This window comes from Rhizobium leguminosarum bv. trifolii WSM2297 (assembly GCF_000271845.1).
Genome location: NZ_JH719393.1, coordinates 1 through 221741, shown reverse-complemented (window position 1 = coordinate 221741; position 221741 = coordinate 1). Strand labels below are relative to the sequence as shown.

Here is a 221741-nt window from a genome sequence, read left to right as displayed (position 1 = left end):
AACCTGCTCAAACAGGCGTCTGGCATCAGCTTCCGATCGCGCGTACCGGCTGCGGCGGGAAAGGAGCGTTGTCCATCAATTGCATCTCATGTGCCTGCGCCAAGATCGCCATATGCGGCAACGCTTCATAGACCGTCAGATTGGCCAAAGCCCTGTTCCCGCCGAGCGCAAGGATCGGTCTGAACCCGTAGATTTGCCCCACTCCGAGCTTGCCGAGTTTGGAACGTGCCCGCTTGAAAAGCTTTTTGGCGTTGGCGTCGTACTCGTCGAGAGTCGGATCGTCGATCAGCATCAACTGGCCGGTAACCGCAAGATTGGGGTCGTATCTTTTGCCGTTGACCAGCGCCGAACATGATACCTGCCCCTTCACCAGATCGATGGTCACGTCTTGATGAACTTCATTCCATGCGATGATCGTTCCGAACGCGCCGAAACCCAGAGCGTGGGTTTGCTCGGGACGGATATCGGTGTCCCCACCGAAGACGAGCTTCAAGATGCCGCTATATTGGCCAGGATCGCAGAATTGAAAGTAGCCGTCGAGAACGGCACCGATGCCATTCTGCTGCCAAAAGTCAATCATCGCCTCCGGGACCTTGCCGCGATAGTGTCCGAGATCGAGCGCCGCAGTCCCACTTTCTGGGGAGCCGAAGTCCTGGACGATAGAATCGAGCCTTGCCTGATAGTTGTTCACGCGACCTCCAATCAAAACAGATATACGCAGAAAATCCAGTGGCTGCGGACTATGACATTGGAACATTGCCGGGACCACCTTGTCCCTTACCTGAGCCGCCGCTGGAGTCCCCGGATTTCTTGCCCGATTTGGAAGATTTGCCATCCTCGCAGATTTTCAAGTCGGCATTGGTACGCTCGCCTTTTTCCTTGGCCTTTTGCGCATGCTCCTTGAGTTGCTGCAACCTTGTCTTGTCGGAATTGGGCCCTGTTTTGGACCACTGCGACCCGATCGACCGATTGGCAGACCTCGGACCCATGCCGCCGTTTTCCGTCGAGAGCCGTCCCGTACCGCCGGCGGACAAATCCGGCGTGTGAATGACATCCATCGTTTTGATATCATTCGCCGCCGCTTCCCTAGCAGCTTTCGCCGTCGTGCTAGGATCCTGCTTCACGATTTCTGCAGCTCTGTTCTTAATCCAGGCTTCCCGGGCGTTCGCCCGATCCACTGCATCCTTGGCACCTCGACCGAGGTCCTCATAAGTATCCATATTTTTAACAAGCGTATCCGGTGGAATCTCGTTGATAGCATCCTGCTGCTCTTTGAGCTGGCGCTTGAACTCCTCGATCTGCTCGGGCGTCGATCCCTCCGGCGGATTGAAGCAATCGATCTCGCCACAGTCCACGCAGGGTTTGGCGGCCTCCTGTTCTTTGGTCTCAGTCTCAGCAGCTTCGTTCGCGTCCTCCATATAGCTCGCAATGGCTTCCGCTGCAGCGCGGCCTGCAATGCCGCCGACCCTCGATCCGATCGCACGACCGATCCAGGCTCCAACCGGCCCACCAAAGACACCTCCGATAACTCCGCCTAAAGCGCCGCCCGCAATTTGACCACCGACCTGGCCTACGGTTCCTGCCACCGCTGAGGTCATGATGCCGCACCATTGAGGGCGTTGCCGAAACGTAGCGCGTCAACCGTGTGGCCGATCAGTTCCTTGACCCGGGCGTCCGGCGAGGCTCCCTTTTCTTGGATGAAGCTTCGCACGTCTGGAAGATCCGCCGCCTTGCCGTCCGACACGACCATTACATATGCCCAACGCGCACGTCCTCGCTCAGTCCGAATTCCAAGCTCATCGGCAGTTCTTTCGGAGGCCAGCGTGGCTCCCCATACGAAATCGTCATCCACGCCCGAAAAATGAGGCGGCGTGTTCTTCTTGAGGTAACGCGCAATCCGCAGCCGCGATGAATGCAGCATGGCGGCCTTCAACCTTTCCATCTGGTCCAGCCCCAGCCGAAGCGGACCGATGGCCGCATCCGGCATGTTGTCGGCCTTTCGAGCTCGCCGGACGCCCCCATAATCCGGACCATTGAAGACAATGCCATCTGCCGGCCCCAGAAAACGGGCGAACTGCGATCTTGTCAGGATCGGCAGCACCGCGCCGAGGACATTGGGATCCCAATGGCGGAAGAGAACGCGTTCATAGCGCTGTTTTTCCGCCCCACCCTGCTGTCTGTCCTCGCCGTCTTCACGCGGAATCATAACCTCGTTCAGCGTCCTGAGGTGGCGATAGAGCGCGTCCGGCCCTACAGGGCACGACCAATAGACTGCGCAATTGTGATGCGTATCAAGCCATTCGACATGCGACCGCATCGATGCCGACGAAACTTCGGCCATCCATGGTCCTGCACGACGAAAATCGAGGGGCACTCCCTCAAGAAACAGCGAACGGCAGGAAATTGCTTCGGCGGCCAATGCGGCCGGGAGATCGTCAAAGGCGCCGCCATCCAGCACGACGGTGACAGGTCCGTTCATCTCGTCGACAGTTTGTCTCAGGACTCGAGCGGATTCGGCGAGATCCGGCAGATCGATTATCGGGGTTGCTTCCATCATCACATCCTTACAAACGGGGTGGACGACTTCGACATCTGCCGCAGGCAAGACGGCTCCTGGCCGGGACCGCCTTTCTTGAAATTGATCTGATTACCTTCGATATCGATCTTCAATGCATAGAGGCGGATGCCGGTCTTGTTAATCTCGATGTACCCGCCGGGAGCGGACAGGAATATCTTGTCTTCCGCAAAGACTTCCCAGACCTTTGATTCTCCGCGATATTTTTCACCCGCTACAAGGCCGTAAAGCTTGCCGACATTGACGGTGATTTTTTCGCCGACGACCGTGCCTTGGGCTTTTCCGATATTGGTATTCTGTTCCTCGCCGATCGTGACGCTCTGCACCTTGCCGATCGTCAGGTTCTGCTGTTTGCCGACGTTGATCATCTCCGTCTGGCCGATATTCGTGACCTTGCTCACGCCAATCTGTTCAGCCTTCGCGACACCGACGCTGGTGGACTGAAAGGAGCCGACGATGGTATTCATGATGCCGGACAAAGGAAAGAGGCCCGAGGCCGCCTCGCCGACGCCCGTACCGGAGCCCGCCAACGCCGTGCCCGCATCCGCTCTGGGCGATGGTCCGGACACCACGCCTTCACGGCTTCCGAGGCCGCCTATGCCGAGGAAGCCGAGTGCTGATGAGGCGAGCGTGCCGGCGAAGGCCGCAAGACCAGGTCCGCCGCCACCGGCGATTTGCCCCGCCTGACCGAGAAGAGCAGCGGTCTGTCCCGCCATTCCCTGCACGCTCCCCATCAGCGCCATCGCCATCGGCCCCGTACCGCCGACGACGGTGTTCATCGAGCCGCCGACTTCGTGTTTCTGGTTGCCGCCCACTTCCACCGTGCGGTTGGCGCCGATGGCCGAGACTTCGTGCCGGTCGATGCGCTTGGTGCGGTCGTTCAGCACCCGTGTCGTCTGATCCTTCTGGGCATGGAAGAACATGTTCTCCTGGCCGGCCTCGTCTTCGAAGGTCATTTCGTTGAAGCCGGTGCCTTTATGGGTGTTCGAGCGCATGACCATGCGGGTCTTGTTGGCCGGCAGGTCGTAAGGGACCGTATTGGCAGGGTTCGGTACCACGCCGGTCACCAGGGGCCGGTCGGGATCGCCGTCGACGAAGGCGACCATCACCTCCATGCCGATGCGCGGAATGACCTGGGCGCCCCAGGTGCCGCCGCCCCAGACCTGGCTGACGCGTACCCAGCAGGTATCCGACCCGTCCTTCTTCGCCTTGCGATCCCACGGGAACCACAGCTTGATGCGGCCATATTGATCGGGATGGATCTCCTCGCCGGAAGGGCCGGCGACGATCGCTACCTGGGTGCCTTCGATGCGCGGCCGCTTGGTCTCGCGATGCGGCGTCATCGCCACGCGCGATGGCACCGCCTCGAAGGTGTTGGTGTATTCGGGCTCGTTGCTGTTGGTCTCGTAGGAACGGTCGACGACGATGTGCGCCGCCTTGACCACCACGTGCTCCTCATAGGCATGGTCGGGATGGGCGACTTCGTAGGGGGTGAAGCGGCGTCCCGCCTCCAATATGCGGGATGTCGAGCCGCCGAAGACCCGGTCGTGATCGGCCTCGGAGGCCTGCATCCTGAGTTTTTCCGCCCGCTCTGCCTCGGCGACGGAAGAGATCCGCGCCGGGTATTCGTAAAGCTCGCGCTTGGTCGCCTCAGGCATTTGCACCAACGACGGCGTCATGGTGCTGGGCACCATGCGCGGCGTCTCGAAATTCCAGTCGGCCCCTGCCCGCTGGCCGGGCACATAGGAATAGCGCCGGCTCCACTCGGTGATATGGTTGCGGTCGGCCGAGCCCTGCGCCAGGCGGACCTGGCCCTCGCCCTGCGCCGAGGGCGACGGGCCGAGCCAGGACCGGGCGCTATCGGCCACATGCAGCTTGTGTTTGCCGTCCTCGTGCGAGAACCAATAGAACAGGCCATCCTCCTCAAAGCGGCGGGTGAGGAAGGCAAGGTCGGTTTCGTTCCACTGCACCGAATAATGCTGCGGCGGCGGCGGCGTGATCACGCCTGACGTATCCGGCGCCGGGATGCCGTGCTCGGAAAACAGGGTCTCGACGATATCGACCGAGGTCTTGTCCATCCAAATGCGGCAGTCGGAACGGCGCGACAGGAGCCACATCTGCGGCCTGAGCACCATGGAATAGGAGCGGAGGCCGCGGGTAATCGGCGGCCCCTCGTTGAGTTCGGTCACCAGGCCGTTGAACGGCCGGCGCAAGCCGCCCTCGCCGTCGCCTTGCTGCACCTCGACGGAGACATCCATCAGCCGGCCGATCAACTCCTCCGGCTTGACGGACGGTTTCTTGGCGCGTGCCGAAAGCTTGATCTCGAAGAGCGAGGAAATACCTTCCTCGATCGTCACCCGCTCCGGCAGAAGCTGGTCCTCGCCGAGCGGCGAGACGATCTTCAGAATACGGTTCGCCTGGACGAAGTCCGCGGCGGACGACATATCGTTCATCGATCGGGACCTCTCAGCCTACGGCCGCGGCGGATGCTTCCGAGAAGCGCTTCAAAAAGCCATCGACAAGGGTGCGGCGATCAAAATAATGCAGCAGTTCCAATCGATTGTTGTTGCTGTTGAAATAAGCGGCGGCCATCGGCCGCTCCCCGGTCTTCTGGATGAAGGTGACCGCGGGATTGCCGTAGAGCAGACGGGTCGGGGCCGGATCCTCGCCGTAGATGGGAAGGAAATTCAGCGTCACGGAGGCCTTGTAATGCTCCAGCGCCTTGGCCGTGAAGATGTTCTTCTTGCCGAGATAGCGGTGCATGACCGTCGTGCGGCCGTTCGGACGGGTCGTCAATTGCGTCCCCGATTCGAAGAATTCCGAAAGCAGCTCACGCGCCCCCGGCGAGCCCTGCAGTTTGCGGCCTTTGAAATAGACGTCTTCGCCGATGGCGATCGTATAGACGCTGCGCATCACCTGAAGATGGCTGGTTCCGACCCCTTTGACGCCCTTGATCTTGATACTGGGCGCGACCATGCCGAAAACGCTTTCGTCGAACACTTCCTCGACGATGAGATGGTAGTTCGTCAGTTTCACATTATCGATGGCCAATCCGCCCATGGGAAAGACTTCCTTCAGCTCGCGACGAGGATGGAGAGAACGGGCGCCATCCGATTGGCGCCCGTTCCAGTCGGATATCAGGCGGCCTTGGTGGTCGCGAGATCGTAAGAGGCGATCATCGGCGACTGCGGCGAGTGCTTGTCGTCGTAAGGCGTGTACTTCACTTCCATCTTGGTGAAGTTCAGCTTGATCGTCTCAACCGGGCGGTCGCCGTTGGAATCGATCGAGTAGCTGGCGATCAGCGTGTTCTCTAGCGAATACTCGATATAGGTGTCGCCGGGATTGCCCGTCGTGACCAGATGGATGACGGAGCGCTTGCCGGTGCGGCCCGAGCAGGCCTCCTGGAAAAGCTTGGTCGACGAGGAGTCGCTGACCTTGGTGAGGATCACCTCCGAAACGGTCGGCTCGGAAGCTTCGCGGTTTGCCGCCGAACCGGCGGAGGTGTTCATGTTGCGGGCGACGTTCCAGTGGATGGCTTCGATATCCATCCACTTGCGATGCTGTTCGTGGGTAGCATCACCCTGGATACCATCGATCTGAAGATAAATCGGCATGCTTTCAGCTCTCCTGTTGGCGGTTGAGTGCCTCGTTGCGTCTAAGGCGTAGTTGCCTTTCTTCTTCCTGCTCCCCGAGTGCGCTTGCGGCTCGGGGTTACTTCATCCGACAACCGGTTTTTCCCCGGCGTGTCGAATTCCTGCGGGGCGGCCGCTTCGGCATCGAGGCCGAAGCGGTGGCCATCGTATCCGATGGCAATGCCCGCAATTTTCTTCCCGGCCGCGACGGCATCGAGGAAAAATGTCGAAAGATCGGGCAAGAGGTCGCGCGCGATCATCACCTCGATCGCGCGGGCGCCCGTCTCGCTGGTGCGTGCGCGCGAAATCAGCGCGTCGCGGGCTTCCGGCGACAGTGAAAGCGTCGTCCCGTAAGTGGCGGCAACCCGCTCGCGGATCCGGCCAATCTGAATATCGACGATGCCCGACAGCGTCTCGGTGCCCAGCGGCATGAAGGGCAGCGCCGTCGTGCGGCCGAGGAAGGCCGGCTTGAAATGCTTCTGCAGTTCCGGCAGCAGCAGCACTTCGAGTGCGTCCGGTTCGGGCATCGTCTCGGGATCGGCGGAAAGGGCTGAGATCATCTCCGAACCGGTATTGGCCGTCATGACGATGGTGGTGTTCTTGAAATCGATGTCCCGGCCTTCGCCGTCGCGCAGCGTTCCCTTGTCGAACACCTGATAGAAGATTTCCTGGACACCCGGATGCGCCTTGTCGATCTCATCGAGCAGCAGCACGCCGTAGGGCCTGCGCCGCACCGCTTCCGTCAGCACCCCGCCTTCGCCATAACCGACATAACCGGGGGGCGAGCCGAGCAGCATGGAAATCTTATGCTCCTCCTTGAACTCGGACATGTTGATGGTCGTCAGGTACCGGCTGCCGCCATAGAGCATGTCGGCGAGCGATAGCGCCGTTTCGGTCTTGCCGGTACCGGACATGCCGACCAGCAGGAAGACGGCCGGCGGCCGGCGCGGATCGGAAAGCCCGGCGCGGGCCGCCCGCATGGCCGCAGCGATCCGCTCGATCGCCGCGTCCTGGCCGAGCACCCGCTCCTTCAGCCTGATATCGAGCGTCTTGACCGTCTCGATCTGGTCGGCGAGCAGCTTGCCCAGGGGGATCCCGGTCCACCGGGCAACGACGGCAGCAACGATCTCCTTGTCGACAACGCGCGGCAACAGGGGTGTCTGCTCGGCCACGGCCGCCAGGCTCCGCTCCGTAGCGGCAAGTGCGGCGCGTGCGCTCTCAGCGGTCATGGCCTGCGATGGGAAAGGCGCCACATTCGTGCCGTCGCCTGAATTGTCGACCGGCGCCAGCGGCACGACGGCGTCGTCGGGCGAGAACAACTCCTCCAGCCGGTCGGCCTCCCGGACGAGCCGGTTTTCTTCGTCGAATTTCGACCGCACCGCCTCTATCTCGAAGACGATCTCCTGCTGCTTACGAGCGATCTCGCCAAGCCGAGCGCTCTTTTCCGGCGTCTCCGGTTCACGGGCGAGCCAGTTCGCCTCGGTTTCCAGAAGATCGCGCTCGTCGGTCAGCAGCTTCAGCGCTTCCGGCGTCGTCTGGCGCGCGAGAGCCACTGCGGCGGCGGCCGTGTCGATCAGGCTGATTGCCTTGTCGGGAAGCTGCCGGTCCGGCAGATATCGGGCCGAAAGCCGGACTGCTGCGACGATCGCCTCGTCGCGGATGCGGACCTTGTGATGGGTTTTCAGGCCTTCGGCGACGCCGCGCAGCATGCGGATCGCGGCTTCTTCGTCCGGCTCACGCACATGCACGGTCTGGAAGCGGCGGGTCAGGGCCGCGTCCTTTTCGATGAAGCGCTTGTATTCGCCCCAGGTCGTCGCCGCGATCGTCCTCAATTCGCCGCGCGCCAAAGCCGGCTTCAGGATATTGGCGGCATCGCCCTGCCCCGCCTGTCCGCCGGCGCCGATCAGCCCATGCGCCTCGTCGATGAACAGGATGATCGGTTGCGGCGAGGTCTTCACCGCATCGACCACGCCATGCAGCCGCCTTTCGAACTCGCCTTTGACGCCGGCACCTGCCTGCAGCAGGCTGAGATCCAAGAGCAGCAGCTTCACATCCTTCAGCCGGGCCGGCACGTTGCCGCCGGCAATCTCCAGCGCCAGCGCTTCGGCCACCGCGGTCTTGCCGACGCCGGCATCGCCGACGAGGATCGGGTTGTTCTGCCGCCGGCGCATCAGAATATCGATCAGCTGCCGCAGTTCGCGGTCGCGGCCGATGACCGGGTCGGTGCGACCCGCCCGGGCGTCCGCGGTCATGTCGCGGGTGTAGAGACGCAGGAATTCATTGTCCCCGGCCGGCGCGGCGGACACGGAAAGCGGTTCTGCCGGACCGGGCGCTGCCGTCTCCAGCAATCTGTCGAGCATGGCTCTGTCGAGGTTGCGCAGCGACGGGGCGATACCGCGGATAAGGGCACGCAATGCCGGATCGTTCAGCAGCGCCGCCAGCAGATCGGCGAGAAGCACGACATTGCGCCCGCATTGCAGCGATGCAACCAGAAAGGATTCCCGGCCAAGGGCAAGCAGGTTGGGCGAGAGCGCCAGCGAGGCGCCATCCTCCCGCGGGATGTCGGCGATGGCAGCGTCAATCTCCGTCCTCAGCGCCGCGGAGGAGACTTTGAGCTCTTCGAAAACGGCAGAAAACTCCGCAATATCAAGAAGCGAGCGCAGCCAGTGGGCGATGTCCACAACGGCGTGCTGATGCCGCACGGCAAGCGAAGCCGCTGTCTCAAGACCGACACGTAAATTGGGCTCAAGCGTTCTTATCAGACGATTGAGATCGATATGGGACATTCGCAAGTCCTGTTTTTACGTCGAAATTCAGCGCGCATTTGTGACGCAAAGAACAACTAGGGCGCTCATAAACCCTTGTCCAGAAGAAAAACGACTCTATTTTGAAAAATGAACATAACGAAAGTCGTCATAAATCCGTCATCATCCGGAGATGGTTGACAAGCCAATACAGGCCGCCCAAAATGCCCTCTCTCTGCAGTATGCTCTGATTTTTGAGGTATTTAACCGCGTGAACGTCCACGAAATAATAGATCCACTTGAGACAGATCGCCCGTGCGGAGAAAACGTGCGCGTTAATACTGTATCTCGTGAAATATACTATAGAATTAAGGACGCGAGAAACGCCGCACGTACAGCCGAACGTAGTATTTCCCCCGGTGATGTTATTGCGCTTGCACCCGCCTGGCATGATGTTAGCAATCTTGGATTGCAGATCCTTTCTTCCCGGAGCAAGGACATCGAAGTATTGGCCTGGCTTGCGGAGGCACAGCTGAGGCTGCGCGGCTTCTCTGGATTGCGCGATGTCTACGTTGCAACCGTGTCGCTTTTAGACCAGCATTTCGACGCCTTGCATTCGATCGGCGATGGCGATTTCGAGGAACGGTTCGCGCCCTTCGCAGGCCTCAACGGTGTCGGCGGCGAAGGAACGCTCATCCAGGCTATTCGTTTGACATCGTTGATCCCGGACGGGAAGTTCGCTCAATATTCGCTTTGGGATTTCCAGCTTTCGCAGCGGCCGAACGAAGCCGATCGGCGCGAGGAATTGCAGCAGGCGGCCATGGAGGCCGGTGTCGCTCAGATGTCAGCCTATCTCGGCGTGCTGACGGAGTGCATCGCCGCTTTCGACCGCATGGTCGCAATACTTGACCAACATTGCGGCGACCAGGCGCCGCCGAGTTCGAATACACGCAATGTTTTGCAAGAGGCCGCGTCTGCAATCCGGTTGCTCGCCGGGCTCGACGCTGCCGCGGCCGCGTCCGAAACGCCTGCGTCGCAGGGGCTGCAGCCATTGCCGGCAGGCAATGCCGACGAGCCGGAGGCCATTCGCACGCGACCAGCCGGCACTGAGGCGATTCGTTCGCGCGAAGAGGCCTTCGAACTTCTGATCGCCGTTGCGCGCTATTTTCGCCGCACCGAGCCCCATTCACCGATCTCCATGTCGATCGAGACGCTGGTGCGTCGCGGCCGCATGGATTTTTCCGAGCTTCTTGCCGAGCTCCTGCCCGAACAGCACACGCGCAATGCGGTGCTGACGGCAGCCGGCATTCAGCCCGTCACCGACAAGGGAGGCTAGCGGCGTTCGGCCGGGCTTTCCGGCCGAACGCCGAAGCACCTCAATTCGCAATCCGCCGATGAGAAGGAGAATCTCGATGGCAAGTGTGCATGAGAAACTGGAACGGGTTCGCAAGCCGCGGGTCCACATTAAATACGAAGTGGAAACCGAAGGCGCGATGGTGGTGAAGGAGCTGCCTTTCGTCGTCGGCGTGCTCGGCGATTTCTCCGGCAATCCCACCCAGCCGCTCAAGGCTTTCGGCGAGCGAAAGTTCGTCCAGATCGACCGCGACAACTTCGACGACGTCATGCGCCGCATGACGCCGGGCCTCACCCTGTCGGTCGAGAATACGCTTGAGAAAAACGGAACCGAGCTTCCGGTTTCGCTGAAATTCGAAAGCATGGCCGATTTCGAACCTGGCGCGGTCGTCGATCAGGTGCCGGCGCTGAAGGCCCTGCTCAACGCCCGCAACCAGCTGCGCGATCTGATGAGCAAGGCGGACCGCTCCGAAGAGCTCGAGCGCCTGCTCGAAGACATCCTGCAGAACAAGGCCGATCTCTCGCAGCTGGTGGCTGAGCTTGGCGGCGGCAAGGCCGAAGCGGCGAAGGACGCGTTGAACTGAGTGCCTGGGATCGCGGGGCGAACGCGGCCCGCGTGAAGTCCTGAAGAATCGTTGTCCGGCAGCGGCCCCTTTTGAAGGGAACCCCTCATCCCCAAAGGGTCGCCGCTTTCGCAAAAAAGGATCGATAGATGACTGCTGAAACGCAATTGCAGACAAAGGAAGAGGCCGGGTTCGCTGCTGATGAGGACCTGCTCTCGAAGGTCGTTGCGGCAACCCGCCAGACCGAGCCCGACCGTGCGCAGGATCTTCTGCGCACCCTCACCGACCAGGCCCTGAAGGGCACCGTCACCTATGATCGCAATCTGACGATCACCTTGAACAATGCCATTGCCGAGATCGACAAGGCGATATCAAGCCAGCTCGCGGCAATCATGCAGTCGCCTGAATTCACCAAGCTCGAAGGCGCCTGGCGCGGCTTGAATTATCTCGTCAAGAACAGCGAGACCAGCGCCAACCTGAAGATCCGCGTGCTCAATGCATCCAAGCGCGATGTCGCCAAGGATCTGGCAAAAGCGGTGGAATTCGACCAGTCCAGACTTTTCAAGTCGGTCTATGAAGACGAATTCGGCACGCCTGGCGGCGAACCGATGGGTGCACTGATCGGCGATTACGAATTCGACAATTCCATCGATGACGTCCAGCTTCTGCAGGGCGTTTCGATGATCGCCGCAGCCGCCTTCGCCCCGTTCATCTCGGCCGCCAGCCCCCGCATGTTCGGCTTCGAGGATTTCCGCGAGCTGGCAAAACCCCGCGATCTCGAAAAAATCTTCGAGACCGTCGAATACGCCAAGTGGCGCAGCCTGCGCGAGAGCGATGATTCCCGCTTCGTGACGCTCGCCATGCCGCGCGTACTGGCCCGCATGCCCTACGGCCCGAAGACCAGCCCGATCGAGGAGTTCAACTTCGACGAAACCGGCGGCTCCAAGAGCCGCGAGCTGCCGCACGGCTCCTATTGCTGGATGAACGCGGCCTATGTGATGGGCACGCGGCTGACCGAAGCCTTCGCCAAGAACGGCTGGTGCACCGCCATTCGCGGCGCGGAAAACGGCGGCAAGGTCGAAGGCCTGCCGATGCACATCTTCTCCAGCGACGACGGCGATCTGGACCTGAAGTGCCCGACGGAAGTCGGCATCACCGATCGCCGCGACGCCGAACTCGGCAAGCTCGGCTTCCTGCCGCTCTGCCATTACAAGAATACCGACTATGCGGTGTTCTTCGGGGCGCAGACGGCGCACCGGCCGAAACTCTACGACCGGCCCGAGGCGACCTCCAATGCGGCCGTTTCCGCCCGTCTGCCCTATATGATGGCGACCTCGCGCTTCGCCCATTACCTCAAGGTCATGGGCCGCGACAAGATCGGCTCGTTCATGGAGGCGGAAGATTGCGAGGCCTGGCTCAATCGCTGGATCTCCAACTACGTCAACGCCAATGACGATGCCGGCGAGGAGTCGCGGGCGAAATACCCGCTGCGCGAGGCGAAAGTCACCGTCCAGGAAATCCCCGGCAGACCGGGCGCCTACAACGCCGTCGCCTGGATGCGTCCGTGGCTGCAGATGGAGGAATTGACCACCTCGCTGCGCATGGTCGCCCGGATCCCGTCGAAGAACTGATGAAATCAGGGCTGGTGCGTGGCGAGATTTCCGCCGCGCACCGGTCCTTGCATCCGAAACATTTGGTCAGGTCGACGATGGGTTCCAGTACTGAATGGCGGCGCCGGGCGGATCAGCTGATTACGCTGATCGACGAGGCGCTGAACAGGCAAGTCAATGCCATCCTCCACCATCCCGATTTCCAGGCGATGGAGGCGAGATGGCGCGGCCTTGCCATGCTCGTGCGCGAGGCAAGCCGCAGCGGTGAGGTGAAGGTCAAGCTGCTCAGCGTCAGCTGGCGCGAACTCGCGCGCAGCATGGAGCGGGCCAGCGACTTCGACCAGAGCCACCTCTTTGAACTGATCTACAGCCGCGAGTTCGGCATGCCGGGCGGCGAACCCTTCGGCCTGCTGGTCGGGGACTATCATCTTTCTCCGGGCGATCCCGCCGACGGCGATCCTGTCGGCACGCTGTCGCAGATCGGCATGGTGGCGGCCGCCGCCTTCTGCCCCTTCGTCGCCGGTGCCGCGCCGCTTTCGATCGGGCTGGAAGATTTTCACGAACTGAACCGGGTCAACGATTTTTCCTGGCTTGCCACCGAGGCGGACCGCATCCGCTGGAACGGGCTTCGCGCCCGCGAGGATTCGCGCTTCCTCGGGCTTGTCGCGCCGCGCATCCTGATGCGCCCGCCGCTCGAACCGCATGCGCGGGGTCGCAATGACGGCTTTCCCTTCCGCGAAAGCATTGCTAGCGACGGCAGTTCGCTGCTCTGGGGCAATGCCGCTTTCGCCTTTGCGACTGTCGTCATCCGCAATTTCATTACATCAGGCTGGTTCGCGGATATCCGCGGCGTCACGCAGGATGCCGTCGATGGCGGTCTGCTGAGCGCGGCCGAATTGCCGCCTTACGATTTCGGCACCGAAAGCAACGGCCTGTCAGCCCAGGCGCCGGTGGAAATCCACCTGACCAGCAGCCAGGAGCAGCAGCTCTGCGATCTCGGCATCATCCCTGCCGCGACCACCTATCTCTCCTCGTCGGCGATCTTCAATTCCAACCAGTCGCTGCATGCGCCGCCGCACTATTCCAACGAACATGCGCGCCAGAATGCGCGGCTGGCCGCCATGCTGCAATATGTGCTCTGTGCGTCGCGCTTCGCGCATTATCTCAAGGTCATCATGCGCGACGAAATCGGCCAGCTTTCCGATGCGATCTCGATCGAGCGCAGACTGGCCGACTGGCTGACCGCCTATACGCTCGGCAACGACGATGCCGACATCACGCTGCGCACGCGCTTTCCCCTGCGCTCCGCCGGCATCAGCGTCGCCGAGATCCCCGGCAAGCCCGGCAGCTTCTCCTGTACGGTCCGGCTGCAGCCGCATTTCCAGCTCGATGACGTTGCCACGAGCTTCCATCTCATCGCCGAGACCGCAACCACGGGCCAGATCCTGAGCCGCCCCGTCACTATCCCTGAGAGGATGTCCGCATGACGCTTTCCGCCAGCATCGCCCAATCACTCAGCGACAATGCCCTCGAGGACGCGCTCGATGAGGTCAAGGCGCATCTGAAGGCCAAGCCCTCGGATCAGGAAGCGCGGCATCTCTATATCGATCTTCTCGTGCTATCAGGCGATTATGAGCGCGCCGACAATCAGTGCAGCCTCGCAGCCACCCTCTCTCCCGACGCAACGATGGGCTTTGCTTTGCTGCGCAACGAGCTTCGGGCGATGGCGGCGCGCGATGCCTGGTTTGCGAGCGGCGCCCTGCCGGAATTTCCGCAAGGGCCGAGCGAACTCGACAAGCTCGCCGTCCGCCTCGGCATCGCCCATCGCGACGGCAATGCGGATGAGGCGAGGGCGGCGCTGAATGCGCTCGATGAGCTGAGGGGCGAGCGGCCGCTGATCTGGAACGGCAGGCCGGTCTCCGATTTCCGCGATCTCGACGATCGCACGCCGCACGCTCTCGAAGTCATCATGACCGGCGGCGGCTATCTGTGGATCGACTTCGCCAAGATCGCAGCCCTGTCGATCGAGCCGATTGCCCGGCCCCGGGATCTCGCCTTCCGTCGCGCCGAACTGTCGCTCAACGACGGCGCAGCCGCCTCGGTGCTTCTGCCGGCGGTCTATCATGGCACCGGCAAGGATGCGACGCTCCGGCTTGGCCGCGAAACCGATTGGGTCGACGAAGCCACAGGCATTACCACCGGCCGCGGCCAGCGCTGCTTCCTCGCCGGTGACGAACTGGTTTCCTTCCACGACACCCGGAATCTGGAGATCGTGCCGGCAAGCTCTGCCGGCAGGCAGGTCGCGCATGGTTGATCCGCTCGAACGCTACCGGCAGCGCGACCGCGTCCTATCCCGCTCGATCCTCGACAGGTTGATCGACGAGGCTCCGGATCGCGCTGTCGATCCGCCGATAAGCTTCGTCGACCAGGTCCGCGAGGTCCGGGAGGCCATCCGCCGCGATCTCGAGGCGCTGCTCAACACACGGCGCTCCCCGGCCACGCCGCCGGCGATCCATTCCGAACTCAGGGATGCCCTGGTGAGCTATGGTGTCGACGGCATCGTCTCGGCAAATCTGCTGACCGACCAGGCCAAGCTCAAGCTTGCCGAAGCGATCGAGCGGCGGATTTCGCTGTTCGAGACGCGGCTTTCCGATGTCCGGGTGACGATCCTGAAGAGCCGGACGGTGAGCGAGCGGGCGCTGCGCATGCGCATCCAGGCGACCTTCCGCCTGCATGAAGGTATGCCGCCGATCAGCTTCGAATCGACCATCGATCCGTCGACCCAACGCTTCCTCGTGGAGGCAGGCAATGGCTGAAGGTTTCCTGCACCGCTACAATGAGGAACTGCTGGCGCTGCGCCGCCGGGCCGCGCGCTTTGCCGACGCCTTCCCGAAGATCGCCGGTCGCCTGCGCATGACCGGCGACGTCGCCGACGACCCGCATGTGGAACGCCTGATCCAGAGTTTCGCCTATTCGGCCGCCCGCGTCCGCCAAAAGCTGGACGACGAGTTTCCCGAACTCACCGACGGCCTGCTGGAAACGCTCTACCCGCATTATCTGGCGCCGCTGCCCTCGATGAGCATCGTCAAGTTCCGGCCGAGCGATACGCTCGCCTCGGTCCAGACCGTGCCCCGCCATACGGAAATCCTCGCCGAGCCGGTGCGCGGGGAAGCCTGCCGCTTCCGCACCACGCAGGACGTCGAGATGGCGCCGATCGAGATCGCGGGCGCCAGCCTTTCCGGCCAGCCGATCAACGCACCGCTTTCGCCCTATTCCGGGGTTGCCGGCTGCCTCAGGCTCTCCATCCGCTCGCTCGATGCTCGAAAGCCGCTCGGCGGCCTTGGCATCAGCCGGCTGCGCCTGCATATTCCTTCCCCCTGGCAGCAGGCGGTGGCGATCTACGAACTGCTTGCCAATCACACGCTCGGCATTGCGCTTGCCAAACATGCCGACGACCGCTCGCCGGTCTTCCTGCCGGCTGACAATCTCAAGCCCGTCGGCTTCGAGCCGGAAGAGGCCATGCTGCCCTATCCGGCGCCGAGCTTCACCGGCTACCGGCTGCTCACCGAATTTTTCGCCCTGCCGAGGAAGTTTCTCTTTCTCGACATCGAAGGGCTCGATGCCTGGACGGGTGAGACGCTGGAGCTTTTCATCTATCTCAAGGAGACCGACACGAAGCTGGAACGAGCAGTGTCGGTCCGCGACTTCGCGCTCAATGCGACGCCTGTCGTCAACCTCTTTCGCCAGGTCTGCGAGCCGATCGCTGTCGACGGCACCCGCACGGAATACCGTCTCCTGCCCGATGCGCGGCGCCAGAAGACTCGCGAAATCTATTCGATCGATCGCGTTCTGCTGACCGGCTCGCGCGGCCAGGAGGAATTCTGCCAGCCGTTCTTCGGACGGTCGCAACGAACAGGCACGAGCCCGACCTACTGGCAGGCCAAGCGCCGTTTCGACGAAGATACCGGGACCAGCGACATGGACATCGCCTTCATCGACAGGCAGCGCCGTTCGGCGGGCCCTGTCGATGCGGTCGCAAGCGTCGATACGCTCTGCCTCAACCGCGACCTGCCGGAACAACTTCCTTTCGGCGGCGGTCATCCCTTCCTGCAGCTTGCCTCCGGCCATGAGGCGGTGGCAGGCGTCGAGGCGCTGATCCCGCCAACGCCGTCGGTCCGGATGAACGATCAGGAGGGCCGGAACTGGCGGCTGATCTCGCATCTCGTCCTCAATCACCTGTCGCTCTTCGACAATGACGGCGCGGCGCTGAAGGATATCCTGTCGCTCTACGCCTTCCGCGACAGCCCCGAGACCAAGCAGTTCGTCGACGCGCTCGTCCGGATCAAGGCAGCCAATTCGACCGCCCGTCTCGGCAGCGGCGGCATGGTGCCCGGCACCGCGATCACGCTCGAATTCGATCCCGCCGCCATCGATCGGCCGTCGGCTTTCCTGTTCGCAAGTGTGCTCGACCGCTTCTTCAGCCTCTATACCTCGGTCAACAGCTTTACCCGGCTGACGATCGGCATGAAGGGGCAGTCGCGACCGATCGCCCGGTGGCCGGCACGCGCCGCCGAACGCCCGCTCCTCTAAGGAAGGATCGCCAGACAATCATGGATCTTTCGACCGCCCCCAAGTCAGACGCTCTTGTCGATCTGCTCGAACGCGACCCCGGTCGCTTCGAGCCGGTGACGGCTTTTCGCGTCGCGCAGACGTCGGTGGAGGAAGGACGGCTCGATGTCGCCTCGCATGTCGGCGTCTCGCCGGCGCCGCTTGCGGTCAGCGGATTTAGCCGCAAGGCCGGCCGCGCCACCGTGCGCAGTGCGCTTGCCGGTCTCATCGGTGCGCTCGGCTCCATGCCATCGACCTATAACGAACTCGTCATGCGCGAAGAGCGCAACCGGTCGCGGGCGCTGGCGGGCTTCTTCGATCTGTTCGGCGCGCGGATGGCGGAACTCTTCACCGACGCCTGCGAGAAATACCGAATCGCCCGGCGGCTGCGCTGGGGCGACAGCTGGGCTAGCAACGCTTTCGTCACGACGCTGCTGTCGCTCACCGGCTTCGGCACCAAGCGGCTGGTCGAAAAAAGCGGCGTCGACGAAGAGCTGATCCTGCGTTTTTCGGGTTTCTTTGCCGCGCGCAACCGCAATGCCGTCAATCTCCGCGCCATGCTTGCCGAATTCAGCGGGCTGCCGGTGGAGATCGAATTGTTCCGCGGCCGCTGGCTGACCATTCCGGCGGAAGAGCGCAGCCGCATGGGCCAGCCGCAGGGCGTCCAGCTTGGCGTCAACGCGACGGCAGGTGCCGCCATCCACGATTTCAGCGGCGGCTTCCGCATCGTCATCGGTCCGCTCGGTTTTGCCGACTACCTCCAGCTTGCGCCGGGCGGGCGCGCCATTACCGAGCTCTTCGCCCTGACGCGGCTTTATGTCGGCGCAGCACTCGAATTCGACATACAGGCGATCCTCAAGAAAGAGGACGTTCCCTTCTGCCAGCTCGGACAGGCGGGCGATCCGCCGCGCCTGGGTTGGAACAGCTGGGCGAGGGTCGCGCCGGCGGCGAAAGACAGCGGCGATGCGGTGATCGTCGAGCGCCTGTCGGCCGAGATGCGGTGAGGAGATGGGGATGCGGCTCGAACTGAGAGAGATTACCAGTAACGTGGCACTGCCGGCCGGCCGCTCGAAATGGTTTTTCGAACGCGGCCGGCGCACACTCGGCCGGGCGCCCGATTGCGACTGGCAGCTGCCGGAGGACCAGCGCTCCGTCTCCAAGCTCCATTGCATCATCGAGCGCGATCGCGAGGGTTTCCTGTTGCGCGACCAAAGCGCAAACGGCTCCCGGGTCGATGGTGTCACCGTCCATGAAGGTGAGATCGCCAGGCTTTCCGACAGGTCGCGGCTGGAGATGGGCGGACTGACCTTTTCCGTCCACATATCAGGCGAGAGCGACCGTGAGATCGAGGATCCCGATGCCGGTCTGGTGCTGAGCGACGAGCCGCTGACCATTTCCGCGATCCTCGCCGATATCGCTCCGGGCGGCCGTACAGCAAGCGGGATTCTCGGAGAGCGCGCGGCCGAGGACTGGACCCTTCCCGAACCGGGCGGCAAAAAGGCGACGGCCTCATCCCGCAATATCGAGATCGGCTGGAGCGGTCCTCCGGAGATCCGCACGGCCACCCAGCTTCTGCCGGCAGACTGGAACGCGGAGGAGACCGAGTACGGCAGCCATCTGGAACATGGTTCCGCCACCCATGTCGCCGTGCCGATCGCCCAGCGCCGGGCCGCGCCGGTGATCGAGATCGTCAACGACAACGATCCGCAGCCAGAGCCCGAGGAATTTCCGACGCTGACGATCGGCCGCGCGGAAGCCTTCGCGGATCGGCTGGAGCCACTGCTCGGCCGGCTCGAGGAGGCTGTCGAGAATAGCTATGCCGTTTTCGAGATGGGTGCGCCTTCCTCCGACAGCCAGCCGGATTTTCTGGCCGCCAGCAGGGAGGATGCGCTCCTTGCCCGCATCGAGGCGCTGCTTACGCAACAACTCAAGCTCAATTCCGCTCTCGAAGCCCTCGTTCAGGCGGCTGGCCGGCTGGAGCCGCGCAGCCTGGAAACGCGTGTCGAGACCGGCGCCTGGCGCCGGGACCGGAATTACTGGCGGGCCTACCGGGCCCAGTTCGAAAAAGACGGCAAGAGCCGGTCGATCCAGGATGTTTTCCGCGAGGCCATGACCGGCGCGATAAGTGGCAGAGATGCAGGGCCTCGTCCGCAGGACAGGCAGGAAGGAAAAGACGCGCATCATGAGGAATGAGAACCGGGTGGCCTGGAGCGAAGGCATGTTCCTTCGCGTGCAGCATTTTCAGCAGGCGGACCGCTGGACCGAGCGGCTCGTGCGCACCGCCACACACGGCCTGGCGCCCTATCCCTGGGGGATATCGGAGATCGGCATCGACCGCGGCGCGCTGGCGATCGGCCAGTTCGCCCTGTCGAACCTGCGCGGCGTCCTGCCGGACGGCACGCCGTTCGAAGCCCCTGTCGATGCCGACCTGCCGCCGCCGCTCGATCTCGACGAGAACACCAAGAATGCGGTCGTTTATCTCGCCCTTCCCGCCCGTCAGCCGGGCAAGGCCGATGTGGCGCTGAACGGCGGCGCTCAGCGCAACAGCGTCCGGCTCGTCGCTTCGCCCTATGAAGCGCCCGACGCCAATGTCGAGACCGACTTCATGGCGCCGATCGATGTCGGCCGCCTCAGCCTGCGGTATCTCCGCACCGGCGACGAGCTTGCCGGCTACGAGCTGATCGGACTTGCCCGTATCATCGAGGTGCGCTCCGACCGGGCGGTGATCCTCGATCCGGATTATATCCTGCCGAGCCTCAACTGCACGGCGGCGGGCCGGCTGAACGAGCTGATCACCGAGCTTCTCGGCATCGTGCGCCACCGCGCCGAGGCGATCGCCGAACGGATCGGTGATCCCACCATTCGCGGGACCGCGGAGGTCGGCGACTACCTGCTCTTGCAGATCCTCAACCGCGCCGATCCGATGCTGAAACATATTTCGGCCAATGCGACGCGCGTCCACCCCATCGCCTTTTACGAGAACTGCATCCAGCTTGCCGGCGAACTCGCTACCTTCACCACCGACCGCAAACGCGCCAGCGATTTCCCGCCCTATCGCCATGACGACCTGAAGGCGACGTTTGCCGCCGTCTTCGACGATCTCAGGGCCTCGCTGTCCTCCGTGCTTGAACAGGCGGCCGTGGCGATCGAGCTTGCCGAGCGTCGGCATGGCGTCAGGATCGGCATGATCAACGATCGCACGCTGCTTCGGGATGCCGGCTTCGTGCTGGCGGTTCGGGCCGAGATGCCGGCCGAAGACGTGCGCCGCAAACTGCCGGCGCAGATCAAGGTCGGCCCTGTCGAGCGCATTGCCGATCTCGTCAACGTGGCGCTGCCGGGCATTCCCGTCCGGCCGCTGCCGGTGCTGCCGCGCCAGCTCCCCTATCGCTCCGGCACCATCTATTTCGAACTCGACACCAAGAACCCGCTCTGGAAACAACTCGACACTTCGGGCGCCATCGCCGTGCATCTCGCCGGCGATTTCCCCGGGCTCGAAATAGAACTGTGGGCCCTCAGAGAATGAAGAACGAACCCGCTTCCTGGCAGAACCTGCCGACCATCGTCGAACTCACCGAGGATGGCGTGAAGAAAAAACAATCCGCCCGCAAGATGGCGGAGATGCTGGACGACGTTCTCGATTTTCCCGAAGGCGAGAAGGGCCTGTCGGGATCGTCTTTGAACGGCGGAGCATCGGTCGAAACACTCGTCAAGGATTTCCGCTTCGGTGCCGAAGACGTGCCGACCCTGGTGCGTTCGGCCGCACCGCTCCTCAACCTTGCCCATGGCCTGCGCTACGCGGAAGAGCAGCCTGACATCGATGAGCTGCGCGCGGTAGCGATCGCCGCCGTCGGCCGCTACGAGCGGGATCTGGCGAGCGCGCGCATCAGCCCGGAGCGGGCGCGCGCCGCCCATTACGTCGTCTGCGCGACGGTCGACGACGTCGTGCTGAGCAAGGCCTGGGGCGTGCGCGCCGGCTGGGCCCGCTCGGGACTCGTCTCCACCTTCCATATGGACGTGACCGGCGGCGAGCGGGTGTTCGACCTGCTCGACCATTTCCACCAGAGCCCCGGCGCCAACAAGGACCTGCTGCTGCTCATCTATCTCTGCCTGTCGCTTGCCTTCGAGGGCCGCACCCGCGTTTCCGCGCGCGGCGGGCTGGAACTCGCCCGCATTCGCGACGGTCTCTACAAGACGCTGCTTGGCCAATACGGCGTCTTCGAACGGGAGCTTTCCCCGCATTGGAAGGGCGTTTCGGCCCGGCACCAGCCGCTGCGCACCGCCGCGGCGCTCTGGACACTGCTTTCCCTACTGACGCTGATCCTGGCGTTCGGCTACCTCTTTTTCACGCTCTCGCTCAATCGCGCCTCCGATGGCACCTTCGAGCGCCTTGCCAACCTGCCGCCGCGCGAGACGCCGAGCGTGCTGGTCACGATTCCCGAGCCGGCTCGCCAGCCGCCGCCTGTCGTCGTCGCCGAAACGCCGCCTCCGCCACCCCCGCCGCAAGCAAAACCGCCGAGCCGGCTCGACAATCTGCTCGCCTTCCTCCAGCCGGAAGTCGAGAAGAAGCTGGTCACGCTCTCGGATTCGAACGGTAGGCTGCTGGTCCGCATCAGCAATTCCGGTCTGTTCGCCACCGGCAGCGCCGAGGTCAGCGACAAGTTCCACGATCTCCTGCAGCGGATCGGCGGCGCGCTCGCCGCCGAGAAATTCCGCGCCGTAGTGGTGGGATATACGGACAATGTGCCGATCCGCACCATTCAGTTCCCCTCCAACTGGCACCTGTCGGAAGCCCGCGCCAAGGCGGTCGGCGACATATTGAGCGCATTCACCGGTCCGGGCGCGATCCTGACCGAGGGACGGGCCGACAGCGACCCGATCGCCGCCAACGACACGCCGGAAGGCCGCGAGATGAACCGCCGCACCGAGATCCTGGTGCTGACCGATCCGAGCGAGCGGCTGAGCGATGCGGGTTTCAAGACGCCGCCGATCAGGGCCGAAGCGCCCGATGAACCGTCGTCCGCCGCAGGAGGCGCTTCGCGATGAATCCCTTAGGTTATTTCTATACGCTGCGTTCCTATGTCGAGGCCTATGCTGGGCTGATCGGCCGGCGCTTCATCTCGATCATCTGGGTGGCGGCGATCTGCGTGGTCATCTGGTTCTACGGCTATCTCGCCGCCTATGGCGATTTCAAGCCGCTGGCGAGCGCCTCGGCGCGGCTGACGCTGATCGGCGTCATCATCGCCGCCTGGCTCGCTTATCTGCTCTTCACGGTGATCCGTGACCGGCGCCGCGACAAGCAGCTCGTCGAAGGGATCGAGCGGGACGCGGAAGCCGAAGCGGCGGCCAGCCAGCAGGCTGAGGTCGGCGAGATCCACAGCCGGCTAAAGGAAGCGCTACAGCTTCTGCGCCGCATCACCAAGAAGCGCTTCGGTTATATCTACGAGCTGCCGTGGTACGTGATCTTCGGCGCGCCGGGTTCCGGCAAGACGACGGCGCTCACCAATTCCGGCCTTAAATTCCCACTCGGCGATGCGCTCGGCAGCAATTCCGTGCAGGGGATCGGCGGCACGCGCAACTGCAATTGGTGGTTCACCGACGAGGCCATCCTCATCGATACCGCCGGCCGCTACACCACGCAGGACGATCTGAACGGCTCAGCCAAGGCCGGTTGGGAGGGATTTCTCGGCCTGCTCCGCAAGTATCGCCGCTCGCAGCCGATCAACGGCGCGCTGGTGACCCTGTCGATCGGCGATCTGCTGACCCGCGATCCGGAAGCCCAGCGCGAGGAGATCAGGGCGATCCGCCAGCGGCTGTCCGAACTCGACGAACTTCTGCATGCACGCGTACCGGTCTATCTGCTGCTGACCAAGGCCGATCTCTTGACCGGCTTCGTCGAATTCTTCGACGGTTTCAACAAAAGCGACCGCGAGCAAGTCTGGGGCACGACGTTCGGGCTCGAAGAGAGCTACAAGGCGGCAAACCTGCCGGACCGTTTCATGGAAGAATTCACTCTGCTGCAGCAACGCGTCGACTCCATGCTGATCGAGCGCCTGCAGCAGGAGCCCAATCCGGAGCTGCGCGGCCGCATCTTCCGTTTTCCAGCCGAACTCGTTTCTTTGAAGGAACGCCTGCAGGAGGTCGTGACCGAGCTTTGCTCAGGCTCGAAACTGGTGGAAGCGCCGCTGCTGCGCGGCATTTATTTCGCCTCCGGCACCCAGAGAGACGAGACCGTTGCCGTCCCCCGCCTGCGGCGCAGCTATTTCCTTTCGCGCCTCTTCAAGGAGGTGATCTTCGGAGAGGCCTCGCTCGTTGCCCGCGACAAGCGGCTTTCCGGCCGGCAGCTCCTCTTCCGCCGTGCCGCCTATGCGAGCGCGGTGCTGCTGCTGGCCGTCGTGCTGACCAGCTGGACGGCCACTTATATCCAGAACACCACGGCGCTCGCCGGCGCCGACAGACGCATCGACGCCTATGAGCAGCTGGTGCGCGGCGTGCCGGTTCGCGACGTCTCGGATGCGGATTTCCTGCGCATCCTGCCGGCGCTCGACAATCTCGCCGCTGTCACCACCGATTTCTCAAAGACCCGCGTCTGGCCGGTCAGCCTCGGCCTCGACCAGGAAGGCAAGGTCGAAAGCCGCCAGCGCGAGGCCTATCAGCGGGCGCTGAACACATTGCTGCTGCCGCGCATGCTGGTACAGCTCCAGAAGGAAATGACCGAGGCCACCGACGTCACCCGAACCTTCGACGCGCTGAAACTCTACGGCATGCTCGGCGGTCTCGGCCCTGTGAATGCGGATTTTGCCTCGCTTGAGGCAGAGGATATGTTCACCAGGCTCTATCCCGACGAAGGCAGGGCCGCGGCTCGCAACGCCCTGATTGCCCATGCCGAAGCCATGGCGCGCGGCGCGCTGCCGCCGATCGAACTCGACAAGGCGCTGATCGCCAAGGCCCGCGCCACCATCCGTTCTGAGAACATCGCCAGCCGCGCCTATGATATCCTGGCGGAATACCGCCAGTCCCGCGCCCTTCCCGGCTGGAGCCCGGCCGGCGCGCTCGGACCGCTCGGCGAACAGGCCTTCGAGCGCACCTCCAAGACGCCGCTCACTGAGAGCATTCCCGGCCTTTTCTCGGCGATCGGCTACCGCACCGTCGTTCTGCCCGAGATCAGCGACGCCGCGACCGAGGCGCTCGACGAGCAATGGGTCCGCGGCGATCCCAATCCCGCCGGCGTCACTGTCGACACGGTCGCCCAGGCGACACTTCAGCTCTACTTCGACAATTTCGAGCAGCGCTGGGCCACGCTTCTCGCCGATATCAGGGTCAAACCCTCGCAGACGATCAGCGATGCGGCGGAAACCACCCGCATCCTCGCGGGCAAACCCGGCCCGGTCGAGACGATCGCGAAATCGATCACGGCTGCCACCGATCTGCGTGGCCCAGGCGCCGAAATCGCCTCTGCTGCCGGCGACAGCTTGGCCGAGTCGACCGCGGCGCTTGCCAGTGCGGCGAATGCCCCCGATCCCTTCGGCCGTCTGCGCGACGCGTTGAAGGCACCGGCCGGACAGTCTCCGCTTACCGACCAACAGGAGGAAGCGCCGCGATCGGAGATCGGCCAGCTCGAGCCGATCCTGCAGAGGGTGCAGGAGCAGCTTTCGCGTGCCACGACCTCGACCGCCGAAGTCGCCAAGGTCTTCGACGTCGACAGCCAACTGACCGACGCCAACCAGGACCTGCTTCAGCAGGCCCGCAAGTTGCCCGCGCCTATCGATAGTTGGATGGCGGGGCTGGCTGCGGATGTCGGATCGCTGGCGGTCAAATCCGCCCGTTCGCGCATCAGCGGCGCCTGGGCCGCGGAGGGCGCGGGCTTCTGCTCGAACGTCGTTGCCGGCCGTTATCCCTTCGACCGGAAATCCCCGCGCGACGTGGCGATGAGCGACTTTGTGAGACTTTTCGGTCCCGAGGGGCTGTTCAAGACCTTCTTCAAGGAGAAGCTCGAAGCCTTCGTCGATACCAGCGCCTCACCCTGGGGCTGGAAGGGCACCTTCGGCGCGGCGAGCATTCCGAGCGCGGCGATCGCCCAGTTCGAGAATGCCGATAAGATCAACCGCGCCTTCTTCCCGGCCGGCAGCGAGAACCCGTCGATCACGATCAACGTCAAGCCGGTCTCGCTGACCGATGCCGCCAGCGCCGTGATGCTGGAGATCGAGGGCGAACGCGTGGTCTATTTCCACGGGCCAATCCAGTCGAAATCGATCACCTGGCCATCGGCGGAAGCCAGCAACGCTTCGCGCATCGCCTTCCAGCCAGGCGGCTGGCAGCAGGCTTTGACGGAGAATGGCGACTGGTCGCCGTTCCGGCTGTTCGACGATGCCAATGTCACCGTGCAGGGCGACGATCTCTTCCGGGCAAAATTCCAGCAGGATGGCCAGGCGGCGGAGTTCGACGTGCAGTTCGGGTCGGTGCTCAATCCATTCCGGCTGGAGGCGCTCGGCGCCTTCTCATGCCCGGCGCAATTCTGATCGGCATGATATGAACGAGCGCGCCACCCTCGAGCGAAGCCAGAGCGAGGCCGACAGGATCGGCTTCTTCGGCAAGCTCCCGAGCCATGGCGACTTCGTTTCGATGGGGCTCGGCCGCGGCCTTCAATCGGCGCTCGACGCCTGGCTGCAGGCCGGGCTGCAGGCGGCGCAGCAGGAACTCGGCGAGGATTGGCAACGCCGTTTCCGCACGATGCCGGCATGGCGTTTCATCATCGAGCGCGGTCTCTGGGGATCGTCGACCGTTGCCGGCGTCCTGCTGCCGAGCCTCGACCGCGTCGGCCGCAGTTTTCCCCTCGTTATCGCCGCCCAACTGCACGGCTTTTCCGAACATCCGCGTCAACTCTACCTCGACGACACCTGGTTCACGGCAGCCGAAGCGATCGCCGAAAGCTCGGCCAGGCGCGATTTCGACATCAACCAATTCACCGCGAGCCTGAAGCGGCTACGGAGCTTGCGGCCAGCCGATCTCGCGGAGAACGAGACGCTGCAGGACAGAGCGTCCAGCCGAGGCACGATCTGGTGGCACATTGACCCGGAGGAGCGCCGGACCAAGGGGTTTGGCGTCAGCGGCCCACCGGAGCCTGCGCATTTCGCGAAGCTGTTGCGCGAGAGTTCCGGAGTGGTTTCACCACCGCCGAAATCCGCAACACCCGCGATACCGCCCCCTGCGATCGTCGAGCAGCATCATCATTCCCTGGTTCTCCAGCGCAGCCACGCCACGCATCCCGGCACGCGACTGAGCGTCAATGCCGACGCGCTACTCGTTTCGGAAACGCCCTCGCTTTTTGCTATCGCCGACGGCATCGGCGATAGCAACGCTGCGGCCGAGGTCGGCAAAATTGCCGTTCATGTGCTGGCTGAAACCGCCGCGCAGCAGACGATCGAAGCACTGGTGCAGGAGGTCAAAGGCAAGCTCGGCCGTGCCCACGGCTTACTTCAATCGGCCTATCATTCCGAAAATCGCGAGCCGTCGGCCACCAGCATCGTCGTGCTGGCCACGCTTCAGGAAAGCTGCGCCCTGCTCTGGGTCGGCGATGCGCGCTGTTATCTGCTGCGGGACGGCATGATGCGCTGCCTCACCCGCGACCATGTGGAGATCGGCCTGCGGCGTACGCTCTCGCGCGCCATCGGCCTGCGCGGGCATCTCGTTCCCGAAGTCCTCTCGGGCGGATTGCAGGCCGGCGACCGGCTGCTGCTCTGCAGTTCCCCGCTGCCCAACGCCGTGCCGGAGCGCAGCATCGCCGAAATTCTGCTTTCCGCGAAAATCGAAAAGGCGGCCGACATCCTCATCCAGGAGGGTTTGATCGCCAATTGCCGCGACAATCTCAGCGCCATTGTGATCGACGTGAAGACCGATGGCGCATGATCCTGCGGAAGCCGATTTCGCGGAGATCGCGCGACATTTCTCCCATCTCTGGCAGGCGTTGAATAAAAGCGCGGACAAACCGAATTCGCCCGAGACCCGGCAGATCCTGGTAGATCGGGTCCGGGATGCGCTCGATCGAGGCGAAGCCCGCCTCAGCGATACCGATCCTAAGATTGTCGCCAACAGCTTCCTGCTCGAAGCGCTGATCCACGAGGGCGCGTTCACCCAAATCTATCGTGCCCGCCATCGTGATCTCGGAACGCTGCACGCCATCAAGCTACCGCGACCCGAGCATGCCGACGATCCCGTCGTCAGGAAACTCATGCTGCGCGAGGCTGATATCGGCATGGCGCTCCGCCATTCCCATATTGCCACAACGCAGACCGTTCTGCGTCTTGCCGACGGACGCCCTGCCCTGGTCATGGAATGGATCGGTAGCCGGCTTGCGGACCTTTTGCAGCAAAGAGCGTTATCTCCTGGCGAGGTGACAGCGATCATGACTTCAGTACTGTTCGGCCTGCAAGCAATCCATGCCGCAGGTTTCGTGCATTGCGACCTGTCGCCGCTCAATCTTCTATCCGCCGATGGCGATTTTTCCCGTTTGAAGATCGCCGACTTCGGCGTGGCGCTCGAGGTCGGATACCGGCATGGCCAATTCGATCTCGCCTTTGCCGGCCGACCGGATCTCGCTTCCCCCGAACAGATGGCCGGTGAACCGCTCGACGGACGATCCGATCTTTACGCAGCCGGGCTTCTGCTCTCCTTGCTGCTGCAACATTGCAAGGAACGCGACGAGGGGTTGGAGGCTTTGGCGCTTCGCCTGTCCGAACGGGCTCCTCAGGACAGACCCCAAAATGCGAAGGCCGCCTTGCATCTGCTCGGCGGCCCCGCGAAACGTCCTGTCCAGGCTTAATTGCCGCTCGAACCGGGAATTGGCGCGGCGGCCGTCGGCACGCTCTTCTGGTAGACGTTGAAGAGCTTGGCGAAGTCCACCAGGCTGGCATTGCTGGCATAGATGATATCGCCGTCCATCATCTGGAAGCGCTGCATCAGCGCCAAATTGGAAACGTCCTTCATATTAACGCGGTAGATCACCGGCTTGCTGCTGACCACGACCGGCGCGGCGGTCTTGGCATTCGCAGCCGCGACCTGCGTATAGACCGGCTGATTGCGCAGCACATAGAAATTGCTCGCATCGGCACGGTCGTCGAGCAGGCCGCCCGCCCGGCCGAGCGCCTGGGCCAGCGTCAGCCTGCCCGGCTCGAATTCGAACTCGCCGACACTCTTGAAAGCGCCGAAGGCGGTGAAGGTCGGGGAATCCTTGTCGACATAGATCTGGTCGTCGGGCAGCAGATAGACATTCTGTTTGCTGTCGTCGATGACGCGCTGCAGCGGCACGGTGGCGCGCTGCTTGCCGCGCATCAGCGTAACGGTCGCCGAGCTCGGCGCCGAGGATGCGCCGCCGGCAAGGGCAACCGCATCGAGCACGCGCTCCTTGCGTGCGGTGAGCGGGAAGCGGCCGGCGGCCCGCACGTCACCATTGACGGTGAAGCCGCTGGAGGGCCTGTCGACCACGGTGACGACAGCCTGTGGATTGACGGCCGAACCCTTCAGGCCGGTGACGATGCGCGTCTGCAGAGCCTCGGTCGAGGAATCCACCACCCGCTGCTTGCCGATGAAGGGAAGGGTCACGTTGCCGGTGGAATCGACGGTGAAGCGGCCGAGATTGAGGGTCTTGCTCTGGGTCGAGGAGAAAAGGCCATCCTCGCCCGGATCGAGAATCGTTACGTCGATGACGTCGCCGCGCCTGAGCCTCGTATCGGCAAATCCGCTGGAGCGCATGCTGCTGAGGCCTGTATCCGTGGCCGTATAGGCGAGCGGAGCGGCCGAAACTGGACCCATCGGCGCTTCCGACAATCTGACAACAGGAATCCGCTCGTTGGTTTGCGGCGAGGTGGCATTATAGAAACCGCCGGCAGTTGGGCCATCGGATGGCCGGGCACATGCACTGAGTACCGCGACAACGATGAATGGCGCCAACTTTCGCATCAGGTATCCTTTTGGCAATATTGAGAGAATCGAAAAATAACAATGGCAGACAACCGAGCAATACCAGTTGCGCGCGAAAAATCAATTGTGACAGCTTAGAGGCAAGGCACTGTGGCTAATCGGCAACCATATGCTCCGCGCTGGAACCAAATCCCTCGTCCACCGGTTCGGTCGAGACGGGTTTCGAACCCATGCAGGTGAGCAAAATGGCCTTGCACATCAAACGAATCTACGAGCCGAAGGAAGACGAAGACGGGACGCGCGTTCTGGTCGACAGGCTCTGGCCTCGCGGGTTGAGCAAGCAGGATGCGGCAATCGATCTCTGGCTGAAGGATATCGCGCCGAGCCCGACGCTGCGCCGATGGTTCGGCCACGATCCCGCCAAATGGACCGAGTTTCAACGACGCTACCGGGAGGAGCTCGAGAAGAACGTATCCGCCGTCGAGGAACTCGAACGTCATATCGGGAAATCGGCGGCAACGCTTCTCTACGCGGCGAAAGACCCTGACCACAACCACGCGATCGTGCTGCAGCGCTTCCTCGGCAAAGACTGAAGCATCGATGGTGGGCGCCGATGAACGCCGCCGCCCTGCGTAAAAATTTCCGGGAACCTTTTCGATTGATCTGCATCCAATGCTCACTTCCAAAGGCGCGCCAGCGCTGCGGAAGGCATGTCACACGACACCAGGGAGACAGATCATGTTGAAACAAATTTTCGGTGCAGCCGTGATAGCGGCTTCGCTCGGCACGGCTTCGATCGCCGCCGATGCCAAACCGACCGACCCGCAAATCGCCCACATCGCCTATACGGCGGGGCAGATTGACGTTACCGCCGCAGAGCAGGCGTTGAAGAAGAGCAAGAATGCCGACGTCATCGAATTCGCCAAGACCATGGAGCGCGACCACAAGGCCGTCAACGACCAGGCGCTCGCCCTCGTCAAGAAGCTGAAGGTGACGCCTGAGGACAATGCCATCAGCCAGTCCTTGTCGAGTGAGGCAGCCAAGGAATTGACGACGCTCGGCGCACTCGACGGCACGGCTTTCGACAAGGCCTATGTCGAAAACGAGGTTGCCTATCACAAGTCGGTCAACGATGCGCTCGCCAAGGTGCTGATCCCTTCCGCTGAGAATAAGGAGCTCAAGTCGCTGCTGGAAACGGGCCTCACCCTGTTCAAGCAGCACCAGATGCATGCCGAGCATCTTGCCTCGGTGATCAAGTAGGTCTGCGATGGGTTTGCTGATGAAATCGCTGCCGCTGCTATTTGCGCTGTTTTGGGCAGTCAGCGGCCTTGCCGCTGCCACGGAATATCAGGTCACCATTGCAGGCATGAAATTCAGTGCGCCGCCTGCCGAACTGCATGTCGGCGATGTGATCGTCTGGCGAAATGATGATATATTCCGGCATACGGCGACGGCTCGTGACAAAAGCTTCAACATCGATCTGCCGCCGAAATCGGAAGGCCGCATGACGATCAGCCGGGCAGGAGCGGTCGATTTCTATTGCCGCTTTCATCCCGCCATGACGGGTAAGCTGGACGTCCGGCCATAGGCCGGGCGCCGGACAGACGAGGCGAGAGGCGGAGATTCCATGAAAGCTATTCCGGCTCAGGCCGCGCGACACCAGCCGCTTCTATCGACGCTTGCCGACGCCGATCTCGTGCCGCTGGCAAAGATCGGCGATGAACCCGCCATCCGAGCCATCGTCCAGCGTCACAATCAACGCCTGTTCCGCACCGCCCGCGCCGTCATCCGCAACGATGCGGAGGCGGAAGATGTCGTCCAGGCGTCGTACGTCAAGGCCTTCACCAATCTGGCGGCGTTCCGGGGTGAGGCGGAGCTTTCGACATGGCTGACGCGGATTACGCTCAACGAGGCGCTGGGCCGGGTGCGAGCCCGAAAGAACACCACCGGGCTGGAGGAAATCGACATGCAGGCGACGTCGGCGGGTGGGGAGATCGTGCAGTTTCCGTCCTCCTTATCTGCAACAGATCCGGAAACCGAGCTGTCGCGGAGCCAGGCGCGGCAGCTCCTCGAACAGGCGGTCGACGAACTCCCGGATGATTTTCGCGCCATTTTCGTGCTGCGTGAAGTCGAGGGCATGAGCACCGAAGAGGCTGCATCCCATCTCGGCATAAGGTCCGAAACCGCCAAGACCCGATTGCACCGGGCGCGGAAGATGATGCGTCAGTCGATCGAAAATCGGCTCTCCGGCGCATTCTCGGCGCTGTTCCCGTTCGATGGCGCCCGTTGCGCCTTCATGGCCGATCGCGTCGTCGCAGCGCTTCGCCAGACGTCATAAGCCCTGCCAATATTAGCCCGGCTGCACCGTCATGGTCGACCGCGCTGTGTTTCGCCTGGTCCCGCCGACCAGTCATCCGCAGCGGTCCTCCTACGACCCCGTCGACAGAGAACCGGCCTGCAGCTCTCCGCTCAATCTGTCGAGCTCGTTCAAAACATTTCGGATCCGGGCACGCGCCTGGAGCATCTGATCCATCTCCGGATTGCCGGAAGGTTCGCCCGTGTCCTGCAGGGCGTGAATGTCTATCAAGTTGCTGGGGACCGGATTCGGAAAGAGGATGATTTCAGCCATTTGCATTCTTTGTTTCGTTGTTTTGGCGGACAGGAAACCCTCATGTCTCCAGATCCGATGGCTTATGGGATGCGGCGTGTTTCATTGCCGATCGACCGGAACATCCTCGCTATTCATTGCAGCGAGTTGCATGTGTTCGTCGGGCCATAAACGCCGCGTCAGCCTTAACAAATCCCTAGTTTCGCCTTCGCGACCGTCCCGTTTGCGGCTTTACTGCGCCATGTGGACACGCCCGCGACAATCGGATAGCACAACTACGAATTGAGGCGATGCCGACGTCGGATGGCCGCTTCTTGGCAGGGCGATCGCTCGCCATCGCACCGACAAACCGGAGGAGATCAAAAGGGCGAACACTGAACGAGTTGCACCGGTTCAACTGATATTCTCAGGATGGAATTGTCTCGCAAAGCCGCTCGTTTGCATTGGGACCACCCGCCGGAGAACGCAGCCACAGGGCGATGATATCCGCCTTGGGCACGGCTTTGCTGTAAAGAAACCCCTGCGCCGAGCCGCATCCGTTTGCCGCCAGGAAAGCTGCCTGCTCGGCGGTTTCGACGCCTTCCGCTACCACGTTCTGTCCGAGGCAGCGCGCGATGGAGAGGATCGCCTTGACCAGTTCCTCGTTCCGTCTGTCTGTGCTGTTGATGAATGAGCGGTCGATCTTCAACGTATCGATCGGAAAGCGCGCCAGATAGTTCAGCGCCGAATAGCCGGTGCCGAAATCGTCGATGGCGATCGAAAATCCCATGCTTCGAAGTTCCGAGAGCGCCTGCAATGTTTCATCCTTCTGATCGAGCAGCAGGCTTTCGGTTATTTCGATTTCGACCCATTCTGCGCGGCAACCGGTCTCGTCGAGGATGTCGGCAATCGACTTTACCAGCCCGGCGGATTGGAATTGTTTGACCGACAGGTTGATCGCCACCTTATGCGGTGAGCGGCTATCGGCATTCAGTTCGGTCGCGGTCTGGCACGCCTCGCGCAGCACCCACTGCCCGAGTTCCACGATCAGCCCCGTGTCTTCGGCGACCGGAATGAAGCGGACGGGCGGAATCATGCCCATTTCCGGATGGCGCCATCTCAGCAAAGCTTCGCAGCCGACCATGACGCCGCTGTCCAGAAGCACCTTGGGCTGGTAGTGCAGTTCCAGTTCGCCGCGCTCGATCGCGCGGCGCAAATCCGATTCCAGTCGCATGCGCTCTTCGGCACTTGCCGTCAGGTCTTTCGAATAGAAGCGGAAACCGTTCCGCCCGGAGCGTTTGGCGAGATACATTGCCGAGTCGGCATATTTCACAAGGTCGTTGGCGTCGGCGCTGTCATTGGGATAGAGCGCAATGCCGACGCTGCATGAAATGAACACCTCCTGGCCATCCAGCAGGAAGCGCTCCCTGAACTTATCCAGGATACTGTGAGCAATCCGGCCGAGATCGTCGCCTTGGCTGATATCCGGCAACAGGATCGCGAATTCGTCGCCACCGAGACGGGCGACCGTGTCAAAGTCGCGAACGCTCGCATTGAGGCGCGCCGCCGCCTGACAGAGCAAATCATCGCCGACGGGATGACCCATCGTATCGTTGACCGCCTTGAAATGATCGATGTCGATCAGCATCACCCCGGCCCGCTGGCCTCTCGACCCAGCTGAGGTGATCATCTGCCGCAGCCGATCGTTAAACAGCGATCGGTTCGGCAGCGAGGTCAAAGGATCGTAAAAGGCCATCTGGTGAATTTTCTGCCGCGAGACGTTCAACTCGGTAACGTCTCGGGCCACACCGAGAACCCCGACAATGTCTCCCCCTGCATCCATGACCGGCACTTTGCGTGTTTCAAGAAGAACGGATTGACCATTCTCCTCGGAGACGACCCATTCCTCACCGACGAGCATGCCTCCGGTCTCGATCGCCTCTTCGTCCGTGACTCGGAAATACTTAGCCCTTTCAGGGGCGAACAGATCGAAATCCGTCTTTCCCACCACCTCAGATTCCGTCTTCCCAGTCAGTTGCTCGAAGGCGTGGTTGCACAGGAGATAGACGCCATCCATGTTTTTCACCCAGACCATATCAGGCATGGTCTGAAGCACGCTGAGAAGCTGCATCCGTACGGAGTTGATAGCTTCTTCCGCCTGTTTTCGCTCAGTAATGTCGCGCGAGAGCGCAAGTAGCGTGGTGGTCGAGTCAGCACTCGGCCGCTTGGCTACGGACAGCTCGAACCAACGAGTCTCACCGTTCGGCAGGGAGATGCAAATGCACCGTCCATAAGCAACTCCCTCTTTGCCGGCCTCGCGCAGAGCCTCCATCGCGATGGCCGCCTGATCGGGCGCCAGAACGTCGCTGACCGTCTTGCCGAGCAGCATCTCCTTCTGCTGGGCCAGTAGTTCTGGGTTTCTTGTCCAGACCTGCAGATAACGGCCGTCCTGGTCCACCTCGAAGAGAACATCCGGAATGGCGGCGATGATCCCCTCTGCGAATTCAAGCGCCTTCTTCAGTTCCCGCTCCGCCTGCTTGTGTTCGTTGTTATCGACGATAAGGGCCGGCTGCGGAAGCGATTGGGACAACGTCATGACGGATCTCCTCACCATGGGCATCAACCGAATGCATCATCCATCCAATCGAGAATTTCCTCGGAAAGGCCGCCCAAGTCATTGAGGCGAAAACAGCGGTCCGAAGATGTAGCCGCAATGGCACCGGTCCGCGAGGACCGGGCACTTCGGCTTGGTCCTCAATATGCAGTGAGAAAATTTAAGAGATTGCTGCCTTCTCCAGTGCCGGCGTTACTTTCAGCGCGCGATACGGATCGGACTGCGTAAAATGGATAGCCGCGGTTTTCGCGCGGTTCCTGACAGCCATAAATTCGTGCCAGAGGGTTACCCCAGTCTCACGAGCGGCGATGCCGCTCTCGTGCAGGGCCCGAGCATGATCGAAGCCCTGGAACTATTGTTGCGTCTGTCCAAGGACAAGACATGGGCTGATGCCACCGCGGCGGTGGGCCAGGGCAAGGCCGGCATGCAGTTCATGGGCGACTGGGCCAAGGGCGAGCTCGTGGCACGCGGCTACAGCGTCGACAAGGATTTCGATTGCAGTCTGGTGCCGGGCACATCGATCGCCTATTTCATGGTCATCGACGCCTTTGCCCTTCCGCTGACCAATCGGGACGGCACCGCAGAGGCGCAGCAGGCTTTCGCACGCATGGTGCTTGATCGCGACAATCAGGTTGCCTTCAGCCGGATCAAGGGATCGTTGCCCGTCCGCACCGATGTCGACCCATCCGGCCTTGATCGGTGCGGCAAGCTTGGATTGGAGATGATCAAGGCAAGGAAAGGCGAAGTCAGTGCCCAATCCCAGGCCATGCCGACCCAGATGTCGGAAGGCTGGATTGCCGTGGTGGGCGACTTCTTCAACAATCGCAACACCTCCCCGCAAGAGGTTCAAAAACGCCTTCATGACTTGCTGATGCAGCGCTGAGGGTGCGGACACCGTGCCCGCACGAGGAGTGATCAACGCCACGAAAGACCATGACGTGGCGTAGCGCGAATATCCATAATTCGCAGGCCTATCCAATACGCGCAGCAAACGACGCGCCGGCGACCCAATTCCCGCTGGAACTTGCAAGTTTTAACAAAGGCTTAAGCTTCCTGGATACATCTCGCATTAGTATTTTTTCATGTTCTGCGCGACGGTGGTTTTTTGAAGTCAGCTTTTTCATTTTCATTGGATCGATGCTTCCAGACCCTTCGCGGTCTCGGAAGGGACAGAGCCGGCAACGTCGCGATCGTCGTTGCCCTCAGTCTGGTGCCGATGCTCGTCGCGGTCGGCGCCAGTTTCGACTATATTCGCAGCTACAATGTCCGGCAGAAGATGCAGAGCGACCTTGATGCGGCCTTGATCGCCGCAGTCAAGCAGATCAACAATACCGGGGACACCGACGCCCTCAAGCAGAAGGTCTCCGACTGGTTCCACGCGCAGGTAGAAAACAGCTACACGCTTGGCGAAATCGACATCGATACCGCCAACCACAACATCACGGCGACGGCAAGCGGCACCGTGCCGACGACATTCATGAAGATCGCCAATATCGATACCGTTCCCGTCAGCGTGGGAAGTGCCGTCAAGGGGCCGGCAACGTCCTATCTCAACGTCTATATCGTCATCGACACCTCTCCATCGATGCTTCTGGCGGCAACGACTTCGGGCCAGGCGACCATGTATTCCGGCATCGGATGCCAGTTCGCCTGCCACACCGGCGATTCGCACAAGATCGGCAATAAGACATATGCCAACAACTATGAATACAGCACGGCGAAGAACATAAAGTTGCGCGCCGATGTCGCCGGCGACGCGGTCAAGGAGGTGCTCGCCCTGGTCGATATATCCGACAAGAATCACGAGCGGATCAAGGTCGGATTATATGGTCTCGGCGATTCCCTCACGGAGGTTCTCGCTCCGACGCTGAGCACGGACACGGCGCGCACCCGCCTCGCGACCTCGAGTTACGGCCTCACCAGCGCGACCTCGAAGGCCGCCACCTATTTTGACGTGTCGCTGACGACGCTCAAGCAGAAAGTCGGCGCTGGAGGGGATGGAACCTCCTCGGCCTCGCCGCTCAAGCTGGTGCTCTTGCTGACCGACGGCGTCCAGTCAAAGCGCGAATGGGTGACCAGTGGCTCGAGCTACTGGCCCAAAGTGGCGCCCCTTAACCCAGCCTGGTGCGACTATCTGAAAAACCAATCCAATACGATGGCGGTGCTTTACACGGAATACCTGCCGATCACCACGGACTGGGGCTACAACGCCACCGTCGGCTCGACCATGGCGAGCGCCAACTGGAAGAGCACCTGGGGCGGCACGATGGATAGCGACGTGTCGACCAGCATCACTCGGCGGGATTATATCCCCTATGCGCTTGCCGACTGCGCTTCTTCGAAGAGCCTATTCCTATCGGCATCGTCGTCGACCGAGATCACGGCAGGCTTGTCGGCGCTTTTCACCCAATATCTCTCTTCCGTTCGGCTGACCCAATGAGACGCGGGAAACGGTTCTCACCGCTGCGCCGCCTGATCGGCGACCGCAAGGGGGCTGCTGCGATCGAATTTGCGATCCTGGCCCTGCCGCTCTTCATCATACTGTTCGGCATTATCGAAGTGTCGCTGATGTTTTTCGTCAACTCGGCGCTTGATGCTTCGGTGCACAAGATTTCGCGGATGATCCGCACCGGCGAGGTGGCGTCCTCGAAGATCACATTGGCCGGTTTCAAAGCCAAAATATGCGCCGACATGCTTCTGTCGTTCAACTGCTCCAGCGGTCTCGTCGTCAAGGTGAACGTGCTTTCCGACATGTCGTCCGCTGCCAGCACCGACCCGATCGACAGCAGCGGCAAACTCGCCGTTACCGAGACTTATGATATCGGCAAGGGCAGCGACTACATTCTGGTTCAGGCGTTCCTGCCGTGGACGGCCGTCGTCAATTTCTTCAGCCTGTCGAGCGCCAAGCTTTCCGACGGCAGCTACCTGCTCGGATCTTCCGCTCTGTTCCGCAACGAGCCCTTCTGACATGATCATGAAACGGAGCCTGTCCCTTTTCCGGTTCTCGCGGTCCCGCATCCGCCATCTCGCGCTCGACCGGTCGGCTGCTTCAGGGGTTGAATTCGCCCTCGTGCTGCCGATCCTGGTGATGCTCCTGTTCGGCACCGTCGATCTCGGCCATGCGCTGACGGTCAGCCGCAAAATAGACGAGATCGCTTCTTCCACAGGCGACATGATTGCCCAGCAGAGTTCCTGGACGAAATCCGACGTCGCCAAGCTTCTTTCCGGTGCCAGCTTCATCCTGCAGCCCTATGACACCGGTGAGCTGACGATCACGGTCGCGGTCAACGATGTCAGCGCAAGCGGCAGCGCGACCGTCAACTGGTCCGCTGCGCTCAACACCTCGGCGGTGAATTCCGGCACGGCGAGCGCGGTCGCAGTCCCCTCCAAAATCCAGGAGACAGGCGTGCAGGTGGTGCTGACCCGGGTCCAATATACCTTGACGACACCAGTCTCGGCGTTTTTCTCAAATTTCACCGGACAGAACGGCTATAGCTTCGATCGCTATTTCTTCAATCGACCGCGCGTGAGCGACACGATCAAATACAACTGAGCCGGAGGCTCTGTCGAAATCGCCGGACGTTCGGGTCAGTTATCGCCGGGCTGACAGTAGTGCTTTCCTTAGCGAGAGCGGCCGCTTCGCAAACGCCAGCCGGCCGATCCGCTGCTCCGCGAGCGGGTAGGTGAACCCTCGGTGAAGGGATCGTCATCACCAAGGTCAGGCATGTGGACACAAATGTACATTTTCCTGTTTGCATTTCCTCGCTTTTGCTAAGAACCCTTGCGGAAATTACCGCGCCGAAGGCCCCATCGGCACCCGGCGCCCAAGGAAATTGGAGATTTGCGATGTCGGATGAGATCCTACTCGATCGGGTTGAAGCCGAGGCCTTGGCGATGCGCGCCTGTCTGGCAGCAGGCGCTGGGCAAGCGACCGCCCGCTCCCTCGTGGACGCCACAGTGTCAGCCGCGCTCTATGGACCCGCCATGCTCGGATTTCCGCACATGGTCGATTATCTCGACAGCTTCCGCGAGGGCCGCATCAACCGCCATCCCACGGCGACATGCGAACGTCCCTATCCCGCCTTCTTCGTCGCGGATGCCGATCGGGGCATCGCGCAGCTCGGTTTCGATCTGACGTTCGATAATCTCGTGGCAGCGGTGCGCAATTTCGGGCTCGCGGTCTTCACCCAGACGAACAGCTATACGGCGGGAGAACTGGGCTATTATGTCCGCAGGCTTGCCGGCGAAGGGATCGTCGGCATCGCCGCCACCAACGCCAACGCCATGGTGGCCGCAAAAGCGGGGGGGCCGGCCGTCTACAGCACGAACCCCATGGCCTTCGGCTTTCCGCTGGGCGAAGGGTCGCTGCCTCTCATCATCGACCAGGCGTCCAGCGCGACCGCCTATGTCAATATCGTCGCGGCCGCAGCCGAGGGGCGCGCCATCCCGGAGGGATGGGCCGTCGACGAAGCCGGCAACGATACCCAGGATGCGGCAAGAGCGCTCGGCGGAGCGCTGCTTCCTTTCGGCGGGCGCAAAGGCGCCAATGTGGCGCTGATGGTGGAAATGCTGTCGGCCGGCCTATCCGGTGGCCCCTGGTCATTGGACACGCCCTCTTTCAGAGAGGGAAGTGCCAGCCCCGCCGTCGGATTGACCGTCGTTGCAATGATGCCGGGGCGCACCGACGATGGTCTTGTCGAACGTGCCCGCCGCCAGGCAACCCGCCTTCAGGAGCACGGCGTGTTCGTACCCGGCGTCAGCGGCATCGAATATCCAAGGCCGGCGACGGAAAGCCTGAAAGTGCCGCGCGCCGTCTTCGAGGCTGTCGTGAAAATCGCCGACGCATAACGGTTCCCGCGATCGCCGGGATGACGCTCAGCGGGGCTTTTTTGCGGGAAGATGTTCGAGAAGCGATTGGCAGGCGCTCATGATGTGCGCGTAGAGCAGACCCGCCGCCTTTTCCTCATCGCGCTCGCGGCACGCTTCGAGGATCTGACGATGTTCTCGATCCGCTGTCTGCTTGCCATGCGACAGGGTCAACTGCACCCGGAGATATCGTTCCAGCCGGTCGTTTACCGAACGGATGGTGGTGACGAGAAATGGCCGCTGCGCATCCTCGTAAAGGCAGCTGTGGAACCGCCAGTTCAATTCCGACCACCGGGCGACATCCGTTTCCCCCGCGAAGGCGTCGCAATAGGCTAGCGCCTTTTCAAAAGTCTCTTCCGTCATGTGTGGGATCGAGAGCTTGATGGCATTCGATTCCAAGATGGCGCGCACCTCGAATATCTGCGCGATCTCGGGCTCCGAGACCCTCGTGACGATCGCGCCCTTGTTGCGGTGGAATTCCACCAGACCTTCGGCCTCGAGCCGCTTGAGCGCCTCCCGCACCGGGATCTTGCTGACGTTGAACAGCCGGGCGACATCGTCCTGACGGATCGGTTCTCCTTCGTCCAAGGAACCATCCGCGATGGAATCACGAATGAATTTCAAAATGACATCCGAGGCCGTAGGCGCCTTTCCGAGATTTGTCGCCTGAGCGGTGTTGAAAGGCATAGCCCAAGCTCCTTCTTTCCGGGACGAAGATCCTGCTTGGGATATCGTAGACGATCTCATTGCTCAAGGTCGAATGGCTCTTTCACGCCACGGCTTGCGCTCCCGTGATCTCCACCAAGGAGCCGCACATGAAGGCCGCTTCATCTGACGCCAGGAAGGCGACGAGGGCCGCCACCTCCTCCGGCTTGCCGATGCGGCCGTAGGGAACGAGCTTGTCGAGATCGGCGATCGTCCGGCCGGAGCGAGTAACACCCGCTTCGAGCATCGGCGTGTGGATTTCGCCGGGGCAGACGGCATTGACCCGGACCTTGTCGGGCGCATAGTCGCGGGCGAGGTTCTGGGTGAAGGCGGCGACCGCCGCCTTTGTCGTGTTATAGGCGATGTGGTTCGGCGCGGGGTAGAGCCCCCATTGCGAGGCCGTATTGACGATCGCGCCGCCGCCGGCAGCGATCATATGCGGCAGCGCCGCGCGGCAGAGATGGAACATCGAATCCAGATTAACCGCGAAACTCAGCTGCCAATCTTCGTCTGAGAGCGACAGCAGATTTCCGCGCCGGTTGATGCCGGCATTGTTGACCAGCACGTCTAGCCGCCCGTTGATCGCAAAGGCCTTCTCGACGAGCTCGACGCATTCCGGCTTGCGGGAAATGTCGGCCGCAATGGCGACGGCCGATCCGCCCTCCGCCTCGATCAGCGAGGCGACCTCGCCCGCTGCCTGGGCGTTGGCATCCGTCACCACCACCAGCGCGCCTTCCTCGGCCAACCTCTTCGATATGGCCGATCCTATGCCGCCTCCGCCGCCCGTGACCACCGCGACCTTGCCTGCAAACCTCTTCATATCGAATCTCCTTTTCACGCAACTCCGCACGCAAAACCGCAACACGCTTTTGCTCGAATTGCTCTACCTGATGTGACTGCCGCCGTTGACGTCGAACGTTGCGCCGTTGACCGACGCCTGCGAAGGGCGAAGCAGGAAGGCCACGAGTTCGGCGATCTCGGCCGGCTCGGCCATTTCGCCGATCGGGATGTCGCCGACCGCCGCATCCTTTCCGTGCCTGGCCACAAACTCCTCGGCCATATCGGTGCGCACCCAGCCCGGCGCGATGGAGACGGCGACAACCCCGTCGCGCCCGAAGCTCCTGCCGATCGATTTGGTGAGATTGATCAGCGCCGCCTTCGTCGCGCCGTAGGGCATGGCGTCGGCGGCATAGCCGCGCTGTCCGGCACGGCTTGCCATGTTGACGATCCGCCCGCCGCCATGGTGTTTGAAATGTACGAGGGCTTCCTTGCAGAGGTCCGCCGCTGCAAAGAAATTCACCTGGAACTCCTTCTGCCAGGCGGCCCGCCAATCGGCCGGATCGGCATCGATAGAAATCTCGTTTCGGATACCGGCATTGTTGACGACCGCATGGATCCGTCCCGCCGCCGCGAGCGCGTCGCGCCAGAGCGTGAAGGCGCCGTCCGGGCTGGAGAGATCGGCCTGGACGATCAGGCCGTTTCCGCCGAGCTTGTGGAGCAGGGCTTTCGCCCTCTCTCTGTCGCGCCCGCAATGGATGACGGGCCGCGCGCCTTCTGCAGACAGGCCCTCGACTATGGCGGCGCCGATCCCGCCCGACGCTCCGGTGACAAGGACAGTCTGGCCGGCCAGGGATTGAAGGTGGGACATAATGACTCCTAAGCGAGCAAATCGACCTGGGGACCCCAGGTGTCGGACAGCGCGAAGCCCGTGGCAAATGGATCGTCGTCGGATAGGCGCAGCTGTTCGCGGCCATAGATGAAAGCCCGGCCGGTTATTCTAGGCAGCACGGCGCGGCGGCCGCCCACTTCGGTTTCGCCGATCGCCTCCGCCAGGAATTCCCCGCCGATGATCGACCGCGACGTTCTGCGGTCTCCGACCGAAACTTCGCCGCGAGCATGGAGCGTCGCCAAGTTGGCCGAGCTGCCGGTTCCGCATGGCGAGCGGTCGACGCGACCGGGCTGCAGTGTCGTGCAAGTCCTCACCGCACCATCGGCCTCTCGCCCGCGAAACATCACGTAAGCGATCTCATCGACGCCGCTCAGGACGGGATGGGAGACCGATACCTGGCCCGCAAGCAGCGCCTTGAGCTCGATGCCGGCTTCCGCCAGCAGCCGGGCATTGGCAGGCGCAATATCGAGGCCGAGCTGATCGACGTCGACGAGCGCATAATAGACGCCGCCGAAGGCGACGTCGATCTTGATGTGCCCCCATTTCGGCGTTTCCACCACCCGGTCTAGCGCCTCGGCAAAGCTCGGCACGTTGTCGAGGCTGACGGACAGGCACCTGTTGTCACGGCAGGTAGCGCGCGCGACGACAAGGCCGGCGGGCGTATCGAGGCGGACGATCGTCTCCGGCTCCGACATTGGCACGCGCCCGCTTTCGAGAAGCGCGGTGACGACGCAGATGCAGTTGCTGCCGGACATCGGATGGGCGCGGTCGGCCTGCAGCACGATGAAGCCGGCGTCCGCATCGGCGCGGGTCGGCTCGACCAGCAGGTTCACCGACATCGCCACATTGGCGCGCGGTTCGAAGGTGACGAAGCGGCGCAGGCTGTCGTCGACCGTGTTGATGTAGTTCATTTTGTCGAGCATGGTAGCGCCCGATATCACGGGCGCCCCTGAGACGATGACCTTGCCGATCTCGCCCTGGCAGTGGACCTGCAACAGATCGAGGGTCCGGTTCCAGTTCATTCGGCCGCCTCCGGCTTGATATACCAGCCCCAGGGCTCTTCACTGACGAAGCGGGTGATCTGCTTGGTCTCGAGATAATTGTCGAGGCCCCAGCGCCCGAGTTCGCGGCCGATGCCCGATTCCTTGTAGCCGCCCCAGGGCGCCTCGGTGAAGGTCGGCTGCGAGCAGTTGATCCAGACGATGCCGGCACGGAAGGCGGCCGCGACGCGCTCGGCCCGGATATCGTCCTTCGACATGACGGCGGCTGCCAGACCGAAGCGGGAATCATTGGCAAGCTCGATCGCCTCCTCCTCGGTCACGAACGACCGGATGCAGACGACAGGCCCGAAGATTTCCTCCACCCAGGCGGCGCTATCGAGCGGAACGTCTGTCAGAATGGTCGGCTGGAGATAGTAGCCCTTGTCGAAACCTTCAGGCCGCGCTCCGCCGCAGGCGACCGTTGCGCCGGCCTGCCGTGCCGCTTCGATCGCCGCAATGACCTGCTCATGCTGGCGCTTGGAAACCAGCGGCCCGAGGAGGACGCCTTCGTCCAGACCGTTGCCGATCTTGATCTTGTTGGTTTCCTCGATAAGACGCGCGAGCAGCCGTTCGTAGATGGTGTCCTGCACGAGGACTCTCGACGTCGCGGAGCAGACCTGGCCCTGGTTCCAGAAGATGCCGAACATGATCCATTCGACCGCCTTGTCGAGATCGGCATCTTCGAAAACGACGAAGGGCGACTTGCCGCCAAGCTCCAGGCTGACGCGCTTGATGTCGCGGGCGGCGGCGGCCATGATTTTCGAGCCGACCGGTCCGGAGCCGGTAAAGGCGAGTTTGTCGACTTGTTTGTGATCGATGATCGCTTGCCCGGCGACGGACCCGGCTCCCGTGACGATATTGAGCACGCCCGGTGGCAGCTCGGCTTCGTCGGCGACATCAGCCAGTTCGAGCGCCGTTAGCGACGTCAATTCGGCGGGCTTCAGCACCACGGTGCAGCCGGCGGCAAGCGCCGGGGCAACCTTCCATGCCGCCATCAGCAGCGGATAGTTCCAGGGAATGATCGCGCCGGCGACGCCGAGCGGCTCGCGCACCGCCTTGGAGGTGAAGCGGCGATCGGGAAGCGCGATCGCCTCCTCAGGGTTGTTGTCGAGCTGTTCGGCGAGCCCCGCATAGAGATCGAAGCAGCCGGCCGCGTCGGCCACGTCCCAGTCGGCCTCGGGGAACGGCTTGCCGTTGTCGAGAACCTCGAGGCGGGCGATCTCGGCTTGCCGGGACCGGATGCCGTCGGCGATGGCCCGGAGATATCGGGCGCGCTGGGCTCCCGTCAGCTTCGGCCAGCCGTCGTTATCGAAGGCGCGACGGGCTGCCTTGACGGCAAGATCGACATCTTCGGCCGTTGCGGCTCCGATCGTCTGGATCACCTCTTCCGTTGCGGGATTGGTCACCGTGCAGGTGCCGCCCTTGACCGGCTTCACCCATTGTCCGTCGATATAGAGTTCGCTTCGCATGTTCACTCCCTTTCTCCTTGCGCCGACGCCGCTCTTAGAAGCGGTCGACGCGATAGGGTTTCATGTCCACGGGCGGTTCGACGCCCGTAATGAGATCGGCCATCAGCCGGCCTGTTGTGGCCGCATAGGTGAGGCCGAGATGTCCGTGGCCGGTCGCGTACCAGACGTTGCGCCGTTTGGCTGACGGCCCCATGACCGGCACGGTGTCGGGCAGCGCCGGGCGATGACCCATCCACTCCGTCGCTCGTTCGGCATCCAGATCAGGCAGTGCCTCCTGGGCTCGCTTCACCAGGATCTTCGCGCGGCGATAATCCGGCGGAGCGTCGAGGCCGGCCATTTCGACCGTGCCGCCGACACGGATGCCGCCAGCCGTCGGCGTGACCATGAAGGCACGCGCCGGCCAGATGATCGAATGGCGCATCGAAATGCCGGGCTCCATGATCTGTGTGTGGTAGCCGCGTTCGGTTTCGAGCGGGATATGTTCGCGCAGCAGTGCCGAAAGCCGGGCGGTGAAGGCCCCGGCCGCCAGCACCACCTTTTCAGCCGCAACGGTCCGCCCGTCCGCCAGGCGCAGAGCGGAGACGCCGACCTCGCTCTGCTCGAAACCAACGACGTCACCCTCAAGGATCCTGCCGCCGAGCGCTTCGAACTTTTCGATGAGGGCTGTGACGAGCTTGTACGGATCGGTGATCGAGCGGTTGTCGGGAAAGAGAACCGCCTTGCCGATCTTCGTCGTCAAATCAGGCTCGAGATCGCGGATGGCGTTGCCGCCGAGGATTTCGTGCCGAAAACAGAAGCGTTTCAGGATATCGATATGCTCCCGATCCGCCTTGAATTCGGCCTCATCGGTGTAGAGGCTGAGACACCCCTCGGCTGTCAGCATGTGTGCCAGCCTGGTCTCTTGGAGCAGCGCGTCAAGATCTTCATAGACGCGGCCGCAGAGCACGGCGCCGGCCGCCTCCAGTTCCCTCAATTTTGAGGGGCGGCTGGCGGCGAGAAATCTGAGGAACCATGGCGCCAATTTTGGCAGGTAGCCGGGCCGGATGCGCACCGGCCCCTCCGGATCGAGCAGCCATTTCGGCATCTGCGCCCAGATGCCGGGCCGCGAAGCCGGCATGAATTCGGTGACGGCGATGCTCGCCATATTGCCGTAAGAAGCGCCCATGCCGGGCGCATCGCGGTCAACGAGCGTTACGGCAACCCCGCGGCGCTGGAGTTCATAAGCGATGGCGACGCCGATGATGCCGGCGCCGACGACCACGATGGATGACACGGCGAACCTCGCAATTTTAAAGGGCGGCGCTTGACCACCCGGATCTGTTACCAATTCAGAATTGGCTCCATCGCCGCCCTGAACTCGGCCTTTTCCTCCGCCGTCAGCTCGCCGAGCGGCGCGCGGCACTGGCCCACGGGCAAGCCCTGAAGCTCGCAGCCATACTTGATCTTCTGCACGAACTTGCCGCTCTCGAGGATGTTCATTGCCCGATAGAGGGTCTTCATCTGCTCGCGCGCCTTATTCAGATCGCCGGATCTGAACGTGCGATCGAGGTCGCAGCAGGCCTTGGCCATGCAGTTGGACGGCCCGCAGATCCAACTTTCCGCGCCCCAGAACATGAAATCGAGCGCAATGTCGTCAGAACCGCTGACCAGCTGGATCTTGCCCTCATAGCGGCTGGCGATGTCGATCGCCCGCTGCAATACGCCCGAGCTTTCCTTGACGCCGATCACACGGCGATTATCGGCAAAATGATCCAAAAGCTCGAAGCTGATATCCGAACCATCCTTGGCCGGATAGGAATAGAGCACGAGGCTGACATCGACGGCGCTGAGGACGGCTTCATAGTGGCTGATGAGCTCTGCCTGGGTCGGACGGGTATAGAATGGCGGCGCCAGCAGGACCGTGTCATAGCCGATATCTCTCGCCAGCGCCGTCTGTTCGATTACCTCGCGGGTGGCGGGCGCATTGGTGCCGGCGATCAGAATCTCGCCCGGCCTGGCAAAATCCTTGACGAATTGCAGCACGTCACGGCGCTCTTCCCGGGACTGGCTAAAATATTCTCCGGTCGACCCGTTCGGAACCCAGCCGGTGACGCCAGCCTCGCGCAGATGTGTGAGAAGCCTTTCGAACGCCTTGAAGTCGATCTTGTTGTTGACGTCGAAGGGAGTGATGAGCGCGGGCATGACGCCTGAAAGTTTCATGGGATTTCTCCTGTCCTGGGAACGGCTGTTTCTAAATTGCGAGTTTCTTGAGGATGCGTCCCTCGATGAGGGAGACGGCCCGCGTCAGCGGGAAAGCGATGACGAAGTAGATCATGGCGACGACCGTCAGCACTTCGACGGGACGGGCTGTGTTGTTGGAGATGTTCTGGCCGACGAACATCAGGTCGGCCATGCCGACGGCTGAGACCAGCGCACTCTCCTTGAAGAGGCTGACGCAGTTCGACAGCAGCGTCGGGATTGCCCGCAGCACCGCTTGCGGCAGTACGACGTTGACGACCTGGGCTCTGCGCGGCAGACCGAGTGCGACGCAGGCATCCAGCTGTTCCCGGCCGATGGACTTGAGGCTGGCGCGGAAGGTCTCGCTGGTGATCGCTCCCATATAGAGCGTCAGCGCAATGACACCGGACGCCAGGTTCGAGAGCTCGACACCGAGGATGAGCGGCAGGCAGAAGAATATCCAGAAGAGCTGGATCAGGACCGGCGTGCCGCGGAAGAATTCGACATAGGCGCCGGAGACCGCGCGAAGCGCCAGATTGCCCGACGCGCGGGCGAGGCCGACGAGGAAGCCGAGGGAGCATCCGAGCACGATGCAGATGACCGTCAGTTTGATCGTCATCCAAAGGCCGAGCAGCAGTGCATGCTCGAAGCGCAACAGGATCGAGAAGTCGAGCGTCATTCTGGCCTCCTAGCTGACGAGGATCTGGCGGCGGCGTTCGAGCAGGCCGACGATCTGGGTTATCGGGAAGGACACAGCAAAATAGATGAGCGCGACGACGGTGAAGGTTTCGATCGGGCGATAAGTCTCCGTCGCCAGCGTCTTGCCCTGGTACATCAGGTCCTGGATCGCCACGATCGCGACCAGCGCGCTCTGCTGGAAAATGACGATGCCGTTGGTCAAAAGCACCGGGATCGAGGCGCGGAACGCCGTCGGGAAGACGATGTAAAGCACCCGCTGCAGCGGATTGAGCCCGAGCGCGATGCCGGCATCGAGCTGCTCGCGCGGAACGGCCTGGATCGATGCCCGATAGGCCTCGGCATTGAAGGCCATCAGATTGAGCCCGAGCGCCATGATGCCCATCGTCATTGGATCGAGGAAGACGTCGAACAGCATCGGCACGCAGTAGAAGATCCAGACGATCTGAACGATAGCTGGTGTGCAGCGGAAGAATTCGACGAACAGCATGAAGGGCAGCCGCACGAGTTTGATCGGGCTCATGATCAGCAGCGCCAATCCGAAGCCGAGGACGATGCCAATGACGTTCGCAGCCGCCGTCAGCTGCAGAGAAACCCATAGCCCCTGCAGAAGCGGAGCGATGGAGACTGAATTGAAGTCGAACGTATAGTTCACTTGTGCCTCCCTACTGTTTGATGTGGAAGACGCGGTCGATGAATTCCTTGGTACGCTCCTCGCGGGGAGCCCCGAGCACCTGCTCGGGAGGGCCGTCCTCGACGACCACACCGCCGGCGCAGAAGATGACGCGGGAGGCAATGTTCTTGGCAAACCACATGTCATGGGTGACGATCATCATCGGCATGTCCTGGGCGGCCAGCTGCAGGATGACCTGCTCGACCTCGCTGACGAGCTCCGGGTCCAGAGCCGAGGTGACCTCGTCAAACAGCATCAGCTTCGGATCGAGCATCAGCGCACGCGCTATGGCGACGCGCTGCTTCTGGCCGCCGGAAAGCTGAGCAGGATAGGCCTTGGATTTGGCGCCGAGCCCGAAGCGCTCGAGCAGCGCCTGGGCCCGATCCGTCGCCTTCGCCTTGGCTTCTCCGCGCACCTTGCAGGGCGCGAGGATCAGGTTCTGGATGACGTTCAGATGCGGAAACAGCGTGTAGTGCTGAAAGACCATGCCGATCGAACGGCGGACATGGGTGTCGATCTGGGTTTTCCCCGCCGCACCGTCGGAAGAAATATAGGGCTTGCCATCGAAACTGATCGAGCCGCTGTCGACCTGCTCCAGGCCCATCATCACCCTGAGCAGCGTGCTTTTGCCCCCGCCGCTGGGTCCGATGACGACGACACGTTCGCCGGGCTTCATTTCGATGTCGATGCCTTTCAGCACCTGGATTGCTCCATTGCCATAGCTTTTGTGGAGCGCCTACATTTTAACGAGGGGAAGGCTGAAGGACGTGGTCATGCCAATCTCCGATGATCGAAGCTGGGAGGGCCGGCGCGATGCCCGCACCGGCCCGGCGAGGTTACTTTGCGCCCTTGAGCACTTCGTCGACTGCCTTGCGGATGAGATCATCGACGTGACCGGTCGCGACTCTCTCTTCGAGGAAGATATCGACCACTTCGACGTCGGCGGCCGAAAGCTGATGCGGCAGGCCGAAGGCGACGCCCTGCTTGGCGAGCGCCGGCGTCGGGTTGAGCGCCACCGCCCAGTCCGGATTCGACTGGGTGAAGAGCTGGTTGGTGTCGGAAGCATCGACCAGGATGTCAGCGCGCTTCGAGGTGACGGCCAGCCGGGTCTCGTCATTGCCGGGCAGCCGCATGATGGTGGCGTTTTTCACCACCGCGGAAATGGCCTTGTCCTGCGCCGTGCCGGACATGACGGCGAGCGTCACGCCGGCCTTGTCGATATCGGCAACCGAAGCGGCGCCGGCCGCAATCTTCGGATTGTTTTTGTTATAGGCGAGCGAGATCTGGTACTCCATCGCCGGAACCGAGAACTGTACCGCCATGGCGCGCGCCGGGGTGCGGTTGAGCGCCAGCGACACGTCCCATTTGCCGGCCTGCAGGCCCGCGACGATATTGTCCCAGGTCGTATCGACGAATTCGGGCTTCACCTTGAGGGTCTCGGCGAATTCCTTGCACAGATCGGCGAAGAAGCCGGAATATTCGCCGGTTGCCGGGTCGCGCATGACATAGGGCGGTGCGACCGCCGCGCCGCAGCGTAAGGTACCCGCCTTCTGCACGCCCTGCCAATAACCTTCGGCAGTCTGAGCCTGTGCGGCGGTTGCGGAAAGACCGCCCAACAGGGCGAGCGCGGGCAGCGCCCGCAAGGCGGACGTCATCAAAGAAAGCATCGGGCATTCCTCTTTTGTTGTGCGCGGAAAGCGCGCGGTTCCACTCGTCGGCTCTGGCCGTTTCTATTGTTTCGGTGTCGGCTGCGTGTCGACTGAAAAGAATATGTCAACAGCGTGTCGACAAAGTCAAGCGGAAAAATTACATTGCCGACAGGCGGCTTTTCTGGCCCAATGGGACCCGCGTCTGGAGAAAGGGACTTAAGTGTCTGATGAATCGGAAGTGAAACGTATCCGCGGGACCGGCTGGAAAAACGTCTACGAGACGCTCCGCAACGAGATCCTGTCGCTCGCGCTGCCGCCCGGTCAGCTGCTCGACGAGATGACGCTTGCGGAACGCTTCGACATGTCGCGTTCACCGGTGCGGGAGGCCTTGATCCGGCTCGGCGCCGACGAATTGGTCGTCACGCTCTCGAACCGCAGCACGATCGTTGCTCCGATCGAAGTCGCGACATTTCCCAAATATGTGGAAGCGCTGGACATCGCGCAGCGCATGAATACGCGGCTTGCCGCAGCACTCAGGACGGAAGCCGACCTGAAGATCATCGCCAAGCGACTGAAGTTATTCGAAGCGGCGGTTAAGACAGGCAATCACCTCGCCATGTCGGAGGCCAACAAGGAATTCCACATGGCCATCGCCCATGCCGGAAAAAACCAGTACCTCGCCTCATTCTACGACAAGCTGCTGTCGCAGGGTCAGCGCATGCTGCACCTGCATTTCGAATATCTGGAGCGCACCCATGAGGGCTATCTCTTGACCGACGAGCACACGCTGATGCTCAATGCCGTCAGAGACAAGAACGTCGATCTCGCCGACGAGCTCGCCCACGCTCATACGCGCCAGTTCCAGGATAATTTCATCAACTTCATGCGCGAGAACTATACGACGGATGTCGCGCTGGGGCCGTTGCGGGCTGCGGAGTAATCAAAATGAACGTCAACAGCATTGGATTCGTCGGCACCGGTGCCATCACCGAAGCGATGGTTCGCGGGCTTCTGGCCGAACCGGCCTATGCCAGCGAGATCCACGTTTCTCCGCGAAGCGCCCACATCGCCGAGACACTGGCGGCCCAGTTCGCCGCCGTGAGGATTGCCGGAGACAACCAGACTGTCGTCGATCGCAGCGACATGGTGTTCCTGGCGATACGGCCGCAGATCGCCGAGGAGGTCGTGCGGGAGCTCTCGTTCAGGGATGGGCAAACGGTCGTCAGCGTCGTCGCGGCGACGGAACGCCATGCCCTGCTCGATTGGATCGGCGCCGATGTGCATCTGGTGCAGGCCATCCCCCTGCCCTTCGTCGCGCGCCGGCAGGGCGTCACCGCCATCTACCCTCAGGATACTGCCGTCGCAGCGCTGTTCGACACGCTCGGAACGGCAGTGCAATGCCAGTCCAGGAAGGAATACGATCTACTCGCGGCCGCGAGCTCTGTCATGTCGACCTACTTCGGCATCATGGAGTCGGTCACCGGCTGGCTGGAAAAAAGCGGGCTCGAACGGGCGAAGGGACAGGCCTTTATAGCCCCGCTCTTCGCAGGCCTTGCGCAGAAGGCAAGCGGCGCCGGCGCCGAGCCGTTCAGCGCCTTGAGCCGCGAATTCGCCACCAAGGGCGGACTGAACGAGCAGGTCCTTTCGGACTTCGACAAGAAAGGCGGCCTTGCCGCGCTGACAGCGGCGCTCGATGGCGTGCTTGCCCGCATCGAGGGTAACACCTAGAACGTCGGCGGCGTGCAGGCGCTGATGACTTCGCAGGGCACCGGTCCGACGCAGCGGAACCGATGCGGTCGCCGGCTTTCGAAATAATAGGCATCCCCCGGCCCGAGGATACGCCGCTCGTCATCGACGGTCACCTCGAGCCTTCCCGAAAGCACGATCCCGCCCTCCTCGCCTTCATGAACAAGCGGAACCTTTCCGGTATCGGCGCCCGCCTGATAACACTCCTTGAGCATCTGCAGGCTGCGCCCGAACAGGTTTTCTCCGACTTGCCTGTAGGAGATGGCGCCCTTGCCGATCTCCACCAGTTCTTCGGCCGCATAGAAAGCCTTCTTCGGACGGTCGGGTTCGAAGGCGAAGAATTCCGCCAGCCCGATCGGGATACCGTCGAGAATCCGCTTCAAGGCCCCGACCGAGGGGTTGGAGGCGTTCGATTCGATCAGCGAGATCGTGGAATTGGGCACGCCCGTGCGTTTGGCGAGCTCGCGCTGAGAAAGCTTGTGAGCGATGCGGAGATAGCGAAGGCGGCTGCCGATGTCGACTGACATGTGGGTCCGTTTACGTTGTTTAGAATATCTAAATTAATATCTTTCTCCTTTTGAATTTTCAATGGCTTGCACAGACAAAGAAAAGGACTTGTTTGACAGAGGAAAATTGCCATTGTCGGCGCCAACCACAGGAGGCCAGCATGGACCAGATCAGCAAGACGAACGCGCCCGTACTCGAAAATTTCTGGATGCCGTTCACCGCGAACCGGCAGTTCAAGGCTACGCCGCGCCTCCTGGCCGCCGCAGACGGCATGTATTACACCGACGTCGACGGAAACCAGGTGCTGGACGGCACCGCCGGCCTCTGGTGCTGCAATGCCGGTCATGGCCGCAAGAAGATCGGCCAGGCCGTCGAGCGGCAGCTTGCGACCCTCGACTATGCCCCGACCTTCCAGATGGGCCATCCGATCGCCTTCGATTTCGCCGCCAAGCTGGCCGCGAACGCGCCGGGCGGCCCGGACGCCAAGCTCGACAGGGTCTTCTTCACCGGCTCAGGTTCGGAATCGGTCGATACGGCGCTGAAGATCGCTATCGCCTATCAGCGCGCCATCGGCCAGGGCACCCGCACGCGCATCATCGGCCGTGAGAAGGGATATCACGGCGTCGGCTTCGGCGGCATTTCCGTCGGCGGCCTCGTCAACAACCGCCGGGTCTTCCCGCAAATTCCGGCCGATCATATGCGCCATACGCTCGACGTCGAGCGCAATGCCTTTGCGAAGGGTCTGCCCGCCCACGGCATGGAACTGGCCGACGATCTGGAACGCCTGGTGCAGTTGCACGGTGCCGAAACCATTGCTGCCGTCATCGTCGAACCGATGTCGGGATCGGCCGGCGTGGTTCTGCCGCCGAAGGGTTATCTGGAAAAGCTGTGTGCAACCGCCGACAAGCACGGCATCCTGCTGATCTTCGACGAGGTCATCACCGGCTTCGGCCGCCTCGGCACGCCTTTCGCGGTCGATTATTTCGGCGTGGTGCCCGATCTCGTCACAACGGCAAAGGGCCTGACCAACGGCGCCATCCCGATGGGCGCGGTCTTTGCCAGCCGCAAGATCTATGACGCCCTGATGGTCGGACCTGACAATGCGATCGAACTCTTCCACGGTTATACCTATTCCGGCCATCCGGTCGCTTGCGCCGCCGGCCTCGCCACCCTCGAAATCTACGAGGAGGAAGGGCTGCTGACCCGTGCAGCCGAGCTTGCCGAATACTGGCAGGAGGGCCTGCATTCGCTGAAGGGCCTGCCTCATGTCGTCGACATCCGCAATCTCGGTCTGGTCGGCGCGGTCGAGTTCGCGCCTCGTGCCGGAGCACCTGGAACGCGTGCCTACGATATTTTCGTCGACTGCTTCAACAGGGGCCTGCTGATCCGCGTGACCGGCGACATCATCGCGCTCTCGCCGCCACTCATCATCGAAAAGGACCAGATCGACAGGCTCGTGTCGACGCTCGGTGATGCGCTGAAGCGCGCCGCATAGGCCGGCATCCGGTGGCTCCTTCGGCGATTTGAGTTCAGCGCTTCAAGGCCTGTGACGGCAGCTGACCGAAACGCTTCCGGTACTCGGCTGAAAATCGCCCGAGATGGGTGAATCCCCATCTGATTGCTACGTCGGCGACGGATTGTCTCGTGCCGGGTTCGAGCAGATCGCGATGGGCGGCAAGCATCCGGAGTTCATGCAGGTAGGCAATTGGCGTGGTATTCCTGAACTGCCGGAAACCCTGCTGCAGGGTGCGGACACTGACCTTGGCTGCGGTCGCAATGTCGCTCAGCGAAATAGGCTCGGCGATGTGTTCCCGCATGAAGTCGATGGCCCATTTCACGTGGCGAGGAGCCGGGGCCGAGGCTGGGAGCGCAAGCGCCTCCGAATAGCGATGGGGACAGGTCTCCAGAAGCAGATAGATCACCGCGTCGCAAAGCGCGCTCAGAGCCAGCGGCGACTGCTGCAGCGGACCATCGCCGCTGAGCCCGCGATGGAGATTCACGACGAGGTGCTGCAACACGAGCCCCGAACCGGTCGTCAGATCAATGTAGGGATGAATGTCGATGTCCCGCTGATCGTTCGTTCGAGCATATGTGTGAGGTGCCCGGTGATCTTCGCCTGATCGATGAACAGGCAGAGATGACGGCGAGGCCCCGATATGCGGGCAGTCGTGGCACGACCTGTCTCCAGAATCGTACCGCGGCCGGGAGTTGAATATATTTGCTCCCGCTTCCCTTCAAAGGATACATTTCCCTGCGTTGGCAGAAATATCGTCACCTTGCTGGTGGGCTCCTCCCGCCTGCTGAGGATCGTGCCGTCATAGGCGCAGTCGCCGATACCCATATCGCCCATCGAGATGAAGTTGCATCGGAATGCAATCGGCATATTGCCTTCTGCCGAAACCTTGATCGGAGAGTTCGACGTCGACAATATTTCCGAGAGTTCGTCCGGGTCCGTTCCGCTGCACACGGTTTCGCGAAACGACACAGGCTGCATTGCCATTGCCGGCTGCGGGATAAGGCTGCCAAGGCTATGCCTATGAGGATTAACGGACATTGGCGACCTCGAAAAACAATGCCCGCGCGTGATGATCGATATTTGAAGTCATATTGTCTTCTTTTGTATTGCCCGGGCTTCAGCCGTATCGATTGATTGAGAGATCCCGCGCGTCGATTTCAGGCGTGCGACCGCCGACCAGATCGCCGATCAGCCGCGCCGAACCGGTGCTCATCGTCCAGCCGAGCGTGCCATGGCCGGTGTTGAGGAAGAGGCCGATAATCTTCGTCGGGCCGATCACCGGCGTGCCATCCGGCGTCATCGGACGCAGGCCGGACCAGAAGGACGCCTTAGAAACGTCGCCGCCGGGGAAGAGATCGGTGACCGAATGTTCCAGCGTGCTGCGGCGGGCGAACCCGAGATCATTGGTATAGCCCGAGATTTCAGCCATGCCGCCGACGCGGATGCGGTCGCCGAGCCGGGTGATTGCGATCTTGTAGGTTTCGTCCATGACGGTCGATTCCGGTGCGCGCGACGCGTCGGTGATCGGGATGGTGAGCGAATAGCCCTTCACCGGATAGACCGGCAATCTGATGCCGAACGGCTTGAGCAGCAGCGGCGAATAACTGCCGAGCGCAACCACCACCGCATCCGCGCTCATGCGATCGCGATCGGTGATGACGCCGCGCACGCGGCCGGCCTCGACATCCAGCGCCTTGATCGTCGTATCATAGGCAAAGCGGACGCCGAGCGCCTCGGCTTTGGCGGCAAGTGCATTGGTGAACTTGAAGCAGTCGCCGGTTTCGTCCTTTGGCGTCAACAAACCGCCGACGATCTTGTCGCGCACGTGCTTCAATGCAGGCTCGAAGCGGATGCAGCCGTCGCGGTCCAGCACCTCATAGGGAATACCGTCGGCCGCCAGCGCCTTGACGTCCTTGGCAGAGGCCTCGAGCTGCTGCTGCGTGCGGAACAGCTGCAGCGTTCCCTGCATGCGTTCGTCATAGGCGATGCCGGTCTCGGCGCGAAGCTCGGCCAGCGCGATGCGGCTGTAATCGGCAAGACGCAGCATACGGCTCTTGTTGGTCGCGTAGCGCTCGGAGGTGCAGTTCGACAGCATCCTCGCCATCCAGGAAAGCATGGCCATGTCGAGCTTCGGGCGCAGGATGAGCGGCGCATGTTTCATGAACAGCCACTTCATCGCCTTGGCAGGAATGCCGGGCGCTGCCCATGGCGAGCAATAGCCGAAGGAGACTTCGCCCGCATTGGCAAAGCTCGTTTCCAGCGCCGGGCCTTTCTGCCGGTCGACGACCGTGACCTCATGACCGGATTTGGCCAACTGATAGGCGGATGTGACGCCGACGATACCGGCACCCAGAACAATGACTTTCATGATCTTCCCAATGATGGAGCCGCCGGCTCTCAGCGATATTGTCTGTCGTAACGATCGCCCAGACCGGTTAGGATTTCGTAAGATATCGTGCCCGCATCGCGGGCGACGTCCTCGAGCGTCTGGTGCGGGCCGAGCACTTCGACCAGACTGCCCAGCGTCAGGGCGCCTTCTGGTAGCGCCGACACGTCGACGGTCACGCTGTCCATCGAGACTCGGCCGACGATCGGCAGGCGGATGCCGTTGAAATAGACGGCGCCACGGTCGCCGAGCGATCTGGGCAGGCCGTCGGCATAGCCGCCGGCGATCGTCGCGAGACGCATTTCCCGCTGTGTGACATGCGCGCCGCCATAGCCGACCTTCGTGCCTGCCGGCACGGTGCGGGTCTGCACGACGGCAACGTTGAGGCTGACGACCGGCTCCATCGGGTTGTTCCCGCCGGCGTTGGGCGCGCCGCCGTAAAGCGCGATGCCGGGGCGGGCGAGCACGCCGTGATAGGCGTCGCCGAGGAAGACCCCGCCGGAATTGGCGAAGGACATGTCGAAGCCGGGAAATTCGTCGGCAATTCGGGACATCTCGGTCCATTGTTCGCCGTTCTGATCGCTCTCCATGTCGTCGGCCGAAGCCAGATGGCTCATGATGAACAGGATTTCGATATTGCTGCCGTCGCCAAGGGCTGCCGCCAGCTCGGCTCGTTCCTCCCGGGGAAAGCCGAGCCGTGACATGCCGGTGTCGAATTGCAGGACGGCAGGCAGGCAGCGCTTCAGCATGCGCGCCGCCGCCGACCATTCCCGCCACTGGGCCAGCGAATTGATAACCGGGACGATGCCCCTCTCGGCGCAGACGATCTCGTTGCCGGGTTGCAAGCCGTTCAACACGAAAATCTGGGCATCATGCGCAAGGGTCGGCCGCAGCCTTACCGCCTCGACGAACTGGGCGACGAAGAAATGTCGGCAGCCTTCACCGTATAGCGTTGCCGCGACCCGTTCAGCGCCGAGCCCATAGGCGTCGGCCTTTACCACGGCGCCGGCGCGGACCGGCGCCAGCATCGATACGAGCTTTCGGTAGTTGCGGCCGAGTGCGGCAAGATCGATCGTCAGATAGCCCGTGCCCCCCTGCGCGGTCGTGGTGGTGCGTGTGCGGGAAACCAAAATATCGCCATCCATGTCCATCCCTCCCAGATCTCAAGGAAGTTTATGAAACAATGGGCGAAATTGCCTATCATTCAGCAGCCGATTATTGCATGATTTGTATATTGTCCGCATAATGGACGAAAATTTGGAATAATCCATCGTGCCCGCTCTCGACTCGATAGATCGCAATATACTCAGGCTGCTGCGCCTCGACGCGCGCATGAGCAATGCCAAGCTCGCCGCCGAGATCGGCCTGTCGCCGTCCGCCTGCCTCAGGCGCATCAAGATCATGGAAAAATCGGGTGTGATCCGCGGCTATACGGCGTTGGTGGACACCGGCAATGCGGACGAGATGATCGCCGTGATCATCAACATCACGCTTGAGCGACAGACCGAGGATCATCTCGACCGCTTCGAGGCGGCGGTCCGCCGGCATCCCGAGATCCGCGAATGTTTTCTGATGACGGGCGGTTCCGACTATCTCCTGCGCGTCGAGGTCGCCAGTCCGGGTGAGTTCGAGCGGATCCACAAGGAAATACTATCGACCCTGCCGGGCGTCCTCAGGATTCATTCCAGCTTCTCGATCCGCAATGTTCTGGCGACACGCACCAGAGGCAGGCGGTAAGACGCGATCGCTAAACTCATATCGACTCCAGCGCCGTCGCCCTGGCGACCGCTTTGGCCAACTCCTGCGTCGTCGCAGCGTCTCACGCGAATGACGATTATTGCTTCATTGCCCGCAACAACGCCACGAGCGACGGCGTCGCTATTGCCGCCATTCGAAATCCCGGCGGCCTGACTGCCTGCCAAGGAGAGCTGAGCTCCTGCTCAAAACGATCCCCCTTTCCGTCTTGCGCGAAGGTTTGAGGCGGGGAGCTTCTGATCGCGCAACCGAGCCGCGCCGACAGGCCTCCATCAATCCCGGCGCCCCAGCCTTGCGGACCGCTCATCGGTACCGACTGGAGCCGCGGAACAATCAGCAGCCTTCAAGGGTTTGTTAGAATCGCTTGACGGGGAGGCTTTCATGCGTGCTGCTCTGATCGCTGCATTATTCTCGCTGTTTTGCCTGCCTGACGCAGCAAAGGCGTCGGAGGCAGGCTTTTTGCGATCCCTGGCCGGCGATTGGCGCGGGACCGGCATGGTCCTCACCAAGATCGGCGGCACAAACTTCAATGTTTCCTGCACACTCAAATCAGACGCGAGTGAATCTGCGGTCTCGATGAACGGGACATGCCGCGGTCTTGCGGTTTTCACAAGAGCTTTCTCGGCCAATGTTAAGGCATTGGGACAACGATACGTCGGCAACTACATAGGACCATCGGGGCAGCCGTCGAAATTGGTTGGCAGCAGGCAGGGCGACGCGCTCAATCTTCGCGTGACCTGGGCTCGAGTGATCAATGGCGACCGAAACGCGACGTTGATGATCGAGAAACTCGGACGGGACAGGCTTCGGCTTCAGACGGTCGATCAAGACCCGACGTCAGGCAAATCCGTGGTGACGAGCCGTATCGAGTTGCAGCGGCCCCTTGCAGCAGGAAGGTAGGGATGTCTATCGGCCGCAGTGCCGGCGGGCGCACGGCGTCCTGACCGGTTCCCCGCGTGCGGGGACGTTTGCTCGAAGGCACTAGATCTCCATCGGGACCTCGACTTCCGTCTTCGCCGTGGGTTCCCCGGTTAAGAAGACAAGTTCGAAGACGAGCCCTTCGGGCCTGTAGTCCGATCGCGATTGCGCCTTCGCCTTGGACGAAAAGGCCCGCTCTATGAGGACGGAGCCGAAGCCTCTTTTCGTCGGCGTCGACACCGGCGGCCCGCCGGCTTCCGTCCATATCAGAGACACGCGCCCGTCTTCGTACGTCCACTCGATGGCGACGGTTCCTTGCTCGCTTCCGAGGCTTCCGTACTTCGTCGCATTGGTCGCCAGTTCGTGGAGCACGAGGGAAAGCGGCAGGGCGATGTCGGCGGGAAGCACCACGTCGGGGCCATCGAGACGAATGCGTTCCTCTGAGGCGATGTGCGCCCGCAAGGCGGCGGAGATGACCTCCCGGATGGGTGCGGCCGACCCCTCCCGTGACAGGATGAGATCATATGTGCCAGCAAGCGCCGCGAGCCGTTGGGCAAAGGCGTTGTAGCTTTCCGGATTGGAACGCGAGAAGGTCTGTCGGGCGATCGCCTGAACGAGGGCGAAGCCATTCTTGACCCGGTGCGCCATTTCGCGGACGAGTAGGGTTCGTTCCTCCTCAGCTTGCTCGTTCCGGCGTCTGCGCTCATCGAGTTCGTCGAGCAGCCGATCGAAAGTCGCGCCGACGACTTCCAACTCGTCCGGTCCCCTCATGCCGGTTCTGGCTGCCGTCTGGCCGCTGCGCCACTTCTCCATCACCTCGGCGATCCGCCAGATTGGCACGAGGATGAAACGGTTGCCGATGAATATCGCCGCAGCGAAAGAAAACAGCGCGCCGCCGATGATCGCGAGCGTGTTCATCAGCGTTGCCCGGTTGATCGGCGCGAAGGCTTCCGATTTCGAGAAGCCGGCGCTGACATAGAGAGGGCTGGAGGGCAGGGCGATAGGGCGATAGCCCAGGATTTGCGCTATTCCATCCCTGCTCGTGACCTCAACCACGTCGGGCTGCTCGGCATGGATCAGGCGCTGGTATTCTTCGGGGATCATAGTGCCGACGACCTGTTCGGCAAGGGGTACGTGCGCAACGATGGTTCCCTTTCCATCTGCGATCGTCACCGCATTGCCGGGAGCGACGCCGCGTTCGGTGATGCGGTTCTGCAGCCAGTCCATCCGGATGCCGCTGACGATGACGGCCTTGAGGACATCGCCCTCCATTAAGGGCATTGCGAGTGGCAGCACGTGCTTGTCGGAAAGGCGGCTTTGCGTGTAGGTGCCGACTGTGAAGTCCTTGGTCTTTAATATCTGCTGGAAATAGTCGCGGTCGGAAAACACCACACCCTCGGGAAACACCGTGCTGCCGCAGACCGGCCGCCCGTTGAGCGCGACGACGAAGATGGTGCTGATGTTCGGAATGCTTTCGGCAACCGATTTGAGAGCCTCATTGCAGGCGTTGACGTCGAGATGCCGGACGGAGGGCATGGCGGAGACGGAAACGAGAAGGCCATGCAGGCCCTCGACAATCCTTTCGACCTCGGACGATGCCTGGCGCGCCGCCTGTGCTGCGGATGCGCGCACTTCTTCGTTGCGCTGATGGCGGAGCGCGACTTCGTTATAGGCGAGAATCGCCACCACCGGCGCCAGCGCCGCGACCGCAACTGCAACCAACTTTAGTCTCATTCCGTACCCCCTCGCAAAGGGTTGGTAGCATGACCGGGACGGCCTCGCCCAGACCATGTCCACGATCTTGTCCGCAAATTTCCGAATGTGCGAATTCGGACATGCGAACGGCCGGCGAGAACCGGAAGCTAACCACGCCAACGCGGCCTGCCTCCCCAAACCTTGCCGCGCTTTCGATTGCGGCTAGATTATTCAGGGATGACAGATGGCAAAAGCGCTTCCCCTGAAAATTCTCCGGCCGGGCACTTCCCGCCCCGGCCGCTGACCGGCGCGATGGCGGCTGAGATCGAGCGTCTTTTGTCGGGCCGAACCCGCGATATCCGCCTGACGGGTGAACTGCGCGGCCGGTTTGAGGAACGGTCATGGCGACAGACCGCGAAAATCATCCGTTCCTGGATGATATGGGTGGCATTCGTCGACGTGTTGACGCTGGCGCTGAACGCGCTTCTGCTTCCCCGTCAGGTCGCGCTGGCAATGGTCGCCCCCGCCTGCCTTTTGCCGCCGGCGGCGATTTTGACGGCGATCGTCTGGAGCAAGCCGCGCGCCGCTACGCTTCAGCACGCGTCGCTGCTTGCGGGAATGTGCCTTATTCTCCTATCGGTGGCACTTGTCGGCGTCTTCGCCGGCGGTGAATTTTACGAGCGGCATTTGAGCATCATGCTCTTCGTCGCAACGAGCGCAATCACCATTTTCAGCGTGCCGCTGGCGTGGACGGTTGCCATCGCCTGTTATGCCCTTTGTCTCTATTTCATCCTTCAATGGAACAACCCGTTCCTGGACGCCGGCAGCGTCGTCGTCGCCGCGACCCTGTTCTTTTCCTGCGGGATCATCGCCATCGTGGTTGCCCGGCGCACGATGAACATCCTGGCGCAGAAGACATTTCTCCTGGACTGCAGGGACCAGCGCCGGGTTGCGGAACTGGCCGATGCGAACGCCCGGTTGGAGCGGCTGGCCAGAACCGATCCGCTGACGGGAATTGCCAACCGCCGTTGGATGATGGAGACGCTCGAGAGCTTGTGGCGAAACGGCCGTGAAAGCGGCGTCGTCGCCATGCTCATGTGCGATATCGATCATTTCAAGGCGTTGAACGATAAGCTCGGTCATGGCGAGGGCGACCGCTGCCTGGTCAAGGTTGCCGGCATCATCCAGAGCTGCGTGCGCGCCGATCGCGACCTCGTTTCGCGCCATGGCGGTGAGGAATTCTTGATCGTGCTTCCGAATGTCGACAAGGACGAAGCCATCGCGGTGGCAAAGCGCATACGCGAGAGCGTGGAAGCCGCCGCCCTTCCGAATCCTTCCTCCAGTGTTGGCCCGTCAGTGACGCTAAGCGTCGGGGTAGCCTTGAAATCGGCGTTCGACACCGAGATTTCACTGGCCAATCTCCAGCACGAGGCCGACATGGCGCTCTATCGCGCCAAGGAAGCAGGCCGCAACCAGGTCTGCGTCTTTCACCGGCCGAACCAAGCAGCGCCGTCCGCCGCGGAGCAGATCGCCACCCGACGCTAGGACAGGATACGATCCTTTCCCAGTCTCGCAATCACCACCGCGTTCGACGATGCCAGCCGCATCGAATACGGGCGGCTCGAAATAAATGTCGAACACTTTTTCGCCGCCGGCGGCAGCTTCCTGTTCAACTCAGGAAATCCCCGCATCGAGGTCAGCGATGCCGCCATCCGCGGCGCCGGCCGCCTGCATGACGGAAGTACGCTCGGCGTTTCCCTAGTCTAGCCGGTGCCGGTTTTGCTGCCGCCGCAGCCGCCGACGACGATCGGCGCAAAATTCCATCTCGCCTATCGCGAATGGCGGGCTGGGACGGAATGAATCCTTCTAAAATGTAAGCTGAACCTTGCAGGCGGCAGCGCGGTCACCAGCAAGAATGAAAGCTGCGGCGGCCTGTTCCAGCGGCAGGCTGTGGCTGATGATCGGCCGCACCTCGATCTTGCGGCTGGAGATCAGCTCGACGGCGGTGGCGAATTCCTCATGGAAGCGCTGCGTGCCGTGGATATGAAGCTCCTTGCCGACGATGGCGTTGAGGGGGATCGGGATCTCTCCCGTGACCCCGACCTGCACGATCGTGCCGCGCGGCCGAATGGCCGCGATCGCGCTGCGGATGGCCGGAGCGGCGGCCGAGCATTCGAAAACGAGATCGAAATAGCCTTTTCCCACTTCGAATTCCGAGAGTGCCGCGGCCCCTTGAGAAACATTGATCGCGCGGCTGGCGCCCATCGCCTTCGCCCTCTCCAGCGCCGCGTCCGCGAGATCGGTCACCACGATTTCGGCTGCACCATGATAAGCGGCAACGGCCACCATCAGCGCGCCGATCGGGCCGGCGCCGGTGATAAGAACGCGTTTGCCGATGATATCGCCGGCGCGTGATGCAGCGTGCAGGCAGACCGACAAGGGCTCGCTGCAAGCCGCCTCCGCGGCCGTCGTCGCAGGCGCCACTTCGAAGCATTGCCTAGCCGGTATCACCAGCCATTCCCGGAACATGCCCTGCTCATGCGGCAGGCGCATTGCGCTGCCCATGAAGCGCATCTCCAGGCAGTGGATCGGCAGCCCCTTCGCGCAATATTCGCATTGGCCGCAAGGCTGGCTCGGATTGACCGCCACCAGCACGCCGGCCTTAAGGTCGACGCCCTCGCCTGCCTGGCTCACGCTTCCCGCAGCTTCGTGGCCGGGGATAATCGGCTCGCGAACTCTGACCGGCCCGAAGCCGCCGTCCTGGTAATAGTGCAGGTCGGAGCCACAGATGCCTGCGGCCGCCATTTTGAGTAACACCTCGCCTGGACCGGGGGCCGGAACGGGTTCGGTCTCGATCCTGAGATCGCCCTTTTGGTAAAGCCGGGCCAGACGTGTGTGCATCCTGTACTTCCTATCTCAGCAGCCCGAGCTGCTGCGGCAGCCAGAGCGATACGGCGGGGATGAAGGTGATGAGGATCAGCGCCAGGAAGAGCGGCACCAGCCAGGGCAGGATCGCCATGGTGGTGCGTTCGACCGACAGTTTCGCGACTCTCGACAATACGAAAAGCACCATGCCGAGCGGCGGATGCAACAGTCCGATCATCAGGTTCAGCGTCATGATCAGGCCGAACTGAACCGGATCGATGTCGAACTTCAAGACGATCGGCAGCAGGATCGGCACGAGGATGGTGATCGCCGCGATCGTATCCAGGAAGCAGCCGACGAAGAGCATCAAGAGGTTCACCAGGATCAGGAACACCCATTTGTTGTCGGTGATCGACAGGATCGCATCCGACAGCAGCTGGGCGGCCTGACTCACCGTCAAGAGCCACGCGAAGACCGAGGCTGCGGTGACGATGAAGAGAACCGATGCCGTCGTCTCGATCGTATCGAAGCTTGCCTTGGCGAGCGTCGAGAGCGTCATCGTGCGGTAGCGCACGAGACCGAGGAACAGCGACCAGAGCACGGCGGCGACGGCGGCCTCCGTCGGCGTAAACCAGCCCATCGTCATGCCGCCGATCAGGATGACCGGGGTCATCAGCGCCATGACGGCGGAAAAGCCGAAATACCAGTCGAGCGCCAGAAGCGCGAGAAGGGCGATGCCGGCCGCAATATTCATCGACATGCCGGCCTGCATCATCAGATAGATCGCCACAGGCACCATCAGGACAACGACGATTTCCATGCCGGCCGACATAAGCTGCCTGATATCGAAGGGCGCGTCGGAGCCCCAGCGCTTCTTGTAGGCGAAGGCGGCGACGGTGATCATCATCAACAGCGTCATGACGATGCCGGGCAGGATGCCGGCCATGAAAAGCGCGCCGATCGAAACATTCGCCATCATGCCGTAGATCACGAAGGGCAGCGACGGCGGGAAGATCGGCCCGAGCGTCGCCGAGGCCGCCGTCACGCCGACCGCAGCTTCGACGGGATAGCCGTGATCCTTCATGGCCTTGATTTCGATCGTGCCGATGCCGGCCGCATCGGCAAGTGCAGTGCCGGACATGCCGGAGAAGATGACGGAGCCGATGATGTTGACTTGCGCCAGCCCGCCCTTCATCCAGCCGACGAGGGCGACCGCAAAGGAATAGATGCGGCCCGTCACACCGGCCGAGTTCATCAGGTTGCCCGCCAGGATGAAGAAGGGCACAGCGAGCAGCGGGAAGCTTTCGACGCCGGCGATCATGCGCTGTGCGACGATGATGTCGGGCGCGATGCCGTAAAGCACGATATAAAGCACGGATGCGACGGCCATCGAGATGGCAACAGGCACTCCGATCAGCATCAGCACCAGAAACGAACCAAGAAGCATCAGCATCGGATCAACCCTCGACAGTCTGGAATTCTTCGGGGCGCTCCAGAACGGAGTAGCCGCGGCGCATATTGGCGATGAAGACAATGACCGCGCGGATCAGCATCAGCACGAAGGCGGCGAGTACGGAGTAGAAGACGATGTTGCGCGGCAATTCGACGGTGACCATCTGCTCGTCGGCGACGAGATCGACGTAGCGCCACATCAGGTGACAGCCATAGGCGAAAAAGCCGATGCGGACGATATCGACAAAGGTTGCGAGCACGCGTGCCAGCCCTGCCGGCATATAGTGATAGAACACATCCACCTGAATATGCCGCGACGTGCGCACACACATGGCAGAACCGAGAAAGACGACGCCGATCAGGCAGTTGATCGCGATCTCCTCGGTCCAGGCATAGCTGTCGTTCAGCACATAGCGGGTGAAAAACTGCAGGAAGACGCAGCCCGCCATCAGCCAGAAGACGATCAGCGTGATCCAGTCCTCGATGGCGTAGTCCGATACGTTCGCGGTCGGCGCATGGCCTTCGAACTCGTGACCGATCTCGTCGGCCGTGATGGGCGTATGAATTTCTTGCGACATGATCGGCCTTGTTCCTGTTGGGAGTAGAATGGTGCGGCGCTGTCGGCGCGACCTTTGGTCTGTTGACGAGCCTTGTACTTTGCGGAGGCGCGGCCCCTCATCCGGCTGCCGCTACCTTTGCCTGGGTTGAGCCACTCGTCTCAACCCGTCGTTCGGACCGCCGTAAACGGGGCGAAGGGATATGCCGCAGCCTCCCCGTCCCTCGCCAACGTGTCGCAGGACAGGTCCCCTCTCCCCGCGTGCGGGGAGAGGGTTAGGGTGAGGGGCAATCGTCGGTAGCGACCTTTACTGAATCGCCCGGATCGCTTCCCAATCGGCCTTTTCGTAGCCGAAGTCCTCGAACTTCACCTTTTCCATGACATTCTTCTCGAAGTCTGCCTTGTCGACCTCGACGACATTGATGCCCTTTTCCTTGAAGGTCGCGACCAGGCTGTTTTCCTTGCCGGCGATGGTCTTGGTCGTACGCTCGGCCGCCTCCTGCATGACCTCGCCGAAGATCTTCTTGTCTTCGTCGGAAAGGCTCGCCCACCGCGTCTTCGAGATCACCGTGTTGAGATGATCGACGATGTGACCGGTGAGGATGATGTTCTTCTGGACTTCGTAGAACTTCTTCGCCTCGATTGTCGTCAGCGGGTTTTCCTGTGCCTCAACCGTGCCGTTCTGCAAGGCGAGATAAACTTCGGCAAAGGCGATCGGCGTGGTGTTGGCGCCGCAGGCGCGCGGCATGGCGAGATAGGCCGGAACGTCGGGCACGCGGATTTTCAGGCCCTGCATGTCGGCGCATTTGGCAATCGGCTTGTTCGATGTCGTATGGCGCGTGCCGTAATAGCTGACGGCGGCAATGTGATTGCCGGTCTTGTCTTCATAACCTTTGGCGAGCCGCTTGAAAACATCGCTCTTGGTGTAGGCGATCAGATGATCGGGGCCGCGGAAGATATAGGGGAAGTAGGTCACGCCGATCGGCTTGTAGTCGCGCGCGGCAAAACTCGATCCCGAGATGATGATGTCGACCGTGCCGAGCTTGAGACCCTGGTTGATGTCGGCTTCCTTGCCGAGCTGCGAGGCCGGATAGACCTCGATCTTGTAACGCCCGTCGGTGCGCTTGGCGATCTCTTCCGCAGCCCAGACGGAATCCGTGTGGAAGGGCTCCGAGGTTTCATAGACATGCGCCCATTTCAATACGGTTTGGGCATGCGCGATCGCTGTCGTCGCCATCATCGCGGCTGCGGTGCAAAGTATCGTTGCCAGTCTGCTCTTCATTGCTCTCTCCTCCCGAGCTCGGGTTAAATCTTGTCAGTTCCTTTCGCGAGCCGCTTTTTGCGGCCGCGCTCCTCCTCTCCCGAAAACTCCTCCCCGAAGCTCTCGGAAAACCTCTTCTGCGATAGGGTGAGATGGGCGCGCATGGCGGCCTTGGCGCCTGCCCCATCGCCGGCGGCGATCGCATCGCGAATGGCCCGATGTTCGTCGACGGCGCTGCGCCATGTTCCCGGTCCCTCGAAGTGGCTCGCGAGCTTGGCGAAATAAGGCGTCATGCGCATGTCGAACATTTCGCCGGTCACGCGGATCAACGTCGCATTGCCGACGATCGCGGCAATGCCGGTGTGGAAGGCGCGATCGGCGGCAAGCACCGTGCTCGCATCGTTGAGGCCGCCGCTCATACGCGTCAGCGCCTCGTCGAGCCGTGCGATGCCTTCCGGCCCGGCGCAGCCTGCCGCTTCTTCGGCAATGGCGCATTCGATGATGGCGCGCGCCTGCAGCAGCTCGAAGGGCCCCTCCACCGGCTCGCGCTCGCTCCCCGACACAGGCGCGGCATGCTGACGCACCACATAGATGCCGGATCCCATGCGGATGTTGACGAGGCCTTCGACCTCCAGCACGATCAGCGCTTCGCGCACGGTCGGGCGTGACACCGACAGTTGCTCCGCCAGCTCGCGCTCGGCCGGCAGCCGCTGGCCGACGGCAAGCTCGCCGCTCGCGATCATCAAACGAATCTGGTCTGCCACCTGCCTGTAGAGGCGGCGTGATTCAACAGGCGAAAACATTGGGCCTCCCGGCGGCTTCTCCTCAATCACGCATCTGGTCAACTGGCCTGACCAATTGGCTTAGAGGTATCATCGCTGGGGTTGTGCGTCAATCCGCCGCATAAAACTTAAACAGGAGAGCTTGGCCGTAGGCCCGGGTATGCGATCGAGCAGGCTCCGATCCACCCGGACATAGCGAACAGCGGCCGCATCATCACGGCCCTGCCGATAGGCTTTTTGATCCGTTCGGGGTCTGCCCGCAACCTATATGCCGGCATACCATTCATAGCCGCGATCTTCCCAGAAGCCGCCGCTGCCGCCATAAAGCTGGCCGAGATCGGTGACCGCTTCGATGCGGGTCAGATATTTCGCCTGCTTGTAACCGAGCTGCCGCTCGACCCTGAGCCTTAGCGGCGCGCCATGCGCCACTTCCAAGTCACGGCCGTTCATCGAATAGGCAAGGATCGTCTGCGGATGGAAGGCATCGACCAGATCGAGACTCTCATAATACCAGCCGCTGCCATCAAGCGTCTTTTCGTATTCATCTGCGCAGTGGAACACGATGTAGCGCGCCTCGGGCTTCAGCCCGACCGATTGCAGCAGGGCGCCGAGCGGCAGGCCCGTCCATTTGCCGATCGCGCTCCAGCCTTCAACGCAGTCGTGGCGGGTGATCTGGGTGCGCGACGGCATTGCCTTCAGCTGCGCAAGCGAGAGCTGAGCCGGTTTTTCCACAAGTCCACCGACATCCAGTCTCCAGGTCGAGAACTGCCGGCTCATCCAGTCGAGATATTGCGGATTGTCAGGCATGCTGGTGCCGTTCGAGCGAAAGATCGGCGAAAGATCGCTTTCGCCGAATTCACGGGCGAGCGCATTGTCGCCGAGCAGCAAGCGCTGCGTCTTCATGCTGAAGCCCTCGGCGATCTTCAGGACCGATTTCATCCGCTCACTTTCGACCAGAGCGTCGCAGCCGCTCAGTCCGAGTGCGGAGGCGGTCAAGGTCGAGCCGATCAGGAAGCGGCGGCGCGTGATCAGGCGGTTCATTGTCCGTCTCCCTGTTCGATGACGTAGTAGCCGGTGATCATCGAGCGCAGATTGTTGAACACGCCCGACAGGATCACCATGGCGACATGCACCACGACGAAGGCGACGAGCGAGAAGGCGGTGAGGAAATGGAGGGTGCGGGCCGATTGCCGTCCTCCGAAAATGTCGAGCAGCCAGGGCGCCACGGCATTGAAGCCCGGCGACATGGTGAGTCCCGTGGCAATCATCATCGGCAGCAACAGGAAGATCACCGCGAGATAGGTCAGCTTCTGCAGCGTGTTGTAATGGCGTGCCTCCGCTCCCTTGGGAAAACGCAGCCTGGCATGGTTGGCGACCTCATGGCCGAGATGGTTGAGCGTCAGTTCCTTGCCGGCGGGGGCGAGATCCCGGCGGAAATGCCGGCTGATCAGCCCATAGACGAGATAGACAAGGCCGTTGAGGATGAAGAGCCAGGCAAAGAAGAAATGCCAGCGCCGGCCCGCCGACAGGTCCTGATAGCTCGGAATCGTAAGCCAGCTTGGAAACCCCCTCGCCGTTGCTTCGCCATCGACATTCGAGAGACCGAGGACACCTGTCGTATTCAAGCTAAGCGAACCGACATGCGTCACCCCCTTCGCCTGATTGCCGTCGTCGATGGCGTCCATCGAGATGAAGGAAGGATCGTTGTCGGCGCCATACTGGCCCCAGTAGAGCGCCGGATGAGCATTGAATATCTGCAGGCCGCTCATCAGCAGCACGGTGAGGCAAAGCACATTCACCCAATGCGACAGGCGAACGGCAAGGCTGTGGCGGTAGATAAGCGTGCGGCCGGTTTTCGTGCCGGCATCAATCGTCGCCATGATGGTTCTCCGGGTGACGGATAGTTTCGCAGGAAAAGACGCGGCCACTGCGCGTAAAGTTTCAGCGGCCGCGCAGATGCGAGCCCCTTACTTCATCGCGTCGCAGGCCTTCATCATGTCGGTCTTTTTCATCGCGTCCTTTTCCATGCCGGCCTTGTGCATGCAGTCCTTCTTCGTGCCCGCCATCTTCATGGCATCCTTCGACATCGTGTCCTTCTGCATGGTGTCCTTCTTCATCGTATCGGTCTTCATGGCGTCCTCGGCCGAGGCGGCGCCGGCGAGCGAAAGGCCGGCGACGAAGATGCAGGCTGCAAGGCTGGAAACAAGTTTGGTCATGGAACTCTCCTGGAATGGGATTGTCGTGTCCGCCGGCTGCCTGCCGATGGCTCACATCAGCCCATTCGGGATAATGTCGGGATGCGTTACAGGCTCACGCGTATGTGATAGGACGGTGATGCCGATATTGTTTTTGATCCTCCCTGTAACCGATTGGCTGTTTTTCCGAATGAACTCTCTGACAGCATGACAACCGCCCGTTCGGAAGAAGCCCTGAAAGCCTTGATGCTTCTGTCCCTTGACGGGGACGAGGCGGCCTATCGGCGTTTGCTGACGACTTTGCGCGCATTGCTTGTCGGTTATTACAGCCGTCGGATGGCTGCGGCGACGAAGGCGGATATGGAAGACCTGGTGCAGGAGACATTGCTGGCACTGCATTCTCGCCGATCCACCTATGACCGAGAGCGACCTTTCACCGCTTGGTTCTTCTCGATCGCCCGCTACAAGTTGATCGACCATCATCGCGGCCACGGTGGGCGCAGGCTGGCCGAGACCGAGCTTGGCGAGGAGATCGAAAGCGACTTCAGCGAGGACACGCTGACGGCCCGCATGGATGTCGAGCGGTTGCTCGACGGCTTGCCGTTGAGACAGCAGGAACTGATCCGGCAGGTAAGGCTCCAGGGCCAGTCGGTCGCCGACACCGCAAACCGCACCGGCCAGTCCGAATCGGCGGTGAAAGTCGGCATCCACCGGGCGCTCAAGGCGCTCGGAGAGAGATTGCGAGGCGCATCGTGACAGAGACGAACAACATTATCGAAAGCCTGGTGAGCGACCTGAAGCCGGTGCCGCGCAATGCGCTGTGGCGCCGCTTCGCGCTCGGCCTGTTGCCGGCCCTTGCGCTCTCGCTGCTGCTGATGCTGGCCATTCTCGGGCTGCGGGTCGATATGCCCGATGTGCTGATGCTGCCGGTTTTCTGGATCAAATCGGCCTATAATGCCCTGATTGCCTTAGCGGCACTCTTCGCCGTCTTTCGGCTCTCCCGCCCCGACGGTTCCGAGGGACGCTTTTTCGATTTGCTGGCTTCGATCTTCGCCGCCATGACCGGCGTCGCAGCCATCCAGCTCATGATGGCTCCCGCCGGGTCTTACCGGGTGCTGATCCTCGGCTCCTCGGCGCTCCATTGCCCGTTGCTGATCGTCGGCTTCGCCCTGCCGATCTATGCCGGCGCAGTCTGGGCATTGCGTCGCGCGGCCCCCTCGGATCTGCGATTAACCGGCTTCGTCGCCGGCATTGCCGCCGGCGCTGCCGGCGCCTGGGTCTATTCGTGGTTCTGCACCGAAAACGGCATGCCCTTCGTGCTGATCTGGTATTCCCTCGGCATCCTGCTCACCGGCGCCCTCGGCGCCTTCACCGGCCCTCGCCTGCTCCGCTGGTAGACCCTTCTCTGCCGCCGTGCCCAAATGCTTCGGACTACCTGCCAAATTGGAGCACGTCGCGTTGAAAACTCAGCCATCGGCAGCAACAATGCAGCCCGCACCGCTGGGGTGTCCTGATCGCGCGTTAACGCTTCACCACGCCGCCGGCGGCCAATATATCGTCGGGCGTATCGACGTCGAGATGGGCAGCATCGCCGACATCGACATCGAGCACCGGCATGCCCGACGCCCTGATGATATCGCGCGCGCCGACGTCGCCTTCAAGTCGCAGCACCGCGTGATCGAGAGAGCGTGGCAGAACAACCGGATTACCGGGCTTGCCGCGGGAGACGGCGCGCACGATGGCCTCGCCGCCCGCGTTGCGAAAGGTCGAAATCAGGGCATTCAGGTGCGCGGTGGAAATGCCGGGCATATCGGCCAGCATGACGAGAATGCCGTCGGCGCCGTCAGCGCGTTTTGACGACAATCCCGCTCTGAGCGAACTCGCCATGCCATCTGCGTAGTCGGGATTATCGACGAGAGTGAGAGGGAGCCCATCGAGTGAGCCTTCGATCTCGGACCTGCGATGGCCGGTGACAACGATAACGCAGGCTGCATCAGACCCCAGCGCCGTCAACGCACACCGCCGCACCAGAGGCACGCCGTCGAACTCGGCCAGCAGCTTGTGCTTCCCGTCCTTGCCCATCCGGCTCGCCTTACCGGCAGCCAGAATGACGATCGCCACTGACAGCGGATCACCCTCGGCCTGCATCATCGCCTCCGACGCAGCGCACACCGAAAAGCGCCCTTTCAAGCATAGGCCACCAGTCTTGCTGCGGCGATATCCGCCAGAACCGACAGGGCGAGCGACGTTGCATCCCGCGTTGGGCCGAACATCCCGATGGGCGCCTTGATCCGATCGATCTCGTCCCGTCCGAAAGCCAGCGCCGTCAGCCGCTCGACACGTCGGCGATGCGTCCGGGTGCTCCCGAGCGCGCCGATGTAAAAAGCGGGCGATCGGAGTGCGGCCTGGAGAATGGCGGCTTCGGCGTCGAGGTCATGATGCAGAAGCACGACCGCCGTGAAGCGGTCGATGACGCCGGCAGCCGCCCTGCCCTCCTCGCCCGGTCGGCGGATGATCACGTCGTAGCCGGAGGCCTCGGCCAGTCGTGCGACAGCCTGCGCTTCGATCGTCTGCCCGGAAAGGACGACGCGGGTGCGGGGACGGTAGACGCCGACGAAATCCCGCTCCAGCCAGCGGGCCCTTGGCGGCGGCTCCACCGGTTCGAGCGTCTGCCGCTCTGGTGAATAGGCCAGGCCGGCTGTCCGCCTCTGTCCGAGACGTTCCAGAACATCCTGCAAAGCTCCGACATTTTTCAGAACATGGATTGCGATGGAGATCCCGCCGCCGCAGGGGAGAACGATGTCAAAGAAGGGAGAGCCGTCGCCGAACTTCACGGTGCGGTCGCGTCCTTGCGTCATCGCCAGAAACGCTTCCGACGCGACTGCGGCTTCTACGCATCCGCCGGAGACATAGCCGCAGAAACGGCCATCGGCCGCGACAACCACGTGGGAGCCGAGCGTGCGGGCAGCCCCGCCGCGTATTTCGACGAGGGTGGCGAGCGCCACCGCTCCGCGACCGTGCGCGTCTATCGCGAAGCGAAGCAGTTCGGCAGGATCGTCGGTGGCCGAGACCCTGACGGGAATTGGCGCTTCGATGGACGCGAGTATCTGATCCATGGGAAATCCTTGGGCAAGCAACGGCGGTCCGTTTTCCAAACCGCCGTCGACATCATCAGGCCACGTCCGGCAAGCCGCCGATGAGTTTGTCGAGCGTCAGGGGGTAATGGCGAACCCTGACGCCGGTCGCATTGTAGATGGCGTTGGCAATGGCTGCCGCGACGCCGCAAAGGCCGAGCTCGCCGACACCCTTCGCCTTCATCGGCGAGGACATCGGATCGGTCTCATCCATGAAGATCACCTCCTGGTGCGGAATGTCGGCATGCACCGCCACTTCGTAGCTGGCGAGATCGTGGTTGACGAAGAAGCCGCGGCGGGTATCGACCGCCAATTCCTCCGACAGCGCTGCACCGACCCCCATCGTCATTGCGCCGATCACTTGGCTGCGGGCGGTAATCGGGTTGAGGATCCGGCCCGCCGCGCAGACCGCCAGCATCCTGCGGATGCGGCTTTCTCCCGTGGCGACGTCAACGCCGACCTCCACGAAATGCGCGCCGAATGTCGACTGCTGATGCGTCTCGGTGAGATCGCCCCATTCGATCGTGTCTTCGCCGACAAGACCATTCGGGCCGGCGGCCTCGGCGAGAAGGACCGAACGATTGCCCGACCGGACCTCTCCGTTCTCGAAGACAATGTCTTCGGAGTTGAAGCCGAGCTTCTTGGCGACGGCCTCGCGCAGCTTGACGCAAGCCGCGTAGACGCCCGATGTCGAAGAATTGGCGCCGAACTGTCCGCCGGAGCCCGCCGAGACAGGAAAGCGCGAGTCGCCGAGTTGGACGGCAACCTTGTCGATCGTGACCCCCATCATTTCGGCGGCCGTTTGCGCGATAATCGTGTAGCTGCCCGTGCCGATGTCAGTCATGTCGGTTTCAACTGTCACGACGCCTTCCCGGTCGAGCTTTACCCGCGCTCCGGAGGGAAGCACGAGGTTGTTGCGGAAAGCAGCGGCTACGCCCATGCCGACGAGCCAGTTGCGCTCCCGCTTGGAACCCGGTCTTCCCCGTTCACTCCAGCCAAACCGCGCGGCGCCGAGCTTGAGGCAGCCGACGAGGTTGCGCTGGGAAAAAGCCCGCTGCGGCTTCTCCGGATCGACCTGCGTGTCGTTGACAATGCGAAACTGCACGGGGTCGATACCGACTTTCTCGGCAATTTCGTCAATGGCGATCTCGAGCGCCATCAGTCCCGGCGCCTCGCCGGGAGCGCGCATGGCGTTGCCTTCGGGCAGGTGAAGCGTTGCCAGCCGCATCGCGGTCATGCGGTTCGCTCCGCCATAGAGAAGGCGGGTCTGGTTGACGGCAGTCTCGGGCTGGCCGCCGGGTTGGTCGCCGGACCAGCTCTCGTGAGCAATGGCGGTTATCTTGCCGTCACGCTCGGCTCCAATGCGAATCCGCTGGATCGTCGCCGGCCGATGGGTCGTGTTGTTGATGAGCAAGGGGCGGGGCAAGGCAACCTTGACGGGACGCTTTACCGCCCGCGCGCCGACGACGGCCAGCACGGCATCGGCCCGCAGGAACAGCTTGCCGCCGAAGCCACCGCCGATAAACGGCGACATGAGGTGGATCTTCTCCTTATCGATGTCGAGCGTCGTCGCAAGGTCGGAACGCCACCAGTCGATCATCTGGCTGGAGGTCCAGACGGTTACCTCTTCGCCGTTCCAGGCTGCGATCGAGGCGTGCGGTTCCATCATTGCATGCGACTGGTCGGGCGTCGTGTAACTCGCGTCCAGAGTGACGGGAGCCGAGCTGAAGGCAGAATCGAAGTCGCCGGCCGCGGTATCGGGCTGCTGCGATTCGTCCGGCTTGACGGCCGAATCCTTTGCCTGGCCGAGGTCGAACACACCCTTTTCTTCGGCATAATCGACCTTGACCAGAGCGGCTGCAGCGCGAGCCTGCTCGAAGGTCTCGGCGACGACGACCGCAATTGCCTGGTGATAATGCTGAACCTCGTCACCACCGAAAAGCTTGGCGGTATTGAACTTGCCCTTCGCTAGCTCGCCGACGTCGAGCGTCGTCACGACGGCAAGCACACCGGCAGCCCTCTTGGCGGCGGAGACATCCATGAACTTGATGCGTCCCTTGGCGATGGCCGCGCCGACCGGATAGCCGTAGGCGTAGCGCATGTTCGGATCGTGCCATTCATAGGCATACATCGCATGGCCGGTCGTCTTGAGCTGGCCGTCGATGCGGTGGATCGGCTGGCCGACGACCTTCAGATTATCGATCGGATTGGTTGTCGCTGGTGTATCGAACTGCATAGCTCACCCCCTTGCTTCGGCAATGACCGCGCCAAGCGTGCGCTCGACCAGATCAACCTTGAAACGGTTCTGTTCGGTCAGGCGGGCTCCGGCAAGAAGGACGCCAGCCGCCGCCCGCGCGCCTTTCGGCAACTCGGCCTCGGCTGCCTCGATGCGCCACGGCTTATGGGCGACGCCACCGACGGCAACACGTCCTTTCCCGTCCGGCTGGATAACGGCCCCGATCGAGACGAGTGCGAAGGCATAAGAGGCGCGGTCTCGCACCTTGCGATAGATATGCTTGCCGCCGATCGGCGGCGGCAGCAGGACCGCCGTGATGAATTCGCCGCCCTCGAGAACGGTCTCGATATCAGGGGTGTCGCCGGGCAAGCGATGAAAGTCGCCGATCGGAATCGAGCGCAGGCTGCCATCCGCCTTTACCGTCTCGACGACGGCATCGAGCGCCCGCATGGCGATGGCCATGTCGCTCGGATGGGTGGCGATGCAGCTGTCGCTCACCCCGACCACCGCATGCTGGCGGCTGAAGCCGCCGATAGCGGAACAGCCGCTGCCGGGCTGCCGCTTGTTGCATGGCTGGTTCGGGTCGTAAAAATAAGGACAGCGGGTGCGCTGCAGGAGGTTGCCGGCCGTCGTCGCCTTGTTGCGCAGCTGGCCCGACGCGCCCGCGACCAGGGCACGGGATAACAGACCATAGTCGCGGCGAACGGTTTCGTGGGCGGCAAGATCCGTGTTGCGGACCAGGGCGCCGATACGCAGCCCACCGTCCGGCATGGCCTCGATCTTGTCGAGGCCGAGACCGTTGATGTCGATCAGATGCGCCGGCGCCTCGATTTCGAGCTTCATCAGGTCGAGAAGGTTGGTGCCACCGGCGATGAACTTGGTTTCCGGATGGGAGGCGGCCGCCTTGGCCGCAGCCTCGACTGAGGAGGCACGCTCATAGGTGAAGGCTCTCATGCTTTTATCCCCGCGACTTCCGAAATGGCATCGAGAATGTTGGAGTAGGCGCCGCACCGACAGATATTGCCGCTCATGCGTTCGCGGATTTCGGCGGGCGTCACGGCTGCCTGGGCCGTAAGATCGCCGGTGACGTGGCTCGGTATGTTCGCCTTGATCTCCTCGAGAACCGCCACGGAGGAACAGATCTGTCCCGGCGTGCAGTAGCCGCATTGGAAACCGTCATGTTTGACGAAGGCTGCCTGCATCGGATGAAGATTTCCAGGCTGACCGAGACCTTCGATCGTGGTGATCCGGTCGCCTTCGTGCATGACGGCCAGTGTCAGGCAGGCGTTGATGCGGTGGCCGTCGACCATGACCGTACATGCGCCGCATTGGCCGTGGTCGCATCCCTTTTTCGTGCCTGTGAGATGCAGATGCTCGCGCAACGCGTCGAGCAGCGACGTTCTGTTGTCGACCTCGAGATCGCGGTTCTCGCCGTTGACCGTGAAGGAAACTTTCGATGTATACGCCATTTCATTTCCTGGGGACTGTGCCGCCGCGGGAGTGACGGCTCCGGTTACCGCAATCGTTGCGGCCGACGAGATAAGTAAATCTCGACGGGAAAGTTCCAGGTGTGTCTGGCTTGGCATGAACTGCTCCACCTTGCTCGTTTGACATAGGCGCGCGTCGACGCCGTCAGCAGAGGTAGTGCACCTGCGCCCTTTGATTAGGCCCCTTCCTTTGCATAGGCTTATCGATCAGGCTTATGAATTCCCTGAACGCGCGTGCAGACGGCATGGATCATTCGCGGAAGGAGAGAGAGACCGCGCTATTGAGCGCGTGCTTTATTTTCGAGCAACTCGACGCGGTGGGCGCCAGCCTTGCAACAAATGGTGCAGGATCAGGATCCACCAAGAATACCGTTGCCCAGGCCGCCTATGCCCAGCAATCGCCCACGACGACAGTTCAAGTCATTTCGTGATTCTGATCTTTACGTCGGTCGCGATCACCTTTGCATCACGCGACGCGGAGCAACCAACTGGATCGGCATATTGCCTTCGCGCCCGCTGCGCTCCACGTCCGCCGCATTTTTGTTGCCATCCAATTGAAAGCGATTGACCAGATGCCGCAGGCGGCCTGCCTCCGAGGACAACGAGGCGGCGGCAGCCGTCGACTGTTCGACCATCGCGGCATTTTGCTGGGTCGCCTGGTCCATATGATTGACCGCGGTATTGATCTCGGCAAGTCCAGTTGACTGCTCGCGCGCCGATGTGGCAATCGCATCCATAAGTTGGTTGATCTGTACGACGTATTCACCGATCGACTTGAGCGACGTGCCGGTCTCAAGCACCAGTTTCACGCCATTTTTCACATCGCTCGATGACTTTTGAATAAAGCCCTTGATTTCCTTGGCTGCCTGGGCGGCGCGCTGGGCAAGCTCGCGGACTTCTTGTGCGACCACTGCAAAACCTTTGCCGGCCTCACCGGCGCGAGCAGCTTCAACACCGGCGTTCAATGCCAAGAGGTTCGTCTGAAAGGCGATTTCATCGATGGCACCAATGATGTTTGAGATCTGTTCTGAGCTATCCTCGATGCGACGCATGGCTTGTTCGGCTTCCGATACGACGGTTGCCGACCGCCGAGCGCTGATATCGGCCTCGAGGGCGACATTGCGTGCCTCTTCGGTTCGTTTGGACGCCATCGACACATTCGACGTGATCTCGTCCAAGGCTGCGGCCGTCTCCTCCAGAGAGGCCGCCTGTTGTTCGGTACGCTTGGAAAGGTCCTGCGCAGCAGATGCAATTTCACCGCTACCACTATCTATGCTGTGTACCGTCTCGAGCACCGCGCCGATCGTCGTTCCCAATTGCCGCAGCGAAGCGTTGAAGTCTTCGCGCAAGGTTTCGTATTCGGCGGCAAATTGCTCCGAAAGTTGAAAGGATATGTCGCCAGCTGCAAGCCGCCGGAGGCCGCCGCCCAATGTCGTGGTTGCGAAGCGCAATTGCTCCGCCTCGCGTTCGGCGCGCTGCTGGGCTGCCGCGCGCACGGCTTCGCTCTCGCTGCGAGATGCGGCAGCTTCCTTCTCGAGCCTGACGACATTACGCGCATTCAGGCGGAAAACTTCCACGGCACCGGCCATTTCGCCCACTTCGTCGGCGCGACCGGCACCCGGTATGTCGCTGTCAAGATCGCCGTCTGATAGACGCTTCATAGCGGAGGTGATGCTGCGGATCGGATTGGCGATGCCGAATATTGCAAACACGATGCCAGCCATGGCGACGAGGATGGCCAGCGCTGCGATCGCGGCCGTCAACATCAAAGCGGATGTCGCGGAAGCATCGCTCGCGGCCACAAAACCTTCGGCCTGGCTGAGAATAAAGGCAACCAGATCGCCCACGGCCTTGTCTACCAGCGCCGATTGCGGTTCCATATTTTCCTTGAAGAGCCGCACTGCGTCAGACGTCTTCCCGCTGTCCTCAAGCGCGATCATCTGCTCTGCCAATCCGCGATATTTGCTAAGCTCCGGCTTGATCTGATTGATCAGTTCGCGCCCCCGCTCGGTACGAACACCCTTTTCGTATTCAGTCACAACTTTGTCGACTGCGGCGCCGGCGGCATCGATTTGCTGTGCGCCGTTCCGTTCTTCCGCCGCGTCTTCCAGAAGATACTGAGCGTAGACCAATTTAAGGTCGAGGAAGTGATCCTTAATCTCGCGCGCGGTCACCAGCCGCTGCATCCAGAAGGTCCCGATTTGCTCGGTATTGGCACGAAGTGTCGACATCGTGCTGAGCGAGACATAGGACAGGCCAATCATGAATAGACCCATGATCGACAGCTTCAGGATCAGGGCTTGCTTGATACTCGGGCGCTTCATGCGGGTCTCCTCGAAGATAGCTGGGATGACCGGCTTGCCGGTTGATAAAAAATCTCGCACCAGATTCAATAATTTAGTATTAACTATACAGTGGGCAGCGTGCGGTTTTCGATAATTCTTGTTCGACCACCGTTACTTGTGCGATTAATTAAGCGCAATACGTCCATAAGTTACTGGAAATTATGAAAAAAGCAGCCGTGACGTGCGGAAATGAAACACGATCTGAGTAGGAGCCGACAGTCGTGAATTTGACGGGATCGCTACTGTTCATCGGATAAACCACTGGGCGACTCGTCCTTGCGGCACGATCTTGAGCTGACATTCTGGATCTATGCAGCAATCAGAAAATCAACCTGCCGGAATCGAAATCGCGCTCTGGCATTATTCCAAGAACAAACGCGACAGGAACTGCTGGATGCAGTCGCTTTCACAGGATGAACGGGATCGGGCGGCGACCTACAGGTTTGACCGAGATCGAGCATCGTTCATTGCCGGCCGCTATCTCCTGCGGCGGCTGTTGAGTTTGTATATCGGGATAGCGCCAGGCAAGTCTGTCTCCGGACAAGGACGGCAGACTGAAGCTTGCGGGTCGTGAAACGCCGCAATTCAGCCTCGCCAACGCTGACGGGCTGGTGCCGGTCGCTGTCGCTGAGGGCCTCTGCTATCTGGGCCAAGGCCGCAACATGACGGGGACGCTGAAACCGGCGGATAGATCTCGTCACTTTCGCGCGCGATACTAGGATTATCTGCTATCAGATGCAATAGCGCAAAAAGGTCATTGTGGTAACGCTGCGCCTGCCCGGCTCCGAACAAACGGACACCTTGCTCGGCGATCGCGATTAACTCTCCTTCCGCTTCGACGGAAAGCTTAAAGCTCATGACTTGCTGGCACGAGCCATCGCTTCGGCAAAAAGTTCCTCCTTCGATCGGATGCCAACGCCACTTTGGAGCCCGGCATCAACGAAGCTCTGCATGGCGGCGATCTTGTCGTTCCGCATCTGATCTCGTCGGATTAGGTGGCGCACGTAGTCGCTAGCATTGGAATTCGCCCGGTCCTGGCCTGTGCCTCCACCCAATCCTTCATCGGGTCGAGAGAAGCGCACCCGCGCGCCTTGAGCCGCTTAAGGCAAAAGAACGAAAGGTCACGCGCCTGCAGCAAGCAGGGGCGCCAACCGCAGCCTGACCATTTGACAGATATCCTACAAGTATATATGTAAGATCCATGTTATGGACGATGCGAGAAAGTGACCGGCATGGCATTGAAATCGATGAAACCGCTCACCCGCGCGCCGCTGCTGCATGTCTCGGTGCAGGAAAGTCTGCGCGCCTATATCGATGACAATGGCCTTGCTCCCGGAACCCTGCTTCCGGCGGAAGGAGAGCTTGCCACCCAGCTCGGTGTCAGCCGCAATTCGCTGAGGGAAGGCATCAAGGCATTGGAATCGCTCGGCGTGTTGGAGACGCGGCGCGGTGTCGGCATCTTCGTGAAGGCGTTTTCCTTCGAGCCGCTTCTCGACAATCTCGCTTACGGCCTCGGCGGCGCCCTGCGGCAGATCGAGGAGGTGCTCGAAATCCGCCGTACGCTTGAGGTGGGACTGATCGGCAAGACGATCGATGCGATCGGCGAAGAGGACGTCGCCGAACTGCGCGCCACCGTCGATCGAATGCGCGCCCATGCCGAGCAGGGTGAAACCTTCGCAGCAGACGACCAGCTGTTCCACCGGCTGCTGTTTCGCTGCCAGGACAATGAAACGCTCGTACGGCTGATCGATGTCTTCTGGCTCGCCTTCTACAAGGCCTCGGATTTCGTCAATCTTGAAAACACCGATCCGATGGCGACTTGGCGCGACCACGCCGCGATTGTCGATGCGATCGAGGCAAAAGATCTGGAGGAGGCGCGCCGGCGTCTGGATCGCCACTACGAGGGTATTGCCCGGGTGATTGCCAACAACAAGACAAGTTCAAACATGGGAGGAACACATGAAAAGACTGTCTAGATTATCCGCTATCGCGCTTGGCGCCCTGCTGTCGACGGCCGCCATTCCGGCTGTCGTTTCGGGGTTTGCAATTCTGGCGCAGGCAGCCACGCTGTCCGGTGGCTTCGATGTCGGCCCCGGAGGCTTCCAGGGCAACTTCAATCCGCTTGCGGCGACCGCCGGCTTCACCTGGCTCAGCATCTACTATGAACCGCTGATCACCTATGATGAGAAGCTGCAGAAGGTCGTCGGCGCGCTGGCAAGCGCCTATGAGGTCAGTCCGGACCAGATGGCATACACGTTCAGGCTGGCGGACGCCAAATGGCATGATGGCAAGCCCTTCACCGCCAAGGATGCAAAGTTCACCGTAGGCCTTGCGATGGATGCAAATACCGGCTCGGTGCTCGCTGCCCGGCTGAAGGGAATATCGTCGGTCGAGACGCCGGACGATCACACGGTGATCATCAAACTCAGCGCCCCCAGCAGTAGTTTTCTCGACACGATGACCAAGGTGATGATGCTGCCTGAGCATGCGCTCGCCTCGATACCGGCCGACCAGCTGGCAAAGAACACCTGGTGGTCCACCGCGCCGATCGGCACCGGCCCGTTCAAATTCACCAAATACGTCTCCGATCAGTATGTCGAGCTTGCCGCAAACACCGATTATCGCGGGGGCAAACCGGCACTGGAGCGCGTCATCAATCGCTATTTCGCCAACCCGGCCGCTGCGATCGCCGCACTGAGATCCGGCGAAATCCAGTTCACCTATGTCGATTCCAACGATGTGCCGACCTTCAAGGACAGCAAGGACTTCAAGGTCATCGAAGGCAACTCTTTCGTCGTCAACTATCTCGGATTCAACCATGATTCGTCGCTCTGGAAGGATCTGCGTGTCCGCCAGGCGGTGATGTACGCGATCAATCGCGATGCCATCATCCAGAGTCTTTATGGCGGCGCGGCCGAGCCGGCCAACTGCGCCTATGTCGCCGAACAGCTGATCCCGAAGGGCATCGACACCTATGCCTACGATCCTGAGAAGGCTAAGCAGCTATTGAAGGAAGCCGGCTGGGAGCAGATCAACGGCGCCAAGCCGATTACGCTTTTGACCTATTATACCACGCCGCTTGCCACCAACGTGCTGGCCGCCGTCCAGGCCATGCTCGCTCAGGTCGGCATCAACATCGTTCCGCGCGCCGTCGATGCGCCGACCTATAACAGCATCGCGCTCAATGCGACGCCGGATATTGCCCAGTTCCAGATGGTTTACGCCGGGCTGCAGAACGGGCCGGATGCCGGCAGCATCAATGTCGGCCTCAACGAGAAGCAGATCCCTCCGGCCGGACCGAACGTCGCCAGAGTTCGTATGCCTGATCTAACCAAGGCACTCGACAGCGCTCTTGCCGAGCCAGACAGCGCCAAGCGGAATGCCGCCTACCAGAACGTCTGCAAGGTGATGAACGCGGACCTGCCCTGGGCGACACTCTGGGTGGCAAACCGCTATGGCATCGTCTCGACCAAGCTGAAGGATTTCGTCTGGACGCCGGCGCCGGGCGGCGGCCCTTACCAGGCCGAGCCGCAGAAGTGGTCGATCGCCGAATAGGCGTTTTCCGCAAAGCGTTGAGGGTGGCTTCGGCCACCCTGACAAGCCGGCCCAACGAGACGACCAGGCAAGACGGCCAGACAACACGGATTGACGATGCTCCGATACAGCCTCAGACGCCTGATCATAGGACTAGGCATGCTCGTCGCCCTGAGCATGCTGATTTTCCTGCTGCTGCGCCTGACGCCCGGCGATCCGATCGATGCCTATATCGATCCGAACCTGCCGATGTCGCCGTCGGATCTTGCCGATCTGCGCAAACGCCTCGGGCTCGACCAGCCCTTGCCCTTGCAGTATCTCGGCTGGCTGCAGCAGGCGCTGACGGGCAATCTCGGCTATTCGATCAAGCGTCTCGACCAGCCGGTTCTGGGTCTGGTGCTGTCGCGGATCGGGCCGACGGTGCTGTTGATGGGCACCGCACTTGCCTTCGCCATCGTCGTCGGCATCACCTGCGGGGTGATCGGCGCGGTGCGCCGCAATTCAGTTGCCGATCTCTCCTTGTCGGTGGTTGCCCTTGCCGGTATTTCGAGCCCGGCATTCCTCAGCGCACTGATCGGCCTTTATGTCTTCTCCGTCCGGCTACACTGGATGCCGTCGGGTGGCATGCTGACGCCCGGCGAGGAATTTTCCGTGGGCGACCTCCTCCACCATCTGATCCTGCCGGCCGCCCTTCTGTCCGTCGCGCAAGCCGCATTGATCATGCGCTATATGCGCGCTTCGCTGCTCGAAGTCCTGAACCAGGATTACGTGCGCACGGCGCGCGCCAAGGGCGTTGTCGAATTCTGGGTGATCACCAAACATGCATTGCGCAATGCGCTTCTTCCGATCATCACCCTGATCGGCTCCACCATCGGGCTTGCAATCGGCGGCGCCATCTTCATCGAGAGCGTCTTCAACTGGCCGGGCATGGGCCTTTTGCTCGTCGATTCCGTCCAGACTCGCGACTACCCGGTCATCATGGGCGCGACGCTCGTCATCGGCACTTGCGTGATCGTCGTCAATCTTCTGACCGACATCACCTATGCGGTCGTCGACCCGCGCATCAAGGTGGGCTGACCATGCTGGCACGCTCCCCCCAACACCGCAGCCCGGGACCACTTGCCCGCGCCTTCAGCCGCTTCCTGCTCAACCGCGCAGCCGTTGCCGGCGTCTGCCTCGCCGTTCCAATGCTGCTGTTGATCCTCTCTTATCCGCTTTGGTGGGTTTTCCAACCGAACGACATCGATCTTCTGGCAATGAATAGCGGCCCGACGGCAACGCACTGGTTCGGAACCGACGGCGTCGGTCGCGATGTCTTTGCGCGCGTGCTCGAAGGCGGCCGGATTTCGTTGCTGGTCGCCGTCGCTTCGACCGCACTTTCCGCCGTCATCGGCTTTCTCTTCGGGGCCGTCTCCGCGCTTGCGGGTCCGTGGGCGGACGCCGTCTCGATGCGCTTCGTCGATCTGGTGATGACCCTGCCGCCCGTCATCTTCCTGCTCGTGCTCGCCTCGATTGCCGGCACCGGCATCTGGCCGACGGTGCTGGTCATCTCGCTGCTCTCGCGGCCGCTGCTTGCGCGCATGATCCGCTCCCGGCTGCTGGAACTGCGTGAGCGCGACTTCGTCATGGCTGCCCGCGGCATGGGCGCCGGCATCGGGCATCTGCTCTTCCGCCACGGCCTGCCGAATTCGATCGATATCCTCGTGGTCTATGCGACGCTGCAGATTGCCAATGCCATCCTGCTCGAGGCGGGCCTGTCCTTCCTCGGCCTCGGCATCGCGCCGCCGGCGGCAAGCTGGGGCAACATGCTGAACGCGGCCCGCTCCACCGCCGTGCTCGAACAATATCCTTGGCAATGGCTCTTCCCCGGCGCCGCGCTGATCCTTGCCGTGCTTGCAATCAACTTCATCGGCGATGGCCTCAGAGATGCCTTCGACCCGCGTGCCGAACTGAACTGATCATCGAAAGAAGCGAAAATGACCAAATTCAAGGGTGTCGTCCCCCCCGTCGTAACACCGCTCAACCCGGATCTCACCGTCGACTATCCTTCCTATACGCGTGTGCTCGAGCATCTGATCGGCGCCGGCTGCCATGGCGTATTCGTGCTCGGCTCGACCAGCGAGGTGATCTTCCATGACGAAAAGACCCGGCAGCAAATCATCGAGCATTCCGCCAAGGTGGTGAATGGCCGCGTGCCGTTGATCGTCGGCGTCATCGATCCAACCACGGATCGGGTCATTTCCCATGCGAAGGTCGCAAAGGCCGCCGGCGCCGATGCGGTGGTGGTGACGGCACCCTTTTATACCGTCACCAGCCAGTCCGAGATCCTCGATCATTTCCGTTATGTCAGAGATGCCGTGGACGTTCCGCTGGTCGCCTACGACATTCCGGTCTGCGTTCACGTCAAGCTGCAGCGCCAGACCGTCGTCACGCTTGCGAGCGAAGGCACCATCGTCGGCCTCAAGGATTCCAGCGGCGACGACGGCAATTTCCGCTATGCACTTCTCGACCTTGCTGAACACAAGGATGTCTTCCTGATGACCGGCTCCGAGATCGTCGTCGACAACGCCCTGCTGATGGGCGCCCATGGCGTTGTCCCCGGCATCGCCAATGTCGATCCGCACGGTTATGTGCGCCTCTGGGATGCCGCCCAGCGGGGCGATTGGGTCGCCGCAAAGAAGGAACAGGAGCGTCTCTGCCGCCTCTTCGAAATCGTTTGGGTCGCACAGGGCCGCGTCAGCGGCGGCGCATCCGGCATCGGCGCCTTCAAGGCCGCTATGCAGAGCCTCGGCATCATCGATTCCGCCGTCATGCCGCGGCCGCGCGCCCCGCTCAACGATGCGGAATCGGCACGGATCGACGAGATCCTGCGCGCAACCGGCCTGCTGCACTGAGCAAGCCGATGGAACAGGCGGCCGAACCCGTACTCGACATCAGGGGATTGCGAACGATCTTCCGCATCCGCGGCGGCGAGATCACGGCGGTCAAGGATATCGACCTGAGCGTCGCCGCCGGCGAGACGCTGGCACTCGTCGGCGAATCCGGTTCGGGGAAGTCGGTCACCAGCCTGTCGGTCATGCGGCTGCTCACCCGCAACATCGGTGTGATCGCCGCAGGCAGCATCCGCCTGACGACGAGGGGCGGCGCGGTGCGGGATCTTGTCTCCCTTGATGAAGAGAGCATGCGCAGGATCAGGGGCGACGACATCGGCATGGTGTTCCAGGAGCCGATGTCGAGCCTCAATCCGGTGTTCACCATTGGCGATCAGATATCCGAACCGATCCGAATCCATCGCGGCGCAGGCCGCAAGGCGGCGATGGACGCAGCCGTCGCGCTGCTTGAAAGCGTCGGCATACCGGACGCCCGGCGTCGCGCGGGCCAATATCCGCACGAACTCTCGGGCGGCATGCGGCAGCGCGCCACCATCGCCATGGCGCTCGCCTGCGATCCGGCGCTGTTGATCGCCGACGAGCCGACGACGGCGCTCGACGTGACGATCCAGGCGCAGATTCTCGATCTGCTGCTCAAACTGCAGCGCGAGCGCGGCATGGCCATGCTCTTCGTCACCCACAATCTCGGCGTCGTTGCCGAAATCGCCCATCGTGTCGCGGTGATGTATGCCGGCCGGATCGTCGAGGAGGGGCCGGTCGGCGAGGTTTTCCGCAATCCGAAGCATCCCTACACGATGGGCCTGCTCGCCTCCATGCCGCGCCTCGGCGATGCCGCGCGGATGAAGCAGGCCGGCGAAAAGCTCGCCGCCATTCCCGGCATGGTTCCAAGCCTGATGAACATGCCGAGCGGCTGCGCCTTTTCCCCCCGTTGCAAATTCGCGATCGATGCCTGCCGCGCCGAAGTTCCCGCGCTCGAACAGGTCAATTCGCAGCGCCGCAGCCGCTGCATCCGATGGCAGGAGATCTAGATGAGCGCGCCGTTGCTTTGCGTCCGCGACCTCTCGAAACACTATACCTCCCGCGGTACGCGGCTGAACATTCTCGAGGGCATCTCCTTCGATATCGGCAAGGGTGAAGTGGTCGGGCTTGTCGGCGAATCCGGCAGCGGAAAGACCACGATCGGGCGTTCTGTCCTCCGCCTCGTCGAACCTTCATCCGGCAGCGTGCGCTTCGACGGCAATGAACTGACAGCTCTTTCCGCCTCGGCGCTTAGACGCCAGCGGCCGCGCATGCAGTATATCTTCCAGGATCCGTTCGCCAGCCTGTCGCCGCGCATGACGATCGGCGAAATCCTGACGGAGGGCCTGAAGATCCAGGGGATCGGATCGCCACGCGACAGGCTCGAACGGGCGCAAACCGCCTTGGCCCAGGTCGATCTGCCTGAAGATGCGATCAATCGATATGCGCATGAATTTTCCGGTGGCCAGCGCCAGCGCATCGGGATCGCCCGGGCCTTGACCTTGTCGCCCGAATTCATCGTCGCCGACGAGCCGGTTTCCGCACTCGACGTGTCGATCCAGGCGCAAGTGATCAACCTGCTGCGCGAACTGCAGCAGCGGCTTGGCCTTACCATGCTGTTCATCTCGCATGATCTCGCCGTCGTCGAATATATTTGCGACCGGGTGATCGTTCTCTATCTCGGCCGCATCATGGAAATCGCGCCGAGTGCTGCTCTCTATGCGCGGCCGCAACATCCCTATACGCGCGCACTGCTGTCGGCCATTCCGTCGCCCGATCCGGATGCCCGCCGTAACCGGCAGATCCTGAAAGGCGACATTCCAAGCCCGGCCAATCCACCGAGCGGATGCGTTTTTCGCACGCGCTGTCCGAGCGCGCTCGAGGCCTGCGCCAGCGCCGTTCCGCAATTGCGGGAAGTCGCACCCGGCCACCTCAAGGCCTGCATCCGCGACGACCTCGACTGATCCTTCATCCACCGGAGAAAAGCGATGAACGCCAATACGCCACATCCGGTTATCGGCGGAAACTGGGCGAGCCTGCTTTTGCCGATCGCCGCCGATGACGGCATCGAATTCGACAAGCTCGGTGAAGAGATCGATATCCTCATCGAGGCCGGCGTCGATGGGATCTATTCGAACGGCACCGCAGGCGAATTCCACAATCAGACGGAAGAGGAGTTCGACAGGATCCAGGCAACGCTCGCGGAACGCTGCAAGGCGTCCTCTATGCCGTTCGTCATCGGCGCCTGCCAGCCCGATCCGCTGATCATGCTCAATCGCGTCCACCGCGCCGCCGTGCTCGACCCCCGCGCCATTCAGGTGATCTTGCCGGACTGGTGGCCGCTCAACAATGCCGAAGCGGTCGTCTTCCTGAAACGGGTGGCCGAGGCTGCCGACGGCATTCCGCTTATCCTCTACAATCCGCCGCATGCAAAACGGGTGCTGACGCCGAAAGAGCTGGGCATGGCCTGCGCTGAGGTGCCTGAGGTGATTGGCATCAAGCTCGCCGATGGCGACGACAGCTGGTATGCCCAGGCGCGCCGGCATCTCTCCGGGCTTTTACTCTTCGTCCCCGGCCATCATCTCGCAACCGGCATCAAGGAAGGCGTCGCAGCCGGCTCCTTTTCCAATGTCGCCTGTCTCAGTCCCCGCGGTGCTCAGACCTGGACGGTGTCGATGCGAAACGATATCGACGCCGCACTTGATCTGGAACGACGCATCTGCAGGTTTATGGACGCACATATCGTCCCGTTTCGCCGGGAATTCGGCTATTCGAACGCCGCTCTCGACAAGCTTTTGAGCGCAATCGGCAATTGGGGACCCGTGGGCACCCGTTTACGGTTTCCGTATCGTTCGATCGACACGGCCGAAGCGGTCAGGTTGCGACGCATCGCACGCTCCGAACTCCCCGATCTTTTCCCCTGAGTTTGCTCGGCTGAAGCAGAGATCCCCGCGACTCCATCCCTTCAAATGATCCGTTGGCTGCTGGGCGTATCGTCGCCTTCCTGGAGTAATGACGACCGCAATTCGGTTCCCTGAGACCGGCAACTCGACCTCGGCTTGGAGGCGAGAGAAGAATTTTCTGTTGTCGCAAATGAAAAATCTGATTTACTGGGACCTCGCTGCTTTGGCTTTAAGGGGGATATTGCCGATGCTGGGGACCCGCAGGGATATTTTGCTTGGTGGTTTGGCGTTGCTTGGCGCCGGTGCGGTCGGGAAACCGGCGTTCGCCGCGGCGTCTTCCTATTTTGCCGGCACCATTGTCGACAATGGCGTGACATTCCGAGGAACCAACTTCACCAAGATCGACAAACAGTGGCGCCGCCAGGTCGTCAAATATTTCAGCAGCGAGCCAATCGGCACCGTCGTCGTGGATACCAGGCACCATTTTCTCTACGTCATCATGGAGAACAAGACCGCCATTCGCTACGGCGTCGGCGTCGGCCGCGAGGGGTTCAAATGGTTTGGCCGCGCCACGATCGATGCCAAATCGCTTTGGCCGCGCTGGACGCCGCCGCCGGAGATGCGCAAGCGCCATCCCGAACTGCCCGAATTCGTGGAGGGAGGCTCACCGAAGAACCCGCTCGGCCCGCGCGCCATGTATCTTCATCGCGATGGCGTCGACACCGGCTATCGCTTCCATGGCACGCTTGAGCCCTGGAGCATCGGCAAGGATGCCTCCAGCGGCTGTATCCGCATGTTCAACGAAGACGCCATCGACCTTTACCAGCGTTGCCCCATCGGCACGGCGGTGCAGGTTTTGCCGCATATTGCCGACCAGGCCGAAAGCGCCACTCAGGTCAGCCAGACAACCCCGGTCGAATAAGGAAGATCACCTGATGTCTGCTACAGCAGGATATACGAGGCGCCTTCTCGCCGCGGCCATGCTCCTGGCGCTTGCCGCCTGCTCCACCACAGAGACCGCCTCCCTGGAAGAACCCACTGCCGCGCCGATGACCGGCCAGACCAACGATCCGGCGCCCGGTTTCGAGAATGTCGCGGCGGGCAGCGAAGAGGATTTTATCCTCAATGTCGGCCGGCGGATCTACTTTAAGCAGGACTCCGCCGCACTCGATTCCGTCGCCATGGCAACCTTGGACAACCAGGCCAATTGGCTCAATAGGAACCCGACCTGGCTGCTCAAGCTTCAGGGATTTGCCGACGATTCCGGTTCCGCGTCGAAGATGGAGACGCTTTCGCAGAAGCGTGCCGACGCGGCGATGGCCTATCTCGCCTCGAAGGGCGTGGACGCCAAGCGCATGTGGGCCAGGGGCTACGGCAACGATCGCGAAGTCCGCGACTGCACGGAGCGCTCCTGCAAGGTGCAGAACCGGCGCGTCGTCACCAATCTCCGCACCCAGCCCGACGCGGTCTGAGCGCATGCCGAAGCGCCTCGTTTCAGAGCTGCCCGTCAGTGAAGCCACGGGTGTTGCGTCAGGAATTGTTGCGCGAGACCCAATGCGGGCCGCCTTGATGCTACGGCAATGATGTGAGATGACCGAGTCTAGATCATTCTTGCGTGAAGGGGCCGGCCACCCAGCCAGCCCCTACAATGTCAAGGCCGTTCTTAGGATCGCGTTATCGGAACTGCGATTCCGGGGCGAAGCTTGCCCAGCAGCTTTGAAAGCGTTCGCTTTCCTGCGTCTTTCGCTCTGCTGCGACGTTTCCTGATTTCGACGGCAAACGGCTTTTTCTGAGACTTCATCGACAAGCGCTCCTTAAGCCACCTGACGCTCGGCTTCAATCTGCAGAGGTGTCTGCTGAAAGGAGCCGTCTCCAATGGCGATTTTGCGGGGCTTCATCGCTTCCGGCACCTCACGCTTCAGCGCGATCACGAGAATACTGTTGGTCAATGACGCGTTCTCGACCCTGACGTGATCAGCGAGTTCGAAGCGGCGTTCAAACGCACGCCCGGCGATGCCCCGATGCAGGTATTCGCCATCCTTTTCTTCGGTCTTCTGGCCTTTTACCACAAGCACGTTCCGCTCCTGGGCGATGTCGAGGTCGCCCTCGGCGAAACCGGCAACCGCCATCTCGATGCGATAGTCGTCTTCGCTGGTCTTGACGATGTCATAGGGCGGCCAAGTCTCGAGCGTCTGCAGCCGTTGCGCATTGTTCAGGAGATTGAACACCCGGTCGAAGCCGATGCTCGACCGATAAAGGGGTGTGAAGTCAAGTTCGTTTCTCATAGCCATATCCTCCGTAAAGCAACATGGAGAGACGCGGGCAAAACCGCGTCTCCGGTCGGGTCGGCCCGCCTTTGCGCTGCCGACGAAAATCATCTGGTTTCGCGTGATTTTCGATTCAAGAGGAGGTTCAAAAAAATTTGCCTTTGTCTCGAAGGACGGTTCAGGGCCGCTTGAACGATGTTTTCCTTCACCTAAATCGGATGGTGCCTGAAGATGTCCTTCGCTTGTGTGGAAGGTTTTGGAAGACGTTCTCATGACCAGCAAAAGCACTACCACGACCATTATTGATAATGTCGTCGAGGCGCGCCTGCCTCGCACCTTCTATTCGGTGTAGTCCGCTCCGGGACTGCGGCAGCCGCCTGGTGTGCCGTCTCCGGTTCGTTATGCCGACATCCTCGTTGCGCTCAAAGCCTCGGATGGCGGGGACGGTCCGACAGACATCCTCGGGAAAGGACTTCGGCGGGCGCGTGTCTGGATGGCTTCAAGGGTTCGCGCCGTTTAAACTCAAGTGCAGCGATCAGTCGCGCTCGACTTGCTTCGTCGAGCGCGAGGCTTGTCGATGGCGACGAGCAGCCTAGCGGTTTATCTGATGAGGCTAGTCGCTTGGTGCGAAGGCGGAAGCACATAACCGGATGGCGACGGCAGGTCGATGATGAACCTGATATCCGCCGCATTCGCCGCCACGACCAGTTGGTAGTCGCCGGCTTCGGCGCGGAAGGCGCTGGCCTCGACATCGAAATAAGCGAGATCGCGCGGCAGGATCTTCATCACCGCCGTTCCGGTCTCTCCAGGCTGCAGCGAAAGCTTTGCGAAGGCGCGCAGTTCCTTGTCAGGCCGTTCCACTTTGGTCTTCGGCGAACGCACATAGAGCTGCACCAGTTCGGACCCCGCCCGTTCACCGATATTGGTCAGGTCGACGCTCACAGTGATACCTTCAGGTCCCATTTCGCCGGCCGATAGCCGCGGCTCGCCCCAGCTAAAGCGGGTATAACCAAGACCGAAGCCGAAGGGGAAGAGCGGCTCGACGGCGCGGGCATCGTGATGACGATAGCCGACGAAGACCCCTTCGGCATAACGCACATGCCCATCTTTGCCGGGATAGATGGCCGGATCATCTGAAATGGCGGAATTGTCGGCTAGCGCCTTCGGGAAGGTCTGCGGCAGGCGTCCACCCGGTTCGACATCGCCGAACAAGACATCGGCAACGGCATTGCCGAGTTCCTGGCCGGGATACCAGATCTGCAGCAGGGCGCGGACCTTGCCGAGCCAGGGCATTTCCACGGGGCCGCCAGTCTGCAGCACGACGACGGTGTTGGCGTTGGCGGCAGCCACCCGCTCGATCAGTTCCTCCTGCCTCCCTGGAAGTCGCATATCGGGCAAATCAAGCCCCTCGGTGTCCCATTCGCCGTCACGGCCGACGAAGAGAAGCGCCACATCGGCATTGCGGGCCGTCTCGACGGCAGCCTCGATATCGGCCTCGCCGAGCGGCTTTTCGACACCGAACCGAACGGCGATAAGGTTGATCCCCGCCCCGCTCGCGATTGACGGCTCATATTCGACCGCGATCTCGTAGGCCCGTTCGGCTTCGAGCGCTAGCGCGCCGCGTTGTTCGTCATTGGCGGTGCCGAAATAGTTTTCGCCGCGCGTCCAGCCATCATGGCCGTCGACCGTCAGCGCACCGTCGACGAAGAGCCGCGCCAAGCCGGCATTGATCATGCCGAAGACATGATCGCCGCTCTCCTCCGGCACGAATTGCATGGTCATCCTCGCCGAAAAATCGGCAGGGTCAAGATCGTTCGACGGCAGCTCGAACCAGAAGAACTCGCCCTTGTCGACGGTCTCGACATGAAGCGGCTGACCCTCACAGCCTCGGCCCTTGAAATATTCGACCGTGATCTTTCCCTTGAACACATCGATCAGCCGGTTGTGGCGGCAGCCGACGGCATGGCTGATGCTGTTGGCATTGGAGAGCGCGGCGCGAATGCCGTCGAGCGGGCTCACCGTATAATGCGCCGCGATCTGCGCACTGCCGCCGCCCATCACGCGCGCACTTGCCGCATTGGGGCCGATGACGGCAATGCGGTCGAGCGAGGTCTTGGCAAGCGGCAGGATGCCGTCATTCTTGAGGAGCACCGCGCCTTCCGCGCCGAGGCGCCGGATCAGCGCGCGGTCTTCCGGCAGATCGATCGCCCGCTCGGTGAGGTCGGGTTTATTCTCGAATGCGCCGACCCGCTCGAGCAGCAGCAGCATGCGCCGTGCCGCCGCCCGCACCGTGGCGGCCTCCACCTTGCCCTCACGCACGGCCGCAACCAGCTTCTCGCCGCGATCGCGCGCCGGGCCCGGCATTTCAAGATCGAGACCGGCATTGATCGTCTCTTCAGTCGAATGCGAGCCGAACCAGTCCGACATGACGATACCGTCAAAACCCCATTCCTCGCGCAGCACCTTGGTCAGCAGCCAGTGGTGCTCGCTCGTATAGGTGCCGTTGAGGCGGTTATAGGAGGACATGACGGCCATCAGGCCGGCGCGGCGCACAGCCTGTTCGAAGGGCGGCAGATAGATTTCACGCAGCGTCCGCTCGTCGATATCGGACGACATGGTCTGCCGCTCGATTTCGGATTCATTACCGGCAAAGTGCTTGATCGTCGCCGCGATCCCCTCGCGCTGAACGCCGGCGATATAGGCGACGGCCAATTCGGCGGTCAGCATCGGATCTTCGGAATAACATTCGAAATTGCGGCCGTTGAGGCCGGAACGATGGATATTCACCGTCGGCGCGAGCAGCACCGCGGCACCCTTGCTCTTTGCCTGACGCGCAAGGGCTGCGCCCATTTGGCCGACGAGGTCGGGATTCCAGGTGGCACCGAGCGCGATGCCGACGGGAAAGCAGGTCGCCTTGACGCCGGCAACCAGTGAACCGGCGCCACGCGCGCCGTTCGGGCCGTCCGTCACCTTGATCTTCGGCACGCCGAGGCGCTCGACGGGAACGGTCGTCCAGAAATCAGCGCCGGATAGCAGTGAGACCTGCTCCTCGAGCGTCATCTGGTCGAGAATGGAATCGATCATGCAAACCTCCCAAGAAATCCTTAAACCTACCGATTACTCGGTATTTTTAAGATGTCAATCGGGGAAGCCTGATGTATGGATGGAGAGCATGGGAAAACGGCCGAGGGCCCGCCGATCGGCGCTCCGGGAGGCAGATAAGAGACGATGGCAGAATTGGCAGAACAGAAGACCGGAGAGGAGAAACGACGGCGCCGATCCCGCAAAGGCGAGACCCGCCGCGCGGAAATCCTTACGGCGGCGATGCGGCGCTTTGCCGAGGATGGCTATCAAAACGCTGCGATCGCCGATATCGCCCGCGATGTCGGCCTTTCATTACCCGGGCTGCTGCACCACTTTCCCACAAAAGTCGATCTGCTGCTGGCGATCCTCGCACAACGCGATCTCGAAAGTGCTGATTTCATCGGTCATTATCGCTCTGATCTCAGCGGCCTGCTCAAGGGTATGGTCGCGATCTTCCGCCGCAACGCCGAAATGATCGAGGTCGTCAGGGCCTTCGCCATCCTGAATGCCGAAAGCCTGATGAAGGACCACCCCGCCAAAGCCTGGTTTCTGGCCCGCGCCACCCAGATGCAGACCGACGTCGCCGCGACATTCGAACGGGCGATTGCCGATGGCACGATCAACGCCAAGATCGACGGCGAGGCGATGGCGGCCGAGTTAATCGCCGTGATGGACGGCCTGCAGATGCTCTGGCTGCGCGATCCCGCTCGCTTCGATATGGTCGGCAGCATGGAAGCCTATGTTGGTCGGCTGCTGGCGAGCCTCGGTTTAGACTAAGCAATCCGTTGTGGGACGTCACCTCAGCCGATGTGGCACGAAGGGCTGGCTGCCGGCACTGCGCTTAGCCCGCGAACCCGAGCCGCATCGGTGAGCCGGTGATGGGTCCGTTGTCGGCCAGTGGATATATGTCGCAATCGCCCGGATAGAGCGCCCTAAGGAATACATTAAAATCGCAGGGTCACTTCCGGAAGGCGCTCGCCTTGCAATTCTGGAATAAAGATCCATAAATGCAAGGATGATTGAGCGCAGAATAAAAGCCAAACTCCTAGATCTTGTTGATGAGAGCCCTGCCGTTGTCGCTGCTTGGCCCTCGTCAGGTTGGCAAGACAACGCTGGCCATCGATATCGGCAAAACCCGGCCCTCCATTTATCTCGATCTGGAATCGGAGGCAGACCGGACTAAGCTGTCGGACCCGGAGCTCTATCTCGCGAGTCATGACGACAAACTGGTCATCCTCGATGAGGTTCACCGTCTGCCGAACGTGTTCCAGGGCCTGCGTGGTTTGATCGATCGCAACCGCCGAGCCGGACGGCGCGCGGGCCAGTTCCTGCTGCTCGGCTCGGCTTCCATCGATCTTCTCAAACAGGCTGGCGAAACGTTGGCCGGCCGCATCGCCTATCTTGAAATGCAGCCTGTCGACGGATTGGAAGTGTCGGCGGACAATATTGATAGTATTCAAATTATTCGCTAGCTAATTTCACCCGCGACGCAGCGGCCAGGGACCCTGTCAATTCGAAGGCTGGCGGATAAAGAGAATCGCACTCGCGAGGCCAAAGATCCGGCTGATGCCATGAGCGAGCAGCTCATTGTTGTATTCGAAAAGCCTCCGCGAGGTATGCGATGCACGCCGCCTCGTCCGCTAGCAGATCTGGTCCGCGCCACCCCGATGCATACCGACGTCGCCGCGACCTTTGAACGGGCGATCGCCGATGGCACGATCGACGCCAAGATCGAAGGCGAGGCGATGGTTGATCGCCGTGATGGACGGCCTGCAGATGCTCTGGCTGCGCGATCCCGCTCGCGTCGATATGGTCGGCAGCATGGAAGCCTATGTTGGCCGGCTGCTGGCGAGCCTCGGTTTGAAGGGCTGATGGATCATTCTTCAAAGCGCGCCAACCACGCCATGATGCGGCTTACGACCTCGCAATAGCGTTGCCCTACCAGCAAACCCGTATGTGTCGTCCCCTGAAGACCCAAGTACGCGCCGCCGATATGCCGCGCGGTCGCCCGGCCGCGACGATCATCGGCCTCAGTATTGACGGCTGCGATGACCAGGCTGGGGCAGGTGATCTTCCCGCTTTCGATGGAAATCCCCTCCGCCCCGAAATGAAAGGAAAATGCAGCGAATGCCTTTGCTGATTCCATCGACAGGTACTTCCGCTGGAATTCGATATCGTCGAGCGTTTCATCCACGCTGCCTTGCTCGCCGCGCACCGGCGCCGGCACAACGAGGCCGGGCGTTGGTGGGACAATGGTGGGATACGGCACCTCGTCATGCACTTCCCTGCAGATGCTGGAATCGATCAGCACCAGCCCGGCAATCCTAACGCTTTCCGCCAGTTTCTGGCTGAGGATCCCTCCCATGCTGAAGCCGATCACAACAGGTGGGACTGCACATTCCCCGACGATTTCTAAGATCGCCTGCCGGATGTCGGCCAGGTAATCCTCAAATTCGACCTTGGTCAAATCGACCGATCTGCTTTTGTAGTGGCCGCGCAAGTTGAGACAGTAGGAATTCCATCCAGCGGATATGAAGTGAGGAATGTACTTGCTCCACATCCAGCTTCCGGTGAAGGCGCCATGAACGAAGAGCAGAGGCGGACGGGCGAACTGTCCTGAACTGTTGTTCCCGTCAAAGACCTCCAGAAATAGGTCGTTCTCTCCGATGTATTTTGCCGTGTGCTCGGGCAATTCTTTTGCAAAGTCCCGCATGCCACTTATTCCTTTGATATTTGCAGACACCGTTCGCCGGCGGCGCATCGCGCCACATCTGCGGCTCCGAAAACAAAGGATATTTCCTACGCAATATTGAGCAATGGCTGCTTATGGCCTTACATAAAGGACAAAATTTCTCTAATCCGGTGCCTGTGTGGAAAGCCTCGCAAGCGTTTTTGCATTCGTTTACGCCGCCGAACAGCAGAGCTATGTCGGAGCAGCGCGCATCTCTGGAGTTTCGCCCTCCGCGATCGGAAAAGCGATCGCGCGTCTCGAAAGCCGGCTGAGCGTGCGGCTCTTCAACCGCACGACGCGCAGCATCAGCCTGACTGCGGAAGGAGCGGTCCTCTACGAGCGCTATAAACACATCATCGATGACATGAAGGACGCCGAGGCAACCATCTTGCAAAGCCGGGAACGCCCGACGGGACGCCTGCGGATCAGTGTTCCCCATATCGTCGGGCATCATCTTCTGATGCCGATCCTGCCCATCTTTGCCGAGCGATTTCCGGAGATCGAACTGGACATCGATTTCGAAGACAAGGTCATAGACCTCATCGCGGAGGGCCTGGATGTCGTCGTGCGCAGCGGCGAGCTTGCCGACGGACGGCTGATCGCCCGCCATCTCGGCGAACAGCATTTCGTCATTTGCGGCAGTCCCGATTATTTCGAGCGCCATGCAGGACCCGAGACGCCTGATGAACTCACTCGGCACGCCTGCATTCACTTCAAATATCCATCCAGCGGCCGCATCGCGCCATGGGCATTCCGCCCACCATATGAGCGGCTGCTTTTGCCGAGAAGCCTGACCTTCAACAATACCGACGCAGGGCTGAGAGCGGCACAGGATGGTTTGGGGCTCGCGCATCTGCCCGTCTATGTCGCAGAGCTACACATCCGAGCCGGCACTTTGACCCCCGTCCTCACCGCCTTTATGGCGCCCTTCGGCTCGCTCTCTCTCGTGTGGCCATCCAACCGTCAGCTTTCACCGAAAGTCCGGACTTTCGTGGATTTCGTGGTCGAAAACTTTGCGGCCCGATCCTGCGCGTTTCGACCGGCGTCAAACGCCTCAAAGTGATCCACAACGGCGCTCCAACGGCTGGTCGAATACTGGCGCCGAGGCGGATCACTACGCCTCGGCGTAGATGGCGTCAGGCCTTCTGCAACTTCCAGGTCAGGATCTCAAATGGCATGATGTCGGCAGGACCTCTCCGCTCCATCGGCTCTTCGAGAATGTTGAGCGGCTGCGATGCCCTCCATCCCGAGGGCAGGGCAAGGGATAGGCGGCCGCGCCGGCCGGCCGGTTCGTAAAGACGCAGTATGAGGCCGTCGCCCTCTTCCGCCGGTTTCAGGCCAGAAAAGGCGACGGGAGTACCGTTGACGGCGAGCGGCGCGAAAGCGCCCGTGGAAAGGCCCTTGGCTTCCGCCGCGACAAGCGGCTGATTGAGATCGATCGCCTCATCAAGCACGCCGCCTTCATGCCAGGCGCCTTCATGCGGCATCAGCGCATAGGTGAAGCTCTGCTCGCCTTCGTCGGCCAGCGGATCCGGATAGATCGGCCCGCGCACCAGGCTCATGCCGATCACATTGCCGCGGGCGCTATGGCCGTATTTGGCATTGTTGAGGAGCGCAACGCCGAAACCCGGCTCGCTGAAATCGACGAATCGATGGGCGACAGCCTCGAACATTGCCTGCTCCCAGGAAGTGTTCGTGTGCGTTGCCCGCTCGACGATGCCGAAGGCGCATTCGAACGTCGCCTTTCGGGCTCTGACATCGACCGGGTTCAGGGTGCGCAGCAGGGTGCGGCGGTCATGCCAGTCGATCGTCGTCTCGATGTCGAGCCGGCGGGCGTTGGCACTGAGCACATAGGTCTGCGTGACGCTCGAATTACGGTATCGATGGACGACGCGGATCGCCGCGCGGTGCGGGCCGCTTTCGATGAGAGAGATGCTTTCCGGCGCCTCGAGACGGATGGCCTTTTCGTCATAATCGGCATCGATATCCCAGGCGTCCCAATTGCGCGGCTTGTCGGCCGGATAGACCCAGAGCTGGTTTGCCGAACCGTCGACCGCTTCACGGCCCGTCGCCTTGTGAATCAGGCTGGCAACCGCCCCGTCCTTTCCGATCACGACGCTCAGATGGTCGTTTTCGAGGCGGTCGGGGCTTGCGTTCAATCCGCCCGCCGGCTGCAGCGCCTGCCTGTCGAAGACCGCAACGGACAGAGGGGCGACGATATCGGCGGCCGCAACTACCGTGCCGTCGGCAAGTGTGGCGCTCACAGGCCGCGGCGCAAGCGAGGGATTGACGATAACAAGCGCATCGGCAACTCCACCCTTCGGCAGATTGGCCGACAGCGCCTGCAATACGCTTGCCTGCTCGGCCTTGGCATGATCGATGACCCCGCCCAGTTCCTGCTCCGCATCCTGATAGACTTCGCGGATGCTCGATCCCGGCAGGATGTCGTGGAACTCATTCTTCAGCACCACGCGCCAGTCCGCTTCGAGGCTTTTCGGTTTTTCGGCGCCAAGCATATGGGCAAGACACCCGATGGTCTCAGTAGTGATCAGCGCACGCTCCGCCTGGCGGTGCTTGCGCTTGACGCCGCTTTGCGACGTCAGCGTCGCTCGGTGCAGTTCGAGATAGATTTCGCCGTCCCAGACCGGAAGGTTCTTTTCCCCAGCGGTCTGATGAGCCTTTTCGTAGAAGCTTTTGACCGTGCCCCAGCGCGCCTGCGGGATGGCGGGGAAATCGCGCAGCTGCACTTCGCGCTCCACCATCTCCGGCGTCACACCGCCGCCGCCGTCGCCGTAACCGACGGCTAGAAGCGAGGTGTCATGCTGCACCTTGCCGCGGAAATTCTTCCATGTCGGCACATAGCAGTCGGCCTGCACAAAGCCGTTATAACCCTGCATCGGATTGTCGAAGGTGTGGGTCAGCACCTGGCTGCCGTCGAGGCCCCGCCACCAGAAGAGGTCGGAAGGAATATGATTGGTCTCGCTCCAATTGACCTTGATGGTGAAGAAGCTGTCGATGCCGCCCTGTCTCAAGATCTGCGGCAGCGCACCGGAGAAACCGAAGCAATCCGGCAGCCAGCACACGGTATGGCGCGTGCCGAAGGTCTTTTCGAAATAGCGTTGGCCATAAAGAATCTGTCGGACGAGGCTTTCGCCGGTCGGCATGTTGGTGTCAGGCTCCACCCACATGCCGCCGACGGTTTCCCACTTTCCTTCCGCGACCTTCTCTTTGATGCGTTCCAGAAGCTTCGGGTCTTCCTCTTCCATCTGTGCGTAATAATGGGCGGTCGACTGATTGAAGCGGAAATCGTCGGAGCGCTCCATCAGTGACAGCGCCGTGTTGAAGGTGCGCCGCATCTTGCGCCGCGTCTCGCGATAAGGCCAAAGCCAGGCGAGGTCGATATGGGCATGACCGGTCAGCAGCAATTCGCCGTTCGGCGGAAAGCGCTTCTGCAGTTCCTTCAGCCGCGCTGTCAGCGCTTCGAAGGCCGTGTCAGCCGAGGCGCTCTGCTCATCCGTCAAGCCCGCCGGATTTGCCTGAAGCTCCGGCAACTCCCAGATCTTCTGTTGCATCACGGCGCCGGAGGTGCGGGAGATGTAAGCCGCCGTATCCGACGGCCAATCGAGGCTGCGTAATGTTTGCTCGGCAGCCTCCATCAAATGAGGCACGACTTCATGCTCGCCCAGCACATCGATCGCCTCGGCAACCTGCTTCAGCAGAAGATGCAGGCGATGGGCCGGGCGGTCGAGCAAGATGAACCGGGCCCTGTTCAGCCGCGGCGCCCGGTTCGGCTCGCCGAACGGAAAGCGGGCGACGCTTTCCGTCATAATCTTGAAGCGGCGACCAATGACCGGGAATTCCTGGTGATAGGGATCGAGACCGAATGTCTCCGTGTCGCCGCCGGGATAGCTCAGCGTGATCAGGCTTTCGCCGCCGAGATCGAGCTGCAGGCGGATATCCTCGAGCGGCCAAGCATCCGGCGCCTCGGCCCTTACGGCAAAATGCACGACACCCTGGCGATGCGGCCAATCCTGAAGATGACCGATCGGCTCACCCTCGAATGTCCATCCATCGATCACAGAACTTTGCCGATCCCGCCAATGCGCCACCTCGGCGATGCGGACTTTCAGGCGATCGAGGCGTTGGGCAACGGTGAGAGGCATGGCTTATCCTATTGAAAATCAGCGAGAGATGATCCGCAGTCATGACTATGGGAGATGAAGATGGTGCGACATATTGCGAAGCGGCCCTCCTCCCAGCGGTCCTGCCGATGCTTAGATTAAGTAACTTTGATTTGCAGTCAAGGCCAGGAAGTCAAAGCCATCCGGGCCGATCATGACTTGGAAGGCTCTTATCAGACTCACACGTTAGGACAACGGTTACGCACTCGTCACGGCGAACGCGCTCATAGAGCTCGTCGCGAAGCATCTGGCAAAAATCGAGCGTGAGATTCTTCTCATTGACGCCACGCCCCGCAAGCCGTACTCGGCATCGCGTTTTGCGATGTCGCGCACCGTTTTCGCCGCGATTCCGACATTGGGAGGATATCGCCCAACCTGGTGCACTTTGACGCGGCCGCGATCCAGTCGGTAGGCAGGCGCGAGATTAAGGATCGCCGGATGGCTGGAAACTCGTTTGATTAGATTTTCGATCTGAGCAGCGTGGTTCTCTATCGGCATCAGGACGTAAGTCGCATCGAAGCAGCTCATCTTCAACACAATCAGATTGCGCGACGAGATTGGCACCTGTTGCAACCGCAATCATGTTGCGGCCATTGGCATCCATCATAATCGCAGCGGAGCCAATGGGTTCTGTCGATCGAACCACGCGGCTAATATCGACCTCGCCCCTAGATCCTGGAGGGCGATGGGGGCCATGGCGCGTCACCGACCGCCCCGTCATGACGACCTTTGCGCCATCGCGCAGCTCGCAACGTCCGGCTGGCCCCTTCCCTCCAGCCTCGGTTCGCGAGTAACGGGCAAGATTCTGAGATGCGTGAGCGGTAAAGCGTCGTCGACTCCCATGGCAAAGAGGGTAGGCGGCATGGTCTGGTTGCGCCATGCTGACGAAACCGCGCCCCGTGTGGAGACACAGCCCCAATTCACCCCTCCGTCACGGGATACGAGCCAAAAGCTCTCACCCCCATTTCTCAAGGCATTGAGAAAACAGCCCTTACGGCGCGAGCTAAATGCTGGCGCCGAAGTTCTTGCTGTCGTGCGTTCCGAAATGGCTTGGCTTCGCACAATTGATCTGCACATTGAACTCGACGATACCTTCACCTTCTAAACTTATTACGAAATCATTACGGCAAAGTGGTCGAGAGCTCCATTAGGGGCGGGGTTTAGTCGAACATCTTTTTGATCGTAGCGATTGGAATGAACATCCGCATCGGGTTTGTCGGCAGAGGCTGGAAGCCGTACTCTCTGTAAAGCTTTAGTCGTCTTTCGGTTCGCTCTGTATCACCGCAATCCAGAACATCAAGCATGACGATTGCCGTACCTATTTCATCCGAAATACGCGCTATTCGTGTCAAGCAGTCGATCAGCAGGTCGCCGCCATATCCCTCACCAGCGAATTTCAAGTCGCGGCCGATCATTGAGATGTAGGCCGCGGGAATTGACCCATGACCGGGCCGGTCGCGCGCGAACCTTTTCGGGAGATCTGTAAAGTCAATAGCGTGACTATTGATTGCGTAGAAGCCCATCACCGGGCCTCCGTCTTGCGTCATCACGAAAACACGAAGATTGTCGCCCTTCTGAAGCTTGTTTGCAGTCTTTTGAAAGAAGTTGTCTACCTGCTCAATACCGCAAGAAAAAGCCGCCCGATCATGTTTTGAGGGATCGAGCGGCTCGATGATTGGCTTTGGCGCTTCGTTTTGCGGCATTATTTTGAAACGACAGCCTCGCTGTGACGCTTGAAAGCAGCCTTAAGGCTATCTGTCGGCTCTGGCGGGTTGTCCAGTGCAGCAAAAAACGCAGCATGATCGGCTGGCTGTAAAAGGGTCCGTTCATGAGCGGCAATCGTCGTCATAGCGGATTGATAAGCAGCGTTGATCGTAAAAGCAGAGTCGTCTACACCGGACAGCGCAGCAGCGCGTTGGATTGCCGCCTTGATGCGGGCCTTTGTACGGAAGCCCATACGTGCGTCGTTTGGTTCATCGATTTCGGCAGTCATGTCCTTGAAAGCAAGCATACTCGCCTCCTATTCTGGTGTAACAGTGTGGCTATCTGTACGTCCAAATGACGTACCCGTCAAGTTGATGTATGGATTTTGTACGTCGGGTGTGCGTACTGGCACGAAACGTTGCGCAACGTCCTTGGTTCCTGCAGGCACATCTTGGTGAACGCCACCGGCTCATCGTCGGTTGAGGCACGCCCGTCGAGATACCGAACGTACTAGCTAAGTCAGTCAACGCTGCATTTACGGTTTGCGCGGATAGGACTGTCTGTTGGGCGAGCTGTCCGGCGGTCAAAAACGGATTTGCTGGAAAAGGTCATGGATGAACCGCGAAGGCACGAATGCCCGCACCCATTCGTCCGCAACGGACGTCTCGACGAAGCGGCCACGCTGATTAGGTTCGGAGTCAGACATCGCGCGAGTACGGTTTTGAGCCGCTATTTAAACCCCGTGCACTTTATTTAAATAAGGAGGGCGCTAAGATAAGCCCTCTTAAATAATCTCCCGCTTCGATCTTGCGGCTGAGAGGAATTGAACCGCGCACCCATTCGTTTGCCCGAAGCATCACTGAAAATTCCTGCTCTTGATCTTCAACGTATCGATATGGAGATCTGGCAGGAACAGATCCCTGGCCCGAACCCCTGGAGGCGCTTTTTCGCGTGAATCCGGGCTGCCGGGTGAGCCATGGGCGAACTCATCGCCGCGACCAGTCGGCGGATGGAATGCGCCGTCGCGCCCGGCAAGACCCGACAGATCGGCCGAGAGATCGAATAGCTGCTGGGCGACGAGGTGAACCACTTCCCCTTCCCGCTGGATCCGACCGTTGATCGCCATCATGCTGGCGCCGAGCACCACGGGGCGCGAGCGCTCGAACAGTTTTGGCCAGACGACGACATTGGCAATACCAGTCTCGTCTTCGATAGTGATGAACATCACGCCCTTCGCCGACCCCGGTCGTTGCCGCACCAGCACCAGGCCGGCCGCCATCAGCCATTGCCCGTCACGCGCCGTCATTGCCTCGGCACAGGCGACGATCCGGCGTTTGGTCAAGCCGCCCCGCAGGAATTGCAACGGGTGCTGCCGGAGTGTCATGCCGGTATGGCTGTAATCCTCGACGACGTTGTGCCCTTCGGTCATCTGCCGCAGTTCGACCTCCGGCTCCTGCTGCTCGGCAATCGCCCGCGCCTCGCGTTCCGCCGCGGCGGTGAATAGCGGCAGAGGCTCGTCGCGCAGCGCCTTGATCGCCCAGAGTGCATCCCTTCGCTCGAGCTGAAATGAGGGCAGGAAGGCATCGGCTTCGGCAAGCTCGACGAGAGAGGCAACCGGCACCCCGGACCGCCGCCAGATGTCGTCCACCGAGGTGAAGGGTTCGTCGGCGCGCGCGGCGACGATACGCGCCGCGTCGGCGGTCGCCAATCCCCGCACCAGGCGCATGCCGAGCCGCACCGCATGCCGGCCGGTACTCTCCACCTCCTCGAGCGTGCAGTCCCAGCGCGAGCGGTTGATACAGATCGGGCGGATTTCCACGCCGTGCTTCCTGGCATCGGCGACAATTTGCGCCGGGGCGTAAAAGCCCATGGGCTGCGAGTTTAAGAGCGCCGCGCAGAAGACGTCGGGAAAATGGCACTTCAAATAGTTGGAGGCGTAGGCAATCAGCGCGAAGGATGCGGCATGGCTTTCGGGGAACCCGTAGGAGCCAAAACCCTCCAGTTGCTTGAATGTCTTTTCGGCGAACTCTCTTGGATAGCCGTTCCGGACCATCCCCGATACGAGCTTGTCCTGGAATCGCGAGACCCCGCCGGTAAACTTGAAGGTGGCCATGGATTTCCGAAGTTGGTCGGCCTCGCCGCCGGTGAACCCCGCACAGACCATCGCCACCTTCATCGCCGATTCCTGAAACAATGGCACGCCCAAGGTCTTGTGAAGGACCGCCTCCAGTTCGGGTGTCGGGTACTCCACCTTCTCCTTGCCTTCGCGCCGGCGGAGATAGGGATGGACCATGTCGCCCTGGATCGGCCCGGGGCGGACGATCGCCACCTGGATGACGAGGTCGTAGAAGGTGTTCGGTTTCATGCGCGGCAGCATCGACATCTGGGCGCGGCTTTCGATCTGAAACGTCCCCAAGGTGTCGGCCTTTTGGATCATCGCATAGGTCGGGGGATCCTCCTGCGGGATCGCCGCGAGATCGAGATCCTGATGTTTGTGCTCGCCGATGAAGGCGAAGGCCTTGGCCATACAGGTCAGCATGCCGAGCGCCAGGACATCGACCTTCATCATTTTGAGCGCCTCGACGTCATCCTTGTCCCATTCGATGACCTGGCGGTCGACCATCGCCGCCGGTTCGATCGGCACCAGGTGGTCCAGCCTGTCGCGGGTCAGAACGAAGCCGCCGGGATGCTGGCCGAGATGCCGCGGCGCTCCCATCAGCTGCTGGGCAAGTGTAAGCGTTAAAGCGAGACGTCTGTCCTCGGGATTGAGGCCGAGGCCGCGTACTTGGCTCTCGCCGACCGTTTCCGACCAGGACCAGATGCCGGAGGAAAGCGCCTTGATCAGATCCTCGGGCAGATCCAACGCCTTGCCGACGTCCCGAATGGCGCCCTTGGCGCGGTAGCGTGTGACCGTCGAGCAAAGTGCAGCCTTGTTATGGCCGTAGGTCGTGTAGATCCACTGGATCACCTCCTCCCGCCGCTCATGCTCGAAGTCGACATCGATGTCGGGCGGCTCGTCGCGCTCCTGGGAGACGAACCTTTCGAAGAGAAGGTCATTTGTTTCGGGGTCGATCGAGGTAATGCCGAGCACGTAACAAACCGCGGAATTGGCTGCAGATCCCCTGCCCTGGCAAAGAATGCCCTGCGACCGGGCATAACGGACTATGGAGAACACCGTCAAAAAGTAGGGAGCGTATTTCATCGTCTCGATCAGAGCGAGTTCGTGGCGGATCGTCTTTTCGACATGTGCCGGCAGCCCTTCCGGGTAGCGCGTCTTGACGCCCTCCCAGGTGTAGTGCTCCAGCGACTGTTGCGCCGTCATGCCGGGGATCAGCGCTTCTTCCGGGTACTGATAGATCAGCTCCTCGAGCGAGAACCTGCAGCGCTCGACGATTTCCATGGTTCGCTCCAGCGCTTCCGGGTAACGCGGGAACAGGCGCGCCATTTCTTCCGGCGGCTTCAGAAAGCGATCGGCATGCCGCTCGCGCTCGAAGCCGACATCGTCGATGGTGGTGCCGGTGCGGATGCAGGTGACGACATCCTGCAACTGCCGCCGGCCGGGCTCATGAAACAGCACGTCGTTGGTGACCACGCTCTTTACCCGATGCTTCACCGCCAGGTTCGACAGCTCATGCAGCCGCAGCTGATCGTTCGGACGGCGGCGCAGACAGAGCGAGACATAAGCGCGATCACCAAACACCTCGGCCATCTTCCTCAGCTGCACGGCGCAGGTCTCGTCCGGCATGTCCGGAACCAGCACACCAATCAATCCCTCCGAGTAAAGTGCCACATCATCGAGGTGCAGGATGCATTTGGCTTTCCCGCCCCGGCCTTTGCCGAGCGTCAACAGCCTTGTCAGCCGGGAATAGGCGGCGCGATCTGTGGGATAGACGAGGATCGACATGCCGTCAGCCAAATCAAGCCGGCAGCCGACGACCAGTCGCAGGCCGGTGGCGCGCGACGCCTCCAGCGCCCGGACAATACCGGCCAGGCTATTGCGGTCGACGATGCCGAGCGCTTCGATACCCATCAGCTTTGCGCTCGCAAACAGCTCTTGCGCCGAGCTGGCGCCCCTGAGGAAGGAGAAATGCGTGGTGACCTGCAGTTCGGCGTAGCGCATCACGCAAACACCCCGTGCAGAAACCATTTGCGCGATCCGGTGTTCGCCTCGACGCCGTCACCGGAGCGGAAAATCCAGAAGCGTTCACCGGCATCGTCCTCGACGACAAAATAATCGCGAACGGCGGCCCATTCGGAGCTGCGTTGCCACCATTCGCCAAAAATCCGCTCCGGGCCATCGGCGCGCTTCACCCGGCGCCGCTTGCCGCGCCAGGTGAATGAGACCGGCGGATGATCGGGCAGAAGCGCAATCACCTCAATCGCTTCCGGATGCGGCAGCAGCCGGGACGGCCTCGGCCAATGGAGCGGCCAGGTGGCGCCATCCTCGTCGGCAGTCGGCGCGATGCGCTGCACGCTGCGCTCCGGCACGTCGCTTGCCACTGGCGTGACACGGAAAATCCGCTGGCCGCCGCGATTCCCAAGCACGTCGATCAGCGGCGTCACATCGGTCACCTGCTCTTCGATCAGGGAGGAGGCAGACTGCACGTCGACGAGCGGTTCGACAATAATGGCGGCCAGGCTCAATTTCTCGATGCCGAAGCCAGGCTCTATCTTCTCGATCCGATCGCGGAAGAGTTTTGTCAGCCAGGCGATGTCTCGCACCGGCTTGGCAGTGCCCGCCCGAAGCGATTGAAGCGTGTTGTCGACGCGATGGACGATAAGGTCGGCACGCCGTACGCCCAGTCCCCGCTTCTCGAGCTCCAGGCAGAGCTGCCGCACCAGCCGGCTGACGTACTTCTCGATCGTTTCCGGTGCCCCGATCGGCTCGGCGAAGGATTTTTGGACCTCGATGAGATCCGCCGTCCGGATCGGATCGATCGGCTCGGCAAGCCGGCCGAACATCTGGTCGAGGCGCCTTCCGACCTCCGGCCCGAAACGCAGGGTCAGGGGCGCCCGCGGCGTGGCCGCCAGATCGCCGACGGTGGCGAAACCGAGTATGCGGAGGCTTGCGACGATCTCGGCAGGCAGGCGCAATGACGACAGCGGCAGATGGTGCACGGCTTTGGCCGTCCCGCCGCGGCCGATGATGATCGTCTCGCGATCCGTGGACCGGGCAAGTGCATGCGCCGCGCCCCAGGTGTCGGCGATCGCCGCTCGCGCTGTGAGACCGCGGGCACGGAAGCGATTGACCAGACCTGATAGCATCAAATCTTCGCCACCCTGAAGATGGTCAGCGCCTTCGGTATCCATGACGAGGCCGTCGGGAGGATCCATGGCAACCACGGGGGAGTATTGCGACAAGGCCCAGAGCGTCAGCCGTTCGAGCGCTGCGAGGTCGGCGGCCGGATCGGCATCGATCATCACCAGGCCCTGAACCAGCGCCTGCGCCTTGGCGGCCGGCATACCGATACGAAGGCCAAGTTTGAGCGCTGCCCGGTCGGCCGCGGCAATCCATCGCTTCGAGCCGCTCCTCGCGATTACCACGAGGGGGGTGTCAGGAGAGAGCGAAGGATCGGCCCGCCTGATCCTGTCGATCGGCAAGGTCGGAAGAAAGACAGATACGACCCTGGGCATCACATGCTCCGATAATAAATTCTCCTCCCTCGCCTGATCTCACCCGCATCAGCTCCGCCAGCCAGCGTGCGCGGCCGACGCCCGGCACCGGGAGCGGCTCGGACGGCAGAACCGAGATCCTCCAGCGGGTTGCCGCAGCGGTCGGCATGCCGAAGTCGGAGGCTTCGGTCTGGCGTCGCCAGCGGCGGATCACCAGGCCCAATGTGCCGGACTTTTCCGCTGCGAGCTGCAGCCGGCGCGATGCCGTCATCGGCAGGCGCACCAGTTCGGCGACGACGGCGCCGAGACCGCCATAACGCAACGCCTCTTCGAAACTGGCTAGCACCGTCTCTTCCTTGTCGCACTCGACGAAGATGACGCGGTCGGGGTGAAGCCCGACCTGGGCGAGCGCTGGAAAGAACAGATCAAAGCGGGTGAGGCACCAGACCACCTTGCCGGTGGTGCGGGCGGCGATGCCGCCGATGAAAAGGGCCGCGGCCGCGCCGTTGATCACGCCGTTTCCGCCGCCAGCGACTTCATGCAGCGCGCCATGGGCCAAACCTCCTCCCGGCAGCTGCGCATCGATCTCGCCAATCCCGAACGGCAGGACGCTGCGATTGCGCGAACCTGCTCCTTCCAGGCTGGCGATTTTCTCGCGCAGCTCGTCGAGAACGGCGTTCGAAGTGGCAACGGCTGTAGTCATGATCTCCTTTACGGCAAACCGTTTTTAACTTGAAAAGAGGTGACATATGTTCTGTATTTGTTCTCAAAGCGAAAACGAGTCAATGCGCGCTTAGCACGCGCAAGTTGAGCGCGCGGCGGGCGCGAAGGATTCCATGAACGGATTCAAATCGATGGACCGATTAGGAATTTTTTTCGCATGCCGCGACGGGCGCCTTAGAACGATCTAGGACCTAGCGGCAGCGCCTGTGGCTTACCTTGATCAATAGACTGCGCGATCGCTGTGGCGAGCTGAGCGGCAAGCAAAAGGCTGGCATATTGAATATATTTCCCGTTTGGCGGGTAACCCGATGGAAGTCGCTGAGGTCAAGCCCGTCGAGCGCGCGCAGGGGTTGGAAGACGCCAGGTCTGCCGCAGCCCACAAAAACAAGTTTTGATCTCCTGCCCTGTGAGGTATTCATCACAGATCCAAAAGCGCGTGTTTTGCTTCGACGCGTCAATCCCCGGAGTTGCATCATGAAAATTGCGCCGCAGCAGCGGATCTATGTCTGCTTCTTTCTCTTCGCCGTGTCGCTGGGGGCGCTGCTGTCGAGGATGCCGGATTTGCAGGTTGCGCTTGGCGTCGATAAGTCCGAACTCGGGTTGACGTTGATAGGGGCTGCGATCGGCGCCTTGATTTCGTTGACTTTGTCTTCGCCCTTGATCGCCGCGCTCGGCGCGCGGGCGACGGCGTTTATTACAGTTCTCGGCACATCTGCGCTGCTTTCGCTTGTCCCATGGATCGGTGGTGCGCCAGCCGTGTTCTGTGTGCTTTTCGTCGAGGGGCTACTCGCCGGCGCGCTGGAGATAAATCTCAATGTCGAGATCGACCGCATCGAAGCGCAGCTGGGACGCGGCGTGATGAACAGAGCCCATGGTTTCTGGAGCCTCGGCTTCTTCGTCACGGCGCTTGTCTCTTCGGTCGTGCGCCAAGCCGGTATTTCTATGCAGCTACATCTCGCCGTGACCTTTGTCGCGGTCCTTGCCATCGGCATCTGGGCGATCGCCGGCATGCGCAATGCGCCAGCGCGGATCACGTTGGACGAGGGCAAGGCGCCGCTGCTAGCGCTTCCTACCTGGGGGCTAATGCCGCTCTGCGTAATCGGCATCGGCGCCTTTCTCGTCGAAGGTGCCGGGATCGATTGGTCGGCGATCTATATGCGCGACGTGTTTTCAGTCGAGCCCTTCATCGGCGGACTGGGATTGACACTTTTCACTTTTTGCATGGCGCTGGCGCGCCTATTCGTCGATCCGCTGGTTGATCGGTTTGGCGCGCGGACCGTCGCCACGATGCTGCTTGTTCTTTCCGCGATCGGCATCTGCGCCGTCTGGGGCGCACCGCATGCCTATGTTGCACTGGCGGGCTTCGCCTTGATGGGCGCCGGCTGCAGCGCGGTCTATCCCCTGGCCGTCTCGGCGGCGGCCCAGCGCACTGATCGCGCGGCACATCTCAACGTCGCCGCTCTCGGCCAGATGACCTTCGTGGTCTTTTTCCTGGCGCCGCCGCTGCTCGGTTTAATTGCAGAACATGCAGGCATCAGGACCTCCTATCTCGTCTGCCTTCCGCTGGTCATCTACGCGCTCTTTTCGGTCAAGGCGCTTGCGACGCGCCGGGCCGCCAGCGGCGGTAGCGTTGCGACTGTCCGGAGCGTTTAATAGATGACAGATTGTGCTGCCGGTTTCCGGGACAGATCGGCCCAGAGATCGAACGCTGCTGCGCGACGAGGTGAACCACCTCCCCTTCCCGCCGCATCTTACCGTTGATCGCCATCATGCTGGCGCCGAGCACCACCCGGCGCGAGTTTTTGGCCAGACGAAGACATTGGCGATGCCCGTCTCGTCCCCGATAGTAATGAACATCATGCCCTTCGGCGCCTCGATCGACCGGCCCGTTGTCAATGACTTTCATGGCGCAGCGCGGTCTTTCGGATGGGCCGGCAAGCGAATTTGAAGAGCGTGACTGTATCTAGGCAGTGCCGCTGAAGCGGCGAAGCAATGCTCTCGCCCGAAGCCTCGTAATACTCCTGGCCCGGCACATGATAGATGCGCTCGCCGCTGCACTGCTTCAGGATGAACAGGCTGCGAGGTCCAGGCCAGTCAACCAGTCAGGATATTAGTACCAAAGCGGATCCTGTCCATTGCCGGACGCGGGCCGGGCGATGCTCAGGGACCATAGCCGATACGCAACTGCTCGGCAGCGACGTTGTCGCCATTTACCTGGCGCGGACGTGCTCACCCCGCGCCCTTGGAGACCTTAGCTCTTCTTAATATCGGCTTGACGGGACCTCGCGATCGCCTTTTCGACCTTCTTTAACAAGCTTTTAAGTTCGGGCTCGCGAACGAGACCAGCAGCTTCGAACGGTGAGAGCCATTGGCTGCTTCGTTGCTTTTCCTCCGGGAAGTTTTCATCCGTTTTTTTAGCTTCCAAAAGATGGACTTGGACTATGGACGGAACTCGTTCACCGGTGTCGAGTGTCTTGATATAGGTATAGTAGCCAAAGGGGCGCTTTTTCGCCTTTCCAATCACGCCGGCTTCTTCCCAAGCCTCGCGCTCGGCAACCTGGTGCGGTGACAGCGCACTGATAGGCCAGCCCTTGGGGATGACCCAGCGGCCGCTGTCGCGAGATGTGATCAACAGGACCTGGACCGCGTTTTCGTCAATTCTCCGGTAGCAGATAGCGGCAAACTGCTCCATCGCTTCTCCCCGAAACAGCTGTTCGGCCCCGGCTGCCAACCGGCTGAGGTATGATCTGGTTTTCTTGGCATTCATTTTAGCCGCCGCGCGCTGGCTGAGCTTTTGGCTGAAGGCATATTGATCTCCCGGGCGGCAAAGCGAAGGTGAAGCTCACATTGAACCAGCTAAACCATAGCTGAGTGACAATGCCTTCAAGCATACTGCTTTTTCAAGGCGGGATTGTCATAAATCTGTCACAAATCGGAATCGACCCCTTTCTCTTCAAGGAGATAGAGGTTAGGACACGGCTGTCCCGGATGACGGTCCGCTGTCGTCGTCTATAGTGCAGAGCAAAAAATCGCGAGGTTCTAATGCTGGGTTGGTTTCGAAGGTTGATGCCACGCGAAGACCGGTTTTTTGAACTCTTCGAGCAACATTCCAAGACGATCGTCGAAGCCGCACAAGCGTTAGACAGGTTGCTGTCGGGCATTGAGATCGAGCATCAATGCGAAACGATCGTTCGATTGGAAGACCGGGCGGACGATATCACCCGCGAAGTAATGCTGGCGGTCCGGCGAAGTTTCATCACCCCTTTCGATCGTGGAGACATCAAGGATCTCATTCAATCCATGGACGATGCGATCGACATGATGCACAAGACCGTTAAGACCATTCGGCTCTTCGAGCAGAGCAGCTTTGATCCGCGCATGCAGGAGATGGGCAAGACTATCGTCGAGGCCGCAAATCTTGTTGCGGAGGCAATCCCGCTGCTTGATCGCATGAACGCCAATGCACCGCGACTGTCAGCCATTGTCGAGCAGGTGACGCGCGTTGAGGGCCGGTCAGATGAGCTCCACGAGCAGGGGCTCAAAGACCTGTTTCGCCGGCACGGTGCCGACAATGCGATGGCCTACATGATCGGCAGCGAGATCTATGGCGAGCTGGAAAAGGTGGTCGACCGTTTCGAAGATGTCGCCAACGAGATCAGCGGCATCGTGATCGAGAATGTCTGATGGATGCCACTCTCGCATTTCCTCTGCTGGTCGGCCTTATCGGGGTCGCTCTGTTATTCGATTTTCTCAACGGCCTGCACGATGCGGCTAACTCGATAGCGACAATCGTATCGACGCGGGTTCTAAGGCCGCAATATGCGGTTCTGTGGGCAGCCTTCTTCAATTTCATCGCCTTCCTGTTCTTCGGGCTACATGTGGCCGAGACGCTCGGAACGGGCATTATCGATCCGGCGATTGTCACCCCGCAGGTGATCTTCGCGGCCCTGGTCGGCGCTATCGTCTGGAATGTCTTGACCTGGATATTCGGCATTCCGTCGAGTTCCTCCCATGCCCTGGTCGGCGGTCTCGTCGGCGCAGGCCTTGCCAAGACAGGGCTGAGCTCGATTGTCTGGAGCGGGCTTCTCAAGACGGCTGCCGCAATCGTCATGTCGCCGATGATAGGCTTTCTTCTAGCGCTGTTTCTCATCCTGGCGGTAACCTGGACTTTCATCCGGCAGACACCGTTTGCCGTCGATCGATCATTCCGCTTCCTGCAATTCCTGTCGGCATCGCTGTATTCTCTCGGCCATGGCGGCAATGACGCGCAGAAGACCATGGGTATCATTGCCGTGCTTCTTTACTCGCAGGGTTATCTCGGCGGCAGCTTTCATGTGCCGCTCTGGGTCGTGCTTTCATGCCAGGCCGCAATGGCCCTCGGCACGCTGTTCGGCGGCTGGCGCATCGTTCATACGATGGGTTCGAAGATCACTAGGCTGAACCCGATGCAAGGCTTCTGTGCCGAAACGGGCGGCGCTCTGACGCTCTTCGGCGCCACATGGCTCGGCATCCCCGTTTCGACAACCCACACCATAACCGGCGCCATCATCGGCGTCGGCGCTGCAAGGCGGGTCTCTGCGGTCCGGTGGGGCCTGGCGGGCAATATCGTGGTCGCATGGGTTGTTACCCTACCCGCTGCGGCGATCATTTCGGCACTCTCGTTTGGGCTCGTGACGGTTTTGAGCAGGCTTTTTTAGAATCTCTCGTCATAGAAGGAGGGCGAGAGCACTGGCAAGTCACAGCCTGCCATGCGCGAAATCTGCACGGGGCCGGGGGCGGCGTCCGGGGAAAGCCCGGCCAGCCAACCGAGTCCGAAGAAGCCGTTCTCGATCCGATTCCGGGGGCAGTAGGTCAACGCGACCGCGCTCGGATCAGTGTCCAGCTGCGACGGCTATCTCTCATGGCTAACCTCGCTTTGAGTGTGAGGGGGCGGCGCCTGGGAGACTGGCTGCATAGCGGAGATTCTTGTCGTCGGTTTCCGCATGAAGGATGCAAATTCCTTCCAGCCGCCCTCCAAGAGCGCGGTCATTCCGACGGAGACGCCGCCGCGTTTCGAGGACATCAAGCCGATCGGCTGAGACTTTAAGACCTATGGAACCCGGCAAAGCGCAAGGCAATGCTGGAACGCTGGGATCGCGAAATCGGCGCCACCGCCACCTGATGCCCTGAACGGCGGCGTCCGCATGACCGCGCACTTCAGTTTTGTGGCCTTGCCCCCCACTTCATCGTCAAGAAATCGTCGGATGAAAGCGCGGAAGGCAACAGCTCCGACTGAGCGCCACTGCGAGAGAATTAGCGGGAAAGCGAGTTGTCGTTCGCAGGCCCAATCGCCGCGTAGCCTGCTTGCGACAGATGCACATTCGACCCGACCAGCAAAATCCACTCCTGATTGCTGGCGTGAATTAACGCGGCCTCCACTTGGTCCAAGCTGAGCCCCTTGTCGATTCCATAGTCCATGATGGTATCGACCGGCACGCTGTCAGTGACTTTCTTGGCGCGCATGGCCATGAAGTCCAGGACAAGGCGGTTATGGGTGTTGGGGCTCACGGCAGCTCCGGTCGGTAGGACAGAGCAATCATCGCACGATTCCCGCCAATAGTGAAAGCAGGAAGGAAAGGCGGTGAGCGGCGCCGATGCCGTACCGGTAGTTTCGCGAGCCGCGACGAGGCGCCCACCGAAACAGTTGATATCGCGCGAAAGCCTGCTATGTTCCCTTTTTGTTTCGGCGCGAAAGCCGATCTCGTCGCGATCGCTGAGCCGCTATGAATGACCTGAGCTTATCCCCAGTCCGAAAAATCGTCCACGTCGACATGGATGCATTTTATGCGTCGGTCGAGCAGCGCGATAACCCGGAATTGCGCGGCAAACCGATCGCCGTCGGTGGATCTGCGGCCCGCGGCGTGGTGGCCGCAGCGAGCTACGAGGCACGCGCCTTCGGCGTCCATTCGGCGATGCCATCGGTGACAGCCAAGCGCAAATGCCTGGACCTGATCTTCGTGCCGCCCCGCTTCGATGTCTACAAGGCAGTGTCCCAGCAGATCCGCGAGATCTTCGCCGAATACACACCGCTGATCGAGCCGCTGTCGCTCGACGAGGCCTATCTCGATGTCACCGAAAATCTCAAGGGCATGGACATCGCCACCGAGATCGCGCTGGAGATCCGCGCAAAGATCAAGCAAGTCACCGGCCTCAACGCCTCGGCCGGGATTTCTTATAACAAGTTCCTCGCCAAGATGGCGAGCGACCTGAACAAGCCGAACGGCCAGGCTGTCATCACGCCGAGGAACGGACTGGCCTTCGTCGAGGCTCTGCCCGTCAAGAAATTCCATGGTGTCGGCCCGGCAACGGCCGAAAAGATGCATCGGCTCGGGATCGACACCGGCGCCGACCTCAAGGAAAAGACGCTTGAATTTCTGGTCGAACATTTTGGGAAGTCGGGACCCTATTTCTATGGCATCGCCCGCGGCATCGATGAGCGCCGCGTCAAGCCGGACCGCGTGCGCAAATCCGTTGGCGCCGAGGATACGTTTTCCCAGGACCTCCATAGCTACGAGCCAGCCCGCGAAGGGCTTCAGCCGCTGATCGAAAAGGTTTGGGCTTATTGCGAGGCCAATGCGATCGGCGCCAAGACGGTGACGCTCAAAGTCAAATACGCCGACTTCAACCAGATCACCCGCAGCAAGACGGTTCCCGCAGCGCTGCCGGGGATCACCGATCTCGAGGATATCGTCGACTTTCTGCTCGCGCCGATCTTTCCGCTGCGAAAAGGCATACGGCTGCTCGGCGTATCCCTGTCCTCGCTGGAACGGCGGGCCTCTGGGACGGAGCCGCAGTTGCGACTAGCGCTTTAGACCGCGAGCATCGCTTTCCAGGCACGGGCATCCAAGCAGGCAATGTATCCCTCGTACATGATCGTCGCTGCCCGTTCGTGGGATGAAGCGTCATGTTAAGGCCTCCGATTCTTCACCACCAGGAGTGAAGTGCGCGAGGTGCCGGACAGGAGGAAGTCATGACCCGCTACCGGTACGCCCCGAAGGTAGCGATGACTAAGCGGCTGTGCAATTGCTCGCCTTGAAGGGATGCGAACCACCGACCCCGCCATTCCACAATCGTGCAGTCGATGGGACAAGGAATTCGCGCGCCTGCGGCAAAATATCTCACTGCTAGATTTGGCACATCCGACGGCCGACGTATTGGAGTGGAGATCAGGCGTAGATTTTATCACCAAATGGTGCTATCCATAACACCATAATCAGGAAGCCAAACGATGCGATCGACCATCAATCTCGACGACACCCTCATGGAAAGGGCTAGATTTCTGACGGGCACGAAAGAAACCGCCACTCTGGTCCGCCAAGCGTTGGAGACGCTTGTTCGTGTGGAGTCGGGAAAACGCCTGATCGCGCTCGGCGGAACTATGCCGGATGCGGAGGCAGCCCCACGCCGCCGGAGCGCACCTGCCAAGTGATACTTGCCGACACTTCCATCTGGATCGATCATTTCCGGCATGCCGATTCAGAGCTGCGTAGGATTATTGAGGACGACCGTCTCTTATGCCATCCATCCGTAATCGGAGAGCTCGCACTTGGCAGCCTTCGGGATCGCAGTAGCGTGATAGCTTTCCTGGCGGCCCAGCGCGAAGCGTTCGTCGCTACGCACGACGAAGTTATGAGGATGATTGATCGCCACGCCATTTTTAGTATGGGCATTGGCTACACAGATGCCCACTTGATGGCCTCAGTCCTCCTCGATCAACGAGCGGTCTTATGGACCAGGGATAAGCGTCTGCGGGCAGCGGCCGAAAAGGCGGGGGCTTCACTGCACACCCCTGCCAACGCGCGAAACTAAATGCTGTATCGAAGCACCCACGCTGGTCGTCAGCCGCCTGAGCCCAGAGTTCCGATCGATACATTATGCGATCTTCTTCTCCAGAACGGCAACAAGCCGGACGCCTCGAAAACCCCCGCCGTGCGAGACCGTTGACCCACTATTTCAGTGCCAGTGGCGTGAAAGGTATTTATGGATTGGACCTTAGTCCAACAGGGCTGGTCGCGTTCGCTTACTTCACAATGCGATAGGCGATATGCCGAGCGGGTGGCGTGTCGAGCATGCTGGTGGGCTCAAGCTTGATCTGATTGGGCAGCGTGTCGAACAGGCGAGTCCCAGCACCAAAGAGCACCGGCACGATATGCAACTCGATCTCGTCGACAAACCCGCCGGCCAGTGCTTGGCGAAAGACGTCGGCTCCGCCCATGAGGCTCACATCCTTGCCTCTGGCCGCCGACTTCGCCTGCTTCACCGCGTCGGGAATTGTCCCAGCCGCGTGATAGATTCCAGCGCTGTGCGAGGCGAGTAACGGCCGGCGGGTGACGACGAAAAGCGGCAGCTTTAACGGCCCCGTCGGCCCGTTCTCATCCCAGTATGGGATCGAGTCGTCATAGCATTTGCGCCCGCAGATCACGCTGCCAACATTGCTGGTGAGGCGCTGCACATATGTATCGCCCTCTGCACCGCTGCTGAAGAACCATTCATGAAGAAATTCGCCGTTCTTGCCGAGTGGTTCCTCCCTGGTCTGGTTTCCTGCGGTAATGAAGCCGTCGAGCGACATGCTGATATTGAAAGCGACCTTGGTCATTTGCGTTCTCCGTGACCGATCGGTTAAGGTTACGCCTTCATGACGAATGGGTGTCGGTCAACTCTACATCTGGGCCACGAAATAGCTCGTCGCGGGCGGCGATCAGCGTGCCGAGGATATCTTCTCACAAGACCTCCCTGCCTTTGAACCGGCCCTTGAAGGGCCTCAGCCGCTGATCGAAAAGGTGTGAGCTTATTGCGAGGTCAATGGGATCGGCGCCAGACGGTGACGCTCAAGATCAAACGCCGACTTCCACCATATCACCCGCGGCAAGACGGTTGCGGCACCTCTGAGGATGATCGCCGATCTTGAGGACACCGTCAGCCTGCTGACGCCGAACTTTCCGCCGCGAAAAGGCATACGGCTGCTCGGCGTCGCCCTGTCCTCGCTGGAACGGCGGGCCTCTGGGACGGAGCCGCAGTTGCGACTAGCGCTTTAGACCGCAAGCATCGGCTGGGCGGGAGCGTAGTGGTGCTTGACGCGGAATGTACCCGCCGGCAGCGGCCGCAGGATTTCGTCTTCGGGGAGAAGACCGTCGAGCCAGGCCATGCATTGGTCGCGTGTCAGCACCGCCATCTGTCGGTCGTGAAATGGCGCAATATCGGCATTCGCCTCGATCGTCAGTATGGCATAGGCCTCCGGCCAACCATCGGTCGCCTGCCGCCAGATGCCGGCGAAATAAAACCAGTCGCCATTGGCGAGCGAGAAGCTGAAGTTCTTGTGGCGAAACTCAGATGCCGGCACCAGGCAGCGGAGCGTCGGAAACACTCGCCCTTCCGATCGGACCACGTTCACCGCACGTGGACCGCCGTTGCGGGGGCGCAGCCCCCAGGGCAGCTCCACCATCTCCACATCGCCATCATGGCGTCTTATGATGACGCGGCGCTCGTCGAGCGGGGCGTCGGACTGGAAAACCTTCGCGCTCATCATATATAGAACATATCAGGAACACGCTTTCGAAGCAACCAGCCTGAAATGGAGGACGCATGTGCAATGATTATCGGCTGATGGTGGATGCTGCCTCGATCGCCAAGGACTTCGCTGACCTGAAGATCAAGATCCGCTTCGGTGAAGGCATTCCGAACCTCGAAGCAAGGGAGGACATCAAGATCACCGATATCGGTCCCATCGTCAGAGCGATCGACGGCGCACAAGACGCCGAGCTCGTACAGCGGCGCTGGAGCTGGCCCGGGCCGAACAAGCGGCCGGTGTATAATTTCAGGTCGGAAGGCCGGGAGTTCACGTCCAATCGCTGCCTGATCGTCGCCGACGGTTTTTACGAGTTCACCAATCCCACGGAACCGAAAAAGAAGCGCAAGGACAAGTGGCTATTCACCAAGAAGGACGAGCCGATCTTCTGCATCGCCGGCATCTGGCGTGAAACGCCGGAGATGGGCCACGCCTTCACCATGCTGACGATGGAGCCGGGACCGGACATCGCACCCTATCACGATCGGCAGATCGTCATCCTGGAGCGGAATGCATGGGCCGAATGGCTCGATCCAACCGTCTCAGCCAAGTCCCTGATCAAGCCGCTTTCAGCGGGGACGTTGACGGTGGAACAGGTCGGTTGAATCCCGATACCGTCCGAAGAGAGCGGCGATTGGATGATCATGCACGGCTGCAGAAGCGGAAGGGCTCTTTCGCAACACTAGAACCCTGCATGGCTCCGAGCGATGGAATCACGTTCTTGCATGATGCTAGCTCAGGCCGGATGTTCAGCGATCCAGAACGTCTCGCACGCGGGCGGCAAGATCTTCGAAGGAGAACGGCTTGGGGAGCAAATGCACACCTTTGTCGAGACGACCGTGATGCACGATAGCGTTTCGGGAATACCCTGTTGTGAATAGAGCCTTCAATTCCGGGAAGCTCTCGCGCGCCTTGGAAACAACTTCCGCGCCGCTCATGCCGCCCGGCAAGACGACGTCCGAAAAGATCAGATCGACCCTGCCATTGCTGAACAAGGCTTGTAGCGCCGCAGGACCGTCCTTGGCTTCCAACACATGGTACCCAAGCTCTCGCAGCGACTCCACCGAATAGGCGCGAACATCTGGATCGTCCTCAACGACGAGCACGACCTCGCCGGCGGCGGCCTCCGGGATCGCCACGTTATCCATCGCCTCCTCGTCAGCCCCGTCGACGGACAATCGCGGCAGATACATCTTGACCGTGGTGCCCTCCCCCACCTCCGAGTAAATCTTCACATGGCCGTTCGACTGCTTCACAAAGCCGTAGACTTGGCTCAGACCCAAGCCGGTACCCTTGCCCTGGTCTTTGGTGGTGAAAAACGGCTCGAACACGTGTGAGAGCGTTTCGGCGTCCATGCCCATGCCGGTATCAGAAACGCTGATGGCCGTGTACTGTCCCGGCAGCACTTCGGCATGCGCCGAAGCATAGGCTTCGTCGAGATGCGCGTTGAAAGTTTCGATCGTGAGCTTGCCGCCGTCAGGCATCGCGTCGCGGGCGTTGATGGCGAGGTTGAGGAGCGCGCTTTCCAACTCGTTGGGGTCGGCTTCGGTCTTCCAAAGACCGCCCGCAAGCACGATCTCTATCTGGAAAATTTCTCCGAGCGTCCGATGCAGGAGTTCCGACATGCCGCGAATGAGGCCGTTCGCATCCACCGGCTTTGGGTCGAGCGGTTGCCTGCGAGCGAAAGCCAGCAGCCTTTGCGTGAGAGCAGCTGCCCGTCTTGCGCCATTCATCGCCTGGCCGGCGGCGCGCTTCAGCCGCCCTGACTCCTCCGGTAGGTTTCGAAGCAACGTGTCGAGATTGCCGACGATTATCTGGAGCAAATTGTTGAAGTCGTGCGCGACACCGCCGGTCAGTTGGCCGACCGCCTCCATCTTCTGCGCCTGCCGCAAAGCCTCGGCGTTTCGCGTCAGTTCCTCCGTCTTCTGTTTCACCAAGTCTTCGAGATTAATATTGAGATCCTTGAGCGCCGCTTCCGCGCGCCGTCGCTCCAGCAACTCGCGCTGGCCAGCCTCGAACAGGCGCGTATTATCCATTGCGATCGCCGCTTCACCTGCAAGACCGGCAAGCCCGCTCTCAGAGGCCTCGTCGAATACGCCAGCTTCCGAGTGGCCGAAGAACAGCCCGCCGATCACCTCGCCCGTTCGCGAAACCACGGGAACCGCGAGATAACTGCGAACCGGAAGATGGCCATCCGGCATGCCATGGTATGGTGCGTTTTTGCCGTATCGGCTGTCCTTTGTGATATCCTCGGAGCGGACGATGCCTTCGCCGAGGAAGGTCGCAGCGAAAACCTCCGTGTTTCGGGGCATCGGGAATTTCGAGAACGCTTCCCGAGAAACGCCGGACAGCGTGTAGAGCATGTAGCTCTCGCCCGCAGAATTGACGACGTTGTAGAAAAATGCACCGAACTGGGCGCCGGTGAGTTCGACGCCGGCGTCAGTCACCAACTGGACGACCTTCTCCAGATCGTTTTCCCGTGCGAGGGCGGCACCGGCTCGGTTCAGGATTTCGAGGGCACGTGTCCGTTCCCTGAGCGCGATCTCCGTTTGCCGCTGCTCGGTACGATCGCGCAGGATCTTGACGAAGCCGACCAGTGTCTTTTTGTCGTCGAGGATCGGCGTCGTCTCACCAACGGCCCAAATTCGACCGCCGTCTTGTTTCAGCCGCCATCCCTCGCCGCTGCCCTTGCCCTTCGAGCGGGCATCGGAGATCTCGGCAGCGAGAACGGCCGATCCTCCGTCTTCCGGTGGGAAAATGCCGATCAGAGTCTTCCCGAGCATTTCATCCTGGGACCAGCCGAGGAGCCTTTCCGCGCCTTTGCTCCATCCTGCGACGATACCCCCCGGGTCGAGCATGATGATGCCAGTATCAACTGCGCTATCGAGGATCTGTTGGAGACGTTCGGCCGGAAAATAGGTAGCGGCATTCATATTGATCGCCCGGTCGTTGAGATTCATTGAGGTAGGTATTGCGAACTTAGCATAATCGCGGCGTGCCGGAAGAGCACCCATTAGAGGCTCCGACTTGTCTCCTGAAGCGGATCGCAGGTTTCGTGGAAGCTCCTGAGACAGACGGTGTGAAGCGCGGGCCAATGGGGGCGCGCCGATAGCCATGCTCAACCGCAACAAGATCGTGTGAGCGCCGACCTTGTGCAAGGCGGGGTCCTCATGAGCGCGATTGTCGGCCGGTACCGCCCGGATACTCCTAACGACCCTCATGGCGCCTTCCGAACGGTAATCACCGGAATATCGACTTATTCCAGCCGGTCCGATAGCGGACGTGTCGCGGCATCGTTGGCCGATCCGCCCTTCACAAAAAGCCGAGGTACGTCAGGCAATCGTTTCTCCTGTTCGGAGCTCGCCTAGCGCCTCCGAAGGCATTTCCAAGAATAAGATAATATATGTGAGCTATTTCGTGTATGCTAAGCGATCGTCACCATTCCGAATAGGTAGGCCGTGACGACTGAGGGTTTATGTGTGCTCCCGCCTGCAGAACAGGAGCGCGCATGTTCGCCCCTCATCATTCAATCAAGAACAACCTTCTTCGACAGCTTGCGCCGCAAGCCCTAGCGGTTATCGGGGTTGATCTTTTTCCGGTCGATCTGCCGAAGGACTTCATCATCGCAGCCGCGGGTGGTCGTATCGAGCATGTTTATTTTCCAGATTCCGGCCTTGGCTCGGTCATCGTCATTTCACCGGATGGCAACAGGGCGGAAGGCGGAATGTTCGGCCGCGACGGCTTTTCGCCGGTGCAAGCCGCCGTTGGCTCTGACACCAGTCCCCATGAAGTCATCATGCAAGCCGCGGGCAGCGGTCATCGCATTGCGCTTGCCGCCTTTCTGAGAGCGCTGGAGGAGAGCCCGCCTTTCGCGCATCTGCTTGCCTGCTATTCGCAGGCGCTGGCAATCCAGGTGACGTTTACCGCACTGTCAAACGCGACCCATAACATCGAGGAGCGCCTGGCCCGTTGGCTATTGATGTGCCATGACAGAATGGATGGTAACCAACTGGTCCTCACCCATGACTACATTGCTATCATGCTGGCAGTCCGCCGTCCGAGCGTGACGACAGCATTGCACATTCTGGAAGGCAATCATTTCATCCGCAGCGAGAGGGGCCGCATCATCATCAGAGACAGGCCCGCGATGGAAGACTTCGCGCATGACGCCTATGGGAAGCCGGAGGAGGAATACCGCAGGCTTCTCAGGCAATCGCCTGAAGAACGAACAGACATTGTGACGTTGGCGGGCTGACGGCGTTCGCTATGTCCGTAACTGGCCTGGAACTGCTTGTGGAGAGGCTGGTTTGAAGGCGATGACGACGTTTTTCCATCTGAGTAACGCCGCCTCGAAGGACGTGCCGACGCAGGCCGAACGGCAAATTCGCGGCCTGGAAAGCGGCAGTTTGGCAGAAGTCTAATGCTCGTCAGGCGAATACCAAAAGGGCGATCATTGCCACTGCCGAGGTAATACCAGCCCCAGTCAGGCCCGTCGTCACATACCCGGAAACTCTACCGGTCTCACCGCGCCTTATCTGTTCGTTGGTGCCAAGAACAGCCGCCAGACCGGCGGCAATCCAGCATGTGAGTGTCAACGTCCCCAGAAGGATCGCCCAGTGCGATGCGTCGATAGAAAGCATCATCATGCGAACACCTTCACGGCGAGTGCTGCCTCCACGAACGTGCTACGGGCCAGCTCGGCGCTTTGACGGCGAGCGATGGCCTCGACACATCTGCGCTTCGCGATGCCGAACTCACGATGATTGGTCGACGGCCAGCGATGGAGAAGCGCCGCGAGCGCGGCGTTTGGTCCGTCGATGCGCTCGCGCATGCCATCGCCGATCCGAATGTACACCGGGGTCTTCCAAGTGACGCGGAAGTCGGCATCAATAATTTTTTCCATAAGAAACCTCCTTATCACGGTTTTGTCGACAACCTTCTTCGGACTGGCGAGTTCCCATGCCGCGCCTCTTGGTGCGCAATCGGACCGAAAGTTAGGGAACATCGGTGAAGGTCGCGATCGTTGATCTCAGGCGAAGAATTCCTCGGATCTCCGGCAGTGGGTTGTCTGGACCGACTGCCGCCAAAATTGAAGTGGTCATGCCCTCTGCCAAATATCCTGTCGTGCAACGTCATTCCGACCAGCATGGCTAAATCCGAAGCTTCTCGAATTTCCCAAAACATTGGATCATGCCACCTATGTCAGCTGAAGCTTGCGCTGGTTTCCCTGTCACGAAAGACCTGAGCAGCAGAGTAGCTTCAACGAATTGCCAGACGGAACCCAGCAGCTTATGGACTGCTTATGGAAATGGACGCTTCGAACACCCACCATACGCCGGACACGGACGCATTGATGGATACAATGCGCAATCTGACTAGGAACGAGGGTGTCACTCTAACGCCATTGCCTAAGGTTTGATGAAAATAAGCCAGTCGTTGCCCTATCATCGGGGACGGAATGCCGGCATGACACTGGCGGTGGCAGCCTCTGGAAAAAAAACGGTCTTAAATGGCCGTCTCGTCAACGATAGACGCCGCTTTCTGGTGCTGCATGGGGAGCGACCTTATGATGCTGTCGTTGAAGCCTCAGGCGACAACCCTTACATCGCGCTCAAGCTGCAGCTGCCGTTGCTTCTGGTGGCAAAGACGCTGATTGAACTGGCTGACACTCCATATCCGGTGCTGAATACCGCTCGGACATCCGAACTTCCAGCATATTGCGATGAGCTGACCGAGGATCTCGCAGGGCCGCTGCTACGACTGTTGCGCGCTTTTGACGACCCCGCTGATTGTCGGATGTTGGCGCCCTATTTGCTATCGATTGTTGCGATCGGATGCGGCCGGTATGCTCAGAGCGTCGGTGACACGCGAGGATACGAAGCTCGTGGCGGCTATGCGCTTTATCGAGGCCAACGCCGCGCAGCCTTCTGGTCGCGGATATCGCATCGGAAGTAGCAATGAGCCCATCCCATTTTGCGCATCGCTTCCAGGCCTGCTTCGGTCTGTCGCCGATGCGCTATCGAAAACAGGTACGACTTGAAAAAGCGCGACTGCTCCTCCTGAATTCCGAGGTAACCATTTCCATAGCGGCTGCAGACGCAGGCTATGCGAGTGACGCTCAATTTACACGGGATTTCAAGAACCTCTTCGGCTTATCCCCAGGGGCCTACGCACGAAACATGCAATCGCATTTCCGGGGCCCGATAGGAGCAGACAATGCTGCAATTCGCAGGATCGGGTAGGCTTTCCGCAGAATTGGGTCTGTGCCGTAGGCCCAATCGATTTTACCAGTGCAATCAGTTTCCTTCTGATGACACCGGAGCAAAAATGTCCATCAAAATCCTCGTACAGTTCAAAGCCCTCGCCGAAAAGCAAGTTGCCTTCCATGCAATCATGGAATCCGTCAAGACCGACTTGCCGAAGGCTCCCGGTTGCCTGAGCGCTACTGTCATGCAGGCCGCTGGTAATCCCTGCCAGTATGCTCTGGTCGAAACCTGGGACAGCGAAGCCAGGCACAAAGCCCATGTTCAGGGCCTCCTTTCGAATGGCGCGTGGGCGAAAATTGAAAGCCACTTGGATGGACAGCCGATCTCCGCCTATTTCCGTGAAATATCTTGACCGCCCAGTACTCAAATCCCTTTCTTTCCACGACTATGAACACACTCGATGGTGTGATCCGCGTTGAGACTTTCTTCCGACGCTGACTTTTCGGTGGCGCCTTGGCGGTTTTTGAAAACACGACTACCCCAGCCGCTCCCATAGAAAGCCCGCTGGGTCCGCTTGAGCAACTGGTTAGAGGGTTCAACAGCAAGCCTGTCGCGGCTGCCAAAACCGAGGTATAAGAAATTCGGTAGCCTTATCGCCTGCGAGAGCAATGCCTCTTATTGATCGAAAGAGACAGGAGCGAATGAAATGGATGTCGTTTTCTCACCAGTACTGACGGTTTGCGGCATCGAAGAACTATCGGGCCAGAGCACCCGAAGCGTCACCCATGTCCTGTCGCTGATTGATCCGGAGCATCCGGAGTTGGATGCATTCCAGACCTACGGCAAACACCACCGCACCACGCTACGCTTCCACGACATCATCGCGGCAGCAGCGGGGCGGGTGATGCCCCGCCCAGACCATGTGGAAGAGATCCTTCGTTTCGGAATGGATCTTCAGTCAAGGCATGACACAATTGAGTCAAGCCATCTACTCGTCCATTGCCATATGGGCGTGTCGCGCTCGACGGCGGCCATGCTGACCTTGATGGCACAGGCGAACCCAGATGAGTCTGCAGAGGACCTGTTCGGCCGTTTGATTGTGATCCGCCCGCAGGCGTGGCCGAATTCGCAGATGATCCGCTTCGCCGACGAGCAACTTGGGCGGAAAGGCGACCTTACAGCCGCGCTCGGCCGCCATTATGGCCGGCAGATCAAAAGTCGACCGCAGTTCACCGAGTGGATGACAACACTAGGTCGCCATGCCGAGCTGCAAATGGCCATTCTGAACTGACCACAGTTCGCTGGGCAGCAAGCTGGTAGACGATTGTGGCGAACCTAACGAACCTTGTCGCAGCAAAGTCCGTCTAGCTCCGTCACCTGTTTGAATACGAGCTGACGTTCGCTGGACCGGTCTCGCTTCGACGGTCGAGGACAAGGCTTGCCGTCAACGACGGTCCCTGGACATCGCTTCCTCGCAGGTGGCGACGGATGCGCGCATCTGCAGGAAGGTTCCCGGGTCAAGCTCGGTCGTAGGTGAACGATGTCAGCAGCGTGGTCACGAAATTGCTTGCTCGTTCCTTTACAAGCACCTCAGTCCACTCATCGGTTCCTCGAAGTCTCAAATCGGTATAGATGCTATCGACGGCAGCCTCTTCGATGCGTTTGATTTGTGCTTTGAAGTTTGCCTCGCCGCCGGCATGGTACATGTCACGGATGACCATGCGCAGGATTTCCTGGATTGCGATTTGCCACGACGTGTTGATCGCCTGGAGTTCGTTCGTATCCTGTGCCATGCGGGCTCCTTTAGTTTGTTTAGGTCCCAGCATGACGTCGTCATGCTGTCGGGTCGGGGCGTACGGGCAAAAGCTAGACTTGTCTTGCCTTGCGGTTGGCGTACCGCCGGTCGCGTTCGGCCTTTCGCATCGCCTCACCTTCGATCCCCGCGCTGTCCGCGCGTTTTCGGCGCTCTCCCGCGCTTGGGGTCTCGATACTCTTTTGCTCCTCGAGCTTCGCGCGCTCGCGTTCAAGACATCGCTCTACCTGAGCCGGACAATGATAGCGCGTTCGACTTGTCGCGCCATTTTAGCAGGTTTTACCGCAGTCTTTGGCGCACGGTCGATATTCAGGAGAACAAGCGGCGTCGGCGGATGGGGCGCGGCGGTCGGAAACTTCGTTGTTTCTGGCGCTCCTCGCTCCTATCCAGCTAATGAGGGCAAGATCAGCGCGCTTTGGCGCGTTTGGCGATGAGGTTGGATGTCGCCGAAATGCGGTCAGCCAGCTCTTTGGCAAGACGTGCCTCACGCAGCCTTAGGGTCTTGGCGTCTCGGGCCTGAGCCACGGATTCGAGCTCTTCCACCGCGTTATTCTTGGCAAAGAACTGAGTCTGAACGGTGCCGAAGGCGATCTCCGCCTGCTGGCGGGATTTGCTGTGTGCTTGTGTCATTGGAACCTTCATTAGTTCGGCTAGCAACCGAAACGAAAAAGGCCAGGCAAAACGCCTGGCCTTGATGAAATAGCTTCCGGCAGTGCCAGTACATCCGTGGTCAAAGGGAAGCAGATATCGCTTAAGCGGACTGCAGATTGCAGGCCGACATTTTGCCCGACTTGTTGTCGCGCTCGAGCTCGAACCCGATCTTCTGGCCTTCGACGAGCTCGCGCATTCCGGCGCGCTCAACGGCAGAGATGTGAACGAAAGCGTCGGCGCCGCCATTATCAGGCTGAATGAAGCCGAAGCCCTTGGTGGAATTAAACCATTTAACTGTGCCAGTGGTCATGATGAACCCTTTCAAAGCATAGAGTGAAGAACCGCGAAGCCAATGCTGCGCAGATGGAAACCGACTATTTTTGAAAGGGAAGTTCGTTTAAGCGCGGTGCCAATGGCGCGGTAGACAAAGCTCGGCAAGCAAAAGATCGATGATGCATCAATAATGAACTGAGACTGCTGTGTCAACGATTAGTTTTCGTCAGGCGGCACCTTCAATCTCAGATTGCATCGGCCATTCGCCGGTCATGCCAATCCATCTAACTTGCGATGTTCGTCCAGCTCATGCGTGAACAGGAAATTGTTCTCTTCCATCCACTCTCTGATGATGTATCTCATCATGTCCTCTCGTGTCAGCCCCAGCTCGCTGGCCAAGTCCAATAAGACTTCATCAACATCGTCGTCCATAGAAACCGTCGTAGCGTTGCGCAGCCGGAGTGCGGTTCGCCGAAGCAGGATCTGCAGATCTGGACGCGGGATGTCCGCGATCCGGTCAGCGGCATCCTGGAGAAGCGTGGCGGCGTTGGACGATGTCATCATTATAACCGCTTCCGTGCGTGCTCACCATTTGCATACCCCGAAGGTTGTCGTCTGCCTCTTATGGCAGCGGAATCTGTTGGAGATGAACTTCGCGAGAAGTAGCTTTGACAAGTGTTCAGGTGCCGGCAGCCAACTTGACCGCAACCGAAGAACGGATCCCTTGAATCCGTTTGCGATTTTTTTCAAACTCCGCGGATGATTTCGAGGGCAGCGGTGTTTTTCCAAAGTGCCGGCTGAGTTCGAGAGAAAGGGCGGCGGGCGAGGTCATGCCGTCGTGATAAAGCTTAAACAGCAGTCTGACGGCGATGTTGTAATATTTGGGGTCTGCGAGGATAGATGTGGAATCGTATCCGGCGTCGTCGAGGACACCTTGTAATACAGCCAGGTCGGACGTCCGCACAGAGATGTTGAGATTGGAAGACATTCTGTCCTCCTTCAATTTGGGGCGAAGGCAAGGCATCTAACCGACCTCCCTGCAGTAGCGCCCTGAAAACAGCTACTGAAGACTAACCGTGCGCCTAATTAATGCGGGTGGCAAACTAAATATTCCAATATGAGCAGGAAGCGGTCATCTTGTGCATTGGAATGACTCGGATCTCAAAATTCATAGAAGCTTTCGCCTTATGGTATCTGAACTCCGTTGCCGGCTCGCCATCACCGAACCCAACGATCCGGCTATCGCGCTCCCTGCGCTGAAAGAATCTTCGGCATTTGCTCGCTCAATCGCCTCGCTCATCATCTCTCTTGATCGCAGTGGCGTCCACGGCTCGCGTTGCACCCCCTTCGTTTTCCCAGGATGCCAAAGCCTTGGGATCTGCGCCCAGTTTCCGGCGTCTTGAAGAGGGATAGGCGGGCGCCGGGATCGTCGCCTCCTTGATGCGGCGTATCATCATCACTTCTTCATGATGGATGCCACATTCTGACGCAACGAGATCTGACGTCGCGTAGTCCGCCCGCTTGAGCATGGACCGCAGCCGCCAATGCTCGCCGCTTTTCGCAGCAATTCCCGCCCTGATAATTACTACCATAACCACCCTCTCAAAATGAGACTAATGATGACGGCGAAGCTCACCAGGATGGAGGCCCGGAATAAGAAGTCGCCATAAGCCGCGATTCGGAAAGAGTGTTTGAAGGCGGAAGACATCTTGTCCTCCTTTGATTGGGGCGAAGGGCGCCACCCCTTGATCGGCAGCGCCCGTTTCATCGGCTGCCGGTTTGTAAACATGCGCGCTTATTGCGCTTTATCCAAGGAAAAAGCGACGGAACGCTATGCGCGGCGCCATATAATTTTCAGTCCTGCCGTTCGGTCGCGGGCGAGAGGCGTGGGCTCTGTGTGTTGGCTCGTTCAGCGACACCAACCCGGCGGTCGTGACAGTACGGAGACGGCGAAAGGAATCCTACTATCGCCGCCTGTGTGATATAGTCTCTCATGACCTATTCCCCAAAAGACCTGGAAGTCGCGCGCCGGCAAGTCATTGTTGACCGGCAAATGATTTGCGCGCAGCAGAGCCTGATCGACGGGATGTTGACGCGAGGCGAGCCCGCCAGGCTGGCGCTCGAGAGAGCTGGTCGCCTTGACAGAGGATTGCGCAACCATTGCTTCCATCAGGATCTGATTGTGGCTTCGATCCGATTGGAGCGCTGAGCCGGCCGGCGCGCGCTGGCCCCGTCGGTGGGTGTCAGCCCTTTTCACTCCCCCGCTTTTTGTCTGCCTGCCCGCCACGCCCCTCCGCTTCCCGGGTGGCGATCTTCCTACTGTAATCGGTTCGCGCCTGCTCGAGTTCTCCCATTGTAGGAAGATCCTGGACAGCCAGCCCCTTGTCATCGGCTTCGATGCGTCGGCGCTTGCTGGACCGATGCCGCGGCTTCGTTGATTCACGAAGCTGGTCGGCTGCACGCACTTGCCCGGGTGGCACGGCGAGGTCGGCGCGCGCGGCGACGGCATCCGCGATCAATTCCCTGGCGGAGGGATTGCCATCCGGGCGCTCGCCGTTGGCGCTGAAGTCGTGGCGGTCACTGGCGGTAAAGGGCTTGGCGTTGTTATGTCTCGACATCTGCATGCGTCCTTTGTTCATTGTGAAGTCGCGAGGCTACCGTTCGCCGGCCAAGGCGCTTTCCCGGCAGGCCTCCTAATCGTCGAGCAGGTGGGGGTCGTCGGCGTGTATTTTCCTGGTTAGATCAGATTTGTAGAATTGCGAGTCGTACATTGAAGAATAACGCAATAAGAAGGCTGAGATGGTCTCTCTTATTCAATTAGTTTAATTCGATATATTTTCCAGCGTTATAGAATACGTAGGTTCGGCAATCGGCTCCCGGAACACCCTTTTCCAATTTGTGACGCATTTGGGGCATAACAATATCTCTCGTCGTTTGGCCCCGTGGCTCTCGTCCGTGTCAGAGACTTAAAGACCGTCATCGCTCCGAATTCCGATAGCCATGCCGATCCCCGTTGGAAGCATTCACCGGGTCTTGGCTAACAGCCTTCAACAGGAGCCTATCACCATGTCCACGGACATATCATCCACACGCACGACGAACACCATTGTCCACTTCTCCGTCCCTTTCGCGCTGCCCGATCTTGTTGGTGAGATTCATCCGGCGGGCGATTACAAGATCGAGCAGGATGAAGAGCCGATCGAAGGCCTGTCCTGGCTTGCCTACCGCCGTATCGCAACCTACATCCACCTGCCGTCGATAGAGCAAGGGAACCGTTTGCGCAGGATCGTCCGAATCGAGCCGACGGCGCTCGCTGATCTCCTGGCAGCGACTGATGCGACGCAGAAGTCTTCCCGATGAACATCGTCCGATAACTGTGAGTTAGGGCTTGAGCGGATCTATTACCTAGGCTCGGAGATGGCCTCCAAGGTACGATCGAGCCGCGATCTAGTGGTCTGGTCTGCGGCTGACAGGCGCTGCCGAGCCTCAGGAGGTTAAGGATGAAGCGGTGACTGCCAAAATACTTGAGATTGCGCTCGGCCGGCGAGCATCTCGCGAGTGTGCAACAAGCGCGGCAAAGCGGTCGCCTGAACAGACAGCTCGTGACCTCTATGCGATAACTAGTTGCGTTCCGGCGGGTTACACGTCCGCTGTCCTCGCGCAGCGATGCTAGTGTTCGCCAGCCCCATGGATAGCTTTGTTAACAGTACGTCCGGCCCAATCAATTGGCACTGGTTATATGCGCCTTTGCCGGGCGCCCCGTCGAGCGAGTTTGCTTCCAGCGCGACCAGCGCATGCTCTAGTCGCATCATCGCTCGGTGCAACAGGCAGATGACCGTTGGTCCTGGCTCAGTTTAGAGCACCCCCATAGTCGAAGGTGATCAGGATACCTTGCGACGAGGTATCGTAAACACTGTCGATCTTGATGCCTTGAGCCTGAAGTTCCAGCACGCGATTTTGAAATTCAAGGGATTTCAATTGCTGGCCGGCCTGCAGAATGGCGCCGTCAAATCTGATGTCGAGCCGCTCGCCTTCCGTATGGAATGCCCCGGCTCCGCCGTCTCTGATGAGCTCGACACCGTTTCTCGTGATCTTTATCGTTCCAATATGAAGTTCCCCCAGAGCGGCGTGCTTGCCGACGATGACATCGATGACGTCGTCCGCCAGAAGCGACAGCAAGGCGTTCTTTGCCTTTTGCTGTACTTCCCGACGCTCCGCGTTTGCCCGGTCGGACGCTTTTTGCAGTTCAACCTCTCTTTGAGCCCGAGCTTTTCTGACCGTCGCTGCAACACGCGCTCTCAAATTCACCGAGTTGTTTTGGGCTGGTTCGATGGGCAAGCTCGTGACAGGCGATTCAGCGGCGTATGAACCTTCGGAAATATGCTTCAAAAGTGGGCTATCCAATGCGGGGGATTTCATGATTGCTTGTCCTTGTCAGAGGAAATCTTGAATTCCGGAGCAGCAAACTGCGCCTCCGCAAGCACTGCCTCCTGCGTCCCTGAGGCACCCATTTTGAGAAAGAGCCGTTCGGCCTCCACGTCGCTCAATCGGTATTTCCTGGCGAACTCGTAGACGGACGCTCGCGGTCCGACCAAACATGGCTGCACGACTTCGAACTTGATCATAGCGAATTTTCCTCATGGTCTGAAACGGGTTGCGAAGGAAGTGCCGGCGCAGAGCGGCATGCGGACGCCGTCATTTAAGATCACGGCCTGTAAGCGGGCCGGGATCGGCAGCAACACGCTCTCACGTCGCGTGTTCCAGCATCCTCGATCAGCGAGCGCTCCAAATGACGTTTTTCTATTCGGAAACGGCTGTCCCGTTCCAACCAGACCAACTCGGTATCCGACCAGCGTGGTGACGAAACACGGGTTTCTGAAGTGGACGGGATAGCATGCTTGGGTTGGACTAGCTCACATAAAGGCAGGCCAGTCCAACGCCAAATATTGAACAACAGGCCTCAACGCGAGTCATAGCCAATCTACATCGATGACATCTCATCCAGCAGATTTTGTGACAGTTCGCTGATCGCCACCTCTGCTTCCTCCAGCGTCCAGCCGGCGCTTTCAGCGCGTTTTGCCAGACCCGCCAGCGCCGGCGCCAGATTGCCGCCGGCCGCCCGCGCGATATTGTCGGGAGTCAGCCCCTTGGCCAAATCGAAAAAGGCCGGTTCGAGAGCTTCCTGGCAGCCAATATCCCTGTCGGGATATGGTCCGGCCCGTTGAGGTCTATTCAATATCAACACATGGCCCTCATCTCACGCTGCGGTTCCTTCCAGGGCGAAGGGTAGGCCAGCATTGACCGGGATGGCGCGAGACCGGTCAACATTGATGACCGCTTGTTTGGCAAGATGCCGCTCAAGGACCTCAAGGATCTCGCCGTCGACCGTCTGATCGAATTTTCGGGCGAAGAGATTTGAGCTTGCTTTGAGGTCAGCCGCATCTGTGCGCTGATACGTCCGGGGACGCAGCTTGATGTCATCATCGGCAATCCAGTCGATCATCCGCAGATCATCACTGGTGATCTCGCTTTCGATCGCGCAATTCATCATCACCGTCTGAAAGAACCCCTCGTCGGGGATCAGGGTGTTTTCGTAGAACGCCTTGTAGCGGTCGACGCTCCGGTCATGGCAGACGAACTCGCAGAAAGCCCTCGTGACGATCATCCACTGATTGCCGATATAGGGTGTGGCGGCAGTCAGAAACGGTCTTGAACGCGCGGTACGCTGAATGCTCTCCTCCAGTTCGACCACGTACTCGCTGACGCGATGCATCGTATCCGGGCGATGCTTATCCTGGTCCAGCACCTTGATGAATTCTCGATCGAGATTTGCATTGAGATAGGCCATGATTTGGGTTTGAGGCTTCAGTGGAAAATCTTGACCGCTGAGGTTGATGAAGTGGCTCCATTCACCCATTTCCAGCAGGCGTTCCATGCCACGCAGCTCCGCGTCCACCAGACTGTAGCCACCCCAAATGGCCTTTTCGCTTCTGATCATATCTGCGTTCGAATAGGGGCGTAGGAAGTCTCGGATTTCGCCTTCGAGATCGGTGCCTGAGTTCTTGTCGACATGCACGACATAGTGGTTCCGAGCGTTATAGATTGCCCTGAACAGGCGTTTGAATTGGTCGGGATAGCGGTGAACCAGGATCAAATAGCCAATCATGCGTTGGCTCCACCAGTTACAAGCATTTCAAGGCTTGGGGCGGTATACAACATCATCGCTTCGATCCTTTCAGAATCGCGCCGGGCGGCGAACAGCAAGGCTGATCGGCCGACATCTTCTTTGGTTCGGGAGTCTGGGCGAAAGCTCTGGAGGCGCGCGGCGACTCCAATCACAAATCCCAATGTCGTCTGATGGGGATGATGGGCTCCGATCGGTCGGAGCCCTGTGTCGCAAATTACTTGCGAACTTCCCGAAGGAAGATTGTTACATCATACCGCCCATACCACCCATGTCAGGCATACCGCCGCCGGCAGCATCTTTCTTGGGAAGCTCAGCAATCATGGCTTCCGTCGTCACCAGAAGGCCGGCAACCGAAGCCGCGTTCTGCAAGGCGGTGCGCACAACTTTTACCGGATCGACAATACCGAAGGCGATCATGTCGCCATATTCAGACGTCTGAGCATTGTAGCCGAAGTTGTCGGTATTGCTTTCCAGGATTTTGCCGACCACGATCGAACCTTCGTCACCGGCGTTTTCGGCAATCTGGCGAACCAGCGACTGAAGCGCTTTGCGGATGATCGCTATACCGGCGTTCTGGTCGTCGTTCTCGCCCTTGATATCGAGGACGATGGAAGCGCGCAGGAGAGCTGTGCCACCGCCTGGAACGATGCCTTCTTCGACAGCCGCGCGCGTGGCGTTGAGCGCGTCATCGATGCGATCCTTCTTTTCCTTGACTTCAATTTCCGTCGCGCCGCCAACGCGGATTACGGCAACCCCACCTGAAAGCTTGGCAAGGCGTTCCTGCAGCTTTTCCTTGTCGTAGTCCGAGGTGGTTTCCTCGATCTGGGCTTTGATCTGGGCTACGCGGCCTTCGATGTCGGCCTTCGTGCCGGCCCCATCAACGACGGTGGTATTTTCCTTGGTGATCGAGACCTTTTTGACACGGCCCAGCATTTCAAGCGTGACATTTTCGAGCTTGATACCGAGATCTTCGGAGATCACGGTACCGCCCGTCAGGATCGCGAGGTCTTCCAACATGGCTTTGCGGCGGTCGCCGAAGCCCGGAGCCTTGACGGCAGCGATCTTCAAGCCACCACGCAGTTTGTTGACGACGAGCGTTGCCAGGGCTTCGCCTTCCACATCTTCCGAGATTATCACCAGCGGCTTGCCAGTCTGCACGACGGCTTCGAGGATCGGCAGCATCGCCTGGAGATTGGAAAGCTTCTTTTCGTGCAGCAGCACGTACGCGTCTTCCAGCTCAGCCACCATCTTTTCGGCGTTGGTGACAAAATAAGGGCTCAGATATCCGCGGTCGAACTGCATGCCTTCGACGACTTCGAGCTCGGTTTCGGCGGTCTTGGCTTCCTCGACTGTAATCACACCCTCGTTGCCGACCTTCTGCATCGCATCGGCGATGTACTGGCCGATTTCCTTCTCGCCGTTGGCCGAGATCGTGCCGACCTGAGCGATTTCTTCCGAGGTGTTGATCTTCCTGGCCTTTGCAAGCAGGTCCTTGACCACGGCGGCGACAGCAAGATCGATGCCACGCTTCAGGTCCATAGGGTTCATGCCAGCTGCAACGGCCTTGCCGCCTTCGCGGACGATAGCCTGGGCAAGAACAGTCGCGGTCGTGGTGCCGTCACCAGCGACGTCGTTGGTCTTTGACGCCACTTCACGCACCATTTGGGCGCCCATATTCTCGAACTTGTCGTCCAGTTCGATTTCCTTTGCGACCGCCACTCCATCCTTGGTGATACGCGGCGCGCCATAGGATTTATCGATCACCACATTGCGGCCCTTAGGGCCAAGCGTGACCTTCACTGCATCGGCAAGTATATCGACGCCGCGCAGCAGCTTTTCGCGGGCATCACGGCCGAATTTGATTTGTTTGGCAGACATGGAAAACTCCCGGGCTGATGCCCAATGGTCGTCATAAAAGAGAAATAGCGATGTAGCAGACGATCAGGCGATAACGCCCATGACATCTGTTTCCTTCATGATCAGCAGGTCTTCGCCGTTGAACTTGATCTCGGTGCCGGACCATTTGCCGAACAGGATGCGATCGCCCGCTTTGACGTCGAGAGGCAGGATCTTGCCGCTCTCGTCACGTACACCGGCGCCAACGGCGACGATTTCGCCTTCCTGTGGCTTTTCCTTGGCGGTATCCGGAATGATGATGCCGCCCTTGGACTTGGCTTCAGCCTCGATGCGGCGCACGACGACACGGTCGTGCAACGGCCGAAAAATGGTCTTAATCATTTTGGAGTTCCTCAACGAGAACGCGGCCCAATGTCCGATCTCGATATGCCTTCTTAGCAGTCTTACGTCGAGAGTGCTAGCAATCATTCTAGTATTGATAGTGCCAAGATCGGCGTCTGGTGGACGAACTGGGAACCGGACCCCAACCGGCACCTCGTCAAGGATACGCCTATGTCTTGGTTTGAATGGCTGCAAACAGAGAGGAGCCTCGGAATCGATCAGATCCGGGCGCCACCCGTCGCATCAATCATCTGTCCCGTCGTCCAACGCGCATCGTACGATGCAAGGAAGGCGATGACGTCGGCGACATCCTCCGCCCGTCCGACACGTGAGAAGACCGAGAGTGCTTCGGCGCCAGCGCGCGCGTCTGGTGATGCCAGCCACTCGGCATTCATATCCGTCTCCGTCACACCCGGCAGCACGGCATTGACCGTAATCCCGCGAGCTGCAAATTCAGGTGCCAGCGCCAGTGTCAATGTCTCCAGCGCCCCCTTGGAGGCTGCGTAGGCCGGATGCGTCGGCGCGGCGATCCGCGTAAACCCAGTCGAGACATTGATGACGCGACCGTTGTCACGAATGTGGTCGGCCACTGCCTGGATCAAGAAGAACGGCGCCTTGTAGTTAATCGTCATCACCTCGTCGAAAGCGGCTTCGCTCGTCTGCTTCAATGACAGTGCGGGCGCGATGCCGGCATTGTTCACCAGAATGTCCAGACCGGACGAGCCCGTTTCGCTACGCGCAGCTTCGGTGAACTGCGCCCAGAGGCTCTCGGCCGCGTCCTTGCCCTGTCTGAGATCGGCCTTCACGGCGACGGCCTTGACGCCGAGCGCCTCGATGTCGCGTACGGTGGCATCGGCCGCATCCGCGTTGGCGGTGTAGTGCACGCCGATTAGCGCGGCACCCTCCTTCGCAAACGCAAGGGCGGCTGCCCGGCCGATACCGCGCGAACTTCCGGTGACGAGGGCTATCTTGTCTGCGAGTCTCTGGGACATGGATCACTCCGTTGCTAAATTAAATAGTGATCCCTATAATAAGAGCGGAAAAACGACTGTCAATAGTTTAATAGGGATCACTATTTTAATGGAGAAGCCAGTCCGCAAACGAGGCAGACCGCGGGTGCTGGATCGCGACGTCGGGCTCGACATCGCGGCACGGCTGTTCTGGGAACGCGGCTACGAAGGAACATCGACCGCCGACCTCACGAAGGCCATGGGGATCAATCCGCCCACTCTCTATTCGACCTTCGGCTCCAAGGAAGAATTGTATCGTCAGGCGCTCGACTTCAGCATTGCCCGTGAAAACAGTCGCCGGTCGGAAATCCTGCAATCAAGTCTTCCCGTCTACGAAGCCCTGAGCCTTTACCTTTACGATATCGCTGACGGTGACACCCAGCCGGACAAGCCGCGGGGCTGCATGGTCTCGACGGCCGTCCTGCAGCATGCGGAAGAGAATGCGTCCGTCGCGCGGATGACGGCATCATTGCGCGAGACGTCGATGCAGACTCTTAAAACCCGGTTTGACCGTGCCGTCGAGGATGGTGAATTGCCGGCGCAAACCGATACCGATACGCTCGCGCGCTTCTATGGGGCGATCATCCAGGGGATGTCCGCCCAGGCCTGCGACGGCGCCTGCAATGCCCTGTTGAAACGGATGATCGATCTCGCACTCACGGCTTGGCCGGGAAAAAAGCGAAGATCTCGACAGTCTGAATTCGGAGCAGTTGAACGGATTCGAACAAACGACCTGTTATCAGATCCCTCAGCAATCGACGTCGCCGTGACGAAAGAGAAATGACCCATTTGGGAACGGTCGCTTCCGAAATGGTAAAGCTGAAAGCCGACTCTTCCCATTCGGGGTAGCCGAACTGCAGGGACGACGAACGGAGCAGTGGCCCTTACTTCACCGTGATGGCCAAACCGCTGAGATCGGCGTTGACTTGCAGGCCGACTTGCTTGCCTGAGAGTTCGAGCTGGGCGCCCTTGTCATTGGTCATGACGATTACCTGGGCACCTTTGCCGACCGCGCCGCCACCGCCTGCCGCACCGTAAACACCCGTCACATCTCGGGCGCGGCGTATGTGGCGAACGGTACCATGGAAATAGGTCTTGGAAGCCCCGAAGGCGAGGCCGCCCGAGATGCCGCCGACAGAGACCGGATAGTGGCGACCATGGAAGGTCAGCGTGCCCTCGCCTCCAGAACCACCCACAAAGAAGGCAGCCTTGTAGACTGAGAATCTGATGGTACCGCTGTCGGCATGCGCGGAGCCGGCAACGCTGATTCCTGCTGCAGCGATTACCGCAGCCGCGACTGAACGAAATCTCGACGAATTCTTCATGATGCGGGTCTCCTCAAATCTAGGCTTAACCGGCCAGGAGGGCACGTCAGCGTCAAAGTCACAGCTCAGTCTCGCCCGTCATTAGTTCCAAACACCCGGCCACAATCCAACTGCGAGAAGGCCACGAAACAAGGCGGATGGCAACATAGTTTAGGTGACGGGGCCGGTGCGCAACGCTCGCTCACTCAGGATTGCCTGCCCAAGGGGCATGCTCGAAGCTGTAACATTTAACAACCCACAGCCTTAGACCTTCGGCTGCGAGTCCTGCCCCTGGCGCCCCCTCCTGAACTCCGATCTCATGGTCATGATCTATTTCACGAGCGATACGCACTTCGGAGACTCGCGGGTTCTTCGCATCGATCGCCGTCCCTTTCTCAATATGGGAGCGCACGACGCCGCACTGATCGATTATTGGAACGAGACTGTCGGTGCAGATGATGACGTGTGGCATCTCGGAGACTTCATATCCCCGCGAGCGGGTCCGAGCGAGGACCTGCTGTGTCGGCTGAACGGAAGAAAGCACCTGATCATCGGCAACAACGATCCGAGCTCGACGATGACGGCACGTGGCTGGGAGAGCGTCCAGCACTATGCTGAACTCCGGATCGACAGCAACCTCCTGATTCTGTGTCACTACGCGTTCCGGACATGGAACCAGATGGGCAAGAAATCGATCAACCTACATGGCCACTCGCACGGAAGGCTGAAACCGCAGCCACGACAGTTCGACGTCGGGGTCGACGTCCTTGACTTCCGCCCGGTCACGCTTGAGACGATCCTGACAGCACGCAGGATATTTCCGAGATCGGCTCGGCTGGTCGCCCCGGTTCGGAAAACCGGGATCTGAATTAATCGCGAGCCGCCGCCGGCCAGTCGTTGGCGGGTTCTTCAACGCCGCTACTGTCGGCGGCAGGATCCGGATCGAGTTCCAATGCCGCCCGGAGCCGACTGACTTCTTGGATGATCGCTTCGAAGACATCCTCCTGCTTGGCCCCGATCACCACGAAGCCGTCGACAAGTTCTTCCACCTTGGCCCCGAGCTGTGCTTTCCATTCGGGCTGGCTCATTTCGTCTTCCTCCTCTTCTTGACGGGTTCGTCCTGCAGTTCGATCCAAACCGGCGCATGGTCGCTGGTGTGGTCCCAGCCGCGGACGTGCTTGTCGACCTCCGCCTTCACGAGGCGAGACGCGGCCCCCGAACTAAGAAGGAAATGATCGATGCGAAGTCCGGCGTCGCGCGCGTAGGCGTTTCGGAAGTAATCCCAGAACGTATAGATCCGTTCGTCCGGGTGCAGGTGGCGGAGTGCGTCCGTCCAGCCTTGATCGACGAGAGCCTTGTAAGCCTGCCGGACTTCGACACGGAACAGAGCGTCGTTTGTCCAGCGCTCCGGCTTGTAGACGTCGAGTTCGGTCGGCATCACGTTGTAATCGCCGACTAAGGTGACAGGCACGTCCAGGTCCAGCAGTTCGGCCGCGTAATCGTGGAGGCGCTTGAACCAACGGAGCTTGTAGTCAAATTTAGGCCCCGGATACGGATTGCCGTTCGGCAGATACAGGCCACCGATGACAATCCCGTTGACGAGAGCCTCGATATAGCGGCTGTGCTCGTCCTCCGGTTCGCCTGGCAGGCCCTTTCGTGTCAAATGCGGTTCCTGCCCCTTCGTCAAAATGGCCACGCCATTCCAGGATTTCTGCCCCTGCCAGACGGCGCCATAGCCAGCCGCCTCGATCGCCTTGATCGGAAACTTGTCCTGTGGGGCTTTAAGCTCCTGAAGGCAGACCACGTCCGGCTGGGCCTCGGCCAGCCAGCGGAGGATGACTTCGAGCCTGCCGTTAACGCCGTTGACGTTGTAGGTCGCGATCTTCACGGGTCAGTGGCGACCGATTTCCGTCTCAACTTTCTTGCGTGAATTGCCCGCGCTCTTCACGGCCTTCTTGACGGTGTCTTTCGACACACCTTCCTTCTTCGCCTCGTATTTGACCTCATGGTCCTGACCGCCGGCGACTTTTGCACGATCCTGTGCGCGACCTCGGGATGTGGTTGCCATCTTGCTGCCTCCAGTTGATTCCGATCAGCGGAAAACGGGCGTCGAATCAAGAAGTTCCACTAGCGACACCTTCGTTCGCGCGAACCCGCTTGGGCGCCACCTTAGACGTTCATCGCTACGCACAGAGAGATGCAGGAAGCCGGCATGGTCGGCGCTGCCGATCAAAGTTGTCGCAACTACGAAAGCTGGTTTTCGACTCTCGAAGGGGCGGGCGCCCTCGAGGTGGCTAACATTTTCGCGCGTCTCGAAGCCTCCAATGCGATTGAACGCGAACACGGCTTCGGAGCCGCGCTGGATCTCAATCATCGCTACGTGCAGCAACTCATAGAGTGGGATCAACTTGGTGCCGAGCGGCATCCTCGGCGCAACAATCGGAGCGTTTTTGGGGAGTGAGTATCGCAGCGGATGAGCCCGACTAGGAACGCAGGCAAGTTCCGGGCATGGGTGCGCGGAAAACGAACGCAGCGGCAGTCAGAGTTTATAGGAGAACATAACAATAGGCTCGGCTGCGGCGCCTCGACCTTCGTAGAGGGCGCGAGCGGCATCGTTCTCGGTGTCTGTAACGATCCACACCTGGTGACATCCCAGCGTTTTGCCACACGCAAAGACATCGTCGACAAGGCGTCGCGCGACACCACGTCGCTGGAAAGCGGGAGCCACTCCCAGATTGTCGATGTAAACATCCGACGCTTGATCGGGGTGGCAATGAACGTAGGCCGCGACCTGTCCGATGACCTGCTTTCCGTAAACCGCAAGGATCATCAGGTGCCCCGGCAACTCCAAATAGGTGGCAAGCCGCTGGGGGCTAATTTCCTCGTCAAAAACCTCTTCCGCGATGTTCTCAAGCAGCCAAGCGGTATCTGGGGTGAGTCGACACGTTGTGATGACTTCCGGCATCGCTCAATGAATCCTATGTGAGAAGCCAGCAAGATGCTAAGGAAATAACGCGCCGACTGCAACCGGCCATAGACCGAGGTGACGGACTTTACAGCGTCGTTAGGTCTGCATTATCCGCCGAAACTCGCAGTGGAGCATCAGCATCATAAATTATGTATCGGGAAGTTGAAGCTACGCAGGAACAGCTTTCGACAACGACCCCAAATTGGCGATGGTTCTGGACTCAACGAAGCAGGAAAATTCGGGGCTCCAGCCGCGAACGTGGCCGCCGCAAACTCCACGGGGATTTTGCTTTTCTGATCGCCGATCCCGAGCTTGCCGGCAAACAACCGCGGCGGGTCGGTCGGTCCGAAAGCGTACAGGAACCAGACGGATCCTCTATCGTTATTGCGTCGGGACCGCGCGAAAGAGGCCTGCGCTCGCAAGCCTCTCAACATCGCCCGCCCCTCGCGCGGTCTCGTCTTTTCCCTCTTTCGCTCAATTGCCCCGTTTCGCGGGGCGCTTTTGCTGCTCTTATCCGCACAAGAACAGTAGAACAGTCCTCTCGTTCCGTCCGCTCCACAGACCGTCATCTACCTCAAATTATATCAGAAACAGGTCGCGGCGCCGCCGTCCGACTTAGGTCCGTCTTTCCCTCAGCGCCAGGCGGTGTAGATTCTCCTGATCCTTGTTGAAAGGACACCAGGGAGGTTCGTTGTAGCCCTGACTCCAGTCAGAACCTCCCTGGTGAAGTATTATCGATCCATGTCGGACTTTTGTTCGAGATAATGGAAATTCGGCTGGGTTGCTTACGCACTCGCGCTACGACGGGGCGGTTGGTTCCAACGAGGGATACTCACTCTCGGCGTCTGTTTACGGAGAAGGTGAATTGGGCCTGCTTGCCGATATCGCAATTGATGTTGATGACCTCGAACGACTACAGGCCATCATCACTGACGCTTGCAATGAGCTGAAGGTTGCTCCAGACCACCACGATCTCGTCGCGCGGATCCTAGACATGCATTCGCAGGGTTGCTCTCCGACGGCGATCCTAGAAAATCTTCGGGTTCAGTTCGGGAACTGCAATGGCGAGGGGCACAAATGCGCTCGCGTCCATCATTGAGGACAGCGCTTTCTTTGCATTTTTGATGATGGAAGGTCCGGTAGTCGCTTTCCAACACCCCGTTGAACCACGGTTAGAGCAGCGATATCCGCCTCATCGGCCGCGCACACAAGCGCTTCCCGGAATTGTTCCGGAGCAATTTTTCCACTAATTGCGTCGCCGCACGTCTTAACGGCAGCCGCATATTCCTCGCTCGTCGGAAGCCCCGTCTTTGATCAGGAGATGCGCGCCCTCGCCCAGCGTCCGCACGAGAAACCATGCCTCATCTCGGCGGCACTCGGCGCTGCCCCACGTTGCTCTGGCCGCTCTGATCTGTGATCGCCTATCCATGGACGAACAAAGGGAGTTTCTCCGCCTTGGTGTCACAAGGGAAAGTGATGTGGCTCGAAGACTGCAGTCGGCCCGAAGCGGTCACTAGAAGGCTGATCCAAACATGACTGACAGGGTGGAAACTTGCCGTATGAGGCGCCTGTCGGAACGACGTGATCGCGGCAAGGAGCGGACGTGGCCTCGCATATGCGCTGAGCGTGCCACTCCAGCGCCGGGTCACTCCGCGGGGCATTGAATGGAAATCGCTACGAAGCTTACGGCAGACCTTAGCCGCCGCGCCTAAGTATCTCGATGATGGTTCAAACCCACAGAATCATACAGGACGGTGGTCGTCGAACGAGTTTTTCAGCAGCTTATTAATGTGCGACTTGGGAAGCTGCTGACATCAATTCTTCGGTACTCGGCGCCCGGCATACATTTTGGCCTCCCTCTTCGGCTTCTGTGAAACTCCAGCGCACAGTGCCTTCCCGATCGAGCAGGAACTCGCCGATAAGCGGCATGTGACCGGCGATCATAATCTGCTGGTCGGCCTCCGTCATTTCATACCGGTCCTTTTTCTCAAGAAAGTCGCCCGCCGCAGCCGGGTTCATCGGCACGGGCAACTCCCCCGGCAGATCGATCCGCATTGTCATGACCGCGTCCATTCCGAGCTTGTGCGGCCATTCGGTTTCATTCTCCGTGAGCTCGAGGATGGGCAAACCGAAGGCGCGATGCGAAGCCCCCTCTGGGTCGGATGCGCTAAGAAGGTTGGGTAGCGGATGGTAACGAAAGTAGAGCCGTGCCCGTTCGACCGGCGTCTTGACCACGGCGAGACATTCGATGCCTTTCTCCTTCAGGGCCGGGTTGAGTTGCGCCATCGCCGAGACATGACGCCGGCAGAACGGACAGTGTAGGCCTCGAAACAAACCGATCAGTAACGGGCTACGGCCTCGAAAATCATCGAGCGCGATCTTGCCTTCGCGCGAGATCGCGTCGAGTACAACATTCGGTGCCCGGTCGCCCGGCTGCAGCGGGCGGTTGACACTACTCGTGGACATGAACAACCTCCTCGCCCCGGATCAGTCAAAAAAAGGCAGCACACCCAGCGCTTCGGTCGAGCCCGTGCTGGGCGCAAACTCCCTACGCCGGGGCAAAGTAGCCTTCGGCCTCTGCCATATTGCCGACGTCGAGATTGAGCCTTGCAGGCCCATCATAGCACGGAAAAAGCATCTGCGGCTCGCCCGTTTCGCGAGCCTTCTCGAGCGCCTCGCTATAATAATAACGGACCGCGAGTTCTGGCTTCCCAGGACGATCAACGGCAGCGCGAGATCCACGTTGGTCGAGCGCACGGGCGATCTCGATTGCCTTCTCGGCGGCTGGTACACCTCACACGAGAGACTCCCGAATGCTAATTGCGCTGAAGGTCGGTTCCCGAACTTGTTTTGGACGCTCAAGTCTGCGACCACCAACGTCGTCAACGGGTCAATGAGCTGCCACACATGAAAGCTTATTCTGATGGCTGCAAATGGCGCGTTTTGCCATCTCCGTCACAAGTGGCATTCGAAATGGCACAACGCGTCGTGATCAAGGTGTGAGGCAAACACCTACTTTGTTCAGAAGCAAGAAAGACCACGATCGTGACTGCGGCCTCTCGATGTGGTTGCCGTCATAGAGCTCCTCGCGCGCAAGTCGTATTATTGATGCAGTCTTTCAATTCCAAATTTTAAAGTAAAATGCCCCCTGCTTGGGTTTCGCTCCGACCGATCTATGGCACAAAGGCATTCTTCACATATGCGTCCTTGCGCACAAGACTCTTTCCGGGGCATGCCGGCCGATTGGATCGTGGTCTGCCTGCAGATGGACGAGGACGGCGGCGGGCGGCACATGCATCGATGCGATGCCCCCGACAGTCACTCCTCGCTTTCGGAGACGTCCCCGTTGTACTGAACCCTGCGCGACGCCAGGGAGGGGGTCGTCGTCTTTCCTCCCTGGCGCACCGTCGAAATGTTCGGCATCGCCGAACAACAGAATTGCTTTCGGACCACTAATTCGAATAGCTCGCCTGCAGTAAATCATTGTCATCGCCCCCGGCATCGAGGCCGTCCAACACCGCAAAAAGGAATTCATTATGTCCAGACTTGCTAACAAGACAGCCCTCATCACCGGGGGCACCAGCGGCATCGGCCTTGAGACGGCCCGACAGTTCGTCGCCGAAGGCGCGCGCGTCGCCGTGACAGGCAGCAGCGCGGCCAGCGTAGAGAAGGCTCGCAAGGAACTTGGCGACGACGTCATCGTCATCCAGTCCGACGCCGGCAGCGTGGATGGCCAGCAGGATGTCTTCCGCGAGGTAAAGGAAGCCTTCGGTCAGCTCGACATCCTGTTCGTGAATGCCGGCGTCGCTCAATTTGGCCCGGTCGAGAGCTGGTCAGAAGCCGATTTCGACAAGTCGTTTTCGACGAACGTGAAGGGACCCTACTTCCTCATCCAGGCTCTCCTGCCGATCTTTTCAAAGGGCGCCTCGATCGTGCTGAACACGTCGATCAACGCTCATATCGGCATGCCCAACTCCAGCGTATATTCGCTGACCAAGGGCGCTCTTCTGACACTGGCTAAGACGCTATCGGGCGAACTACTTGGTCGCGGCATCCGCGTCAATGCCGTCAGCCCCGGCCCGATCGCGACACCTCTATACGGGAAGCTAGGCATGTCGGAATCGGACATGAAGGCGATGGCCGAAGGCGTGCAGAATCAGATCCCGGTCGGCCGTTTCGGCCACGTGTCGGAAGTAGCGAAGACGGTGGTCTTCTTCGCGTCGAACGAGGCTGCCTACATCGTCGGCAGCGAGCTCGTCATCGACGGCGGCATGAGCAACCTTTAATCGACGTCCAACTTCACAGGAGCAAGAACATGCATATCGATCTCAAAGGAAAGTCAGCCCTGGTGACCGGATCCACAGAGGGCATCGGCTACGCGATCGCCCGGCAGCTCGCGAGAGCGGGCGCGGACGTCGTCGTCAACGGCAGATCCGAAGAAAAGACCGCAAAGGCTGCCGAGCGGCTGAAGAGAGAGGGCGCAGAGGGCGCCGTCACCGCAGTTGCGGCTGATCTCGCTACTGCCGAAGGGTGCGCCGCGCTTGTAACGAAGCAGCCCCGCGTCGACATCCTCATCAACAACGCCGGGATCTTCCAGCCGAGCGACTTCTTCGACACCACGGACGAGGTTTGGGACCGGCACTGGCAGGTGAACGTTATGTCGGCAGTTCGACTGTCCCGTGCGTACCTGCCAGGCATGCAGGACGCCAACTGGGGCCGTGTCATCTTCATCGCGTCGGAATCCGGCTTCAACATACCCGTTGAGATGATCCACTATGGCGTCAGCAAGACAGCCGACATCGCCGTCGCCCGCGGGCTTGCCAAACGCATGGCCGGCACTGGAGTGACCGTGAACTCGGTTCTTCCCGGCCCCACTCTGTCTGAAGGCGTCGAGGCGATGCTTGCCGATGAGCGTGAAAAAACCGGCAAGCCGATCGAGGAGGTTGCAGCCGACTTCGTCAAGCAACACCGGAGCAGCTCCATCATTCAGCGCGCCGCCAGTGTCGAGGAGATAGCCAACATGGTGACCTATCTGGCGTCCCCGCTGGCGTCGGCCACGACGGGTGCGTCGATGCGCGTGGACGGCGGCCTGATCGATACGCTTTGAGAGGTTAAGTCCAGATTCCGTATGGCAAATCAAGCGTTACGACGCCGCGAGCAACGGAAATCTTGACGACGACCAGCCGGTTTTGGACACATGGCACTGAGGGAACGTCACTTCGCAACACGCGCAAAGAGCGGCGTCGGCCGGCCGGCGTCACATTGGCGGCCAGCGGCGCGGTCGTCGTCGCCGCGGCGAAGGGGACAGCCGGACGAACTCGTACAAGACATCACTCCAGGCGATGTCCGACGAGACCGTCGCGAAGGCACTTTGGACGCTGGGTGGATCGCCCGTTCAGGACACTCAGCCGCAAAATGCATGAGCACGGCGCCGTCGAAGCGCCGCCGTGCTGTCGGTCAAGCCGTTCGGCGGACCATGCGCGCGAGCGCTATCAGAATGCAGGCTCCGATGAAGCCCGCGATCAGGTTTCCGACCCAGCCCCCGAGGACGACGCCGAACAGCGAAAGAAGGAAGTTAGCGACGATCGCGCCGACAATACCAAGAATGATGTTCATCAGGACGCCCATGTTGGACTTCATGAACATTTCGGCGAGCCAGCCTGCGATGCCGCCAATGATAATAGCCGCGATCCAGCCGATGCCTGCATTTTCCATATTGCGTCCCCTTTGATCGAGTTTTGAGTGTCTGACACCGACGAAACCGTCAGCCAGCCTGCAACGAAACACGCATGACGACGGATGGTTCCACCGGAGCGATGAGTCTGCGGCCGGCCATTCGTTTGCGGGGCTCACCAAGCCGCGCGGCGTCGTCGTCCGCGGGGTCGGGATCGCGCTCACGGGCGGTCCGAAGGCTTCCGATCTCTTCCACGATCGCCTCGTACACGTCCGCCTGGTTCGCGCCGGCCACCCACGTCCCCCGCAGAGGGAAACGCGCGCGTACCCAAACGATCGGTGCGTACGACTATCGAGGCAACGAAGCGCGATTGGGCAACAACTGTCCATCGGATTTGCTACCTGGATACCATCTCCGCGCGCTTAAGCGGCCAACTTGTGAAGGGTCTCCGCCATCTTCTGCACGTCATAGGGCTTAGAGAAGAAGACGGCGCTCTCGGGGAGCTCGGAAACCGTCGGGGTCCGCTTGCCCGACACGACGATGATGCGGATTGGCGGCCATCTGTCCCGGACGATCGTGGCCAGCATGAGGCCATCCATCGATCCGGGCATATCGATGTCCGTCAGCAGGATGCGGACGTCCGCTTCCGTTTCCAGACGTGTTATCGCTGCCTCGGCGTCGCTCGCCTCGAGGGCTTCGAACCCGGCTTCCTCGACGAGGTTCACGGCGAGCATGAGCAGCAGCGGCTCGTCTTCGACTATCAGAACTTTAGACGGCATCGTAACCTACCCTGGGACCATTGCGAAGGAACTTGCCCACCGAGAGCAGGTTCCCGTGCAGCCGAGACAATTTCTCGAAGCCGTGAAACTCACAGGCCACGTTCAGTTTGCGCGCTACCTGTTTCGCGGCTCTCTTGCAGGCACCAGAGCGACACTACAGCGCGATACACGACACATGGCGGTGGTCGTCGAAGAGCTTGTATTCTATGGAAATGCTCGACAAAGTTGCTTCCCGTCAACCTCGCCGTAACCTTGAGGGAACCTCTCGCTACTGCAAGGCCCCATCAATCTTCACCGCCATGCAGGGATGGCTCGCACTGGCACCCCTAACTACCCCCGGCCAGCGACGTGATGCAGAAGGTGCATCCTCGTTTTGGCGTTGCAATGAGGCTTGGCCGGTGGCAACGTCCCCGCAGGCGGTCAACGCTCCCTGACAGGACACCCCATTTGACCAATTCCCAGATGCGATCTGAAGATCCGGAACTGGAACATCAGCGCCGGCACGGGCTGCCGGCGCTCGTCCTTGCGGCGCTCGGCGTCGTCTATGGAGACATCGGAACAAGCCCGCTCTACGCCTTCCGGGAAGCACTGCACGCCACGGGAGGATCCGGAGCGCATCATGCCGACGTGCTTGGAATCCTTTCGCTGATAGTCTGGGCGCTCACGATCGTCGTCACCTTGAAATATGTGACGTTCGTGCTGAAGGCGGACAACCGGGGCGAAGGCGGCACCTTGTCACTGATGACCCTTGCTCGCGAGGGCCTGACCGGTCGCCCCAAATGGGTGCTTGTCCTGGGCGTGGTCGGCGCCTCGCTCTTCCTCGGCGACGCAATCATCACGCCGGCGATCTCCGTCCTGTCTGCAGTCGAGGGTATCGAGGTGGTAGCTCCGGCACTCTCGAACTGGGTCGTGCCGATTACACTGACCATCATCGCGGTGCTGTTCTTCGTCCAACGGTTCGGCACAAGCGGTGTGGCATCAGTCTTCGGTCCCATCACGGCGCTGTGGTTCATGGTGTTGGGCGTCAGCGGGATGATCCACGTCTTCGACGATCCGTCGGTGCTAGGCGCGCTAAACCCGTTCCATGCGTTCCGGTATGTCGCAAACAATATCGGCTCGGCCGTGGCGGTGCTGGGAGCGGTCTTCCTCGCCGTGACCGGAGCCGAGGCCCTATACGTCGACCTTGGACACTTCGGCCGCCGTCCGATGGTCATCGCATGGTTTTCGCTCGTCTTCCCGAGCCTTCTTCTGAACTATTTTGGACAGGGAGCATTCGTGCTCGCGAACCCGGAGATGGCTGCCCATCCCTTTTTTGGCATGCATCCCGAATGGGCGAGGATACCAATGGTCTGTCTGGCGACAGCAGCGACCGTCATCGCCAGCCAGGCGGTGATCTCCGGCGCCTATTCCCTCGTCCGCCAGGCCATGCATCTCAATCTTCTCCCGCGCCTTCAGATCCTCCACACTTCTGAGACGCATTCCGGGCAGATTTTCATGCCGCAGGTGAACAGGCTGCTCTTCGTGTTCGTAACAGGCCTTGTGCTCTTCTTTCGGAATTCCAGCAGCCTTTCCGCAGCCTACGGCATCGCCGTGACGGGCGAAATGCTCATAACGTCGGTCCTACTGTTCATCGTAATGCGCCGTATCTGGAGCTGGAAGCCTGCGACGGCCCTTGCCGTCATCGTCCCGTTGGCGTTGATCGACGCCGGCTTTCTCGCCGCCAACGTCGCGAAGTTCGCAGATGGCGGCTGGGTTCCCGTGGCTGTTGCATCGACGATGGCAATCGTCATGCAGACATGGACGGCTGGGCGGCGCCTGCTCGCCGCCCGCACTAAAAGCGACGAAATCCCGCTCACGGCGATCATCGGCAATCTGGCCCGTAAGAAACCGCCCACGGTTCCAGGGACCGCGATATTCCTGACAAGCGATGTTGAAGGCGCGCCGACTGCGCTTCTCCATAGTCTCAAGCACTACAAGGTGCTTCACGAGCAGAACGTCATTCTCAGCGTCGTGACTTCGACGAGGCCCTTCGTACCAGACGATGAGAAGATCTTCCTGGAAAGCTTCAACCCCCTCTTTAGCCGTGTTGTGATCACTTTCGGCTACATGGAGACTCCGAACATACCGCGCGCGCTCGTTCTGGTTCGTAAGCTTGGCTTGAAGTTCGACATCATGTCGACCTCCTTCTTCCTGTCCCGCCGCACGCTTCTTCCGTCCAAGAAGGGCAGCATGCCGTTCTGGCAGGACCGTCTGTTCATCACGCTTGCCCAGAACGCCAGCAATGCGACAGACTACTTCGGGCTGCCGTCCGGACGTGTTGTCGAACTCGGCCTGCAGACAACCATCTAACGCCACAGCCCGGGGCCGCTCCTCGGCCATGCACGAGGAACGCCAACCGGGCATCTTCGATCTCTCATGCTCATGGCACTGACGGCCGAATCCGCGGAACCGCCACCATCTCCCGCTCCCGCAGCTGGCAGGATCATGCTGTATCCTGCTCGGCAGATCCTCAAAGGGTTTCAGGAGCCTCGAGGACGAGCACTTCTACAACGACGATGCGAGATCAACGATTTTCTCGAACGACCAATCCTTGTCGCCTATCAGGCGCGCGGCATTCATCGCGAATGCCACAGCCATCGTCGATGACGGGGATTAGGTGCCTGCCGAAGTAACAGGCATCCAGACCCGAGCCGACGTTGGATGGCCTGATGACAGCGCCAGGCTGCCGACAATAGCGACCATGGCAATCAGGATGACTATGATGGGAAAGGCAGTGCCGGACGGCTTATCTTCATGGTAGATCATTGATTGCTCCTGCCGCCCGGCGGCGCATAAGACACCGCCGGGAAACGCGAGTTAGGCCTCGATGATGTAGACAATCGTGAGAGCATCGGGATCGACGATGACGATCCTGCCATCCGCTGAAAAAGCGGTAGCCTTCATACTGCGGAACGATCTTCACGATGCGGGTCGGCAGCCGTTCAAGTCGGACCTTCTTCGGGATCTTCGTACCGACGGAGACGGTGAAGTCGACTTCCTTCACAGGCGCCACATGGACCTCCTTCACCACCGTTCGAATTTCCGTCCGCTGCTCGACCGAGATGTTGACGTTGGTCTTGGTGGTCGTCGTGGTGTTGTTGTTGACGTTGGTTTCAGAAGAGCTTTTGTTTGTTGTTGTCGCGTTTTGGTCGGTCGACTGCTTCGACGCATCGCCGCTTTGCGTGGTGCTCTTCGTGCCTGTGGTGGCCGAGCCGCTGCTATCCGTGGTGCCAGACTTGGCGGCGGGCTTCTGTCCTGTCGTGGTGCCACCGCTGGCATCTTTCGATGCAGGAGCCAGACTGCGACCCGGCGCCGTGCCAGACTGGACCTTGGTCCTGGCCGTCACTGCGTGGGGAAGTGGCTCAGCATCCGATCCTGGACGTTCTCGTGGCCGACGATCATCGCCGCAAGCGAGATGGCTTTTTCGCGGTCTGCGGCATTTGTTATATAGCCCTCGAGCAGGACCACAGGACCGAGCATCCTGATCTCGATGGCACTGCTGTCGATATTCTGATCAGCGGAAAGGGCCGCTTTGATCGTCGCGATGGTCGAGGCTGAACTATGGCCTTGGGAGCAGCGCTCTTCATGGTTGGTGTTGTCGGAACCGAACTTCATGTCGTCCTCCTGTTCCGTCCCCTCCACGGACCGTCATGTTACCTCAAACCTAATATGAGAAGCGGGTTCTGGGGTCGCCAGAGTCCGACCTAAGTCCGTCTTCCCCTCGGCGGTATGTGGCGTAGATTTTCCTCTTCCTTGTTGAAAGGACACCAGGGAGGTTTTAGCGATGTTGCTGTCTCCAGTCAGAACCTCCCTGGTGAAGTATTATCCACATGGCGGGCGTCGCATTTTGGGAGTAAAGGGCCGCTATCCATGCAAACGGGTCGGTATACTGGATTGGCATGAAAGCGAAGATTTCGCCCCTCTAATGCTTGTAATGAGGGGGCAAGAAAGGCATAGGCTGATCTGATCACTTGGCGAGGTTGCCAAGGCCCTTGTCGCGGCCTGGCCGACAGACGATGGCAAGGAATACATCGCGGCCGTAAAGACCTGCCTTGATGCCATCCGAGGCAACCCCCGCAAAGACAGCGCGTGCCGCACCTATTCGCGCTGCGGAGGAAGCCGGAATTCCGGTGATTGCCGTCGTCAGCTGGCTGCAGCCCGAAAGGGCGCTCTGCGACATCATGTCGAGACCTAGCGGCTTATGAGACTGTCGAAAGCGCGTGATGAATTCTGTACCGCATGCCCTATCGGCCGGCAAAGCCCACGGCGGGGACTTCGATCTCGATAACCAGCCCATCATCGGACCAGGTTTTCTCAACCCGCCCCTTCAGCTGTTTTTCAACCATCGCGCCGACGATAACCGTGCCAAATCCGCGTTTTGTTGGTGTGGGCGCCTTGCCAACACCCACCTCCTGCCAATGAAGGCTAAAACCGGCGCCGGACGGTCCGGGCGTCCAGCTGATTGAAAGCCTGCCTTGGGCAGCGGCAAGCGCACCGTGGCGGGCTGCGTTGACGGCGAGTTCGTGGAGAACAAGCGCGACCGGTTGGACCGCCGGCGCCGGTAGCCTGATATCAGGTCCGCTAAAAACAGCGCGGGTTGCTGCGAATGGCGTTACTTGCAGCCGAACGAGCTCCTCGACCGAAATATTCGCCCATCCCCGTTCGGCCAGCAAATTGTGCGCGCGGGCGAGCGCCTGCACGCGATGTTGGATCGCAGCGGCATAAAGGGCAGGATCATCGGCGTTGCTGAGACGAACGATGCTGTCGACAATGGCGAGGACATTCTTCGACCGGTGGTCGACCTCCATGAGAAGGCGATGCTCGGAGGCTTCAAGCGCCTCGATCCGCCGGTACTCCGTCATGTCGATTTGAGATCCAAAGAAATACAGGATCCTTCCATCATCGCCATGGATGGGGCTCAAGTGCAGGCGGTTCCAGAATGGTTCCCCGTTTTTTTTATAATTCAATATTTCGACGCTGGCCTCGCGCTCGTCGGCGATGCCAGCTCGAATTTCGGCGACGGCGATCGGAGAGGTCGCCGGTCCCTGGAGAAAACGGCAGTTGCGGCCCAGCACCTCGTCAGCGGAGTAACCCGTCAACTCGAGGAACGACTTGTTTGCCAGCACGATGGGCAGATCCGGCCTGCGTGCGTCGGTGACGACCATCGGCATCCTTGTTCTTTCAAACGCGATTGCTGCAAGTTCTTTCCGATCGACCAAGGCTGCTTTTGAAGATGCCGAAGGCAAGTCTCCGTGAAGTTTTTTTTGGGGATGGCTCGTCATACTACCACGCTTAACCAGACGTCACTCAATAACGCCGTGCGCGTTCCTTTGTTTCCACGGCGACCATCTTTTCGAGCGCATGTGCGATGGCTTACAAGAAACCTTCCTCGCGGAATCATTACAGCTTGAATGGTAATGCGGCAGTGTCCGGTATAGTATCGAGAAAGGTCAGCCGCTCGTGGCTTGATGGATTGGGCGCAACATGATCATGAACCCCTTTTCCAATTCCAGCCGCGCCCGCGAACGCTTCCTCGAAGCCATTCTCCAAAGTGCCATCGAATATGCGATCATCTCCGTCGGTCTCGATCACAAGGTGACCACATGGAATGAGGGAGCGCGCCGGATCCTCGGATGGGACGAGAGCGAAATCATTGGCCAGCCCGTCGGCGCAATCTTTACCCCTGCGGACCGGGAAACCGGGGTTCCCCAAAGGGAAATGGCCGCCGCTTTGGCCGATGGCCATGCAGATGATGAACGATGGCATGTTCGAAAGGACGGCTCGTTATTCTGGGCATCAGGCCAGCTGATGGCGCTGAGGTCGGATGACGGCGAGCTCGAAGGTTTCCTGAAAATTCTCAGGGATCGAACCGAGCAGCGAGAAAACGAGCAGCGGCAGCGCGTCCTTATGCACGAACTCTCGCATCGCATAAAGAATACGCTGGCCGTCGTTCAGGCTATTATCAGCCAGTCATTCAGAAGTGCCGGCAGCATGAAGGACGCCGAGCAGTCGATATCGGCGCGCATCAACGCGTATGCCCACGCGCATGAAATTTTGCTGCAGAAGAACTGGCTGTCTGCGACCATGGAAACGATCATCGAGGCGACCGCAGTCAATCTCGGACTTTCGGACCGTCTCAAAGCAAGTGGTCCCACGGTCTCGCTGAACCCCCAGGCTGCGTTAGCGTTCTCGCTCGTGCTGCACGAGCTTGCCACGAACGCGACGAAGTACGGCGCCCTATCAGTTGATACCGGAGTGGTCGAACTCGATTGGTCCACACGTCGAGAAGCGGGCGACGATCGCCTCGACGTCCGTTGGCGAGAGCGCGGCGGCCCGGCTGTGGAAGCTCCGAAAAGGAGGGGCTTCGGCTCCCGACTTATCAATTCCACCCTGTCTGCCTTCGGAAATGTCTCGGTTGATTATGCCCCAACGGGCCTGATGATGAGCTTCGACGCTTCGCTCCAGAGCCTGCAAGATCAAATTTCGAGCTCCTAGATGTAAATTCATAGTCCGACGGAGAAGCCCTGACCGTTAGCGATACCACCGCTCTTCTTGAAGACGCGGCCGATCGGATCGCGGATGTCTCCCGACTGGACCTGCAGATCGTGCTTCGCCACGGCGCACTCCTGTTGCGAAACTCTGGATCGATCGCCTTCGAAGACGACATGGAAGTAGCGCTTCGGAATCTGTCCGGCGAGTTCGGCAAGCCGAAGTCCGAACGCCTGGCGCATCTGACCGCTTCTCTGTCCAGTATCGCCGTTGAAACTGAAAGCCGTCTCGCTGGGGCAGCAATGGCGGGAAGATCGGTCCAATCATGACCGCCGTTGTCAGGATGCAGACGCCCGATGCCTCGATGTGAACGGCCAGACGGTAGCCCACTTGATCTCGCCGCCCTTCGGCGGTTTGGCCTTAGGCAACTCCAGACACGGATCAATACGCGTCGCATGGGATCGAGAGTCAGGCCGCGGCCCAAGCACCCGCCTGTTTGCACTGTGCGGAAGCGTACCGGAACTATCGTCACAAACTGTCTGTTATTGTCATCCAGATCGCGCAGAGAGCCTCTCTCCGTCCGCACGCCCTTGGACTCCGTGTGCTCACCGATTGACAGGCTTGCTGTGCTTGCTTGAGGACCGGGGCGAATTGGTCCCGGAGATGTTATTGCACGTGCTGAGCGAAGACGAGTTCACCGTTCTTTTCACAAAACGGATTTGGGAACTTTCCGCGGACAAGGAATTGCCCTTCGGCAAGGATCCTTCCGAATATGCGCGCACCGTGGCGCGGGCGTACTGGATATCGCGCCATGCAGAAGGCTTGAGCCCTCAAGAATGTGCCGACGAAGATGCCTGCTATTGGTCTGAAGGCTTTGAGCGTGATTAGGAGTAGCGACCAAGTCACCCATCTGAATCTCTGTCCGAAAACGCGCGGGAACCAGACGCATAGCCTGTCGTTATTCCGCTTGGACCACGCGAGAGCGGCGGCCCGATGATTTGACAAAAAAACTGGGAGCCAGCCCACTGGATCGCCCTCGACGCGCAGTGCAACGCTTCCACTTTATTGTGGACGAGCCGCAATCCCCTGCAAGGAGAAGCAACGTGTTGAACCACAGCCAAGCACAAACAATTTCCCTATCGGCTGGCTCAATATTCACAACCATTTCCGGCACCGCGAGCCGGACAGGCGCGATTAGAAGCGTCAGACGTCAGGATACGCTAGCGAACGTTGGGCACGTGACGCTTCTTGCTCTGCATCTCCTTCCCCCCAATCCCTTCCTTCGATGCGCGCAGCATCCTACCGTGGTCGTGGATACACGGATTGAGGGCAGCCGGCTTCGCCCGAAATCCGACTGACTTTATGAAGATCTCGCTGGCTCCGTGCGATAAAGTTGTCTTGATTCCATCATTCTCGAATAACGCAAACCAAGGAATAGCGCATGTTTGCAATCGTCGGAGCCGCCGGAAGGGTCGGCTATTCAACGTCCTTGGCGTTGCGCAAGGCGGGTCAGCCTGTCAGGGCAATCCTTCGAGACGCGGCAAAGGCGGCGCGGCTGCGTGAAATTGGTTGCGAGATTGCTCTGGCCGATCTGAAGGATCCTCGCTCCCTCGCCCAAGTGATTGACGATGTAGACGCCGTTCAACTCGTCATCCCGGTGTCACCGACGGCAGCCGATCCAGCCGGAGATATGCGACGATCGATCCAAAGCATTGCCAAGACACTCGACCAGGCGCGCCCGAAGCGGGTGTTAGCCATTTCGGACTATGGCGCGCACGTCGCCGATGACATAGGGATGCCCAGCCTTTTCCGTGAGCTCGAGGCGCGACTCACCCGGATCGATACCCACTTCTTTGTCCTGCGATCGGCGGAACATATGCACAATTGGGGTCGCGTTATTCCAAGGGCGGTTGCCTTCGGCGAATTGATGACCTTTCAAGACCCGGTCGATATGGTGCAACCAACGATATCGGCCCAGGATCTCGGCGTGATTGCTGCCGATCTCTTGCTGCGTCCCGACAGTGGAAATGACCTGGAGGTTATCCACGCTGAAGGACCACGCAGATATAGCGCCAGCGATGTTGCAACTGCGGTGAGCCAATTATCGGGCCGGTTGATTCACGCAAGGGCGGTCCCTCGCTCGCAATGGAAGGAGATATTCGAGCGGACCGTGCCAGCGACCCTTGCCGACCTCCTGATTAAAGCCAACGATGCCAAGAACAAGGGTGGCTTGGTCGACGTCGAACCGAACGCCGGCGAGGTTCGCCGCGGCACCACAGAGCTGATCGACGCGCTGCGGCCACTTCTTTCACCGCAGTAATATCGCGCCAAGACTACTGCAGTCGAGCGGATCGCAACGACGGTTCACCATTGGTGCAGACGCCCTGCAACATCTCAGGAACTAAGTAGGCTCCTGAACGGGTTCGAACCAATCGACCATAATCAGCGCCAAGTCGCAGAAGAGCCGAAGGTCGAGCAAGCGACACCCTAGCCTCAATCAGATGCGGTTTGACCTGTTCATCGCCGGTTCATTCAGCGGGTATAAGCATCTGTGTTAGATGGCGAATGCACCAAGGGGAATGTCATGGGACTTTTCGATGGTTTGGGCGGTGTCGTCAGCGACGTCTTGAACGGCAGACCGGTCAACCCTCTGACTGTCGCCGAAGACGATTTCCAGAATGCCGGCGGCCTCGATGGCATTCTCACGCAATTCAATCAAAGCGGGCTTGGCCATCAGGTGGCTTCCTGGATCGGCACGGGCGATAATCTGCTAGTTACCGCGGATGAGAACCGCTCGGCGCTTTCGTGCGAACAACTGCCGGCTCTCGCCACCAAGTTTGGCATCGATCTCAGCAAAGTATCCGAGCTTCTCGCCGAGCATCTTCCAACAGCCGTCGACCAAACAAGCTCCAACGGAATCCTACCGTCGTCCACGTCCTGACACGACGGCGGAAGTGAAGACTGCTACCGTCAACATCACATCGAGGCTATCCCATGTTGAAGAAACTGCTTCTGCCCGCCGCGGGCTCGCTCCTTGCAGCTTTCGTCCTGTCGTCGCCGGCGCACGCGTTGACGATGAAGGAATGCAGCACCAAATATCAGGCGGCGAAGGCCGACGGCTCCGCCAAAGACGTGAAGTGGAACGATTTCCGCGCCAAGTTCTGCGGTGCGGACGCTGCCGCTGACGATAAGGCGGACGAGGCCGATGTCGCTAAGACAACCGAGAAAGAGCCGGCAAAGCCGACAACCATGGCGCCGAAAAGCGTCAAGTTCCCAAAGGCGGTCGACAAGAAATATTCGAGTGAGACGCCTGCGAAGGGCCGCCTTCACACCTGCGTCGATGCCTATCATGCCGCCAAGGATGCTGGCTCGCTCGGCGATCTGAAGTGGATCCAAAAGGGCGGCGGCTATTGGAGCCTCTGCAACACGAGCATCAAGGCCGCTGGCTGATTGGCGGCTGCCGTCGGTCTCTAGAAACACGAAAGGCCGCCTTCAGAAAGCGGCCTTTTCTCGTTTGTGCGATGGGTCATGTTCTGGGCTTGATGGTCCTCTCCTTCTGCCTCGACTGATGCATGATCGGCCAATCAGTCAGGTATTGTATTCAGCTCGTCTGGTGGCTCACGGCGCCCGACGCGCGGTCTCGATCGATCGGAGAACGCTGCGGCGGTAGAACTGGATTGGGTAGCGAGAAAACGCGGCGTTGATCAGAGCGGCACGTGCAATTGTAAGCTTGAGCGGCCATGCTAAGCGACCAAGGTGTTGGAGGCCGACCTTGCTAAAAGCCTCCCTTACGGAATTCAGTGCTAACCGACTGCTCCTTACCGGGCGGCGTCATTGCAGGGCGCCAAACGGGTTCTGGATTTGATCGATCTACCAGTCTGGTGCGATCTCGACGAGCGGTTGCTCCGGGCTTGCGGCCAAGACGTCCAGTAACTCCGATTCAATACTGCCCACCGCCCGCACGGGCGGGGGCGCTTCCCGCCAACGGTCCCAACTCGAAGTCTCACGACCGTTCAGCACGTAATGGTCGCGCACCACATTGATTTTCACGAACCACAGACCGATAGTGTTTCCATGGCCAAAGGAACCCGGGGCTGCTTTCGATCGCCGGCATTCAAGCCATGCTTCTCCCGCCGACAAAAAGGACTGGCGGGGAACCTTGGCCGGATCGAATGAGATCTGGTTCCTCTGCCGCAGCATCTGATCGATTTGGGGATCGCACAGGCACCATTCTTCTGCGCCGGAGTCCCAGTATTCGCATACCCAGTGATCTTCCCATCCCTCGGAGAAATATGCAGCAAAACCACAGCGCACGCGAGCAGGAACACCTCGACATCGCAGGAGCGAGCAGAGCATCAGCGCGTAGTAGCGGCAGGTTCCGACAGAACGCTTGTCGGCCGAACGCTTTACGTTGAGCGGTCGTGAATCCCGTCTAAAGACGTCGTCTAAACGCTCCGCGATCGGCAGTGTCGTTCGCGCCGTCGAATTCAGGCTCGTCTCGTCAAGGCCGTACTCCTTGAACCAATCGGAATGAACCAGGACGCCCTGAATGATTTGGATTAAAGCGCCAATCTCGGTCGGAAGCCCCGCGATTGCATTGGCATGGCGACCTGGATTGGTCATTGCGGTATGCGGAATCCAGCGAGCCACGCCTTCCATGTGTCTCTCCATTACGTTCTCGAGCACACACTGAGTTGATTATTACTTCGTCGGCAAGGTCGGTTGGGGGTCGATCCGCCGCCTCGCGCAATGTCTTTGAGCTCGTCACCGGGCCTAACCAAGATCGACGCTCGCTGGTGCCGCCGGCGGCAGGGCTTTGAGATCGACAAGAAACACCGCCGGGAAGAAGAATTCCAGTCGGACAGTGGGGCGCTCCATATCGGTTACCTTGAGTCCTATCAGCAATACCCGCCCCAAAGCTTTCGATCAAAAGCGACAAAACGAGAGTCCCTCTCGTCAGACAACGACGAAGCGGCCATCGTTGCTCAATCGAACGACCTGCTCCCAGGGGACGCAATGAACCAAAATAATCTCACTGTGCAGGAAACCCGTAAAAAGGTTTCAGATGCTTATGACGTAACCTACTTCGCAAAGAAGCACGGAATAGGCTCCACGGATGCGGCTCGCATCATCAACCTCCATCGGTCCGATAGAGATTCCGCAGATCGGGCAGCATACAATTTGAAAAACACTCTTTGATGCTAATGCACCCTGTTACGCCGCCAGCATTGTGGCGGCGCTGCTTCGAAATATAGCCCGCTCAGCCAACAAGCCTCATCGCCAGCTGTCGCCCCGCGGTCGGTTACCGCAGGGCAGCCAGGACCAGCTACGCCCCGGTGGCCGCAATTCGCGCAGAGCGATTAACCGCCCGGACGGAGCTGAAGGCGGGAGACGCCCGCCGCAACATTGACCCCAGTGCCGGTTTCGGCACTGAGGGGCTGCAGCGCGAAGTTCTTGGAATTACCCCCGACTAGAGCGTTTGCGCCAAGCCCTACGCCCACTGATGCGGCGGCAGAGGCGCCGACGTAGGTTCCGGCGAGTGCACCGTCTCCCACCCGAGTTGGCGCGGTGTTGACCACCGTCCAGCTCAGATATGTCTTGCCTGTCACACCAATATCGACGCCAAGTTTGCCGATCTTGCCGGTGTAACGCTCGACCTTGCCAGAGCGCTGCTTGAATGTGCAGTCAACGGCTTTGCTCGATCCGATAATAAAACCGGCGCCGCCCGCAACCTCACACGACAATGTTCCCAAGCGCTGCTTTGGCTCGCTGGCGACTGTTGGTGCCGGATGTTTGGCTTGCTTATGCATGGTCGCCGCCGTAGCGGCAGGGCCGATTCCAAGCGAAACGGCCGCCGCCATGATCAAGAACTTTTTCATTGGATCATTTCCTCGTTGCTCCGAGCCCTAGATCATAACGCGTCCATGCGCACTTCGTTCATTCCGTTTCGAACGAAGGCTGCTTGCGTTTGGAAAGATGCCCCGCAGCTCTGGGCCGGGTGGCCTTGCTCGCCTCATTGACCACTAGAACGCCGCGCGGCTCAAGCCGTCGCACGACCGCAGGCTTCCAAAGGCAATCTGAGAAAGCCTGAGGGTTACGGCGGGGTGGGCTGTCAGGATCTCAGCGCCACCCCTCGATGCCGAAGTCTCCTGGAAGGCGAATGATAGTCCAGAACTTGAGAGTAGACAGCGACCGGGTTGACCGCCCGCAGCACCTATTGACTGACTGCAAGTCAAGATTTGACGATTTGACGTCTATTTGACGTCCGATTGAAAACAGAACCTCTCCTGCAGCCAGCGGACGAAGTCATCAGATGCACGCGACGCTCGGACGAGGAGACAAGGCTACCGACCGCCTTTGCGTCCGACAGCCTCGCGTTTATGGTCGCGCGGTGACACGCCACTTGGGGTCCGGCGCAATCCTCGATAAATTAGTCCGATTAGGTGCCAGAGATATGACAGGCGGGATCAACGTTCGAACCGCTGGAGCATCCTCTTCAGTTGTGCGTTTTGAAGCTGAAGTTTTTTGGCCAGTTGGTCGCGGAGCAGCTTGATCTCTCCATCAAGGGTGATTGCATCGTCAGAAAGGGTGGCAACGCGTAGAGAGGTTGGAGTAACAACTTCAGCCGTTTCCCCTTTCTTGCCACGTCTGCCGTGCTTTCGCGTTGCGACTTTGGCGACGGCCGGATCAGGCGCCGCTAGAGGCTTGGCAGCTTCGATATCTACCGATCCACCGACAGTGCTCGCCGTTCCTTCGGAATGATTCGCTTCCGTTGACACGGGCTCGGATTGATCGTGAGTCGGCGGCTTTTCATCGGCCGGAGGATCCGCCTCATTCACCCCATTGTTGCCGGCCAATTCGGCTGGCTTTGCGATCGCGAACACGTCCGGCTTCACCTCATCGGTCGGGCCGTGTTCCTGTCTCTGCTGACGTAGCGGTGACACCAGCCGAGCAAGAAGTTTCCATGGAGACGCCATTTCATCGACCTCGAATTCTACCTCGCGTGCAGACGACGAGGCCAAGCATTGGCGGCAGCATGGCTGCCGCCAGAATGTTCATCTCGATAAGAATGAGAATGCGGTCCGCGCTGGGCTGAAGCTACCGCTCAAGCGAGGTTGAGCCGCTTCCGCAGATCGGCATTCTCAGCACGGAGCTTCTCGGCCAGCAGCTTGCGCAATCTTTGGTTTTCCTCTTCCAGCTGGAGAAGGTCAGAGATCTCATCAACAGCCACCGTTGAAGCAGCAGCCGCGGTCGGCATGGTCTTCGGAGCACGTTTGATAGGCGCACGCTTGGCACGCATCAGGCCTTCGTCGGACTTCGCCTTACGTCCGCGCTTCTGCTTTCCTTCTGCGGCGTTAGAAGCCGCTGCCGGTTGCGCCGAAACCGCGACTGAGACCGCTTCAGGCGCCGCCTTCCTGGCGCGAGGTTTACGCACTTTCTTCGCCACATCGGGCGCTGCTGCTACTAGCGTGCCGGCATCAGTCATCGTATCGTTTTCATCGGCCATTTTGGTCTCCTGTAAAGCCGATGCAGTTGTGTGCTGCTCGATCGGCGGTGTCAACAACACCTTGACTTGTTCTTCTTCAATCAAAGGCACGTCGCCGACGGGTTTGCTGGCCTGATGGCCTACCGGCAGAAATGGCATGACCTCCTCTTCCACGTCTTGCGCAACGGATCTGAGGTTTATGTCTCCCCAGATCGAGTTCGATTTGCGGTCGGATTTTCGCCGACCGGATTTATATTCGACGGCAAAACTACGTTGGACTTTTTTCACTTCAGGAAGCCTTGGCTGTCAGGGGAGATGTTTCGGCGACGCCTGCGGCATCACAACAGGCTCTGCCCATAACAACTGCCGCGCTGGCGGTCTAGACCCATCCCCATACTCGCCACCGCCGGCGGCCCGAAAATCGCCTCTGGTGAGGCCGGAAACCTGGCCCAGCCATGCCAGTCGCGTAGCCAAGGGTACTTCGCCACTGATCACCGGCGCATGATCCGCGAGCTGTGAGCGATTGGCCGGCGACGTGCGCGTGCAGCCAACAGCGCGGTACGCCCTGCTCGCACGGGCTGATCGCCATGCCCTAGCGGCAGCGCCACCGTGCCGAAGCATGGCACGTATCGCAGGCATTGCTCATAAATCCCCAAGAATATGCGGCGCGTATCTGCGTGCTGCCTCGATTTGACATTGGGGCAACGATCTGACGGTTCCTTTCACTCGACGGTCAAGCGAGCTTCACAACCTTTGTCAGATGACGCGGGGAAACGGTATCGATCCCATGGGCCCGAGCGGTGCGTTCACCGAGGATTTGCAGCGCCGGAAGAACGACGAGCCCTGCGAGCGACAGGTCGACATCAATGGGTAGCTCGAGGTCACCTGGACCGCCCACTCCAATGACAACGGCACCTTTTTCTTGCAGCTCGTTCACCAGCTTAATCTCGGCATCTTGCTGATCGGAGCTATAGAGCATCACCGCAGCCGTCTTGTCGTCGACCAGGCTAATCGGCCCGTGACGGTATTCGAGCGGGTGGAAGGCTTGTGTCACAATCTGACTCATTTCCATCAGTTTGAGCGCTCCTTCCAGAGCAACGCCAAACATAGGACCGCTACCAAGGAACACGAAATGCGAACGGTCGGCTAGGATTGGAGGCAGCGCGGCATCAAGAGCAATCGCGAGCTGACGGGCGGAATTGACGATGGAAGGCGGAACCTGTCGCCCTATCATCTGCAGGCCAAGGAGGACCATCAGGCTTGCCGAAACCGTCATGACGATACCTTCGTCGGGGTGGGTTGCGGCCGTGATTATTTGATCACAGTTTTTTGCCAGCGAGCTTTCCGGTTCAACCGTTATCGCTGTCACAAACGCGCCGGCGGCGCGGCTTGCTATTGCCGCGGCAACTGTTTCGGTCGTCTCACCGCTACGGGAAAGCGTCACGACATGGGTATTGCGCCATTCCGGCCAGAAAGCCTGCGGACGGTTCTGCCACTCAGCACCGGGTGCCGCAATGGCGTTGCGTCCGGCCATATTCGAATAAGCCGCAAGCGAGAGAGCAAGGTTATAGGAGGTGCCACAGCCGACAAAGACGAGAAGCTCCGCCGGATCGGTGACCAAATTTGAGCCTATTGCTTTCTGCCAGTAGGCAAATTGCTCGAAGATAACCTTTTCGGTCGTGTTCATGAGGTCTCCGGTTATTTGACCGAACCAGCCAGCAGGCCGCTGACGAGGTACCGGTTGAGGAAAATGACGACAAGGGCGGGAATGACGATCGCGATTGAGCCGCTTGCGGTGATCAGGCCATAGTCGATAAAATTCTTGGTGACGAATTCCGGGATCAGGACCGTCAAAGGCTTCGTCGCCTGTGGCGAGAAGATGAGCGGAACGAGATACTGTCCCCAGGCACCAAGGAAAGTTAGGATTGCGGCTGCCGTCAGACCGGGGCCTGCGAGCGGCAGCACGATGTGGAAGAAGATGTACAGCCGGCCTGCTCCGTCGAGTTGCGCGGCTTCCTCCAGAGCGATCGGAAGCGCTTCGAATACGCTTCGAAGCAGCCACAGCGATAGCGGCAAATAGGCTGAGACGTAAATCAACGCGACGCCGACGTAGCTATCGACGAGGTGTAGCTTGATCATGATCTGATAGAGCGGGATCAAGACGGCGTAAGCTGGGATCGCGAGCGTCGCAACGACAGCGATAAAAATCGCTTTTCGGCCGGGAAACTGAAGCCTTGTGAAGGCGTAAGCGCCGAGCGCCGAGATCGCGACGCATAGCAGAGTGGCGGCGACTGACGTGATCACGCTATTGATCAATGCAGCCCGGAACTCCTTGAAAACCTCGACACCGCCGATCCGGGCGATACCGACACCGAGCAGCCGAGAATAATGATCCAGCGTGAAATGCTGCGGGAAGAAGTGGATAGGCCGGACGGAAAAATCGGCGGTTGGCGTAACTGAGCTTGCGACTGTCCAGTAGATCGGCCCCAAAGACCAGATCAGCAGGACGGCAATGCCGGTCCAAACCATTATTCTGTATGCAAGGGTGGGTTTCATCAGTCGAACCGGGTGTTGCGATAGACGCGGAGGACATAGATGAGCGAGATCAGTAAGGACACCAGCGTGATGACCACCGAGAGCGCCATGCCATAGGAGAAGCGAAGGTTTTGGAAGGTCTCGAGGTAGATCTGGACAAGCACGGGCCGCGTCTCCAGGCTGGCGCCCGCAAGAACCCACGCCTCGTCGAAAAGATTGAATGCGTTGACGGTCGCGTTCGTCATCGCGACGGCGATTGCGCTGCGCACGAGCGGAAGGGTAACCAGTGCGAACATCTGAACGCGTGTGGCTCCATCGATAAGCGCGGCCTCGTAGAGATGAGCGGGTATGCTTTGCATTGCCGCCAGGACGATGACGATCGTCAATGGCATCATCCGCCAGACATGGACCACAGTTACCGCGACGATGGCGCTGGTCCGGTCGTTGAACCAGACATGGTTTTCGAAAGGCAGTCCGATCGCTGAAAGTATCCCGTTCAGAAGGCCCGCGCCTGGCTGATAAATCCAAAGCCAGATGACCGAATTGACGACGCCGGGCAGTGCCCATGGCAGGATCACAGCTGCCAGAACCCACTGCCGCCCACTCCTGATCTGATTAATGAGGGCGGCAGCAAGTATGCCGAATACTGTTTCGGCAATAACTGCGAGAATGACGTATATTAGTGTATTGATCCAGGAGATCCCCAGTTGCCCATCCGATAGCATCCGGCTGTAATTTTCCAAGCCGACAAAGGGTGTGCCGGCCTGCATCGGGTTAACCCTGTGTAGGCTGTCCCAGACCGTTTTTCCCATCGGGTAGAAAACCAGGGCCGCCATTGTCATTACGATCGGCAACACCAGAAGCAAGCCCAGTGTAGCGTCTGCATGGAAACCGAAGCCACGCTTGCTCGCCACAGCCTCGGACGCGAAGGTGGTCATTGCGCCATCGCCTGCTTGGCGGCCTCAGCGATCGCCGCCATGGCTTGATCGACGCTCATCTGACCCTTGGCAGCGCTATTGATCGCGGTATTCACGCCGCTTGAAAACTGCGGGTACCAAGGCGGCGTGCCCTGCGGGAAGAGCGGCTCGACCGTCTTTGACTGTGCCACGAGCGCATCGCCGCTACTCAGCTTTCCCGACGCGTTGAGCTCTGAAAGCGCCGACGTGCGGGTTGGCAAAAACCCGTTCGCCGCGTTCTTCTTCTGGAAGTCCTTGCTGGTGAACCACTTGACGAATGCAATCGCTGCCTCCTTATTTGGGGAGACGTTTGGAATGGCTAGTGCCTCTGGAAGGCCGAAACTCCGCGTTTGGCCGCTCGCCGTCGGCACGAGGATAGCCTCAACCTGGCCGGCAACCTTCGACTGCTTCGGATCGTTCATCTGTGCAAGCCTGCCAGGCTCTCCGGAGATCATGATGCTGGTGACGCCCTGGGCAAACATGCTCTCATTGATCTGGCTGTCTTTCAGGCCGGTAGAGGCCGGATCGACGAGTCCATCCTTGAGAAGCATCAGTTCGAAAGCGAGAGCTTTGTAGCCAGCCGAATCCGGTGAGGTGAATAGCGGATTGAAATCCTTGTCGAAAAGCTCGCCACCAAAGGCCTTGGTCAGCAGGTACCAGCTCGTCGAAGCGCCTTCAGTGGCTGAAACCGGCAGACCGATCGGATACTCGGCAATACCCTTTTCCTTGATCTTCTTTGCCGCGGCGACAAGATCGTCCAGTGTTTTCGGCATATCGGCAACGCCCGCGTCGGCGAAATGCTTGCTGTTAACGAGCATGACGCGGAAGTCGTTGGTGTAAGGAATACCAAGCAGCTTCCCGTCGACGGTGAAGATCTTGGCGACGCCGATATCTGCGATCGTGTCGGTGTCAATCACGTCGTTCAGCGGCAGGTACCATCCTGCCGCGCTGAATTGCCCGGTCCATGACCAGTCGAATTCGGTGACGTCTGCCGGAGCGGTCCCGGCGACCAAAGCAGTAACGAGTTTGGGGCGGATGTCGTCCCAGGAAAGTGTCTGAAGGTCGACGTGAATACCGGTCTCGGCTTCGAAGTCAGCTGCAATATCCGGCCCTTGCGGCGACGGCATAAGGACCGTGATCGATTGGCCGGCAAGCGGCTTGGCATCCTCGCCGAGGGCGGGCACGGCAATCGCGAAGGCCGCCGAAGTAAGTAAAGGCAAGATGAATTTATACATGTTCCCATCCTTCATTATTCTTGAGCTCAGTTCACTTGGAAGCGCAGTCACCACCTTTGGCCGTGGCCGCGATTTGCCCGAACCAGCCTTCGTCTAGTGGCCAATCCAGAAGCTGGGCAGCAACTAAGAGAGCGCCGCCGATGGGAGGGAGCCTCGGCGACGCCGGGGGTCTGCCGATCCGCTGTTCAAGTTTGCCAAGCAGGATCTGACTGGAAAAAGTGCCGCCTGCATAACTCCACTCAGCGTCCGGATCGCAATACCCAGCAACCGCCTCGTGGTGCCTTGCGAGTTCGCCCGCGGCCTGATCGATGAGCCCGATCGCGCCGTCGTCGCCGCCGCGCGCGATCTGGTCCACAAGGGTAGAAAGGGCAGCTATCTGCGCCCGGGGATTGGTCAGCGAACTGATCCAGCCCCCCAAAGCGTTCATGGGGTCTGCAGCGTCAACATCAAGATGCGCGAACAGAGCCTGGGCCAGCGCCGTCGGCGGCGTGCGTCCATCCAGGCTCTGAGTGACGAGGTTCAGAGCCTTCCGCCCGATCCAGTGACTGCTGCCCTCGTCGCCAAGGATATCCCCCCATCCGCCGGCTCGAGCGGATGCGCCTTGCGAATTGCGCGCCCAGGACATCGATCCCGTACCCGAAAGGATCAGAATACCCGGCTGACCGGCGAAAGCGCCAAGATGCGCCGCGTCCACATCGTTGAGGATCTGCCGGGGAAGGTTTGGAAACGTTCGCTTTATTGCCTCTCCTTGCAATTCCGATAGACGCGCGACTTCGCCGTAGGCGGGCAGTGCCGCTGCAACAGCCGCCAACCGCGCTTCGTCGCGGAAAGGCGCCAGGTGCTGTTCCAATTCTTGGAGCCAGTTCGGATTGTCCATCGGATTGACCCCACCGCCGCGCGAGGTCTGCAGGATCCGGCCATTCCTGTCCGCAAGGGCGACCAACACCTTGCTGCCACCGCCGTCAATGCCGAGGATCAGTTCGCTACTCACCCTTTTGCTCCGCAATCGTCGCGTCGACGCCAAGGTTGACAAGCGCCTCGCGCCAATGGCGCGTCAACGCGGCATCGGTGATGACCCTCGCGTTGTTCAGGGGCGCAACCTTATATGTCGCCATGGTGCCGAACTTGGACGAGTCGGCGAGGACGAAACGATTGGCCGATCGGGTGAGCATGCACCGGTTGAGACTCGCTTCTGCGCTGTCCACGCTGTAGATAGCACCGTCAGGGCTAATGGCGCTCGCGCCGAGAAACAGCTGATCGAACCATATCGTTTCGAGCATTGCTTCGGCTTGCGGCCCGACAAGCGAAGCGTTCTCGCTACGAAGCTGACCCCCGAGAAGCACCACCTCCAATTTTGGGATGTTGAGGAATTCCTGGGCTACCGTCAGGCCGTTTGTGAAAATCCGAAGCGGGAGCGGATTGATGCGGATAAGGCGGGCAAGCTGCAGGACGGTCGTTCCCGCATCAAGGAAAATTGCCGTATGCGGATGAAGCAAATCGTACGCAACGGTGGCTATGGCCCGCTTCGCCGATAGATGGCGTTTTTCCCGCTCCTGGAACGCGACCTCGACCGAGGACCCTTCGGCGATACGTGCCCCGCCGTGAACACGATCGATCGCCCCTTCCTGTTCGAGGATCTGTAGGTCCCTTCGAACGGTGGCGAGGGATGCCCCGATTGCGTCCGCAAGAGCCTGAATCGTCGAAAAGCCGTTCGCATAGAGGTGGCTGCGAATAGCGTCCAGACGATCCACTTTCATTCCTGGTGCTTGGCTCAACGAAAGCTCCCGAATGCATCCGCTTTTGATCACAGTTCCACTCCATAAAATCAAAGTCAATCATGATTGTGATGTTTTTTGATTTTTTGCGAGACTTTAACTGGGAGCGGCTAGGCCGCCTACGCAGCTGCCGAGCCTTGGCTGGTCGAATAGAGCTTCTAACGCACCATCGTCGTCGCCACGCTCGGAAGCGTTTAAATCCCATCAGCCGCTTATTTTGCAGCCGGGTCTTCAACCCCAATCATAGCCGTGATGGCATGATGACGAGGACCCCATCATGGGAGAACTCAAAGCCCCGCTTTGGATGGTCCATACCAGCGGCTTCACGCGCTCGTCATGGGCCTGAGCACCATCGGCATGGACGTAAGCGCTATTCCGATCAAACATTGACAGAGGTCGCTATTGCCAACTTGGCATGTGGTAGACTCTTTACCTGGTAGCGGCCTGCCGATGCAGAACGCACCAGGTACCCAACGCCCTACTACCACGCAACATCGCGGCGTCACCTCGCTTCGATTTTGAAATATGGCCTTGGTGGAGCTTCGCCCGATTCCCAGAACTTTCCGGTCGAAGCCGGCGCCGTCGGACGTGGACGTGACCGCGTCACCAACGAGATCGATCCACCGACCATTATGTTGATGGACTACCTCGGTGTCTGTCAGATGTAGTCACCCCGCCTTCCGGCCCTTGAGGTCGGCCTGGATACTCTTTTTCAATGCGTCCATAATGTTGACGACGTTCGATGCGGGCGCTGTCGCTGTTTTACCCTTTGCGGTCTTCTTGGGCTTCAGCAGCTTCTTCTTCTCCTCGATCAACTTCAGAAGGCTGGCCTGGATCGGGTCGCTGACCATGTTCGTCGACCAGCGGGCTGACTTCTGCTTGATGAGTTTCTGGACAAGGGGAATGAGATCGGGGTCGGCTTCGGCCTCGATGTCCTCGAAGTAACTCTCCTCTGGACGTACTTCGTCGCCGAACCGCAGCGACCACAAAACAATGCCCTCGTCGCGCGGCTCGAGGATGACGGCACGCTCGCGACGACCCATTACGAGCTTCGAAACACCGACGACCTTGTCGGCCTTCATTGCGTCCCTGATTACGGCGAAAGCCTCGTTTCCGACCGCGTCGTCAGGCGTCAGATAGTGAGGCTTCTCGAAGTAGACCCAATCGATGCTGTTGGCCGGGACAAACTTTTCAATGTCGATGGTTTTCACAGTGTCGAGCGCCACCCTGTCCAGATCGTCGTCGGTGAGGATCACGTAGTCGTTCTCGCCGCGTGCGTAGCCCTTGGCCTCGTTCTCGTCTTTCACCGGCTTGCCCGTGACGGAATCGACGTACTGCGAGATGACCCGGTTTCCGGTATCGCGATTGAGGGTGTGGAAGCGAACCTTCTCGCTCTCGCTGGTCGCGGGGGTCATCGCGACAGGGCACGTGACCAACGAGAGCTTCAGGTAGCCTTTCCAATAATAGCGCGGTGCCATGGTCAATCTCCTCAGCTTGCCTTGCGACGCGGCGCGGTCCCAGTAGAAATGGCCTTGGAAGCTGCTCCGCGTGTTGCGCGCTGTCGACCAGTGCCCTGATTGGCATTGGCGGCAGTGCGTTTCGGCTTGTCCGCGGTGGCCTTCATCATCCCTGCGCTTTCGCGGAGGGCCGCGAGAAGATCGTTCGGCTTCGACACTTCGACCTTCTTCGGCTTCGGCAACGCTTTGCCCTCTATCTTAGCCTTGACCAGGTCGGCGAGCGCGGCTTCATAGCGATCGTCAAAGGTCGCAGGGTCGAAGGTACCCTTCTTGGTACCGATGATATGCTTGGCGAGATCGAGCATCTCCCCCTCGATCTTCAGCTTGGGGATTTCTTCAAAGGCCTTCTTCGACGAGCGTACCTCGTAGTCATAGTTCATGGTCGTCGCGATAAGGCCTTTGCCATGCGGCCGTATGAGCACGGTCCGCATTCGCCGAAAGAGAACCGTGCGCGCTATGGCGACGACATTCGACTTCTTCATGGCGTCGCGCAGAGCTGCGAAGGCCTCGCTACCCACCTTGTCAGGGGTCAGGTAGTAGGGCTTGTCGAAATAGACGTCGTCCACATCTGAGCAGGGAATGAAGGCATCAATCTCGAGGGTCTTGTTGCTTTCCGGGATCGTCGCGGCAACTTCCTCTGGATCGATGATAATGTACTGGCCAGTTTCGATCTCGAAGCCTTTTGTCTGTTGTTCCTTCGGAACCGGGTCCTCTGTCTCGCTGTCGATGAAGATGCGGTTCACCCTGTTCCCGGATGCCTTGTTGATCGTGTTGAATGTAATGCGCTCTGACGTGCTTGCCGCCGTATAAAGCGCTACTCCGAAGGAGACCTCACCGAATTTTACGAAGCCCTTCCACTGCGCGCGATGCCCTGTTGCCATGACGTTTCTCCGAATCACCTTGTCGCGACTCAAAGACGTCTCAGGATGATTCGTTCCGACTCGAAACGAATCAATTTTCAATAACTTATGGAATTGCGTTCACAGATTGATTCCGGGTTGAAACCGTGTCTGATGGTTGAGCAGAAGTTACGCTATGGGCTTTGCGCGGAGCGTCCAACCGAGAGGCGAGGAATGAACGGCAACACCGTGATCCTGTTCTTCCATCTGACGCGTGGTCACGATCCAATCCGGCTGCATGATCCTGGTGGTTCCTCGGTGCGGAGAAACTCGATGAAGGCATCGCCAGTATCGAGACCACCGCGTGATTCCCGCCCGTCGCGCTCCAGTGTCCATAGGTACCGCATCGTCATCCTCATTCACTTCGTTCGACAATGCATAGCGGGTACGGCCGTCGCTTCAAGCGCAGTATGACGGACAGTCGTTGTGTCGAGGAACCACTGGAATCGTAGCGAGTTTCTCTTGCGAACTTCATCAAGGGAGAAACTCGATGGCAACGACACAGACATCCCGAGGCCGCGCACAAGATCGCGCCCGCGTGGCGGGCGGCCAGGATCACGAGGTGCAATACGAAGCGAAGAAGGAAAGCGTCTCGAAGGATACCGTCAAAAAAGCGGTCAAGAGCGCCGGAAACTCCCGTAAGAAGGTCGAAGCCGAAATCGGCCGGCGCTAATCCGAGCGCCAATCCCGGCCTCAAGATCAACCCGGCGATCTCTCAGCTCGCCACGTCGAAGCAGGAGCCTTTCTGAGGTCTTCCATGACAAGGGACAATCCGAACGACTATCGCATCATGTCGAAAGCTGTCCGAGAATGGTATCGGTACTATGAGGTCGAATGGGACGATCAGGTGTCGTCGTTTCTCTGCGATGCGGCGATCGAGCTCTACGACCGCGGTTGCCGATCGGTGGAGGTGATGGCAACGATCTTGATCGGGACCTATGTCGGGCTGGCCGCCACTCGCATCAACGCGCCGTCGTCCTACTCTGTGCACTGATTCGGCCGCAGGTTCCGAGCCAATCTGACGGCCTGATGTTCACGCGCGCCTGGGTCTTACAAGCTATCATACAGTGCAATCGTCTGAGGATTAGCGAAGCTCTTCTTGAAGGGATGAGGACTATGCGCGCACGCTCGAATGGCGAAAGCGATTTTCCGCGGCTCGTTCCCCACGAATTGCGGTTGGCCGATTCAGCCATCGCCTGCGTGATCCCGCAGCCCCGCCCGCAGCGCTTCAGGCGATCGCGGAAAAGAATGGTCAGCCGCCATAAGAATGTGCTGCGTATCAATGGAACGCACAGCATGTTAGAAGGCTGCAACTCCGGAAAGGAGCATGCATGTCGCTGGACGTTCTTCCCAATCGTTTCAACCTGATCGGCGACAACGGCATGGTGGTTATGGGCGGGCAGCTCCTCCCAGCATGCGTCGTCGTGACCCAGGCGGCACTCAAAGATGCTCAGCTGCCGCAGAGTTCACCGGCTCGGTCCGCTACCCGACCTCGCCACAACCGAGGGTCGGATTTCAGTCACAGCAGATTATATCCGAGGGGCGACGCGAAATTGGTTGGGATCGGCCGAGCGTGGGAGCGCCATGGCCACGATCGCGCCCGCAACGGGAGCCCGGTTGCGGGTGTCGTTTCGATAGCCCATGCCTTCGCTGAGCCGGACCCTACGATGTTCGGGAGACCATAATGAAACTTCAGATCAAGCATCGAACACTTTACCGTTACGCCCGACCCGTCGGGCTGCTTGCGCACCGATTGATACTGTCGCCCCGAACCGCCCAACATCTTCGAACCTTGTCTTTCGGAATCGACTGCTCTGCGCGGGGATCGATCGACTGGGCGCAGGACGTTTTCGGCAACACGATAGCCACGGTGACGTTTTCTGAACAAGCCTCGGAATTGATGATCTCCAGTGACGCCGTTGTCGAGCAGACCGCCGACCCTTGGCCTGTTTTCAATATCGACATTTCGGCCCACACCTATCCCTTCACCTATTCAAGCGAAGACAAAACCGACCTTGGCGCATTTGCTGTTGCGACCTCTTCCGGTGGCGCGGTGTCGGGTTGGGCAAGAGCGTTTGTGCGCAGCAACCCGACCGACACGCTGTCACTCCTCAAGGATTTGAACGCCGGCATTCTCACAAAGGTCACCTACCGTATCCGAGATGAAGAAGGCACGCAGTCGCCCGAACAAACACTTGAACTCGCAAGCGGCTCATGCAGGGACATTGCGGCGCTCTTCATCGAGGCGGTGCGCTGCCTGGGCTTCGGTGCCCGTGCTGTCTCCGGCTATCTCTACGACCCTCAAGCCTCGGTCGATGACGGCGGATCGACGCATGCCTGGGCGGAAGTCTATCTCCCCGGAGCAGGCTGGATCGCGTTTGATCCCACCCACCGCAGGGTGGGAGCAGCCTGTCTCATTTCCGTGGCGTTTGCCCGCAACAATGGCCAGATCATGCCTGTGACCGGCGGATATGCTGGAACGCCGCAAGATTTCGTGGAAATGGACGTGTCGGTCAAGGTGGTCGAGATACGAGAATAGCGTGGGAGATGGCCGGCCCTCGACTGCCCTATGGCCAGGTCATCGACCCGATTAAGAGATTTCGAAATTGAAACTATTGCGTATCTGAGATACGCGAAAGTTTCATTTCTTGAAATTCCAGATAAATGATGTAACTTTCCCGTATCTGAAATACGCGAAAGTTACATCATGTCCCTTTATCTGGTCGGCGAAAACATTGATAAAGTGCGTGGTCACCGCCAAGCGGAGGCCGGGAAATTGGTCCATCTCATGCGCGGTATCTACGTCGATGCCGACGATAATATAGACCAGACGGTACGGACCCATGCTGTACGCATCGCCAAATACCTCTATCCGAACGCCTACCTGTCGGCTGCCAGCGCTGTCCTGCTCGGCCCGATGCGCGACGGTCGCCTGTTCCTGACCGGCCGTCGCGTGCAGCGGCAGCGCATCAGGACGCTCGAAATCATTCAGAATAAAGCGCCGGACCGCCCTTCTGTCGCGCAGGCTGCCGTCGGCGACGACCTGGGCGAGTTCCGCGTGGACGTATCTTCGCTGCGCCAGCGTTTTCTGGAGGCCTTCCGCATTCGCAGTGAGCATGCGGCCTCGTTCGACGACGACATGAAAGAGGCAATCGTTGCGCGGCTGATTGAAGAATACGGGAGTCCGGAGAACGCAGCCGATGCAGTGTTCAAGCTTGCCCGCGACAATGACTGGCTTGACGAAGGCAGTGCGGCCGAGCGTTTCCTCAAACGGACGCCGGCGGCCGCCATGGCAGTGACCAACCAGGCCGCGCTCGACCTGATCGTGGCGTGGCACGGGGCGCCGATCGGCAACCTGGCGCATGATGGCTTTGAATGGCGATGGAAGGCGTCCGATCCGGACGGCCCCCCGCTCGTGCGCCAGACTGCGCCCGGCAGATTGCCTCCCTTCATTGAATCACTGCTGCCGGAAGGCTGGCTGAGCAGGGTATTGAACAGCCCCGATGAGCGGGCGGAACTGCGTACCGGCAAGCGCTACATGTCGAACATCACGATTGTGGAGCGGGCAAGCGAACTGCCGACCCTTCCGGCCGATGTTTTGCTGACAAGGCTGAATGGCTTCACGGCAAATCACTTGTTCACAGGGACCTATGCCGGTCCAGGCCGCGGCGACATCCAGGACACGTTCGAACAGAACCTGGCAAAAATCTTCGCGACGGGCGCGACACCGCGCCTGTCAGGCGTGCAAATCAAGGCGCCGATGTTCCTCGATGCGGACGGCGCCCTGATGCCCAGCGCGAACAAACCATTCACGCATATTCTCAAACCCGCCGGAACATCGGGGTTCGAGGCGCTGCCCGCGATCGAATGGCAATCCATGGAACTTGGCCGGGCGGCCGGGTTCATAGTCCCAGCCATTGCGCTCGTCGCTATGCCGGATGGAATGCCCCATGCGCTTGCGGTTGAGCGGTTCGATGTCCGCACCAGCCTTGACGATATCCGCCGTCTGGCGCTCGAGGACATGGCGTCCGTTCTGGGCGTCCGGCCTGAAGACAAATACACGGGCACCATGGAACGGATCGCGTCCGCGCTGCGCCCGCTTTCCACGGACGCCGACGCTGACCTGCTAGTGGTTTTGAGGCGGGCATTGTTCGCATGGCTGATCGCGGATGGCGACATGCACCTCAAGAATATGGCCGTATTGAAGATCGCAGAGCCAGGCCGCGGAGATTTTGGCTCGGTCCGCATGGCACCGCTCTACGACGCAGTGACGACGCGGGTGTTTCCGAACCTGCAGAACGACCACATGGCTCTCAAAATCAGCGGCAAGGACGAACGGTTAAAGAGGGCGGATTTCAGGCGTTTTGCGGCGACGGCGGGTATCCCGGCGGCGGCTGCGGATTCCACTATGGATGAAATGACGGCGGCGCTTGCGCGCGGGCTAGATGAACTTGCTTTGCCGGACCCGCTGAAAGACGGTTCAGTCGGCGCGGAACGGGCGTCTCAGATGCGGGAGATTGTTCGCGAGCGCTTGGCCACTTTTGAATAAGTGTCGCGGTTCCAGTTTCTGATGCGCGAAGTCGCAGATTGCGCCGGTGGACCGGCATTCAAGGATTTGAATGATCGGCGGCTGCATGAGCGGGCGGAAAAGCGTCTCGCCTCGGCGCAGGCCCGCATCTTTCAAATCAGTTCAGCCAGGCAGCGGCGTCAAAGCCTTTCAATGCGGCGTGATCGCCTTCTTCGATCTAAACCGCCCGGTTGGGCAGGTGGGCGCGGACGGATCGCTAATAAAGTTACGCCTATTAAGGATCGCGATCATCGGTTCTCGCCCATGATACTATTCCGCAAGATGGAACTCGCCACCGGCCGCCCCCCGGCGAATAACGCCCCCTTCACCGATGCACGGCGGCGAGCGCAATGCCGTCGGCGACTTCCTGGCAGCGATCGGTCAAATTGGCCGTCGCCACACGCAGGTGGCTGCTCGGCAGAACCGAGAATTTCGCTCCCGGATGAACCGCGATGCCCCTCGCTGCGAGCGTGACCAGCGCAAATGGTTCCGAGGACACTGGGATCCAGGCGCAAAGGCCACCGCCATGGGCGGCTTCGACGCCGCGCTCGGCCAGCGCATCGATGAGTGCCGCACGGCGTTTGAGGTAGAGGTCGCGGGCTCGCAAGAGCGTCTCGTCCGTTGCCGGATCGCGCAGCAGCCAGGCCGCGGCCGATTGCAGGATGCGGCTCGTCCATCCGGCGCTGAAGGCGCGGTAGGACTGGATCTGCTCGATCAGTGCCCGCGAACCGGACAATACGGCGAGCCTGAGGTCGGGCCCGTGCGTCTTCGAGAAGGACAGGATGTGAATGACACGGTCGCGATAGAGTGAGCCGAGCGAGTGGCGCTGCGCCGACGAGATGTCGGCCACCCCGTCATCCTCCACGATCAGCGTATCGCTATCTTCGAGGATCGCGCCCAGTTTTTTTATCCGCGCGGCACTGACGCTTTGACCGGTGACGGAGTGAACGCGCGGCTGGAAGATGAAGGCGGCCGGCCGGTACTTCATCGCGTCCTCCAGCGATGCCGGCACGGGTCCCTCGCCGTCGCACTGGATCGGCAGGATACGGACCCCGCGATCTTCGAGAATATCGAGAAGCCGCATGCCCGTCGGCATTTCGATTGCGACCGAAGCGCCCGGCGTCACTAGGGCATGGATCAGCGTATAGACGGCATTGTAGCCGCCATTTGTCGCAAGGAATGCTTCCGGCTGATATGGCCAAGAGCGCCTGACAGCTTCTTCGAGCTCCGGCAGAATGCGGCTGCGCTGGTAGCTGTTCACATTCTCCGCATTCGCGCCATGGGCCATCGCCTCGCCAAGTTTCGGCAGCAGCCGGACATCCGGCACTGCTGCCGTCAGATCCAGAACGCCCTCGCCATAATCACCAACGCTTGCCAGACGCTCCGGCTTGGCGATGAAGCGGTCGCCGCTCACCCAGGTACCGTTTCGGCCCCGACCGCTGATGATTTTCTGCCGCCGCAATTCGCTCCAGGCTTCCGAGATGGTTGCCGGGCTAATTCCGAGCGCAAAGGCGAGGTCGCGGATCGCCGGCAATTTGGTACCCACAGGCAGGGCTCCGGCCCGGATCAAGGCACTGGTTTGGATCGCGATTCCGCGAATCGTACGATCATTCAAATTTTCAGCAAACCAGGCTGCGCCCTTAATCTCGCTCATTTTCGCGCCATTTTTTAAATGTTCAATAACGTAATAACATTTGATCAATCTGATTTGAACATTTACCCATTTCGAAAACAAGCTTTTAAATGAGAAATTCCGATGCCATTGACGCTCCGCCTCGCCCTTCGTGACTGGGACTACATGACCCCGCTGGTTCTCGGTGACGTCTCGTCGCCGAAGCTCGACATCAAGGTCGATCGTGTGGGCACGCTGATCTCGCATGTTGGCAAGAGCGACGAATATGATGCCGCGGAAATGTCCTTCAGCCGCTACACGCAGCTTCGCATCGACAGCGACGAAAGCGTCACCGGCATTCCGAACTTCATCATGCGCGGCTTCCGCCATCGCTGCATCGTCACGACCAAGGACAGCAAGCTTCAAGAACTCGGCGATCTCGCCGGCAAGCGCATCGGCGTGACCGGCTGGCGCGACTCCGGCAACACCTGGACGCGTGCCGCGATCCGCCGTGAGGGCGTCGAGGTCGAGGATGCGCGGTGGTACGCCGGCCGCCTGACCGACGCGCATCCCGTCATCGACCGCCTCGACGGTTTCGGCCGTCCCGGCCGCATCGAAGCGGCCCCCGGCGAACGGCCGATGGTCGACCTGCTGAAGGAAGGTGTGCTGGATGCGATCTTCACACCCTTCATGCCGGAAGGATATTTCGCCAGCAGCTCGCCTTTCCGACAGCTGCTATCCGACTTCCGCGGTGCCGAACGTCGCTATTTCGACGACGTGGGCTATGTGCCCGGCATGCACCTGATCGGCATCAAGTCGGCCATCGCCACCGAACATCCCTGGGTGATCGAGGAGCTCAGCTGCCTGATCGATGAATCGCAGCGCATGTGGCTTTCCAAACGGCGGAAATATGCCGAGACGACGCCTTTCATGTTCGACGAACTGCTGAAATGCGCCGCCGAACTGCCGCAAAGCTGGAACGCGAGCGGTTTTGCGCCCAACCGAAAGATGATCGCCGACTTCGCCGGGGAACTGCACGCGCAGGGTATCCTGCCGCGGCTGATGACGCCGGAAGAACTGTTTCCGCTCGATCCTGACGGCAAGCCGATAGCGGCTGCCGCCTGAGACCCAAACGCACAATCAAAAAGGGGAATGACCATGCAAATGAAGAAAATGACCACTCTTGCGCTGGCCGGCGTCATGCTCTCCGGAGCAGCCTTCGCCCAAGAAGCAAGCCTGCCGAAACTCTCGGTCAACGAGGAACTGAAGGCCAAGTTGCCAGAGGCGATCCGCACCGCCGGCAAGATGATTTCCGTCAACAACGGTTCCTTCCCTCCCTATGAGATTGTCACCGGCACCGAGATGACCGGTGCCAGCGCCGACCTGACCGACGCGCTCGGAGAGATCCTCGGCATCAAGATCGAGCATGAGACGGTCGGCGGCCTGCCCGCCCTCCTCACTGGCATTAACTCCGGCCGCTACCAGTTCGCCTTCGGCCCCATCGGCGATTTCAAGAGCCGTGAAGAGGCCAACGACTTCGTCGATTGGGTCCAGGAATTCGTGGTTTTCGCGGTCCAGAAGGGCAACCCGAAGGCGATCACCTCCCTCGACACCGCCTGCGGCAACCGTATCGCCGTCATGGCTGGCGGCTCGGCAGAAAAGGTCATCCAGGTCCAGGCCGAGAAGTGCAAGACCGATGGCAAGGATCCGATCGAAGTCCAGTCCTTCACCGATCAGCCGAGCTCGATCCTCGCTGTCCGTTCCAAGCGTTCGGATGCCTTCTTCTCCTCCCAGGCGCCGCTCACCTATTTCGTGTCGCAGGCCAAAGGCCAGCTGGAGCTCACCGGCGTCGGTCAGAAGAACGGATTCGAAGCGCTCTACCAGGGCGCCGTCGTTCCGCAAGGCTCGCCGCTCAGCGCGGTGCTGCGTGACGCAGTCAAGCTTCTGATGGATAATGGCACATATGCCGCCATCATGAAGAAGTGGGGCCTCGAGAACAACATGATCAAGGAGCCGGGCGTCAACCTCGGCGGGACATTGCCGAAATGAGCATTGATATCATGAACACCGCGTCGCCACCCGGCGATGCGGCCGCACGGGATGTGGCGCATGCCCAAAAGCCTTTCCCGGCCGGTCGTGTCGCGGCCTGGATTGTCGTCCTGGTGATTGCCGCCTACTTCGCCTGGTCGGTTGCCGGAAACGAGAATTTCGGCTGGCCCGTCGTCGCCCAGTATTTCTTCGATCCTGTCGTCATCAGCGGCCTCTACGTCTCGCTTGGCCTCACCGTTGTAGCGATGATCATCGGCGTCGTTATCGGCCTGCTGCTCGCCGTCGCCCGCATGTCGAAGGACCGTCTCGCAAGCTCGCTTGCCTCGCTGTTCATCTGGTTCTTCCGCGGCACGCCGCTGCTGGTGCAACTGATCTTCTGGTACAATCTTTCCACCCTCTTCCCGACACTGTCGATCGGCATCCCCTTCTTCGGACCGACCTTCATCAGTTGGGACACCAATTCCGTCATCAGCCCGATGACGGCGGCCATTGCCGGCCTTGCTCTCAACGAGTCCGCCTATATGGCGGAGATCATCCGCGGCGGTCTGTTGTCGGTCGACAGGGGCCAGTACGAGACCGCTGAAGCCTTCGGCATGACCCGGGCAAGGGCGCTCCGCCGCATCATCCTCCCGCAGGCGATGCGTTCGATCGTTCCGCCGACCGGCAACCAGCTGATCAGCATGATCAAGGCGACCTCGCTCGTCAGCGTCATTGCCATGGCCGACCTGCTCTACTCGGTCCAGTCGATCTACAACCGCACCTTCGAAGTCATCCCGATGCTGCTCGTCGCTGTCAGCTGGTACCTGCTAATCACCTCGGTGCTGAATATCGGCCAGGGCTATATCGAGCGCTATTACGGCCGTGGTGACCGGCGCACCGGCAGCGCCAATACCGAAAAGGAAGCCGCCATGCCGGCACCGGCACTTGCTGGCACACAGGAGGCGAGCCAATGAACACGACCGCGACCGTCGAACCGCTCGTGCGGGCCCGCAACGTGCACAAATCCTTCGACCAGCTGGAGGTTCTGAAAGGCATCGATCTCGACGTCGCCCCAGGCGAAGTCGTCGTCATCCTGGGGCCTTCGGGTTCGGGCAAATCGACCTTCCTGCGCTGTATCAACCGCCTTGAAGCGATCAACCAGGGATCGATCGAGGTGGATGGCGAGCAGATCGGCTACAGCTTCCGCAACGGCAAGCTGGTGCAGCTTTCCAATCACGCCGTAGCCCTTCAGCGCCGCAAGATCGGCATGGTGTTCCAGCAGTTCAATCTCTACCCGCATATGACTTCGCTGCAAAACATCATCGAGGCCCCCGTCGGCATCCACGGTGAAAGCCGCAAGGAAGCGACGGAAAATGCCAAGCGCCTGCTCGAACGTGTCGGCCTCTCAGCAAAGGCTGATAACTACCCCCGCCAGCTTTCCGGCGGCCAGCAACAGCGCGTGGCGATCGCCCGCGCGCTGGCGATCAAGCCGAAGCTGATGCTCTTCGACGAGCCGACCTCGGCGCTCGACCCTGAGCTGGTCGGCGAAGTGCTCGCCACCATGCGTGACCTCGCCAATCAGGGCCTGACAATGATCGTCGTCACCCACGAGATCGGCTTTGCCCGCGAAGCGGCCGACCGCGTCGTGTTCATGGACGGCGGCAAGGTCATCGAACAGGGCAAGCCCGAGAATGTGCTCGGCAATCCGCAGCACCCGCGCACCCGCAGCTTCCTGTCGCGCGTCATCTAGCGCGGCATCTTCCCCCTCCCCTTCAACCGCCCGCCGCAGCCGCGGCGGGGAGCCCATGCAAGACCGGAACCGCCATGCACCTGACAAACGACTATGCCAGCCTTTCGGATTTCGAGCCTGCCAAAGCCGAGCTGACGGCGATCCGCCGCCATCTGCACGCCAATCCCGAGCTTTCCTTCGAAGAGACCGAAACCGCGCGCTTCGTCGCCGAAAAGCTGGAGGCCTGGGGTTACGAGGTGACACGCAATGTCGGCGGCCATGGCGTCGTTGCTCGCATGACAGTAGGCAGCGGCAAGAAGAGCATCGCAATCCGCGCCGATATGGACGCGCTTCCGATCACTGAGCAGAGCGGACTCGACCATGCCAGCAAAGTGCCGGGCAAGATGCATGCCTGCGGCCATGACGGCCACACCACCATTCTACTCGGCGCCGCCGAGTATCTGGCCCGCACCCGCCGCTTCTACGGCACCGTGACGCTGATCTTCCAGCCGGCCGAAGAGGCAGGTGCAGTCAGCGGCGCCCCGGCGATGATTGCCGACGGCCTGTTCGAGCGTTTCCCGTTCGACGTGATCTACGGCATGCACAACCATCCCGGCGCCCCCGAAGGCACCTTCCTGATGCGCTCCGGCCCGCTGATGGCCGCCGCCGATACGGCCGAGATTACGATAAAGGGCAAGGGCGGGCATGCCTCGCGCCCGCACCTGACAATCGATCCCGTTGTCGTTGTCTGCCACCTCGTCGTCGCGCTTCAGACCGTGGTGTCGCGCAGTGTCGACCCGACGCAGACGGCCGTGGTGACCGTGGGCGCGATCCATAGCGGCGAGGCGTCGAACGTCATTCCCGAGAACGCCAAGCTCCTGATGACCATCCGCTCGTTCGATCCCGAGGTGCGCGAGCTTCTGGAAGCGCGCATCCGCAAGCTAACCGAATCCGTTGCCGATGGCTTCGGCGCCAAGGCGGAGATCGATTACGTCCGCGGCCATCCCGTTGTCGTGAATTCCGAAGCCGAGACCGAGTTTGCCTGGAAGGTTGCCGAGGAACTGGTCGGTGCCGACAAGGTGACGACCTGCGCCCTCATTCCCGGCAGCGAAGACTTCTCCCATTTCCTCGAGCACAAGCCCGGCGCCTTTCTGCGTCTCGGTAATGGCGTCAACTCGGCGATCCTGCATAGCGCCAAATATGACTTCGCGGACGGAAGTCTGACGGCAGGCGCTGCGATGTGGGCGCGGTTGACCGAACGCTACCTCGACGAATAGGCTCTCTCGACAGCGCATTGCGCCCGCAGGCCCGCCGGCGACGAGGCAGTTTGCGGCGACTACATTGGAAATTTCAAAAAACAGTACGCGAAGACGTGTTGACGAGGTCACCTGGTTGAATCCCAGACGGTTTATACCTAGATCAACGGTATGCTTGATCATTCGTCTCGACCGTCGACGCCGTCAAATATCCCGATGGATGCCCTTAGCGAAGTCCTGCAAGACTTTCGCTTGAGTGGCGTCAACTATGGACGCTGCGAACTCAGACATCCCTGGAGCATCGCGTTTCCGCAACAACAGCTGCTTCGTTTTCATTTTGTCAGCCAGGGTCCATGCTGGATCCATACCGAACCTCAAGGGTGGCAGGAGTTGAACAATGGCGATCTGGTGCTGCTGCCGCAAGGCATTGCGCATCGATTGGCCAGTGCACCAGATGTTGAGGGCGACTCGCTTGAAAGCTGTCAGATAACAAAGTTGGGGAGCAATGTCTGCGAAGTGGTGCGGGAAGGAACGGGTGCGGCCAGCACTCTCTTCTGCGGCTCCATGGCCTTGGGCGCCCATGCGCTCAACCCCTTGATCGCTCTGATGCCGCCAATCATCAAGGGCTGCGATGTAGCCGGCAACGATCCGATCGTCGCCCCGCTGCTCGCCGCTATGTCGGCCGAGGCGACACAGCCCCAAATGGGAAGCGCGACTGTCCTGTCGCGCATGGCGGATTTGCTTGCTGCCCGGCTTATCCGCTGCTGGGTCAATTGCAGCGGAGGGTCGACCACCGGTTGGCTCGCCGCCATCCGCGATCCCCACATCGGTCGTGTCTTGGCGGCCATGCACCGAGACCCGGGGCAAAACTGGACGCTCGAAAGCCTCGCCGGCGTGGCAGGCCAGTCGCGCTCAATTTTCGCCGAGCGCTTCAGCGCTATTTTAGGAGAAGGCGCGGCGCATTATCTTGCCCGTCTGCGTATGCAACTTGCTCGCGAGCTGCTGGGACAAAGCGGCCTGTCCGTTGCCGAAGTTGCTTCCCGGTTAGGCTATGAGTCTGAGGCATCCTTCGCGCGTGCCTTCAAGCGCGTCACCCGCGTCTCGCCGGGTTTTGTGCGCCGCACAAGTTCCGGACGAACGGACATGAATTTCGGATTATAAGACACATATCGTCCCCGAAAGTTCGTCTATGAAATCTCCCAACATAGGAGATGCTTCGATGACGGACACAACATCACAGCTCGAGGGTGCAACAATTGAGCTCGAGACAGCCGATCAATCCGCATGGCCCGCGGCGACCTGGTTTGCCGTTCTTTCGATGGCGGCCACCAGCTTTGCGCTCGTATCGGCTGAATTCCTGCCGGCGGGCCTTCTGACGCCAATGGCCCGCGATCTCGGGATCAGCGAGGGAACAGCCGGACAGGTCGTCACTGCTACCGCCTCCGTCGGCGCCGTGACGGCGCTGTTGAGCAATGTTCTCATCGGCAGACTTAACCGAAAGGCAGTGCTGGTCGGTCTCAGCGCGCTGGCGGTCGGCTCCAATATTCTTGCTGCGTTAGCGACCGATTTTTGGCTGTTGTTGTTGGGCCGGGCTGGGCTGGGCATCGCGCTTAGCGGTTTCTGGGCACTTTCGGTTGCCGTGGTGGCGAGGCTGGTCGGCGCCAATGCGACAGGTCGGGGCATGTCGATTGTCACCCTTGGCGTGTCGCTCGCCACCATAGCGGCACCATCGATGGGCGCATTGATCAGCGACTGGTTGGGCTGGCGCAGCGCCATGGCGATGACCGCCGGGCTTGCCGCGATTGCCATGCTCCTGCAGGCACTCAGCTTGCCAACACTGCCGGCAAGCACCAGCAACAGTCTCGCCGACGTTTTCCGACTGACACGCCGGCGCGGCATTCAACTTGGGATGCTTGCCATCCTTTTGCTGATGACGGGGCATTTCGCCGGCTCGGTTTATGTGCGTCCCTTTCTCGAACAAGTGACGCTCCTTGACACCAGATCGATCGCCTTGGCGCTGCTTGGGTTTGGTATCGCCTCTGTGATCGGCAATGTTGCCGGTGGCCGAATGGCCGACGCCAGTATTGCAGTGGCCCTCGCTGTCACCGCGGTGCTGATGGCGTTTGCGGCGCTCGTTCTCGTGCTTGCAGGCGCTCATGCCGGCATCGCGTTCGCCCTCGTTGCACTTTGGGGCTTCGCTTTTGGCATGGCGCCGGTGGTGCTGCCGACCAATCTTTCCCGCGGGGCACCCGATGCGCTGGAGGCGGCAGGCAGCCTGATGGTCGTGTCCTTTCAGGTGGCCATCAGTATCGGCGCGGTTTTCGGCGGTTATATCGTCGATCATTACGGCGCTATTGGTCCATTGACCCTCACCGCTGCCCTGGCTGCGTCGACGGTCGTCTTGGCGCTGCTGCAGCCTCGCAGCTGATTCCGGGTCGAGCATCACCTGCAAACGTACGAAAGGTGCTGTGGAGTTCTCCATATTAACGGGCCAGGCACGCCGCATGCCTGGCCGAGGCCGCTCTTTCTGCTCCGGATATAAGACCGCCGGTAATCTGGACGCGAGGCGGTCCGCGAGAAGGAGGGACTCCCACCCTTCAGCTTTGACCGATGGGCCCATGTTCTCAAGGACGGCGGAAGCCTGATCCCGAACTTCGGCATCTATACCGTATTTGGACACGTGCGTTTGCAGCCATGTTTGTCTCGAGTTTTAGCAGCGATGTAATGCATTTGAACGGGCGGCGTTCGATTCTTCGATCATCGCCCCGTTTTTCCGCATCGACCGATTGTCCTCAGCGCCGGGGCTCGACGGTCACTTCGCCGAACATGACGCCGCGCGTCAGTGGCTTGGCGAGGAAATCATGCGGGAAGCCGAGAACGATGGCGCTGGCCTCGGCGAGCCGGGCGCGATGCTCATCCGACAATTCGATATCGAGCGCACCGAGATTGTCTTCGAGCTGGGCTATTGTCTTCACACCCATGATCGGCGAAGTCACGGCAGGGTTGGTAAGCGTCCAGGCGATCGCCACCTGCGCCGGCGTCTTGCCGATTTCGGCAGCAACCTGCTTCACGACATCGGCGATTCCGAGGCTGCGCTCGGTCAGCGAACCGTTGCCGGCAGCCACATTCTTGCGGGTGCCGACCGCACTTGCTGTGCCCGCACCGATGTCAAGATCTGATCGGCTGTATTTCCCTGTCAAAACGCCCATCCCGAGCGGTGACCAGGGGATAACGCCGAGGCCGAGTTCAAGCGCCATCGGGATCAGTTCACGCTCAACCGTGCGCTCGATTAGGCTATATTCGATCTGCAGTGCTACTAGGGGCGCCCAGCCGCGCAGGTCGGCCAGCGTCTGCATGCGCGCCGCCTGCCAGGCCGGCGTGTCGGAAATGCCGGCATAGACGATCTTGCCGGCACGAACGAGATCGTCCATCCCCCTCATGACCTCCTCGACCGAGGTCGTGAAGTCCCAGGCGTGCAGATAGAAGAGATCGATATAATCGGTGTTCAGTCGCTTCAGGCTGTCTTCTACAGAGCGAACCATACTGCGGCGGTGATTGCCGCCGGAATTGGGATCCTTCGGGCGCGAGGTGATAGTATATTTGGTGGCGATGACAAGCTCGTCGCGACGCCCTTCGGCAAAGCGACCGACGAGTCTTTCCGAGGTGCCGCCCGTGTACTGGTTGGCGGTATCGATGAAATTGCCGCCGCGATCGACATAGGCGTCGAACATGCGGCGCGATTCCTTCTCATCGGCACCCCAGCCCCAATCGGTTCCGAAGGTCATGGAGCCGAGCGAAAGCGGCGAGACGCGCAGGCCGGAACGGCCGAGGAGACGATAGCGGTCAAGGGACAGTGTGTTGGTTGTTTTATCTGACATGGGATAAATCTCCTGTGTTGCAGACAGAAGATGCGCCTTGCCGATACTGACAACAATGCTACATTATCGGCATGCCTTCTTTAGAAAAGATTACATAATGCGCGGCAGCGACTATGCAGAGCTCAGGGCCTTTGCCGCAGTTGCCGAACACGGCAATTTTGGCCGCGCGGCCGCCCGGCTCGGCATGTCGGCCTCCGCGCTCAGCCAGACGATCCGCACACTCGAAGAACGGATGGGTATCCGGCTGCTCAACCGCACGACGCGCAGCGTGGCGCCGAGCGAGGCTGGCCAGCGGCTGCTTACCCGGCTTTTGCCCGCGCTTGCTGATCTCGACCAGGCGATAGCCGATGTTACGGCGCTTCGCGATAAGCCGGCCGGTCCCCTGCGCATCAACGCACCTCGGGTCGCGATCACGCACACGCTGGCGCCGTTGATTGCTCCCTTCAATGCAGCCTACCCCGATATTGTCATCGACATTATCGTTGATGACAAACTTTCCGATATCGTCGCCGGTCGGTTCGATGCCGGCATCCGGCTGGGCGAGATGGTGGAAAAGGACATGGTAAGCGTAAAGCTCGGCGGTGACATGCGGCTCGTCGTCATCGCCTCGCCCGACTACATCGCGCGCCACGGCATGCCGCAAACGCCGCGCGATCTGCGCGACCACGCTTGCGTCGCCTCCCGCTGGCCGACGGATGGCAGCCTCTATCACTGGGAATTCGAACGCGGCGACGAGAAACTCGATGTGGCCGTCTCGGGGCCGCTCATCACCACCGACAACGACCTGATGCTGCGGGCCGTGCTGGATGGCGTCGGCATCGGTTATCTCTTCGATTATTACGTGGCGGAACATCTCGTCGCGGGCCGGCTCGTCAGCATGCTTGACGACTGGACACCCCCGTTCCCGGGCTTTCACCTCTATTATCCCAGCCGGCGCCAGATGCCGCCGCCGCTGCGTGCCTTCGTCGATTTTGTTCGCGGCAAATCTCTTAGACCGCCTCCAGAGACACAAAGTTTTTAAACCATGCATCAGGGCGAGGTATGTCGATCCAGACGGCTGATCGAAACGCTCTCGAACCGTCTGGAAAATCGCGAATGTAGTGTCCGCCACGGTCGCGTCTCCTGCCAAAAAACCTGTTGTCGCCAATTTCCTTTTCCAGAACATCAGGGGTTTCGGCTACGTAGCGGAAGAGCGCACGTTGTGATGGCTCCGGCCCCCTCACTTGAAATGCGTTTGTCATATTCCAAAACCAAACCCGGGATCTAACGAGGAGATCCGTGCCTAGCCGTTCCAACGAGCGAAAGCGCCGCGACGTAGAGCGGTTCGCGGTAAGAATGCAGCGGCCGGCCAAGGATCTTTATCGTCGGCAAGCACGATCGACGACGATTACCGGTCAGATGCTGGCAGCCCTTCTTCGTCAAACGATCAACGTCACCCGCCTCTGGGATCAACCCGTCGCTGACGTAGCGTTCAGCCATGAGGCGCATCTCGTAGACCATCCACTTGACAAGCCCCGGCTTTTCGGCGTCGCCAACTCCCTTGGGATCTTTGCCACAGTGAGCGGCTCGACCGCATCCTGGTCACCGGCGAGGAAGGCACGGTCGGCGCCCTTGGCGAGCGCCGCGCGCAGTGTTTTCTTGGCCGCACCGATCGAGACGACCACCACTTCCTCGGCCTTGCCGGCTTCCTTCGGGCGAAGGGTCTCTCGACCGAATTCTCGTCGAACGGGCCGCCAGAAGTCCTCATGGGAGGCATCGGCTCCAAGCGCAACGCCGGGCAAAGGAACGCGCTTCAACAACATTCGGAGGCGATCAATGCGTATCTCAACTAAACGCGACGGTCGGGTCGTGTGAACGATCGGCCGTTGAAAGGTTAGCTGCCGGCCTATTCTCAACCTGCATTCTATCCTGCCGGACGACGACATGCGCAAGCGCGGAGGAAGGCCCCTCGATCGCAGCGCAGGCTCTTTCCCATGCACATGGCTCGACACTCATCGCGGTCCGAAGCCAGGCCAGCGTCAGCCGTTTAGTCGCTTCCAGCAAGTCCGGCGCCTCGATCTCAGTCTCCTTGGCGTCGAGCCCTGCGATACCGCCCAGTCCGTGCCCCGCACTGTGAAGCGTCAACAGCGCGTCAGCGCCCGGCGCATCATGAAAGGCATCCGCATGCCAGTCGGGCCCGCGCGTCGTGAAGTGAGGATCGTCAGCATCGCCGCAGACGACGAGGCTGCGCGTGGCCAGCGTCGAGAAATCGACGTCGAAGAACGGAAACCGGGCGGCACTCTCCTCCGTCATGTCCATGCCGCCGCGTCCGGGAGTAGCGAGCAAAATGCCCGCCGAGATCCGGGGATCGGAGAAATCTTCTCCATTCAACTGCGCGCCCAACAGCAGCCCAACCGTGTGACCGCCGAAAGAGTGACCGGCGGCAGCGACCCGCGCGTGATCCAAACGTTCGGCAACCGCCAGCGACTGGCGTTCCACCTTCGGCAGTTGGTCGAGGATCGCCTTCATCTCCTCGACGCGCTCGCGCCAAAAGAACGGCGCTCCGGGTGCATCTGCGGGCAATCCGCCAACGCGCGAACTCGCATGGGTCGGCTGGATCACCGCGAAACCACGTTCTGCCCAGAATTGCGCGAGTGGCGCATAGCCATCCTTTGACGGAATGTAATTGGAAGGTCCGAACCCATGCGACAACAGCACGATAGGCAAGCGATCGCCTGTTGACGGGGCAGTCAGGCGCAATTCCAGCGGCGGCCGTCCGTCCATCGGAAGGCGGATCGGCGTATAGGCGATCGTGAGACTGGCTTCGGGTGTCGGAATACGTTTTGCGAGATCGATGAGGTTGTTCATGTCGGAATATCCTAAAGTGTGGGTTCTTGTTCGTCGCACTTACGCGACAGGATGGCCGGCCTCGCGGAACCAGGTTTGCGCATCGGCACCAGCCGGAATTTTCTTGGGCGCGTCCGGCTCCGTGACAGCACGCCAGACGGCTTCAGCCACGTCTTCCGGCGTCGTGAATTCGGTGCCGGACCGCAGCGACGTCAGATAGTCGTGAACAAAGGCGCCGTAGGGCTCGGGTATATCCATCCCCATGCGCCCGACGGCATTCTTCCCGAAGCTGGTTGTGGGTGCAGAACCCGGCAGAACGAGCTTGGCGCGGATCCCGAACAGAGCAGCCTCGAGGGCAAGGCTTTCGGTAAAGGCATTGAGCGCTGCCTTGCTGGCGCTGTAGACGGAGAGCGCCGGCAGCGGCTTGATGGTGACGCTGGAGCTGACATTGACGATCACGCCCGAGGCGCGTTCGCGCATCTGCGGCAGGACTACCTTGGTCATGGCCATGGCGCCGAAGACGTTCGTCTCGAACAATTCGCGGATCTTCGCCATCTCCGCTCCTTCAAGCACGTTCAGCATGCCGACGCCCGCATTGTTGACCAGAGCATCGATCGGCCCGGCATTGTCGACGGCTTTCTCGATGCTTTCCGCACTGGTCACATCCAGCGCCAGAATCTTGAGCCTGTCGTTTGCGGGGAGCAGGTCACTCTGCGGTGTGCGCATGGTTGCCACCACGTCCCACCCCTCTGAAAGGAATGTCTGCGCGATTGCGAGGCCGAAGCCGGAAGAGCAACCGGTGACAAGGATCTTTGGCATGTCATGTCTCCTGAATGATTGACTTGCCTAGAGATGGACGACATCAGACGGACTTGCTATAGTCAGTTGTCCGGAATGTTTTAGCAAAAGTCCGAATTAATGGCCGACCCGATTGCCGAAGTCGTCGCTCTCCTCAAGCCAAGCCCTTCCATCTCCAAGCTGGTGACGGGAGGCGGTCGGTGGCTCGTCGAGCGCAAGGAGCTTGGAAGCCCCTTCTATTGTGCCGTGGTCGACGGGCACTGTTTGATGACCATCACCGGCCGTGAGCCAATGCGACTGACTGCCGGCGACTTCGTGCTGGTTCCGGAGATCTTCTCGTTCACGATGAGCAGCCTGCAACCACCGCCTCGCGGGGTCACTGCGAAGCGCCTCGAGACCAGTCCGGGCGCTTTCCGGCTGGGGGACCCGGATGTGCCGGCGGAGATCGTGGCGATGGTCGGTCATTGTGCTTTCGGCTCGGATGACAAGGCACTGCTCGTCTCGCTCCTGCCGGAGGTTATCCACATCAGGGGCGAGGAACGCCTGACGCTTCTTGTCCGGATGATCAACGATGAAACAAGAGCCGACCGGACCGCCCGCGACATGGTTCTGCGCCGACTGCTCGAAGTCCTGCTTATTGAGGCCCTACGTTTGGCGGGCGGGGCGGTGGTCCCGCCCGGCCTGCTGCGAGGCATGGCCGATCCGCTGCTGGCCCCCGCTCTGCGGCGGATCCACGAGGATCCAGGCCGCGGCATGACCGTAGAGGCTTTGGCGCAGGCTGCCGCCATGTCCCGGTCGACCTTCTTCGAGCGGTTCCGCCGAGAGGTTGGCGTTGCCCCGATGGAATATGCCACCGGCTGGCGCATGGCGCTCGCAAAGGAGCTACTGCGCAAGGATGTCGCAACGGCCGAGATCGCACAACGCGTCGGTTACGGCTCAGCGAGCGCCTTCAGCGTCGCGTTCACCCGCCATGTCGGAAAGCCACCCGGAGCCTATTCCCGGGAAGGCGCGGCAGCGTGAAGCGGCATCGGAACGAGCCAAGGCGATGCGGCCCTCCGCGAGCCTTGCGATGTTCACTTACGCACACAGATCTACGCCGCAACGGTCTCACCATCGAAAAAAATCTGCCCACCGCGCCTGTATTGAGGGTAGCCAGGGCGTGGTCGATGATGAACTCGGCAACAGGTCGTTATCGAGTGAGGTGCCAAAGCTGCGACTTATTTTCACCTTGTTAGGGGGTAACGCCCGAAGTCATTTGCGAATAACCGTTGCCATAGTCGTCCATCGCCAGTCTGACACCACGCGACGTCAGCGCTTCGACTGGCCACATCGGCGCGATCTTCGAACTGCGATGCCTCGGTGATCTCCAATTCGAGCCTGCCGCCGAATGTCCGTTATTAGCGCGCCCGCGACTAAAGTAGATCGATTAACGCGTCGAGAAAGGCGCGAACAGCCGGATTGCTGCGGCGGCTCTCCGGCCAAACTGCCATGATGTTGTGCCGGTCCACGGCGAAACCGGACAGAACCGGCATCAACTCCCCGCGTTTGACCCAAGGAGCAGCCATGAAGCTGGTGCCCATTCCGATTCCGCCACCCGCAGCGATCGTTGCTATGACAGCCTCACTTGTATCCACGATGATGCTGGAGGATGGCACGATCTCGATTTCCCGCTCTCCGATCTGGAACGGCCACCGAAACATCTGGCCGTTGCTTTGATAGCGAAGGTTGACGGTTTCGTGGGCCGCCAGTTCGTCCGGATGCTTGGGGGTCCCGCGAAGGGCGAGATACTCGGCGGAAGCATAACAACAAAGCCTATGCCCCGACAGTCGTCGCGACAGAAGGCGCGAGTCAGCAAGGTCGCCGATCCGCACAGCCATATCGATGCCTTGCTCGACAAGGTCCACCATGTGGTCGCTTAATCTGAGGTCGATCGTGACTTTCGGATGGCGCTTTCGAAACTGCGGGAGAGCCGGCGCAATGACATGAAGGCCGATCGGTAACGACGCTGCAATGCGCAATGTGCCGGCCGGCTCGCCACGCGCCGTCTTTGCCACCTGCTCAATTTCTTCAGCATCGCGCAGGAGCTGCAGTGCGCGTCCGTGGATGTCACGCCCTTCCGCCGTTAGTGTCAGAGAGCGTGTCGTGCGCGTGAACAGCGAGACGCCGAGCTGCTCCTCCAGCCGCTGGACGCTCTTGCTGATTGCCGAAGGCGAGACGGACAGAGAACGGGCCGCAGCTGTGAAGCTACCCAAAGAGCCAGCTCGAGCGAATGCGATCAAGCCGGTCAGACGCTCAAAGATGATTTGTTCCTTCATGGCACTATTAAAGCGAAATGGGAGGCATTATCAACACCCTCATTCCGTCATATCTAATGGTGACGAAAACAGAGTGAACGAAGGCTGTGATGACTGAGATGATGAAAGCAGTGCGGTTGCACGAATTCGGTGGGCCCGAAGTCTTGCGGTATGAGGATGCGCCCCGGCCTGTAGCCTTGAACGGCGAAGTGCTTGTCCGCGTGCGCGCAGCCGGCATTAATCCACCTGACCTTTATCTGCGCGACGGCTACCGGGCGTTACCGCCCGAATGGCAGCCTGATCCGACCTTCCCCCTGATCCTTGGCACCGATGTTTCGGGTGTTGTGGCTTCGGTGGGCGACGGTGTTTCAGGGTTTAGCGTCGGCGACGACGTCTATGCGATGGTGCGGTTCCCTGAAGACCTGATGAGGGGCAGCAGCGCCTATGCCGAATATGTCTCTGTCCCCGCATCTGAGCTTGCCCTGAAGCCTGTGGGCATCGATCACATCCAGGCAGCAGGTACACCCATGTCGTTGCTCACAGCCTGGCAGTTTCTAATCGATCTCGGCCATGATGCACCCAACCCGTTCCAGTCATTCCACCATGCGCCGGTCCCGCTCAAGGACAAGACGGTTCTGGTCAATGGCGCAGGCGGCGGCGTAGGGCATCTCGCAGTTCAGGTGGCGAAATGGAAGGGTGCACGGGTGATCGCTGTTGCATCCGGAAAGCATGAGGCACTTCTTCGTGGTCTGGGTGCGGCAGAGTTTATCGACTACACCAAGGCGGCGGCCGAGGCGGTGGCGCAAGATGTGGACCTTGTGATCGATACCGTCGGGGGCCCGAACATGGAGCGTTTCCTGTCGGTCATCAAGCCGGGGGGAGCGCTCTTCCTGGTCAACCCTTTGGGCTTCTCGGGCCGGGATAAGGCTGCCGAGCGCCGGATCACGGTGTCATCGACACAGGTTCGCTCAAACGGCACGCAACTGGCGGAGGCTGGTCGATTGCTCGACAGCGCCACCATTCGTATCGTCATCGATAGCACCTATCCGTTGTCGAAAGCGTCGGCTGCGCACGAGCGCGCCTTGCAGGGCGGTATCCAGGGCAAGCTCGTTTTCAGCGTCGCCTAATCTCAGGCCCTCGGTCAGCCGATCGTCAGAGACCGGGCGCAACTTCAAAGGAAATGCACATGCTGATTGTAACTGGATATATGCACATCGACCCCGCCGACCTGGCGGAATTTCTAGGCGCCCTGCAAGTTCTTGCGGTTGCCACCCGACAGCGTGCCGGCAACGTCTCCTATGACGTGGCGGTGACCGACCCTGCGGCCGGACGATTGCTCATTTCGGAACGTTGGTCCGATCAGTCCGCGCTCAGTGCTCACCTTGAGGCGCCCGACACCCAAGCGTTCGTCGCCCGATGGCAGGGGCGTATGGAGGGCGACATTCGGAAATACGACGCTTTTAACGAACGCGACCTTATCAAGCGCTAATCCGCGTCTCCGCCCTCACGTAGCTCATATTCGTCCACCTTAACCTTAAAAACTGCGGCCCCGGATTTGCCCGAAGCGGAACAGCACAACGAGAGCCGCGCCGGGCATCGCGCCCCAAACCGGCGCCTCTCCGTTATCGAAGTGGGATCCGGTTGGGTCCGGCATCAGTGTGGAGAGCTGCACAAAGGGCATTGAAAATAGGCACCGCCCAGCCCGAGCTCGCCGAGAGATCCGAGCTGAATGCCCATCTCGAACGGAGTTGCCACGAAATTGAACCTGACGCCAGCACTGCGGTCAATCGGCGGATTTGGCGCCTGACGCTTGCCGGAATAGTCCGCGTGTTGGCCGATTAGTTTGACCTCGAGCTAGATCTTTGGATTGTCATGCACCACGATCTGCGCGCCAATGCAAGATGCCGCGCGCTATTCGCCGCGTTGGTCAAAGGGTTCAAAGAGCTGTGAGCGCCTGCGACGCCTTGGATCGGAGGCAATTTGGCGAGGGGAAAGAGACCCTCGTGAGGAGGCTTCCCGACGAGAAGGCAACCACAACCGCAAGCCCTTAATGTGCTGGCCGAGTTTCGGAAGAAAGGATTTCCTGACCCCGATATTGGCGCGGTGAGCATCCGACGACGCGCTTGAACGCCTTGCTGAAGGCGCTCTCGGACTGATAGCCCAGCGCCGGCGCGACAACCGAAACAGGGTCATCGCCGTTTTCAAACCGGTTGCAGGCCAGAAGCATTCGCCACCTTGACAGGTAGTCGATAGGCGTCTCTCCAACGGTTGCCTTGAAGCGCTCAGCGAATACGGAGCGTGACATTCCGGCTTTCTCACCCAGTTCCGCCAACGTCCAGTTTTTCGCCGGGTTGGCATGCATCGCGCGAATTGCGCCACTCAGGTTCTTGTCGGCCAGAGCATAGAACCAGCCCGTGCGTTGATGACTATCTGACAGATGAATACGAAGTGCCTGGAGCAGCATCATATGCGAAAGATATTGCGCCATCAGATGTCCGCCCGGCCGATGAGAACGTAACTCCTGCATCATCCGTTCGATTGACCAACGCAAGGCGTCCCGCTCTGTTTCCCCTCTGAGGTGGACGATGGGCGGTAGCATTTCCAAGAGCATACCGGCGCTATTGCCGCTAACAGCGAAACGCGCACCGACAAGTGAAAAGTTCCCGCCTCCGTTGACGGTGACCATCCCCCCCGTACGCGCTGCGGGAAAGAGCGTCGGCGCAGGGACCGGAGAGAGGCTGAGATCACTTGCGAGCCGGAACGGCAGGCCGCGCGGCAGCACGAAGCAGTCGCCCTGTTCGAGGCGTACCGCTTCATCGACGCCGTCGACCGCCAACCAACACCCCCCCGTGACGATCACATAGCATTTGATCTGACGGTGTTGGTCGCCGAACTGGATCGACCACTCGCCAGCGGCATCAAAGCCTGAAGAGATGGTGCTGTCTGGCTTGAGCAGGCTGAGCACTTCAGAGAGCGGATCCATAAGAGTTCCGGACGATCGCGACGATATTGCCGACCATAGAGCATGGCTCGTCCACCATCAATGCCTTAACTGTCTGTTCAAGGCGTTCACGAGCGTTGACCAACATCTACACAATCCTGCAAGGGCATGAGGAGCATCCAATGATCGTAGTCACCGCCCCTACGGGCCAGATCGGCCAGCAAGTCGTCGAAAACCTTCTCGGACAAGGCGCTTCGGTCCGCGTCATTGCCCGCGATCCCACCAAGTTGCCGGCTAACGTTCAGAACAAGGTTGAGGTTGTAGCGGGTTCCCATGCGAACCCCGAAATCGTGAAACGGGCATTCGGTGGTGCAAAGACAGTGTTCTGGCTGGTACCTGCGGACGAAAAAGCAGACAGCGTCATGGCCGCCTATGTGGATTTCTCCCGACCGGCCGCAGACGCCCTGAAAGCCAATCGTGTAAAACGCGTGGTGAGCATCACTGCACTCGGACGAAATACGCCACTTGCAGCCAATGCCGGCTACGTCACCGGCTCGCTGGCGATGGACGATCTGGTCGCCAGCACCGGTGTCGACTTTCGCGCGCTCACCATGCCCTCCTTCATGGACAATCTTCTCATGCAGGCCGCGTCGATCAAAAACCAGGGCATGTTCTTCTCACCGATTTCCGGCGATTTGAAATTACCGAGCTGCGCCACCCGCGACATTGCAGCCGTGGCGAGCCGGTTGCTGCTGGACCCCAGCTGGCAGGGCCAGGAGGAGCTTGCCGTTCTTGGGCCGGAGAACATTTCCTTCAACGATATGGCAGAGATCATGTCGGACGTTCTGAGCAGTCCCGTTCGGTTCCAGCAAATCACCTTCGAGGCCTACAAGGCGCGATTCCTGCAATTCGGGTTTTCCGAGGCGATGGCACAGGGGATGACCGACATGGCCAGTGCCAAGGACCGCGGCCTCGATCTCGGCGTCGAAAGAACCAGTGAGAACACCACTCCGACCAGCTTTCGCCAATGGTGCCAGGACGTCCTGCGCCCGACGCTCCTGGGATAACCACGAAAGAACTAACATCATGCAGATGACAGGGAACACCATCCTCATCACAGGCGGCACCAGCGGCATCGGCCGGGGCCTTGCCGAAGCATTTCACAAGCTCGACAACCAGGTCATCATCGCCGGCCGTCGCCAAAGCCGCCTTGACGAGATTACGGCAGCCAACCCGGGCATGATCGGCTTTCAACTCAACGTTCAGGACCCTGAGGCGATCGACGCCTTCGCGACACGGGTCCGGGAGAAAATGCCTGAGCTGAATGTCCTGATAAACAACGCGGGTATCTCGCGACCCGAAAGCCTGCCCGGCGGCTCTGATCTTTCCATCGCACGCAACATTATTGAGACAAATATCCTGGGCGTGCTGCACATGTCGGCAGCCCTCCTCCCGGCCCTTGCCGCGAAGCCGCAGGCGACCATAATCACGACGACTTCAGGTCTGGCGTTCGTTCCACGCAACAACTTCCCGACCTATTGCGCCAGCAAGGCGTTCTTGCATTCCTGGCTACAGTCCTTGCGCGTCCAGCTGCGCGGATCTTCGGTCGAAGTGCTTGAACTGGCGCCACCCTATGTCCAGACGGAACTCAGCGGGCCTCATCAGCTCAGCGATCCACACGCCATGCCGCTTGCCGCCTATATCACCGAAGTGATGGAGCTCCTGGCCGACCCGAACCCACCTGAAGGGGAAATCCTCGTCGAGCGTGTCAGGGGAGAACGCTTTGCCGAAAGGGACGGCGACTACGCGCGACGGTTTGCGATCTTCAACGGATTTTGACCTACACGCACCGCATATGGCGCGCGCCATCTCGACACGGAAGCCGTCGTGCTAATGGGGCAACCACGTCGAAATCATCGAATACCGTGCCGTCCACTTCACCAAATCCAAGTCGTGCTGAGGGCACTCGGCGTTGCCGCCGAGAAAAGTGAAGCTGCGAAAGACGAACTGAGGAAGAAAGGAATACTGTGATGCCCCTATATGTAACAATCGGCTATGGAGACCAGCCAGGCTTATGACCGTACGACTCCGGCAGGCGCAACGAAGCCCATACCCATGATGAGAAGTTGAAGATGAAAGGGGCTCTCCGGTGGGTCGAGACGACGCACGGACCCTTTTTAGAGTCATCCCTGCCGGTTGCCGGGTTCGCGCTTATCGAAGCCGACAGCCTCCGGGATGCGATAGAACTCGTCTCAAGGACTCCATGCGCCGTTGCGCACGGGATCGTCGAAGTCTGGCCATTGGAGCAGCGGAAATGACCGATCATGATTCATTCGTCGTCCTCGGCGCGTCCGACCATATCGGATTCGTCGTTGGGCGGACCCTGCTCCAGTATGACCACCATGTCATCGGGGGTTGCTCGCCCTCCACTTCCGCCAGGATCGTTCAATCACCAGACACTAGCAACACGACTTCGTGACAACACACTCGGCGGCCGAGAACATTGATGACCGACCTTTTAGGCTTGAAGAAGAAAACCCCGCGAGAGCGGGGATAGGAAAAGGGGTGTTTTCTATTTTTGGCCCAACCCATCGCGACGTTGCAACGACCAGTCACGCAAGTTCTGTCAATATATTCAATAAATAATACTTTTACAAGCATTTGTTTCGACATATATATTAAGATAAGCTAAAAGTCGAAAGCTACGATACCCGTATAAGGAACAAAATCAGCTTAAGCGTTGAAATTATAACTACAATTTGCATCAATATTTGGTATTGTTCGTTTGGCCGCCCAGCGATCGCTTGCTAAACCCTAAGCAATGAGTCTCCTGTACGTTGGGCGGCCATAATCGACCATAAAAATGCCGGATATTGTTTCCCTTAAAATTGTTCATTCGCTGCTTCGGGCGAGGATTCCGGCTTCCGCTAAATGGCGCTAGGTGTCTCGACCCCGAAGGGCTTTCGCACGACCGAACGTCATCTCATCGGGACGGGCAACCGTCGCAGCGACGAGGAACGGAACCGGGGCGTTCTCGAATAGGCCGACCCGTCCGACAGGTCTAGGCGTTGACAAGGTGGGTCCACGACGTGAGTGCCCGATGTCGATCGGCGCATATTGAGGCCAGGCCGCTGCCATGGACTAGGACTCGTATGGCATCTGGGAGGAATGCCTGTCGCTGTGAGCCGGCCGTCACGGAACCGAATCAATGTTCAGGCTTTCGGTGTAGGTCAGGAGGGTCTCGTGTCATGAACAACTCTCAGATCAAGGTTCCTATCCGTCCGCTCCATGTCGAGATCGAAGGTCTCGCGCGCTACCGCCAGGCACACACCGTCGACGAACTCGCGGTGCTTCTGCTCAGCGTGAGCTGGCCATCCGGCGGCAAGCAATCCCCCGAGTTTCATCGGGCGCTTGCGACGTCGCTCGACGCGATGGAACTCTATCTGGATCCTGAGATCGCCCGCGACGCCTTCGTAAAGGCGGCCCGTGCGGCGGGAATGCATGTCCTCCCCGACGACATGGCGGAAATGAAGATGGCGGGCTGACAAAAACAAGCCCCGCCCGAGGCAATCGCGCCGCACCGCGGTAAGCTATTCTGAGGTGTTAGCACCACAGTAAACGGTGCGCAGCTCGCACATTGACAGGTGAACTTGGATTTTGAAGTCTCGCGACCGTAATGGCCGAAGGATGGTGAGCCTGGTTTCGCTCGCCGCATCCCAGCGGCTTATCATCCCATCAGCAATTCAGTGGATATTGCCAATGCGCGAAACACTGTGGGTGAAGTTTATGAGTAAGTTGCCGGGTTCAATCTATCTGTCTTTTGCTACTCGATTTGTGCGCTGCGACTATGCGGCGACCTGATTTCCCCCTTCGCCGACGCATCACCTGCTGTCGCCAAGTATAGGCGAATTCCTGGAGCGGTTTCCCGAGTCGCTCGTCGATGTCGGCCTGCGGGATCGAATGGGCGACCTCGCCGGGACGGCTTCGACGTTGTCGTCCGGTTCTGCGAGCCGGAATCCTCGTCACTGAAGGCGCGGCTGCTGTTCAGGGCGCGCGTTGTGACCTGCGCCTCGCCGTCCTACCTCGCTCGCCATGGCAAGCCTGAAGAGCCGAAGGATCTCCGAAACGGGCACCGCTGCCTTTTGATCCGCAATCAAGTCACGCAGCGCCCTTACGAATGGGAGTTTCAGCGCGGTCCGGCTAGGCATCCCCGTCGCCGCCGACGGATCCCTTGTGGTCAATGACACCGGATCGCTGGTCAGCGCTTGCCTTGGCGTGCCGCTCCTCTCCGCTTGGTCCGACGAGACGTTTCCGCCCTACGCGTATCGTCAAGCCTCCTCCATCAAAGGTTCAGGCTTTTTTTGGAGTTGGTCCGCGGGATCACGGGCTCAAACATTCTGCCGGACAGAGCGGCCGACCCGGTGGCTAGCCTCTCACGTCCTCAGCGCTGGAAAAATTCGCGATAAGGCCGTGTCGGCTCTGGCATCGTTGGAGATCAGCAGCAGTTGGTAGCTGATCTTCGGGCCGCCGGCCTCGGATGACCGCCAAGTGTTCTCGCATCGGGGCGGAACCAATCTGATCGGTAAACGGTTGATTGGGAACCCAAACCGTCAGTTCGGCGCATTCTTCGCAAGGAGCGCATCTTGACCAAGAGTTTTCCGGCGCGCACCTCCTCTACCCACGACAGGCGAGCGCCGACTTCTCGCAACGTCGCACTGCCTGGCGATACAGCACATGCAGGCCAAGGTCATGTTCGCATCTTTCCAGCAAGAACGGTAAAGCGAAGTCCGCGGTGGTCGAATAGAGCCTTATCTGCGGTTCTATTGCTGTCCCTCGCCTCCTGCTCGAACGAGGATGAGCAGTCTCACAAACAACTGCAGGAAATCCTCGTGTGGAGCGCCAGCGCCGAGATGATCCTGGAGGCCCGCCTTGGGGGACGTGTTCCAGAAGGTTTCACCGATCTTGCCGTGCAACGATGCCATAGGGAGATCTTGCATCTTTCATCGCAGTTGCCGCAAACCTCGAGGTATGACCAAGCGAGAGCGGCTGTTGTCAGGCTCAATGGATTGATCGCCACGGCGCACGACGAGATCGGACATGGGCGTTTCGAAGAGGGCCATCAAAATCTTGTCGAGCTTCACCGCTACGAGGCCGAGCAGCTTATGCTCTCTGGTGCAGGGGGATGAAAAAGCTGCTTCAGATATCGCTGGGGATAGTCACCAGCGTCGGGGGATTTATCGAAACCGGTCAGATCGCAACGTCGAGCCAGGCTGGAGCGGCCTATGGGTTCAGCCTGCTTTGGCCCATTGTCATCGGCACTGTATGTCTTATATTCCTGATTGAAATGTCGGGGCGATTTGCCATCGCCAGCCATCACACCGTCGCCGATGGGATGAGGGAACGTTTCGGAGCGAATTACTTCCTGGTCACTTTATTGATCATTTCGATCGTCAATCTGCTCGTCCTCGCGTCAGAGATTGGCGGTATTGCTCTAGCACTGCAATTTGTCAGCGGTGTCGGCTTTCAGTGGTGGGCCTTGCCGGTAGCCTTGACCGTATGGCTTCTGCTCTGGAAGGGCACATTCGGCATGATCGAAGATGGTGTAGCCCTCCTGGGCTTGGTGGCAGTATGTTTCGTGGTAGGTGTGTTTGTCATGGGCCCACCCTGGCTGGAGGTGGCAAAAGGACTGGTGCCGACGCTGCCGGACAAAGAGCCGCTGCACTACGGTTTCATTGCCGTCAGCATTCTAGGAGCCGTGATAGCCCCGTTCCTGTTCTTGTTTTACTCGTCGGGCGCGATCGAGGAAAAGTGGGATAAGAGCTTCCTTGGCGCCAATCGCGTAATCGCGACGGTGGGGATGAGCTTCGGCGCCGTCATTGCAGCGTCAATCCTGATTGTGGCGGCACTCGTCTTTCCGCCGCGCGGCATCACCGACATCCAAGGATATGACCAGATTGCGCCGATATTGACCCCAGCATTGGGCAAATGGGGTTTTTACCTTTTCGCGGCTTCGCTCGGAATCAGTTGCTTCGGCGCCGCGCTCGAAGCAAGCCTTGGCCAGGCCTACCTGGCCGCCCAGGGTTTTGGTTGGAATTGGTCGGAAGATGCCAAGCCCCGAACCGATCCGGCATTCGCCCTTGTCTATACAGGCTTCATCGGTATCGCAGTCCTGCCGATCGCGATTGGCGTCGATCCCCTGCAACTGACGATTTTTTCGATGGCGATCACCGCGTTGGCCTTGCCCTTCGGCGTCATTCCGTTTCTGTTTTTGATGAACGATCGCAATTTTGTTGGAAAGCACCGTAATGGATGGATCAGCAATACCGCCGTGCTAGTCATTATCGGCCTGTCGTTCATAGTCGCCCTGATAACCCTTCCCCTGCAGATATTTGGAGGATGATATGCTTTTGATCCGCGACGTCCTGGACAAGCAAATGGTCGACAAGGAGCAAAATCGTATCGGCAAGGCAGATGGCCTCGTCCTCAGCCTTTCTGACGGCGACGCTCCCAAAGTCGCGTTCATTGAAATGGGGAGTCTGACGCTGTCGCGACGGCTGGGCTACCGGTCGCATCGCTTCCTGCGTTGGCTTTACCGAACGGCTGGCGCAGATGATAATGCCACGGCTTTTCGCGTGCCCTGGGAAAAAGTCAGAAACGTTGCGATTGACATCGAAGTGAACGTGGATCGTCGCGAGACGCCATTGGAACAGTGTCAGGATTGGCTGAAGCGCCACGTGATCACGCGGATCCCGGGAGGATAACCATGAACGAGGTTCGGCTCGAACTACTGCTCGGAAAACAGGTCTACGACCTTGAAGGCAAGGCCGTTGGCCGGTTGGAAGAGGTTAAGGCTGAAGCACGCGGCGCGGATCTCTATGTCGTCGAATATCACCTTGGCGCCTACAGCCTCTTTGAGCGGCTGTCGGCCCTTGCCATCGGTCGTGCAGTACTGACCGCGATAGGGGCGGCAAGATCCGGCAGCAAAAAAGCGGTTCCATGGGACAAGCTCGATATGCGGGATCTCGAGCATTTGCGAGTGACTTGCCGCGAGACTACCCTGCAGACGCTCAACTGAAGCCACCTCTATAGATGCCGCACGCCCCCTGCACGCATGGGGCGCCCGAGCATATCCCTGAAGCTGGTCGCAGCAGCAGCACGCGGGCGTCTTCCTGATGATGAAATTCGATGCCCTCGGCAGTTACGGGTATGCCCAGCGCACTGGCAAGCGCAACCGTTGCTCTCAGAACGGCGAGCCCCCGCCTCCCTTATCCACCGCCACAACGAGAGATGTGTCGAATGCGTGATGAGTAAGGATCGGTCGTCGGTTGGGTGAAGGCTCAGCCAATTGGCGGCCGATCCTTACTAATCACGTTCAAGCTGTCGAACCCGGACCGTCGCAATGTCCCGATACTCGCGTGACCACAAGCGAAGTCATAGAGAGCAAAGCCTTCAGCGCATCAATCGAACGCCTCGCCTGCTCGGAATGCGACATCAGAACCCTCGGTAATCTCCAAGGTGAGCGTCATCGGATCAAACCCTTCGTCGCGAACAAACCGAAGAACATCGGCAGCGAAATCGGGATTGCAGAGTTGCAATGGCGAGACATTCACGGACAGCCCAGGGCTGGCGCGTCTGCGCATCTGGCTGAATTGGCCGGCCGGATCAAGCTCCTCCGCATCGACGTCTCGGGCGCTGCGACGAGTTCAAATGGACGTTGCGGCACCAGACGCCGGTAGAAACTTCGCCTTAAAATGAAACAAATCCCGGAGCTACACGTTTAGGCGCGTTGCCTTTGGCTCGGCAGATTGATGGATGGGGCGGAAGAGATCCTATTCCGCTGGTGAAACCTCAACCGCTCCGACCGCGACGAGAAGATCACAAGCGCAAAGGTCGCCGATGTCCAATATCGAGGAATTCCCGCTCACACCCCGCAAGTTGAGCGAATATGACGCGCTTGTCGCGGCGGCGCCGAGCGTGCTCGACGCTATTCCAGGCGCCGTCTATCTCTGCGATCACGATGGCTGGCTCGTCCGTTATAACAAACAGGCCGCCGAACTCTGGGGAAGGACGCCGCGGCTCGAAGAAAGGCGCGATCGTTTCTGCGGGTCCCATGCTCTTTTCATGCCGGACGGCACGCCACTGGCGCACGAAGACTGCCCGATGGCGACGGCTGTATTTGAGGGAAGAGAGACACGCAATGCAGAAGTCGTCATCGAACGGCCAGATGGATCGCGCTTTGTCGCCCTGGTGAACATCCGCCCCCTGAAACACCACAACGGTACGATTCAAGGGGGGATAAATTGCTTTCAGGACATCTCCGCGAGCAAGGCCATCGAGGAGGAGGTTGGCCGAAGGAACGCAGACCTCGAGGATTTCTTCGAGAACAGCGCGATCGGTCTCCACATTGTCGGTGGCGACGGCATCATTCAACGTGCAAACAAGGCAGAGCTGGCTCTTCTCGGTTATACCGCCGAGGAATATGTCGGACGGCATATCGCGGAATTTCATGCGGATGCGCCGGTCATAGGCGATATTCTGCATAAGTTGTCATGCGGTGAAAGGCTCGACCGCTATCCTGCGCGCCTTCGCGCTAAGGACGGCTCTTTCAAGCATGTGCTGATCACGTCCAACAGCCGGTTTGAAGATGGAACGTTCATCAACACGCGCTGCTTCACGACCGACGTGACCGATCTCCACGAAGCCGAGAGTGCACGTCGCGACAGCGAGGACCGCCTGGCGGCGACCTATGAAGCTGCGACGATCGGAATTGCAGAATCTGACTCCGTGGGGCGCCTTCTCCGGGTGAACGACGCGCTATGCCAGATGCTCGGACGTTCCCGCCAAGAGCTGCTCAGCATGACCTTCTGCGATTACACCCACGATGACGACCGTGAGCAGGATGCCGCGCTCTACACACGTCAAATTGCCGGAGAACTCGACAACTATGCGCTGCGCAAGCGGGCCACAAGACCGGATGGGAGCATTGTCTATCTCGACATCCATAGCTCGTCGGTACGGGATGACACCGGGAGCTTCCGCTACGGCGTGCGGGTGATTCAGGATGTCACGGTCGCGAAGCAGATGGAGGACCAGATACGCGCAAGCGAGCAGCACATGCGCGATTTGCTCGAGGCGCTACCGGCCGCGGTATATACGACCGACGCGACAGGACGGATTACATTCTATAACAAGGCAGCTGTTGAGATGTCGGGGCGAACGCCACAGGCGGGCGACATGTGGTGTGTTACCTGGCGTCTGTTCAATCTCGACGGCACCCCGCTTCCGCATGACCAATGTCCGATGGCGGTGGCACTAAAGGAAGATCGCCCTGTTCGAGGCGCGGAAGCGATCGCCGAACGGCCAGATGGCAGTCGCGTTCCCTTTATACCGTACCCTACGCCACTTCACGACGCCAATGGCCACCTCGTCGGAGCCATAAACATGCTCGTCGACATCACGGAGCGCAAACAAGCAGAAAGCAGACAGAAGACTCTTATCGATGAGCTCAATCATCGCGTTAAGAATACACTAGCGACGGTGCAGTCGCTGTCGAGACAATCGGCAAGGCACGCTGAGGATCTGGATGACTTCCTGCACCGCTTCGAAGATCGACTGTTGTCTCTTTCTCGAGCCCACGATCTTTTGACCAAGCGGCACTGGCAGGACGCTCCCCTGGATTCTCTCATCCGGGAGGTGCTGGTACCGCTCGCCGGCGAAGCGGCCTGGCGCATCAAGTTCGACGGGCCTCCTGCTGCTTTGGACCCGCGGGCGGCACTCAGCCTTACAATGACTTTGAATGAGCTCGCCACGAATGCGATCAAATATGGGGCGCTGTCGTCCGAGGCGGGCGCGCTCTCTCTGTCCTGGCGGCTCCAAGATGAGGCCGGGGCTCAATCAACGCTGGTCCTTGAGTGGCATGAGCAGGATGGGCCGCCTGTCAGGCCGCCAACCCGACGAGGTTTCGGAACTCGCCTGATGGAACGCTCTATTGAGCGGGACCTCGGTGGTGAGTTTGACCTTTCCTTTGAGCCAACCGGCGTATCCTGCCTCATCTCGATTCCGGTTGGGCAGGTGAAGGCATGAACGTTTCCGGAATGAAGGTTCTCGTTGTCGAGGACGAGGGTCTGGTGGCTCTGATGATCGAGGACATGCTGGAGGATCTCGGTTTCGACGTGGTCGCATCCGTATCGCGGCTTGCCGATGCACGGACGATCGTGGCCGATGCGGCCGTTGATCTTGCAGTGCTGGACGTCAACCTTGCCGGTGAGTCCAGCTTTTCAATCGCGGAAATCCTCCGCAAACGTCAGATCCCGTTCATATTCAGCACCGGATACGGACTGAGCGGATTGCCGGATGAATTTGCTCATCAGCCGCTGATTGGCAAGCCTTTTTCCAAGAAAGATCTACAGGAAACAATTGAGGCCGCATTGAAGCTCTGATGCGGGCGGTAACTGGATGCGTCGCCAGCGGACATGAACCGCATCACGCAATCATCACGACCTATATTGAGCGGGCGGTCAGGTGGACTGGCGATATCCTCGGGCTCTGTCGAGCTTGCAAGAGGCACCTCGAAGTAGTGGCGCATCTTATCGAGCGTGCCATGGCAGTGGCCCAAGTCAGGATGAAGTGAAAAGGCGCCGCCGGTAATTGCTTCTCCAACGACGGCGGCGACCGGCTCTTGACTTCCACCCCCTTGCCGAGCGGATCAACCCGTCCGTCTCGGTTCCTTGCCTTTGCTTTCTACTATTCGGTTGAGTTCTGAAGCGACAGGCCACCAAAAGCCGGGATCAGTTCGAGGGCAGACACCGTCCTCCTACGAGCTTGAGGGCCGCCTAGGCGGCCCTCGCCTTCTGCATCATCGTGAGCCCAAAGATTATCAAACCTGCCAGCGTGAGGGCGAAGCCGGCCCAGACGGCCGCGAGGAGGCCGTAACCCGCCGCGATCGTGGCACCACCCGCCGCAGCGCCAACGGCATTGGCGACATTGAGCGAGGCGAGGTTCATCGCGCCCATCAGGCTCGGAGCTTCCGGAGCGAAGTTGGTCAAGCGAACCTGAATGGTCGGGATCGCCGCCATCATTGCGGCGCCCACACCGAACATGGACGGGAAGAAGATCCAGGGATTGGCACCGCCGACGGCCAGGACGGCCATGATCAGCAGCGCGCTGCCGAAGCCGATGGCGATGCCACGAGCCTGATGGAGGTCGGCGAGCTTGCCGCCATAGACATTGCCAACCGTCATGCCGATGCCGAACAGGGTCAGAGCGACCGGGATCATTTCCGGGGCCAGGCGGACGGTGTCGGTGACCATGGGCGCGATGAAACTGTAGACCGCGAAGATGCTGGCGACACCGAGGGCGGCAACGAGCATGACGCCCCAGACCGAGCCCTTGCGGAGCGACGACAGCTCCTGGATGACCGGGACACCGTCAAGCGCCTTGGTGCGCGGCACCCAATGCCAGATGGCACCGAAGGCGAGCAGCGAGAAGGCTGCGACTGCGAGATAGGTTTCGCGCCAGCCAATGGTCTGACCGAGGAAGGTGGCAAGCGGCGAGCCGACGATGGTTGCGACCGTCAGGCCGCTCATGACGATGGCGAAAGCCTTGCCTGCCTGTCCGGGTCCGACGATGTAGGATGCGACCACGGCGCCGGCGCCGAAATAAGCACCTTGAGGTAGGCCGCTTATGAAGCGCACCAGCATCAGGAACCCTAGGTTGGAGGCTATGGCCGAAAGCACATTGCCGGCGATGAACAGGCCCATGAGCAAGAGCAGAAGCATGCGACGGTTGAGCCGGGCGGCGGCGAGCGTAACCAGCGGCGCGCCGAGGACGACGCCGAAGGCGTAACCCGTAATCGCGTTGGTCGCATCGGGAATGCTGATGCCAAGGCTGTCGGAGAACAGCTGGATGATACCCATGCTGGCAAACTCCGACGTGCCGATCGAGAAGCTGCCAAGCGCGAGCGCGAGCAGCGTCAGCTTCTGGGAACGGGCGGTGGTATCGGATGTGGCGGGAACGAAGCCGCGAGTTTCTGAGGTGATGGACATTTCGGTGGTCCTTTTGGGAACGGAATGGGTGAATTCGTTGGTGGAACTCATACCGGCGTGTTGCTCGAGGACATGGATGTCACGTCCGGCCTGGTCGCAGTAGCCAGGCCGCGTTCTCACAACTTGAAAGAAATTCAGAGGTAGCGCGACAGCATGTCAGAGACGGCCAACCGAGGCTCAGCGCGCCGCCTCCTCGATCACCCCGGCGACGCCCTCTGCCTTCGAGATCAGTCCGGCATGGCTGGCGGCGATCTCGGTGACTTCGGCTTTCATGCGGCCGGCGAAGAAGCGCTGGGCGTCGGCCGGGATGGTGAGGTCATTAGTCGTCACGACATAGAAGTTCGGCTTATGGTGCCAGGCGGCCACTTGCGCCACGGCCTCGAAATTGGCGGGGTTCGATGGCAACTGCTTCTCAGCCAGCGCCTCGGCTTCGGCCTGGGGAAGATCGCCGGCGAAGGCGTTCGCGAAGGCGGCGGGATCGACGATCAGGCCGCCCTTGTCGTTCGGGCGGATGGCCTTGGCACCTTCGCTCGGCTGGCGGGCGGCCAGCAGCTTCCTAAGCGATTCACCCCTGTCCGGGCCGAAAGCCGACACGTAGACCAGCGACTTGACCTTTGCGACGTCACCGGCCTCGCCGATCACCACGCCACCCCAGGAATGGGCGACCAGCACGGTCGGGCCGTCCTGGGCATCGAGCGCGGCCTTGGTGGCGGCGACGTCGTCGGGAGCGAAGTGAGCGGGTTGGCGACCTGTATGACATGATAGCCCTTGGCGCCCAGGATGGCGGCGACCTTGTCCCAACTGGTCTCGCTTGCAAACGCGCCGTGGACGAGGACGATGTTCTTCGTCGGCTGTGCGAGGACGGGAGCGGCACCGAGAACAGCGGCGCTGAGCATGAGCGTTGACAGAATAGTTTTCATTTCCATCTCCATATGTTGTGCTAAGTTCTGGACGACCGGCAATATCAATTCCCGCGGTGCCGGATGCGGCACCGTGGACTGAAACTCTCCGTATCGTCTGGTTTTGATTGCATTTTCGCTTCAAGCGATGACTACAACATAGAGGCAGCCCGCATGACCGGCCATGATCACGTCTCTCAATCTCTTGCTCTGGCGTCCGAAAGCCAATTCCCGATGATGGCGTCGCGGGCGGACTTTCTGTCACAGATCCTCACGCTCATTCGCCTGCGCGGCGAACTCATTTTCTCGGCGGAGCTCCATGCGCCATGGGGGCTGAGGCTCGGCAACGGTTCAGGTTATTTCCATGTCGTCTCGGAAGGCGAACTCTGGCTCACGGCGAGCGATGGAAAGGCGGTTCATGCCGTGGCCGGCGACCTGCTCGTCATGCTCCAAGGAACGGGGCATGCGATCGGCACGCCGGGTGTGAAGCCAATTGAGGCTCGTAAGCTGCTGGAGGCGCAGTTGCGCGACGACAGCCTTTCGATCCGCCTCGAAGGCAATGGGCCCGTCACCCGCCTGGTGACCGGCGCCTTTCGCTTCGAGGGCGACAATATGCCCTCGATGCTCGCCGTTCTTCCCTCGGTGATCCATATTCAGGGATCGACCAAAGGAGAGGACCAAGAATGGCTCAAGGTCCTGGCCAACTCGCTTCTTTCCGAGGCCCAGGCGCCACATCCGGGCGCGGCAATCATGATCTCGCGGCTCATCGATGTACTCGTCATCCGCGCGATGCGCATCTGGGTCCGAACCGCGCCACCGGAGGAAAAGGGCTGGCTCGCTGCACTTGCGGATGCCCGCATCAGCCGGGCGCTGAAAGCCATTCACGACGAGCCTTTCCGTCGCAGACTCGTGGCAGAACTGGCCGCCATAGCAGGGATGTCGCGATCAAATTTCGCCGAGCGCTTCTCGACATTGGTCGGGGCGGGGCCACTCCACTACCAGACCCGCTGGCGCCTGCTGCTGGCAAGCGACATGCTCAGGCGCTCCGATGCACGGGTGAGCGAGGTGGCCCGCCGCGTCGGTTATGAGTCGGAGGCCGCGTTCAGCCGCGCCTTCAAGGCACAGTTCGGAATTCCACCTGTCATGACGCGGGTAAGCTGAGAAAACCCTTCGTGCCAATTCCCCAATTGGCCGCTATTGGCGCAAGCATGCGGCCTCGGCAATCCGCTTTCGAGCAGCCGCTTCTGTGAGTACTGAAGGGCGCAAAGCCGTATTTCAAAGATCTAGGCTGTGGTGACGATTTAACGAGTTGGGATTCCGTTTGAGGAGCAAATCAGATTCAACGCTGACTTTTGGAAGTTCAGCGATGGATGGTGAAGTTCTCAGGGATGATCAGTGGGAACGGTTGAAGCCGTTCGTGCCGGGTGGTCGCAGAGGCAAGCGGGGTCCACGCAGCGACGGACGGCGGTTCTTCGATGCGATCTTGTGGCTGGCGCGCTCCGGTGCACGTTGGCGCGACCTGCCCGCGGACCGTTTCGGCCCGTATCAGACAGTCAAACGGCGTTATTACCGCTGGATCGATCAAGGTGTATTCGACCAGGTGTTCGAAGCGGTGGCTGCCGAGCCGGATATGGAATGGCTGTCCATCGATGCCACCGTGATCCGAGCGCAGGCGCAAGCGGCTGGCGGACGCCGCAAAAGGGGGGACCGCAAGCCCAGGCTCTCGGCCGCTCTCGTGGCGGATTTGGCAGCAAAATCCATGCTGTAGTAGATGCCCTCGGGCTGCCGGTTCGTTTCCATCTCGGCCCAGGGCAGCAGAACGACATGGCTCCGGCTTGCGACCTCGTTCGGGGACTGCCAGCCAAACAAGTGCTCGCGGACCGCGCCTATGATGCCGACAGCCTGCACGACATCATCCTTGATCAGGGCGGTGAACCGGTCATTCCGCCGCGACGCCATCGAAAGCACCAGCATGCCTATGATCGCATTGCCTACAAGCAGCGCTGGGGCATCGAGAGTTTCGTCGCCAAGCTCAAACAGTGGCGACGCCTCGCCACACGCTATGACAAACTCGCCGCCAATTTCCTCGGTTTCATCAAGCTTGCAAGCATCATGCTGTGGCTCAAATAGTTAATTTGTCACCACAGCCTAGTCTTCGATATCAAAATGGCCGCCCCATAGCGGAACGCAGCGATGCCTGCCTTTGATAGGAATCGACCGTCCTGGTCGAACATGCTTATCAATTATTTAGGCATACCGTGCGGCGCAGGTTCTTTAGAACTTTGCAGCAAATTTATGGAGGAGCGACGGCTCCTCTTGCAAAAAGAAACCGAAACACGTTACCGCCGGCAGCCCCGGTGATTTTGACGCGAAAAGTCGCGGCGCCAGAACTTTTGTTGCGGCGGCGGTTTGGTGCAAGGATGCGCTTCGGTCCGCTCCTCAGCAACTATGGCGCAGCCGCCTTTCCGTCTGAACAAACTAGCCCCGCCAACCTGAACTGACCCCACGGGCCGCATGGATCTGTCTCTTATACTGCTGCTGCACCCCCTGTTCGCAGCGGCCGTGCGGTCCACCGAGCCCGACCGCCCCTAAGGGCGAAACGGTTGGTGCGTCACAGTACAGGAACCGCCGCCTCCCATTGTAGTTAACTACTCGGATCGTTGGAAAGCGTTGCCCTGCGCTTTTCGCGATCTACCCCCTCCACGGGGTTCGGGCCGCGCAGAGGGCAATGGTCAACTCCTTCTCCAACCCCTTCTGCGCGGCTCCCCTCTTGAGAGGGAGCGTATCTCTTGAGACGCTTGAAGCGTATCGGATTATCCGGTCGATCCAACATGACGTGAAGGACAAATGCCTTGATCCGGCTGCTGACCTGGCCGACTTTATCGCGGGGGCTGTTTGCAAAGGCGCTGCGGGCGACCGGCGGCGACGCCTTCCGCGGCAATCAGGCAGCACTCGGCGAGGTCATTGCGCTGCGGCCCATGTTCTGGTCCTCTTCCAATGCCATGGCCCACAATCCGCAGCCATGGGCGAATGGCGCCGTGCTGCCCGACATGGAAGCGGCGCTTTCTTACCGCACCTCCATGTCGACGTGCAAAAGCCCTAACTGGCGTTGGCGCTGTGCTCGGCTTCATCGAACTGTCTTGCCATCATCTCGCCCGCGTTGGATCAACATAGGGCGGCGATCGAGCGTCGTTCTGAGAGTTGAAACTCTCCTGCATCGCCCGTGGCGCGATCCGACCCTCATTGCAGCCGGCTCGATTATGTTGAGGTAATTCGCCGGACTTTCGTGCAGACTTAAAGAGGTTGCGCCGCTCGCTGCCGGATAGCCTCGAATGGTATCCGCCGGCAGTGAATGCTCGATTCGGGTGATCAGCACAAAGAAGGGCGACCTGATACATCCGGCGTAATTGGTCTGGTTTAGGAAATCGGGCGAAACGGCTAAACAAATATACTTCGGCATAATAGCTACGGTACTCCACGCAGAGTTAATGTTGCAACGGCCCAAAAAGAAACGCCCTCCCAACCCGGGCCGACTTGCCGCGCCGGCGTTTTGCTTGACCGTAAGACCCTCACCCCTGCCGGCGCGGCGCCTCTTAAACCATGAAACCGCATTGCAGCAGCTTTGCCTCTTCGCGGAACGGCCTTGACAACATGCACTGGAACCTGCGTCGGAGGAAGATCGCAGAGATGCGACCGCGCCAATTCCGAAGCATAGGCTCGTTGACATGAGAGGAAAGTCGGTGAAGCTTGATTGGATCTGCGATGCCGGCACCTCAGATGGTATGCGGGCAGCATCGAAGCGAGCGGTGTGCCATGGACGACACGGTCAAAGATGCGCAGAAGACCAGGAAGAACATGTTCGGACGGAAGCGCGGTTTCGCTTCCATCGGCCAGCAGACTTCGACTGACCTTCGGTACGACGAGCCACAATCCTCCTGGAGTGACGGCGATCGCATCTTTACACGAGAGCTGATCCGGAGCGTCAACGGCGCATCAAAAGCCGTTCTGAGGGTGCAGCTTGCAGCCGAACATCCCAGTCGAACCAGCCTCGATAGACTGGCCCACGAATATCGCCTGAAAGACGAACTCGACCGGGAGTGGGCAGCCAAACCGCTGGATTTCACAACGGAAAATGGTCGTATCGTGCTCGTCCTCGAAGATTGCGGCGGCGTGCCACTCCCGCAGTTGATGGAACGGCATAGCCATGGCATGGCCGCCGAACTCACTGTCTTTTTGCGTCTTGCCAAGGACATTGCGGCGGCAGTCGGCAAGGCTCACGGATGCGGCCTCATTCACAGGGACATCAAGCCGGCGAATATACTGGCGCACGAGGCGGAAGGGCGGGTCCGCCTCACGGGCTTCGGAGTGGCGTCGCATCTTTCTCGTGAGCGTCAGGCCGCCGAGCCCCCTGAGGTCATTGCTGGCAGCCTCGCATACATGGCGCCCGAACAAACGGGCCGCATGAACCGGTCGGTGGACTCGCGTAGTGACCTCTACGCCGTCGGCATCACGCTCTACGAAATGATCACCGGCCAGTTGCCCTTCACCGCCTCGGAGCCGATGGAATGGGTGCACTGCCACGTTGCCAGGCGACCGGTGCCGCCGTCCGAGCGTGTAAGAGAGCTACCAGGCGTTATCTCGGCAATCGTGATGAAGCTACTCGCCAAGAACGCAGAGGAACGCTACCAGACGGCCGCCGGGCTAGAGGCGGATCTGCGACGTGCCCTCGTCGAGAGCGAGAAATATGGGCGGATCGCAGAATTTCCGCTCGGGACACGCGATGTGCCGGACAGACTGGTGATTCCCGAGCGGCCCTACGGTCGCGAACGCGAGATCGCCGCCCTAACCTCCGCATTTGACCGGGTCGTCGCGGGCGCTGGGCCGACGCTGGTGCTGGTTTCGGGTCATGCCGGCGTGGGCAAATCCATGGTTGTGAATGAGCTCCACGGCGCGCTCGTGCCGGCGCGTGGGCTGTTTGCCTCCGGCAAATTCGACCAGAACCACCGTCACATTCCTTATGCGAGCGTAGCGCAGGCCCTGCAAGGCCTCGTCCGAGTGCTGCTGGGCAAGAGTGAAGCGGAACTCGCGCCCTGGCGCGCTGCTTTGACCGAAGAACTGGGCGCGAGCGGTCGGCTGATGGTAACGCTTATTCCGGAACTTGAATCTCTCATCGGCCGGCTTCCTGCGGTTGCGGACCTGCCGCCTCAGGACGCCAAACGCCGCTTCCAATTGAACATCAGGCGCCTACTGCGAGTGTTTGCAACAGCAGAACATCCGCTCACGCTGTTTCTAGACGATCTCCAATGGTTGGACGCAGCAACGCTCGATCTGCTTGAAGATTTGTGCACCCAGCAGGATATGCGTCACCTGCTGCTCATTGGCGCCTATCGCGACAACGAAGTATCGTCCACCCATCCGCTGATCCGCCGGCTGACAGCGATCCGGCAGGCCGGTGGCCAAGTGCATGAAACCGTACTGACACCGCTTAGGCTGGAAGATCTGACCCGGATGCTGGCCGACGCTCTTCATTGCGGAAGCAAGCGTGTCCAGCCGCTTGCGCGGCTAGTGCACAAGAAGAGCGGAGGCAATCCCTTCTTCGCGCTCCAGTTCCTGAGCACGCTGCCGGACGAAGGCCTGCTCGAATTCAATCGCGCAAAGACGCACTGGGATTGGGATCTCGATCGCATAGGAGCCAAAGGCTATACCGATAACGTCGTGGATCTTATGCTAAGCAAGCTGCGGCGCCTGCCCGATACCACGCAGGCTGCCTTGAACATGCTAGCGTGTCTCGGCAATCACGCGTCGGTTGATACCCTGGCTCTGATCAGGAGCGAAAATCGCGACGCGGTTCATGCAGCCTTTTGGGCCGCGGCGCGGGCCGGACTCGTGCTGCTTGAAGAGGGGTCATCATACCGCTTCCTGCACGATCGTGTTCAGGAGGCCGCGTATGGGCTGATCCCTAAAGATGAGCGGGCGGCAGCGCATCTTTCGATTGGCCGCCTCCTGCTGATCCATACGCCGCCGCAGGCACTCGAGGAGAATATTTTCGAGATTGTCGGCCAGCTCAACTGCGGCGGCGCGCTCATCGCGCCCGGTGAAGAGCGCGAGCGACTCGCGGACTTGAACCTGATTGCCACTCGCCGCGCCAAGGCATCGGCTGCATACGAATCGGCGCTGGCCTATGCCGGTACGGGTGCGGCTTACCTACCGAACGATGCCTGGGAGCGCCGATACGAACTCGCTTTCGCCCTCGAACTCCACAGGGCCGAATGCGAATTCTTGACCGGGGCACTGGCGGAGGCGCAGGCCCGCCTCGCAGAATTGGCAAGCCGCGCCACCAGCCTCGCCGATCTGGCCCGCGTCACGCGCCTGCGCGTCGACCTTTTCATGAGCCTGGGTCGGAGCGATCAGGCCATCATATTCGGCCTCGACTACCTGCACCGGGTCGGCATTTCGTGGTCGTCCCACCCGACCAGGAGCCAGGTGCGCCAGGAATACGCGCGGCTTTGGCGACAACTCGGGGGCCGCCCTATCGAAGCGCTGCTTAACTCGCCCCCTATGGCGGACCCGGTCGCGCTCGCGACTATGGACGTTCTGACTTCACTTGTTACTCCGGCCCTGTTTACCAACGAGAATCTGCGCTGCCTCGTTATCGGGCGAATGGGCAACATCAGCCTCAAGCACGGCAACAGCGACACATCGCCTTATGCCTTCACTGCTGTGGGCACGGTGCTCGGGCCCTATTTTGCCAACTATGAAGCCGGTTTTCGTTTCGGCCTGCTCGGACTGGACCTGACGGAACGGCCTGGAATGGAACGCCTGAAGGCACGAGTCTACCTCGCCTTCGGTAACCTTGCGAAATCGTCGTCGCGTCATGTCCGCACCGGCCGTGCACTTGCGCAGCGCGTATTCGAAACGGCCCAGCAGGTCGGCGATCTCACCTACGCCGTCTTAAGCCGGAATAACCTTGTCACGTATCTTCTGGCCGCTGGCGAGCCCCTCTCGCAGGTTCAGCGCGACGCGGAAGCCGGCCTGGACTTCGCGCGTCAGGCCGGCTTCGGAGTCGCCGTTGGTTTCATCAGTGGGCAGCTCCAACTCATCCGAACGCTTCGCGGGCTGACGCCAATCTTCGGATGCTTCAACGATGAAAGGTTCGACGAGCAGCAATTCGAACTTAAGACCGACGGCAAGCCGGGCAGTTGCCTGTACTGGATCCGCAAGCTACAGGCATGTGTATTTGCCGGGGATATCCTCACAGCACTTTCGGCAGCGGCGAAAGCAGAAAGCCTCCTCTGGATGACTCCCGCTATTTTCGAGCGGGCGGAATACCACTTCTACACCGGCCTTTCATTGGCCTCTGCTTTGCCAGGATCGACTACTGAAACAGCTCTTTATCGCAAGGCCATACGCGCTCACCACCGGCAGCTCGACACTTGGGCCGCGCACTGCCCGGAAAATTTCGCAAGCCGCGCATCATTGCTTGGCGCAGAGATCGCCCGCTTGGGAAGCCGTGAGTTGCATGCCGAGCGCCTCTACGAACAGGCGATCCAGTTGGCGCATGCGCACGCGCTCCCACACGATGAAGCGATCGCGTATGAGCGCGCTTCCGCCTTTTATCGGGCGCGCGGCTTCGACCAGATTGCTCGCCTCTATCTTCAAAACGCCCGTCGCTGTTATCTCAGTTGGGGAGCCGACGGCAAGGTGCGGCAGCTCGAAGAAGCCTATCCCCAACTGCGGGATGGACAATCGGCACCGGCTGCAACAAGCACGATCGAAGCGCCGATCGAGCATCTCGACCTTGCCACCGTCATCAAGGTGTCGCAAGCAGTCTCCAGCGAAATCGTCGTCGAGAAGCTGATCGATGCGGTCCTGCGAATGGCCGTCGAGCAGGCGGGCGCCGAACGTGGCCTTCTGATCCTGTCGCGTGGCGGCGAACCGCGGATTGCCGCTGAGGCGACGATCCGCGGCGAAGCGGTCCTCATAGAGTTGCGTAATGAGGCCATCGCCGGCGTGATGCCGGAATCAGTTCTCAATTACGTCCTGCGTATGCGGGAAATCGTCTGCCTCGACGATGCGTCGGCTGAAAACGCCTTTGCGGCCGATCCCTATATCCGCCATCGCGCGGCCAGATCCATTCTCTGTTTGCCACTGATCAATCACGCGAAGCTGATCGGTGCGCTGTATCTGGAAAACACTCTGGCGGGCCGTGTCTTCGCGCCGGGGCGCATACCGGTGTTGAAGCTGATCGCCTCGCAAGCCGCCAGCACGCTCGAAATCACCGGACTTTACCGCGACCTGGCAGAACGTGAAGCGCGAATAGGCCGGCTTGTCGAAGCGAACATCATCGGAATTTTTATCCGAGATATCGGCGGTCGGATTATCGAGGCCAACGAGGCGTTCCTGCAAATGGTGGGCTACAACCGTGACGAACTCTTGGCGGGTCAGCTGCTCGATAAAGAGCTGACACTGCCGGAATGGCGCGAGCGTGACGCCGAAGCCGAGAGCGAGCTGAGAGTGACCGGCAGCGTCCGCCCCTTTGAAAAGGCGTACCGGCGAAAGGACGGCGGTCACGTACCCGTGATGATCGGTGAGGCAAGTTTCGAGGGGGCCGGGAGCCAGGCCGTGGCCTTCGTGCTCGACCTGTCCGAGAGCAAGCGAGCAGAGGAGAGGCTGCGGGCAAGCGAAACTCGCTTTCGGACCTTCGTCGACCATGCCACCGATGCATTTTTCCTCCATACCGACGATCTGACCGTCATAGACGTCAACCGCCAAGCCTGTGAAAGCCTCGGTTACAGCCGGGAGGAATTGATTGGCATGCATCCGCGCGTCTTTGACGGAGCGATCGACGAAAAGGCGCTTGCGACATTGGTGGATCGCGTCGACGCTGGACAGCCAATGTCTTTCGAAACGCTCCACCGGCGCAAGGACGGAACCACGTTTCCGGTCGAGGTTCGCGTCGGTAAATTCCGACAGGAAGAGCAATGGTTTCGACTTTCGCTGGCGCGTGACATCACCGACCGCAGGCAAGCCGAGGATGCTATTCAGCTTGCGCGAGCAGAACTTGCCCATGTAAGCAGGCTGACCACTATGGGAGAACTTGTAGCCTCCATCGCCCACGAGGTCAGACAGCCGCTCACCGGGCTAGTCAGCAGCGGCAATGCCTGCCTTCGCTATCTCGACGCAGACCCTCGTGACATCGTCTCCGCCCGTCGCGCCATCGAGCGCATGATCAGCGACGCTTTTCGCGCATCTGAAGTCATCGACCGGATTCGGGCAATGGCGAAGAAATCACCCGAACGCAGGGACAGGCTGAACGTCAACGATATCGTGTCCGAGACGATTGCGCTGGTGTCCACGGACCTCGAACGCAGTGCGGTGTCGCTTCGTACAAACCTCTCCGACGGCTTGCCCCCGATCGTAGGGGACCAAGTGCAAATCCAGCAGGTGATCCTGAACCTTATCATGAACGCCAACGACGCGATGGCGGCGATGCCAAAAGGAGCGCGCGAACTCGTTGTAAGCACTGAAAAGGCAGCACCCAATACCGTTTTAGTGGCAGTCCGCGATAGCGGTCCTATCCTCGACCTGGCGAAGATCGGCGATATATTCGAGGCGTTCTACAGTACCAAACCCAAGGGTATGGGCATGGGCCTGACGATCAGTCGTTCGATCATAGAGGCTCACAAAGGCCACCTCTGGGCCACGCCAAACGCGCCCCACGGTGCGATTTTTCAGTTTACATTACCAACCGAGGAGAAATAATGGATCCATGTCCGGGGCGCCGCCTGACCGGCGTAAAACTTGGGGACATGGATGAAGGAGATTGTCTACATCATTGATGATGACGTATCTGTCCGCGAAGGCCTCGGCGATCTCCTGCGCTCGGTTGGACTTGAGGTACTGACATTCGCTTCCAGCCAGGAGTTTTTGGATAGCAAGCGCCCTGACGTTCCGGGCTGCCTCATTCTCGATGTAAGGCTGCCGGGGCGGAGTGGCCTGGAATTTCAGAGCATGCTCACTTCACTTGGAATTGAGCTTCCGGTCATCTTTATCAGTGCCCACAGCGACATTCCGATCTCTGTGCGGGCGATGAAAGCCGGCGCTATCGAATTCCTGACGAAGCCGCTGCGCGAACAGGAATTACTCGATGCCGCCTATGCCGGAATCGAGCGCGATTGCGCTCGGAGGCAGGAAGTCGCGCTCATTGCCGAGCTTCAGTCCCGCTATAATTCCTTGACGCCGCGCGAGCGCGAGATCATGCACCTAGTGGTCGCGGGCAGCGTCAACAAGCAAATCGCTGCTGAAGTGGGCCTGAGCGAGGTGACCGTCAAGGTTCATCGCGGCCACGTCATGCGGAAGATGCAGGCGAGATCTCTCGTTGACCTGGTCCGGATGGCGGACAGCCTCGGATTGACGACGAAGCCGGCGTGGGTCAGGTAGGCTCACGTATCTAGACCAAAGTATCGGGCGTCTGCCACGGGTGGATAGTCAAGGCGCCAATTCGGCTGGTCGCTTATCTCTTTCGGCAATACGTTCCGAACGCCGTCGGCTCTATCCTCTTACCAGCTGAAAAAACATGCAGAGACAGGAAAGACGTTATCGCGTCTCGGTGCAAGGATCTCGTCGGGTCCGCGCATCCAGCACGCTCATCGATGTTGACGCAACGCGAGTAACGAAAGACCGAGAAAGGGTATCATCCATGCAAAATCAGAGATACGCCCTGCAGAAGAACCTCAACATCTACTGGACGGTAATCGATACGATTTCAGACCGGAAAGCACTTGTGGATGGCTTCGTTAGGGACATGCTTACCGCCGATGAGGCCGAAGAATTGGTCAACATGCTGAACCGTGCAGAATCCAATGCTATCCTTGCGCCTGGCCAGAGGGAGCATCGCGATCGAAGACGACAGTAACTCTTCGATCGCATCTAGCCGACCGCTCGTCCCATAGGCTGTGACGAGGGGATGATAGAGGGCGCTGACACTCTAAAGGTGCCTCGCTGTCGGAAAACTGCGACCGGCTGCTATATTAGAAAGGGCCGGGCAGAGCCCGGCCCCTGAGATTGGCCCATACGTCGCCGACTGAGGCTAATTAGCGATTGCCGCCACTGGAGTTTTCGCCGCCCTTTTTGCCGGCTTCGGAAGCACGCTCCGGATCGTTCTTGAAGTTGCCGCCGGATGCCTGACCGCCTTTGCTGGCGATGTCCTTCTGCTTTTCATCATCCATCGATGCGAAGCCGCGCTTGGACGTATCGCCGCCGGACTGGTTTCCACTTTGGTTTGCCATTCTATTTCTCCTTACTCAGGGATCATTCCCTGGTAAGCGAACCTCAAATATCCGAGAAGGTTTCCTGTTGGTCTTACACCGTACAAAGTCGACTGGAACGCCTTCAGACGACGGCTGGTCCGCTCGGAAGGTTATCGAGCCGCGTCCCGATAAGCCTCAACAACTCCAACCGCGATGCGGGTTTTGAGATAAAGGCGACGCCCGTTTCGAGGTCGTCATGAGACAGCGCGATAAGGCCGGAAGTGACAATCACCTTGGTGGACGGCCAATCCGCCCTAACTTTCTTGACAAGGCCCAGGCCATCCATGGAACCGGGCATATCGATATCGGTGAATAGCGCGTCGATGTCGTTCCGTCTGAGGAAGACCATAGCTTCGTCCGCGTTCGCAGCCTCAAGAACCTGGTGCCCAGCCCGCTCGAGAAAATCGACCGTATCGTAGCGCAGTATAGGTTCGTCCTCAACGACCAGAACGTTTGAACCGCGTTGGGCCTGCAAAGGGTCGGCCCTCGTGCGATTGATGACTTCCTGCCCATCGGAAGAGGCCTTGGTCTCCTCCAGGAGGCGCCGCTCCAGCACAGCCTGCTGCCAATGCATTTCATCTGCCCCGAACGGGCAGCCCGCCAATTCCCACAAGGCATAAGCCCGTGTTGCTATCCATTCGTCAGCGTTGCCGGTCATGGTCCCTAGGTCCTCTAATCAAAATGTTTCCAGCGAGACTTGATTTGTGAAACACATGCCGGTTTCTCCTGTCTCGCCGCCCGCGCCAAACTTCGAAAGACTTAAACGGGTTCCTCGCGCGAACGATTTTTAGCCGTCGACAGTAACCGAACTTCGCCGGCGGTGGTCTCTATGCTGGCGAATGAAAATCGCGGATCGACGTGTCTCCCCAATGTCGCTCAAGGCCCTTTTTCAGAGGAATTGGGGGCCCTGGTCGCCTGCCTTTCCGCGGGCGCCGTAATCTGCCGGGTCAGACAATCGAGATGCCGCTGGGCCTCTCGCCGGGCGCCGATTGCTTTCGCCAATGGCTTCAAAACGCAGATGTCGATCATGGTGCATCCCCGGGGCTTCGCCAGCCGATGAAGGAAGACCCCTCCTATTTTCAAATTTCGCTTATAGATTCGGCCCGACGCTCGAAGACTAGAGAATGCTGGCGCCAGCGATACTTGGGGCTAGGTTCGCCGCCCCAGAAGGGCCAGACCATCGGCGAGCATACGCTTCAAGATCAGTTTTCTGCTTTCCGGTGCGGCAAAAGCAGCTTCGGGGATAGGAACAGCAGCAGGCGATGGATTGATGGTTCCGGAGGGCGAGACCGGAAGCGGCTGTTCGGTCATCGCGGCGACAACGACGTGCGTGATCGTTGTTTCATCCGATTTTACCGCGACGGTGACCTGTCCTCCGGAGCGAAGTCGGTCGACGCCCGTTTGAGCGGCTTCTTGCTCATCTTGAGCTTCGACCAGCGATGTCTGCGTCACCAGAAAAAATGGCATGTGTTCCTGCAATGTGTTTTACGCAGATCTCATCCGCAAAGCGGTTGCGGTCAAGATGCGGCTCCTAATTTGCGGGCGCCTCCAATACAAAAAAAGGCGCTCGACCCGTGGGGGGAGCGCCTTCTGTATGTCGGATGGCAACGTCTCACGCGCGCTCGGCGCTCAAAAGCCGATCGGCAAAGTAGCGCGATGGCGTGGTCCCAAGCGCCTTCCTGAACATGACGATGAAGGCGGTCGTGGATTCGTACCCTAATTCGCCTGCCACCTGTTGGACTGTCGCACCGCCGGCAAGTTCACGCAGAGCGATGACTAGATGTAGCTGGCGCCGCCAACGGCCGAAGCTCAACCCTGTCTGTTGGACCATAAGCCTCTTCAACGATCGTTCACTGACGGCGACATGCTCAGCCCACTGGCCGAGGGTACGGCGGTCGCTCGGGTTTGCCAAAAGCGCCGCAGCGATCAAGGCGATCTTTGGATGATCAGATACAGGTAGCTCCAGCCTCTCACGCGGCATCAGCGCGAGCTCATCGAGCATGACCCGCACGAGGCGGTCACCATGAGCGTCACGCGCATCAGTTTCTGACAGTTCCGCTACCCGGTGTATCATCTCCCGAAGCATCGGCGATACCGCAAGCGTGCAGCATTCAGCCGGAAGCATGGCCGCGCCGGGGTCGACAAACAGGTATGTTAGACGAGCATTGGACGTGACCTGATTGCTGTGCGGAACGCCGCCGGGTACCCAAAGTCCGCAGTCTGGCGGAACGATCCAGACACCACTTTCCGCTGTGCAGGTCACCGCGCCATGTAGCGCCAAGATCAGTTGACCCTGCCGGTGCTGGTGCTGGTGCCCCTCGGCTTCATAGTCGGCGAAGTCCATCCTGATTGCCATCGCCGGCCCATGCGAGAGGGTCAGATCGCAAGCAGTACTGCAGGGAGCTAGCTTATTTGACGATTGGCCTGATTTCGAGATCATATGGCATTATCTCCAATTTTGACGCGCGGCGCAATCCTTTAGGATCTTGTTCAAACAACTCTAGGAGATTAGCTATGCGTATCGCTGTGGTTGGCGCGACTGGCAGGATCGGTGTCAAACTAACCGAGAACCTCTTGACCAAAGGCCATTCAGTCAAAGCTCTTTCGAGAGGAGGGCCCGCCCTCGATGCACTTGTCGCGAAAGGAGCAGAACCGTTCTTTGGCAGCTTCGACACAGGTGATGGTGAGCTTGGCAGATTCTTCGAAGACGCTGACGCCGCGTTCCTGATGGTCAAAACCATTTGGGAGGCGGAGGACTTTCATGGGCACTACCCTGCGGTAGCGCTTCGGCTTTTTGACGCACTTCGGGATTCCCCGGTGAAACTGGCCGTGAGCCTGACGGCAATGGGATCCGAGCTCAGCGGAAACACCGGCCATTTCCAGGGCTTTCATATCCTGGATCAGATCCTCAACCGGTTACGCGGCATCAATCTGGTGCACCTGCAGGGTGGCTGGTTCATGGAGGACCTGTCCAGGTGGGTCGACTCGATCGCGCAGCACGATAGGATCGGTTGGACGCTTGACCCCAACGTCAAAGCTCCTTGGATTGCCATTGAGGATATCGCGGATATCGCCGCGAACGAGTTCGACACGCCGATCGACCAGCACCGGTCGGTGAAGCAGCTGGGCATCGATTACACGATGCCCGAGATCGCCGCGATGATCGGCCGGGCACTCGGTAGGGAGGTGGATTATCGCTCCGTCGATCCGAGCGATCGCGAGGTTGAAACGGTGTTCCGGGAGAGGTTCGGAACGCTTGATCGGTGGGTCTATGATAAGAACACCTCGGCTGCTCTCAACGATGGGCGTATAAAGTTCCACGATGATCGTCCGGCGCTGCCCACGACAATGGAAGGATTCGTCAGGGACACCCTCAGACCATTGATCGAGAAGGCGCGGACGGATGGCGTCAAACCAGAGACCTTCCTAACGTGGAGTTTACAAGGATAGCCGCTGAGTTAGATCGCCGCCTGATAGAGCTCGCCGCGCATCGGGAATGCGAGGCGAAACAGCATGAGCACAGATCCCGAGACCCGGAGAGCCATCGCGCAGCGTGCAATCGATCGCGCGAAAGCACGTGGTGTGCCGATCGACACGGATCCCGCCTTCCTGGGCGGGATCTCGGCGGCGGCGCGCCTTGCTCCGGATTGGTACATCAACGTCACCGTTGCGGCCCCGGACTTTTCCCGCGTCGTCACGTCTGGCGCGTGAGGACGGGCTAGCCCCACTTCTCGCAGCTCTCGTCCCCTTTCCATGCACGCTCACTCGCCCCGCGACCTCTGAACTGACCCCCGAAGGTTGATGTCCAACTTTCGGGGGTCAGTTCACCTCGCGGGGCCTTTTTTGTCGTACCGGAACTATCGTCACTCATCGACTGTTATGTACTGCCGATCGCGCAGAGGGCCGGGCCCCTGCCACCCCCTGCACTCTGCGCCATCCTCAACAAGGGGGGCTGCGGAGGTCGTGTTTTTTGCAGATGCTGGACGAAGACGAATTCACCGTCCTTTTCACAAAACGGATTTGGGAGCTCTCGGCCGAAAAAGGTTTGCCGTTTGGCAAGGAACCCTCTGAATATGCGCGGACCGTTGCGCGGGCTTACTGGCTATCGCTCCATGCAGAAGGCTTAAGCCCTGAAGACTGTGCCGACGAGGACGCCTCCTATTGGCCCTGAAACCCATCACCGGCCACCATAGGATATGGGCGCCGATTATCTAGCCTGACATCGCCGACGAGATCCGAATGGCACGTAATCTG

207 protein-coding genes and 18 pseudogenes are annotated in these 221741 nt (G+C 60.2%); 111 read left to right on the top strand and 114 right to left on the bottom strand.

Annotated features, from left to right (window positions below; translation table 11 throughout):
* Window positions 1-25: 25 nt before the first annotated feature.
* From RLEG4DRAFT_RS04870 to tssH, 7 genes are all read right to left on the bottom strand, one after another.
* Entirely contained in the window at window positions 26-691 is a 666-nt protein-coding gene (locus RLEG4DRAFT_RS04870) for a GAD-like domain-containing protein (protein WP_003575683.1), read from the bottom strand.
* Window positions 692-740: 49 nt separating this feature from the next.
* The gene (locus tag RLEG4DRAFT_RS04865) at window positions 741-1598 is read right to left on the bottom strand and encodes a polymorphic toxin type 15 domain-containing protein (RefSeq protein WP_003575682.1); all 858 of its coding nucleotides are present in this window, start codon (window positions 1596-1598) and stop codon (window positions 741-743) included.
* Window positions 1595-2605 (bottom strand): DUF4123 domain-containing protein, encoded by a 1011-nt coding sequence (locus tag RLEG4DRAFT_RS04860; RefSeq protein ID WP_003575681.1) that lies wholly within the window; start codon window positions 2603-2605, stop codon window positions 1595-1597. Before RLEG4DRAFT_RS04860 ends, RLEG4DRAFT_RS04865 begins: the two co-directional genes overlap by 4 nt.
* Window positions 2557-5028, bottom strand: a complete 2472-nt coding sequence (tssI, locus tag RLEG4DRAFT_RS04855; RefSeq protein ID WP_003575680.1) for a type VI secretion system tip protein TssI/VgrG — start codon at window positions 5026-5028, stop codon at window positions 2557-2559. Before tssI ends, RLEG4DRAFT_RS04860 begins: the two co-directional genes overlap by 49 nt.
* A 13-nt stretch (window positions 5029-5041) precedes the next feature.
* Window positions 5042-5635: a hypothetical protein gene (locus tag RLEG4DRAFT_RS04850; RefSeq protein WP_003575679.1), complete on the bottom strand. Its 594-nt coding sequence runs from the start codon at window positions 5633-5635 to the stop codon at window positions 5042-5044.
* Between the two features lie 77 nt (window positions 5636-5712).
* Window positions 5713-6189, bottom strand: coding sequence for an Hcp family type VI secretion system effector (locus RLEG4DRAFT_RS04845; RefSeq protein ID WP_003575677.1), 477 nt, complete (start codon window positions 6187-6189; stop codon window positions 5713-5715).
* A 41-nt stretch (window positions 6190-6230) separates the two neighbouring features.
* The gene (gene tssH, locus RLEG4DRAFT_RS04840; protein WP_003575676.1) at window positions 6231-8993 is read right to left on the bottom strand and encodes a type VI secretion system ATPase TssH; all 2763 of its coding nucleotides are present in this window, start codon (window positions 8991-8993) and stop codon (window positions 6231-6233) included.
* 229 nt (window positions 8994-9222) lie between these two features.
* Between tssH and tssA the strand changes: the two genes are divergently transcribed.
* The 14 genes from tssA to RLEG4DRAFT_RS04765 all read left to right on the top strand — a co-directional run bounded on the left by tssA (window position 9223) and on the right by RLEG4DRAFT_RS04765 (window position 27901).
* Window positions 9223-10287, top strand: a complete 1065-nt coding sequence (gene tssA, locus RLEG4DRAFT_RS04830) for a type VI secretion system protein TssA (RefSeq protein ID WP_085061894.1) — start codon at window positions 9223-9225, stop codon at window positions 10285-10287.
* A 76-nt stretch (window positions 10288-10363) separates the two neighbouring features.
* On the top strand, window positions 10364-10888 hold the full coding sequence (gene tssB, locus RLEG4DRAFT_RS04825) for a type VI secretion system contractile sheath small subunit (protein WP_003575672.1): 525 nt from the start codon (window positions 10364-10366) through the stop codon (window positions 10886-10888).
* A gap of 128 nt (window positions 10889-11016) precedes the next feature.
* Complete coding sequence (tssC, locus tag RLEG4DRAFT_RS04820; RefSeq protein ID WP_003575670.1) at window positions 11017-12498, top strand: type VI secretion system contractile sheath large subunit; 1482 nt, start codon at window positions 11017-11019, stop codon at window positions 12496-12498.
* Complete coding sequence (tssC, locus tag RLEG4DRAFT_RS04815) at window positions 12498-13964, top strand: type VI secretion system contractile sheath large subunit (RefSeq protein ID WP_280803283.1); 1467 nt, start codon at window positions 12498-12500, stop codon at window positions 13962-13964. The genes tssC (RLEG4DRAFT_RS04820) and tssC (RLEG4DRAFT_RS04815) overlap by 1 nt, the downstream gene beginning before the upstream one ends.
* Window positions 13961-14791, top strand: a complete 831-nt coding sequence (locus RLEG4DRAFT_RS04810) for a type VI secretion system accessory protein TagJ (protein WP_003575667.1) — start codon at window positions 13961-13963, stop codon at window positions 14789-14791. Before tssC (RLEG4DRAFT_RS04815) ends, RLEG4DRAFT_RS04810 begins: the two co-directional genes overlap by 4 nt.
* Window positions 14784-15293 carry a type VI secretion system baseplate subunit TssE gene (gene tssE / locus RLEG4DRAFT_RS04805; protein ID WP_003575665.1) on the top strand — a complete coding sequence of 170 codons (510 nt, stop codon included), beginning with the start codon at window positions 14784-14786 and terminating at the stop codon, window positions 15291-15293. Before RLEG4DRAFT_RS04810 ends, tssE begins: the two co-directional genes overlap by 8 nt.
* Window positions 15286-17067: a type VI secretion system baseplate subunit TssF gene (tssF, locus tag RLEG4DRAFT_RS04800; protein WP_003575663.1), complete on the top strand. Its 1782-nt coding sequence runs from the start codon at window positions 15286-15288 to the stop codon at window positions 17065-17067. Before tssE ends, tssF begins: the two co-directional genes overlap by 8 nt.
* Before the next feature lie 20 nt (window positions 17068-17087).
* Window positions 17088-18089 (top strand): type VI secretion system baseplate subunit TssG, encoded by a 1002-nt coding sequence (tssG, locus tag RLEG4DRAFT_RS04795; protein WP_003575661.1) that lies wholly within the window; start codon window positions 17088-17090, stop codon window positions 18087-18089.
* A 10-nt stretch (window positions 18090-18099) separates the two neighbouring features.
* The gene (locus RLEG4DRAFT_RS04790; protein WP_003575659.1) at window positions 18100-19278 is read left to right on the top strand and encodes a type VI secretion system-associated FHA domain protein; all 1179 of its coding nucleotides are present in this window, start codon (window positions 18100-18102) and stop codon (window positions 19276-19278) included.
* Window positions 19268-20608, top strand: a complete 1341-nt coding sequence (gene tssK / locus RLEG4DRAFT_RS04785; protein ID WP_037093246.1) for a type VI secretion system baseplate subunit TssK — start codon at window positions 19268-19270, stop codon at window positions 20606-20608. Before RLEG4DRAFT_RS04790 ends, tssK begins: the two co-directional genes overlap by 11 nt.
* Window positions 20605-22128, top strand: coding sequence for a type VI secretion system protein TssL, long form (tssL, locus tag RLEG4DRAFT_RS04780; protein ID WP_003575655.1), 1524 nt, complete (start codon window positions 20605-20607; stop codon window positions 22126-22128). Before tssK ends, tssL begins: the two co-directional genes overlap by 4 nt.
* Entirely contained in the window at window positions 22125-25601 is a 3477-nt protein-coding gene (tssM, locus tag RLEG4DRAFT_RS04775; RefSeq protein WP_003575653.1) for a type VI secretion system membrane subunit TssM, read from the top strand. Before tssL ends, tssM begins: the two co-directional genes overlap by 4 nt.
* Before the next feature lie 10 nt (window positions 25602-25611).
* On the top strand, window positions 25612-26988 hold the full coding sequence (tagF, locus tag RLEG4DRAFT_RS04770) for a type VI secretion system-associated protein TagF (protein WP_003575651.1): 1377 nt from the start codon (window positions 25612-25614) through the stop codon (window positions 26986-26988).
* Complete coding sequence (locus RLEG4DRAFT_RS04765) at window positions 26978-27901, top strand: serine/threonine-protein kinase (protein WP_003575650.1); 924 nt, start codon at window positions 26978-26980, stop codon at window positions 27899-27901. The genes tagF and RLEG4DRAFT_RS04765 overlap by 11 nt, the downstream gene beginning before the upstream one ends.
* Here the strand turns inward: RLEG4DRAFT_RS04765 and RLEG4DRAFT_RS04760 are convergent.
* Complete coding sequence (locus tag RLEG4DRAFT_RS04760; protein ID WP_003575647.1) at window positions 27898-29037, bottom strand: polysaccharide biosynthesis/export family protein; 1140 nt, start codon at window positions 29035-29037, stop codon at window positions 27898-27900. The two genes, RLEG4DRAFT_RS04765 and RLEG4DRAFT_RS04760, sit on opposite strands and share 4 nt — an antisense overlap.
* Window positions 29038-29243: 206 nt before the next feature.
* On the opposite strand from RLEG4DRAFT_RS04760, the gene RLEG4DRAFT_RS04755 reads away from it, so the two are divergent.
* The 4 genes from RLEG4DRAFT_RS04755 (at window position 29244) to RLEG4DRAFT_RS04740 (ending at window position 31336) form a co-directional block, all read left to right on the top strand.
* The gene (locus RLEG4DRAFT_RS04755) at window positions 29244-29591 is read left to right on the top strand and encodes a DUF488 domain-containing protein (protein WP_003575645.1); all 348 of its coding nucleotides are present in this window, start codon (window positions 29244-29246) and stop codon (window positions 29589-29591) included.
* A gap of 145 nt (window positions 29592-29736) precedes the next feature.
* On the top strand, window positions 29737-30258 hold the full coding sequence (locus tag RLEG4DRAFT_RS04750; RefSeq protein WP_003575644.1) for a DUF4142 domain-containing protein: 522 nt from the start codon (window positions 29737-29739) through the stop codon (window positions 30256-30258).
* A 7-nt stretch (window positions 30259-30265) separates the two neighbouring features.
* Entirely contained in the window at window positions 30266-30586 is a 321-nt protein-coding gene (locus RLEG4DRAFT_RS04745; protein WP_003575642.1) for a cupredoxin domain-containing protein, read from the top strand.
* A gap of 39 nt (window positions 30587-30625) precedes the next feature.
* Window positions 30626-31336 (top strand): RNA polymerase sigma factor, encoded by a 711-nt coding sequence (locus tag RLEG4DRAFT_RS04740; RefSeq protein WP_003575640.1) that lies wholly within the window; start codon window positions 30626-30628, stop codon window positions 31334-31336.
* A gap of 90 nt (window positions 31337-31426) precedes the next feature.
* On the opposite strand, the gene RLEG4DRAFT_RS04735 is transcribed toward RLEG4DRAFT_RS04740, so the two are convergent.
* Together RLEG4DRAFT_RS04735 and RLEG4DRAFT_RS04730 are read right to left on the bottom strand one after the other, a co-directional pair.
* On the bottom strand, window positions 31427-31627 hold the full coding sequence (locus tag RLEG4DRAFT_RS04735) for a hypothetical protein (protein ID WP_125869615.1): 201 nt from the start codon (window positions 31625-31627) through the stop codon (window positions 31427-31429).
* Window positions 31628-32012: 385 nt separating this feature from the next.
* Window positions 32013-34181, bottom strand: coding sequence for a putative bifunctional diguanylate cyclase/phosphodiesterase (locus RLEG4DRAFT_RS04730; RefSeq protein ID WP_003575636.1), 2169 nt, complete (start codon window positions 34179-34181; stop codon window positions 32013-32015).
* Window positions 34182-34467: 286 nt separating this feature from the next.
* Here RLEG4DRAFT_RS04730 and RLEG4DRAFT_RS04725 point away from each other — a divergent pair.
* From RLEG4DRAFT_RS04725 to RLEG4DRAFT_RS04705, 5 genes and pseudogenes are all read left to right on the top strand, one after another.
* Window positions 34468-35082 (top strand): annotated as a pseudogene (locus tag RLEG4DRAFT_RS04725) (carbohydrate ABC transporter substrate-binding protein); the annotation flags it as partial.
* Window positions 35083-35304: 222 nt separating this feature from the next.
* The gene (locus tag RLEG4DRAFT_RS04720; RefSeq protein ID WP_003575633.1) at window positions 35305-36639 is read left to right on the top strand and encodes a TadE/TadG family type IV pilus assembly protein; all 1335 of its coding nucleotides are present in this window, start codon (window positions 35305-35307) and stop codon (window positions 36637-36639) included.
* Complete coding sequence (locus RLEG4DRAFT_RS04715) at window positions 36636-37166, top strand: TadE/TadG family type IV pilus assembly protein (RefSeq protein ID WP_003575632.1); 531 nt, start codon at window positions 36636-36638, stop codon at window positions 37164-37166. Before RLEG4DRAFT_RS04720 ends, RLEG4DRAFT_RS04715 begins: the two co-directional genes overlap by 4 nt.
* 1 nt (window position 37167) lies before the next feature.
* The gene (locus RLEG4DRAFT_RS04710) at window positions 37168-37752 is read left to right on the top strand and encodes a TadE/TadG family type IV pilus assembly protein (RefSeq protein ID WP_003575629.1); all 585 of its coding nucleotides are present in this window, start codon (window positions 37168-37170) and stop codon (window positions 37750-37752) included.
* 293 nt (window positions 37753-38045) lie between these two features.
* Window positions 38046-39047: an Ldh family oxidoreductase gene (locus RLEG4DRAFT_RS04705; protein WP_003575627.1), complete on the top strand. Its 1002-nt coding sequence runs from the start codon at window positions 38046-38048 to the stop codon at window positions 39045-39047.
* A gap of 27 nt (window positions 39048-39074) precedes the next feature.
* On the opposite strand, the gene RLEG4DRAFT_RS04700 is transcribed toward RLEG4DRAFT_RS04705, so the two are convergent.
* The 11 genes from RLEG4DRAFT_RS04700 to RLEG4DRAFT_RS04650 all read right to left on the bottom strand — a co-directional run bounded on the left by RLEG4DRAFT_RS04700 (window position 39075) and on the right by RLEG4DRAFT_RS04650 (window position 49201).
* A complete protein-coding gene (locus RLEG4DRAFT_RS04700) occupies window positions 39075-39752 on the bottom strand; it encodes a GntR family transcriptional regulator (protein WP_003575625.1) in 678 nt (225 codons plus the stop codon).
* Between the two features lie 82 nt (window positions 39753-39834).
* Window positions 39835-40590 carry an SDR family NAD(P)-dependent oxidoreductase gene (locus RLEG4DRAFT_RS04695; protein ID WP_003575623.1) on the bottom strand — a complete coding sequence of 252 codons (756 nt, stop codon included), beginning with the start codon at window positions 40588-40590 and terminating at the stop codon, window positions 39835-39837.
* Between the two features lie 63 nt (window positions 40591-40653).
* On the bottom strand, window positions 40654-41418 hold the full coding sequence (locus RLEG4DRAFT_RS04690) for an SDR family NAD(P)-dependent oxidoreductase (protein WP_003575621.1): 765 nt from the start codon (window positions 41416-41418) through the stop codon (window positions 40654-40656).
* An 8-nt stretch (window positions 41419-41426) separates the two neighbouring features.
* On the bottom strand, window positions 41427-42461 hold the full coding sequence (locus tag RLEG4DRAFT_RS04685) for a proline racemase family protein (RefSeq protein ID WP_003575620.1): 1035 nt from the start codon (window positions 42459-42461) through the stop codon (window positions 41427-41429).
* Entirely contained in the window at window positions 42458-43948 is a 1491-nt protein-coding gene (locus RLEG4DRAFT_RS04680; RefSeq protein ID WP_003575619.1) for an aldehyde dehydrogenase family protein, read from the bottom strand. Before RLEG4DRAFT_RS04680 ends, RLEG4DRAFT_RS04685 begins: the two co-directional genes overlap by 4 nt.
* 34 nt (window positions 43949-43982) lie before the next feature.
* Window positions 43983-45221, bottom strand: a complete 1239-nt coding sequence (locus tag RLEG4DRAFT_RS04675) for an NAD(P)/FAD-dependent oxidoreductase (protein WP_003575618.1) — start codon at window positions 45219-45221, stop codon at window positions 43983-43985.
* Between the two features lie 47 nt (window positions 45222-45268).
* Window positions 45269-46147 carry a dihydrodipicolinate synthase family protein gene (locus RLEG4DRAFT_RS04670; protein ID WP_003575617.1) on the bottom strand — a complete coding sequence of 293 codons (879 nt, stop codon included), beginning with the start codon at window positions 46145-46147 and terminating at the stop codon, window positions 45269-45271.
* A gap of 31 nt (window positions 46148-46178) precedes the next feature.
* Window positions 46179-46844 (bottom strand): amino acid ABC transporter permease, encoded by a 666-nt coding sequence (locus tag RLEG4DRAFT_RS04665; RefSeq protein ID WP_003575616.1) that lies wholly within the window; start codon window positions 46842-46844, stop codon window positions 46179-46181.
* Between the two features lie 9 nt (window positions 46845-46853).
* Window positions 46854-47516 (bottom strand): amino acid ABC transporter permease, encoded by a 663-nt coding sequence (locus RLEG4DRAFT_RS04660; RefSeq protein WP_003575615.1) that lies wholly within the window; start codon window positions 47514-47516, stop codon window positions 46854-46856.
* Window positions 47517-47526: 10 nt separating this feature from the next.
* On the bottom strand, window positions 47527-48234 hold the full coding sequence (locus tag RLEG4DRAFT_RS04655; protein ID WP_003575614.1) for an amino acid ABC transporter ATP-binding protein: 708 nt from the start codon (window positions 48232-48234) through the stop codon (window positions 47527-47529).
* Window positions 48235-48370: 136 nt separating this feature from the next.
* Window positions 48371-49201 (bottom strand): substrate-binding periplasmic protein, encoded by an 831-nt coding sequence (locus tag RLEG4DRAFT_RS04650; protein ID WP_003575613.1) that lies wholly within the window; start codon window positions 49199-49201, stop codon window positions 48371-48373.
* 202 nt (window positions 49202-49403) lie between these two features.
* On the opposite strand from RLEG4DRAFT_RS04650, the gene RLEG4DRAFT_RS04645 reads away from it, so the two are divergent.
* Window positions 49404-50123, top strand: coding sequence for a GntR family transcriptional regulator (locus tag RLEG4DRAFT_RS04645; protein WP_003575612.1), 720 nt, complete (start codon window positions 49404-49406; stop codon window positions 50121-50123).
* A gap of 5 nt (window positions 50124-50128) precedes the next feature.
* Window positions 50129-50911 (top strand): pyrroline-5-carboxylate reductase, encoded by a 783-nt coding sequence (locus tag RLEG4DRAFT_RS04640; RefSeq protein WP_003575611.1) that lies wholly within the window; start codon window positions 50129-50131, stop codon window positions 50909-50911.
* On the opposite strand, the gene RLEG4DRAFT_RS04635 is transcribed toward RLEG4DRAFT_RS04640, so the two are convergent.
* Window positions 50908-51456 carry a cupin domain-containing protein gene (locus RLEG4DRAFT_RS04635; RefSeq protein WP_003575610.1) on the bottom strand — a complete coding sequence of 183 codons (549 nt, stop codon included), beginning with the start codon at window positions 51454-51456 and terminating at the stop codon, window positions 50908-50910. The genes RLEG4DRAFT_RS04640 and RLEG4DRAFT_RS04635 overlap by 4 nt on opposite strands.
* A 140-nt stretch (window positions 51457-51596) precedes the next feature.
* Between RLEG4DRAFT_RS04635 and RLEG4DRAFT_RS04630 the strand changes: the two genes are divergently transcribed.
* Complete coding sequence (locus tag RLEG4DRAFT_RS04630) at window positions 51597-52931, top strand: aspartate aminotransferase family protein (protein WP_003575608.1); 1335 nt, start codon at window positions 51597-51599, stop codon at window positions 52929-52931.
* 34 nt (window positions 52932-52965) lie between these two features.
* Here RLEG4DRAFT_RS04630 and RLEG4DRAFT_RS04625 read toward each other — a convergent pair.
* From RLEG4DRAFT_RS04625 to alr, 3 genes and pseudogenes are all read right to left on the bottom strand, one after another.
* Window positions 52966-53990 (bottom strand): annotated as a pseudogene (locus tag RLEG4DRAFT_RS04625) (AraC family transcriptional regulator).
* 79 nt (window positions 53991-54069) lie between these two features.
* Window positions 54070-55320, bottom strand: coding sequence for a D-amino acid dehydrogenase (locus RLEG4DRAFT_RS04620; protein WP_003575604.1), 1251 nt, complete (start codon window positions 55318-55320; stop codon window positions 54070-54072).
* A 29-nt stretch (window positions 55321-55349) separates the two neighbouring features.
* Complete coding sequence (alr, locus tag RLEG4DRAFT_RS04615) at window positions 55350-56483, bottom strand: alanine racemase (protein WP_003575602.1); 1134 nt, start codon at window positions 56481-56483, stop codon at window positions 55350-55352.
* A gap of 127 nt (window positions 56484-56610) precedes the next feature.
* Between alr and RLEG4DRAFT_RS04610 the strand changes: the two genes are divergently transcribed.
* Window positions 56611-57075 carry an Lrp/AsnC family transcriptional regulator gene (locus RLEG4DRAFT_RS04610; protein WP_003575601.1) on the top strand — a complete coding sequence of 155 codons (465 nt, stop codon included), beginning with the start codon at window positions 56611-56613 and terminating at the stop codon, window positions 57073-57075.
* Between the two features lie 399 nt (window positions 57076-57474).
* A complete protein-coding gene (locus tag RLEG4DRAFT_RS04605) occupies window positions 57475-57993 on the top strand; it encodes a hypothetical protein (RefSeq protein WP_003575600.1) in 519 nt (172 codons plus the stop codon).
* Between the two features lie 81 nt (window positions 57994-58074).
* On the opposite strand, the gene RLEG4DRAFT_RS04600 is transcribed toward RLEG4DRAFT_RS04605, so the two are convergent.
* Window positions 58075-59745 (bottom strand): sensor histidine kinase, encoded by a 1671-nt coding sequence (locus RLEG4DRAFT_RS04600; protein WP_003575597.1) that lies wholly within the window; start codon window positions 59743-59745, stop codon window positions 58075-58077.
* Between the two features lie 198 nt (window positions 59746-59943).
* On the opposite strand from RLEG4DRAFT_RS04600, the gene RLEG4DRAFT_RS04595 reads away from it, so the two are divergent.
* Complete coding sequence (locus tag RLEG4DRAFT_RS04595) at window positions 59944-61251, top strand: GGDEF domain-containing protein (protein ID WP_003577347.1); 1308 nt, start codon at window positions 59944-59946, stop codon at window positions 61249-61251.
* Between the two features lie 321 nt (window positions 61252-61572).
* On the opposite strand, the gene RLEG4DRAFT_RS04590 is transcribed toward RLEG4DRAFT_RS04595, so the two are convergent.
* The 8 genes from RLEG4DRAFT_RS04590 to RLEG4DRAFT_RS04555 form a co-directional block, all read right to left on the bottom strand.
* On the bottom strand, window positions 61573-62607 hold the full coding sequence (locus RLEG4DRAFT_RS04590) for an L-idonate 5-dehydrogenase (protein WP_003575594.1): 1035 nt from the start codon (window positions 62605-62607) through the stop codon (window positions 61573-61575).
* Between the two features lie 10 nt (window positions 62608-62617).
* Window positions 62618-64024, bottom strand: coding sequence for a TRAP transporter large permease (locus RLEG4DRAFT_RS04585; protein WP_003575591.1), 1407 nt, complete (start codon window positions 64022-64024; stop codon window positions 62618-62620).
* A gap of 4 nt (window positions 64025-64028) precedes the next feature.
* Window positions 64029-64601, bottom strand: coding sequence for a TRAP transporter small permease (locus tag RLEG4DRAFT_RS04580; protein ID WP_003575589.1), 573 nt, complete (start codon window positions 64599-64601; stop codon window positions 64029-64031).
* A 285-nt stretch (window positions 64602-64886) separates the two neighbouring features.
* Window positions 64887-65861, bottom strand: coding sequence for a sialic acid TRAP transporter substrate-binding protein SiaP (locus RLEG4DRAFT_RS04575; RefSeq protein WP_003575587.1), 975 nt, complete (start codon window positions 65859-65861; stop codon window positions 64887-64889).
* 23 nt (window positions 65862-65884) lie between these two features.
* On the bottom strand, window positions 65885-66643 hold the full coding sequence (locus RLEG4DRAFT_RS04570) for a FadR/GntR family transcriptional regulator (protein WP_003575586.1): 759 nt from the start codon (window positions 66641-66643) through the stop codon (window positions 65885-65887).
* 243 nt (window positions 66644-66886) lie between these two features.
* Window positions 66887-67663 (bottom strand): molybdopterin-binding protein, encoded by a 777-nt coding sequence (locus RLEG4DRAFT_RS04565; RefSeq protein WP_003575584.1) that lies wholly within the window; start codon window positions 67661-67663, stop codon window positions 66887-66889.
* Window positions 67660-68502 carry a cytochrome b/b6 domain-containing protein gene (locus RLEG4DRAFT_RS04560; protein WP_003575580.1) on the bottom strand — a complete coding sequence of 281 codons (843 nt, stop codon included), beginning with the start codon at window positions 68500-68502 and terminating at the stop codon, window positions 67660-67662. The genes RLEG4DRAFT_RS04565 and RLEG4DRAFT_RS04560 overlap by 4 nt, the downstream gene beginning before the upstream one ends.
* A gap of 87 nt (window positions 68503-68589) precedes the next feature.
* Window positions 68590-68838, bottom strand: a complete 249-nt coding sequence (locus RLEG4DRAFT_RS04555; RefSeq protein ID WP_003575578.1) for a pentapeptide MXKDX repeat protein — start codon at window positions 68836-68838, stop codon at window positions 68590-68592.
* 186 nt (window positions 68839-69024) lie between these two features.
* Here RLEG4DRAFT_RS04555 and RLEG4DRAFT_RS04550 point away from each other — a divergent pair, with 186 nt between their 5' ends.
* Complete coding sequence (locus RLEG4DRAFT_RS04550) at window positions 69025-69573, top strand: sigma-70 family RNA polymerase sigma factor (RefSeq protein WP_003575576.1); 549 nt, start codon at window positions 69025-69027, stop codon at window positions 69571-69573.
* Window positions 69570-70214 (top strand): NrsF family protein, encoded by a 645-nt coding sequence (locus RLEG4DRAFT_RS04545; protein WP_003575573.1) that lies wholly within the window; start codon window positions 69570-69572, stop codon window positions 70212-70214. Before RLEG4DRAFT_RS04550 ends, RLEG4DRAFT_RS04545 begins: the two co-directional genes overlap by 4 nt.
* 124 nt (window positions 70215-70338) lie before the next feature.
* Here RLEG4DRAFT_RS04545 and RLEG4DRAFT_RS04540 read toward each other — a convergent pair whose 3' ends face one another.
* The 5 genes from RLEG4DRAFT_RS04540 to paoA are packed head-to-tail and all read right to left on the bottom strand — an operon-like array spanning window position 70339 to window position 75785.
* Window positions 70339-70968: a nucleotidyltransferase family protein gene (locus tag RLEG4DRAFT_RS04540; RefSeq protein ID WP_003575571.1), complete on the bottom strand. Its 630-nt coding sequence runs from the start codon at window positions 70966-70968 to the stop codon at window positions 70339-70341.
* 35 nt (window positions 70969-71003) lie between these two features.
* Window positions 71004-71933: an XdhC family protein gene (locus RLEG4DRAFT_RS04535; protein WP_003575569.1), complete on the bottom strand. Its 930-nt coding sequence runs from the start codon at window positions 71931-71933 to the stop codon at window positions 71004-71006.
* A 55-nt stretch (window positions 71934-71988) separates the two neighbouring features.
* Window positions 71989-74187 (bottom strand): aldehyde oxidoreductase molybdenum-binding subunit PaoC, encoded by a 2199-nt coding sequence (gene paoC / locus RLEG4DRAFT_RS04530; RefSeq protein WP_003575568.1) that lies wholly within the window; start codon window positions 74185-74187, stop codon window positions 71989-71991.
* Window positions 74188-74190: 3 nt separating this feature from the next.
* Window positions 74191-75141, bottom strand: a complete 951-nt coding sequence (locus RLEG4DRAFT_RS04525) for an FAD binding domain-containing protein (RefSeq protein ID WP_003575567.1) — start codon at window positions 75139-75141, stop codon at window positions 74191-74193.
* Window positions 75138-75785, bottom strand: a complete 648-nt coding sequence (gene paoA, locus RLEG4DRAFT_RS04520) for an aldehyde dehydrogenase iron-sulfur subunit PaoA (RefSeq protein ID WP_003575566.1) — start codon at window positions 75783-75785, stop codon at window positions 75138-75140. The genes RLEG4DRAFT_RS04525 and paoA overlap by 4 nt, the downstream gene beginning before the upstream one ends.
* A 104-nt stretch (window positions 75786-75889) precedes the next feature.
* Here paoA and RLEG4DRAFT_RS39950 point away from each other — a divergent pair, with 104 nt between their 5' ends.
* Window positions 75890-76105 carry a hypothetical protein gene (locus RLEG4DRAFT_RS39950; RefSeq protein ID WP_125869614.1) on the top strand — a complete coding sequence of 72 codons (216 nt, stop codon included), beginning with the start codon at window positions 75890-75892 and terminating at the stop codon, window positions 76103-76105.
* A gap of 24 nt (window positions 76106-76129) precedes the next feature.
* On the opposite strand, the gene RLEG4DRAFT_RS04515 is transcribed toward RLEG4DRAFT_RS39950, so the two are convergent.
* Window positions 76130-77998: a HAMP domain-containing methyl-accepting chemotaxis protein gene (locus RLEG4DRAFT_RS04515; protein WP_003575565.1), complete on the bottom strand. Its 1869-nt coding sequence runs from the start codon at window positions 77996-77998 to the stop codon at window positions 76130-76132.
* 331 nt (window positions 77999-78329) lie between these two features.
* On the opposite strand from RLEG4DRAFT_RS04515, the pseudogene RLEG4DRAFT_RS42365 reads away from it, so the two are divergent.
* Window positions 78330-78669, top strand: a pseudogene (locus RLEG4DRAFT_RS42365) (4'-phosphopantetheinyl transferase family protein); the annotation flags it as partial.
* 204 nt (window positions 78670-78873) lie between these two features.
* On the opposite strand, the pseudogene RLEG4DRAFT_RS04510 reads toward RLEG4DRAFT_RS42365, so the two are convergent.
* Window positions 78874-79082: pseudogene (locus RLEG4DRAFT_RS04510) on the bottom strand (ribbon-helix-helix domain-containing protein).
* Window positions 79083-79251: 169 nt separating this feature from the next.
* On the opposite strand from RLEG4DRAFT_RS04510, the gene RLEG4DRAFT_RS04505 reads away from it, so the two are divergent.
* The 10 genes from RLEG4DRAFT_RS04505 (at window position 79252) to RLEG4DRAFT_RS04460 (ending at window position 88837) form a co-directional block, all read left to right on the top strand.
* Window positions 79252-79995, top strand: a complete 744-nt coding sequence (locus RLEG4DRAFT_RS04505) for a FadR/GntR family transcriptional regulator (protein ID WP_003575563.1) — start codon at window positions 79252-79254, stop codon at window positions 79993-79995.
* Complete coding sequence (locus RLEG4DRAFT_RS04500; RefSeq protein WP_003575562.1) at window positions 79979-81574, top strand: ABC transporter substrate-binding protein; 1596 nt, start codon at window positions 79979-79981, stop codon at window positions 81572-81574. The genes RLEG4DRAFT_RS04505 and RLEG4DRAFT_RS04500 overlap by 17 nt, the downstream gene beginning before the upstream one ends.
* A 96-nt stretch (window positions 81575-81670) precedes the next feature.
* Window positions 81671-82630 carry an ABC transporter permease gene (locus tag RLEG4DRAFT_RS04495; protein WP_003575561.1) on the top strand — a complete coding sequence of 320 codons (960 nt, stop codon included), beginning with the start codon at window positions 81671-81673 and terminating at the stop codon, window positions 82628-82630.
* A gap of 2 nt (window positions 82631-82632) precedes the next feature.
* Window positions 82633-83511, top strand: coding sequence for an ABC transporter permease (locus RLEG4DRAFT_RS04490; RefSeq protein ID WP_003575559.1), 879 nt, complete (start codon window positions 82633-82635; stop codon window positions 83509-83511).
* Between the two features lie 18 nt (window positions 83512-83529).
* Window positions 83530-84447 carry a dihydrodipicolinate synthase family protein gene (locus RLEG4DRAFT_RS04485; protein WP_003575557.1) on the top strand — a complete coding sequence of 306 codons (918 nt, stop codon included), beginning with the start codon at window positions 83530-83532 and terminating at the stop codon, window positions 84445-84447.
* An 8-nt stretch (window positions 84448-84455) separates the two neighbouring features.
* A complete protein-coding gene (locus RLEG4DRAFT_RS04480; RefSeq protein ID WP_003575555.1) occupies window positions 84456-85472 on the top strand; it encodes an ABC transporter ATP-binding protein in 1017 nt (338 codons plus the stop codon).
* Window positions 85473-86426, top strand: a complete 954-nt coding sequence (locus tag RLEG4DRAFT_RS04475; protein ID WP_003575552.1) for an ABC transporter ATP-binding protein — start codon at window positions 85473-85475, stop codon at window positions 86424-86426.
* Window positions 86427-86450: 24 nt separating this feature from the next.
* Window positions 86451-87386, top strand: coding sequence for a dihydrodipicolinate synthase family protein (locus RLEG4DRAFT_RS04470; RefSeq protein WP_003575549.1), 936 nt, complete (start codon window positions 86451-86453; stop codon window positions 87384-87386).
* Between the two features lie 226 nt (window positions 87387-87612).
* Window positions 87613-88287, top strand: a complete 675-nt coding sequence (locus RLEG4DRAFT_RS04465) for a L,D-transpeptidase (protein ID WP_003575547.1) — start codon at window positions 87613-87615, stop codon at window positions 88285-88287.
* Between the two features lie 13 nt (window positions 88288-88300).
* Window positions 88301-88837 carry an OmpA family protein gene (locus tag RLEG4DRAFT_RS04460; protein WP_003575545.1) on the top strand — a complete coding sequence of 179 codons (537 nt, stop codon included), beginning with the start codon at window positions 88301-88303 and terminating at the stop codon, window positions 88835-88837.
* Window positions 88838-89179: 342 nt separating this feature from the next.
* Here the strand turns inward: RLEG4DRAFT_RS04460 and RLEG4DRAFT_RS04455 are convergent, their stop codons facing one another.
* Window positions 89180-89650, bottom strand: a complete 471-nt coding sequence (locus tag RLEG4DRAFT_RS04455) for an Hsp20 family protein (protein ID WP_003575544.1) — start codon at window positions 89648-89650, stop codon at window positions 89180-89182.
* Between the two features lie 582 nt (window positions 89651-90232).
* Entirely contained in the window at window positions 90233-92716 is a 2484-nt protein-coding gene (locus tag RLEG4DRAFT_RS04450) for a glycoside hydrolase family 3 C-terminal domain-containing protein (protein ID WP_003575542.1), read from the bottom strand.
* Window positions 92717-92860: 144 nt separating this feature from the next.
* Between RLEG4DRAFT_RS04450 and RLEG4DRAFT_RS04445 the strand changes: the two genes are divergently transcribed.
* From RLEG4DRAFT_RS04445 to RLEG4DRAFT_RS04435, 3 genes and pseudogenes are all read left to right on the top strand, one after another.
* Window positions 92861-93493 carry a TetR/AcrR family transcriptional regulator gene (locus RLEG4DRAFT_RS04445; protein WP_003575540.1) on the top strand — a complete coding sequence of 211 codons (633 nt, stop codon included), beginning with the start codon at window positions 92861-92863 and terminating at the stop codon, window positions 93491-93493.
* A 281-nt stretch (window positions 93494-93774) separates the two neighbouring features.
* Entirely contained in the window at window positions 93775-94188 is a 414-nt protein-coding gene (locus RLEG4DRAFT_RS04440; protein WP_245277929.1) for an AAA family ATPase, read from the top strand.
* A gap of 177 nt (window positions 94189-94365) precedes the next feature.
* Window positions 94366-94588: pseudogene (locus RLEG4DRAFT_RS04435) on the top strand (TetR family transcriptional regulator); the annotation flags it as partial.
* A 4-nt stretch (window positions 94589-94592) separates the two neighbouring features.
* On the opposite strand, the gene RLEG4DRAFT_RS04430 reads toward RLEG4DRAFT_RS04435, so the two are convergent.
* Window positions 94593-95429, bottom strand: coding sequence for an alpha/beta hydrolase family protein (locus RLEG4DRAFT_RS04430; RefSeq protein WP_003575537.1), 837 nt, complete (start codon window positions 95427-95429; stop codon window positions 94593-94595).
* A gap of 157 nt (window positions 95430-95586) precedes the next feature.
* Here RLEG4DRAFT_RS04430 and RLEG4DRAFT_RS04425 point away from each other — a divergent pair, with 157 nt between their 5' ends.
* On the top strand, window positions 95587-96510 hold the full coding sequence (locus tag RLEG4DRAFT_RS04425; protein ID WP_003575536.1) for a LysR family transcriptional regulator: 924 nt from the start codon (window positions 95587-95589) through the stop codon (window positions 96508-96510).
* A 73-nt stretch (window positions 96511-96583) separates the two neighbouring features.
* Here the strand turns inward: RLEG4DRAFT_RS04425 and RLEG4DRAFT_RS04420 are convergent, their stop codons facing one another.
* The 7 genes from RLEG4DRAFT_RS04420 to RLEG4DRAFT_RS04385 form a co-directional block, all read right to left on the bottom strand.
* Complete coding sequence (locus RLEG4DRAFT_RS04420; RefSeq protein ID WP_003575534.1) at window positions 96584-99610, bottom strand: alpha-mannosidase; 3027 nt, start codon at window positions 99608-99610, stop codon at window positions 96584-96586.
* Between the two features lie 216 nt (window positions 99611-99826).
* Complete coding sequence (locus RLEG4DRAFT_RS04415; RefSeq protein ID WP_037093238.1) at window positions 99827-100207, bottom strand: hypothetical protein; 381 nt, start codon at window positions 100205-100207, stop codon at window positions 99827-99829.
* A gap of 581 nt (window positions 100208-100788) precedes the next feature.
* The gene (locus tag RLEG4DRAFT_RS04405; RefSeq protein WP_003575531.1) at window positions 100789-101331 is read right to left on the bottom strand and encodes a hypothetical protein; all 543 of its coding nucleotides are present in this window, start codon (window positions 101329-101331) and stop codon (window positions 100789-100791) included.
* Window positions 101331-101639: a DUF1778 domain-containing protein gene (locus RLEG4DRAFT_RS04400; protein ID WP_003575529.1), complete on the bottom strand. Its 309-nt coding sequence runs from the start codon at window positions 101637-101639 to the stop codon at window positions 101331-101333. Before RLEG4DRAFT_RS04400 ends, RLEG4DRAFT_RS04405 begins: the two co-directional genes overlap by 1 nt.
* 549 nt (window positions 101640-102188) lie before the next feature.
* Window positions 102189-105452, bottom strand: a complete 3264-nt coding sequence (locus RLEG4DRAFT_RS04395) for an error-prone DNA polymerase (RefSeq protein ID WP_003575527.1) — start codon at window positions 105450-105452, stop codon at window positions 102189-102191.
* Entirely contained in the window at window positions 105452-106966 is a 1515-nt protein-coding gene (locus tag RLEG4DRAFT_RS04390) for a Y-family DNA polymerase (RefSeq protein WP_085061878.1), read from the bottom strand. The genes RLEG4DRAFT_RS04395 and RLEG4DRAFT_RS04390 overlap by 1 nt, the downstream gene beginning before the upstream one ends.
* Window positions 106887-107648 (bottom strand): ImuA family protein, encoded by a 762-nt coding sequence (locus RLEG4DRAFT_RS04385; protein ID WP_003575521.1) that lies wholly within the window; start codon window positions 107646-107648, stop codon window positions 106887-106889. Before RLEG4DRAFT_RS04385 ends, RLEG4DRAFT_RS04390 begins: the two co-directional genes overlap by 80 nt.
* A gap of 494 nt (window positions 107649-108142) precedes the next feature.
* On the opposite strand from RLEG4DRAFT_RS04385, the gene RLEG4DRAFT_RS04380 reads away from it, so the two are divergent.
* Window positions 108143-109321, top strand: coding sequence for an MFS transporter (locus RLEG4DRAFT_RS04380; RefSeq protein ID WP_003575519.1), 1179 nt, complete (start codon window positions 108143-108145; stop codon window positions 109319-109321).
* A gap of 29 nt (window positions 109322-109350) precedes the next feature.
* Here the strand turns inward: RLEG4DRAFT_RS04380 and RLEG4DRAFT_RS59855 are convergent.
* Together RLEG4DRAFT_RS59855 and RLEG4DRAFT_RS04375 are read right to left on the bottom strand one after the other, a co-directional pair.
* Window positions 109351-109534 (bottom strand): annotated as a pseudogene (locus RLEG4DRAFT_RS59855) (hypothetical protein); the annotation flags it as partial.
* A 385-nt stretch (window positions 109535-109919) separates the two neighbouring features.
* Entirely contained in the window at window positions 109920-110435 is a 516-nt protein-coding gene (locus RLEG4DRAFT_RS04375; RefSeq protein WP_003575517.1) for an NUDIX hydrolase, read from the bottom strand.
* Between the two features lie 275 nt (window positions 110436-110710).
* Between RLEG4DRAFT_RS04375 and RLEG4DRAFT_RS04370 the strand changes: the two genes are divergently transcribed.
* The 3 genes and pseudogenes from RLEG4DRAFT_RS04370 to RLEG4DRAFT_RS39945 all read left to right on the top strand — a co-directional run.
* Window positions 110711-111352: a DUF47 domain-containing protein gene (locus RLEG4DRAFT_RS04370; protein WP_003575515.1), complete on the top strand. Its 642-nt coding sequence runs from the start codon at window positions 110711-110713 to the stop codon at window positions 111350-111352.
* Complete coding sequence (locus tag RLEG4DRAFT_RS04365) at window positions 111352-112365, top strand: inorganic phosphate transporter (protein WP_003575513.1); 1014 nt, start codon at window positions 111352-111354, stop codon at window positions 112363-112365. Before RLEG4DRAFT_RS04370 ends, RLEG4DRAFT_RS04365 begins: the two co-directional genes overlap by 1 nt.
* 282 nt (window positions 112366-112647) lie before the next feature.
* Window positions 112648-112829, top strand: a pseudogene (locus tag RLEG4DRAFT_RS39945) (iron ABC transporter substrate-binding protein); the annotation flags it as partial.
* A gap of 131 nt (window positions 112830-112960) precedes the next feature.
* On the opposite strand, the gene RLEG4DRAFT_RS04360 reads toward RLEG4DRAFT_RS39945, so the two are convergent.
* Window positions 112961-113215, bottom strand: coding sequence for a hypothetical protein (locus tag RLEG4DRAFT_RS04360; RefSeq protein WP_003575512.1), 255 nt, complete (start codon window positions 113213-113215; stop codon window positions 112961-112963).
* Between the two features lie 215 nt (window positions 113216-113430).
* Here RLEG4DRAFT_RS04360 and dinB point away from each other — a divergent pair, with 215 nt between their 5' ends.
* The 3 genes from dinB (at window position 113431) to RLEG4DRAFT_RS04345 (ending at window position 115516) form a co-directional block, all read left to right on the top strand.
* Complete coding sequence (gene dinB / locus RLEG4DRAFT_RS04355; RefSeq protein WP_003575510.1) at window positions 113431-114519, top strand: DNA polymerase IV; 1089 nt, start codon at window positions 113431-113433, stop codon at window positions 114517-114519.
* A 416-nt stretch (window positions 114520-114935) separates the two neighbouring features.
* Window positions 114936-115136 (top strand): type II toxin-antitoxin system VapB family antitoxin, encoded by a 201-nt coding sequence (locus RLEG4DRAFT_RS04350; RefSeq protein WP_003575508.1) that lies wholly within the window; start codon window positions 114936-114938, stop codon window positions 115134-115136.
* Complete coding sequence (locus RLEG4DRAFT_RS04345) at window positions 115133-115516, top strand: type II toxin-antitoxin system VapC family toxin (RefSeq protein WP_037093234.1); 384 nt, start codon at window positions 115133-115135, stop codon at window positions 115514-115516. The genes RLEG4DRAFT_RS04350 and RLEG4DRAFT_RS04345 overlap by 4 nt, the downstream gene beginning before the upstream one ends.
* Before the next feature lie 211 nt (window positions 115517-115727).
* Here RLEG4DRAFT_RS04345 and RLEG4DRAFT_RS04340 read toward each other — a convergent pair whose 3' ends face one another.
* Window positions 115728-116303 carry a dihydrofolate reductase family protein gene (locus RLEG4DRAFT_RS04340; protein ID WP_003575503.1) on the bottom strand — a complete coding sequence of 192 codons (576 nt, stop codon included), beginning with the start codon at window positions 116301-116303 and terminating at the stop codon, window positions 115728-115730.
* A 109-nt stretch (window positions 116304-116412) separates the two neighbouring features.
* On the opposite strand from RLEG4DRAFT_RS04340, the pseudogene RLEG4DRAFT_RS39935 reads away from it, so the two are divergent.
* Window positions 116413-116742: pseudogene (locus RLEG4DRAFT_RS39935) on the top strand (DNA polymerase IV); the annotation flags it as partial.
* Here the strand turns inward: RLEG4DRAFT_RS39935 and RLEG4DRAFT_RS04330 are convergent.
* Entirely contained in the window at window positions 116739-117233 is a 495-nt protein-coding gene (locus tag RLEG4DRAFT_RS04330; protein ID WP_037093230.1) for an SOS response-associated peptidase family protein, read from the bottom strand. The pseudogene RLEG4DRAFT_RS39935 and the gene RLEG4DRAFT_RS04330 overlap by 4 nt on opposite strands.
* Window positions 117234-117289: 56 nt before the next feature.
* On the opposite strand from RLEG4DRAFT_RS04330, the gene RLEG4DRAFT_RS04325 reads away from it, so the two are divergent.
* Entirely contained in the window at window positions 117290-117877 is a 588-nt protein-coding gene (locus RLEG4DRAFT_RS04325) for an SOS response-associated peptidase (protein WP_003575499.1), read from the top strand.
* 144 nt (window positions 117878-118021) lie between these two features.
* On the opposite strand, the gene RLEG4DRAFT_RS04320 is transcribed toward RLEG4DRAFT_RS04325, so the two are convergent.
* Window positions 118022-120232, bottom strand: coding sequence for an ATP-binding protein (locus RLEG4DRAFT_RS04320; protein WP_432416782.1), 2211 nt, complete (start codon window positions 120230-120232; stop codon window positions 118022-118024).
* 548 nt (window positions 120233-120780) lie between these two features.
* Between RLEG4DRAFT_RS04320 and RLEG4DRAFT_RS04315 the strand changes: the two genes are divergently transcribed.
* Window positions 120781-121527 carry a Crp/Fnr family transcriptional regulator gene (locus RLEG4DRAFT_RS04315; RefSeq protein WP_003575496.1) on the top strand — a complete coding sequence of 249 codons (747 nt, stop codon included), beginning with the start codon at window positions 120781-120783 and terminating at the stop codon, window positions 121525-121527.
* Between the two features lie 172 nt (window positions 121528-121699).
* Here the strand turns inward: RLEG4DRAFT_RS04315 and RLEG4DRAFT_RS04310 are convergent, their stop codons facing one another.
* Window positions 121700-121918 (bottom strand): hypothetical protein, encoded by a 219-nt coding sequence (locus RLEG4DRAFT_RS04310; RefSeq protein ID WP_003575495.1) that lies wholly within the window; start codon window positions 121916-121918, stop codon window positions 121700-121702.
* Window positions 121915-122175, bottom strand: coding sequence for a DUF982 domain-containing protein (locus RLEG4DRAFT_RS04305; protein ID WP_003575494.1), 261 nt, complete (start codon window positions 122173-122175; stop codon window positions 121915-121917). Before RLEG4DRAFT_RS04305 ends, RLEG4DRAFT_RS04310 begins: the two co-directional genes overlap by 4 nt.
* 563 nt (window positions 122176-122738) lie before the next feature.
* Here RLEG4DRAFT_RS04305 and RLEG4DRAFT_RS04300 point away from each other — a divergent pair.
* From RLEG4DRAFT_RS04300 to RLEG4DRAFT_RS04285, 4 genes are all read left to right on the top strand, one after another.
* Window positions 122739-123227 carry an AraC family transcriptional regulator N-terminal domain-containing protein gene (locus RLEG4DRAFT_RS04300; protein WP_037093229.1) on the top strand — a complete coding sequence of 163 codons (489 nt, stop codon included), beginning with the start codon at window positions 122739-122741 and terminating at the stop codon, window positions 123225-123227.
* Window positions 123228-123229: 2 nt separating this feature from the next.
* Window positions 123230-123514: a helix-turn-helix transcriptional regulator gene (locus RLEG4DRAFT_RS59850; protein WP_051040879.1), complete on the top strand. Its 285-nt coding sequence runs from the start codon at window positions 123230-123232 to the stop codon at window positions 123512-123514.
* Window positions 123489-123890: a putative quinol monooxygenase gene (locus RLEG4DRAFT_RS04290; protein ID WP_125869613.1), complete on the top strand. Its 402-nt coding sequence runs from the start codon at window positions 123489-123491 to the stop codon at window positions 123888-123890. Before RLEG4DRAFT_RS59850 ends, RLEG4DRAFT_RS04290 begins: the two co-directional genes overlap by 26 nt.
* A 294-nt stretch (window positions 123891-124184) precedes the next feature.
* On the top strand, window positions 124185-124769 hold the full coding sequence (locus RLEG4DRAFT_RS04285) for a tyrosine phosphatase family protein (RefSeq protein WP_003575490.1): 585 nt from the start codon (window positions 124185-124187) through the stop codon (window positions 124767-124769).
* 226 nt (window positions 124770-124995) lie between these two features.
* Here the strand turns inward: RLEG4DRAFT_RS04285 and RLEG4DRAFT_RS04280 are convergent, their stop codons facing one another.
* The 6 genes from RLEG4DRAFT_RS04280 to RLEG4DRAFT_RS04255 form a co-directional block, all read right to left on the bottom strand.
* Window positions 124996-125271 (bottom strand): hypothetical protein, encoded by a 276-nt coding sequence (locus RLEG4DRAFT_RS04280; protein WP_003575489.1) that lies wholly within the window; start codon window positions 125269-125271, stop codon window positions 124996-124998.
* A 425-nt stretch (window positions 125272-125696) separates the two neighbouring features.
* A complete protein-coding gene (locus RLEG4DRAFT_RS04275; RefSeq protein WP_003575488.1) occupies window positions 125697-125921 on the bottom strand; it encodes a hypothetical protein in 225 nt (74 codons plus the stop codon).
* 121 nt (window positions 125922-126042) lie between these two features.
* Window positions 126043-126252 carry a cold-shock protein gene (locus tag RLEG4DRAFT_RS04270; RefSeq protein ID WP_003575487.1) on the bottom strand — a complete coding sequence of 70 codons (210 nt, stop codon included), beginning with the start codon at window positions 126250-126252 and terminating at the stop codon, window positions 126043-126045.
* 233 nt (window positions 126253-126485) lie between these two features.
* Complete coding sequence (locus tag RLEG4DRAFT_RS04265; protein ID WP_037093430.1) at window positions 126486-126776, bottom strand: ribbon-helix-helix protein, CopG family; 291 nt, start codon at window positions 126774-126776, stop codon at window positions 126486-126488.
* 118 nt (window positions 126777-126894) lie between these two features.
* Window positions 126895-127203: a hypothetical protein gene (locus RLEG4DRAFT_RS04260; RefSeq protein WP_003575485.1), complete on the bottom strand. Its 309-nt coding sequence runs from the start codon at window positions 127201-127203 to the stop codon at window positions 126895-126897.
* A 295-nt stretch (window positions 127204-127498) separates the two neighbouring features.
* Window positions 127499-127807, bottom strand: a complete 309-nt coding sequence (locus tag RLEG4DRAFT_RS04255) for a hypothetical protein (protein WP_003575484.1) — start codon at window positions 127805-127807, stop codon at window positions 127499-127501.
* A 401-nt stretch (window positions 127808-128208) separates the two neighbouring features.
* Here RLEG4DRAFT_RS04255 and RLEG4DRAFT_RS04245 point away from each other — a divergent pair, with 401 nt between their 5' ends.
* Entirely contained in the window at window positions 128209-128424 is a 216-nt protein-coding gene (locus tag RLEG4DRAFT_RS04245; RefSeq protein WP_037093226.1) for a hypothetical protein, read from the top strand.
* 34 nt (window positions 128425-128458) lie between these two features.
* On the opposite strand, the gene RLEG4DRAFT_RS04240 is transcribed toward RLEG4DRAFT_RS04245, so the two are convergent.
* Window positions 128459-128833 carry a hypothetical protein gene (locus tag RLEG4DRAFT_RS04240; RefSeq protein WP_003575482.1) on the bottom strand — a complete coding sequence of 125 codons (375 nt, stop codon included), beginning with the start codon at window positions 128831-128833 and terminating at the stop codon, window positions 128459-128461.
* 448 nt (window positions 128834-129281) lie between these two features.
* Between RLEG4DRAFT_RS04240 and RLEG4DRAFT_RS04235 the strand changes: the two genes are divergently transcribed.
* The gene (locus RLEG4DRAFT_RS04235) at window positions 129282-129575 is read left to right on the top strand and encodes a hypothetical protein (RefSeq protein WP_003575481.1); all 294 of its coding nucleotides are present in this window, start codon (window positions 129282-129284) and stop codon (window positions 129573-129575) included.
* A 489-nt stretch (window positions 129576-130064) separates the two neighbouring features.
* Here RLEG4DRAFT_RS04235 and RLEG4DRAFT_RS38445 read toward each other — a convergent pair whose 3' ends face one another.
* From RLEG4DRAFT_RS38445 to RLEG4DRAFT_RS04200, 7 genes are all read right to left on the bottom strand, one after another.
* On the bottom strand, window positions 130065-130634 hold the full coding sequence (locus RLEG4DRAFT_RS38445) for a hypothetical protein (protein WP_003575478.1): 570 nt from the start codon (window positions 130632-130634) through the stop codon (window positions 130065-130067).
* Window positions 130631-130840 carry a hypothetical protein gene (locus RLEG4DRAFT_RS04225; protein ID WP_003575476.1) on the bottom strand — a complete coding sequence of 70 codons (210 nt, stop codon included), beginning with the start codon at window positions 130838-130840 and terminating at the stop codon, window positions 130631-130633. The genes RLEG4DRAFT_RS38445 and RLEG4DRAFT_RS04225 overlap by 4 nt, the downstream gene beginning before the upstream one ends.
* A gap of 356 nt (window positions 130841-131196) precedes the next feature.
* Window positions 131197-131460 carry a hypothetical protein gene (locus RLEG4DRAFT_RS04220; RefSeq protein ID WP_003575474.1) on the bottom strand — a complete coding sequence of 88 codons (264 nt, stop codon included), beginning with the start codon at window positions 131458-131460 and terminating at the stop codon, window positions 131197-131199.
* 12 nt (window positions 131461-131472) lie between these two features.
* The gene (locus RLEG4DRAFT_RS04215; RefSeq protein WP_210161321.1) at window positions 131473-132369 is read right to left on the bottom strand and encodes a beta-1,6-N-acetylglucosaminyltransferase; all 897 of its coding nucleotides are present in this window, start codon (window positions 132367-132369) and stop codon (window positions 131473-131475) included.
* Window positions 132370-132645: 276 nt separating this feature from the next.
* A complete protein-coding gene (gene groL, locus RLEG4DRAFT_RS04210) occupies window positions 132646-134280 on the bottom strand; it encodes a chaperonin GroEL (RefSeq protein ID WP_003575470.1) in 1635 nt (544 codons plus the stop codon).
* Window positions 134281-134343: 63 nt separating this feature from the next.
* Window positions 134344-134640: a co-chaperone GroES gene (locus RLEG4DRAFT_RS04205; protein WP_003575468.1), complete on the bottom strand. Its 297-nt coding sequence runs from the start codon at window positions 134638-134640 to the stop codon at window positions 134344-134346.
* 218 nt (window positions 134641-134858) lie between these two features.
* A complete protein-coding gene (locus RLEG4DRAFT_RS04200; RefSeq protein WP_003575466.1) occupies window positions 134859-135632 on the bottom strand; it encodes an SDR family oxidoreductase in 774 nt (257 codons plus the stop codon).
* Between the two features lie 88 nt (window positions 135633-135720).
* Between RLEG4DRAFT_RS04200 and RLEG4DRAFT_RS04195 the strand changes: the two are divergent.
* Window positions 135721-136329: pseudogene (locus RLEG4DRAFT_RS04195) on the top strand (TetR/AcrR family transcriptional regulator); the annotation flags it as partial.
* A 205-nt stretch (window positions 136330-136534) separates the two neighbouring features.
* On the opposite strand, the gene RLEG4DRAFT_RS04190 reads toward RLEG4DRAFT_RS04195, so the two are convergent.
* Window positions 136535-136975 (bottom strand): hypothetical protein, encoded by a 441-nt coding sequence (locus tag RLEG4DRAFT_RS04190; RefSeq protein WP_003575462.1) that lies wholly within the window; start codon window positions 136973-136975, stop codon window positions 136535-136537.
* 304 nt (window positions 136976-137279) lie between these two features.
* Between RLEG4DRAFT_RS04190 and RLEG4DRAFT_RS04185 the strand changes: the two genes are divergently transcribed.
* The gene (locus RLEG4DRAFT_RS04185; RefSeq protein ID WP_037093424.1) at window positions 137280-137822 is read left to right on the top strand and encodes a hydrolase; all 543 of its coding nucleotides are present in this window, start codon (window positions 137280-137282) and stop codon (window positions 137820-137822) included.
* Window position 137823: 1 nt separating this feature from the next.
* On the opposite strand, the gene RLEG4DRAFT_RS04180 is transcribed toward RLEG4DRAFT_RS04185, so the two are convergent.
* From RLEG4DRAFT_RS04180 to RLEG4DRAFT_RS38440, 3 genes are read right to left on the bottom strand one after another with little or no spacing between them, the layout of a single operon-like run.
* Window positions 137824-138042 (bottom strand): hypothetical protein, encoded by a 219-nt coding sequence (locus RLEG4DRAFT_RS04180; RefSeq protein ID WP_003575458.1) that lies wholly within the window; start codon window positions 138040-138042, stop codon window positions 137824-137826.
* Complete coding sequence (gene xth, locus RLEG4DRAFT_RS04175) at window positions 138039-138842, bottom strand: exodeoxyribonuclease III (RefSeq protein WP_003575457.1); 804 nt, start codon at window positions 138840-138842, stop codon at window positions 138039-138041. Before xth ends, RLEG4DRAFT_RS04180 begins: the two co-directional genes overlap by 4 nt.
* A gap of 3 nt (window positions 138843-138845) precedes the next feature.
* Complete coding sequence (locus tag RLEG4DRAFT_RS38440) at window positions 138846-139022, bottom strand: DUF3606 domain-containing protein (protein ID WP_003575455.1); 177 nt, start codon at window positions 139020-139022, stop codon at window positions 138846-138848.
* Window positions 139023-139166: 144 nt separating this feature from the next.
* Between RLEG4DRAFT_RS38440 and RLEG4DRAFT_RS04170 the strand changes: the two genes are divergently transcribed.
* Window positions 139167-139415 (top strand): hypothetical protein, encoded by a 249-nt coding sequence (locus tag RLEG4DRAFT_RS04170; RefSeq protein WP_003575454.1) that lies wholly within the window; start codon window positions 139167-139169, stop codon window positions 139413-139415.
* 78 nt (window positions 139416-139493) lie between these two features.
* Here RLEG4DRAFT_RS04170 and RLEG4DRAFT_RS04165 read toward each other — a convergent pair whose 3' ends face one another.
* The 4 genes and pseudogenes from RLEG4DRAFT_RS04165 to RLEG4DRAFT_RS42350 all read right to left on the bottom strand — a co-directional run.
* On the bottom strand, window positions 139494-139919 hold the full coding sequence (locus RLEG4DRAFT_RS04165) for a GNAT family N-acetyltransferase (RefSeq protein WP_003575451.1): 426 nt from the start codon (window positions 139917-139919) through the stop codon (window positions 139494-139496).
* 1095 nt (window positions 139920-141014) lie between these two features.
* Window positions 141015-141273, bottom strand: a pseudogene (locus RLEG4DRAFT_RS38435) (DUF982 domain-containing protein); the annotation flags it as partial.
* Between the two features lie 434 nt (window positions 141274-141707).
* Window positions 141708-142388: a peroxiredoxin-like family protein gene (locus tag RLEG4DRAFT_RS04155; protein ID WP_003575449.1), complete on the bottom strand. Its 681-nt coding sequence runs from the start codon at window positions 142386-142388 to the stop codon at window positions 141708-141710.
* Between the two features lie 21 nt (window positions 142389-142409).
* A pseudogene (locus RLEG4DRAFT_RS42350) lies at window positions 142410-142716 on the bottom strand (hypothetical protein); the annotation flags it as partial.
* A 742-nt stretch (window positions 142717-143458) separates the two neighbouring features.
* Here RLEG4DRAFT_RS42350 and RLEG4DRAFT_RS04145 point away from each other — a divergent pair.
* Window positions 143459-144208, top strand: a complete 750-nt coding sequence (locus RLEG4DRAFT_RS04145; protein ID WP_003575447.1) for an SDR family oxidoreductase — start codon at window positions 143459-143461, stop codon at window positions 144206-144208.
* Window positions 144209-144237: 29 nt separating this feature from the next.
* Window positions 144238-145029 carry an SDR family NAD(P)-dependent oxidoreductase gene (locus RLEG4DRAFT_RS04140; RefSeq protein WP_003575445.1) on the top strand — a complete coding sequence of 264 codons (792 nt, stop codon included), beginning with the start codon at window positions 144238-144240 and terminating at the stop codon, window positions 145027-145029.
* A 350-nt stretch (window positions 145030-145379) separates the two neighbouring features.
* Here the strand turns inward: RLEG4DRAFT_RS04140 and RLEG4DRAFT_RS04135 are convergent, their stop codons facing one another.
* On the bottom strand, window positions 145380-145637 hold the full coding sequence (locus RLEG4DRAFT_RS04135; RefSeq protein ID WP_003575444.1) for a GlsB/YeaQ/YmgE family stress response membrane protein: 258 nt from the start codon (window positions 145635-145637) through the stop codon (window positions 145380-145382).
* A 381-nt stretch (window positions 145638-146018) separates the two neighbouring features.
* Window positions 146019-146375 (bottom strand): response regulator, encoded by a 357-nt coding sequence (locus tag RLEG4DRAFT_RS04130; protein WP_003575443.1) that lies wholly within the window; start codon window positions 146373-146375, stop codon window positions 146019-146021.
* A 447-nt stretch (window positions 146376-146822) separates the two neighbouring features.
* On the opposite strand from RLEG4DRAFT_RS04130, the gene RLEG4DRAFT_RS04125 reads away from it, so the two are divergent.
* Window positions 146823-148724, top strand: a complete 1902-nt coding sequence (locus tag RLEG4DRAFT_RS04125; protein WP_003575442.1) for a potassium transporter Kup — start codon at window positions 146823-146825, stop codon at window positions 148722-148724.
* A 303-nt stretch (window positions 148725-149027) separates the two neighbouring features.
* Here the strand turns inward: RLEG4DRAFT_RS04125 and RLEG4DRAFT_RS40705 are convergent, their stop codons facing one another.
* The 3 genes and pseudogenes from RLEG4DRAFT_RS40705 to RLEG4DRAFT_RS04115 all read right to left on the bottom strand — a co-directional run bounded on the left by RLEG4DRAFT_RS40705 (window position 149028) and on the right by RLEG4DRAFT_RS04115 (window position 150029).
* Entirely contained in the window at window positions 149028-149180 is a 153-nt protein-coding gene (locus RLEG4DRAFT_RS40705; RefSeq protein ID WP_003575441.1) for a hypothetical protein, read from the bottom strand.
* A gap of 51 nt (window positions 149181-149231) precedes the next feature.
* A pseudogene (locus tag RLEG4DRAFT_RS42345) lies at window positions 149232-149820 on the bottom strand (DUF1236 domain-containing protein); the annotation flags it as partial.
* A complete protein-coding gene (locus RLEG4DRAFT_RS04115; protein WP_003575438.1) occupies window positions 149757-150029 on the bottom strand; it encodes a BON domain-containing protein in 273 nt (90 codons plus the stop codon). The gene RLEG4DRAFT_RS04115 and the pseudogene RLEG4DRAFT_RS42345, both read right to left, overlap by 64 nt.
* 310 nt (window positions 150030-150339) lie before the next feature.
* Here RLEG4DRAFT_RS04115 and RLEG4DRAFT_RS38425 point away from each other — a divergent pair.
* Window positions 150340-150619, top strand: a pseudogene (locus RLEG4DRAFT_RS38425) (DUF982 domain-containing protein).
* 39 nt (window positions 150620-150658) lie between these two features.
* On the opposite strand, the gene RLEG4DRAFT_RS04105 reads toward RLEG4DRAFT_RS38425, so the two are convergent.
* Window positions 150659-151696, bottom strand: a complete 1038-nt coding sequence (locus tag RLEG4DRAFT_RS04105; RefSeq protein ID WP_003575436.1) for a PAS domain-containing protein — start codon at window positions 151694-151696, stop codon at window positions 150659-150661.
* 118 nt (window positions 151697-151814) lie between these two features.
* Window positions 151815-152006 (bottom strand): hypothetical protein, encoded by a 192-nt coding sequence (locus RLEG4DRAFT_RS42340; RefSeq protein ID WP_245277954.1) that lies wholly within the window; start codon window positions 152004-152006, stop codon window positions 151815-151817.
* Between RLEG4DRAFT_RS42340 and RLEG4DRAFT_RS04100 the strand changes: the two genes are divergently transcribed.
* From RLEG4DRAFT_RS04100 to RLEG4DRAFT_RS04075, 6 genes and pseudogenes are all read left to right on the top strand, one after another.
* The gene (locus RLEG4DRAFT_RS04100) at window positions 151956-152909 is read left to right on the top strand and encodes an HWE histidine kinase domain-containing protein (RefSeq protein WP_245277949.1); all 954 of its coding nucleotides are present in this window, start codon (window positions 151956-151958) and stop codon (window positions 152907-152909) included. The genes RLEG4DRAFT_RS42340 and RLEG4DRAFT_RS04100 overlap by 51 nt on opposite strands.
* Window positions 152910-152938: 29 nt before the next feature.
* Window positions 152939-153139, top strand: a pseudogene (locus RLEG4DRAFT_RS42335) (CopG family transcriptional regulator); the annotation flags it as partial.
* A 439-nt stretch (window positions 153140-153578) separates the two neighbouring features.
* Window positions 153579-153791 carry a hypothetical protein gene (locus RLEG4DRAFT_RS04090; RefSeq protein WP_245277948.1) on the top strand — a complete coding sequence of 71 codons (213 nt, stop codon included), beginning with the start codon at window positions 153579-153581 and terminating at the stop codon, window positions 153789-153791.
* A 553-nt stretch (window positions 153792-154344) separates the two neighbouring features.
* Window positions 154345-155223: an NAD(P)H-binding protein gene (locus RLEG4DRAFT_RS04085; protein WP_003575431.1), complete on the top strand. Its 879-nt coding sequence runs from the start codon at window positions 154345-154347 to the stop codon at window positions 155221-155223.
* A 264-nt stretch (window positions 155224-155487) separates the two neighbouring features.
* Window positions 155488-155844, top strand: coding sequence for a YidB family protein (locus tag RLEG4DRAFT_RS04080; protein WP_003575429.1), 357 nt, complete (start codon window positions 155488-155490; stop codon window positions 155842-155844).
* 53 nt (window positions 155845-155897) lie between these two features.
* A complete protein-coding gene (locus RLEG4DRAFT_RS04075; protein WP_003575427.1) occupies window positions 155898-156353 on the top strand; it encodes a hypothetical protein in 456 nt (151 codons plus the stop codon).
* A gap of 420 nt (window positions 156354-156773) precedes the next feature.
* Here the strand turns inward: RLEG4DRAFT_RS04075 and RLEG4DRAFT_RS04070 are convergent, their stop codons facing one another.
* The gene (locus RLEG4DRAFT_RS04070) at window positions 156774-157562 is read right to left on the bottom strand and encodes a transglutaminase domain-containing protein (RefSeq protein WP_003575425.1); all 789 of its coding nucleotides are present in this window, start codon (window positions 157560-157562) and stop codon (window positions 156774-156776) included.
* A 63-nt stretch (window positions 157563-157625) separates the two neighbouring features.
* On the opposite strand from RLEG4DRAFT_RS04070, the gene RLEG4DRAFT_RS59845 reads away from it, so the two are divergent.
* Entirely contained in the window at window positions 157626-158102 is a 477-nt protein-coding gene (locus RLEG4DRAFT_RS59845) for a hypothetical protein (protein WP_432416781.1), read from the top strand.
* Window positions 158103-158263: 161 nt separating this feature from the next.
* Here the strand turns inward: RLEG4DRAFT_RS59845 and RLEG4DRAFT_RS04060 are convergent, their stop codons facing one another.
* The 11 genes from RLEG4DRAFT_RS04060 to RLEG4DRAFT_RS04010 all read right to left on the bottom strand — a co-directional run bounded on the left by RLEG4DRAFT_RS04060 (window position 158264) and on the right by RLEG4DRAFT_RS04010 (window position 169288).
* Window positions 158264-158782 carry a DUF992 domain-containing protein gene (locus tag RLEG4DRAFT_RS04060; protein WP_003575423.1) on the bottom strand — a complete coding sequence of 173 codons (519 nt, stop codon included), beginning with the start codon at window positions 158780-158782 and terminating at the stop codon, window positions 158264-158266.
* Between the two features lie 588 nt (window positions 158783-159370).
* The gene (locus tag RLEG4DRAFT_RS04055) at window positions 159371-159880 is read right to left on the bottom strand and encodes a hypothetical protein (protein ID WP_003575421.1); all 510 of its coding nucleotides are present in this window, start codon (window positions 159878-159880) and stop codon (window positions 159371-159373) included.
* Between the two features lie 128 nt (window positions 159881-160008).
* Complete coding sequence (locus tag RLEG4DRAFT_RS04050) at window positions 160009-160677, bottom strand: transcriptional regulator (RefSeq protein ID WP_037093211.1); 669 nt, start codon at window positions 160675-160677, stop codon at window positions 160009-160011.
* 445 nt (window positions 160678-161122) lie between these two features.
* Window positions 161123-162076, bottom strand: a complete 954-nt coding sequence (locus tag RLEG4DRAFT_RS04045; RefSeq protein WP_003575417.1) for an SIS domain-containing protein — start codon at window positions 162074-162076, stop codon at window positions 161123-161125.
* Between the two features lie 11 nt (window positions 162077-162087).
* Complete coding sequence (locus RLEG4DRAFT_RS04040) at window positions 162088-162945, bottom strand: carbohydrate ABC transporter permease (RefSeq protein WP_003575416.1); 858 nt, start codon at window positions 162943-162945, stop codon at window positions 162088-162090.
* Entirely contained in the window at window positions 162945-163862 is a 918-nt protein-coding gene (locus RLEG4DRAFT_RS04035; RefSeq protein ID WP_003575414.1) for a carbohydrate ABC transporter permease, read from the bottom strand. The genes RLEG4DRAFT_RS04040 and RLEG4DRAFT_RS04035 overlap by 1 nt, the downstream gene beginning before the upstream one ends.
* Window positions 163859-165115: an ABC transporter substrate-binding protein gene (locus RLEG4DRAFT_RS04030; protein WP_003575412.1), complete on the bottom strand. Its 1257-nt coding sequence runs from the start codon at window positions 165113-165115 to the stop codon at window positions 163859-163861. The genes RLEG4DRAFT_RS04035 and RLEG4DRAFT_RS04030 overlap by 4 nt, the downstream gene beginning before the upstream one ends.
* 31 nt (window positions 165116-165146) lie before the next feature.
* Window positions 165147-166106, bottom strand: a complete 960-nt coding sequence (locus RLEG4DRAFT_RS04025) for an N-acetylglucosamine kinase (protein ID WP_003575410.1) — start codon at window positions 166104-166106, stop codon at window positions 165147-165149.
* Window positions 166099-166890, bottom strand: coding sequence for a DeoR/GlpR family DNA-binding transcription regulator (locus RLEG4DRAFT_RS04020; RefSeq protein WP_037093421.1), 792 nt, complete (start codon window positions 166888-166890; stop codon window positions 166099-166101). The genes RLEG4DRAFT_RS04025 and RLEG4DRAFT_RS04020 overlap by 8 nt, the downstream gene beginning before the upstream one ends.
* Window positions 166891-167558: 668 nt before the next feature.
* On the bottom strand, window positions 167559-168368 hold the full coding sequence (locus RLEG4DRAFT_RS04015; protein ID WP_003575407.1) for a Ku protein: 810 nt from the start codon (window positions 168366-168368) through the stop codon (window positions 167559-167561).
* 11 nt (window positions 168369-168379) lie between these two features.
* Complete coding sequence (locus RLEG4DRAFT_RS04010; RefSeq protein ID WP_003575404.1) at window positions 168380-169288, bottom strand: Ku protein; 909 nt, start codon at window positions 169286-169288, stop codon at window positions 168380-168382.
* Between the two features lie 508 nt (window positions 169289-169796).
* On the opposite strand from RLEG4DRAFT_RS04010, the gene RLEG4DRAFT_RS04005 reads away from it, so the two are divergent.
* The 4 genes from RLEG4DRAFT_RS04005 (at window position 169797) to RLEG4DRAFT_RS03985 (ending at window position 173855) form a co-directional block, all read left to right on the top strand.
* Window positions 169797-169979 (top strand): DUF3606 domain-containing protein, encoded by a 183-nt coding sequence (locus tag RLEG4DRAFT_RS04005; protein WP_003575402.1) that lies wholly within the window; start codon window positions 169797-169799, stop codon window positions 169977-169979.
* Window positions 169980-170063: 84 nt separating this feature from the next.
* Entirely contained in the window at window positions 170064-170300 is a 237-nt protein-coding gene (locus RLEG4DRAFT_RS04000) for a hypothetical protein (protein ID WP_003575400.1), read from the top strand.
* A gap of 690 nt (window positions 170301-170990) precedes the next feature.
* Entirely contained in the window at window positions 170991-171845 is an 855-nt protein-coding gene (locus tag RLEG4DRAFT_RS03990; protein ID WP_003575395.1) for a transglutaminase family protein, read from the top strand.
* Between the two features lie 168 nt (window positions 171846-172013).
* Complete coding sequence (locus RLEG4DRAFT_RS03985) at window positions 172014-173855, top strand: type II toxin-antitoxin system HipA family toxin (RefSeq protein WP_003575393.1); 1842 nt, start codon at window positions 172014-172016, stop codon at window positions 173853-173855.
* A gap of 343 nt (window positions 173856-174198) precedes the next feature.
* Here the strand turns inward: RLEG4DRAFT_RS03985 and RLEG4DRAFT_RS03980 are convergent, their stop codons facing one another.
* Window positions 174199-175527: a PLP-dependent aminotransferase family protein gene (locus RLEG4DRAFT_RS03980; protein ID WP_003575391.1), complete on the bottom strand. Its 1329-nt coding sequence runs from the start codon at window positions 175525-175527 to the stop codon at window positions 174199-174201.
* A 102-nt stretch (window positions 175528-175629) separates the two neighbouring features.
* On the opposite strand from RLEG4DRAFT_RS03980, the gene RLEG4DRAFT_RS03975 reads away from it, so the two are divergent.
* From RLEG4DRAFT_RS03975 to RLEG4DRAFT_RS03945, 7 genes are all read left to right on the top strand, one after another.
* Window positions 175630-176610, top strand: coding sequence for a hypothetical protein (locus tag RLEG4DRAFT_RS03975; protein ID WP_003575389.1), 981 nt, complete (start codon window positions 175630-175632; stop codon window positions 176608-176610).
* A 33-nt stretch (window positions 176611-176643) separates the two neighbouring features.
* Window positions 176644-177534: an ABC transporter substrate-binding protein gene (locus RLEG4DRAFT_RS03970; RefSeq protein ID WP_003575387.1), complete on the top strand. Its 891-nt coding sequence runs from the start codon at window positions 176644-176646 to the stop codon at window positions 177532-177534.
* The gene (locus RLEG4DRAFT_RS03965) at window positions 177531-178487 is read left to right on the top strand and encodes an amino acid ABC transporter permease (RefSeq protein ID WP_003575385.1); all 957 of its coding nucleotides are present in this window, start codon (window positions 177531-177533) and stop codon (window positions 178485-178487) included. The genes RLEG4DRAFT_RS03970 and RLEG4DRAFT_RS03965 overlap by 4 nt, the downstream gene beginning before the upstream one ends.
* Entirely contained in the window at window positions 178484-179263 is a 780-nt protein-coding gene (locus RLEG4DRAFT_RS03960) for an amino acid ABC transporter ATP-binding protein (RefSeq protein ID WP_003575383.1), read from the top strand. Before RLEG4DRAFT_RS03965 ends, RLEG4DRAFT_RS03960 begins: the two co-directional genes overlap by 4 nt.
* A gap of 74 nt (window positions 179264-179337) precedes the next feature.
* Window positions 179338-180519 (top strand): M20 aminoacylase family protein, encoded by a 1182-nt coding sequence (locus RLEG4DRAFT_RS03955; protein WP_003575381.1) that lies wholly within the window; start codon window positions 179338-179340, stop codon window positions 180517-180519.
* A gap of 150 nt (window positions 180520-180669) precedes the next feature.
* Window positions 180670-181659, top strand: a complete 990-nt coding sequence (locus tag RLEG4DRAFT_RS03950; protein ID WP_003575380.1) for an AraC family transcriptional regulator — start codon at window positions 180670-180672, stop codon at window positions 181657-181659.
* Window positions 181660-181717: 58 nt separating this feature from the next.
* A complete protein-coding gene (locus tag RLEG4DRAFT_RS03945; RefSeq protein ID WP_003575378.1) occupies window positions 181718-182926 on the top strand; it encodes an MFS transporter in 1209 nt (402 codons plus the stop codon).
* 364 nt (window positions 182927-183290) lie between these two features.
* On the opposite strand, the gene RLEG4DRAFT_RS03940 is transcribed toward RLEG4DRAFT_RS03945, so the two are convergent.
* Window positions 183291-184376: an aldo/keto reductase gene (locus tag RLEG4DRAFT_RS03940; RefSeq protein WP_003575376.1), complete on the bottom strand. Its 1086-nt coding sequence runs from the start codon at window positions 184374-184376 to the stop codon at window positions 183291-183293.
* 97 nt (window positions 184377-184473) lie between these two features.
* Here RLEG4DRAFT_RS03940 and RLEG4DRAFT_RS03935 point away from each other — a divergent pair, with 97 nt between their 5' ends.
* Window positions 184474-185397, top strand: coding sequence for a LysR family transcriptional regulator (locus RLEG4DRAFT_RS03935; protein ID WP_003575374.1), 924 nt, complete (start codon window positions 184474-184476; stop codon window positions 185395-185397).
* A 485-nt stretch (window positions 185398-185882) separates the two neighbouring features.
* On the opposite strand, the pseudogene RLEG4DRAFT_RS42320 reads toward RLEG4DRAFT_RS03935, so the two are convergent.
* The 3 genes and pseudogenes from RLEG4DRAFT_RS42320 to RLEG4DRAFT_RS03920 form a co-directional block, all read right to left on the bottom strand.
* Window positions 185883-186114: pseudogene (locus tag RLEG4DRAFT_RS42320) on the bottom strand (electron transfer flavoprotein subunit beta/FixA family protein); the annotation flags it as partial.
* 86 nt (window positions 186115-186200) lie between these two features.
* Window positions 186201-187223, bottom strand: a complete 1023-nt coding sequence (locus RLEG4DRAFT_RS03925; protein ID WP_003575372.1) for an alpha/beta hydrolase family protein — start codon at window positions 187221-187223, stop codon at window positions 186201-186203.
* A 39-nt stretch (window positions 187224-187262) separates the two neighbouring features.
* Window positions 187263-188021: an SDR family oxidoreductase gene (locus RLEG4DRAFT_RS03920; RefSeq protein ID WP_003575370.1), complete on the bottom strand. Its 759-nt coding sequence runs from the start codon at window positions 188019-188021 to the stop codon at window positions 187263-187265.
* Window positions 188022-188120: 99 nt separating this feature from the next.
* Between RLEG4DRAFT_RS03920 and RLEG4DRAFT_RS03915 the strand changes: the two genes are divergently transcribed.
* Entirely contained in the window at window positions 188121-189020 is a 900-nt protein-coding gene (locus tag RLEG4DRAFT_RS03915; RefSeq protein ID WP_003575368.1) for an AraC family transcriptional regulator, read from the top strand.
* Between the two features lie 392 nt (window positions 189021-189412).
* On the opposite strand, the gene RLEG4DRAFT_RS03910 is transcribed toward RLEG4DRAFT_RS03915, so the two are convergent.
* Window positions 189413-190315 carry a LysR family transcriptional regulator gene (locus RLEG4DRAFT_RS03910; RefSeq protein ID WP_003575366.1) on the bottom strand — a complete coding sequence of 301 codons (903 nt, stop codon included), beginning with the start codon at window positions 190313-190315 and terminating at the stop codon, window positions 189413-189415.
* Between the two features lie 89 nt (window positions 190316-190404).
* Between RLEG4DRAFT_RS03910 and RLEG4DRAFT_RS03905 the strand changes: the two genes are divergently transcribed.
* Together RLEG4DRAFT_RS03905 and RLEG4DRAFT_RS03900 are read left to right on the top strand one after the other, a co-directional pair.
* Entirely contained in the window at window positions 190405-191421 is a 1017-nt protein-coding gene (locus RLEG4DRAFT_RS03905; RefSeq protein ID WP_003575365.1) for an NADP-dependent oxidoreductase, read from the top strand.
* Window positions 191422-191480: 59 nt separating this feature from the next.
* A complete protein-coding gene (locus RLEG4DRAFT_RS03900; RefSeq protein WP_003575363.1) occupies window positions 191481-191783 on the top strand; it encodes a putative quinol monooxygenase in 303 nt (100 codons plus the stop codon).
* Between the two features lie 558 nt (window positions 191784-192341).
* Here RLEG4DRAFT_RS03900 and RLEG4DRAFT_RS03895 read toward each other — a convergent pair.
* Window positions 192342-193277 (bottom strand): AraC family transcriptional regulator, encoded by a 936-nt coding sequence (locus RLEG4DRAFT_RS03895; protein ID WP_003575362.1) that lies wholly within the window; start codon window positions 193275-193277, stop codon window positions 192342-192344.
* Between the two features lie 140 nt (window positions 193278-193417).
* Between RLEG4DRAFT_RS03895 and RLEG4DRAFT_RS03890 the strand changes: the two genes are divergently transcribed.
* The 8 genes from RLEG4DRAFT_RS03890 to RLEG4DRAFT_RS03850 all read left to right on the top strand — a co-directional run bounded on the left by RLEG4DRAFT_RS03890 (window position 193418) and on the right by RLEG4DRAFT_RS03850 (window position 200310).
* Entirely contained in the window at window positions 193418-194302 is an 885-nt protein-coding gene (locus RLEG4DRAFT_RS03890) for an NAD(P)H-binding protein (protein ID WP_003575360.1), read from the top strand.
* 19 nt (window positions 194303-194321) lie between these two features.
* Window positions 194322-195074: an SDR family oxidoreductase gene (locus RLEG4DRAFT_RS03885; RefSeq protein WP_003575358.1), complete on the top strand. Its 753-nt coding sequence runs from the start codon at window positions 194322-194324 to the stop codon at window positions 195072-195074.
* A gap of 1409 nt (window positions 195075-196483) precedes the next feature.
* Complete coding sequence (locus RLEG4DRAFT_RS03875; RefSeq protein WP_003575353.1) at window positions 196484-196780, top strand: DUF982 domain-containing protein; 297 nt, start codon at window positions 196484-196486, stop codon at window positions 196778-196780.
* Window positions 196781-197065: 285 nt separating this feature from the next.
* Window positions 197066-197479, top strand: coding sequence for a LysR substrate-binding domain-containing protein (locus RLEG4DRAFT_RS59840; protein WP_085061877.1), 414 nt, complete (start codon window positions 197066-197068; stop codon window positions 197477-197479).
* 399 nt (window positions 197480-197878) lie between these two features.
* Window positions 197879-198421, top strand: coding sequence for a hypothetical protein (locus RLEG4DRAFT_RS03865; protein ID WP_003575351.1), 543 nt, complete (start codon window positions 197879-197881; stop codon window positions 198419-198421).
* Window positions 198418-199635: an Nramp family divalent metal transporter gene (locus RLEG4DRAFT_RS03860; protein ID WP_003575350.1), complete on the top strand. Its 1218-nt coding sequence runs from the start codon at window positions 198418-198420 to the stop codon at window positions 199633-199635. The genes RLEG4DRAFT_RS03865 and RLEG4DRAFT_RS03860 overlap by 4 nt, the downstream gene beginning before the upstream one ends.
* 1 nt (window position 199636) lies before the next feature.
* The gene (locus tag RLEG4DRAFT_RS03855; protein ID WP_003575349.1) at window positions 199637-199996 is read left to right on the top strand and encodes a hypothetical protein; all 360 of its coding nucleotides are present in this window, start codon (window positions 199637-199639) and stop codon (window positions 199994-199996) included.
* 2 nt (window positions 199997-199998) lie between these two features.
* Window positions 199999-200310: a PRC-barrel domain-containing protein gene (locus RLEG4DRAFT_RS03850; RefSeq protein ID WP_003575348.1), complete on the top strand. Its 312-nt coding sequence runs from the start codon at window positions 199999-200001 to the stop codon at window positions 200308-200310.
* 8 nt (window positions 200311-200318) lie between these two features.
* Here the strand turns inward: RLEG4DRAFT_RS03850 and RLEG4DRAFT_RS39925 are convergent.
* Window positions 200319-200851, bottom strand: a pseudogene (locus RLEG4DRAFT_RS39925) (EAL domain-containing protein); the annotation flags it as partial.
* Window positions 200852-201131: 280 nt separating this feature from the next.
* Between RLEG4DRAFT_RS39925 and RLEG4DRAFT_RS03840 the strand changes: the two are divergent.
* Together RLEG4DRAFT_RS03840 and RLEG4DRAFT_RS03835 are read left to right on the top strand one after the other, a co-directional pair.
* The gene (locus RLEG4DRAFT_RS03840; RefSeq protein WP_003575346.1) at window positions 201132-203318 is read left to right on the top strand and encodes a PAS domain-containing sensor histidine kinase; all 2187 of its coding nucleotides are present in this window, start codon (window positions 201132-201134) and stop codon (window positions 203316-203318) included.
* Entirely contained in the window at window positions 203315-203674 is a 360-nt protein-coding gene (locus tag RLEG4DRAFT_RS03835) for a response regulator (RefSeq protein WP_003575344.1), read from the top strand. The genes RLEG4DRAFT_RS03840 and RLEG4DRAFT_RS03835 overlap by 4 nt, the downstream gene beginning before the upstream one ends.
* A gap of 393 nt (window positions 203675-204067) precedes the next feature.
* Here the strand turns inward: RLEG4DRAFT_RS03835 and RLEG4DRAFT_RS03825 are convergent, their stop codons facing one another.
* The gene (locus RLEG4DRAFT_RS03825; protein ID WP_171898178.1) at window positions 204068-205279 is read right to left on the bottom strand and encodes an MFS transporter; all 1212 of its coding nucleotides are present in this window, start codon (window positions 205277-205279) and stop codon (window positions 204068-204070) included.
* A gap of 177 nt (window positions 205280-205456) precedes the next feature.
* Window positions 205457-206199 (bottom strand): annotated as a pseudogene (locus RLEG4DRAFT_RS42310) (alpha/beta hydrolase).
* Window positions 206200-206352: 153 nt separating this feature from the next.
* On the opposite strand from RLEG4DRAFT_RS42310, the gene RLEG4DRAFT_RS03815 reads away from it, so the two are divergent.
* From RLEG4DRAFT_RS03815 to RLEG4DRAFT_RS03790, 6 genes and pseudogenes are all read left to right on the top strand, one after another.
* Window positions 206353-207339 carry an AraC family transcriptional regulator gene (locus RLEG4DRAFT_RS03815; protein WP_003575337.1) on the top strand — a complete coding sequence of 329 codons (987 nt, stop codon included), beginning with the start codon at window positions 206353-206355 and terminating at the stop codon, window positions 207337-207339.
* Window positions 207340-207544: 205 nt separating this feature from the next.
* Window positions 207545-208308 (top strand): IS5 family transposase gene (locus RLEG4DRAFT_RS38395; protein ID WP_088941446.1). Its coding sequence is split into 2 segments (ribosomal slippage): window positions 207545-207875 and window positions 207875-208308, totalling 765 coding nucleotides; the frame shifts between segments, so codons are not numbered across the junction.
* A 758-nt stretch (window positions 208309-209066) separates the two neighbouring features.
* Window positions 209067-209264 (top strand): annotated as a pseudogene (locus RLEG4DRAFT_RS39675) (4-hydroxyphenylacetate 3-hydroxylase C-terminal domain-containing protein); the annotation flags it as partial.
* Between the two features lie 727 nt (window positions 209265-209991).
* Window positions 209992-215940 (top strand): AAA family ATPase, encoded by a 5949-nt coding sequence (locus tag RLEG4DRAFT_RS03800; protein WP_003575332.1) that lies wholly within the window; start codon window positions 209992-209994, stop codon window positions 215938-215940.
* Between the two features lie 51 nt (window positions 215941-215991).
* The gene (locus RLEG4DRAFT_RS03795) at window positions 215992-216618 is read left to right on the top strand and encodes a response regulator transcription factor (RefSeq protein ID WP_003575329.1); all 627 of its coding nucleotides are present in this window, start codon (window positions 215992-215994) and stop codon (window positions 216616-216618) included.
* A 259-nt stretch (window positions 216619-216877) separates the two neighbouring features.
* Window positions 216878-217093, top strand: coding sequence for a hypothetical protein (locus RLEG4DRAFT_RS03790; protein ID WP_003575327.1), 216 nt, complete (start codon window positions 216878-216880; stop codon window positions 217091-217093).
* Window positions 217094-217271: 178 nt separating this feature from the next.
* Here the strand turns inward: RLEG4DRAFT_RS03790 and RLEG4DRAFT_RS03785 are convergent, their stop codons facing one another.
* The 4 genes from RLEG4DRAFT_RS03785 to RLEG4DRAFT_RS03770 all read right to left on the bottom strand — a co-directional run bounded on the left by RLEG4DRAFT_RS03785 (window position 217272) and on the right by RLEG4DRAFT_RS03770 (window position 219927).
* Complete coding sequence (locus RLEG4DRAFT_RS03785) at window positions 217272-217466, bottom strand: general stress protein (protein WP_003575325.1); 195 nt, start codon at window positions 217464-217466, stop codon at window positions 217272-217274.
* 103 nt (window positions 217467-217569) lie between these two features.
* On the bottom strand, window positions 217570-218145 hold the full coding sequence (locus tag RLEG4DRAFT_RS03780; RefSeq protein WP_003575322.1) for a response regulator: 576 nt from the start codon (window positions 218143-218145) through the stop codon (window positions 217570-217572).
* Between the two features lie 491 nt (window positions 218146-218636).
* Window positions 218637-218954: a hypothetical protein gene (locus RLEG4DRAFT_RS39920; protein ID WP_037093198.1), complete on the bottom strand. Its 318-nt coding sequence runs from the start codon at window positions 218952-218954 to the stop codon at window positions 218637-218639.
* A 145-nt stretch (window positions 218955-219099) separates the two neighbouring features.
* Complete coding sequence (locus tag RLEG4DRAFT_RS03770; RefSeq protein ID WP_003575317.1) at window positions 219100-219927, bottom strand: AraC family transcriptional regulator; 828 nt, start codon at window positions 219925-219927, stop codon at window positions 219100-219102.
* A 74-nt stretch (window positions 219928-220001) separates the two neighbouring features.
* Between RLEG4DRAFT_RS03770 and RLEG4DRAFT_RS03765 the strand changes: the two genes are divergently transcribed.
* From RLEG4DRAFT_RS03765 to RLEG4DRAFT_RS03755, 3 genes are all read left to right on the top strand, one after another.
* A complete protein-coding gene (locus RLEG4DRAFT_RS03765) occupies window positions 220002-220937 on the top strand; it encodes an NmrA family NAD(P)-binding protein (protein ID WP_003575315.1) in 936 nt (311 codons plus the stop codon).
* 63 nt (window positions 220938-221000) lie between these two features.
* Window positions 221001-221198 carry a hypothetical protein gene (locus RLEG4DRAFT_RS38375; RefSeq protein ID WP_003575312.1) on the top strand — a complete coding sequence of 66 codons (198 nt, stop codon included), beginning with the start codon at window positions 221001-221003 and terminating at the stop codon, window positions 221196-221198.
* Window positions 221199-221463: 265 nt separating this feature from the next.
* Window positions 221464-221658 carry a hypothetical protein gene (locus tag RLEG4DRAFT_RS03755; protein WP_051040877.1) on the top strand — a complete coding sequence of 65 codons (195 nt, stop codon included), beginning with the start codon at window positions 221464-221466 and terminating at the stop codon, window positions 221656-221658.
* Window positions 221659-221741: the final 83 nt, after the last annotated feature.

What these genes read in the sequence shown, in the direction of transcription:
- RLEG4DRAFT_RS04865 (WP_003575682.1), bottom strand. Translation starts at nt 1,598, where the DNA reads ATGACCTCAGCGGTGGCAGGAACCGTAGGCCAGGTCGGTGGTCAAATT.
- tssI (WP_003575680.1), bottom strand. Translation starts at nt 5,028, where the DNA reads ATGAACGATATGTCGTCCGCCGCGGACTTCGTCCAGGCGAACCGTATT.
- RLEG4DRAFT_RS04850 (WP_003575679.1), bottom strand. Translation starts at nt 5,635, where the DNA reads ATGGGCGGATTGGCCATCGATAATGTGAAACTGACGAACTACCATCTC.
- RLEG4DRAFT_RS04845 (WP_003575677.1), bottom strand. Translation starts at nt 6,189, where the DNA reads ATGCCGATTTATCTTCAGATCGATGGTATCCAGGGTGATGCTACCCAC.
- tssH (WP_003575676.1), bottom strand. Translation starts at nt 8,993, where the DNA reads ATGTCCCATATCGATCTCAATCGTCTGATAAGAACGCTTGAGCCCAAT.
- tssB (WP_003575672.1), top strand. Translation starts at nt 10,364, where the DNA reads ATGGCAAGTGTGCATGAGAAACTGGAACGGGTTCGCAAGCCGCGGGTC.
- tssC (WP_003575670.1), top strand. Translation starts at nt 11,017, where the DNA reads ATGACTGCTGAAACGCAATTGCAGACAAAGGAAGAGGCCGGGTTCGCT.
- tssC (WP_280803283.1), top strand. Translation starts at nt 12,498, where the DNA reads ATGAAATCAGGGCTGGTGCGTGGCGAGATTTCCGCCGCGCACCGGTCC.
- RLEG4DRAFT_RS04810 (WP_003575667.1), top strand. Translation starts at nt 13,961, where the DNA reads ATGACGCTTTCCGCCAGCATCGCCCAATCACTCAGCGACAATGCCCTC.
- tssE (WP_003575665.1), top strand. Translation starts at nt 14,784, where the DNA reads ATGGTTGATCCGCTCGAACGCTACCGGCAGCGCGACCGCGTCCTATCC.
- tssF (WP_003575663.1), top strand. Translation starts at nt 15,286, where the DNA reads ATGGCTGAAGGTTTCCTGCACCGCTACAATGAGGAACTGCTGGCGCTG.
- tssG (WP_003575661.1), top strand. Translation starts at nt 17,088, where the DNA reads ATGGATCTTTCGACCGCCCCCAAGTCAGACGCTCTTGTCGATCTGCTC.
- RLEG4DRAFT_RS04790 (WP_003575659.1), top strand. Translation starts at nt 18,100, where the DNA reads ATGCGGCTCGAACTGAGAGAGATTACCAGTAACGTGGCACTGCCGGCC.
- tssK (WP_037093246.1), top strand. Translation starts at nt 19,268, where the DNA reads ATGAGGAATGAGAACCGGGTGGCCTGGAGCGAAGGCATGTTCCTTCGC.
- tssL (WP_003575655.1), top strand. Translation starts at nt 20,605, where the DNA reads ATGAAGAACGAACCCGCTTCCTGGCAGAACCTGCCGACCATCGTCGAA.
- tssM (WP_003575653.1), top strand. Translation starts at nt 22,125, where the DNA reads ATGAATCCCTTAGGTTATTTCTATACGCTGCGTTCCTATGTCGAGGCC.
- tagF (WP_003575651.1), top strand. Translation starts at nt 25,612, where the DNA reads ATGAACGAGCGCGCCACCCTCGAGCGAAGCCAGAGCGAGGCCGACAGG.
- RLEG4DRAFT_RS04765 (WP_003575650.1), top strand. Translation starts at nt 26,978, where the DNA reads ATGGCGCATGATCCTGCGGAAGCCGATTTCGCGGAGATCGCGCGACAT.
- RLEG4DRAFT_RS04760 (WP_003575647.1), bottom strand. Translation starts at nt 29,037, where the DNA reads ATGCGAAAGTTGGCGCCATTCATCGTTGTCGCGGTACTCAGTGCATGT.
- RLEG4DRAFT_RS04755 (WP_003575645.1), top strand. Translation starts at nt 29,244, where the DNA reads ATGGCCTTGCACATCAAACGAATCTACGAGCCGAAGGAAGACGAAGAC.
- RLEG4DRAFT_RS04750 (WP_003575644.1), top strand. Translation starts at nt 29,737, where the DNA reads ATGTTGAAACAAATTTTCGGTGCAGCCGTGATAGCGGCTTCGCTCGGC.
- RLEG4DRAFT_RS04745 (WP_003575642.1), top strand. Translation starts at nt 30,266, where the DNA reads ATGGGTTTGCTGATGAAATCGCTGCCGCTGCTATTTGCGCTGTTTTGG.
- RLEG4DRAFT_RS04740 (WP_003575640.1), top strand. Translation starts at nt 30,626, where the DNA reads ATGAAAGCTATTCCGGCTCAGGCCGCGCGACACCAGCCGCTTCTATCG.
- RLEG4DRAFT_RS04735 (WP_125869615.1), bottom strand. Translation starts at nt 31,627, where the DNA reads ATGGCTGAAATCATCCTCTTTCCGAATCCGGTCCCCAGCAACTTGATA.
- RLEG4DRAFT_RS04730 (WP_003575636.1), bottom strand. Translation starts at nt 34,181, where the DNA reads ATGACGTTGTCCCAATCGCTTCCGCAGCCGGCCCTTATCGTCGATAAC.
- RLEG4DRAFT_RS04715 (WP_003575632.1), top strand. Translation starts at nt 36,636, where the DNA reads ATGAGACGCGGGAAACGGTTCTCACCGCTGCGCCGCCTGATCGGCGAC.
- RLEG4DRAFT_RS04710 (WP_003575629.1), top strand. Translation starts at nt 37,168, where the DNA reads ATGATCATGAAACGGAGCCTGTCCCTTTTCCGGTTCTCGCGGTCCCGC.
- RLEG4DRAFT_RS04705 (WP_003575627.1), top strand. Translation starts at nt 38,046, where the DNA reads ATGTCGGATGAGATCCTACTCGATCGGGTTGAAGCCGAGGCCTTGGCG.
- RLEG4DRAFT_RS04700 (WP_003575625.1), bottom strand. Translation starts at nt 39,752, where the DNA reads ATGCCTTTCAACACCGCTCAGGCGACAAATCTCGGAAAGGCGCCTACG.
- RLEG4DRAFT_RS04695 (WP_003575623.1), bottom strand. Translation starts at nt 40,590, where the DNA reads ATGAAGAGGTTTGCAGGCAAGGTCGCGGTGGTCACGGGCGGCGGAGGC.
- RLEG4DRAFT_RS04690 (WP_003575621.1), bottom strand. Translation starts at nt 41,418, where the DNA reads ATGTCCCACCTTCAATCCCTGGCCGGCCAGACTGTCCTTGTCACCGGA.
- RLEG4DRAFT_RS04685 (WP_003575620.1), bottom strand. Translation starts at nt 42,461, where the DNA reads ATGAACTGGAACCGGACCCTCGATCTGTTGCAGGTCCACTGCCAGGGC.
- RLEG4DRAFT_RS04680 (WP_003575619.1), bottom strand. Translation starts at nt 43,948, where the DNA reads ATGCGAAGCGAACTCTATATCGACGGACAATGGGTGAAGCCGGTCAAG.
- RLEG4DRAFT_RS04670 (WP_003575617.1), bottom strand. Translation starts at nt 46,147, where the DNA reads ATGAAACTTTCAGGCGTCATGCCCGCGCTCATCACTCCCTTCGACGTC.
- RLEG4DRAFT_RS04665 (WP_003575616.1), bottom strand. Translation starts at nt 46,844, where the DNA reads ATGACGCTCGACTTCTCGATCCTGTTGCGCTTCGAGCATGCACTGCTG.
- RLEG4DRAFT_RS04650 (WP_003575613.1), bottom strand. Translation starts at nt 49,201, where the DNA reads ATGCTTTCTTTGATGACGTCCGCCTTGCGGGCGCTGCCCGCGCTCGCC.
- RLEG4DRAFT_RS04640 (WP_003575611.1), top strand. Translation starts at nt 50,129, where the DNA reads ATGAACGTCAACAGCATTGGATTCGTCGGCACCGGTGCCATCACCGAA.
- RLEG4DRAFT_RS04635 (WP_003575610.1), bottom strand. Translation starts at nt 51,456, where the DNA reads ATGTCAGTCGACATCGGCAGCCGCCTTCGCTATCTCCGCATCGCTCAC.
- RLEG4DRAFT_RS04630 (WP_003575608.1), top strand. Translation starts at nt 51,597, where the DNA reads ATGGACCAGATCAGCAAGACGAACGCGCCCGTACTCGAAAATTTCTGG.
- RLEG4DRAFT_RS04620 (WP_003575604.1), bottom strand. Translation starts at nt 55,320, where the DNA reads ATGAAAGTCATTGTTCTGGGTGCCGGTATCGTCGGCGTCACATCCGCC.
- alr (WP_003575602.1), bottom strand. Translation starts at nt 56,483, where the DNA reads ATGGATGGCGATATTTTGGTTTCCCGCACACGCACCACCACGACCGCG.
- RLEG4DRAFT_RS04605 (WP_003575600.1), top strand. Translation starts at nt 57,475, where the DNA reads ATGCGTGCTGCTCTGATCGCTGCATTATTCTCGCTGTTTTGCCTGCCT.
- RLEG4DRAFT_RS04600 (WP_003575597.1), bottom strand. Translation starts at nt 59,745, where the DNA reads ATGAGACTAAAGTTGGTTGCAGTTGCGGTCGCGGCGCTGGCGCCGGTG.
- RLEG4DRAFT_RS04595 (WP_003577347.1), top strand. Translation starts at nt 59,944, where the DNA reads ATGACAGATGGCAAAAGCGCTTCCCCTGAAAATTCTCCGGCCGGGCAC.
- RLEG4DRAFT_RS04590 (WP_003575594.1), bottom strand. Translation starts at nt 62,607, where the DNA reads ATGCACACACGTCTGGCCCGGCTTTACCAAAAGGGCGATCTCAGGATC.
- RLEG4DRAFT_RS04585 (WP_003575591.1), bottom strand. Translation starts at nt 64,024, where the DNA reads ATGCTGATGCTTCTTGGTTCGTTTCTGGTGCTGATGCTGATCGGAGTG.
- RLEG4DRAFT_RS04580 (WP_003575589.1), bottom strand. Translation starts at nt 64,601, where the DNA reads ATGTCGCAAGAAATTCATACGCCCATCACGGCCGACGAGATCGGTCAC.
- RLEG4DRAFT_RS04575 (WP_003575587.1), bottom strand. Translation starts at nt 65,861, where the DNA reads ATGAAGAGCAGACTGGCAACGATACTTTGCACCGCAGCCGCGATGATG.
- RLEG4DRAFT_RS04570 (WP_003575586.1), bottom strand. Translation starts at nt 66,643, where the DNA reads ATGTTTTCGCCTGTTGAATCACGCCGCCTCTACAGGCAGGTGGCAGAC.
- RLEG4DRAFT_RS04565 (WP_003575584.1), bottom strand. Translation starts at nt 67,663, where the DNA reads ATGAACCGCCTGATCACGCGCCGCCGCTTCCTGATCGGCTCGACCTTG.
- RLEG4DRAFT_RS04560 (WP_003575580.1), bottom strand. Translation starts at nt 68,502, where the DNA reads ATGGCGACGATTGATGCCGGCACGAAAACCGGCCGCACGCTTATCTAC.
- RLEG4DRAFT_RS04555 (WP_003575578.1), bottom strand. Translation starts at nt 68,838, where the DNA reads ATGACCAAACTTGTTTCCAGCCTTGCAGCCTGCATCTTCGTCGCCGGC.
- RLEG4DRAFT_RS04550 (WP_003575576.1), top strand. Translation starts at nt 69,025, where the DNA reads ATGACAACCGCCCGTTCGGAAGAAGCCCTGAAAGCCTTGATGCTTCTG.
- RLEG4DRAFT_RS04540 (WP_003575571.1), bottom strand. Translation starts at nt 70,968, where the DNA reads ATGATGCAGGCCGAGGGTGATCCGCTGTCAGTGGCGATCGTCATTCTG.
- RLEG4DRAFT_RS04535 (WP_003575569.1), bottom strand. Translation starts at nt 71,933, where the DNA reads ATGGATCAGATACTCGCGTCCATCGAAGCGCCAATTCCCGTCAGGGTC.
- paoC (WP_003575568.1), bottom strand. Translation starts at nt 74,187, where the DNA reads ATGCAGTTCGATACACCAGCGACAACCAATCCGATCGATAATCTGAAG.
- RLEG4DRAFT_RS04525 (WP_003575567.1), bottom strand. Translation starts at nt 75,141, where the DNA reads ATGAGAGCCTTCACCTATGAGCGTGCCTCCTCAGTCGAGGCTGCGGCC.
- RLEG4DRAFT_RS39950 (WP_125869614.1), top strand. Translation starts at nt 75,890, where the DNA reads ATGAATTCCCTGAACGCGCGTGCAGACGGCATGGATCATTCGCGGAAG.
- RLEG4DRAFT_RS04515 (WP_003575565.1), bottom strand. Translation starts at nt 77,998, where the DNA reads ATGAAGCGCCCGAGTATCAAGCAAGCCCTGATCCTGAAGCTGTCGATC.
- RLEG4DRAFT_RS04505 (WP_003575563.1), top strand. Translation starts at nt 79,252, where the DNA reads ATGGCATTGAAATCGATGAAACCGCTCACCCGCGCGCCGCTGCTGCAT.
- RLEG4DRAFT_RS04500 (WP_003575562.1), top strand. Translation starts at nt 79,979, where the DNA reads ATGAAAAGACTGTCTAGATTATCCGCTATCGCGCTTGGCGCCCTGCTG.
- RLEG4DRAFT_RS04495 (WP_003575561.1), top strand. Translation starts at nt 81,671, where the DNA reads ATGCTCCGATACAGCCTCAGACGCCTGATCATAGGACTAGGCATGCTC.
- RLEG4DRAFT_RS04490 (WP_003575559.1), top strand. Translation starts at nt 82,633, where the DNA reads ATGCTGGCACGCTCCCCCCAACACCGCAGCCCGGGACCACTTGCCCGC.
- RLEG4DRAFT_RS04485 (WP_003575557.1), top strand. Translation starts at nt 83,530, where the DNA reads ATGACCAAATTCAAGGGTGTCGTCCCCCCCGTCGTAACACCGCTCAAC.
- RLEG4DRAFT_RS04480 (WP_003575555.1), top strand. Translation starts at nt 84,456, where the DNA reads ATGGAACAGGCGGCCGAACCCGTACTCGACATCAGGGGATTGCGAACG.
- RLEG4DRAFT_RS04475 (WP_003575552.1), top strand. Translation starts at nt 85,473, where the DNA reads ATGAGCGCGCCGTTGCTTTGCGTCCGCGACCTCTCGAAACACTATACC.
- RLEG4DRAFT_RS04470 (WP_003575549.1), top strand. Translation starts at nt 86,451, where the DNA reads ATGAACGCCAATACGCCACATCCGGTTATCGGCGGAAACTGGGCGAGC.
- RLEG4DRAFT_RS04465 (WP_003575547.1), top strand. Translation starts at nt 87,613, where the DNA reads ATGCTGGGGACCCGCAGGGATATTTTGCTTGGTGGTTTGGCGTTGCTT.
- RLEG4DRAFT_RS04460 (WP_003575545.1), top strand. Translation starts at nt 88,301, where the DNA reads ATGTCTGCTACAGCAGGATATACGAGGCGCCTTCTCGCCGCGGCCATG.
- RLEG4DRAFT_RS04455 (WP_003575544.1), bottom strand. Translation starts at nt 89,650, where the DNA reads ATGAGAAACGAACTTGACTTCACACCCCTTTATCGGTCGAGCATCGGC.
- RLEG4DRAFT_RS04450 (WP_003575542.1), bottom strand. Translation starts at nt 92,716, where the DNA reads ATGATCGATTCCATTCTCGACCAGATGACGCTCGAGGAGCAGGTCTCA.
- RLEG4DRAFT_RS04445 (WP_003575540.1), top strand. Translation starts at nt 92,861, where the DNA reads ATGGCAGAATTGGCAGAACAGAAGACCGGAGAGGAGAAACGACGGCGC.
- RLEG4DRAFT_RS04440 (WP_245277929.1), top strand. Translation starts at nt 93,775, where the DNA reads ATGAGAGCCCTGCCGTTGTCGCTGCTTGGCCCTCGTCAGGTTGGCAAG.
- RLEG4DRAFT_RS04430 (WP_003575537.1), bottom strand. Translation starts at nt 95,429, where the DNA reads ATGCGGGACTTTGCAAAAGAATTGCCCGAGCACACGGCAAAATACATC.
- RLEG4DRAFT_RS04420 (WP_003575534.1), bottom strand. Translation starts at nt 99,610, where the DNA reads ATGCCTCTCACCGTTGCCCAACGCCTCGATCGCCTGAAAGTCCGCATC.
- RLEG4DRAFT_RS04405 (WP_003575531.1), bottom strand. Translation starts at nt 101,331, where the DNA reads ATGCCGCAAAACGAAGCGCCAAAGCCAATCATCGAGCCGCTCGATCCC.
- RLEG4DRAFT_RS04400 (WP_003575529.1), bottom strand. Translation starts at nt 101,639, where the DNA reads ATGCTTGCTTTCAAGGACATGACTGCCGAAATCGATGAACCAAACGAC.
- RLEG4DRAFT_RS04395 (WP_003575527.1), bottom strand. Translation starts at nt 105,452, where the DNA reads ATGCGCTACGCCGAACTGCAGGTCACCACGCATTTCTCCTTCCTCAGG.
- RLEG4DRAFT_RS04390 (WP_085061878.1), bottom strand. Translation starts at nt 106,966, where the DNA reads ATGCCCAGGGTCGTATCTGTCTTTCTTCCGACCTTGCCGATCGACAGG.
- RLEG4DRAFT_RS04385 (WP_003575521.1), bottom strand. Translation starts at nt 107,648, where the DNA reads ATGACTACAGCCGTTGCCACTTCGAACGCCGTTCTCGACGAGCTGCGC.
- RLEG4DRAFT_RS04380 (WP_003575519.1), top strand. Translation starts at nt 108,143, where the DNA reads ATGAAAATTGCGCCGCAGCAGCGGATCTATGTCTGCTTCTTTCTCTTC.
- RLEG4DRAFT_RS04375 (WP_003575517.1), bottom strand. Translation starts at nt 110,435, where the DNA reads ATGAATGCCAAGAAAACCAGATCATACCTCAGCCGGTTGGCAGCCGGG.
- RLEG4DRAFT_RS04370 (WP_003575515.1), top strand. Translation starts at nt 110,711, where the DNA reads ATGCTGGGTTGGTTTCGAAGGTTGATGCCACGCGAAGACCGGTTTTTT.
- RLEG4DRAFT_RS04365 (WP_003575513.1), top strand. Translation starts at nt 111,352, where the DNA reads ATGGATGCCACTCTCGCATTTCCTCTGCTGGTCGGCCTTATCGGGGTC.
- dinB (WP_003575510.1), top strand. Translation starts at nt 113,431, where the DNA reads ATGAATGACCTGAGCTTATCCCCAGTCCGAAAAATCGTCCACGTCGAC.
- RLEG4DRAFT_RS04350 (WP_003575508.1), top strand. Translation starts at nt 114,936, where the DNA reads ATGCGATCGACCATCAATCTCGACGACACCCTCATGGAAAGGGCTAGA.
- RLEG4DRAFT_RS04340 (WP_003575503.1), bottom strand. Translation starts at nt 116,303, where the DNA reads ATGACCAAGGTCGCTTTCAATATCAGCATGTCGCTCGACGGCTTCATT.
- RLEG4DRAFT_RS04330 (WP_037093230.1), bottom strand. Translation starts at nt 117,233, where the DNA reads ATGATGAGCGCGAAGGTTTTCCAGTCCGACGCCCCGCTCGACGAGCGC.
- RLEG4DRAFT_RS04325 (WP_003575499.1), top strand. Translation starts at nt 117,290, where the DNA reads ATGTGCAATGATTATCGGCTGATGGTGGATGCTGCCTCGATCGCCAAG.
- RLEG4DRAFT_RS04320 (WP_432416782.1), bottom strand. Translation starts at nt 120,232, where the DNA reads ATGAATCTCAACGACCGGGCGATCAATATGAATGCCGCTACCTATTTT.
- RLEG4DRAFT_RS04315 (WP_003575496.1), top strand. Translation starts at nt 120,781, where the DNA reads ATGTTCGCCCCTCATCATTCAATCAAGAACAACCTTCTTCGACAGCTT.
- RLEG4DRAFT_RS04310 (WP_003575495.1), bottom strand. Translation starts at nt 121,918, where the DNA reads ATGATGATGCTTTCTATCGACGCATCGCACTGGGCGATCCTTCTGGGG.
- RLEG4DRAFT_RS04305 (WP_003575494.1), bottom strand. Translation starts at nt 122,175, where the DNA reads ATGGAAAAAATTATTGATGCCGACTTCCGCGTCACTTGGAAGACCCCG.
- RLEG4DRAFT_RS04300 (WP_037093229.1), top strand. Translation starts at nt 122,739, where the DNA reads ATGACACTGGCGGTGGCAGCCTCTGGAAAAAAAACGGTCTTAAATGGC.
- RLEG4DRAFT_RS59850 (WP_051040879.1), top strand. Translation starts at nt 123,230, where the DNA reads ATGAGCCCATCCCATTTTGCGCATCGCTTCCAGGCCTGCTTCGGTCTG.
- RLEG4DRAFT_RS04290 (WP_125869613.1), top strand. Translation starts at nt 123,489, where the DNA reads ATGCTGCAATTCGCAGGATCGGGTAGGCTTTCCGCAGAATTGGGTCTG.
- RLEG4DRAFT_RS04285 (WP_003575490.1), top strand. Translation starts at nt 124,185, where the DNA reads ATGGATGTCGTTTTCTCACCAGTACTGACGGTTTGCGGCATCGAAGAA.
- RLEG4DRAFT_RS04280 (WP_003575489.1), bottom strand. Translation starts at nt 125,271, where the DNA reads ATGGCACAGGATACGAACGAACTCCAGGCGATCAACACGTCGTGGCAA.
- RLEG4DRAFT_RS04275 (WP_003575488.1), bottom strand. Translation starts at nt 125,921, where the DNA reads ATGACACAAGCACACAGCAAATCCCGCCAGCAGGCGGAGATCGCCTTC.
- RLEG4DRAFT_RS04270 (WP_003575487.1), bottom strand. Translation starts at nt 126,252, where the DNA reads ATGACCACTGGCACAGTTAAATGGTTTAATTCCACCAAGGGCTTCGGC.
- RLEG4DRAFT_RS04265 (WP_037093430.1), bottom strand. Translation starts at nt 126,776, where the DNA reads ATGACATCGTCCAACGCCGCCACGCTTCTCCAGGATGCCGCTGACCGG.
- RLEG4DRAFT_RS04260 (WP_003575485.1), bottom strand. Translation starts at nt 127,203, where the DNA reads ATGTCTTCCAATCTCAACATCTCTGTGCGGACGTCCGACCTGGCTGTA.
- RLEG4DRAFT_RS04255 (WP_003575484.1), bottom strand. Translation starts at nt 127,807, where the DNA reads ATGGTAGTAATTATCAGGGCGGGAATTGCTGCGAAAAGCGGCGAGCAT.
- RLEG4DRAFT_RS04245 (WP_037093226.1), top strand. Translation starts at nt 128,209, where the DNA reads ATGACCTATTCCCCAAAAGACCTGGAAGTCGCGCGCCGGCAAGTCATT.
- RLEG4DRAFT_RS04240 (WP_003575482.1), bottom strand. Translation starts at nt 128,833, where the DNA reads ATGTCGAGACATAACAACGCCAAGCCCTTTACCGCCAGTGACCGCCAC.
- RLEG4DRAFT_RS04235 (WP_003575481.1), top strand. Translation starts at nt 129,282, where the DNA reads ATGTCCACGGACATATCATCCACACGCACGACGAACACCATTGTCCAC.
- RLEG4DRAFT_RS38445 (WP_003575478.1), bottom strand. Translation starts at nt 130,634, where the DNA reads ATGAAATCCCCCGCATTGGATAGCCCACTTTTGAAGCATATTTCCGAA.
- RLEG4DRAFT_RS04225 (WP_003575476.1), bottom strand. Translation starts at nt 130,840, where the DNA reads ATGATCAAGTTCGAAGTCGTGCAGCCATGTTTGGTCGGACCGCGAGCG.
- groL (WP_003575470.1), bottom strand. Translation starts at nt 134,280, where the DNA reads ATGTCTGCCAAACAAATCAAATTCGGCCGTGATGCCCGCGAAAAGCTG.
- RLEG4DRAFT_RS04205 (WP_003575468.1), bottom strand. Translation starts at nt 134,640, where the DNA reads ATGATTAAGACCATTTTTCGGCCGTTGCACGACCGTGTCGTCGTGCGC.
- RLEG4DRAFT_RS04200 (WP_003575466.1), bottom strand. Translation starts at nt 135,632, where the DNA reads ATGTCCCAGAGACTCGCAGACAAGATAGCCCTCGTCACCGGAAGTTCG.
- RLEG4DRAFT_RS04190 (WP_003575462.1), bottom strand. Translation starts at nt 136,975, where the DNA reads ATGAAGAATTCGTCGAGATTTCGTTCAGTCGCGGCTGCGGTAATCGCT.
- RLEG4DRAFT_RS04185 (WP_037093424.1), top strand. Translation starts at nt 137,280, where the DNA reads ATGATCTATTTCACGAGCGATACGCACTTCGGAGACTCGCGGGTTCTT.
- RLEG4DRAFT_RS04180 (WP_003575458.1), bottom strand. Translation starts at nt 138,042, where the DNA reads ATGAGCCAGCCCGAATGGAAAGCACAGCTCGGGGCCAAGGTGGAAGAA.
- RLEG4DRAFT_RS38440 (WP_003575455.1), bottom strand. Translation starts at nt 139,022, where the DNA reads ATGGCAACCACATCCCGAGGTCGCGCACAGGATCGTGCAAAAGTCGCC.
- RLEG4DRAFT_RS04170 (WP_003575454.1), top strand. Translation starts at nt 139,167, where the DNA reads ATGGTCGGCGCTGCCGATCAAAGTTGTCGCAACTACGAAAGCTGGTTT.
- RLEG4DRAFT_RS04165 (WP_003575451.1), bottom strand. Translation starts at nt 139,919, where the DNA reads ATGCCGGAAGTCATCACAACGTGTCGACTCACCCCAGATACCGCTTGG.
- RLEG4DRAFT_RS04155 (WP_003575449.1), bottom strand. Translation starts at nt 142,388, where the DNA reads ATGTCCACGAGTAGTGTCAACCGCCCGCTGCAGCCGGGCGACCGGGCA.
- RLEG4DRAFT_RS04145 (WP_003575447.1), top strand. Translation starts at nt 143,459, where the DNA reads ATGTCCAGACTTGCTAACAAGACAGCCCTCATCACCGGGGGCACCAGC.
- RLEG4DRAFT_RS04140 (WP_003575445.1), top strand. Translation starts at nt 144,238, where the DNA reads ATGCATATCGATCTCAAAGGAAAGTCAGCCCTGGTGACCGGATCCACA.
- RLEG4DRAFT_RS04135 (WP_003575444.1), bottom strand. Translation starts at nt 145,637, where the DNA reads ATGGAAAATGCAGGCATCGGCTGGATCGCGGCTATTATCATTGGCGGC.
- RLEG4DRAFT_RS04130 (WP_003575443.1), bottom strand. Translation starts at nt 146,375, where the DNA reads ATGCCGTCTAAAGTTCTGATAGTCGAAGACGAGCCGCTGCTGCTCATG.
- RLEG4DRAFT_RS40705 (WP_003575441.1), bottom strand. Translation starts at nt 149,180, where the DNA reads ATGATCTACCATGAAGATAAGCCGTCCGGCACTGCCTTTCCCATCATA.
- RLEG4DRAFT_RS04115 (WP_003575438.1), bottom strand. Translation starts at nt 150,029, where the DNA reads ATGAAGTTCGGTTCCGACAACACCAACCATGAAGAGCGCTGCTCCCAA.
- RLEG4DRAFT_RS04105 (WP_003575436.1), bottom strand. Translation starts at nt 151,696, where the DNA reads ATGACGAGCCATCCCCAAAAAAAACTTCACGGAGACTTGCCTTCGGCA.
- RLEG4DRAFT_RS04085 (WP_003575431.1), top strand. Translation starts at nt 154,345, where the DNA reads ATGTTTGCAATCGTCGGAGCCGCCGGAAGGGTCGGCTATTCAACGTCC.
- RLEG4DRAFT_RS04080 (WP_003575429.1), top strand. Translation starts at nt 155,488, where the DNA reads ATGGGACTTTTCGATGGTTTGGGCGGTGTCGTCAGCGACGTCTTGAAC.
- RLEG4DRAFT_RS04075 (WP_003575427.1), top strand. Translation starts at nt 155,898, where the DNA reads ATGTTGAAGAAACTGCTTCTGCCCGCCGCGGGCTCGCTCCTTGCAGCT.
- RLEG4DRAFT_RS04070 (WP_003575425.1), bottom strand. Translation starts at nt 157,562, where the DNA reads ATGGAAGGCGTGGCTCGCTGGATTCCGCATACCGCAATGACCAATCCA.
- RLEG4DRAFT_RS04060 (WP_003575423.1), bottom strand. Translation starts at nt 158,782, where the DNA reads ATGAAAAAGTTCTTGATCATGGCGGCGGCCGTTTCGCTTGGAATCGGC.
- RLEG4DRAFT_RS04055 (WP_003575421.1), bottom strand. Translation starts at nt 159,880, where the DNA reads ATGGCGTCTCCATGGAAACTTCTTGCTCGGCTGGTGTCACCGCTACGT.
- RLEG4DRAFT_RS04045 (WP_003575417.1), bottom strand. Translation starts at nt 162,076, where the DNA reads ATGAACACGACCGAAAAGGTTATCTTCGAGCAATTTGCCTACTGGCAG.
- RLEG4DRAFT_RS04040 (WP_003575416.1), bottom strand. Translation starts at nt 162,945, where the DNA reads ATGAAACCCACCCTTGCATACAGAATAATGGTTTGGACCGGCATTGCC.
- RLEG4DRAFT_RS04035 (WP_003575414.1), bottom strand. Translation starts at nt 163,862, where the DNA reads ATGACCACCTTCGCGTCCGAGGCTGTGGCGAGCAAGCGTGGCTTCGGT.
- RLEG4DRAFT_RS04030 (WP_003575412.1), bottom strand. Translation starts at nt 165,115, where the DNA reads ATGTATAAATTCATCTTGCCTTTACTTACTTCGGCGGCCTTCGCGATT.
- RLEG4DRAFT_RS04015 (WP_003575407.1), bottom strand. Translation starts at nt 168,368, where the DNA reads ATGGCACCGCGCTATTATTGGAAAGGCTACCTGAAGCTCTCGTTGGTC.
- RLEG4DRAFT_RS04010 (WP_003575404.1), bottom strand. Translation starts at nt 169,288, where the DNA reads ATGGCAACAGGGCATCGCGCGCAGTGGAAGGGCTTCGTAAAATTCGGT.
- RLEG4DRAFT_RS04005 (WP_003575402.1), top strand. Translation starts at nt 169,797, where the DNA reads ATGGCAACGACACAGACATCCCGAGGCCGCGCACAAGATCGCGCCCGC.
- RLEG4DRAFT_RS04000 (WP_003575400.1), top strand. Translation starts at nt 170,064, where the DNA reads ATGACAAGGGACAATCCGAACGACTATCGCATCATGTCGAAAGCTGTC.
- RLEG4DRAFT_RS03990 (WP_003575395.1), top strand. Translation starts at nt 170,991, where the DNA reads ATGAAACTTCAGATCAAGCATCGAACACTTTACCGTTACGCCCGACCC.
- RLEG4DRAFT_RS03985 (WP_003575393.1), top strand. Translation starts at nt 172,014, where the DNA reads ATGTCCCTTTATCTGGTCGGCGAAAACATTGATAAAGTGCGTGGTCAC.
- RLEG4DRAFT_RS03980 (WP_003575391.1), bottom strand. Translation starts at nt 175,527, where the DNA reads ATGAGCGAGATTAAGGGCGCAGCCTGGTTTGCTGAAAATTTGAATGAT.
- RLEG4DRAFT_RS03975 (WP_003575389.1), top strand. Translation starts at nt 175,630, where the DNA reads ATGCCATTGACGCTCCGCCTCGCCCTTCGTGACTGGGACTACATGACC.
- RLEG4DRAFT_RS03970 (WP_003575387.1), top strand. Translation starts at nt 176,644, where the DNA reads ATGCAAATGAAGAAAATGACCACTCTTGCGCTGGCCGGCGTCATGCTC.
- RLEG4DRAFT_RS03965 (WP_003575385.1), top strand. Translation starts at nt 177,531, where the DNA reads ATGAGCATTGATATCATGAACACCGCGTCGCCACCCGGCGATGCGGCC.
- RLEG4DRAFT_RS03960 (WP_003575383.1), top strand. Translation starts at nt 178,484, where the DNA reads ATGAACACGACCGCGACCGTCGAACCGCTCGTGCGGGCCCGCAACGTG.
- RLEG4DRAFT_RS03955 (WP_003575381.1), top strand. Translation starts at nt 179,338, where the DNA reads ATGCACCTGACAAACGACTATGCCAGCCTTTCGGATTTCGAGCCTGCC.
- RLEG4DRAFT_RS03950 (WP_003575380.1), top strand. Translation starts at nt 180,670, where the DNA reads ATGCTTGATCATTCGTCTCGACCGTCGACGCCGTCAAATATCCCGATG.
- RLEG4DRAFT_RS03945 (WP_003575378.1), top strand. Translation starts at nt 181,718, where the DNA reads ATGACGGACACAACATCACAGCTCGAGGGTGCAACAATTGAGCTCGAG.
- RLEG4DRAFT_RS03940 (WP_003575376.1), bottom strand. Translation starts at nt 184,376, where the DNA reads ATGTCAGATAAAACAACCAACACACTGTCCCTTGACCGCTATCGTCTC.
- RLEG4DRAFT_RS03935 (WP_003575374.1), top strand. Translation starts at nt 184,474, where the DNA reads ATGCGCGGCAGCGACTATGCAGAGCTCAGGGCCTTTGCCGCAGTTGCC.
- RLEG4DRAFT_RS03925 (WP_003575372.1), bottom strand. Translation starts at nt 187,223, where the DNA reads ATGAACAACCTCATCGATCTCGCAAAACGTATTCCGACACCCGAAGCC.
- RLEG4DRAFT_RS03920 (WP_003575370.1), bottom strand. Translation starts at nt 188,021, where the DNA reads ATGCCAAAGATCCTTGTCACCGGTTGCTCTTCCGGCTTCGGCCTCGCA.
- RLEG4DRAFT_RS03915 (WP_003575368.1), top strand. Translation starts at nt 188,121, where the DNA reads ATGGCCGACCCGATTGCCGAAGTCGTCGCTCTCCTCAAGCCAAGCCCT.
- RLEG4DRAFT_RS03910 (WP_003575366.1), bottom strand. Translation starts at nt 190,315, where the DNA reads ATGAAGGAACAAATCATCTTTGAGCGTCTGACCGGCTTGATCGCATTC.
- RLEG4DRAFT_RS03905 (WP_003575365.1), top strand. Translation starts at nt 190,405, where the DNA reads ATGACTGAGATGATGAAAGCAGTGCGGTTGCACGAATTCGGTGGGCCC.
- RLEG4DRAFT_RS03900 (WP_003575363.1), top strand. Translation starts at nt 191,481, where the DNA reads ATGCTGATTGTAACTGGATATATGCACATCGACCCCGCCGACCTGGCG.
- RLEG4DRAFT_RS03895 (WP_003575362.1), bottom strand. Translation starts at nt 193,277, where the DNA reads ATGGATCCGCTCTCTGAAGTGCTCAGCCTGCTCAAGCCAGACAGCACC.
- RLEG4DRAFT_RS03890 (WP_003575360.1), top strand. Translation starts at nt 193,418, where the DNA reads ATGATCGTAGTCACCGCCCCTACGGGCCAGATCGGCCAGCAAGTCGTC.
- RLEG4DRAFT_RS03885 (WP_003575358.1), top strand. Translation starts at nt 194,322, where the DNA reads ATGCAGATGACAGGGAACACCATCCTCATCACAGGCGGCACCAGCGGC.
- RLEG4DRAFT_RS03875 (WP_003575353.1), top strand. Translation starts at nt 196,484, where the DNA reads ATGAACAACTCTCAGATCAAGGTTCCTATCCGTCCGCTCCATGTCGAG.
- RLEG4DRAFT_RS03860 (WP_003575350.1), top strand. Translation starts at nt 198,418, where the DNA reads ATGAAAAAGCTGCTTCAGATATCGCTGGGGATAGTCACCAGCGTCGGG.
- RLEG4DRAFT_RS03855 (WP_003575349.1), top strand. Translation starts at nt 199,637, where the DNA reads ATGCTTTTGATCCGCGACGTCCTGGACAAGCAAATGGTCGACAAGGAG.
- RLEG4DRAFT_RS03850 (WP_003575348.1), top strand. Translation starts at nt 199,999, where the DNA reads ATGAACGAGGTTCGGCTCGAACTACTGCTCGGAAAACAGGTCTACGAC.
- RLEG4DRAFT_RS03840 (WP_003575346.1), top strand. Translation starts at nt 201,132, where the DNA reads ATGTCCAATATCGAGGAATTCCCGCTCACACCCCGCAAGTTGAGCGAA.
- RLEG4DRAFT_RS03835 (WP_003575344.1), top strand. Translation starts at nt 203,315, where the DNA reads ATGAACGTTTCCGGAATGAAGGTTCTCGTTGTCGAGGACGAGGGTCTG.
- RLEG4DRAFT_RS03825 (WP_171898178.1), bottom strand. Translation starts at nt 205,279, where the DNA reads ATGTCCATCACCTCAGAAACTCGCGGCTTCGTTCCCGCCACATCCGAT.
- RLEG4DRAFT_RS03815 (WP_003575337.1), top strand. Translation starts at nt 206,353, where the DNA reads ATGACCGGCCATGATCACGTCTCTCAATCTCTTGCTCTGGCGTCCGAA.
- RLEG4DRAFT_RS03800 (WP_003575332.1), top strand. Translation starts at nt 209,992, where the DNA reads ATGGACGACACGGTCAAAGATGCGCAGAAGACCAGGAAGAACATGTTC.
- RLEG4DRAFT_RS03795 (WP_003575329.1), top strand. Translation starts at nt 215,992, where the DNA reads ATGAAGGAGATTGTCTACATCATTGATGATGACGTATCTGTCCGCGAA.
- RLEG4DRAFT_RS03790 (WP_003575327.1), top strand. Translation starts at nt 216,878, where the DNA reads ATGCAAAATCAGAGATACGCCCTGCAGAAGAACCTCAACATCTACTGG.
- RLEG4DRAFT_RS03785 (WP_003575325.1), bottom strand. Translation starts at nt 217,466, where the DNA reads ATGGCAAACCAAAGTGGAAACCAGTCCGGCGGCGATACGTCCAAGCGC.
- RLEG4DRAFT_RS03780 (WP_003575322.1), bottom strand. Translation starts at nt 218,145, where the DNA reads ATGACCGGCAACGCTGACGAATGGATAGCAACACGGGCTTATGCCTTG.
- RLEG4DRAFT_RS39920 (WP_037093198.1), bottom strand. Translation starts at nt 218,954, where the DNA reads ATGCCATTTTTTCTGGTGACGCAGACATCGCTGGTCGAAGCTCAAGAT.
- RLEG4DRAFT_RS03770 (WP_003575317.1), bottom strand. Translation starts at nt 219,927, where the DNA reads ATGATCTCGAAATCAGGCCAATCGTCAAATAAGCTAGCTCCCTGCAGT.
- RLEG4DRAFT_RS03765 (WP_003575315.1), top strand. Translation starts at nt 220,002, where the DNA reads ATGCGTATCGCTGTGGTTGGCGCGACTGGCAGGATCGGTGTCAAACTA.
- RLEG4DRAFT_RS38375 (WP_003575312.1), top strand. Translation starts at nt 221,001, where the DNA reads ATGAGCACAGATCCCGAGACCCGGAGAGCCATCGCGCAGCGTGCAATC.
- RLEG4DRAFT_RS03755 (WP_051040877.1), top strand. Translation starts at nt 221,464, where the DNA reads ATGCTGGACGAAGACGAATTCACCGTCCTTTTCACAAAACGGATTTGG.